Annotated in this window: 226 protein-coding genes, 1 tRNA gene and 1 pseudogene (2 of these 228 only partly in view); 138 read left to right on the top strand and 90 right to left on the bottom strand. The window is 67.3% G+C overall.

The genetic code is table 11. From position 1 onward, the window contains the following. Together G6N57_RS01600 and G6N57_RS01595 are read right to left on the bottom strand one after the other, a co-directional pair. Positions 1-646, bottom strand: the 5' portion of a protein-coding gene (locus G6N57_RS01600; RefSeq protein WP_234815654.1) for an EspA/EspE family type VII secretion system effector. The gene continues 155 nt to the left of window position 1, outside the view; only the first 646 of its 801 coding nucleotides appear in the window; its start codon is at positions 644-646; its stop codon lies off the left edge, out of view. Between the two features lie 146 nt (positions 647-792). After that, positions 793-1,527, bottom strand: a complete 735-nt coding sequence (locus G6N57_RS01595) for a hypothetical protein (RefSeq protein WP_133118315.1) — start codon at positions 1,525-1,527, stop codon at positions 793-795. Positions 1,528-1,573: 46 nt separating this feature from the next. Between G6N57_RS01595 and G6N57_RS01590 the strand changes: the two genes are divergently transcribed. Further along, on the top strand, positions 1,574-2,026 hold the full coding sequence (locus G6N57_RS01590) for an SRPBCC family protein (protein ID WP_077742544.1): 453 nt from the start codon (positions 1,574-1,576) through the stop codon (positions 2,024-2,026). Between the two features lie 429 nt (positions 2,027-2,455). Here the strand turns inward: G6N57_RS01590 and G6N57_RS01585 are convergent, their stop codons facing one another. The 5 genes from G6N57_RS01585 to G6N57_RS01565 are packed head-to-tail and all read right to left on the bottom strand — an operon-like array spanning position 2,456 to position 8,399. Beyond that, complete coding sequence (locus G6N57_RS01585) at positions 2,456-4,669, bottom strand: AAA family ATPase (RefSeq protein ID WP_097925933.1); 2,214 nt, start codon at positions 4,667-4,669, stop codon at positions 2,456-2,458. A 1-nt stretch (position 4,670) separates the two neighbouring features. Then, positions 4,671-5,552, bottom strand: coding sequence for a CDP-diacylglycerol--serine O-phosphatidyltransferase (pssA, locus tag G6N57_RS01580; RefSeq protein ID WP_234815653.1), 882 nt, complete (start codon positions 5,550-5,552; stop codon positions 4,671-4,673). After that, positions 5,549-6,250 (bottom strand): phosphatidylserine decarboxylase, encoded by a 702-nt coding sequence (locus G6N57_RS01575; protein ID WP_097925932.1) that lies wholly within the window; start codon positions 6,248-6,250, stop codon positions 5,549-5,551. The genes pssA and G6N57_RS01575 overlap by 4 nt, the downstream gene beginning before the upstream one ends. Positions 6,251-6,285: 35 nt before the next feature. Further along, the gene (moeA, locus tag G6N57_RS01570; RefSeq protein ID WP_097925955.1) at positions 6,286-7,473 is read right to left on the bottom strand and encodes a molybdopterin molybdotransferase MoeA; all 1,188 of its coding nucleotides are present in this window, start codon (positions 7,471-7,473) and stop codon (positions 6,286-6,288) included. Between the two features lie 2 nt (positions 7,474-7,475). Further along, positions 7,476-8,399: an SDR family NAD(P)-dependent oxidoreductase gene (locus G6N57_RS01565; protein ID WP_077742679.1), complete on the bottom strand. Its 924-nt coding sequence runs from the start codon at positions 8,397-8,399 to the stop codon at positions 7,476-7,478. Positions 8,400-8,462: 63 nt separating this feature from the next. Between G6N57_RS01565 and G6N57_RS01560 the strand changes: the two genes are divergently transcribed. From G6N57_RS01560 to G6N57_RS01545, 4 genes are read left to right on the top strand one after another with little or no spacing between them, the layout of a single operon-like run. Further along, positions 8,463-9,458, top strand: coding sequence for an HAD family hydrolase (locus G6N57_RS01560; RefSeq protein ID WP_077742542.1), 996 nt, complete (start codon positions 8,463-8,465; stop codon positions 9,456-9,458). Beyond that, positions 9,455-9,949 carry a PH domain-containing protein gene (locus tag G6N57_RS01555; RefSeq protein WP_077742541.1) on the top strand — a complete coding sequence of 165 codons (495 nt, stop codon included), beginning with the start codon at positions 9,455-9,457 and terminating at the stop codon, positions 9,947-9,949. The genes G6N57_RS01560 and G6N57_RS01555 overlap by 4 nt, the downstream gene beginning before the upstream one ends. A 44-nt stretch (positions 9,950-9,993) precedes the next feature. Next, positions 9,994-11,424, top strand: coding sequence for a PH domain-containing protein (locus G6N57_RS01550; RefSeq protein WP_097925953.1), 1,431 nt, complete (start codon positions 9,994-9,996; stop codon positions 11,422-11,424). 25 nt (positions 11,425-11,449) lie between these two features. Further along, on the top strand, positions 11,450-12,265 hold the full coding sequence (locus G6N57_RS01545; RefSeq protein WP_077742540.1) for an HAD-IIA family hydrolase: 816 nt from the start codon (positions 11,450-11,452) through the stop codon (positions 12,263-12,265). Between the two features lie 98 nt (positions 12,266-12,363). Here the strand turns inward: G6N57_RS01545 and G6N57_RS01540 are convergent, their stop codons facing one another. The 4 genes from G6N57_RS01540 to G6N57_RS01525 form a co-directional block, all read right to left on the bottom strand. Then, positions 12,364-14,592: a DUF1214 domain-containing protein gene (locus G6N57_RS01540; RefSeq protein ID WP_077742539.1), complete on the bottom strand. Its 2,229-nt coding sequence runs from the start codon at positions 14,590-14,592 to the stop codon at positions 12,364-12,366. Between the two features lie 129 nt (positions 14,593-14,721). Beyond that, positions 14,722-16,428: a DEAD/DEAH box helicase gene (locus G6N57_RS01535; protein WP_077742538.1), complete on the bottom strand. Its 1,707-nt coding sequence runs from the start codon at positions 16,426-16,428 to the stop codon at positions 14,722-14,724. Between the two features lie 84 nt (positions 16,429-16,512). Beyond that, positions 16,513-17,019, bottom strand: a complete 507-nt coding sequence (locus tag G6N57_RS01530) for a cupin domain-containing protein (RefSeq protein ID WP_077742537.1) — start codon at positions 17,017-17,019, stop codon at positions 16,513-16,515. Between the two features lie 103 nt (positions 17,020-17,122). Then, on the bottom strand, positions 17,123-18,040 hold the full coding sequence (locus tag G6N57_RS01525; RefSeq protein WP_077742536.1) for an SDR family NAD(P)-dependent oxidoreductase: 918 nt from the start codon (positions 18,038-18,040) through the stop codon (positions 17,123-17,125). Between the two features lie 115 nt (positions 18,041-18,155). Between G6N57_RS01525 and G6N57_RS01520 the strand changes: the two genes are divergently transcribed. Beyond that, positions 18,156-18,707: a TetR/AcrR family transcriptional regulator gene (locus tag G6N57_RS01520; protein WP_077742535.1), complete on the top strand. Its 552-nt coding sequence runs from the start codon at positions 18,156-18,158 to the stop codon at positions 18,705-18,707. Continuing rightward, on the top strand, positions 18,704-19,513 hold the full coding sequence (locus G6N57_RS01515; RefSeq protein ID WP_077742534.1) for a sulfotransferase family protein: 810 nt from the start codon (positions 18,704-18,706) through the stop codon (positions 19,511-19,513). Before G6N57_RS01520 ends, G6N57_RS01515 begins: the two co-directional genes overlap by 4 nt. A 59-nt stretch (positions 19,514-19,572) precedes the next feature. Here the strand turns inward: G6N57_RS01515 and G6N57_RS32190 are convergent, their stop codons facing one another. Next, positions 19,573-24,933, bottom strand: coding sequence for a beta strand repeat-containing protein (locus tag G6N57_RS32190; RefSeq protein WP_163646578.1), 5,361 nt, complete (start codon positions 24,931-24,933; stop codon positions 19,573-19,575). 570 nt (positions 24,934-25,503) lie between these two features. Here G6N57_RS32190 and G6N57_RS01505 point away from each other — a divergent pair. From G6N57_RS01505 to groL, 3 genes are all read left to right on the top strand, one after another. Further along, positions 25,504-26,340 (top strand): LLM class F420-dependent oxidoreductase, encoded by an 837-nt coding sequence (locus G6N57_RS01505; protein WP_077742531.1) that lies wholly within the window; start codon positions 25,504-25,506, stop codon positions 26,338-26,340. 158 nt (positions 26,341-26,498) lie between these two features. Next, positions 26,499-27,284 (top strand): polysaccharide deacetylase family protein, encoded by a 786-nt coding sequence (locus tag G6N57_RS01500; RefSeq protein ID WP_077742530.1) that lies wholly within the window; start codon positions 26,499-26,501, stop codon positions 27,282-27,284. A gap of 296 nt (positions 27,285-27,580) precedes the next feature. After that, positions 27,581-29,203, top strand: a complete 1,623-nt coding sequence (gene groL, locus G6N57_RS01495) for a chaperonin GroEL (protein ID WP_036442113.1) — start codon at positions 27,581-27,583, stop codon at positions 29,201-29,203. A 133-nt stretch (positions 29,204-29,336) separates the two neighbouring features. On the opposite strand, the gene G6N57_RS01490 is transcribed toward groL, so the two are convergent. Together G6N57_RS01490 and G6N57_RS01485 are read right to left on the bottom strand one after the other, a co-directional pair. Further along, positions 29,337-29,717 carry a hypothetical protein gene (locus tag G6N57_RS01490; protein ID WP_077742529.1) on the bottom strand — a complete coding sequence of 127 codons (381 nt, stop codon included), beginning with the start codon at positions 29,715-29,717 and terminating at the stop codon, positions 29,337-29,339. Positions 29,718-29,760: 43 nt separating this feature from the next. Then, positions 29,761-31,482, bottom strand: coding sequence for an N-acyl-D-amino-acid deacylase family protein (locus tag G6N57_RS01485; protein WP_077742528.1), 1,722 nt, complete (start codon positions 31,480-31,482; stop codon positions 29,761-29,763). Between the two features lie 75 nt (positions 31,483-31,557). On the opposite strand from G6N57_RS01485, the gene G6N57_RS01480 reads away from it, so the two are divergent. After that, positions 31,558-31,950 (top strand): VOC family protein, encoded by a 393-nt coding sequence (locus G6N57_RS01480; protein ID WP_077742527.1) that lies wholly within the window; start codon positions 31,558-31,560, stop codon positions 31,948-31,950. A gap of 3 nt (positions 31,951-31,953) precedes the next feature. On the opposite strand, the gene G6N57_RS01475 is transcribed toward G6N57_RS01480, so the two are convergent. Continuing rightward, on the bottom strand, positions 31,954-32,448 hold the full coding sequence (locus G6N57_RS01475; RefSeq protein ID WP_077742526.1) for a hypothetical protein: 495 nt from the start codon (positions 32,446-32,448) through the stop codon (positions 31,954-31,956). After that, the gene (locus tag G6N57_RS01470; protein ID WP_077742525.1) at positions 32,448-33,950 is read right to left on the bottom strand and encodes a serine/threonine-protein kinase; all 1,503 of its coding nucleotides are present in this window, start codon (positions 33,948-33,950) and stop codon (positions 32,448-32,450) included. The genes G6N57_RS01475 and G6N57_RS01470 overlap by 1 nt, the downstream gene beginning before the upstream one ends. A 54-nt stretch (positions 33,951-34,004) precedes the next feature. Here G6N57_RS01470 and G6N57_RS01465 point away from each other — a divergent pair, with 54 nt between their 5' ends. From G6N57_RS01465 to G6N57_RS01450, 4 genes are all read left to right on the top strand, one after another. Beyond that, positions 34,005-34,523: a mycothiol transferase gene (locus G6N57_RS01465; protein WP_077742678.1), complete on the top strand. Its 519-nt coding sequence runs from the start codon at positions 34,005-34,007 to the stop codon at positions 34,521-34,523. Beyond that, positions 34,520-35,092, top strand: a complete 573-nt coding sequence (locus tag G6N57_RS01460) for a phosphatase PAP2 family protein (protein ID WP_077742524.1) — start codon at positions 34,520-34,522, stop codon at positions 35,090-35,092. The genes G6N57_RS01465 and G6N57_RS01460 overlap by 4 nt, the downstream gene beginning before the upstream one ends. Positions 35,093-35,589: 497 nt before the next feature. Beyond that, the gene (locus tag G6N57_RS01455) at positions 35,590-36,609 is read left to right on the top strand and encodes a hypothetical protein (protein ID WP_133118314.1); all 1,020 of its coding nucleotides are present in this window, start codon (positions 35,590-35,592) and stop codon (positions 36,607-36,609) included. 243 nt (positions 36,610-36,852) lie between these two features. Continuing rightward, positions 36,853-38,382: an aldehyde dehydrogenase family protein gene (locus G6N57_RS01450; protein ID WP_077742521.1), complete on the top strand. Its 1,530-nt coding sequence runs from the start codon at positions 36,853-36,855 to the stop codon at positions 38,380-38,382. Positions 38,383-38,388: 6 nt separating this feature from the next. On the opposite strand, the gene G6N57_RS01445 is transcribed toward G6N57_RS01450, so the two are convergent. After that, positions 38,389-38,970, bottom strand: a complete 582-nt coding sequence (locus G6N57_RS01445; RefSeq protein WP_133118313.1) for a hypothetical protein — start codon at positions 38,968-38,970, stop codon at positions 38,389-38,391. A gap of 185 nt (positions 38,971-39,155) precedes the next feature. On the opposite strand from G6N57_RS01445, the gene ppk2 reads away from it, so the two are divergent. The 6 genes from ppk2 (at position 39,156) to G6N57_RS01415 (ending at position 47,712) form a co-directional block, all read left to right on the top strand. Further along, complete coding sequence (ppk2, locus tag G6N57_RS01440) at positions 39,156-40,013, top strand: polyphosphate kinase 2 (protein WP_077742519.1); 858 nt, start codon at positions 39,156-39,158, stop codon at positions 40,011-40,013. 36 nt (positions 40,014-40,049) lie between these two features. Next, positions 40,050-40,898, top strand: coding sequence for a hypothetical protein (locus G6N57_RS01435; protein WP_077742518.1), 849 nt, complete (start codon positions 40,050-40,052; stop codon positions 40,896-40,898). A gap of 26 nt (positions 40,899-40,924) precedes the next feature. Then, on the top strand, positions 40,925-41,407 hold the full coding sequence (locus G6N57_RS01430; protein WP_077742517.1) for an Lrp/AsnC family transcriptional regulator: 483 nt from the start codon (positions 40,925-40,927) through the stop codon (positions 41,405-41,407). Between the two features lie 164 nt (positions 41,408-41,571). Then, positions 41,572-45,054 carry an indolepyruvate ferredoxin oxidoreductase family protein gene (locus G6N57_RS01425; protein ID WP_097925951.1) on the top strand — a complete coding sequence of 1,161 codons (3,483 nt, stop codon included), beginning with the start codon at positions 41,572-41,574 and terminating at the stop codon, positions 45,052-45,054. Positions 45,055-45,139: 85 nt separating this feature from the next. Continuing rightward, the gene (locus tag G6N57_RS01420; protein ID WP_077742516.1) at positions 45,140-46,210 is read left to right on the top strand and encodes a Glu/Leu/Phe/Val dehydrogenase dimerization domain-containing protein; all 1,071 of its coding nucleotides are present in this window, start codon (positions 45,140-45,142) and stop codon (positions 46,208-46,210) included. Next, the gene (locus tag G6N57_RS01415; RefSeq protein ID WP_077742515.1) at positions 46,210-47,712 is read left to right on the top strand and encodes an amino acid permease; all 1,503 of its coding nucleotides are present in this window, start codon (positions 46,210-46,212) and stop codon (positions 47,710-47,712) included. The genes G6N57_RS01420 and G6N57_RS01415 overlap by 1 nt, the downstream gene beginning before the upstream one ends. 133 nt (positions 47,713-47,845) lie before the next feature. Here the strand turns inward: G6N57_RS01415 and G6N57_RS01410 are convergent, their stop codons facing one another. Next, positions 47,846-49,846: a prolyl oligopeptidase family serine peptidase gene (locus G6N57_RS01410; RefSeq protein ID WP_234815650.1), complete on the bottom strand. Its 2,001-nt coding sequence runs from the start codon at positions 49,844-49,846 to the stop codon at positions 47,846-47,848. 64 nt (positions 49,847-49,910) lie between these two features. On the opposite strand from G6N57_RS01410, the gene G6N57_RS01405 reads away from it, so the two are divergent. From G6N57_RS01405 to G6N57_RS01375, 7 genes are all read left to right on the top strand, one after another. Next, positions 49,911-50,405 carry a DUF779 domain-containing protein gene (locus G6N57_RS01405; RefSeq protein WP_077742514.1) on the top strand — a complete coding sequence of 165 codons (495 nt, stop codon included), beginning with the start codon at positions 49,911-49,913 and terminating at the stop codon, positions 50,403-50,405. Between the two features lie 35 nt (positions 50,406-50,440). Next, positions 50,441-50,719 carry a putative holin gene (locus G6N57_RS01400; RefSeq protein WP_174814444.1) on the top strand — a complete coding sequence of 93 codons (279 nt, stop codon included), beginning with the start codon at positions 50,441-50,443 and terminating at the stop codon, positions 50,717-50,719. Beyond that, positions 50,712-51,221 carry a hypothetical protein gene (locus tag G6N57_RS01395; protein ID WP_234815649.1) on the top strand — a complete coding sequence of 170 codons (510 nt, stop codon included), beginning with the start codon at positions 50,712-50,714 and terminating at the stop codon, positions 51,219-51,221. Before G6N57_RS01400 ends, G6N57_RS01395 begins: the two co-directional genes overlap by 8 nt. Positions 51,222-51,251: 30 nt before the next feature. Next, positions 51,252-52,646 carry a dihydrolipoyl dehydrogenase gene (lpdA, locus tag G6N57_RS01390; protein ID WP_077742513.1) on the top strand — a complete coding sequence of 465 codons (1,395 nt, stop codon included), beginning with the start codon at positions 51,252-51,254 and terminating at the stop codon, positions 52,644-52,646. Continuing rightward, positions 52,643-52,912 (top strand): flagellar basal body-associated FliL family protein, encoded by a 270-nt coding sequence (locus tag G6N57_RS01385; protein WP_077742512.1) that lies wholly within the window; start codon positions 52,643-52,645, stop codon positions 52,910-52,912. Before lpdA ends, G6N57_RS01385 begins: the two co-directional genes overlap by 4 nt. 239 nt (positions 52,913-53,151) lie before the next feature. Next, positions 53,152-53,520 carry an IS200/IS605 family transposase gene (gene tnpA / locus G6N57_RS32270; RefSeq protein WP_077742511.1) on the top strand — a complete coding sequence of 123 codons (369 nt, stop codon included), beginning with the start codon at positions 53,152-53,154 and terminating at the stop codon, positions 53,518-53,520. Then, a complete protein-coding gene (locus G6N57_RS01375) occupies positions 53,520-54,707 on the top strand; it encodes an RNA-guided endonuclease InsQ/TnpB family protein (protein ID WP_174814443.1) in 1,188 nt (395 codons plus the stop codon). Before tnpA ends, G6N57_RS01375 begins: the two co-directional genes overlap by 1 nt. Positions 54,708-54,809: 102 nt before the next feature. Here G6N57_RS01375 and G6N57_RS01370 read toward each other — a convergent pair whose 3' ends face one another. The 4 genes from G6N57_RS01370 to ramB all read right to left on the bottom strand — a co-directional run bounded on the left by G6N57_RS01370 (position 54,810) and on the right by ramB (position 58,387). Continuing rightward, the gene (locus tag G6N57_RS01370) at positions 54,810-55,361 is read right to left on the bottom strand and encodes a carboxymuconolactone decarboxylase family protein (protein WP_065515517.1); all 552 of its coding nucleotides are present in this window, start codon (positions 55,359-55,361) and stop codon (positions 54,810-54,812) included. Between the two features lie 77 nt (positions 55,362-55,438). Beyond that, positions 55,439-56,239, bottom strand: coding sequence for an NAD(P)H-dependent oxidoreductase (locus G6N57_RS01365; protein WP_077742510.1), 801 nt, complete (start codon positions 56,237-56,239; stop codon positions 55,439-55,441). Further along, on the bottom strand, positions 56,236-56,853 hold the full coding sequence (locus G6N57_RS01360; RefSeq protein ID WP_174814442.1) for a TetR/AcrR family transcriptional regulator: 618 nt from the start codon (positions 56,851-56,853) through the stop codon (positions 56,236-56,238). The genes G6N57_RS01365 and G6N57_RS01360 overlap by 4 nt, the downstream gene beginning before the upstream one ends. 118 nt (positions 56,854-56,971) lie before the next feature. After that, the gene (ramB, locus tag G6N57_RS01355) at positions 56,972-58,387 is read right to left on the bottom strand and encodes an acetate metabolism transcriptional regulator RamB (protein ID WP_036442067.1); all 1,416 of its coding nucleotides are present in this window, start codon (positions 58,385-58,387) and stop codon (positions 56,972-56,974) included. A gap of 119 nt (positions 58,388-58,506) precedes the next feature. On the opposite strand from ramB, the gene G6N57_RS01350 reads away from it, so the two are divergent. The 4 genes from G6N57_RS01350 (at position 58,507) to G6N57_RS01335 (ending at position 62,851) form a co-directional block, all read left to right on the top strand. Next, complete coding sequence (locus tag G6N57_RS01350) at positions 58,507-59,328, top strand: acyl-[acyl-carrier-protein] thioesterase (protein WP_077742509.1); 822 nt, start codon at positions 58,507-58,509, stop codon at positions 59,326-59,328. Between the two features lie 263 nt (positions 59,329-59,591). Beyond that, the gene (gene aceA, locus G6N57_RS01345) at positions 59,592-60,878 is read left to right on the top strand and encodes an isocitrate lyase (protein WP_065509288.1); all 1,287 of its coding nucleotides are present in this window, start codon (positions 59,592-59,594) and stop codon (positions 60,876-60,878) included. 84 nt (positions 60,879-60,962) lie between these two features. Beyond that, positions 60,963-61,823 (top strand): 3-hydroxybutyryl-CoA dehydrogenase, encoded by an 861-nt coding sequence (locus G6N57_RS01340; protein WP_077742508.1) that lies wholly within the window; start codon positions 60,963-60,965, stop codon positions 61,821-61,823. 152 nt (positions 61,824-61,975) lie between these two features. Continuing rightward, on the top strand, positions 61,976-62,851 hold the full coding sequence (locus G6N57_RS01335) for a cyclopropane mycolic acid synthase family methyltransferase (RefSeq protein ID WP_077742507.1): 876 nt from the start codon (positions 61,976-61,978) through the stop codon (positions 62,849-62,851). A 49-nt stretch (positions 62,852-62,900) separates the two neighbouring features. Here the strand turns inward: G6N57_RS01335 and G6N57_RS01330 are convergent, their stop codons facing one another. From G6N57_RS01330 to G6N57_RS01320, 3 genes are all read right to left on the bottom strand, one after another. Then, a complete protein-coding gene (locus G6N57_RS01330; protein ID WP_077742506.1) occupies positions 62,901-63,764 on the bottom strand; it encodes an endonuclease domain-containing protein in 864 nt (287 codons plus the stop codon). A 112-nt stretch (positions 63,765-63,876) separates the two neighbouring features. Next, complete coding sequence (locus G6N57_RS01325) at positions 63,877-64,743, bottom strand: polyphosphate kinase 2 family protein (protein ID WP_077742505.1); 867 nt, start codon at positions 64,741-64,743, stop codon at positions 63,877-63,879. A 4-nt stretch (positions 64,744-64,747) separates the two neighbouring features. Continuing rightward, positions 64,748-65,452 (bottom strand): TetR/AcrR family transcriptional regulator, encoded by a 705-nt coding sequence (locus G6N57_RS01320; protein ID WP_077742504.1) that lies wholly within the window; start codon positions 65,450-65,452, stop codon positions 64,748-64,750. A gap of 106 nt (positions 65,453-65,558) precedes the next feature. On the opposite strand from G6N57_RS01320, the gene G6N57_RS01315 reads away from it, so the two are divergent. The 6 genes from G6N57_RS01315 (at position 65,559) to deoC (ending at position 69,527) form a co-directional block, all read left to right on the top strand. Further along, positions 65,559-66,887, top strand: coding sequence for a DUF445 domain-containing protein (locus G6N57_RS01315; protein WP_077742503.1), 1,329 nt, complete (start codon positions 65,559-65,561; stop codon positions 66,885-66,887). Positions 66,888-66,977: 90 nt separating this feature from the next. Further along, positions 66,978-67,373 (top strand): helix-turn-helix domain-containing protein, encoded by a 396-nt coding sequence (locus G6N57_RS01310; RefSeq protein WP_044515636.1) that lies wholly within the window; start codon positions 66,978-66,980, stop codon positions 67,371-67,373. A 62-nt stretch (positions 67,374-67,435) separates the two neighbouring features. Further along, positions 67,436-68,074, top strand: a complete 639-nt coding sequence (locus tag G6N57_RS01305; RefSeq protein ID WP_075921973.1) for a heparin-binding hemagglutinin — start codon at positions 67,436-67,438, stop codon at positions 68,072-68,074. A gap of 73 nt (positions 68,075-68,147) precedes the next feature. Beyond that, positions 68,148-68,432 (top strand): DUF2516 family protein, encoded by a 285-nt coding sequence (locus tag G6N57_RS01300; protein ID WP_036442052.1) that lies wholly within the window; start codon positions 68,148-68,150, stop codon positions 68,430-68,432. Between the two features lie 4 nt (positions 68,433-68,436). Further along, positions 68,437-68,847 (top strand): DUF2599 domain-containing protein, encoded by a 411-nt coding sequence (locus G6N57_RS01295; protein ID WP_077742502.1) that lies wholly within the window; start codon positions 68,437-68,439, stop codon positions 68,845-68,847. Next, complete coding sequence (gene deoC, locus G6N57_RS01290; RefSeq protein WP_077742501.1) at positions 68,847-69,527, top strand: deoxyribose-phosphate aldolase; 681 nt, start codon at positions 68,847-68,849, stop codon at positions 69,525-69,527. Before G6N57_RS01295 ends, deoC begins: the two co-directional genes overlap by 1 nt. Before the next feature lie 17 nt (positions 69,528-69,544). Here deoC and G6N57_RS01285 read toward each other — a convergent pair whose 3' ends face one another. From G6N57_RS01285 to G6N57_RS01265, 5 genes are read right to left on the bottom strand one after another with little or no spacing between them, the layout of a single operon-like run. Further along, on the bottom strand, positions 69,545-70,441 hold the full coding sequence (locus tag G6N57_RS01285) for an LmeA family phospholipid-binding protein (RefSeq protein ID WP_077742500.1): 897 nt from the start codon (positions 70,439-70,441) through the stop codon (positions 69,545-69,547). After that, positions 70,438-71,253, bottom strand: a complete 816-nt coding sequence (locus tag G6N57_RS01280) for a carbon-nitrogen hydrolase family protein (protein WP_077742499.1) — start codon at positions 71,251-71,253, stop codon at positions 70,438-70,440. The genes G6N57_RS01285 and G6N57_RS01280 overlap by 4 nt, the downstream gene beginning before the upstream one ends. 51 nt (positions 71,254-71,304) lie before the next feature. Next, positions 71,305-72,114 (bottom strand): class I SAM-dependent methyltransferase, encoded by an 810-nt coding sequence (locus G6N57_RS01275; RefSeq protein ID WP_077742498.1) that lies wholly within the window; start codon positions 72,112-72,114, stop codon positions 71,305-71,307. Next, entirely contained in the window at positions 72,089-72,601 is a 513-nt protein-coding gene (locus tag G6N57_RS01270; protein ID WP_174814441.1) for a DUF2505 domain-containing protein, read from the bottom strand. The genes G6N57_RS01275 and G6N57_RS01270 overlap by 26 nt, the downstream gene beginning before the upstream one ends. Before the next feature lie 23 nt (positions 72,602-72,624). Next, on the bottom strand, positions 72,625-73,131 hold the full coding sequence (locus G6N57_RS01265) for a DUF2505 domain-containing protein (protein WP_077742497.1): 507 nt from the start codon (positions 73,129-73,131) through the stop codon (positions 72,625-72,627). Between the two features lie 26 nt (positions 73,132-73,157). Between G6N57_RS01265 and G6N57_RS01260 the strand changes: the two genes are divergently transcribed. Both G6N57_RS01260 and G6N57_RS01255 read left to right on the top strand, forming a co-directional pair. Next, positions 73,158-74,261 carry a UDP-N-acetylmuramate dehydrogenase gene (locus G6N57_RS01260; protein WP_077742496.1) on the top strand — a complete coding sequence of 368 codons (1,104 nt, stop codon included), beginning with the start codon at positions 73,158-73,160 and terminating at the stop codon, positions 74,259-74,261. Positions 74,262-74,267: 6 nt separating this feature from the next. Beyond that, positions 74,268-75,596 carry a L,D-transpeptidase gene (locus G6N57_RS01255; protein WP_077742495.1) on the top strand — a complete coding sequence of 443 codons (1,329 nt, stop codon included), beginning with the start codon at positions 74,268-74,270 and terminating at the stop codon, positions 75,594-75,596. 126 nt (positions 75,597-75,722) lie between these two features. Here the strand turns inward: G6N57_RS01255 and G6N57_RS01250 are convergent, their stop codons facing one another. Further along, a complete protein-coding gene (locus tag G6N57_RS01250) occupies positions 75,723-76,481 on the bottom strand; it encodes an SDR family oxidoreductase (protein WP_077742494.1) in 759 nt (252 codons plus the stop codon). Positions 76,482-76,671: 190 nt separating this feature from the next. Here G6N57_RS01250 and G6N57_RS01245 point away from each other — a divergent pair, with 190 nt between their 5' ends. The 6 genes from G6N57_RS01245 to regX all read left to right on the top strand — a co-directional run bounded on the left by G6N57_RS01245 (position 76,672) and on the right by regX (position 82,620). Further along, positions 76,672-78,012 carry an ROK family protein gene (locus tag G6N57_RS01245; RefSeq protein WP_077742493.1) on the top strand — a complete coding sequence of 447 codons (1,341 nt, stop codon included), beginning with the start codon at positions 76,672-76,674 and terminating at the stop codon, positions 78,010-78,012. Positions 78,013-78,022: 10 nt separating this feature from the next. After that, complete coding sequence (mshA, locus tag G6N57_RS01240) at positions 78,023-79,327, top strand: D-inositol-3-phosphate glycosyltransferase (RefSeq protein WP_077742492.1); 1,305 nt, start codon at positions 78,023-78,025, stop codon at positions 79,325-79,327. Further along, complete coding sequence (locus tag G6N57_RS01235; protein WP_097925929.1) at positions 79,327-79,827, top strand: type III secretion system chaperone family protein; 501 nt, start codon at positions 79,327-79,329, stop codon at positions 79,825-79,827. The genes mshA and G6N57_RS01235 overlap by 1 nt, the downstream gene beginning before the upstream one ends. Before the next feature lie 23 nt (positions 79,828-79,850). Then, the gene (locus G6N57_RS01230; protein WP_077742490.1) at positions 79,851-80,594 is read left to right on the top strand and encodes a phosphoglyceromutase; all 744 of its coding nucleotides are present in this window, start codon (positions 79,851-79,853) and stop codon (positions 80,592-80,594) included. A gap of 143 nt (positions 80,595-80,737) precedes the next feature. Then, positions 80,738-81,925, top strand: coding sequence for a sensor histidine kinase (locus G6N57_RS01225; RefSeq protein WP_077742489.1), 1,188 nt, complete (start codon positions 80,738-80,740; stop codon positions 81,923-81,925). Between the two features lie 8 nt (positions 81,926-81,933). Next, entirely contained in the window at positions 81,934-82,620 is a 687-nt protein-coding gene (gene regX / locus G6N57_RS01220) for a two-component sensory transduction protein RegX (RefSeq protein ID WP_036442021.1), read from the top strand. 4 nt (positions 82,621-82,624) lie between these two features. Here regX and G6N57_RS01215 read toward each other — a convergent pair whose 3' ends face one another. Then, positions 82,625-83,410: a DUF3109 family protein gene (locus G6N57_RS01215; RefSeq protein ID WP_077742488.1), complete on the bottom strand. Its 786-nt coding sequence runs from the start codon at positions 83,408-83,410 to the stop codon at positions 82,625-82,627. Between the two features lie 149 nt (positions 83,411-83,559). Here G6N57_RS01215 and G6N57_RS01210 point away from each other — a divergent pair, with 149 nt between their 5' ends. The 9 genes from G6N57_RS01210 to G6N57_RS01170 all read left to right on the top strand — a co-directional run bounded on the left by G6N57_RS01210 (position 83,560) and on the right by G6N57_RS01170 (position 91,246). After that, a complete protein-coding gene (locus G6N57_RS01210) occupies positions 83,560-84,531 on the top strand; it encodes a Ppx/GppA family phosphatase (RefSeq protein ID WP_036442017.1) in 972 nt (323 codons plus the stop codon). Positions 84,532-84,561: 30 nt separating this feature from the next. Further along, positions 84,562-85,728: an Rv0497 family membrane protein gene (locus G6N57_RS01205; protein ID WP_077742487.1), complete on the top strand. Its 1,167-nt coding sequence runs from the start codon at positions 84,562-84,564 to the stop codon at positions 85,726-85,728. Positions 85,729-85,750: 22 nt separating this feature from the next. Then, positions 85,751-86,596: a sugar phosphate isomerase/epimerase family protein gene (locus G6N57_RS01200; protein ID WP_077742486.1), complete on the top strand. Its 846-nt coding sequence runs from the start codon at positions 85,751-85,753 to the stop codon at positions 86,594-86,596. A 39-nt stretch (positions 86,597-86,635) separates the two neighbouring features. After that, positions 86,636-87,448 carry a thioesterase family protein gene (locus G6N57_RS01195; protein ID WP_077742485.1) on the top strand — a complete coding sequence of 271 codons (813 nt, stop codon included), beginning with the start codon at positions 86,636-86,638 and terminating at the stop codon, positions 87,446-87,448. Between the two features lie 77 nt (positions 87,449-87,525). Continuing rightward, positions 87,526-88,386: a pyrroline-5-carboxylate reductase gene (gene proC / locus G6N57_RS01190; RefSeq protein ID WP_097925946.1), complete on the top strand. Its 861-nt coding sequence runs from the start codon at positions 87,526-87,528 to the stop codon at positions 88,384-88,386. Between the two features lie 138 nt (positions 88,387-88,524). Beyond that, positions 88,525-88,752 carry a cell division/environmental response transcriptional regulator gene (locus G6N57_RS01185; protein WP_003882954.1) on the top strand — a complete coding sequence of 76 codons (228 nt, stop codon included), beginning with the start codon at positions 88,525-88,527 and terminating at the stop codon, positions 88,750-88,752. Positions 88,753-88,869: 117 nt separating this feature from the next. Next, on the top strand, positions 88,870-88,971 hold the full coding sequence (locus G6N57_RS01180; RefSeq protein WP_003402602.1) for a 30S ribosomal protein bS22: 102 nt from the start codon (positions 88,870-88,872) through the stop codon (positions 88,969-88,971). A 29-nt stretch (positions 88,972-89,000) separates the two neighbouring features. After that, entirely contained in the window at positions 89,001-90,143 is a 1,143-nt protein-coding gene (locus G6N57_RS01175) for an SDR family oxidoreductase (RefSeq protein ID WP_174814440.1), read from the top strand. 35 nt (positions 90,144-90,178) lie between these two features. Continuing rightward, on the top strand, positions 90,179-91,246 hold the full coding sequence (locus G6N57_RS01170; RefSeq protein ID WP_077742483.1) for a lysophospholipid acyltransferase family protein: 1,068 nt from the start codon (positions 90,179-90,181) through the stop codon (positions 91,244-91,246). A 94-nt stretch (positions 91,247-91,340) separates the two neighbouring features. On the opposite strand, the gene G6N57_RS01165 is transcribed toward G6N57_RS01170, so the two are convergent. Together G6N57_RS01165 and G6N57_RS01160 are read right to left on the bottom strand one after the other, a co-directional pair. Beyond that, complete coding sequence (locus G6N57_RS01165; RefSeq protein ID WP_036442005.1) at positions 91,341-91,874, bottom strand: FAS1-like dehydratase domain-containing protein; 534 nt, start codon at positions 91,872-91,874, stop codon at positions 91,341-91,343. Between the two features lie 106 nt (positions 91,875-91,980). Further along, positions 91,981-92,874, bottom strand: a complete 894-nt coding sequence (locus G6N57_RS01160) for an HAD family hydrolase (protein ID WP_097925927.1) — start codon at positions 92,872-92,874, stop codon at positions 91,981-91,983. Between the two features lie 38 nt (positions 92,875-92,912). Between G6N57_RS01160 and G6N57_RS01155 the strand changes: the two genes are divergently transcribed. The 10 genes from G6N57_RS01155 to G6N57_RS01110 all read left to right on the top strand — a co-directional run bounded on the left by G6N57_RS01155 (position 92,913) and on the right by G6N57_RS01110 (position 100,647). Continuing rightward, a complete protein-coding gene (locus tag G6N57_RS01155) occupies positions 92,913-93,209 on the top strand; it encodes a glutaredoxin family protein (protein ID WP_097925926.1) in 297 nt (98 codons plus the stop codon). 52 nt (positions 93,210-93,261) lie between these two features. Further along, positions 93,262-94,620 (top strand): glutamyl-tRNA reductase, encoded by a 1,359-nt coding sequence (locus tag G6N57_RS01150; protein ID WP_097925925.1) that lies wholly within the window; start codon positions 93,262-93,264, stop codon positions 94,618-94,620. A 3-nt stretch (positions 94,621-94,623) separates the two neighbouring features. Then, positions 94,624-95,580, top strand: a complete 957-nt coding sequence (hemC, locus tag G6N57_RS01145; protein ID WP_077742482.1) for a hydroxymethylbilane synthase — start codon at positions 94,624-94,626, stop codon at positions 95,578-95,580. Beyond that, complete coding sequence (locus G6N57_RS01140) at positions 95,577-97,268, top strand: bifunctional uroporphyrinogen-III C-methyltransferase/uroporphyrinogen-III synthase (protein WP_097925924.1); 1,692 nt, start codon at positions 95,577-95,579, stop codon at positions 97,266-97,268. The genes hemC and G6N57_RS01140 overlap by 4 nt, the downstream gene beginning before the upstream one ends. A 96-nt stretch (positions 97,269-97,364) precedes the next feature. Continuing rightward, the gene (gene hemB, locus G6N57_RS01135) at positions 97,365-98,345 is read left to right on the top strand and encodes a porphobilinogen synthase (protein WP_077742481.1); all 981 of its coding nucleotides are present in this window, start codon (positions 97,365-97,367) and stop codon (positions 98,343-98,345) included. Continuing rightward, entirely contained in the window at positions 98,342-98,776 is a 435-nt protein-coding gene (locus G6N57_RS01130) for a hypothetical protein (RefSeq protein WP_077742480.1), read from the top strand. Before hemB ends, G6N57_RS01130 begins: the two co-directional genes overlap by 4 nt. Positions 98,777-98,795: 19 nt before the next feature. Further along, entirely contained in the window at positions 98,796-99,179 is a 384-nt protein-coding gene (locus G6N57_RS01125; RefSeq protein ID WP_077742479.1) for a hypothetical protein, read from the top strand. Beyond that, positions 99,169-99,654 carry a transport-regulating membrane protein Mce1N gene (locus tag G6N57_RS01120; RefSeq protein WP_077742478.1) on the top strand — a complete coding sequence of 162 codons (486 nt, stop codon included), beginning with the start codon at positions 99,169-99,171 and terminating at the stop codon, positions 99,652-99,654. Before G6N57_RS01125 ends, G6N57_RS01120 begins: the two co-directional genes overlap by 11 nt. Then, entirely contained in the window at positions 99,651-99,878 is a 228-nt protein-coding gene (locus G6N57_RS01115; RefSeq protein WP_077742477.1) for a hypothetical protein, read from the top strand. The genes G6N57_RS01120 and G6N57_RS01115 overlap by 4 nt, the downstream gene beginning before the upstream one ends. Before the next feature lie 4 nt (positions 99,879-99,882). Then, positions 99,883-100,647 carry an APH(3'') family aminoglycoside O-phosphotransferase gene (locus G6N57_RS01110; protein WP_077742476.1) on the top strand — a complete coding sequence of 255 codons (765 nt, stop codon included), beginning with the start codon at positions 99,883-99,885 and terminating at the stop codon, positions 100,645-100,647. 16 nt (positions 100,648-100,663) lie between these two features. Here G6N57_RS01110 and G6N57_RS01105 read toward each other — a convergent pair whose 3' ends face one another. Further along, positions 100,664-101,512, bottom strand: a complete 849-nt coding sequence (locus G6N57_RS01105; protein WP_077742475.1) for an alpha/beta hydrolase — start codon at positions 101,510-101,512, stop codon at positions 100,664-100,666. A 134-nt stretch (positions 101,513-101,646) separates the two neighbouring features. Between G6N57_RS01105 and G6N57_RS01100 the strand changes: the two genes are divergently transcribed. From G6N57_RS01100 to G6N57_RS01085, 4 genes are all read left to right on the top strand, one after another. Beyond that, positions 101,647-102,501 carry an oxygenase MpaB family protein gene (locus G6N57_RS01100; protein WP_077742474.1) on the top strand — a complete coding sequence of 285 codons (855 nt, stop codon included), beginning with the start codon at positions 101,647-101,649 and terminating at the stop codon, positions 102,499-102,501. After that, positions 102,488-103,096: a TetR/AcrR family transcriptional regulator gene (locus G6N57_RS01095; RefSeq protein WP_077742473.1), complete on the top strand. Its 609-nt coding sequence runs from the start codon at positions 102,488-102,490 to the stop codon at positions 103,094-103,096. Before G6N57_RS01100 ends, G6N57_RS01095 begins: the two co-directional genes overlap by 14 nt. Before the next feature lie 62 nt (positions 103,097-103,158). Continuing rightward, positions 103,159-103,353 (top strand): hypothetical protein, encoded by a 195-nt coding sequence (locus G6N57_RS01090; protein ID WP_077742472.1) that lies wholly within the window; start codon positions 103,159-103,161, stop codon positions 103,351-103,353. A 93-nt stretch (positions 103,354-103,446) separates the two neighbouring features. Beyond that, entirely contained in the window at positions 103,447-103,890 is a 444-nt protein-coding gene (locus G6N57_RS01085; RefSeq protein ID WP_174814540.1) for a pyridoxamine 5'-phosphate oxidase family protein, read from the top strand. A gap of 197 nt (positions 103,891-104,087) precedes the next feature. Here G6N57_RS01085 and G6N57_RS32185 read toward each other — a convergent pair whose 3' ends face one another. The 4 genes from G6N57_RS32185 to G6N57_RS01070 form a co-directional block, all read right to left on the bottom strand. Further along, on the bottom strand, positions 104,088-104,222 hold the full coding sequence (locus G6N57_RS32185) for a hypothetical protein (RefSeq protein WP_097925923.1): 135 nt from the start codon (positions 104,220-104,222) through the stop codon (positions 104,088-104,090). Positions 104,223-104,326: 104 nt separating this feature from the next. Beyond that, entirely contained in the window at positions 104,327-105,097 is a 771-nt protein-coding gene (gene mddA / locus G6N57_RS01080) for a methanethiol S-methyltransferase (RefSeq protein ID WP_077742470.1), read from the bottom strand. A 136-nt stretch (positions 105,098-105,233) separates the two neighbouring features. Further along, positions 105,234-106,199, bottom strand: a complete 966-nt coding sequence (locus tag G6N57_RS01075) for an acyl-ACP desaturase (RefSeq protein WP_055111570.1) — start codon at positions 106,197-106,199, stop codon at positions 105,234-105,236. A 285-nt stretch (positions 106,200-106,484) separates the two neighbouring features. Continuing rightward, entirely contained in the window at positions 106,485-106,766 is a 282-nt protein-coding gene (locus G6N57_RS01070; RefSeq protein WP_077742469.1) for a WhiB family transcriptional regulator, read from the bottom strand. Between the two features lie 239 nt (positions 106,767-107,005). On the opposite strand from G6N57_RS01070, the gene G6N57_RS01065 reads away from it, so the two are divergent. After that, positions 107,006-107,149, top strand: coding sequence for a hypothetical protein (locus G6N57_RS01065; protein ID WP_162564000.1), 144 nt, complete (start codon positions 107,006-107,008; stop codon positions 107,147-107,149). Here the strand turns inward: G6N57_RS01065 and G6N57_RS01060 are convergent. Beyond that, on the bottom strand, positions 107,136-107,516 hold the full coding sequence (locus G6N57_RS01060; RefSeq protein WP_077742468.1) for a nitroreductase family deazaflavin-dependent oxidoreductase: 381 nt from the start codon (positions 107,514-107,516) through the stop codon (positions 107,136-107,138). The two genes, G6N57_RS01065 and G6N57_RS01060, sit on opposite strands and share 14 nt — an antisense overlap. Positions 107,517-107,538: 22 nt before the next feature. Here G6N57_RS01060 and G6N57_RS01055 point away from each other — a divergent pair, with 22 nt between their 5' ends. The 8 genes from G6N57_RS01055 (at position 107,539) to G6N57_RS01020 (ending at position 115,367) form a co-directional block, all read left to right on the top strand. Next, positions 107,539-107,925, top strand: coding sequence for a nitroreductase/quinone reductase family protein (locus G6N57_RS01055; RefSeq protein ID WP_077742467.1), 387 nt, complete (start codon positions 107,539-107,541; stop codon positions 107,923-107,925). A gap of 57 nt (positions 107,926-107,982) precedes the next feature. Further along, the gene (gene hemL, locus G6N57_RS01050; protein ID WP_077742669.1) at positions 107,983-109,293 is read left to right on the top strand and encodes a glutamate-1-semialdehyde 2,1-aminomutase; all 1,311 of its coding nucleotides are present in this window, start codon (positions 107,983-107,985) and stop codon (positions 109,291-109,293) included. Positions 109,294-109,316: 23 nt separating this feature from the next. Continuing rightward, positions 109,317-109,904 carry a histidine phosphatase family protein gene (locus G6N57_RS01045; protein ID WP_077742670.1) on the top strand — a complete coding sequence of 196 codons (588 nt, stop codon included), beginning with the start codon at positions 109,317-109,319 and terminating at the stop codon, positions 109,902-109,904. After that, positions 109,905-110,510, top strand: coding sequence for a TlpA disulfide reductase family protein (locus G6N57_RS01040; RefSeq protein ID WP_077742466.1), 606 nt, complete (start codon positions 109,905-109,907; stop codon positions 110,508-110,510). Continuing rightward, positions 110,507-111,286, top strand: a complete 780-nt coding sequence (locus G6N57_RS01035) for a cytochrome c biogenesis CcdA family protein (RefSeq protein ID WP_075921927.1) — start codon at positions 110,507-110,509, stop codon at positions 111,284-111,286. The genes G6N57_RS01040 and G6N57_RS01035 overlap by 4 nt, the downstream gene beginning before the upstream one ends. Then, the gene (resB, locus tag G6N57_RS01030; protein ID WP_077742465.1) at positions 111,286-112,926 is read left to right on the top strand and encodes a cytochrome c biogenesis protein ResB; all 1,641 of its coding nucleotides are present in this window, start codon (positions 111,286-111,288) and stop codon (positions 112,924-112,926) included. Before G6N57_RS01035 ends, resB begins: the two co-directional genes overlap by 1 nt. Next, positions 112,923-113,891, top strand: coding sequence for a c-type cytochrome biogenesis protein CcsB (gene ccsB / locus G6N57_RS01025; protein ID WP_077742464.1), 969 nt, complete (start codon positions 112,923-112,925; stop codon positions 113,889-113,891). Before resB ends, ccsB begins: the two co-directional genes overlap by 4 nt. Before the next feature lie 261 nt (positions 113,892-114,152). Next, a complete protein-coding gene (locus tag G6N57_RS01020) occupies positions 114,153-115,367 on the top strand; it encodes a MinD/ParA family ATP-binding protein (protein ID WP_174814539.1) in 1,215 nt (404 codons plus the stop codon). A 6-nt stretch (positions 115,368-115,373) separates the two neighbouring features. On the opposite strand, the gene G6N57_RS31610 is transcribed toward G6N57_RS01020, so the two are convergent. Then, positions 115,374-115,535: a hypothetical protein gene (locus tag G6N57_RS31610; protein WP_097925922.1), complete on the bottom strand. Its 162-nt coding sequence runs from the start codon at positions 115,533-115,535 to the stop codon at positions 115,374-115,376. A 75-nt stretch (positions 115,536-115,610) separates the two neighbouring features. On the opposite strand from G6N57_RS31610, the gene G6N57_RS01015 reads away from it, so the two are divergent. Further along, entirely contained in the window at positions 115,611-115,892 is a 282-nt protein-coding gene (locus G6N57_RS01015; protein ID WP_077742463.1) for a DUF4229 domain-containing protein, read from the top strand. Between the two features lie 49 nt (positions 115,893-115,941). Here G6N57_RS01015 and G6N57_RS01010 read toward each other — a convergent pair whose 3' ends face one another. Then, complete coding sequence (locus G6N57_RS01010) at positions 115,942-117,291, bottom strand: MFS transporter (protein WP_097925943.1); 1,350 nt, start codon at positions 117,289-117,291, stop codon at positions 115,942-115,944. A gap of 130 nt (positions 117,292-117,421) precedes the next feature. Here G6N57_RS01010 and G6N57_RS01005 point away from each other — a divergent pair, with 130 nt between their 5' ends. Together G6N57_RS01005 and G6N57_RS01000 are read left to right on the top strand one after the other, a co-directional pair. Beyond that, on the top strand, positions 117,422-117,658 hold the full coding sequence (locus G6N57_RS01005) for a helix-turn-helix domain-containing protein (RefSeq protein WP_097925942.1): 237 nt from the start codon (positions 117,422-117,424) through the stop codon (positions 117,656-117,658). 1 nt (position 117,659) lies between these two features. Continuing rightward, positions 117,660-118,226 (top strand): Clp protease N-terminal domain-containing protein, encoded by a 567-nt coding sequence (locus G6N57_RS01000; protein ID WP_097925921.1) that lies wholly within the window; start codon positions 117,660-117,662, stop codon positions 118,224-118,226. A 103-nt stretch (positions 118,227-118,329) separates the two neighbouring features. Here the strand turns inward: G6N57_RS01000 and G6N57_RS00995 are convergent, their stop codons facing one another. Continuing rightward, positions 118,330-119,199, bottom strand: coding sequence for a 1,4-dihydroxy-2-naphthoate polyprenyltransferase (locus tag G6N57_RS00995; protein ID WP_097925941.1), 870 nt, complete (start codon positions 119,197-119,199; stop codon positions 118,330-118,332). Positions 119,200-119,258: 59 nt separating this feature from the next. Between G6N57_RS00995 and G6N57_RS00990 the strand changes: the two genes are divergently transcribed. The 3 genes from G6N57_RS00990 to G6N57_RS00980 are packed head-to-tail and all read left to right on the top strand — an operon-like array spanning position 119,259 to position 121,522. Then, positions 119,259-119,552, top strand: a complete 294-nt coding sequence (locus G6N57_RS00990) for a hypothetical protein (RefSeq protein ID WP_077742462.1) — start codon at positions 119,259-119,261, stop codon at positions 119,550-119,552. A 6-nt stretch (positions 119,553-119,558) separates the two neighbouring features. Next, positions 119,559-120,335, top strand: a complete 777-nt coding sequence (locus G6N57_RS00985; protein WP_077742461.1) for an S-methyl-5'-thioadenosine phosphorylase — start codon at positions 119,559-119,561, stop codon at positions 120,333-120,335. 59 nt (positions 120,336-120,394) lie between these two features. Then, positions 120,395-121,522: an NAD(P)H-dependent flavin oxidoreductase gene (locus tag G6N57_RS00980; protein ID WP_077742460.1), complete on the top strand. Its 1,128-nt coding sequence runs from the start codon at positions 120,395-120,397 to the stop codon at positions 121,520-121,522. 103 nt (positions 121,523-121,625) lie between these two features. Here the strand turns inward: G6N57_RS00980 and G6N57_RS00975 are convergent, their stop codons facing one another. From G6N57_RS00975 to G6N57_RS00960, 4 genes are read right to left on the bottom strand one after another with little or no spacing between them, the layout of a single operon-like run. Continuing rightward, positions 121,626-122,075 (bottom strand): DUF5078 domain-containing protein, encoded by a 450-nt coding sequence (locus G6N57_RS00975; protein WP_097925920.1) that lies wholly within the window; start codon positions 122,073-122,075, stop codon positions 121,626-121,628. Between the two features lie 16 nt (positions 122,076-122,091). Beyond that, positions 122,092-122,421, bottom strand: coding sequence for a DUF732 domain-containing protein (locus G6N57_RS00970; RefSeq protein WP_077742458.1), 330 nt, complete (start codon positions 122,419-122,421; stop codon positions 122,092-122,094). Beyond that, positions 122,421-125,324: an MMPL/RND family transporter gene (locus tag G6N57_RS00965; RefSeq protein WP_077742457.1), complete on the bottom strand. Its 2,904-nt coding sequence runs from the start codon at positions 125,322-125,324 to the stop codon at positions 122,421-122,423. The genes G6N57_RS00970 and G6N57_RS00965 overlap by 1 nt, the downstream gene beginning before the upstream one ends. Continuing rightward, complete coding sequence (locus G6N57_RS00960) at positions 125,321-125,746, bottom strand: MmpS family transport accessory protein (RefSeq protein WP_036441900.1); 426 nt, start codon at positions 125,744-125,746, stop codon at positions 125,321-125,323. The genes G6N57_RS00965 and G6N57_RS00960 overlap by 4 nt, the downstream gene beginning before the upstream one ends. Before the next feature lie 191 nt (positions 125,747-125,937). Here G6N57_RS00960 and G6N57_RS00955 point away from each other — a divergent pair, with 191 nt between their 5' ends. Continuing rightward, positions 125,938-126,600, top strand: a complete 663-nt coding sequence (locus G6N57_RS00955) for a TetR/AcrR family transcriptional regulator (RefSeq protein WP_077742456.1) — start codon at positions 125,938-125,940, stop codon at positions 126,598-126,600. 40 nt (positions 126,601-126,640) lie between these two features. Continuing rightward, positions 126,641-127,501, top strand: coding sequence for a GNAT family N-acetyltransferase (locus tag G6N57_RS00950; protein WP_077742455.1), 861 nt, complete (start codon positions 126,641-126,643; stop codon positions 127,499-127,501). Here G6N57_RS00950 and G6N57_RS00945 read toward each other — a convergent pair. The 3 genes from G6N57_RS00945 to G6N57_RS00935 form a co-directional block, all read right to left on the bottom strand. Continuing rightward, positions 127,495-128,109 (bottom strand): pyridoxamine 5'-phosphate oxidase family protein, encoded by a 615-nt coding sequence (locus G6N57_RS00945; RefSeq protein ID WP_077742454.1) that lies wholly within the window; start codon positions 128,107-128,109, stop codon positions 127,495-127,497. The genes G6N57_RS00950 and G6N57_RS00945 overlap by 7 nt on opposite strands. A 56-nt stretch (positions 128,110-128,165) precedes the next feature. Beyond that, the gene (gene menE, locus G6N57_RS00940; RefSeq protein ID WP_407666004.1) at positions 128,166-129,236 is read right to left on the bottom strand and encodes an o-succinylbenzoate--CoA ligase; all 1,071 of its coding nucleotides are present in this window, start codon (positions 129,234-129,236) and stop codon (positions 128,166-128,168) included. Between the two features lie 65 nt (positions 129,237-129,301). Then, entirely contained in the window at positions 129,302-129,664 is a 363-nt protein-coding gene (locus G6N57_RS00935; protein ID WP_077742453.1) for a DUF3349 domain-containing protein, read from the bottom strand. Positions 129,665-129,929: 265 nt separating this feature from the next. Between G6N57_RS00935 and G6N57_RS00930 the strand changes: the two genes are divergently transcribed. The 3 genes from G6N57_RS00930 to G6N57_RS00920 are packed head-to-tail and all read left to right on the top strand — an operon-like array spanning position 129,930 to position 131,844. Beyond that, positions 129,930-131,204, top strand: coding sequence for an inorganic phosphate transporter (locus G6N57_RS00930; protein ID WP_077742452.1), 1,275 nt, complete (start codon positions 129,930-129,932; stop codon positions 131,202-131,204). A 36-nt stretch (positions 131,205-131,240) separates the two neighbouring features. Beyond that, positions 131,241-131,525 (top strand): hypothetical protein, encoded by a 285-nt coding sequence (locus tag G6N57_RS00925; RefSeq protein ID WP_077742451.1) that lies wholly within the window; start codon positions 131,241-131,243, stop codon positions 131,523-131,525. Between the two features lie 10 nt (positions 131,526-131,535). Continuing rightward, complete coding sequence (locus G6N57_RS00920; RefSeq protein ID WP_075922598.1) at positions 131,536-131,844, top strand: DUF3349 domain-containing protein; 309 nt, start codon at positions 131,536-131,538, stop codon at positions 131,842-131,844. A 71-nt stretch (positions 131,845-131,915) separates the two neighbouring features. Here G6N57_RS00920 and G6N57_RS00915 read toward each other — a convergent pair whose 3' ends face one another. Further along, complete coding sequence (locus tag G6N57_RS00915) at positions 131,916-132,296, bottom strand: VOC family protein (protein WP_077742450.1); 381 nt, start codon at positions 132,294-132,296, stop codon at positions 131,916-131,918. A gap of 48 nt (positions 132,297-132,344) precedes the next feature. After that, complete coding sequence (locus G6N57_RS00910; RefSeq protein ID WP_077742449.1) at positions 132,345-133,721, bottom strand: PucR family transcriptional regulator ligand-binding domain-containing protein; 1,377 nt, start codon at positions 133,719-133,721, stop codon at positions 132,345-132,347. Between the two features lie 165 nt (positions 133,722-133,886). Here G6N57_RS00910 and G6N57_RS00905 point away from each other — a divergent pair, with 165 nt between their 5' ends. The 5 genes from G6N57_RS00905 to G6N57_RS00885 are packed head-to-tail and all read left to right on the top strand — an operon-like array spanning position 133,887 to position 138,661. Next, positions 133,887-135,383 (top strand): APC family permease, encoded by a 1,497-nt coding sequence (locus G6N57_RS00905; protein WP_077742448.1) that lies wholly within the window; start codon positions 133,887-133,889, stop codon positions 135,381-135,383. Beyond that, entirely contained in the window at positions 135,376-136,074 is a 699-nt protein-coding gene (locus tag G6N57_RS00900) for an SDR family NAD(P)-dependent oxidoreductase (protein ID WP_097925919.1), read from the top strand. Before G6N57_RS00905 ends, G6N57_RS00900 begins: the two co-directional genes overlap by 8 nt. Continuing rightward, on the top strand, positions 136,071-136,832 hold the full coding sequence (locus tag G6N57_RS00895; protein ID WP_077742446.1) for an SDR family NAD(P)-dependent oxidoreductase: 762 nt from the start codon (positions 136,071-136,073) through the stop codon (positions 136,830-136,832). Before G6N57_RS00900 ends, G6N57_RS00895 begins: the two co-directional genes overlap by 4 nt. Before the next feature lie 4 nt (positions 136,833-136,836). After that, positions 136,837-137,826 carry an agmatinase gene (speB, locus tag G6N57_RS00890; protein ID WP_077742666.1) on the top strand — a complete coding sequence of 330 codons (990 nt, stop codon included), beginning with the start codon at positions 136,837-136,839 and terminating at the stop codon, positions 137,824-137,826. Beyond that, positions 137,819-138,661 carry a polysaccharide deacetylase family protein gene (locus G6N57_RS00885; protein ID WP_077742445.1) on the top strand — a complete coding sequence of 281 codons (843 nt, stop codon included), beginning with the start codon at positions 137,819-137,821 and terminating at the stop codon, positions 138,659-138,661. Before speB ends, G6N57_RS00885 begins: the two co-directional genes overlap by 8 nt. Here the strand turns inward: G6N57_RS00885 and G6N57_RS00880 are convergent, their stop codons facing one another. Beyond that, complete coding sequence (locus G6N57_RS00880; protein ID WP_077742444.1) at positions 138,662-139,531, bottom strand: SDR family oxidoreductase; 870 nt, start codon at positions 139,529-139,531, stop codon at positions 138,662-138,664. Positions 139,532-139,596: 65 nt separating this feature from the next. Here G6N57_RS00880 and G6N57_RS00875 point away from each other — a divergent pair, with 65 nt between their 5' ends. Further along, the gene (locus G6N57_RS00875; RefSeq protein ID WP_077742443.1) at positions 139,597-140,091 is read left to right on the top strand and encodes a pyridoxamine 5'-phosphate oxidase family protein; all 495 of its coding nucleotides are present in this window, start codon (positions 139,597-139,599) and stop codon (positions 140,089-140,091) included. Positions 140,092-140,148: 57 nt separating this feature from the next. On the opposite strand, the gene G6N57_RS00870 is transcribed toward G6N57_RS00875, so the two are convergent. Continuing rightward, positions 140,149-141,066: a 1,4-dihydroxy-2-naphthoyl-CoA synthase gene (locus tag G6N57_RS00870; RefSeq protein ID WP_077742442.1), complete on the bottom strand. Its 918-nt coding sequence runs from the start codon at positions 141,064-141,066 to the stop codon at positions 140,149-140,151. Positions 141,067-141,176: 110 nt separating this feature from the next. Between G6N57_RS00870 and G6N57_RS00865 the strand changes: the two genes are divergently transcribed. Further along, complete coding sequence (locus G6N57_RS00865; protein WP_077742441.1) at positions 141,177-141,455, top strand: hypothetical protein; 279 nt, start codon at positions 141,177-141,179, stop codon at positions 141,453-141,455. Positions 141,456-141,461: 6 nt separating this feature from the next. On the opposite strand, the gene G6N57_RS00860 is transcribed toward G6N57_RS00865, so the two are convergent. The 5 genes from G6N57_RS00860 to G6N57_RS00840 form a co-directional block, all read right to left on the bottom strand. Then, the gene (locus G6N57_RS00860; protein ID WP_077742440.1) at positions 141,462-141,911 is read right to left on the bottom strand and encodes a nitroreductase family deazaflavin-dependent oxidoreductase; all 450 of its coding nucleotides are present in this window, start codon (positions 141,909-141,911) and stop codon (positions 141,462-141,464) included. Positions 141,912-141,920: 9 nt separating this feature from the next. Next, positions 141,921-142,610 carry an HAD family hydrolase gene (locus G6N57_RS00855; protein ID WP_097925918.1) on the bottom strand — a complete coding sequence of 230 codons (690 nt, stop codon included), beginning with the start codon at positions 142,608-142,610 and terminating at the stop codon, positions 141,921-141,923. 22 nt (positions 142,611-142,632) lie between these two features. Further along, positions 142,633-143,904: an RNA polymerase sigma factor gene (locus tag G6N57_RS00850; protein ID WP_077742438.1), complete on the bottom strand. Its 1,272-nt coding sequence runs from the start codon at positions 143,902-143,904 to the stop codon at positions 142,633-142,635. Positions 143,905-143,950: 46 nt separating this feature from the next. Continuing rightward, positions 143,951-145,561 (bottom strand): fatty-acid--CoA ligase FadD8, encoded by a 1,611-nt coding sequence (fadD8, locus tag G6N57_RS00845; protein WP_077742437.1) that lies wholly within the window; start codon positions 145,559-145,561, stop codon positions 143,951-143,953. A gap of 219 nt (positions 145,562-145,780) precedes the next feature. Then, entirely contained in the window at positions 145,781-146,239 is a 459-nt protein-coding gene (locus G6N57_RS00840) for a YciI family protein (protein WP_077742436.1), read from the bottom strand. A gap of 259 nt (positions 146,240-146,498) precedes the next feature. Between G6N57_RS00840 and G6N57_RS00835 the strand changes: the two genes are divergently transcribed. The 9 genes from G6N57_RS00835 to G6N57_RS00795 all read left to right on the top strand — a co-directional run bounded on the left by G6N57_RS00835 (position 146,499) and on the right by G6N57_RS00795 (position 156,789). Next, the gene (locus G6N57_RS00835) at positions 146,499-148,118 is read left to right on the top strand and encodes an amidohydrolase (protein WP_077742435.1); all 1,620 of its coding nucleotides are present in this window, start codon (positions 146,499-146,501) and stop codon (positions 148,116-148,118) included. A 29-nt stretch (positions 148,119-148,147) separates the two neighbouring features. After that, positions 148,148-149,713 (top strand): long-chain-fatty-acid--CoA ligase, encoded by a 1,566-nt coding sequence (locus G6N57_RS00830; protein WP_077742434.1) that lies wholly within the window; start codon positions 148,148-148,150, stop codon positions 149,711-149,713. 84 nt (positions 149,714-149,797) lie between these two features. Beyond that, the gene (locus G6N57_RS00825; RefSeq protein WP_077742665.1) at positions 149,798-150,760 is read left to right on the top strand and encodes an esterase family protein; all 963 of its coding nucleotides are present in this window, start codon (positions 149,798-149,800) and stop codon (positions 150,758-150,760) included. A gap of 85 nt (positions 150,761-150,845) precedes the next feature. Next, a complete protein-coding gene (locus tag G6N57_RS00820; protein ID WP_234815658.1) occupies positions 150,846-151,778 on the top strand; it encodes an o-succinylbenzoate synthase in 933 nt (310 codons plus the stop codon). A gap of 232 nt (positions 151,779-152,010) precedes the next feature. Continuing rightward, positions 152,011-153,006 carry a GlxA family transcriptional regulator gene (locus G6N57_RS00815; protein WP_174814438.1) on the top strand — a complete coding sequence of 332 codons (996 nt, stop codon included), beginning with the start codon at positions 152,011-152,013 and terminating at the stop codon, positions 153,004-153,006. A gap of 11 nt (positions 153,007-153,017) precedes the next feature. Beyond that, a complete protein-coding gene (locus tag G6N57_RS00810) occupies positions 153,018-153,761 on the top strand; it encodes a DJ-1/PfpI family protein (RefSeq protein ID WP_097925917.1) in 744 nt (247 codons plus the stop codon). Between the two features lie 55 nt (positions 153,762-153,816). Continuing rightward, positions 153,817-154,617, top strand: coding sequence for an alpha/beta fold hydrolase (locus tag G6N57_RS00805; protein WP_077742431.1), 801 nt, complete (start codon positions 153,817-153,819; stop codon positions 154,615-154,617). Positions 154,618-154,633: 16 nt separating this feature from the next. Next, a complete protein-coding gene (gene menD, locus G6N57_RS00800) occupies positions 154,634-156,271 on the top strand; it encodes a 2-succinyl-5-enolpyruvyl-6-hydroxy-3-cyclohexene-1-carboxylic-acid synthase (protein WP_077742663.1) in 1,638 nt (545 codons plus the stop codon). Continuing rightward, positions 156,268-156,789, top strand: a complete 522-nt coding sequence (locus G6N57_RS00795) for a DUF3592 domain-containing protein (protein WP_077742430.1) — start codon at positions 156,268-156,270, stop codon at positions 156,787-156,789. Before menD ends, G6N57_RS00795 begins: the two co-directional genes overlap by 4 nt. Here the strand turns inward: G6N57_RS00795 and G6N57_RS00790 are convergent. Continuing rightward, positions 156,773-157,465, bottom strand: a complete 693-nt coding sequence (locus G6N57_RS00790; RefSeq protein ID WP_234815648.1) for a DsbA family protein — start codon at positions 157,463-157,465, stop codon at positions 156,773-156,775. The two genes, G6N57_RS00795 and G6N57_RS00790, sit on opposite strands and share 17 nt — an antisense overlap. A gap of 89 nt (positions 157,466-157,554) precedes the next feature. On the opposite strand from G6N57_RS00790, the gene G6N57_RS00785 reads away from it, so the two are divergent. Continuing rightward, on the top strand, positions 157,555-158,682 hold the full coding sequence (locus G6N57_RS00785; protein ID WP_077742428.1) for a glycosyltransferase family 4 protein: 1,128 nt from the start codon (positions 157,555-157,557) through the stop codon (positions 158,680-158,682). 23 nt (positions 158,683-158,705) lie between these two features. On the opposite strand, the gene G6N57_RS00780 is transcribed toward G6N57_RS00785, so the two are convergent. From G6N57_RS00780 to G6N57_RS00770, 3 genes are read right to left on the bottom strand one after another with little or no spacing between them, the layout of a single operon-like run. Further along, positions 158,706-159,542 carry an alpha/beta fold hydrolase gene (locus G6N57_RS00780; RefSeq protein ID WP_077742427.1) on the bottom strand — a complete coding sequence of 279 codons (837 nt, stop codon included), beginning with the start codon at positions 159,540-159,542 and terminating at the stop codon, positions 158,706-158,708. 47 nt (positions 159,543-159,589) lie between these two features. Next, positions 159,590-161,545: an aconitate hydratase gene (locus tag G6N57_RS00775; protein WP_077742426.1), complete on the bottom strand. Its 1,956-nt coding sequence runs from the start codon at positions 161,543-161,545 to the stop codon at positions 159,590-159,592. A gap of 40 nt (positions 161,546-161,585) precedes the next feature. Then, positions 161,586-162,410 (bottom strand): SDR family oxidoreductase, encoded by an 825-nt coding sequence (locus tag G6N57_RS00770; RefSeq protein ID WP_077742662.1) that lies wholly within the window; start codon positions 162,408-162,410, stop codon positions 161,586-161,588. Positions 162,411-162,492: 82 nt separating this feature from the next. On the opposite strand from G6N57_RS00770, the gene G6N57_RS00765 reads away from it, so the two are divergent. Next, positions 162,493-163,188: a demethylmenaquinone methyltransferase gene (locus G6N57_RS00765; protein ID WP_077742425.1), complete on the top strand. Its 696-nt coding sequence runs from the start codon at positions 162,493-162,495 to the stop codon at positions 163,186-163,188. A 193-nt stretch (positions 163,189-163,381) separates the two neighbouring features. Next, complete coding sequence (locus tag G6N57_RS00760; RefSeq protein ID WP_065509551.1) at positions 163,382-163,891, top strand: hypothetical protein; 510 nt, start codon at positions 163,382-163,384, stop codon at positions 163,889-163,891. 5 nt (positions 163,892-163,896) lie between these two features. On the opposite strand, the gene G6N57_RS00755 is transcribed toward G6N57_RS00760, so the two are convergent. The 11 genes from G6N57_RS00755 to G6N57_RS00705 all read right to left on the bottom strand — a co-directional run bounded on the left by G6N57_RS00755 (position 163,897) and on the right by G6N57_RS00705 (position 174,759). Next, positions 163,897-164,586 carry a sensor domain-containing protein gene (locus G6N57_RS00755; protein WP_133118312.1) on the bottom strand — a complete coding sequence of 230 codons (690 nt, stop codon included), beginning with the start codon at positions 164,584-164,586 and terminating at the stop codon, positions 163,897-163,899. 63 nt (positions 164,587-164,649) lie between these two features. Next, entirely contained in the window at positions 164,650-165,555 is a 906-nt protein-coding gene (locus G6N57_RS00750) for an oxygenase MpaB family protein (protein WP_077742423.1), read from the bottom strand. 27 nt (positions 165,556-165,582) lie between these two features. After that, a complete protein-coding gene (locus G6N57_RS00745; RefSeq protein WP_097925915.1) occupies positions 165,583-166,182 on the bottom strand; it encodes an Rv1363c family protein in 600 nt (199 codons plus the stop codon). Continuing rightward, the gene (locus tag G6N57_RS00740) at positions 166,179-167,402 is read right to left on the bottom strand and encodes an MlaD family protein (RefSeq protein WP_077742422.1); all 1,224 of its coding nucleotides are present in this window, start codon (positions 167,400-167,402) and stop codon (positions 166,179-166,181) included. The genes G6N57_RS00745 and G6N57_RS00740 overlap by 4 nt, the downstream gene beginning before the upstream one ends. Continuing rightward, entirely contained in the window at positions 167,399-168,469 is a 1,071-nt protein-coding gene (locus G6N57_RS32180) for an MlaD family protein (RefSeq protein WP_077742421.1), read from the bottom strand. Before G6N57_RS32180 ends, G6N57_RS00740 begins: the two co-directional genes overlap by 4 nt. A gap of 6 nt (positions 168,470-168,475) precedes the next feature. Beyond that, entirely contained in the window at positions 168,476-169,579 is a 1,104-nt protein-coding gene (locus tag G6N57_RS00730; protein WP_077742420.1) for an MCE family protein, read from the bottom strand. Then, the gene (locus G6N57_RS00725; protein WP_077742419.1) at positions 169,576-170,631 is read right to left on the bottom strand and encodes an MCE family protein; all 1,056 of its coding nucleotides are present in this window, start codon (positions 170,629-170,631) and stop codon (positions 169,576-169,578) included. The genes G6N57_RS00730 and G6N57_RS00725 overlap by 4 nt, the downstream gene beginning before the upstream one ends. Beyond that, positions 170,632-171,684, bottom strand: coding sequence for an MCE family protein (locus G6N57_RS00720; RefSeq protein ID WP_077742418.1), 1,053 nt, complete (start codon positions 171,682-171,684; stop codon positions 170,632-170,634). Beyond that, a complete protein-coding gene (locus G6N57_RS00715) occupies positions 171,681-173,096 on the bottom strand; it encodes an MCE family protein (protein ID WP_163646574.1) in 1,416 nt (471 codons plus the stop codon). The genes G6N57_RS00720 and G6N57_RS00715 overlap by 4 nt, the downstream gene beginning before the upstream one ends. After that, positions 173,093-173,923, bottom strand: a complete 831-nt coding sequence (locus tag G6N57_RS00710; RefSeq protein ID WP_077742660.1) for an MlaE family ABC transporter permease — start codon at positions 173,921-173,923, stop codon at positions 173,093-173,095. The genes G6N57_RS00715 and G6N57_RS00710 overlap by 4 nt, the downstream gene beginning before the upstream one ends. A 23-nt stretch (positions 173,924-173,946) precedes the next feature. Next, the gene (locus G6N57_RS00705) at positions 173,947-174,759 is read right to left on the bottom strand and encodes an MlaE family ABC transporter permease (protein ID WP_077742416.1); all 813 of its coding nucleotides are present in this window, start codon (positions 174,757-174,759) and stop codon (positions 173,947-173,949) included. A gap of 313 nt (positions 174,760-175,072) precedes the next feature. Here G6N57_RS00705 and G6N57_RS00700 point away from each other — a divergent pair, with 313 nt between their 5' ends. The 3 genes from G6N57_RS00700 to ppnP all read left to right on the top strand — a co-directional run bounded on the left by G6N57_RS00700 (position 175,073) and on the right by ppnP (position 178,185). After that, on the top strand, positions 175,073-176,857 hold the full coding sequence (locus G6N57_RS00700; RefSeq protein ID WP_077742415.1) for a hydroxysqualene dehydroxylase: 1,785 nt from the start codon (positions 175,073-175,075) through the stop codon (positions 176,855-176,857). A gap of 43 nt (positions 176,858-176,900) precedes the next feature. Continuing rightward, on the top strand, positions 176,901-177,842 hold the full coding sequence (locus G6N57_RS00695) for a CobW family GTP-binding protein (RefSeq protein ID WP_077742414.1): 942 nt from the start codon (positions 176,901-176,903) through the stop codon (positions 177,840-177,842). Positions 177,843-177,903: 61 nt separating this feature from the next. After that, positions 177,904-178,185 carry a pyrimidine/purine nucleoside phosphorylase gene (gene ppnP, locus G6N57_RS00690; protein WP_077742413.1) on the top strand — a complete coding sequence of 94 codons (282 nt, stop codon included), beginning with the start codon at positions 177,904-177,906 and terminating at the stop codon, positions 178,183-178,185. Positions 178,186-178,187: 2 nt separating this feature from the next. Here ppnP and G6N57_RS00685 read toward each other — a convergent pair whose 3' ends face one another. Further along, the gene (locus G6N57_RS00685; protein WP_097925911.1) at positions 178,188-178,514 is read right to left on the bottom strand and encodes a hypothetical protein; all 327 of its coding nucleotides are present in this window, start codon (positions 178,512-178,514) and stop codon (positions 178,188-178,190) included. Positions 178,515-178,694: 180 nt separating this feature from the next. Between G6N57_RS00685 and G6N57_RS00680 the strand changes: the two genes are divergently transcribed. Further along, complete coding sequence (locus tag G6N57_RS00680) at positions 178,695-179,186, top strand: TspO/MBR family protein (protein ID WP_077742412.1); 492 nt, start codon at positions 178,695-178,697, stop codon at positions 179,184-179,186. On the opposite strand, the gene menJ is transcribed toward G6N57_RS00680, so the two are convergent. Then, entirely contained in the window at positions 179,179-180,399 is a 1,221-nt protein-coding gene (gene menJ, locus G6N57_RS00675) for a menaquinone reductase MenJ (protein WP_077742411.1), read from the bottom strand. The genes G6N57_RS00680 and menJ overlap by 8 nt on opposite strands. A 21-nt stretch (positions 180,400-180,420) precedes the next feature. Between menJ and grcC1 the strand changes: the two genes are divergently transcribed. Further along, on the top strand, positions 180,421-181,428 hold the full coding sequence (grcC1, locus tag G6N57_RS00670; RefSeq protein WP_165777762.1) for a nonaprenyl/(2E,6E)-farnesyl/geranylgeranyl diphosphat synthase: 1,008 nt from the start codon (positions 180,421-180,423) through the stop codon (positions 181,426-181,428). 74 nt (positions 181,429-181,502) lie between these two features. Beyond that, on the top strand, positions 181,503-182,378 hold the full coding sequence (gene htpX, locus G6N57_RS00665; protein ID WP_036441782.1) for a zinc metalloprotease HtpX: 876 nt from the start codon (positions 181,503-181,505) through the stop codon (positions 182,376-182,378). A 278-nt stretch (positions 182,379-182,656) separates the two neighbouring features. Here the strand turns inward: htpX and G6N57_RS00660 are convergent, their stop codons facing one another. Then, positions 182,657-184,822 carry a SulP family inorganic anion transporter gene (locus G6N57_RS00660; RefSeq protein WP_077742409.1) on the bottom strand — a complete coding sequence of 722 codons (2,166 nt, stop codon included), beginning with the start codon at positions 184,820-184,822 and terminating at the stop codon, positions 182,657-182,659. 478 nt (positions 184,823-185,300) lie between these two features. Between G6N57_RS00660 and G6N57_RS00655 the strand changes: the two genes are divergently transcribed. The 4 genes from G6N57_RS00655 to G6N57_RS00640 all read left to right on the top strand — a co-directional run bounded on the left by G6N57_RS00655 (position 185,301) and on the right by G6N57_RS00640 (position 188,606). Next, the gene (locus tag G6N57_RS00655; protein ID WP_003883610.1) at positions 185,301-186,074 is read left to right on the top strand and encodes a response regulator transcription factor; all 774 of its coding nucleotides are present in this window, start codon (positions 185,301-185,303) and stop codon (positions 186,072-186,074) included. Between the two features lie 7 nt (positions 186,075-186,081). Continuing rightward, on the top strand, positions 186,082-187,602 hold the full coding sequence (locus G6N57_RS00650) for a sensor histidine kinase (RefSeq protein ID WP_077742408.1): 1,521 nt from the start codon (positions 186,082-186,084) through the stop codon (positions 187,600-187,602). A 119-nt stretch (positions 187,603-187,721) separates the two neighbouring features. Then, the gene (locus G6N57_RS00645; RefSeq protein ID WP_077742407.1) at positions 187,722-188,039 is read left to right on the top strand and encodes a hypothetical protein; all 318 of its coding nucleotides are present in this window, start codon (positions 187,722-187,724) and stop codon (positions 188,037-188,039) included. A gap of 51 nt (positions 188,040-188,090) precedes the next feature. Continuing rightward, positions 188,091-188,606: a hypothetical protein gene (locus G6N57_RS00640; RefSeq protein WP_075922643.1), complete on the top strand. Its 516-nt coding sequence runs from the start codon at positions 188,091-188,093 to the stop codon at positions 188,604-188,606. Positions 188,607-188,608: 2 nt separating this feature from the next. Here G6N57_RS00640 and G6N57_RS00635 read toward each other — a convergent pair whose 3' ends face one another. Beyond that, positions 188,609-190,048 carry an APC family permease gene (locus tag G6N57_RS00635; RefSeq protein WP_077742406.1) on the bottom strand — a complete coding sequence of 480 codons (1,440 nt, stop codon included), beginning with the start codon at positions 190,046-190,048 and terminating at the stop codon, positions 188,609-188,611. Between the two features lie 44 nt (positions 190,049-190,092). Further along, complete coding sequence (locus G6N57_RS00630; RefSeq protein ID WP_234815647.1) at positions 190,093-191,253, bottom strand: zinc-binding dehydrogenase; 1,161 nt, start codon at positions 191,251-191,253, stop codon at positions 190,093-190,095. Between the two features lie 116 nt (positions 191,254-191,369). Between G6N57_RS00630 and G6N57_RS00625 the strand changes: the two genes are divergently transcribed. After that, on the top strand, positions 191,370-191,975 hold the full coding sequence (locus G6N57_RS00625; RefSeq protein ID WP_234815646.1) for a helix-turn-helix domain-containing protein: 606 nt from the start codon (positions 191,370-191,372) through the stop codon (positions 191,973-191,975). A gap of 11 nt (positions 191,976-191,986) precedes the next feature. Here the strand turns inward: G6N57_RS00625 and G6N57_RS00620 are convergent, their stop codons facing one another. Further along, the gene (locus G6N57_RS00620; protein ID WP_075922644.1) at positions 191,987-193,012 is read right to left on the bottom strand and encodes an NAD(P)H-dependent glycerol-3-phosphate dehydrogenase; all 1,026 of its coding nucleotides are present in this window, start codon (positions 193,010-193,012) and stop codon (positions 191,987-191,989) included. 54 nt (positions 193,013-193,066) lie between these two features. Next, positions 193,067-194,287 (bottom strand): MFS transporter, encoded by a 1,221-nt coding sequence (locus G6N57_RS00615; RefSeq protein WP_077742405.1) that lies wholly within the window; start codon positions 194,285-194,287, stop codon positions 193,067-193,069. 101 nt (positions 194,288-194,388) lie between these two features. Between G6N57_RS00615 and G6N57_RS00610 the strand changes: the two genes are divergently transcribed. From G6N57_RS00610 to G6N57_RS00540, 15 genes and pseudogenes are all read left to right on the top strand, one after another. Beyond that, the gene (locus G6N57_RS00610) at positions 194,389-194,718 is read left to right on the top strand and encodes an ArsR/SmtB family transcription factor (protein WP_077742404.1); all 330 of its coding nucleotides are present in this window, start codon (positions 194,389-194,391) and stop codon (positions 194,716-194,718) included. Positions 194,719-195,247: 529 nt separating this feature from the next. Next, on the top strand, positions 195,248-196,117 hold the full coding sequence (locus tag G6N57_RS00605) for an MlaE family ABC transporter permease (RefSeq protein WP_077742403.1): 870 nt from the start codon (positions 195,248-195,250) through the stop codon (positions 196,115-196,117). 1 nt (position 196,118) lies between these two features. Next, complete coding sequence (locus G6N57_RS00600; RefSeq protein WP_077742402.1) at positions 196,119-196,976, top strand: ABC transporter permease; 858 nt, start codon at positions 196,119-196,121, stop codon at positions 196,974-196,976. Continuing rightward, positions 196,977-198,487 (top strand): annotated as a pseudogene (locus G6N57_RS00595) (MlaD family protein). After that, positions 198,484-199,539: an MlaD family protein gene (locus G6N57_RS00590; RefSeq protein ID WP_065461743.1), complete on the top strand. Its 1,056-nt coding sequence runs from the start codon at positions 198,484-198,486 to the stop codon at positions 199,537-199,539. The pseudogene G6N57_RS00595 and the gene G6N57_RS00590 overlap by 4 nt, the downstream one beginning before the upstream one ends. Continuing rightward, a complete protein-coding gene (locus tag G6N57_RS00585; protein WP_077742401.1) occupies positions 199,532-200,605 on the top strand; it encodes an MlaD family protein in 1,074 nt (357 codons plus the stop codon). The genes G6N57_RS00590 and G6N57_RS00585 overlap by 8 nt, the downstream gene beginning before the upstream one ends. Further along, a complete protein-coding gene (locus G6N57_RS00580) occupies positions 200,602-201,720 on the top strand; it encodes an MCE family protein (protein WP_065461741.1) in 1,119 nt (372 codons plus the stop codon). The genes G6N57_RS00585 and G6N57_RS00580 overlap by 4 nt, the downstream gene beginning before the upstream one ends. After that, on the top strand, positions 201,717-202,985 hold the full coding sequence (locus G6N57_RS00575) for an MCE family protein (RefSeq protein ID WP_077742400.1): 1,269 nt from the start codon (positions 201,717-201,719) through the stop codon (positions 202,983-202,985). Before G6N57_RS00580 ends, G6N57_RS00575 begins: the two co-directional genes overlap by 4 nt. Further along, the gene (locus tag G6N57_RS00570) at positions 202,982-204,232 is read left to right on the top strand and encodes an MlaD family protein (RefSeq protein ID WP_077742399.1); all 1,251 of its coding nucleotides are present in this window, start codon (positions 202,982-202,984) and stop codon (positions 204,230-204,232) included. Before G6N57_RS00575 ends, G6N57_RS00570 begins: the two co-directional genes overlap by 4 nt. A gap of 23 nt (positions 204,233-204,255) precedes the next feature. Continuing rightward, positions 204,256-204,966, top strand: coding sequence for an Rv1363c family protein (locus G6N57_RS00565; protein WP_077742398.1), 711 nt, complete (start codon positions 204,256-204,258; stop codon positions 204,964-204,966). 11 nt (positions 204,967-204,977) lie between these two features. Further along, a complete protein-coding gene (locus tag G6N57_RS00560; protein ID WP_077742397.1) occupies positions 204,978-205,784 on the top strand; it encodes a DUF3298 domain-containing protein in 807 nt (268 codons plus the stop codon). Between the two features lie 139 nt (positions 205,785-205,923). Next, positions 205,924-206,955, top strand: a complete 1,032-nt coding sequence (locus G6N57_RS00555; protein ID WP_234815657.1) for an ABC transporter substrate-binding protein — start codon at positions 205,924-205,926, stop codon at positions 206,953-206,955. Further along, the gene (locus tag G6N57_RS00550; protein WP_077742395.1) at positions 206,952-207,770 is read left to right on the top strand and encodes an ABC transporter ATP-binding protein; all 819 of its coding nucleotides are present in this window, start codon (positions 206,952-206,954) and stop codon (positions 207,768-207,770) included. The genes G6N57_RS00555 and G6N57_RS00550 overlap by 4 nt, the downstream gene beginning before the upstream one ends. After that, positions 207,763-208,623, top strand: coding sequence for an ABC transporter permease (locus G6N57_RS00545; protein WP_077742394.1), 861 nt, complete (start codon positions 207,763-207,765; stop codon positions 208,621-208,623). Before G6N57_RS00550 ends, G6N57_RS00545 begins: the two co-directional genes overlap by 8 nt. A 45-nt stretch (positions 208,624-208,668) precedes the next feature. Further along, the gene (locus G6N57_RS00540; protein WP_077742393.1) at positions 208,669-209,973 is read left to right on the top strand and encodes an LLM class flavin-dependent oxidoreductase; all 1,305 of its coding nucleotides are present in this window, start codon (positions 208,669-208,671) and stop codon (positions 209,971-209,973) included. Positions 209,974-210,058: 85 nt separating this feature from the next. Here the strand turns inward: G6N57_RS00540 and G6N57_RS00535 are convergent, their stop codons facing one another. Further along, on the bottom strand, positions 210,059-210,550 hold the full coding sequence (locus G6N57_RS00535) for a YajQ family cyclic di-GMP-binding protein (protein WP_077742392.1): 492 nt from the start codon (positions 210,548-210,550) through the stop codon (positions 210,059-210,061). A 201-nt stretch (positions 210,551-210,751) separates the two neighbouring features. Here G6N57_RS00535 and G6N57_RS00530 point away from each other — a divergent pair. Next, positions 210,752-210,834, top strand: a tRNA-Tyr gene (locus G6N57_RS00530). Positions 210,835-210,900: 66 nt separating this feature from the next. Here G6N57_RS00530 and G6N57_RS00525 read toward each other — a convergent pair. Next, positions 210,901-211,077: a hypothetical protein gene (locus G6N57_RS00525; RefSeq protein ID WP_162563998.1), complete on the bottom strand. Its 177-nt coding sequence runs from the start codon at positions 211,075-211,077 to the stop codon at positions 210,901-210,903. Positions 211,078-211,407: 330 nt separating this feature from the next. On the opposite strand from G6N57_RS00525, the gene G6N57_RS00520 reads away from it, so the two are divergent. After that, on the top strand, positions 211,408-212,616 hold the full coding sequence (locus G6N57_RS00520) for an RtcB family protein (protein ID WP_077742390.1): 1,209 nt from the start codon (positions 211,408-211,410) through the stop codon (positions 212,614-212,616). A 15-nt stretch (positions 212,617-212,631) separates the two neighbouring features. Here G6N57_RS00520 and G6N57_RS00515 read toward each other — a convergent pair whose 3' ends face one another. Both G6N57_RS00515 and G6N57_RS00510 read right to left on the bottom strand, forming a co-directional pair. Continuing rightward, positions 212,632-212,856: a hypothetical protein gene (locus tag G6N57_RS00515; protein WP_077742389.1), complete on the bottom strand. Its 225-nt coding sequence runs from the start codon at positions 212,854-212,856 to the stop codon at positions 212,632-212,634. Between the two features lie 24 nt (positions 212,857-212,880). Beyond that, a complete protein-coding gene (locus G6N57_RS00510) occupies positions 212,881-214,749 on the bottom strand; it encodes a DUF7159 family protein (RefSeq protein ID WP_163646572.1) in 1,869 nt (622 codons plus the stop codon). A gap of 183 nt (positions 214,750-214,932) precedes the next feature. On the opposite strand from G6N57_RS00510, the gene G6N57_RS00505 reads away from it, so the two are divergent. Next, positions 214,933-216,591, top strand: a complete 1,659-nt coding sequence (locus tag G6N57_RS00505) for a DUF7937 domain-containing protein (RefSeq protein WP_077742387.1) — start codon at positions 214,933-214,935, stop codon at positions 216,589-216,591. On the opposite strand, the gene G6N57_RS00500 is transcribed toward G6N57_RS00505, so the two are convergent. From G6N57_RS00500 to G6N57_RS00490, 3 genes are all read right to left on the bottom strand, one after another. Further along, entirely contained in the window at positions 216,588-218,351 is a 1,764-nt protein-coding gene (locus G6N57_RS00500; protein WP_234815645.1) for a PE-PPE domain-containing protein, read from the bottom strand. The genes G6N57_RS00505 and G6N57_RS00500 overlap by 4 nt on opposite strands. Before the next feature lie 119 nt (positions 218,352-218,470). Beyond that, positions 218,471-219,142, bottom strand: a complete 672-nt coding sequence (locus G6N57_RS00495; RefSeq protein WP_077742386.1) for a TetR/AcrR family transcriptional regulator — start codon at positions 219,140-219,142, stop codon at positions 218,471-218,473. 45 nt (positions 219,143-219,187) lie between these two features. After that, a complete protein-coding gene (locus tag G6N57_RS00490) occupies positions 219,188-220,672 on the bottom strand; it encodes a PE-PPE domain-containing protein (protein WP_077742385.1) in 1,485 nt (494 codons plus the stop codon). 486 nt (positions 220,673-221,158) lie between these two features. Between G6N57_RS00490 and G6N57_RS00485 the strand changes: the two genes are divergently transcribed. After that, entirely contained in the window at positions 221,159-222,034 is an 876-nt protein-coding gene (locus G6N57_RS00485; protein ID WP_097925909.1) for a cutinase family protein, read from the top strand. A gap of 15 nt (positions 222,035-222,049) precedes the next feature. Here G6N57_RS00485 and G6N57_RS00480 read toward each other — a convergent pair whose 3' ends face one another. Together G6N57_RS00480 and G6N57_RS00475 are read right to left on the bottom strand one after the other, a co-directional pair. After that, complete coding sequence (locus G6N57_RS00480) at positions 222,050-222,334, bottom strand: hypothetical protein (protein WP_077742383.1); 285 nt, start codon at positions 222,332-222,334, stop codon at positions 222,050-222,052. A gap of 14 nt (positions 222,335-222,348) precedes the next feature. Continuing rightward, positions 222,349-222,795 carry the end of an inorganic phosphate transporter gene (locus G6N57_RS00475; RefSeq protein WP_077742382.1) on the bottom strand. It continues 693 nt past the right edge of the window, so only the last 447 of its 1,140 coding nucleotides appear in the window; the start codon falls outside the window, past its right edge; it ends in the stop codon at positions 222,349-222,351.

Here is a 222,795-nt window from a genome sequence, read left to right as displayed (position 1 = left end):
CGGCGATCTCGATCATGGTTGAGATCACCTGTCCGCCATACGGTATGAGCTTGGCGGCCAGGGCGGGCGCGATAGCGGCGCTCAGTATCGTCTGACGCTTTGACACGAATTCGCGCGTGTTGTCGACTTGGTTGGCTTCTTCAGCCAGCACCTTTTGGACCGCCATGTCCTTGGCGTACATGTCGGCTGTGCGCGCCTGTTGTTCTTTGTTGCGGTTGCCGTAGGCGTTGGATGCGTCCCCTGTCCAATCGTCAGGGGACGCAGATTGCAGCAGTGAAGCGTTCGCCGCCATAAATTGGTCTGCGCCTCTGGCGAACCTTTCTCCGTCCTCGGGCCGACCAAATCCCAACAGGTTACTTTCCATGGTCAGGGCTACAAGGCCAGCATTTATTATGGGAGTCCCAGCCCCCTTGGCGAAGCTCTTGAGGCTCTCGGCTGAGGCTCTCTCGGCGGCGGTGGTAGCTGACCTAGCCGCTGACCTGGCCATCGCACCGACGCCGTCAGTGGCAACCAGCTGCCCCATCGACAAGAGGTCAGTGCCGATTCCGGCCATGGCCCACGGGATGCTTGATTTCGCGCCATTTGCATGGTCGACAATGCCGTAACCGTAATTACCTTGCAGGTAATAGAAACTTCCAACACCCATGCAAAGATCCGTTCGGTAGACAGGCGGCCTGTGCTTTCGATCAGGGCTGTGCGAACAGCTCGCTCGGAACGAGCCTAACACCGACCCGAGGCGGGTCTACGCACCAAAACTGTCCGCAGCAGGGTGGGCGAATCAGGATCTGCACGTCAGAGTTCGGGCCGGTTCGTCTGGGGGATCGGGAGATGCTGTAAGGCTCGGCCATCGGTCAATTCATCCCGCTGCTCGGGATGTTGCCAATAGAAGCGGACCATCTCAATTAGGGCCGTTCCTTTTGGCGTATATGTCCCGGGTGCTTCCATCAGCAGATTCTTTCCATTTTTCAGGGTGACGACCATTGGATTCCAAAAACGTTCTTCGTTCGGCAATTTGTCAGCGATGCTTTTGACGTCTTCCCATTTTGCCGACTTCGGCGCAATGAATCCCGCAAATTCAATACCGTCAGGGCCGAGAAACAGATAACTCAGACCGCCCTGTGTTGAATCTTTGAGCCATAGCCATGCCATGGGTACTGCCGCGGCTCCGAAGGCGATAGGAAAAACATGCCGGACATCGCCGAGCGGAAGATAGAGGACGCCGATGACCCACGCGGCAAACATGAGCCCCATGGACAGCGTTCCGGTGACAAGCAACCTGTGCATGTTCTTCGTGATACGGACATCGGGGCGGATGACCGTTCCTGCGCCGTCGAATGATGTCTGGACGGAAACGTCTTTCGACGCGCGCAACACGGAGATCAGATAGAAGCATGTCAGCGACAGTCCGAGGGCGACGATGACGGTGATGAGGGAGAACTGGATAGCTGCGAACCCCGCCCATATCCAACAGACGGCGGCAAGCATTGCCAAAAGGCCGATTCCGAATCTCCTGGTGAAGGTCTCCATCTCGCCCCTCGTCTGCACCCGTTGATGTGTGGGTATGGTCTGGCGTATGGATGATAAGGCCGGAGCACCAAGGGTTGTCGCAGCCAGTCGGGAGATCGCCGCACCGGCAGAGGTCATCTTCGAGATGATCGCGGATCCATCCCAACAGCCCCGCTGGGACGGCAACGAGAATCTGGCCGAAGCGCCGACCGGTCAGCGGGTTCGTGCGGTCGGAGACGTGTTCGTCATGACGATCAGCCAGGGCGGCGATCGAGAGAACCACGTCGTGGAGTTCGAGGAGGCCCGGCGGATCGCGTGGCGGCCGTCGGAGGTCGGGAAGGAACCGCCCGGTCACCTCTGGCGCTGGGAGCTGGAACCGTTGGGCGACAACCGAACCCTGGTCACCCACACCTACGACTGGTCGCAGCTCACGGATGAGAAGCGTCTCGTGCGCGCCCGTGCGACCACCGCGGACAAGCTGCAGGGATCGCTTGATCGGTTGGCCGCGATCGCCGAGTAGCTGACCGTCACACCCGTCTCAACAGTCACGGCGCAGCGAGTGGGCGTCGGTGTGCCCGCCTTTCAGCGACAATCGAGCGACTATCGCCCCATGTACCCCCGGTGCACCTTCCGTCACGACGTGACTTTCACTGGCGTCACGTAGATGCCAATTCGCCTCGTCTGCAACCGATTTCGGCTTGCCCACCTATCAGCGACAGAGTCGCTCGGAGTCGGGCATTGGACTGGTGGGACTGTCGAGGTTCCAGTTGTCCCAGGGGTGGATGAGGAAGCGCGAATTGGGGTCCGTGGTGCGGAAGCGATTCAGGAGGCGATTGTCGCTCGATTGTCGCGGATAGGCGGGCACATCGAGTGGTGGCTCGACGCCGTGACGCCTGGGGTTCGCGTGACTCGCGAGGGCGTGCCGAGGCGGTACACCAGCCCGCGAACCTCAGCGCCCGGCTGCGAACTCCCGCAACGATTCCACCTGCGCCGCATCCAAGGACGGCCGCACGGTTTCGCGCGCTTTGGTGACGTCGGCGGCGGTGACATCGGCGGCATCGATCGACCGGCGCATCGCCGTCAGCGCCGCCTCCCGCAGTAGCGCCACACAGTCCGCCGCACTGTAGCCGTCCAACTCGGTAGCCAGGGCGTCGAGGTCGACGTCGGAAGCCAACGGAATGGATTTACCTGCGGTACGCAAGATTTCGCGTCGCGCATCGGCATCGGGCGGCTCGACGAACACCAGCTTCTCCAACCGGCCCGGCCGGAGCAGCGCGGGGTCGATGAGGTCGGGACGGTTGGTCGCGCCCAGCACGACGACGTCGTTCATCGGTTCGATGCCGTCGAGTTCGGTCAGCAGGGACGCCACCACGCGATCGGTCACCCCGGAGTCGAAACTCTGCCCGCGGCGCGGCGCCAGCGCGTCGATCTCGTCGAGGAACACCAGCGACGGGGCCGAGTCACGCGCCCGGGCGAACAGCTCGCGCACGGCTTTCTCGGAGGAGCCGACCCACTTGTCCATCAGCTCAGCGCCTTTGACGGCATGCACGGAGAGCCGTCCCGAACTGGCCAGGGCCCGCACCAGGAAGGTCTTCCCGCACCCGGGTGGGCCGTACAGCAATACGCCACGCGGCGGCTGCACGCCGAGCCGCTGGAACGTATCGGGGTGCTGCAACGGCCACAGCACCGCTTCGGTGAGGGCCTGTTTGGTCTCGACCATGTCGCCGACGTCGTCGAGCGTCACGGAGCCGACCGACACCTCCTCGGCGGCCGACCTCGACAACGGCCGGATCACGGTCAGCGCCCCGGTCAGATCCTCCTGCCACAACACCGGTTCATTACCGTCGGCACTGGCCCGCGATGCGGCCCGCAGGGCGCCCTCGCGGACCAGGGCGGCCAGGTCGGCCACCACGAAACCTGGTGTGCGGTCTGCGATCTGGCCGAGATCCAGCTCGGCTGCCGGAACGCCGCGCAGCAGCACCTCCAGCAGTGCCTTGCGGGTGGTGGCATCGGGCAGGGTCAGGGCGAGTTCGCGGTCGCACAGATCCGGTGCCCTGAGCCGAGGGTCTACCCCGATGGGTACGGCCGAGGTGGCGACGAACGCGACGCCGCGCGTGGCCACGGCCTCCCGCAGTTCGGCGATGATCAGGGCGGCCACCGGTTCAGGGGTCCGGTCCGCGGCGGTCGCCGGCAACAAGGCGTCGACGTCGGAGATCAGCAGCACCCCGCCGCCGTCGCGGACCGACGCGACCGCGTCCGACACCCGGCTCAACCGATCGTCGGCGGCCAGCGCCCCCACTTCCGGCCCGTCGAGCTCCACCAGCCGCCGCTCGGCGCACACCGTCCGGACCATGGTGGCCTTGCCGACGCCGGCCGGCCCCGTGACCAGGACACCGAGATTCGGTTTGGCGCCAAGGGTTTCGAGGAGCTGAGGCTCGTCGAGGGAGAGCTTGAGCCATTCGGTCAGTTTCCCGGCCTGGGTATGGGAGCCCTTGAGGTCGTCGAAGCTCACCGCCGGCTCGGCCCGTGCGGGGCTGATCGTATGGGCGCCGGTGGAGTCCGACGTGCTCGGCTCGAGCCCGGATCCCCACGACACCACCGAATTGGGTTGAATGCTCACGGGTCCGGCCGGATCGACGCCGGTCACCGTCAGCAGCTCGGAGGTCCAGGTGATGCCCACCGACGACGCCAGCGCCGCGGTGGCGGCCGACGTCGAGGTGCCCGGCCCGAGATCGCGGGGCAGCAGCGACACCGTGTCGCCGACCGTCATGACCTTGCCCAGCAGGGCCTGCCGCAGCGTCGCCGACGAGATCGAGTCGGTCGCCAGCTTGGAACCGGAAACCGTCACCGCCCTGGCGCCGTACACCGTCACCGGCGCCACGATCACCGTGGCGGTTTCCCGCACCCCGGCATTCGACAAGGTGACGTCATCGAGCAGGGCCGTTCCGGTCGGGGTACCGCCGGGCGCGACGCCGACGACGGCGGCGGTGGTCCGAGAACCGGTCAGCGAGACCGCGTCCCATTCGCGGAGTCCCAGGGCAGCGATCGCCTCCGGGTGTAACCGGACCACCCCGCGACGTGAGTCGAGTGCGGAGGTGTTCAGCCGGGCTGTCAGGCGCAGATGCCCGAGCGCATGATCCTCATCAACCTCGAGCTGCGACATGTCAGCGACCCGGCTTCCGCAGCCCCAGACGCGCCATCGACCGCCGGTGCGGCTGTGCCCGGCGAATCGCGCGCCGCGTCGCACGGCGCTGTTGCGGTTTGTCGTCCCATGATTCGGGGTGGCTGGCCACCCACTTCTTGGTGCGCACCGCGAACGGGATGTGAATCACGTAGGCCACGATGATCACCATGATGACGATGTAGCCGTAGAAGACGGACGCTGCCACGCCGATCGCGACCAGCGCCAGCAAGGGCGCCACCATGTTCGGCGGCACCGAGAAGGTGTGGATCTTGCGCATCGGGATGCGGCTGACCACCAGCAGCGAGACGCCGATCATCCAGATCGACACCGCCCATTCGCTGGTCCACCAGCCTTCGCCGAACTGCATCTTGGCTGCCAACAGGCCGATCGCCCCGATGGCGCCCGCCGGGGCGGGCATCCCGACGAAGTACTCCTTCTCGTATGCGGGCTGATCCACGTCGAGCAGCGCGTTGAACCGGGCGAGCCGCAACACGATGCACACCGCGTACAGCAGCACCACGATCCAGCCGATCCGCGAATGCGACAGCAGGGTGCCGTAGACGATGAATGCCGGTGCGACACCGAAGTTCACCGCATCGGCCAGCGAGTCGATCTCCTCGCCCATCTTGGAGGTGGCGTTGAGCATCCGGGCCACCCGGCCGTCGAGCGCATCGAGGATCGCCGCGACCGCGAGAAACGCCATGGACTCGGTGGGCCGGCCGTCGAGCGCCATCTTGACCGACGACAAGCCCAGGCAGATGGCGGCCACCGTCATCGCGCTCGGCAGCATTCGCACGCTGAAGGGTGGCGGCTTCATGCGGCCCTTGATCAACGACGGGGGCCTCATGCGCGGCTTGATCATGGCAACTCCGCCAGGACGGTTTCTCCGGCCAGCGTCCGCTGGCCCCGGGTGACGAGCAGTTTCGAACCAGCGGGCAGATACGTGTCCAGCCGGGAGCCGAACCGGATCAACCCGTAGGTCTCGCCGATGTCGAGCTTGTCGCCGACGTGCGCGTTGCACACGATGCGCCGCGCGATGAGCCCGGCGATCTGGACGGCGATCACCTCGGCGCCCTCGGGGGTGCGGATGACGACGCTGTTGCGCTCGTTGTGCTCGCTCGCCGCTTCGAGCTCGGCCGAGTGGAAGCGTCCGGGACGGTGCTGCACGGCCACCACGTCACCGCCGATCGGCGCCCGCTGCACGTGTGCGTCGAGCACCGACAGGAAGATGCTGATCCGCGGCCGCGGCGTATCGGGCAGACCCAGCTCGGCCGGCGGAACGGCGTCCTCGATCAGGCACACCAGGCCGTCCGCGGGGGCGACCACCACGCCGGGCCGGGTCGGCGCCACCCGGGGCGGGTGGCGGAAGAACGCGGCGTTCGCCCCGGCGGCCAGCAGGCCGGCCCGGCGCAACCAGCGGTGCTTGCGGCCCAGGGCCGCCACGGCGAGGCTGGCGCCGACGAACGGTAGGCCCGCCGAGTGCATCGGCGGAACACTGGACCGCACCAGGGCCACAAGGCGTTCTGGTCCGGACTGCTGGAGGTCGGGGCGTCTGGCCATCGGGAGGATTCTACGTGCGGGTGGCGTCGCGATTGCTAGGTCAGGTCCCAGACCGGGACCGCCGACCCGGCCGGGAGTTCGGTGACGTCCTCGGCGATCTCCAGCAGACAGTTCGCCGAGGCGAGCCAGCGCAGATGATGCGAGGCCGGGGGACCGTAGCTGCTCACCGAATCCTCGGTCAGCACACCCCGCCGGAACTGCCGCTTTCCGCGCGGCGAGGTCAGATCCTCGGTCAGCTGGGCCGTGCGCCGCGGGCGGTCCGGCGCGGCGTGGCCCATTGCGGCACGCAGCGGCGCCCGGACGAACACCTCGAATGAGACCAGGGCGCTGACCGGGTTGCCGGGCAGCGTGACGATCGGGACGCCGTTGACGGTGCCCGCGCCCTGCGGCATGCCGGGCTGCATCGCCACCTTCACGAACTCCACCTGATCCGACAACGAATCCTTGACAACCTCGTACGCGCCCGCGCTGACGCCGCCGGTGGTGATGATCAGATCGGCGTCGCCGGCGTGGGCGGCCAGTGCGCTGCGGAAGGCGTCGACGTCGTCGGCGGACATCGGGGCGATGGTGGCCTCGGCCCCGGCATCGCGGACTGCAGCAGCCAGCATCACCGCATTCGACTCATAGATCTGTCCCGGCTGCAGCTCGGTGCCCGGAGCCACCAACTCGGTGCCGGTGGACATCACCATCACCCGCTGCGGCGGCAGCACGGGCAGGGTGGCCAGTCCCAGCGCCGCGGCCAGGCCGAGGGCGGCCGGGGTGATCACCTGACCGGCGTGCAGCACGGTGGTGCCCGCGGTGACGTCCTCACCGGCCCGGCGCACGTGCTGGCCCGGCCGGGCGGCCGCGCGGATCGTCACCGTGTCCGTCGCGCCGTCGGTGGCCTCGACCGGAACCACCGCGGTGGCACCGGAGGGCAGTGGGGCCCCGGTCATGATGCGGTGCACCGTTCCGGGCTGCAGCGTCAGCGGATCGGTGCGGCCGGCCGGGATGTCCTCGGCGACCGGGAGCCGCGCCGGGGTGTCTTCGGTAGCGGACGCGACGTCTTCGGCGACGACGGCATAGCCATCCATCGCCGAATTGTCGAAGCCGGGCAGCGACAACGGGGCCACCACATCGGCCGCGAGCACCAGCCCGAGGGTGTCGTTCAACGGAAGATCCTGCGGTGCACGGGCTTTGATCAACCCGGCGACCACCTTCTGGTGTTCTTCGACGGTCCGCATCATCACACCGGGAAGCTGACGCCGGTGAGCTCTTCGGACACCGTCCAGAGCCGGCGCTGCAGCTCCTCGTCATGCGACTGCTTGCTGGATTTCACGAGCTTGGGGTAGCCGACCATTTCGCGGAATCCGTCGGGTCCGTAGTACTGGCCGCCGCGCACGTCGGGATCGGTGGCGGCGCGCAGCGTGGCCAGCGCCCCCTTGGCCGGGCTGTTGGTGAACAGGGCGGCGAGCTGGTTGTAGCCGGGCAGACCGGTGCCCGGGATGTGGCGCATGAGTTCGGTGTTCGACAGGCCGGGGTGGGCGGCGACCGCGATCGTCGGCTCGTTCTTGGCGGCCAGCCGGCGCTGCAGCTCATAGGTGAACAACAGATTCGACAACTTGGACTGCCCGTAGGCGGCAACCCGGTTGTAGCTGCGTTCCCACTGCAGATCGTCGAAGTGGATGGCGGCCTGGATCCGGTGCGCGACGCTGGCGACCGCGACCACGCGCGACCCCTCGACTCCGAGCAGGTGATCCAGCAGCAGGCCGGTCAGCGCGAACGCACCCAGATGGTTGGTGCCGAACTGCAGCTCGAAGCCGTCGACGGTGGTCTGCTTGGGCGGATACATCACCCCGGCGTTGTTGATCAGCAGGTCGATCCGCGGATAGGCGGCCTTGAGTTCGTCGGCGCCGGTGCGGACCGAATCCAGCGAACCCACATCCAGCTGCTGCAGCTTGAGGTCGGCCTTGGGTACGGCGGCGGTGATCCGGTCGACGGCGTCACGGCCCTTGTCCAGGTTGCGTACCGCGATGACGACGTGCGCGCCCCTGGCGGCGAGCACACGCGCGGTCTCGTAGCCCAGGCCGGTGTTCGAGCCGGTGACGATCGCGATCCGGCCGGACTGATCGGGGACGTCGGCCTCGGTCCACTTCGAATTGGCGCTCATGCCGTTGAACATACGGAACGCGGGTGCTGGACGGCACCCCGGCGCCATAGCAGTGTGGGGGCCATGCGCAATCTGCTGGCGGTCCTGCTCACCGTATTGCTGTGCATCACCGGTTGTGCGTCGAAGGACGGTGCCGCAGATCCGTTGTCCGCATGGAACGACACGGCGGCGAAGGATTCGATCACCGAGTTCGTCAAGAAGGTCACGACCGCGGACACCCCCGATTTCGTCGCTCCGGAGGACCGCGTCGCGGTATTCGACAACGACGGCACGTTGTGGGCCGAGGCGCCGTTGCCGTTCCAGGCGGCGTTCGTCATCGACGAACTCAAGCGCCGGGCACCGCAGGAGCCGGCGCTGGCCGCCGACCCCATGGTGCAGGCGGCGCTCAAGGGCGATGTCGCGGCTCTGCTCGCGGGCGACCGGCATGAGGGACTGCTGCGCGTCTTGGCGCTCACCCATACCGGGATGACCACCGACGAGTTCAACCAGCGGGTGACCGACTGGATGGCGACCGCGCGGCATCCCCGATTCGACAAGCCCTATGACCAACTGACCTACGAACCGCAGCAACAGCTCCTGAACTATCTGCGGGACAACGGGTTCCGCACCTACATCGTTTCCGGCGGCGGCGCGGATTTCATGCGGGTGTTCTCGCAGCGCGTCTACGGTATCCCGCCCGAGCAGGTGGTCGGCTCCACCGGTACCACCAAATACGAACTGCGCGACGGCAAGCCGGTGCTCGTCAAGACCCTGGACTACGTATTCGTCGACGACAAGGCGGGTAAGCCGTCGGGGATCCACGAATTCATCGGCAGACGCCCGATACTGGCCGTCGGCAACAGCGACGGCGACCAGGCGATGCTGGAGTACACCACGATCGACAACCCGCGGCCCAGCCTCGGCGTGCTGGTCCACCACACCGACGCCGACCGCGAATACGCCTACGACGCCAACCCGCCGTCGTCGGGGAAACTGGTCACCGCGCTGCAGGCGGCCGAGCCGAACGGCTGGACCGTCATCGATATGAAGAACGATTGGAAGTCGGTGTTCTCGCAGTGAAATTGGTCGATCCTGCCCAGCCGCCCAGCCGTAGGGCGCCACTGGTCTGGGCGTTGAGTGCGGCCATCCCGTGGGCGGTACTGGCATTCGCCCAGGTGGTCTGGCTGGCGATCGACTCGCGGATGCCGTGGTTGCACGTGGCGGCCGCGATCGTCACGGTCCTGGGCGCGATGCTGTTCATCGTGGTCGTCCCGATGTGGCGCTACCGCGTGCACCGGTGGGACATCAACGTCGGATCAGGAACCCCGGCGGTGTACACCCGCACCGGCTGGCTGGTGCAGGAGCGCCGCATCGCGCCGATCTCGCGGGTGCAGACCGTGGACACCTACCGGGGCCCGCTGGACCGGCTGTTCGGACTGGCCAATGTGACCGTGACGACGGCGTCCTCGGCCGGGGCCGTGCGCATCGTGGCGCTCGACGACGACGTCGCCGAGCGGGTGGTGGCCCAGCTGACCGACATCGCGGCGATCGGCGAACAGGACGCCACGTGACCACGCCGGCGCTTGAGCCACAGTGGCAGCGGCTGAGCCCGCGGATGCTCCTGGTCCACCCGGTCCACGAAGTCCTGCAACAGATTCCGCTGCTGATCGGCGCGGTGGTGCTGGGCTCGGCAACCGGCAACTCGGGCTGGACGATCGCGGCCATCGGACTGACCATCGCCGTCGGCCTGGCGCGATGGTTCACCACCAGCTACCGCATCGAACCCGACGAGGTGCAACTGCGCACCGGGTTGTTGCAGCGCAAGGTGCTGTCGGTACCGCGCAACCGGATCCGGTCGGTGTCCACCGATGCCCGGCTGCTGCACCGGCTGCTCGGGCTCACCGTCCTGCGGATCAGCACCGGTCAGGAAGCCAAGGGCGACACCGAGTTCGCCCTCGACGCGGTCGAGGCGGAGCAGGTGCCGAGGCTGCGCGCGATCCTGCTGGCCGACGCCGTACCCATCGCCGACGCACCGGCAGGCCGGGAGCTGGCCCGCTGGCAACCGTCCTGGCTGCGTTACAGTCCGCTGAGTTTCACGGGTCTGGCCATGATCGCCGCCGCGGCCGGAGTGATCTACCAAGCCGGAGTGGGTGCGGCACTGCGAGACTCGGAGCTGGCCCAGTCCGGGATCGCGGTGGCCGAGCGTCTGGGCGTGCTGGTCAGTGTGGTGGCCGGGGTGGCGGTGGTGCTGGTGGCCTCGGTGGTGCTCTCGGTGCTGCGGTCCTTGCTGACCTACGGAAATCTGGTGCTGACACGGCGAGAAATTCCCGAAAAAGGCGGAGTTTTACACCTGCAGCACGGGCTGCTCCGGTTGCGCGAGCACACCTACGACATGCGGCGGATGCGCGGGGGCACCCTGCGGGAGCCGCTGCTGGTGCGGGCCTTCGGCGGCGCGCGGCTGGACGCGGTGATGACCGGCGTCGGCGGCGAGGGAGAGGCCTCGCTGCTGCTGCCGCCGTGCCCGGCGCAGACCGCCAGCACCGTGCTGGCCGAGTTGATCGACAATCCGGAGGCCGTGGCTGCCTCGCTGCAGACCCACGGACCGGCGGCGGTGCGCCGGCGCTGGACCCGTGCCGTGACGCTGCCGGTGCTGGCCGGGGTGGTGATTCTGGCCGTCGGGGTGCCGGTATGGGTGTGGGTGCTCTGGGCGCTGTCGCTCGGGTGTGCGTGTCTGCTGGCTGCGGACCGGGCGCGGTCCCTGGGCCATCTGGTGCGCGACGGCTGGCTGGTGGCCCGCACCGGAAGTCTCGAGCGCCGTCGTGATCACCTGGACACCGCCGGAATCATCGGATGGACGGTGCGGCAGACGTACTTTCAACGCCGCGCCGGGGTGGCCACCCTGATCGCCGCGACCGCCGCGGGGGAGAAGCGCTACCAGGTGCTCGACGTGCCGGCCCAACATGCCTGGTCGGTGGCGGTGGCCGCGACGCCGTGGGTGGCCGACAACGTGTGGGCGCCCGGCCGGGCAGGCCCCGAGTTGCGCTGAATTCGCGGGCGTTTACTGTCGCTGCATGGCTATCGGTGGGGTGCTCTTCGACATCGATGGTGTGCTGGTGACCTCCTGGCAGCCCATCGACGGCGCGGCTCGGACGCTGCGGGTTCTGGCCGAGAACGACATCGCCCGGTCCTACCTGACCAACACCACCACCCGCACCCGTGCGCAGATCGCCCACCTGCTGACCGCGGCCGGGATGGACGTCGCCGCCGACGAAGTCATCACCGCGGCGGCGCTGACCGCCGAGTACGTGCGCGACCGCTATCCGGGGGCCCGATGTTTCCTGGTCAACAGCGGGCAGATCGGTGAGGACATGCCCGGCGTCGACGTCGTGTACTCGAGCGACTTCACCGGACCGGCCGCACCCGACACCCCGGACGTGGTGCTGCTCGGCGGGGCGGGTCCGGAGTACAACCACCTCACCCTCAGTTGGGTCTACGACTGGATGGCCCAGGGCGTGCCCGTCGTCGCCATGCACCGCAGCACCTCGTGGACCACGACGGACGGACTGCGGGTCGACACCGGCATGTACCTGATCGGGATGGAGGAGACCTCGGGGCGCAAGGCCATTGCCGTCGGCAAGCCCGCGCCGGAAGGGTTCCTGGCCGCCGCGAACCGCCTCGGTGTCGACCCCGAAGAGATGTACATGATCGGTGACGACCTCAACAACGACGTGCTGGCCGCCCAGGTGGTGGGGATGGCCGGGGTGCTGGTGCGTACCGGGAAGTTCCGCCAGGCCACCTTGGACCGCTGGGCCGCAGACGAATTCGCGATGCAACCCAACCACGTCATCGACTCGGTCGCCGACCTGCCCGAACTGTTGGGGCTGTAGGGGCTGCGCGCCTTGGCGCCTCACGGTTTTCTACACCTTGGTCGTGATTTTCGACGAGCACGACCAAGGTGTAGAAATCGGCGAGCGACGAGCCCCAACTACACGGTGTAGCGACGGTCGTACCCGGCCTGGCGGTCGGCGATCTGCTGTTCGCGGTCGTAGCTCAACTGCTCGCTCGTGGTGTTGGGGTCATCGGCCAGGATGCCCTGGACCTCGGAAACCTTCACCACGCGCGTCGACACTGTCGGCATGTTCTCGGCATCGGGGTCAACACCCTGGAACCGCATCGAGATGGTGCCCTGGTTCAGCCCGCCGGTGGACACCCAATTGGCCACGCCGGGATCGTTTTTCGACACCACGATCGTGTATGTGCCGTCCGCGTTCTTGACGGCCTGGCTGTTGTTGAGGCTGGTCTGCTGATTACGGGTGTCGTTGGTGATTGTCCAGTCGTTGGTCACCGGCACCACGAAGTACTCGGCGTCACCGGGATCGACGGTGATGATCATCGCCTCGTCGTCTTTGAGCTGGAAGTATCCTGCGCTCTGCAGCTGGGTGGACAGGAACTGCGCGTTGTGCTGCGGCTGGGACAACGTGTTGGGCGTGCCGGTGGCGCCGGTGGCCACGGTCATATAGGTGTTCTCGCCGCTGATACCGGTCACCAGCATCAGCAGCGCGGTTTCGGTGGACGACAACAGCAGCGGTGCCTCGTCGAACGCCGGGATGATCGACACCAGGTTCATCAGGGCCGGGTTCTTGACCACGGTCTCGCCGATACCCGGGATGGCGAACCCACCGATCTGACTGAACAAGCTGCTCGGTGGCCCGTCGGTCTTCTCGATGGTCAGCGTCATCGGCGTCTCGGTATTCCAGTCGCCCAACGTGTTTCGGGTGGCCAGGATGGTCGAGTTGGCCGGGGCCTGGATGTAGTTCATGCCCTGCTCGGGGTTGTCCGGCGCTTCGTCGGGGCTGACGACGATGGTGAACGTCCCGTCGTCGCGGACACTGAGTTGCTCACCGTCGAGATTCGCCGCGGTGACACCGTTGATACCCGTCAGCACGCTGAAATTGGTGTTGGCGGACGTGGGATGGGTGCTCGGATCGGCCGGGTCGTAGCCGTCGATCTTGCCCTCGATCCGGTAGGTCGAGGCGCCGTTGATTCCGGTGAACCGGTAGACGGTGTCCGGGTTGTCGTACCAGATCCGGGTGCCGCCGGCCTCCTGCCCGTTCCAGCTGTGCGGCGGGTTGACCTGAAGCAGCAGCTTCGGATCGTTCGAATTCAGCAGCAGGAACTCGGTCGCCGACTGGTTGGCGTACTCGGTCGCCGCCTCGTTGAGCTGTGACAGATTCGTCCAATCGGGGCCGCCGACGGCGGAGAAGTTCTTCAGCGCCTCGGCGTACCAGGCCGCCATCAGAACGACCTTGGCCACCTGAACGATCGGTGTGTTGACGATCTGGCTGACCTGCTCCTCGGCCGCGAGCTGGTCCTCGGTGGCGAGAACGCTGGTTGCCTCCGTCGTTACTTCGGAGGTCACCTGCGACGTCGCTTCCGGTGTGGTGACCCGCCCGATGGGCACGAGCCCCTGCCTGCCATCGCGGCGGGACCAGCCCAGCAATGCCGCCAGACCGAGGTCCTGGATCGGGCTCACCGGCGTTTCCGGGAGGCGCGGCTTGAGCCGCTCCGTCACCGCCGCCACCATCTCGGGGATGGGCTGTGCCGTCGGCGCCTGGACGCGAGGTGTGGAGGGAATCAGTTGATCCACAACATCTTTCACGACGGTCTTGGTGACGACAGTCAGCGTCTCGACGGGTTCGGCCTTGTCGGTCTCGACGGCCGCAGGCCTGGTGTCCAGCGCGGCTTGCCGTTTGCGCGGCGTATCGGTTGTCGTGCCGATGGCCTGCGACACCGCCTGCCGGACGTTGTCGACGGCGTTGTCCACGACCCCGGTGACGGTGGTCGCCGACTTGCTGCCCTTGTCGTCCTTTGACTTTCGGTCGGTCGAAGCGGTCGGCGCTGTCGACGGCGCGGCCGCCCGACGCTCGCCGAGCTTCGAGCTACCGAGGGCGGACTCCACCTTGGCGGCCACCTCACTGACCCGTTTGGCCAGCTTGTCCGGGCCGGAGAGCGACGGCTTGCGCGGGCCTTTCTTCGGGGTGGAGCTATCTGTTTTCGAACTGTTGGTAGTGCCTGACGAGTCCGTGCCACCGGTCTCGGCGGACGCGATCGCGGTGCCGTTGGCAACCGCCACACCGATCCCGAGGGCGACGGCGAGCGCGCCCACCCGCCCGATGAATCGTGCGCCTCCAGCGGTAGCGGACGTCGTCGTCATTTCGCCTCCCCCAACTGTTCTGACTGTCACAGAACGCAATTGGCCGACTGTAACAAGTTCCAGTTCGGTCTCGGGCGAGTTTCGCGGACTCTGAATTTATTCGTGGGCGTGCGGTGCGCTCAGCCTTTGTCAGGCCTTCAGGTCCCGCACGGCCTCGATGCGGGCTTTGAGCTGATCGGTGGTGGCCGCGGCCACCGGTGGCCCGCCACAGATGCGGCGGAGCTCGTTGTGGATCCAGCCGTGCGGCTTACCCGTGCGGTGATGGGCAATGGTCACCAGCGCGTTGAGCTCGCGGCGCAACTCACGGATCTGCCCGTGCGTGGTGCGCGGCGGTGGCGGACCACCCGACACCGCGGCCTCGGCCGTGCGCTTGGTGAGCTGCTCATCCTGCCTGCGGCGCAACAGGTCTCGCATCTGCTCGGCATCGAGCAGGCCGGGGATGCCCAGGTAGTCGGCTTCCTCGTCGCTGCCGGCCGGCGTCGCGGTGCCGAATGACGATCCGTCGAAGATGACCTGGTCCAGCTCGGCGTCGGCGCCGAGGGACTCGAAGCCGTTCTCCAGCTCGCTCTTCTCGTCCTGGCGCTTCTCGGCGGCCTCCAGCGCCTCGTCGTCCAGCCCGTCGGACTCCCGGTGCGGCTTGCCCAGCACGTGGTTGCGCTGGGCTTCCATCTCGCTGGCCAGCAGCAGCAGATTCGGCACCGACGGAAGGAAGATGCTGGCGGTCTCGCCGGGCCGGCGGGACCGCACGAAGCGGCCGATGGCCTGAGCGAAGAACAACGGCGTCGACGCGCTCGTCGCATAGACACCGACCGACAACCGCGGTACATCGACGCCTTCGGACACCATGCGCACCGCGACCAGCCAGCGGCTGGTGCTGGCCGAGTACTGACTGATCCGGTCCGAGGCGGCCGGATCGTCGGAGAGCACCACCGTCGGAGCCTCGCCGGTGATCTTGGTGAGCAGATCGGCATAGGCGCGGGCGGTGGTCTGGTTGGTGGCGATGATCATGCCGCCGGCATCGGGCACGTGTTGGCGCTTCTGCTGCAGCCGCTTGTCGGCTGCCGCGATGACGGCGGGCATCCACTCGCCGGCCGGGTTCAGCGCGGTACGCCAGGCCCGCGCGGTCTGCTCGGCGGTCAGCGGTTCCCCGAGGCGGGCGGCGTGTTCCTCGCCGGCGCTGTCACGCCAGCGGGCCTCACCCGAATAGGCCAGGAACACCACGGGACGCACCACGCCGTCGGCCAGCGCATCGGAATAGCCGTACACGTGGTCGGCCCGGGAGCGCTGGTATCCGCTCTCGTCGGGTTCGTAGTTGACGAACGGGATCGGACTGTCGTCGCTGCGGAACGGGGTGCCGGTGAGAGACAACCGCCGGGTGGCGTCGTCGAAGGCCTCGCGCATCGCGTCACCCCAGCTCTTCGAGTCACCACCGTGGTGGATCTCGTCGAAGATGACCAGGGTCTTGCGATTCTCGGTGCGCACGCGGTGCCGGGTCGGATGGCTGGCCACCTGGGCGTAGGTGACGACGACACCGTGGTACTCGGCGGAGGTCTGCGAGTTGGAGTTGCTGAACTTCGGATCGAGCGCGATGCCGTTACGCGCGGCCGACTGGGCCCACTGGATCTTCAGATGCTCGGTGGGCACCACCACGGTGATCGCGTCGACCGTACGGTCGTTGAGCAGTTCGGCCGCGATCCGCAGCGCAAACGTCGTTTTACCTGCGCCCGGTGTCGCGACCGCAAGATAATCCCGCGGTTTGGCGGTCAAGTACTTCACCAGCGCCTTGCGCTGCCAGCCCCGCAGTGCCTGGGTGCTGGGCGCTGCATCAGCCCGCACCCGAGGACTCCTCTCAGTCGGAAAGCAGTCTAGGCCAGCGGGTTCCGCTGGCGCATCTCTGCAGGAAAGCCCCGGGCGTGTCGCTCAGATGAAGTAGTTGTCGTTCTTGATGAACCACTCGGCCCGTTCCTCGTCGTTGAGGTCGGCCAACTGGGCGAACCCTTCGAAATAGGCCTCTCGTGGCGCGCCGGGAGCAAACAACATCAACAGGGACGTCGGCGCGTCGGCCTCATTGCGGAAACCGTGGATGCCGCCCGGTGGAATGTACAGGAAGTCGCCCTCGGTGCCGTCGCGCCAGTCGTTTCCGTCATAGAGCCGGACGGTGCCGGACAGCACGAAGAACGCCTCCGACATGGCCCGGTGGAAATGTGGGCCGGGCCCGCCGCCCTGCGGGCTGATGTCGACGCGGTACAGGCCGTAGTCGCCGTTGGTCTGTTGTTGGTTGGCCAGGTAGTGGTACTTGACGAGGCCGAACGAGTCGTAGTCCGGTGGCTCGTCGCCGCGCCTGAGCTGGGCGCTGACTTCCGGCTCGTCCTTGGTGTAACGAGCCGGGGGATACGGCGGCACATTCCTGGGATCCCAGAACGACACAAGCGCCAGCCTAGACGCGGCGCGGTTGTTTGCACCGAGATCGACACTAGGGCTGTTCGCGTTGCGGCGAAGCAGCCCTGGTGTCGAAAGCGGCGGCGAGAGTTCAGGCGCGCGAAGACTGCAACACCGGGAAGGTGACGCCCGTCAGTTCCTCGGACACCGCCCACAAGCGACGCTGCAGCTGAAGGTCGTGGGACTGGTCACTCGATGGCACGACCTTCGGGTAGCCGCGGGTGGTGAGGTTCGGCCCGAAGTACTGCCCGCCGAGGGCGCCCGGATCGGTCGCTGCGCGCAGTGTCGGCAGGGCACCGGCCGCGGCGTCCTGGAACAACGGACGCAGAAGTGGGACCGTGCGCTGCAGGACCCCGGGCAGGTGCCGCATCAACTCGGTGTCCGAGCCGCCCGGGTGTGCGGCGAGTGCCGAGGTCTTCTCGCCGGTGAGACGGCGCTGGAGTTCGTAGGTGAAGAGCAGATTGGCCAGCTTGGATTGGCCGTACGCCCCGACGCGGCTGTAGCTGCGCTCCCACTGCAGATCGTCGAAGTGGATCGCGGCGTTGATGCGGTGGCCGATGCTGCTCACGGTCACGACGCGTGAACCCGGCACCGGCAGCAAGCGGTCGAGCAGCAGGCCGGTGAGGGCGAAATGGCCGAGATGGTTGGTTCCGAACTGCAGCTCGAATCCGTCCGCGGTGGTCTCCTTCGGCGGATACATCACGCCGGCGTTGTTGATCAGCAGGTCGATCGTGTCGTGCTTGGTTCTGATCTCGTCGGCGGCTTGGCGCACCGACGCCAGCGAACCGAGATCGAGGCGCTGCAATTCGAGGTCGGCGTCCGGTACCGACCTCGAGATCCACTCGACGGCGGCCTCGCCCTTGTCGAGGTTGCGGACGGCGAGGACGACGTGGGCGCCCTTGGCGGCCAGCGCCTTGGCCGTCTCGAGCCCGAGGCCGGTATTGGCGCCGGTGACGACGGCTGTGCGGCCGGATTGGTCCGGAATGTTGACGGTGGTCCAGTTGGTCATGAGAGACTCCTAGAGAGGCTAAGCGGAGTGAGCGCTCCGGTTGCGTCCGACTATACGGAACGTGCGCCCCGTTTTGTCAATGGTTTCGTCCACGGTGTTGTGAAGTGAGGTCTGAATGCGTGCGGATGCGGCGCGGAACCGTGCCCGGGTGCTGGAGGTCGCGTACGAAACGTTCGCGGCCGACGGACTCTCCGTGCCCATCGACGAGATCGCCCGCCGGGCCGGCGTGGGTGCGGGCACTGTGTACCGGCACTTCCCGACCAAGGAGGCGTTGTTCCAGGCGGTCATCGCCGAGCGAATCCGCGGTGTCGTGGAAGAGGGACGGACCCTGCTTGCCGAGGCCGATCCGGCCGACGCGATGTTCGCGTTCCTGCGGTCGATGGTGTTGCAGTGGGGCGCGGCCGACCGTGGACTGGTCGATGCTCTCGCCGGATCGGGTATCGACGTGAACACGGTGGTACCCGAAGCCGAGGGCGAGTACCTGGCGGTCCTCGGCGACCTGCTGGCCGCCGGGCAGAAGGCGGGGACGGTGCGCGGCGACGTCACGGTCGCGGACGTGAAAGCACTCCTGGTCGGTTGTCAGGCCATGCAGAGTTACAACGACGACGTGGCCGAGCGGGTCACGTCGGTGGTGTTCGACGGGTTGCGGGCGGAAGGGCAACGGTGACGGCGCTTCATTTCATCTCGGGTCTGCCGCGCTCAGGGTCGACGCTGCTGGCGGCGCTGCTGCGACAGAACCCGCGCTTCCAGGCGGGGATGTCGGGTCCGTTGGCCGGCCTGTTCGACGCCCTGCTCGCCCAGATGAGCGCCCGCAACGAATACTCGGTGTTCCTCGACGATGCCAAGCGCGAGCGCATCCTGCGCGGTTTGTTCGACAGCTACTACTCCGACTGCGCCGCCGAGGTGGTCTTCGACACCAACCGGGCCTGGTGCGCGCGGATGCCGGCCATCGCGCAGCTGTTCCCGGACGCCAAAGTCATCGCGTGCGTGCGTGATCTGCCGTGGGTGATCGACAGCATCGAACGGCTGGTGCAGCGCAACGTATTCAGCCCCTCGTCGATCTTCAACTACAGCCCCGGTGGCACCGTCTACACCCGAGCCAATGACGTTGCCGCACAAGACGGTATGGTCGGCGGCCCCTACGACGCCCTCAAACAGGCCTGCTACGGCGCCCAGCGCGACCACCTGCTGGTGGTGCAGTACGAAACCCTGACCGCCGAGCCCGCCAAGGCCATGCACGCCATCTACCAGTTCATCGGCGAGCCGGTCTTCGAGCACGACTTCGGCCATGTCGACTACGACGTGACCGAGTTCGACGAACGAGCCGGGACTCCCGGGCTGCACACCGTGCGCGGTGAGGTGAAGGCCGAGCCGCGCGAGACGGTGCTCCCGCCCGATCTGTTCAATCGCTTTGTCCACGACGCGTTTTGGCGGGACCCCGGCAAGATTCCCGACGGTCTGCGCGTCGTGTAGGCGCCGACGAGCAGAAGCCCCGCACACCAGGCGTGCGGGGCTTCTGCTTGTGACGTGACCTACGGGTTGTTCGCCCCGCTGGTCGTGGTGACCGTCTGATTCGTGACGGGGACTCCCGGATTGGCGGTAGCCGGGACGCCGTTGAACGACCCCGACTGGGTCAGGTTGGTGCCGTTGCCTCCCACGGCTCCGGTCCCGTCACCGCCGTCGCCTGTCGTGACCGTGTTGCCGGTGTAGGTGGCACCGGCGAGGTCGGTGAAGCTGTAGGCGCCGACTTGGAAATAGCCGCCCTTGCCGCCGGTTCCACCGCTGATGCCGTCACCGCCGTTGCCGCTGGTTGCGGTGACACCGGTCGCTACGGCATTGGGCCCGAGCGCGCTGATCGACGAGATGCCGCTGTCCCCACCGCCCGTCCCGCCGTTGCTGCCGCTGCCGCCCTTGCCGCCGGTGATGGTGCCTTCGGCGACGGCATTCTGGCCGGCCGCATTGATGGCCACCCTGCTGCCATTGCCGCCCTTGGAACCCGTTGTGCCAGTGGCAGACCCGCCGTCACCGCCCACCACAGTTCCGTGGGCCAGGGAGTTGTTCCCGGGCGCGATGGTCAGATTTCCGCTGGGCCCGGACACCACGAGGTTGTCTCGGCCGGCACTCATGTAGCCGAAGCCGCCTTCGCCACCCTTGTTGCCTGCCCCGTCGGCATCACCGCCGCGGCCACCGCGGACCTCGCCGTAGACGGTGCCGCCATTGCGGGCCACAAACTCCGTCTGGCCGCCGCCGGCGCCGTTGGTACCACCGGCGCCGCCGGTGCCGCCATTGGTTCCATTGCCGCCGTCGCCGCCCCGGATGGTCGCAGTGTGATCCGCTGTCCCGACATGACCACCGGAGTCGGCGGTGATCTTCACATCGCCGCCCTTGCCGCCCACGCCCCCGCCGGTGTCGCCGAGCCCGGCGTTGCCGCCGGTTGCCGTGGTGTTGGTCACGGTGGTGCCGGTGCCGGCGGCGGTGATCACGACGTTGCCACCGACCGCACTGTCAGATCCGTTGCCGCCCTTTGCGATCGTGTTCGTGACCTGAGCCCCGCCGGTGACCGTCAACGACGCAGTGCCACCACTCTTGCCGCTGCCGGCATCTCCGCCGGTGACGTGGGTGTTGGTGACGGCGCCGGTCGAGCCGCCGGTGACGTCGATACTCGCACCGCCTCCGACGGCTCCGTCGGTGCTCTGGCCCGCGGTTGCCGAGCTGTCGGTGATCGTGCCCAGGCTGGTGTTGAGCGACGCGTTGTTGCCGTTGGCCCCCGTGATGCCGTCACCGCCCGTCGCGGCGCTACCGGTGATGGAGTCGTTGATGCCCCTGGCCGTGATGGTGGCCCCGCCTCCGGTGCCGCCGTTGACACCGTTCTGGCCCGTCCCCCCGTCGCCGCCGGTCGCGGTGCCGTCAGCGGTGCTGTTGGCGCCGCCGGTGCCGGAGCTCTGCCCTGCGCTGATGATGGCCTGACCGCCCGTGCCACCTGTGACGCCGACGCCGTTCCCGCCGTTTCCGGCGGTAGCGGTGCCACTGGCCTTGGACCCGTTGCCCTTGGCCACGATCTGCGCTCGAGCGCCTGCGCCGCCGGTACCAGCCGCGGAACCGTTGCCCCCGGCGCCGCCATACGCGAAACCGCTTGCGGTGGAGGCATTCCCGGTGGTGAGCACCGTGGCGAAACCGCCCGCGCCGCCGTGGCCGCCGGTGGTCGCATCCCCACCTGCACCGCCACGGGCGTAGCCGCTGGCCGTGCTGTTGTCGCCGAGGCCGGCGTAGAGGCCGGTCTGAACCCAGCCGCCGCCGCCATTACCGCCGGTGCTGCCGGCCCCGTCGGCGGATCCGCCGCCACCGCCGATTCCGGTGCCGCTGGCGGTGCTGCCTGTCCGCTGTGCGACGACTCCGCCCTGGGCGCCGGTACCTCCGGTGCCGCCGTTGCTGCCGTTGCCACCCGCGCCGCCGGTTCCCGAACCGCTGGCCGTGCTCCCGGCGGAGGTGGCCGAAACGATGCCCTCACCGCCGGCACCGCCGTGTCCGCCAGTGGTTCCGTTGCCGCCCTTGCCGCCGGTGGCGATCGCGTCCTCGACGCTGCCTCCGTTGCTCGCGATGACGGTGGCCGCACCACCGTTGCCGCCGGTGCCGCCGTTGGCATCACCAAGTCCGGCGTCGCCGCCGATGGCGTCGGCGTCGGTCACGGTGCTGCCCGCACCGTCGGCCGTGATGGTGGCGGCCCCACCGGTAGCGGTATCGCTGTTCTGGCCGCCGGTCGCATGGCTGCCCGAGATGCTGCCGCCGTTGGTCGCCTTCACCGTGGCGTACCCGCCCAGGCCGCCGGAATTGCCGTCGGCTGCGATCGCGCTGCTGTCGGCAATGGTGCCGTTGACCGCTTCGATCGAGCCGATACCGCCCTGGCCGGCGCCAACAGCGTCGCCACCCACGGCGGTGCTGCCACTGATATCGCCGCCGCTGTTGGGATCACCGAAGGTGCCGGCGAACACATACGCCTGCCCGCCCATCGCGCCGCTGCTGCCGTTGGCGGCGTCGCCGCCGTCGCCACCGGTGGCGGTGCTGTCGGTGGCTTTACTGCCGGTGCCGTTGGCGACGATGCGGCCCTGGCCGCCGACGCCGCCGTGCCCACCGCTGGCGGCGTCGCCACCGTCACCGCCGGTGGCGGTGCCGCCGGCCTCGCTGTCTACGCCGAACGCCTGGATGTTGCCGATGGTCCCGTTGCCGCCGACGCTGCCTGCGCCCGTGCCGTCGCCGCCGTCGCCGCTGCGGGCGGTGCCGCCGGCTGTGGCGCCGGCCGCGAATGCACCAACTTGACCGCTGCTGCCGTTGCCGCCGGTACCACCACCCAGGCCGTCGCCGCCGTTGCCGCCGATGCCTGTGCCATCGGCCACCGCGTCGGTGCCGCCGGCGACAACGCTGCCGATACCACCGGCGCCACCCTTGCCGCCGCCGGTGGCGTCGCCGCCGTCGCCGCCGGTCGCGGATCCGGTTGCGGTGCCATCGTTTCCGCCGATGCCGGTCCGGACGAAGCCGGCCTGGATGTTGCCGCTGCCGCCGTTGCCGCCGAGGCTACCGGCGCCGGTCGCGTCGCCGCCGTTGCCGCCGTGGGCAGTGCCTGAAGCCGTGCCCCCGGTACCGCCCTGCAGGCCTGCGCTGATCTCGGAATAACCGCCTGCGCCGCCCTTGCCGCCGTTGGTGCCGTTACCGCCGTCACCGCCTGTGGCGCTTGCGTCGGAAACCTTGCCGCCCAGGGCCGCCCCGAGGCGAGCGTCACCGCCATTGCCGCCGGTGCCCGTACCGATCGAGTCGCCGCCGTTGCCGCCGGTCGCGGTGCCACCGGCGCTGCTGTTGAGACCGTCGGCCTCGATCCAGCCGATGCCACCGGTGCCACCTTCACCTCCGGCGGCGGTCGTCGAACCTGCGCCGCCATGCCCGCCGTCGCCGCCCGTGGCTGTGCCGCTGGCGGTTCCGCCATTGGCGGTGTTCACCACGGCGCCGCCGCCGCCACCGCCGCCACCGCCACCATGCCCGGTGCCGGCGATGGGTGACTCTGCGCCTGCGCCACCGGAGCCGCCAGTCCCTCCGGTGGCGGTGCCGGTGTTGTTGGTATCGGACACGAGCCCGAAGCCGTTTCCACCGTCACCACCGTCACCACCCGCGCCGCCTTGGCCGGTGCTGCCCGCGGTTCCGGTGTTGCCGAGCAGGCCGAAGAGCCCGCCGCCGGCTCCCGCCGCGCCGCCGATGCCACCGGTTCCGCCACCCGTTCCACCGGTGCCGCCGGTCCCGCCGCTCAGGTGGGTGGCGTCGCCGTCGGCGCCTCGGCCGCCTTGCCCGCCGGTGCCTGCGGTGCCGCCCTGGCCGCCATCACCGCCGTTGGCGAAGAAGAGCCCGGTGGCGTCGCCACCCTTGCCGCCCTGGCCGCCGTCACCTCCGCCGACGCCGCCGTCCTCGCCGTTTCCGTAACCGTTGCCGTAGTCGATGTCCCAGTCGCCTTCGCGGCCGTTGGTGCCGGTGACACCTACGCCGCCTTGCCCACCGTCGCCGGCGATACCGAAGAACCAGCCGTTGGCGTCGCCGCCGGCACCACCGGAGCCCGCGGGCTGGCCGTTGGAGGACGCGCCGCCCGCGCCGCCCTTCCCGCCGATGCCCATGAACGATCCGCCCTGGCCACCGTCGCCGCCGTCCAGACCGGCCCAGCCCGCGCCGCCTTCGCCGCCGTCGCCGAACCATCCGGCGTCACCGCCGGCACCCCCGGCCACGCCGTCGGCGACTCCGTCGAAGCCGTCACCGCCGTCACCGATCCACAAGCCGCCGTCGGTGCCGTCGGGGTTTTCCAGGGTGCCGTCGGTGCCGTTGCCGATCAGGTACTGCCCCGAAATCTGGTTGATCACACCGTCGACGGCACCGCCGAGCGGGCTGGTGATCCACAGCTGAGTGCCGTAGTGCACGGGCTGGTAGATCCAGCGATTCACGATCTCGGTCGGGTCAGGGATTCCCGGGCTGAGAGGAGCTGCCGTTTCGGTGGGGGAGAGCAGGGTGTTGCGGTTGGCGGCCGTGTTGTCGGCCACCGGGTACGCGGATTGCCGCCGCGCCCAGGCCATTACGGCCCAGACAGCGGGCATGTCGGCCGGTTCGGTGGGTGCGTTGGGCGCCAGGATGGTGCCGAGCGTGACCGCGGACAGCAGCCCGGTGATCGGGCTGACCGGTGCGGCGGGGGCCGGGGAGGGCACCGGGGCGGCGAACGTCGTCGCGCGCGGTGCGGCATCTCCCGACTGGCCGCCCGGCAGGCCGGTGGTCGGCGCATCATTTGGCTGCGGGTCGCCGGCGGGGTGCGTCAACGCGGACGTCACGCGCTCGGAGAGATCATTCAGGCGGTGGCGTGGGGTCTGGTTCTGTTGCGGCTCGTCCGGGGTGTTGACGGTCGGCGAGTCTGCCTTGTCGGCCGCATCGTTCTTCGGCACCGCCGGCGACTTGTGGCGCCGGACCGGGCTGCGGGTGTCCTTGTCGCCGTTGGCCTTTGCGTTGTCGATGGCGCGCTGGACGCTGTCGCGGGCGAAGTCGTTGAGGTTTTTGGTGGCTTCGGTGGCCCGCTCGCTCAAGCGGTCCTGCACCTGCTTGAGGCTGGGCAGACGTGGCTTGTCGGCCTTGGTCTTGGACCCGGGGGTATCTGTGCTGCCGGGAGTGTTGCCCGCCTCGGAGTTGCCGTCGCTGGACGGGCCCTCGGTGTTGACGAGCCGCACATCGGCGGTCACCGATCTCATGGTCGGCGAGTCGGGTCCCAGCAAGAGCATCACGCCGGCCCCGGCCAACGCGATGCTCGCCAGGCCTGCCGTTGCAATCGGACCCGCAGCGCTTCTTCGGCCACGGCCGCCCGCGATGCTGTGCTTCCCCACGATTACGCCCCTATCTCCGACAGTGAGCGTTGACGCTGCCGTCAATACTTTCGGCAGGCGAGCAGCAACCACTGACGATGTTGCTCCAGTAGTGAGACCCCTCGATCCCGATGGACGATTCCCCCGGTTTCGCGGAGAAATTTACGCACTACCCGTCTGGAATCTCAGCTTTTTCTCAGCCGGTCCGGAGTGGTTGTTGCACACGCAAACAATCAAGCGACAGGTTTGATTGCCGCAAAGCTCTTGCATCGGCGAAATCTGCAGATAGATCAAGATTTCCGGGTTTGCCGGAAATTTGTTGCCAGAGTCAAAATCCCCCGTCGAAGCTAGGTGGCAGGTTGCCGTGATGCGCCTGGACAACCCTCTGACAACAGGAAACGGCGCGAAGCGGGGGAAGCTGGATGAGTCACGCGATGCTGAACGATGCGCCGGAAACGTTCAGTCGCGAGTTGGCCAGATATACCGATGTATACGTCCTGTCTGCGCCCCTCTGATGGTTCAGCGAAGACCGACTCGACTGTCACACGCGTCGCCGGGCCGGCGGCCTGCACCGGGAGTAGCGTCGGTCGAATGAAGTTCGGCATCGCCACCTTCGTCGACGACGACAGCATTGATCCGGTGTCACTCGCTCGTGCGATCGAGGAGCGCGGGTTCGCCTCGCTCATCGTTGCCGAGCACAGTCACATCCCCGTCAGCCGCGAGTCTGCCTATCCCAACGGCGGTGACCTGCCGGCGTGGTACTACAACACGCTCGATCCGTTCGTCACGCTCGCCGCGGCGGCCGCGGTGACCTCCACGATCGACCTCGTCACCGGCGTCGCGCTACTGATCCAACGGGACCCGATCCACACCGCCAAGGAATCCGCCAGCATCGACCTCATCTCCGACGGCCGGTTCGTTCTCGGTGTCGGAGCCGGCTGGAACCTGGAGGAGATGCGCGACCACGGCACCGACCCGAAAACCCGTGGCGCACTACTGGACGAGAGCGTCGAGGCGGTCAAGGCGCTGTGGACCGACGAGCCTGCCGAGTATCACGGCAAGTACGTCAACTTCGACTCCTCCTACTGCCGGCCCAAACCGGTGCGTCAACCGCACCCGCCCATCTACATCGGTGGCAACTCGGACGCCACGGTGAAACGAGTCATTCGCCATGGCGCAGGCTGGATTTCGAACCCACTGCCGAGGGACGTGTTGGCCAAGCGGATCGGACAGATGCACGACGGCGGTGCGACCGACGTGCCGTTGATGATGTTCGGTGCACCCATCAAGGCCGACTATTGGCGCGCCGCAAAGGATCTCGGATTCGGCCAGCTGGGTCTGTTCCTGCCGTCCGTCGGCAAGGATGAGTCGCTACGCCTGCTCGACGAATTCGCCGAGCAGGTGCGCCAGTACCAGTCGGGGAGTTGAGTTCGCTTCTTCGGTGGCCTTTTCTACGTGGGGGTTGCCAGTCTTCGCTGAGGGCAGCCCTGCGGTAGAAACCGGTGGGCGAGGCCATTGAGGTGTCCGCAGCCAACCCACAGCGAATCGACGGCCGGCCGACAAGATCCGGACCTACCGTCCGGTGTGTGATCACCAGGCGGGCATTCCTGGCGGCGACCGCCGTCGGTTCGATCGCCGTCGGCCATGCCTTGCGGGCCGGGTTGCCGGCAGCCCACGCCGATCCGAATGCAATCGACCCGCCGTCGGTCGCGGTGACCGACAAACGGCGCGCGCCCACTCAGTGGGGGATGGCGCTGCCCGGAATCACCACGTCGTTCGCCGCCGCGGGCCGGCAGATCGCCCTCACCTTCGACGCCTGCGATGGCGCCTGTGACGACGCGTTGCTCGACACGCTGCGCCGCAATGGCGTGCCGGCCGTGCTGATGCTCAACTCGAGGTGGGTCGACCGGAATCCGGACCGGGCCCGGCAATTGGCCGCCGATCCGTTGTTCGAGATCGGGAACCACGGCACCCGGCATGTGCCGCTGTCGGTGACGGGACGCTCGGCGTACGGCATCGCGGGGACCCGCTCGGCCGATGAGGTGGTCAGCGAGGTGTGGGGCAACCACCAGCGGCTGACCGCCCTGACCGGGCGGGCTCCGACCTGGTTCCGTCCCGGCACTGCGCATTACGACGACGTGGCCGTCGAGATCGTGCACGAACTCGGTGAGCAACCGCTGGGGTTCACCGTCAATGCGGACAACGGTGCGACGGCGTCCGCGGCGGCCGTGCGGTCCAACGTCATGAGCGCGACCCCGGGCTCGATCGTCATCGCCCACATGAACCACCCGCAATCGGGTACCCATGCCGGCTTCGCCGATGCGATTCCCGCCATGCAGGCCGCGGGCTGGCAGTTCGTACTACCTCGCTGACCAGGCCGCCACCGCTTTCCACCCAGGGGTCGCCCGAGCGCGCCGGGAACGGCGCTGAGGTAGAAATCGGCAACTTTCGCCACCGGCGTAGCGAGGAAGCCCGAGCGGGCACCCAACAACCTTGCACTCGCCATGGTCGAGTGCTAAGAATGCAGTTGGCACTCTCGATCAGTGAGTGCTAGGTCGGGCCGGTGAGGCAGGGGCCGCACCTGCGGGAGCACACCCCAGCCGTCCGTCGCGGGCACTGAACCTGACCACACAACGTGCGATCCCCTATCCGGAGGAATCACTTCGCAATGGCTAAGACAATTGCGTATGACGAAGAGGCCCGTCGCGGCCTCGAGCGGGGCCTGAACAGCCTCGCCGACGCGGTAAAGGTGACGCTGGGCCCCAAGGGTCGCAACGTCGTCCTGGAGAAGAAGTGGGGCGCCCCCACGATCACCAACGATGGTGTGTCCATCGCCAAGGAGATCGAGCTGGAGGACCCGTACGAGAAGATCGGCGCTGAGCTGGTCAAAGAGGTCGCCAAGAAGACCGACGACGTCGCGGGCGACGGCACCACCACCGCCACCGTTCTGGCCCAGGCCCTGGTTCGCGAAGGTCTGCGCAACGTCGCTGCCGGCGCCAACCCGCTCGGCCTGAAGCGCGGCATCGAGAAGGCCGTCGAGAAGGTCACCGAGACCCTCCTGAAGTCCGCCAAGGAGGTGGAGACCAAGGAGCAGATCGCTGCCACCGCCGGTATCTCCGCCGGAGACCAGTCCATCGGCGACCTGATCGCCGAGGCCATGGACAAGGTCGGCAACGAGGGTGTCATCACCGTCGAGGAGAGCAACACCTTCGGCCTCCAGCTGGAGCTCACCGAGGGCATGCGCTTCGACAAGGGCTACATCTCGGGTTACTTCGTGACCGACGCCGAGCGTCAGGAAGCCGTCCTCGAGGATCCCTACATCCTTCTGGTCAGCTCCAAGGTCTCGACCGTCAAGGACCTGCTGCCGCTGCTGGAGAAGGTCATCCAGTCCGGCAAGCCGCTGCTGATCATCGCCGAGGACGTCGAGGGCGAAGCCCTGTCGACCCTGGTGGTCAACAAGATCCGTGGCACCTTCAAGTCTGTGGCCGTCAAGGCTCCGGGCTTCGGTGACCGCCGCAAGGCCATGCTGCAGGACATCGCCATCCTCACCGGTGGCCAGGTCATCAGCGAAGAGGTCGGCCTCTCGCTGGAGACCGCCGATGTCGCGCTGCTGGGCCAGGCCCGCAAGGTCGTCGTCACCAAGGACGAGACCACCGTCATCGAGGGTGCCGGCGATGCCGACGCGATCCAGGGCCGTGTCGCCCAGATCCGCGCCGAGATCGAGAACAGCGACTCCGACTACGACCGCGAGAAGCTGCAGGAGCGCCTGGCCAAGCTGGCCGGCGGTGTTGCGGTGATCAAGGCCGGCGCTGCCACCGAGGTGGAGCTCAAGGAGCGCAAGCACCGCATCGAGGACGCCGTGCGTAACGCCAAGGCTGCCGTCGAAGAGGGCATCGTCGCCGGTGGTGGCGTGGCCCTGCTGCAGTCGGCTCCGTCGCTGGAGGAGCTGTCGCTCACCGGTGATGAGGCCACTGGCGCCAACATCGTGCGCGTCTCGCTGTCGGCCCCGCTGAAGCAGATCGCCTTCAACGGTGGTCTGGAGCCGGGCGTCGTCGCCGAGAAGGTGTCGAACCTGCCCGCGGGTCACGGCCTGAACGCCGCGACCGGTGAGTACGAGGACCTGCTGGCCGCCGGCGTTGCCGACCCGGTCAAGGTCACCCGCTCGGCGCTGCAGAACGCGGCGTCCATCGCGGCGCTGTTCCTCACCACCGAGGCCGTCGTCGCCGACAAGCCGGAGAAGGCGGCCCCCGCGGCCGACCCGACCGGTGGCATGGGCGGCATGGACTTCTAAGTCCTGCTCTCTTTACGGGAAAGCCCCGGCGCGCTTGGCGTGCCGGGGCTTTTCTGTGCCGAGTGGCCAGTTGTCGCACGCGGGCACGCCGTATGCGCGACATAACTGGCCAGTCGATGCGAAGTCTGCGAAGTCAGTTCTCCGACAAGACGATGCAGTCACTGTCGCACTGCCCGGGCGGGCCGGGCTGCGCGGCCTTGCGATGCAGCACCGCGCGGCTGGGCACGATCTGATGCGTCTCGTCCCCGGTGGTGCCTGCTTGGCCGCGGCCGTCGACGATCAGCGAATACCCACCGGGCTGACGCGGCGGACAGACCAGCGTCGCGTGCTCGTGGGAGGCGAGGTTTCTACGGGTGTGCCCGCCGATCGGGCCGACGTGGATGACGCCGTTGACCAGGTGTGGCTCCACCGCGACGGTGTGTGCGTGGTAGTTGTCGTCGACCGTGACGAGGTAGGCGAACGTGTAGTCCGCCAGCTTGTCGGCCAGCTGGTTGAGATCCACTTTCACGCTCATGACGTGAGAATAGTTCTGTTGACGCGCCCTCGTGGCGGTCCTGTCACATGGGTGCAGGTTGTTTGCCGCGGACCAGCCGGCCGGGGCGCGCCTCGGTCGGAACACCGTGCTCGGCGATGACCTCACCGGAGACGACGGTCGCGACGTAACCGTCCGCGGTCTGGTCGAGCCGGCGACCGCCCCCGGGGAGGTCGTAGGCGACGACCGGCCGGTGCAGCCGCAGCGTCGCATGGTCGATGACGTTGAGATCAGCCTTGTAGCCCAATGCAATTCGACCGCGGTCGGCCAGCCCGGCGATGCGAGCGGGAACCGAGGTCAGTTCCCGGACGGCGTCGGCCACGCTGAGCATGCCCGTGCCGCGGTCGCGAACCCAGTGCGTCAGCAGGTAGGTGGGGAAGCTGGCGTCGCAGATCATGCCGTAATGCGCGCCGCCGTCGCCGAGGCCGAGGATGACGTCGTCGCGCCGGATCAACTCCGCGACCGTGTCCAGCGAGTTGTCGCGGAAATTGGCCAGCGTGACCAGCAGCATGGCGTGGCCGTCGTCGTCGAGCAGGCGGTCGTAGGCCTCCTCGAGCGGGTCGACGCCGCGGGCCCGGGCCCGCGCACCGATCGAATTCGACGGGTCGGGCTCGTAGTCAGGCTGCTCGCCCAACGGATACATGTAGTCCCAGGCCTGCACGGCGAACATCAGCGGGTGTCCGTCGCTTGCCGCCGAATCGCTCAGAATCCGTTGGCGGACTTCGGGTTTGCGCATCTCGGCGACCCGCTCGGCGAGCGGCAGGTGGGCGATCTCGCGGTAGCTGGGGTAGAGCACGAACGGGTTGCCGGACAGCTCGAGGCCGAGCACCAATCCGATCGGCCGGGGGAAGATCTGGGCAGAGATACTGCCGCCGTTGTCGTTCGCCTTCTCCACCATCCGTAGCGCGTCCTCGAAGAACGCCGGGCCGGCATTGCCGATCGCCAGGGTGAACGTGACGGGCAAGCCCACGTCGGCGGCGACGTCGAACACCGTCTGCAGTGCCGGTTCGTAGTCGCCGGCGACCAGATCGGGCACGAACTGGATCAGGCCGCCTCCGGCGTCGTCGACACCGCGGGCGATCGCCTCGATCTCGGCATAGCCGGCGTCGTAACTGGGGATCGGTTTGCCGCTCTCGGTCTTGTGGATCGTCAGCCTCGACGAGGCGAATCCCAGCGCGCCGCACTGCACGGCCTCGGCGGCGAGCTTGCGCATCAGCGCCAGATCCTCGGTCGTGGCGGGCTCGCGGTCGACACCGCGCTGGCCCATCACGTACACCCGGAGCGGGGAGTGCGGCAGGAACGCCGCCACGTCGATGTCCAGGTGCCGCGATGACAGGGCGTCGAGGAACTCGGGGAACGTCTCCCACGTCCACGGCAGGCCGTCGACCATCACCACCCCGGGGATGTCCTCAACGCCGGCCATCACATCGACGAGCACGTCGTGGTCGTCGGGGCGGCACGGTGCGAATCCGACGCCGCAGTTGCCCATCACGGCGGTGGTGACCCCGTGTGCCGAGGATGGGTTGAGCCGGTCCGACCAGATCGCCTGACCGTCGTAATGCGTGTGCAGATCGACGAAGCCCGGGGTCACCAGCAGCCCGGTGGCATCGATCTCACGCTCGGCAGTTCCGGCCACAGAACCGATTTCGACGATGACACCGTCGCGCACGGCGACGTCGCCCACGTATGGGGCGCCGCCCAGACCGTCGACGATGGTGCCGCCACGGATGCACAGGTCATAGCTCATCTAACTAACCTACGACGCCGCGGCCGTTCGGGAAACAGGCGGCGACGTGTCGGTGCCTGATGCAAGGATCGACCGGTGATCGATCACTTTGGAATCAACTGCACCGACTGGGCCAAATCGAAGGAGTTCTACGACTCCGTGCTGGGCGTGCTCGGGTACAGCCGGCAAATGGACTACCAGGTTGCGATCGGCTACGGCAGTGAAGGCAAGCCCGACTTCTGGATTGCCGACGCCAGCGCGGGCGATGCCGGCGGCCCCAACCGGGAAATCCATGTGGCATTTCAGGCCGCCGACACCGATGCCGTGCAGGCGTTCTACGACGCCGCGCTGAAGCTGGGAGCCGAGTCGCTGCACGCGCCGCGGCTGTGGCCCGAGTACCACCCGGGTTACTTCGGCGCATTCGTCCGCGATCCCGACGGCAACAATGTCGAGGCGGTGTTCCACGGGGCGGCACCGGCGGCGCAGTAGCCGCTACAGCGGCTCCAATTCCGAGATCAGCCAGTCGCCGTCGACGCGGGTGAGGCTGACCCGGTAGGCCAGCGCATCCTGTGTCGACTGGCCGCCGGCACCCGCGGTCTCGGTTTTCTGGTCGACGAACGCCACCACACTGGCCTCGTCGACCGTCAGCGACTCCACGCCCGTGTTGCGGACGGTGGCGGTCTGGGTGACATTCTCCGGCTTCGTCCGGATGGTCTTCCGGTATTCGTCGACCGCCGAGCCGGTCAGCAGCCCGGTGACCGCGTCGATGTCGGCCCGGCTGGTGGTGGGGGTGTAGCTGAGCACCTTGACCACGTTGGTGGCAACGAACTCGCTGACCTGGTCGCGTGCATGTTCATCGTCGGCGACAGGCGCGGGGGCCGGTTGGCTCTTGACCGCCAGCTGCCAGGAACCAAGGCCGATGGCCGCGACGATGCCGATGATGAGGGCACCGACCAGTAGCGTCCAGCTTCGCGTGCGGGTGGCCATCAGTTCACGAACTCCAGCTTCGAGGCCTTGTAGGCGCCATCGACACGTTCCACGGTGACCCGCACCCGTTGCAGTGAGACCACGCCAACCCGGTTGGTCGTGACGGTGACCTTCGTATCGACGGTGACGAGCACGACCGCCTCATCGGAGAACAACGATTCGACACCGGCCCCGGTGACCGTTCCCTCGGTCTTGACGCCCAATTCCTGGGCCTTGCGTTTGATCTGGGGCGCCTGGTTCTTCAGATCGGCGCGGAACTCGTCGGTGGCGCCGTCCATCATCGCCTCGAGATCGCTGTCAGCGGTGTCGGCGCTGACCGTGACGGTGTGCAGCGCGAAGGTCCGGGCCGCCTCGACGTACGGCTGCCACGACGGCGTGCTGCGCGGCGCCGGGTCGGCGCGGACGAACTGGCTGATCGCGAAGACGATCGCGGCCACCAGCAGTGCCGCCAGCACGCTCGGCACCGCAACCCTTGCCGGGCTGCGTCTCTGGGGACCGCGAGGTTGCGGGATCGGGCTGGGCCCCGACCACGTGGGCGACTGGTGCGGCGCACTGACCACCGGGGGCGCGGGTGCGGTGAAGCTCGGGGCCGCGATGACGCGAGGGGGCTGGTTCGAGACCGGCCGCGGCGGCACCGTGGGAGGCCGCTGCGTGACCGGTGCCGTCGCGCGCGCATCGGCGAGTGCCTTCGCGAAATCGCTGCACCGTGCGTAGCGGCCCTCGCGGTCCTTGGCCATGCCCTTGAGCATCACCTCGTCCAGGTAGGCCAGTTCGGGCCGGACGCTGCGCAGGCTGGGTGGGAGTTCGTTGAGCTGCTTGCTGATGACCACCGCGGGATTGGAATGGTGGAACGGCGAATGCCCGGCCAGGAGCTGAAAAGCGCTGGCCGCCAACGCATACTGGTCGGCCCGTCCGTCCATGGCCTGCCCCAGGAGCTGTTCGGGGGCCGAGTAGGCCATCGAACCCACGGCCATGTTGGTGGCGGTGATCCCACTGATGTCGTCGATTCGGCGGGCAACACCGAAGTCGGCCAACAGAATTCGACGGCGTGCGGCTTCTGGGCTGGTCAGCAGGATGTTGGCGGGCTTGACGTCGCGGTGCAGCAGGTGGCGCTCGTGCGCGTAGTCGAGGGCTTCGGCGATGGCGGCGACGATCTCGACGGCCTCGGGCAGCGGCATGCCCTCGGGGTGTCGCTCACGCACGTATCGAGCGGCATCGGTGCCGTCGACGTAGTCCATCGCGATCCACAGCTGCCCCTCGTACTCGCCGCGATCGTGCAGGCCGACGATATGGGGATGCCAGAGCGAGGAGGCGATGTCGGCCTCGCGGTTGAACCGGTCGCGGTACTGGGCGTCCCCGGTCAGCGTGGCGGGCATGATCTTGAGAGCGTCCTGGCGGGGGAGGCGCGGATGCTGCGCCAGATAGACCTCGCCCATGCCGCCAGAGCCGAGTAGACGCTGAATCGTGTACCCGGCGAACACGTCGCCGGTATTCAACGGCATGCCGTGATCGTAGTCGGGACGGTGCCGGGCCGGTTCGCGAGTAGCGTCGAGGCCATGGCTGACGCTGATTCCGATGCCGTCCGAGAATTGCTGCGCGACGCGTTCACCAGGCTCATCGAGCACGTCGACGACCTCACCGACGGATTGACCGAGGAGGTCTCGAGTTACCGGCCCACCCCGCAGGCCAACAGCATCGCCTGGCTGATCTGGCACAGCGCGCGCTGCCAAGACCTGCAGTTGTGCGACATCGCCGGAACCGAGCAGGTGTGGACCCGCGACGGCTGGAAGGACCGCTTCGGGCTCGACCTGCCCGCCAACGACATCGGGTACGGGCACACCCCCGACGACGTCGCGAAGGTGCACGCCCCGGCGGAGCTGCTCGCGGGCTACTACCTGGCGGTGCACAAGGACACCCTGGCCTACATCGCAGGCGTGACCGCCGAGGAGCTCCGCCGCATCGTCGATACGCGGTGGGATCCACCGGTGACGGCGAGCGCACGGTTGGTCAGCATCGTCGACGATTGCGCTCAGCACCTGGGCCAGGCGGCCTATCTGCGCGGCATCATCCCTTGATCGCCCGCTGGTGGCCGCCGATCGGGCTCGCCGCCATGGTGCTGCTCGGGTGGGCGGTTCACGCCGCTCCGATTCCGATCGACGACTGGTTTCAGGAGCTCGGCAGCGAGATGGGCCCGCGCCGGGACGTCTTCCTCCTGTTCACCAAGCCGCCCCTGGTGGCCGCCGCGTTGCTGATCGGCATCGTCGTGGCCGTGCGGCAGCACCGGAAGCGACTGGCGATCGCCATGGTGGTCAGCCCACTGCTGGCGATCACCATCGTGCGGCTGATCAAGCCCCTGTTCGGCCGGGAGAAAGAGGGGGCGCTGGCCTATCCCAGCGGGCACACCACGTTCCTCGTGACGGTGACGGGGTTGCTGCTGCTGGTGGCGGGCATGCGGCTGTGGGCGCTGGCGGTCGCGGTGTGCGTCGTCCTGCTCGGCATATTCGGCCTGTCGATGACCTTCCATTACTTCACCGACACCGTCGGGGGCATATTGCTGGGCACCTCGGTGGTGGGCATCGCCGCGGTCCTCGCCCCTCAGGGGCAATCCGACCAGGTGGATGACGTCTCATCTGGGCTTCGCTGAGCGATCACACCGGCTTGTCGCCCGTTTCGGGCGACAGCAACCCGTGTCACTCGAATTGCGATCAGTCGGCTGTCTGGAGGTCTGATCTTCGGATCGCAGGTGATCCTAACTATCAAGTATCACTTGATCATTCAGGTCGGCGGGTCGAACCGCATGGTTGCGTGCCGCAAGACTTTTGGAATCTCCGACGCGGTCCAGCAAACGTCAATATTCATGTTCAGCTGGACGGATGGTTACTTTCGCGCCTTTGCGGCAACGGTGCTGGGCGGACGGTTGTTTGCATTCGCAAGGACCCCTCTCGGGCCAGCTGAGAAAAAGCTGAGATCTTGATGAGCGGAGGGTAATTTTCTGCCCGAGCTGAGCGATCTGCCAGCCCAAACAGCCAGTCATTCGAGGGGATCTCTATGAACAGTCGTGTCGCGAGCGGCCTGACCGCATGCGTTGCCGCGGCCACCGCGGGCGTCATCGCCATCACTCCGGCCGTCACGCCGACTCCGATGCGTCTGGTCGACGCGCAGGCCGCGCTGATGGGAGCGACTTACACGCAGCTCCAGAGCATGAACCAGGCCGAGCTTGTGGCCGAGTTCGGGCTGCGAGTCGGGGAACAGTTCGTGCAGGCCCCGCTTCTTCCGCTGGTGCTTGCCGCGCAGGTAGGCGACCCCGACCGGCTGTACATGCAAATCAGGCAGGTCATCGACGCACCGCTGTATGTGTCGGATCCGCTGATCGAGATCGCCCGTGACACCCTGCCGGAGGAGCTCGGCGGCGGCGATGCGGCCAAAGCCTGGCGTGACAACGAGTTCTGGGCCACCACCAACGCCGTGCGGACGCAGGTCGCCGAGGCTCTTGGGGTAGACCCCAAGCAGGATTACAACTACGCCTTCAAGCTCGCCGAGGGATTGCTCGGATCGGCCATAAATGCGGCTGAGTTGCCCGTCCTGTCGACTCTCGGTCTGGTCACGGTCGCGCAGGCGGTGGCGAGCGGCGACAACCTCGCGATCTACAAGGCGGTCAAGGAGTACATCGATGCGCCGATGTGGGCTGCAGACCCGGCGATTGAGGGTATTGCCGACGCTCTGCCGGAGGAGCTCGGTGGCGGCACAAACCACAATCCCAGGACTTCCGCACCTGAAAACGGCAGTGGGCCTGACGGCGCCATCATGCAGTTCCGAAACAAGCAGCTGATCGGTGCGCGGGATCAGGTGCGGCTGGCTGCGGCCCAAGCTCTGGGTGTCCGCGACAAGGTGGACAGCACCGGCAACGTGAAGAACCCTCCCGGCGTGACGGCGCTGTCCGCCACTGATGACGACAACACGGGCTCGAAGGTGAACAACCTCAAGCCTCACGTCACGAGCCTCAACACCGCCCTCGGCGACGCCAAGGACAAGGCCGAGAAGCGTTCGAACAAGGCGAAGGCGAATGTCGACCGGGTGGTGAAGAAGGTCAAGGAAGCGGCCGACAACACGGCCAAGAAGTTCAGCTCCAGGAAGTCGGAGAAGTCGGGCTCGGAGGACTGAGGTGTGGGCAGCGCAGTGGGCGACGGTGGGGGGTCGTCGCCCGCTGCGCAGCTCCTCGAGTCTCGAGCCTGCGCCAGGGCTGTCGAGTCTGTACACAGATCGCGAATTCGGGCGTTCGAGCGCCCTGGGCGCAGACTCGGAACGCTGAGTGCACACTCGGCGAAGTGCGGATCCAGCCCTCGCACTTGACAGGTGTCAACCCCGGTGCGACGTGGGTCACACACGGTGATTAACATAGGCCGCATGACTGCGACGCCAGATGTAGCTCTGACCGGAGAGTTCACGGGTTCCGGCACCATCCACAACCCCGCGACCGGTGCCGTCGCCGGCCAGGTGACCTGGACCGACGCTGCCGACGTGCCGCGCATCGCGGCCGGGCTGCGGGAAGCGCAGAAGGAGTGGGAGGCACGCGGGGCGAAAGGCCGCGCCAAGGTGCTGTCCCGCTATGCGGTGTGGTTGGGAGACCACCGCGACGAGATCGAGAAACTCCTGATCGCCGAGACCGGCAAGTCGGCCATGGATGCCGCGCAAGAGGTCCCGCTGCTGATCATGATCCTGTCGTACTACATCAAGGTGGTCGAGCAGGCGATGGCGCCGGAATCGCGTCCGGCGGCGCTGCCCGTCATGTCCATCAAGAAGGTCGAGGTGCATTACCGGCCACGCCCCGTCGTCGGGATCATCGCGCCGTGGAACTACCCCGTCGCCAACGCGATGATGGACGCCATCGGCGCCCTGGCCGCCGGCTGCGCGGTCCTGCTCAAGCCGTCTGAGCGCACCCCGCTGACCGCCGAGGTGCTGCTGCGCGGCTGGCTGGATTCCGGCGCCCCCGAGGTGTTCGCCTTGGCGCAGGGAGCGCGTGCGGTGTCCGAGGCCGTCATCGACAACTCCGACTACATCCAGTTCACCGGCTCCTGCGCGACCGGCGCCAAGGTGATGGAACGCGCCGCACGCCGCCTGACCCCGGTGAGCCTGGAACTCGGCGGCAAGGACCCGATGATCGTGCTCGAGGACGCCGACGTCGAACTCGCCGCCAATGCCGCAGTCTGGGGCGCGATGTTCAACGCCGGCCAGACCTGCGTGTCCGTCGAGCGGGCGTACGTGCTCGAGCCGGTCTACGACCAGTTCGTCGCCGCCACCGTCAAGGCCGTCGAGAACCTCAAGATGGGGGCAGGGGAGGGCTACCACTTCGGCGCCCAGATCGACGACAGCCAGGTCGCGATCACCGAACGGCACGTCAACGAGGCCGTCGCGGCCGGAGCGAAGGCGCTGACCGGTGGCAAGCGCCCCGAAGGCGGGGGCAGCTTCTTCGAGCCCACCGTGCTCGTCGACGTCGACCACTCGATGGCCTGCATGTCGGAGGAGACCTTCGGGCCGACACTGCCGATCATGAAGGTGTCCTCGGTCGAGGAAGCCGTTCGGCTGGCCAACGACAGCCCCTACGGCCTGAGCGCCTCGGTGTTCTCCAAGGATGTCGAGCGCGCCAAAGCTATTGCACTCCAGCTTGATTGCGGCGCGGTCAACGTCAACGACGTCATCTCCAACCTGATGTGCACCACCGCCCCGATGGGTGGCTGGAAGACCTCGGGCATCGGTGCGCGTTTCGGCGGCATCGACGGGGTGCGCAAGTTCTGCAAGCAGGAGACCGTGGTGGTGCCGCGCACCAGCGTCGGTGCCGGCGGCAGCTACTACAACAACTCGGAGAAGGCCATCGCCAGGATGAACAAGCTGCTGACCAAGCTGGCGCTGGCGCGGCCGCGCCGCAAGGCCAAGTAACCCGGCCTACGGCTGGCAGGTGATCTTCCCCGACGTCTCGAAGATGTCGTCGCTTCCCGTGATCCGCTGTCCGCAGACCACGACCACGGAGCTGGGCACGATCACGGGGAACGTGGCCGCCGGGCCGCTGTAGACAAACGCCTGGGAACCGTCGGGATAGGTGACGATCGGCCGGTTCGAAACCTTGCTGCCGACGGCGAGCACGTTGGTCCACTCACCGTGCACCGTCGCGGTGCCGTTGATGGCGACCACGGTGTTGTCGTGGTCGCCGGTATACGGGTCGATGTAGTCCTTCTGGAACCCTGCCGTGCCGTCGAGGGCGAACACCTTGTTCCCGGTCCGGTTCTGACCGACCGCGGTAGCCGAGGCGGGCCGGAACACGCTGATCGCCAGCGCCCGGTTGTCGTTGGATGCATTGGCCTGCGCGCCGGTGGGCGAGTTGTCGCCGATACCTACCGGGTCGCCGGGGCCGCCGTCGTAGGAGATACCGGGCGCGGCGCCTGCGGTGCCCGCCGCGATCAACCCCGCCGAGCACACTCCCGCGGCGATTGCCGAGCCGACCACGAACCTGCGAACCACGAGCGTCATGAACATGGGGTGCCCTTCTGAGGGATGCCGAGCGCGACTATTGACGTCACCGATGATCGCGCCCCGTACCTCGGGCGGACTGAGTATTGCCCTACTGCAGTTTCGAGTCGTCAACAGCAGCGCCGGCTACCTGACGTTCACCGGACCATCACCGTCTCGACCGCCCGACCCGCTACGGTGCGCCGGTGACTCTCGACATCACCGGCTACGCGGTCCGTGACGACGACGATGACGACCCCGTTCTGCTGCTGGAACCCAGCGGCGAGGTCGTCGACACCTGGCGGGAGAACTACCCGTACGACGACCGCATGTCGCGGCAGGAGTACGAGGAGCAGAAGCGGCTGCTGCAGATCGAGCTGCTGAAGCTGCAGAAGTGGAGCCAGGGCAACGGGCTGCGGCACGTCATCGTGTTCGAGGGGCGTGACGCCGCGGGCAAGGGCGGCACCATCAAGCGGTTCATGGAACACCTGAATCCCCGAGGCGCCCGCGTGGTCGCGCTGGAGAAGCCGACCGAAAAAGAGCGCACCCAGTGGTACTTCCAGCGCTATGTCCAGCATCTGCCTGCCGCCGGTGAGATCGTGCTGTTCGACCGCTCCTGGTACAACCGCGCCGGGGTGGAGCGCGTGATGGGCTACTGCTCGCCCAAACAGCACGCCGAGTTCATCCGCCAGGCCCCGTTGTTCGAGCAGATGCTGGTCAACGACGGCATCAGCCTGACCAAGCTGTGGTTCTCGGTCACGCAATCCGAGCAACGCACCCGATTCACGATCCGCCAGGTCGACCCGGTGCGGCAGTGGAAACTATCCCCCACCGACCTCGCGTCGCTGGACAAATGGGACGACTACACCGCGGCCAAGGAAGACATGTTCGCCTGGACCGACACTGAAATCGCGCCGTGGACCGTGGTCAAGAGCAACGACAAGAAGCGCGCCCGGATCAACGCCATGCGCTACGTGCTCGGTAAGTTCGATTACGACAACAAGGATTTTGAAGTGGTCGGCCACGCCGATCCGCTGATCGTGGGGCGTGCCCTGTCGGACTGAGCAGTCTGGCCGCCGCCCGAGAACTAGGAGGACGGCGTGCGATTCGTCATGACGCTGTTCCTGTGGGTGCTGACGACGGTGCTGCTGGCGGCCGCGGTGCCGTCGGCATGGGTGCAGAAGAATATCGTCGACCAGGAGGGCTACTCGGCTTTCGCCGCCGGGGCGGCCACCGACCCGCAGTTGCAGCAGGCCGTCGCCGGTGAGCTCACCACCCAGGTGCAATCGCTGGCCTCGCAGAACGGGGCAGACGTGGATTCGCGCCGGATCCGCGCGGTGGCGGGCGCCTACACCGCGGGCCCGGATTTTCCCGGCCAGTTCGCGTTGGCCAACGAGGTTGCCCACACCTGGATGTTCACCGACCGGTTGTCCCGGAACGAGGACGGCAGCTGGGTGATCGACGTAGCCCCGATGCTCAGGGATTCCTCGTTCCGCGAAACCCTGTCCGGCTTCGGTGTCGAAGTGCCGCAAACACTTACGGTTCCCATCGCGTCGTCAGCGCCGGACAGCCTGCGGCCCGGGATCTTGCGCCCGCTGGCGGTGTGGGGCCCGTGGGTCAGTGTCGGGGTGACCGTGCTGGCCGGTGTGTTCGCCCTGCTGACCTTGGCCGTCGCCCGTGCTCGCGGTAAAACTCTTGCCGCACTGGGAATTTCGGCCCTACTGGTGGGGGCGGCCGGTTGGGCCGGATTGGAGGTGGGGCGGCGCTACCTCAACGAGGCGCTCAACCACACCAGCGGGGACATCCGGCAGATCGCCGACGCGATGGCCGGCCACGCGATCGACGGCCTGCATCAGTGGCTCAACCTGACGCTGGCCGCCGGCGGCGTTCTGGTGGTCTTCGGCGTCGTGGTGGCGCTGCTCGGCGGGTTGCGCGGCAGATCGGGCTGATTCGTGGGCCGGTGGGACAATGCCCCATGGCCATCAAGCTCGACGCCCTCGACTCCGCGCTGCTGTCCATGCTGGCGTCCGAACCGCGCCTGCCGATCCTTGAGCTGGCGTCACGGCTGAAGGTCGCCCGCAACACCGTGCAGGCGCGGATGAAGCGCCTGGAGGAATCCGGGGTGGTCCGCGGCTATCCGCCGAACATCAACCTGGCCGAGCTCGGGTTCACAGTGCACGCCTTCGTCGGTATCGAGACGGACCAGAACAAGATGGACGCCATCATCGAGGCGTTGCGGGCGTATCCCCACGTGCTCGAGGTGCATGCGACTACCGGGCGAGCGGATCTGCTGGTCCGGATCGCCGCTCAGACCCAGCAGGAACTGCTCGACATCATCCAGCAGGTGCACCGGATCGACGGGGTGAAGCATTCCGAGACGATGCTGGCGATGGCGACGCCGGTCGAATACCGGTCACTGCCGCTCGTGCGGCATCTGACGCAGCATCGAACAAAATGATGCGTAGGTCACAGTGGGCCACGTCACAATTGAGCAATCTGATCAACTTTTCCGCCGACTATTGACGCAGATCACACGCAGGAGCAGATTCCACTGCACCGATTGCTAGATGTTCCTCGCTTTGCAGCTCACGATCTGGGTTGTGGAAGGTGTGGTGGATAGACGTGACCAGCGTTCTGAGCGCTTCCGAACTCGCGGTGGTGGAACCCTCCGCGCCGTACGACCTCGCTGACCGGTATCGCTCCGGCGCCGGCCCGGTGCTCCTCACCGGGGTGCAGGCCATCGCGAGAATGATGGTGGAGCAGCACGTCCGGGACACCCGCGCCGGGCGTCGCGTCGCGACCTTCGTCTCCGGCTATCAGGGCAGCCCGTTGGGCGGCGTGGACAAGATGCTGCTCGACATGCCGGGTGTGCTCAGCGAGCACGACATCGTCTTCACGCCCGGGTTCAACGAGGAACTCGCCGCCACCGCGGTCTGGGGCAGCCAGACCGATCTCCCGGCCGGAAAGCCGACCCACGACGGTGTGGTCGGGGTCTGGTACGGCAAGGGGCCCGGCGTCGACCGGGCCACCGACGCGCTGCGGCACGCCAACATGTACGGCGTCAACCCACGCGGTGGCGTGCTGCTGCTGGTCGGCGACGACCCCGCGTCGAAGTCGTCGACCGTGCCCGCGGTCAGCGAGCGGTCGCTCGCCGCCCTGGGCATCCCGGTGCTGTTCCCGCGCAACGCCGAAGAGATCATCACGATGGGCATGCGGGGGATCGCGCTGTCGCGCGCGTCGGGTTGCGTGGTGGCGATGAAGATCGTGGCCGACGTCGCCGACGGCGCCTGGACGGTCGACGCCGACGTGGCCGACCTCGCGATCGCGGTTCCCGAAATCACCTGGGACGGAAAACCGTTCAGCTACCGTCAACGCCCGATGGCCGCGCCGGCGGACAGCCTGCTCGCCGAAGCCGACCTCTACGGGCCGCGCTGGGAAACCGTGCGCGCCTTCGGTGACGTGAACTCCCTCGACGTTCTCGAGGTGGACCCGGTCCGCGCCAAGGTCGGCATCGCCGCCACCGGCACGACGTTCGACGCAGTGCGTCAGACACTGCTCGACCTCGGCGTCGACGACGCGGCGTTGCACCGGGCCGGAATCCGCCTGCTTCGCATCGGGATGCCCTACCCCGTCGGCCGGCGGTCGGTACTTGAGTTCGCCCGCGGACTCGAGCAGGTGATCGTGGTCGAGGACAAGACCGCGTTCATCGAGACCCAGATCCGCGAGATCCTCTACGGCTCAGCCGATGCCCCGCAGATCGTCGGCAAATATGACGCCGCGGGCGCCCCACTGTTCCCGGTCGGCGGAGAGCTGACTGCCGGCCGATTGCTGGCGCCGCTTCGCCGCGTGTTGCGCGACCGGGTCGAGCTCAAGCGGACGCCACCGCCCGCGCTGTCACTGGAAGTGCTGTCCGCCAAGCGAACCGCCTACTTCTGCAGCGGCTGCCCGCACAACCGCTCCACGGCGATTCCCGACGGCTCGATCGGTGGCGGCGGGATCGGCTGCCACACCCTGGTCACGATGTCCGGCCGCAGTGACAGCGCGGTGGTCGGGCTGACCCAGATGGGCGGCGAGGGCAGCCAGTGGATCGGGCAGGCGCCGTTCACCGATGTCCCGCATCTGTTCCAGAACGTGGGCGACGGAACCTTCTTCCACTCCGGGCAGCTCGCGGTGCAGGCCTGCATCGCGGCGGGGGTGAACATCACCTACAAGCTGCTCTACAACGAAGTCGTCGCGATGACCGGCGCGCAGGACGTCGAGGGCGGGTTGGGTGTCGCGAAGCTCACCCACAAGCTCAGCACCGAAGGCGTCAAGCAGATCATCGTCTGCGCCGACGAACCCAAGCGGCACAACAGGAAAGCCCTCGCGAAAGGCACGCTGCTGTGGCACCGCGACCGGCTCGACGAAGCGCAGAAGCTGCTGCGCGAGATCCCCGGCGTGACCGTGCTCATCTACGACCAGCACTGCGCCGCCGACGCGCGTCGCCAGCGCAAGCGCGGAACCCTGCCCACCCGCAACACCCGCGTCGTCATCAACGAGGCGGTCTGCGAAGGCTGCGGCGACTGCGGCACCAAGTCGAACTGCCTGTCCGTGCAGCCGGTCGACACCGAGTTCGGGCGCAAGACCCGCATCGACCAGACCTCGTGCAACACCGACTACAGCTGCCTGGACGGTGACTGCCCGTCCTTCGCGACGGTCGAACTGACACCGGACACGAAGCGACGCAAGGCCTCCCGACGCCACAGGGCCGTGGAGCCGCCGCGCGTCGCCGATCCGGGCTTTGCCGCGCCCACGGGCACCCAGAACGTCCTGCTGGCCGGCATCGGCGGGACCGGGATCGTGACGGTCAACCAGGTTCTGGCCACCGCCGCGCTGCGCGCGGGGTACGCGGTCGAAAGCCTCGACCAGATCGGGCTGAGCCAGAAGGCCGGGCCAGTGGTGTCGCACCTGCGGTTCTCGACCACCGAACTGGAGCCCTCCAACCGGCTGACGCCCGGCAGCGCCGACTGTGTCATCGCGATCGACCTGCTGACCGCGACCGACACCAAGAACCTGTCCTACGGCAGTCCCGCGCGCACCGTCGCCGTGGCCTCGACGAGCCAGACCCCGACCGGGGACATGGTGTACGACAAGTCCGTTGCCTACCCGGACGCCCAGTCGTTGCTCGATCGGCTCACGGCGACCACCCGGACGCTGACCCACTTCGACGCGCTCGCCGCAGCCCAGGCGTTGTTCGGCAACACCGCCGCGGCCAACTTCCTCGTCGTCGGCGCCGCATTCCAGAACGGCGGGCTGCGCCTGCCCGAGGCCAGCATCGAAGAGGCCATCGGCATCAACGGGGTCGCGGTCGCGGCCAACGTCGCGGCCTTCCGCTGGGGTCGCGTCGCGGTCGCCGATCCGGCCGCCTTCGCCGCGGCGGTGTCGGCGGCAGGCCCGCAGCCCGCGCCGACGGTCGTGGACCGGGAGCTGCTGGCCGGCACCACGTTCGACGGCGAAGTCCGCAGGCTGGTCGAGCTTCGGACCGGTGAGCTGGTCCGCTACCAGAACGCGAAAGTGGCCCGGCGCTATGTGGATACGGTCCATGCGGTGTGGCAGGCGGAGCGTGCGATCACCGAGAACACCGCGTTCAGCGAGGCCGTGGCGCGAGGCCTGCACAAGTTCACCGCCTACAAGGACGAGTACGAAGTCGCGCGGCTGCTGGTCGATCCGGCCTTCCTGGCCGACGTGCAGGCGCAGGTGCCCGGCGGCGAAAAGCTCACCTACCGGCTGCATCCGCCGGTGCTGCGGGCGATGGGCCGCGCGAAGAAGGTCGGGTTCGGCCCGAAATCGCATGCGGCGCTGAAGCTGCTCGCCAAGGGCAAGGTGCTGCGCGGCACCAAGCTCGACCCGTTCGGCTATGCCCACGTCCGAAAGGTGGAGCGGGAACTGCTGGCTCACTACACCGACATGGTGTGCCGGCTGGCGGCCGAACTGAGCGCCGACAACTACGCACACGCGGTCGAGGCAGCCGGACTGCCCGATCTGGTGCGGGGCTACGAGGACGTCAAACTCGGCAACGTCGAGCTGTACCGGGCCCGCCTGCGCGACCTCGGCATCACGGCCTGACCGGCCACCGCTGAGTCTGCTGCCGCCGAACATGCGGCAGCCCAACCCATGCCGCCGAACATGCGGCTATCTGAAAGGAACCGTAGTGACCGCTGTGCACACCGCGTCGGGAGTATTCGGCCGTTCGCAGGAGTTGAGCTCACGAGCCCATGAGCAGGTCGTGTTCTGCGAGGACGCCAAGTCCGGCCTGAAGGCGATCATCGCCATCCACTCGACCGCACTGGGCCCGGCCCTCGGTGGCACCCGGATGTACCCGTACGCCGACGAATTCGAGGCGCTCGAAGACGTGCTCCGGCTGTCCTGGGGCATGTCGTACAAGGCCGCGGCGGCGGGAGTGAACCTCGGCGGCGGCAAGGCCGTGATCATCGGTGACCCCGCGACCGACAAGAGCGAGGCGTTGTTCGCCGCTTACGCGCGGTTCGTCAACGGCCTCGGCGGCCGGTATTTCACCGCGGGCGACGTCGGCACCAACACCGACGACCTGGACGTCATCGGCAAGTACACCCCGCACGTGACCGGCCGCAGCGTGGCCGCGGGCGGCTCCGGCGACAGCGCGCGGCTGACCGCGCTCGGTGTGTTCAACGCCATGCGTGCGGGTGCCGAATCCGTCTGGGGAACAGCATCGTTGGCAGGCCGGACGGTCGGCGTCGAGGGCGTCGGCAAGGTCGGCCGCGAACTGATCGCCATGCTGCTCGCCGACGGCGCCGAGGTGTGCGCGACCGATGTGAACGACGCGGCGCTGCAACGCCTTTCGATCGACCACCCGTCGGTGCGGCTGTTGAGTTCGGTCGCCACCGCCCCGGTCGATGTCTACGCCCCGTGCGCCCTCGGCGCGACCCTGACCCCGGCCAGCGCCGAAGCCATCGAGGCCAAGCTGATCTGCGGGGCGGCCAACAACCAGCTCGCGACCCCCGATGTGGAGCTGACGCTCGGCCGGCGCGGGATCACCTGGGTGCCCGACTTCGTGGCCAACGCCGGTGGCCTCATCCAGGTCGGTGGCGAACTGCAGGGTGCGGACCGGGCGGCCGTCGAGGCCGACGTGACCCGCATCTTCGACCGGTGCCGCGAGATCATCGCCGCGGCCCGCGATGCGGGCATCGGCACCGGCGCGGCGGCGAACCTGTTCGCCGAGCGGCGACTCGACGGGGCCATCTGATGTCGGCCGGCGGCGGGATGTTCCGCACCAAATCGGTCGAGCAGTCGATCCGGGACACCGACGAGCCGGACTCGAAGCTGCGCAGGGACCTGACGGCACGGGATCTCACCGTGTTCGGTGTCGCGGTCGTCATCGGCGCCGGCATCTTCACCCTGACCGCGCGGACCGCGGGCACCATGGCGGGGCCATCGGTGTCGCTGGCCTTCGTCATCGCGGCGATCGCGTGCGGGCTGACCGCGCTCTGCTACGCCGAGTTCGCCTCCACCGTCCCCGTCGCGGGCAGCGCCTACACGTTCGCGTACGCCACCTTCGGTGAGGCGATCGCCTGGATCATCGGCTGGGACCTGATCCTCGAGTTCGCGCTCGCGGTTTCCGTTGTCGCCAAAGGCTGGTCGCAATACCTGGGCGAAGTGCTCGGTGGACTGACGCCGGTCGTGCACCTCGGGTCGGTCACGTTCGACTGGGGTGCGGTGGCGATCATCGCGATCGTCGGGTTCCTGCTCGCGACCGGAACCAAGCTGTCGTCGCGGGTATCCGCCGTCGCGGTGGCGATCAAGCTCGGGGTGATCCTGCTGATCCTGATCGTCGGGGCCACCTACTTCAAGGCGTCCAACCTGACACCGTTCATCCCCCCGTCGGAGCCATCGGCAAAGGCCGACGGCGTACACCAGTCGATGCTCGCCTGGCTCACCGGATCCGGTGGCACGAGCTTCGGGTGGCTCGGCCTGCTGTCGGCGGCCAGCATCGCGTTCTTCGCGTTCGTCGGCTTCGACGTGGTGGCCACCGCCGCCGAAGAGACCCGCAACCCGCAGCGCGACGTTCCGCGCGGCATCTTCGCGTCGCTGGCCATCGTCACCGTGTGCTACGTGGCGGTCTCGATCGTGCTCACCGGCATGGTGCACTACACCCAGCTGCAGGGCGAAAATGTCACCCTGGCAACGGCGTTCGCTCTACACGGCGCCACCTGGGTGAAGAACATCATCGCCATCGGGGCGCTGGCCGGCCTGTCCACCGTGGTGATGGTGATGTTCCTCGGCCAGACCCGCGTGCTGTTCGCGATGGCCCGCGACGGCCTGATTCCCCGCGGCCTCGCGCACACCGGGAAGCGGGGCACACCCGTGCGGCTCACGGTCGTCGTCGGCGCGGTCTGCGCGGGACTCGCGGCGTTCGTCGACTTCGGCACGCTCGCCGGGATGGTCAACATCGGCACCCTGGTGGCGTTCGTGCTGGTGGCGGTCGGGGTCCCGATCCTGCGCCGGACCCGGCCCGACCTGAAGCGCGGTTTCCGCGTCCCGTTCGTCCCGCTGATCCCGATCCTGGCCGCGGGCTCCTGCCTGTGGCTGATGCTCAACCTCGAAGTCGAGACCTGGCTGCGCTTTGTGATCTGGATGGGGATCGGTGCGGTCGTGTACCTCGCCTATGGACGGTCGCATTCGTTGCTCGCGCGAGGGAGGCAACCGGTGCGCGAGGACATCGAAGAGCCGGTCGAGGTGGCGGTCTGACGGCTCAATTCCGGACGCGTTCCCACGGGCGCGGTTAGGCCCTGCGTCGTTTTCTACATCCGGGCGGTTCTGACAGCCGATCAACAGCCCTGAGGTGGAAAGCGACGGCCGACACCGAGCCCGCGCCGCGTCGCTAGGCCCGGTCCCCGAGCGTCTGCCAGAGGAACTCGTAGGTCAGCGCCGCCTTGAACGCCGCCTGCTTGTTGTCGGCCGCCCCGCCGTGGCCACCTTCGATGTTCTCGTAGTACAGCACCCGGTGCCCGGCCGCCTCCAGGGCCGCCGTCATCTTCCTGGCGTGTCCGGGATGCACCCGGTCATCGCGCGTCGAGGTGGTGATCAGGATCGGCGGGTACTTCGCCGTCGCCGAAATATTCTGGTACGGCGAATATTTCGACATGAACTCCCAGTCGGCCGGGTCGTCGGGGTTGCCGTACTCGGCCACCCACGACGCGCCCGCCAGCAGCAGGTGGAACCGCTTCATGTCCAGCAGCGGCACGCTGCACACCAGCGCGCCGAACAGCTCCGGATAGTGGGTCAGCATCACCCCCATCAGCAGCCCGCCGTTGCTCCCGCCGGACGCGCCGAGCTGCTCGACGGTGGTGATGCCGCGGCGCACCAGATCGGCGGCGACCGCGGCGAAATCCTCGTAGACCAGATGGCGGTTCTCCCGCATGGCCTGCTTGTGCCAGCCCGGGCCGTACTCGCCGCCGCCGCGGATGTTGGCCTGCACGTACGTCCCGCCGCGGGACAACCAGGCGCGCCCGGCGCCGCCGATATAGCCGGGGGTCAACGAATTCTGGAATCCGCCATAGCCGTAGAGGTGCGTGGGGCTCGGCTCGTCACGGCGCCCGACCACGAAATACGGGACCTTGGTGCCGTCCTTGGACGTGGCGAAGAACTGCTCGACGCGGATGCCGTCGGCGTCGTAGAACGCGGGTGCCGACTTCACCTCGACCAGCGGGCCCCCGGCGGTGCCGTACAGCAGACGGGACGGGGTGGTGAATCCGCTTGAGTTGTAGAAGACCTCGTCACCTTCGTGATCGATGTCGACCACGATGGTGTCCGTCGCAGGCGGAATGTCCGGTGCGTCCCGGTGCTCCCACGTCCCCGGAGTGACGATCTCGACGTGGCTGGCGACATCGCGCAACGTGATCAGGACCAGCTTGTCTCTGGTCCACTGCACACTCGACAGGCTGCTGTGCTCGTCGGGCTCGTAGATCATCGCGAGATCGGCTGTGCCGGAGAGAAAATCGTCGAACTTGGTGCCCAGCAGTGCCCCGGCCGGGTAGGTGACGTCACCCACCTGCCAATCGGAACGCAATGAGATCAGCAGCCACTCGCGGTGCAGCGACAACGACGAGTCGGTCGGGACCTTGAGTTCGATCAGCTCGCCGTCGCGCAGCTCGTACCGGATGCGGTGGTAGAAGTCGGTGTAGCGGCCCAACCGGGTGTGCTCGAAGCCCGGGGTCCGGTCGATCGAGGCGATCACACGGACGTCCGTCGGTTCGGCCTCGTAGACAGTCTCGGCCTCGGCCAGCGGCTGGCCGCGGCGCCAGCGCTTGGCAATCCGCGGATAGCCGGACTCGGTCATCGAACCCGCACCGAAGTCGGTGCACACCAGCAGGGTGTCCTCGTCCTCCCAGGACACCGAGGACTTGGCCTCCGCCAGCTCGAACCCGTCGGGCACGAATTGCCGTGTCCGCATGTCGAACTCGCGCACCACGGTGGCGTCGGCGCCGCCCCGGGACAGGCTGATCATGGCCAGCGTGTGATCGGGCTCGATCACCTCGGGCCCGGACCACACCCAGTTCTCGTCCTCGGAGCGGGCCAGCTCGTCCAGATCCAGGATGACGTCCCAGTCCGGATCGTCGGTGCGGTAGCTGTCCAGCGTGGTGCGCCGCCACAGGCCGCGCGGATTCGCCTCGTCGCGCCAGAAGTTGTACAGATACTCGCCGCGCCGGCCCGGGTACGGGATCCGCGCATCGGTGTCGAGGATCTCCAACACCTCGGATTGCATCGCCTCGAAACGGTCACCGCTCAGCTCGGCGATCGTGGGCTCGTTGTGCGCCCGCACCCACGCCAACGCGTCGTCGCCGGTGATGTCCTCAAGCCACAGGTAAGGGTCCGCTGCCACCCGTCCATTGTGACCGCGCGCGTAATGTGAGCTGGACAACACCGCCGACGGAAGCGAGGACCCGATGGGGCAGGCACCGGCGCGGGCCCTGATCACCGCGGCCGCCGCCGAACTGCTGGCGCGGCTCCAGCAGCGTCACGGGTCGCTGATGTTCCACCAGTCCGGCGGCTGCTGCGACGGGTCGTCGCCGATGTGTTACCCCGACGGGGAGTTCATCGTCGGTGACCGCGACATCCTGCTGGCCATCCTCGACGTCGGGGACGGCGTGCCGGTGTGGATCTCCGGCCCGCAGTTCGAGGCGTGGAAGCACACCCAACTGGTGATCGACGTCGTCCCCGGCCGCGGCGGTGGTTTCAGCCTGGAAGCCCCCGAAGGGATGCGGTTTCTGTCCCGGGGCCGCGCCTTCACCGACTCCGAGAACGAGCAGCTGGCCGATCAACCCCCGGTGACCGGAGCGCAGTACAGCGCAGGCGCCCGACCGGCCGACACCGGCAGCCACATCGTCGACGAAGCAGCCGACGCCTGCCCGATCCCAGGAGGACGCGCCGCGCGGATGTAGCGGGCGCTCACGGGTCGCGGCGTTATCGTCGAAGGGTGATTCCGCTGCCACGGGCGTGGCTGCTGACCAGCGCGATGTTGGTCGGCGTAGCGGTCGGGCTGCTGGCAGGTATCGCCACGACACTGCTGGTCACGGCCACCGTCCGGCCCGATGTGGTGATCGCGCTCGTCCTCGGGGTACCCGGCGTTCTCGGAATCGTGATGGTCCTGATCTCGGGGCGACGGTGGGTCACCACGCTCGGCGCATGTGTCCTGGCCATCGCACCCGGCTGGTTCGGTGCCCTGGCGATCATCCAGGTGGCATCGCATGGCTGAGAACCTCGACACATCCACCGCGGACTTCACCCCGTTGTTCGATACGGGCGAGAACGAGGCCCTCGACGAGGAGCTCTCGGCCGCGGGGTTGTCGGCCGAGGCACCGTCCGCGGAGGACATGACCCCCGACGAGACGGCCTCCGACGATGCCCCCTCGGCGCCGCTGCCCGCCCCGGTCCCGCCCATCGTGGTGGAGGGGTCCTACCTGTCGGTGAAGTGGTGGACGTTCGTCGGCGTGCTGGCCGGTGTGTGGTTCGTCTCCGCCGCGGCAGGGGCAGGCCTGTATTACTACTGGTATCAGGCAGCCGACAAGACGTGGCCGGTGTTCGCCGCGCTCGCCTATGTCGTCGTCACCACGGTCGGGGCCCTGGTGGCGTCGACGGCCCAACGCAAACCCCTGGTATCGGCCCTGGCCATCGCCCTGATGTCGGCGCCGCTGGCCGCGATGGCCGCCGCGGCGGTTTTCTACGGCGCCTACGTGTTCGGCTGGATCGCCCGGTAGGACCATTGCGCCGCCCACTAGGGTGGGGTCGTGACCCACTTTGACGTCGTCGTTCTCGGAGCTGGTCCCGGTGGATACGTCGCGGCCATTCGTGCCGCCCAACTGGGGCTGAACACCGCAATTGTCGAACCCAAATACTGGGGCGGCGTGTGCCTCAATGTCGGGTGTATCCCGTCCAAGGCGCTTCTGCGCAACGCGGAACTCGCGCACATCTTCAACAAGGAAGCCAAGACCTTCGGCATCAGCGGTGAGGCCACCTTCGATTACGGTGCCGCCTTCGACCGCAGCCGCAAGGTCGCCGACGGCCGCGTCGCCGGCGTGCACTTCCTGATGAAGAAGAACAAGATCACCGAGGTTCACGGCTACGGCACCTTCACCGGTCCCAAGTCGATGTCGGTGAAGCTGAACGAGGGTGGCACCGAAGAGCTCACCTTCGACAACGCGATCATCGCCACCGGGTCGTCGACGCGCCTGGTGCCGGGCACCGCGCTGTCCGACAACGTGGTCACCTACGAAACCCAGATCCTCTCGCGCGACCTGCCCGGCTCGATCATCATCGCCGGCGCAGGCGCGATCGGCATGGAGTTCGCCTACGTGCTGAAGAACTACGGCGTCGACGTCACCATCGTCGAGTTCCTCCCGCGCGCGCTGCCCAACGAGGACGCCGAGGTCTCCAAGGAGATCGAGAAGCAGTACAAGAAGCTGGGCGTCAAGATCCTCACCGGCACCAAGGTCGAGGCGATTGCCGATGATGGCTCGACGGTGAAGGTGACCGTGAGCAAGGACGGCAACACCGAGGAACTCAAGGCCGACAAGGTGCTGCAGGCCATCGGCTTCGCGCCCAACATCGAGGGCTACGGCCTCGAAGCCGCGGGCGTGGCGCTCACCGACCGCGGCGCCATCGCCATCGACGAGTACATGCGCACCAATGTGCCGGGCATCTACGCCATCGGCGACGTCACCAGCAAGCTGCAGCTCGCCCACGTCGCAGAGGCCCAGGCCGTCGTGGCCGCTGAAACCATCGGCGGCGCAGAGACTCTCGCACTCGGCGACTACCGCATGATGCCGCGCGCCACGTTCTGCCAGCCTCAGGTGGCCAGCTTCGGGCTCACCGAGGAGCAGGCCAAGGCCGAGGGGTACGACGTGGTCGTCGCCAAGTTCCCGTTCACCGCCAACGGCAAGGCCCACGGCCTGGCCGACCCGACCGGTTTCGTGAAGCTGATCGCCGACAAGAAACACCTCGAACTGATCGGCGGGCACCTGATCGGCCCGGACGTGTCCGAGCTGCTTCCGGAGCTCACCCTGGCCCAGAAGTGGGACCTGACCGCCAACGAGTTGGCCCGTAACGTGCACACCCACCCGACCCTGTCAGAGGCGCTGCAGGAGTGCTTCCACGGTCTGGCCGGCCACATGATCAACTTTTGAGAAACGAAATCATCGCCGGCATCGGCGGATTGGTGCTCGGCCACATCCTGTGGCTGGCCGCCATCACGTTGGCCACCGAGGGCTCCCGGGTGAACATCTGGGTGCTCTTGGTCGCCGCGCTGTCGTTGATCGGTGGCGCTGCGGGCGGCTACTTCGGCTGGCGTAAGTACCAGCAGAAATCCCACACCTGGGCGGCGTTCCTGTGGACGCTGCCGGTGTCGCCGGTGCTGTTCTCGCTCGTGTTGCTCGGGGTCACCTACCTCTAGTTTGTGTGATCGCACAACGACGGAGTCCGGGTTTCGAGCGATTCTGCGCTTCTCGACGGGAACACCCTGGACGAATGTCGATGAGGACAGATCGGGCCGCGGCCCGTCCGCATCGGCAGCACAGGGAACCCCATTAGTGCGTCCCGAGGGGACCGGCGGCTTTAGCCGTCGAGGGAATCGGGCCTGGTGAACAGCGTGTGGTCGCGAGTTTGTCGGTGTCGTCTCGTAACTTGTGCTGCATGTCGGAGCGCCGGTTTCGTCGCACTCGGGGTGGGGTGTGCTCGCTCGGGCTGCACCCGGTGTGGTGCCCGAAGTATCGGTGCCGGATTCTGGGCGGTCGTGTAGCGGCGCGGTGTGGCGAGCTGCTGGAGCAGGTTGCTGGCGAGCACGGCTGGGAGTTCGTGACCGAAGAGGTTTTGCCCGATCACGTTCACCTGTTTGTGCGGATCGGGCTAACTGATACCCGGGCACAGGCGGTGCGGGCGTTCAATGGCTGTACCACACGGGTTCTGCGTGCGGAGTTCCGATATCTGCGGCGGTTGGCGAAGGTGTTGAGGTCGCCGTTGCATTGCGGGTACATCGGGCATCAGTGGGATGCGGTGGCGTGATGCGCCGCTCGTATGTGTTTCGGCTGCGCCCCACCGCCCGCCAGCATGTCTCGCTGGGGCGGTGCTTGGATGCGCACCGCGAGCTCTATAACGCGGCATTGCAGGAACGGCGGGATGCTTGGTCACACAACCAGACTCGCATTTACTACGGGGATCAGTCGGCGCAGCTGACTGAGATCCGGGCCGCACGTGCGGATCACGCGGTGTGGTCGTTTTCCAGCCAACAGGCCACCCTGCGGCGACTCAACAAGGCCTTCGACGGATTCTTCCGCCGCGTGAAAACAGCCAAACCTGGTGTCAAGTCGGGGTATCCGCGGTTCAAGGGCAAGACCCGGTTCGACAGCGTGGGGTGGCCCAAAGACGGTGACGGTGCCCGGTGGCTGCCCGAGTCCAAGCGGGTGTATCTGCAAGGCATCGGGCAGGTCAAAGTAGAACTGCACCGCCCGGTAGCCGGACGAGTGAAGACGATCCAGGTCAAGCGGCAGGGGCGGCGCTGGATACTGGTTCTGTCGTGTGACGACGTGGCCGACAATCCCTTGCCGGCCACTGGCCGGCAGGCCGGGATCGACGTCGGGATCGCCAGCTTCGCCATCACCAGCGACGGTGAGCACATTGACAATCCGCGCTGGGGCCGGGCCGCCGCCGACGAACTCGCCGCCGCGCAGCAGCGTTTGCAGCGCGCCAAGCGCGGTTCGAAGAACCGTCAAAGGCGGCGCCAGACTGTGGCGGCTCGGCATCGCAAGGTTGCCAACCAGCGCAAGGACTTCCACCACAAACAGGCACGTGCTCTCGTCGAGTCTTACGACGTGTTGGTGGTGGAGGATCTGAAGATCGTCAACATGGTGCGGCGGGCCAAGCCTGTGCCCGACCCGGATAACCCAGGGCAGTTCCACAAGAACGGTACCCGGGCGAAGTCCGGTTTGAACAGGAGTATCAGCGACGCGAGCTGGGGTGGTTTCGTCTCAAAACTGCGCGCCAAAGCGGAAGAGGCTGGGCGTGAATGGATTGAGGTCGACCCCCGGCACACCTCCGACGGCTGCGAGAAATGTGGGTATGCAGCCCGGGAGAACCGCGTCACCCAAGCAGAATTCGTCTGCCAGCGATGCTCGCATCGCGCTCAAGCAGATGAACACGCTGCACGTAACATCTTGCGGGCCGGACTGGCCCTTCACGCCAACGCGGCATGAGAAGAAGCTGGCGGCTTCCAGCCGTCAGAGAAGTCACGGCATCTAGCAGTGGACTGACGCCGGGACCAGCAAGGAGCGGGACACGGTACGTTCGACCTGACGTCAGTCCGGGAAGTCCAGCGGGATCCGCAGCGTGGTCATCGTCGCGGCCAGGCCATCGTATTGGCTTGCCAGCATGCAGAATTCGATGAGCTGCTGCTTGGTGAAGATCACCGAGAGCGCGGCCCAGGTCTCGGGTGAGATCGACCGGGTGACGACGAATTCGTCGGTCGCGGTGATCAGCACCCGCTGCCGGTCGGTCAGCCCCTCGGCGTCGGGACCCTCGAAGATGCGGGCCTGGGTCTCGGCGTCGACACCGCGGCTGCGGGCCAGCCGGCGGTGCTGCTGCAGCTCGTATTCGCAATCACGCAGGTGGCCCACCCGCAGGATGACGAGCTCCGCGTCCTGACGCGGCAGCTTGCCCAGGGGGCCGAGCAGCAGACCGGAATACGGCAGCCACGCCAGGAACAGCAGCTTGTGCTGGCCCAGCACGTTCATCAAGGTGAAGCGCGGCGCGCGGATGGCGCGGGCGCCCAGCTTGGCGATGGCCCAGTTGACCGGGCCCAGCTCACGGAATCCGCCCGGCGCGATGCGGGCCGGCTCGAGTGCACTCACCCAGCCGAGTCTGGCACAGGTGTCGGCGCTCAGAAGGCCCAGCCGCCGGTTGGCGCCCGAGTCCAAGCCGATGGGGGTTATCCATGGTCGGCCAGGTGGATGCCCAGGTCGGTGCGGCCCGGGAGAAGGTCCCCACGCAGCGCGCGGGTCTCCTGGTAGTCGCCGTCGCGCAAGCGCCGGAACCGGCGGACCGGCTCGGTATCGATGGTCCGCAGTCGGTCCTGCAGGCGCTGAGCTTCGAGGTCGACGGCGGCCGGATCCAAGCCGTCGGCGTCGTAGACCACGTGCAGGTCCAGTGTCTCGATTCCGACGTACCAGAGAGTGCCGTGGATCAGCGGGAACAGGAGTGACTCGAGGTCACCGCTGATGCCGCGCGGGCCGATCGAGCGCGCATCCTCTCCCGCGGTCACCACGATCAGGGCTCTGCGCCCGATCAGGCCGCCGTCGCCGTAGCGCCGGGGCACCCCGAGTTCGGGATCGAGATCGCCGTAGGCGAACCCGTTTGTCAGGACCCGGTCGAACCAGCCTTTCAAGATTGCCGGCGGCCCGTACCACCACAGTGGGAACTGAACGATCAGCAGCTCCGCTGCGGCGAGCTTGGCCTGTTCCTCGCGGACGTCGGCAGGCAGCTGGCCCCTGGAGTACGCCTCGCCTGCCAGCTCGACGATGTTTCCCGGCTTGTCGGTGGGCTCTCCGAGGTCGCGGTTACTGAGCACCGGGTCGAACTCTTGGGCGTGCAGGTCGGAGGTCATCACCTCGTACCGCGCGGACAGTGCTTCGGTTCCTGACCGGAAAAGATGCTCGTTGAGTGAGCCGCGGCGGGGGTGCGCGTAGAGCCACAGGGCGGTGCCAGGCTTCGGGGGATGGGTGATCGTCATGAAGTCACCTGCTTGTCGTCGTGTTGGTCGTCGGTAGCGATGGCCGCGATGACCCGGGCCAGGGTGTTGCGTGCAGTGGCGGGGCTGATCCTGTCGGCGAGCGCGTCTCGGGCCAGGGCGTCGCCGGCCCCGATGACTGCGGACAGGCCTGTTGCGTCTATCCGGCCGGGGAACGGTGCCAGCGCCTCGCGGCACGTGGCGAGATAGGTGTCCTCGGCCTCCTGACGCAACCGGCTCAGGGTCGGTGAGCCCGCGAGTGCGGCGACCACGTCGGCCAGTTCCCGCCCCTGTGCGAGACAGCAGTCGATGTATGCGTCAGCGATGACGCGCGCCACGGCTCGCGCCTCTTGCCCGGCGCCGGCAAGCGCGGCGTCGAGCATCTCGCGCTGGCGTTCCTCGAACTCGCGATAGAGCTCGGTGAGGACCCCCGCCTTGTCGCCGAAGTGGTCGTAGACCACGGGCTTGGTCACCCCGGCCCGCTCGGCGAGCCGTCCGAGCGTGAACTCTTCCGTCCCTGCCTCCCGGATCAACTCCCGTGCCACGTCGAGGAGTTGGGTGTGACGGTCCTGCTTCGACAGGCGTCGTTTCGGGGCTGGGTCGGGTGGGTCGCTCATTTGGACTCCTCGTCAGATACCTACCAACAGTAACCTACTAGTAGTAGGTTCGTCCTGTGGTAACCGGAGGATCTCGGCATCCATTCCCGAACCGGGAATCACGGATTTCGCTGTGCTGTCAGGGCTCCCGCACCAGATACGGCGACACCGTCGAGCGGTGCTCGTTGAGGTCGAGGGCCTTGCCGAGCGCCGGGAACGCACGCTGCGGGCAGTTGTCGCGTTCGCACACCCGGCAACCCGACCCGATGGGGGTGGCCACCTCGCCGGAGAGGTCAAGCCCCTCGGAGTACACCAGCCGATGTGCGTGGCGCAGTTCGCATCCCAGCCCGATGGCGAAGGTCTTGCCGGGCTGCCCGTAGCGCGACGCCCGGCGCTCCACCGTGCGGGCCACCCACATGTAGTTGCGGCCGTCGGGCATCTGGGCGATCTGCACGCCGATCTTGCCCGGATTGCTGAAGGTCTCGTAGACGTTCCACAACGGACAGGTGCCGCCCGACGACGAGAAATGAAAGCCGGTGGCGGACTGGCGTTTCGACATGTTGCCGGCCCGATCGACCCGGACGAACGAGAACGGCACACCGCGCATCGACGGGCGCTGCAAGGTGGACAGCCGGTGCGCGATGGTCTCGTAGCTCACCGAGTAGAACGCCGACAGCCGCTCCACGTCGTAGCGGAAGTTCTCGGTGACGTCGTGGAACTGGCGGTAGGGGAGCACGGTGGCCGCGGCGAAGTAGTTGGCCAACCCCAGCCGGGCCAGGGTGCGGGATTCGTCGCTGGTGAACATGCCCTCGTCGACCATCTTGTCGATGAGGTCGCCGAATTCCAGGAAGGCGAGCTCGGCGGCCATCTTGAACACCTGCTGGCCTCGGGAGAGGTGATTGCCCATCTCCAGGGTCTTGGTCGCCGGGTCGTAGCGGTGCAGCACGGTGTCGCCCAGATCGATGCGCCGCACGATCCGGACCCCGTGCTCGGCCGTCAGCCGGTTGGCCAGCTCGCCGGCCAGGTCACCGCGGTGCATCCGGATCTTGGCGGTCAGATCCTCGGCGGCGGTGTCGAGTTCGTGCAGATAGTTCTGCCGTTGGTAGAAGTAGTCGCGCACTTCCTCGTGGGGCATGGTGATCGAACCGCTGCCGCTGCCGTCGGAGTACCGGTCCTCGGTGGCCGCCGCCAGCTGGGTGGTGGTGAGCCGGTACCGGCGGTGCAGGTTGACCATCGCCCGGGCGAAGCTCGGATAGGCCGCGACCATGTCGGCGACCTCGGCGGCGTCCATGTCGGCCCCGAGGTCGCGGTCCATCGCCACCTCGCGCATCTCGGCGACCAGCCGGGTGTCGTCGTGGGAGGCGAAGAACGTCGCGTCCACCCCGAACACCTCGGTGATGCGCAGCAGCACCGCCACAGTCAGCGGGCGCACGTCGTGCTCGATCTGGTTGAGGTAACTGGGGGAGATCTCCAGCATCTGCGCCAGCGCCGCCTGGCTCAGACCACGCTCGCTCCGGAGTTGTCGCACTCGCGATCCGACGAACGTTTTTGCCACGTCAAATAGCCTAACAAGGCTGTGAAGACGGTCTTTGCATTCTTGGCAGTTCAGTCCCTACTGGCAGGATCGGGCTGCCTGGCATGATCGGCTCAGGCGACAGCGACTGGAGATGAATCATGACGGGAACCGCGCAGAATTCGACCACCGGACTGAACAAGGTGTTGATGCCGGTGCCTGATCCGCATCCCGATGTCTTCGACCGGGAATGGCCGCTGCGGGTGGGCGACATCGACCGGGTGGGCCGGCTGCGCTTCGACGCCGCCGCCCGCCACATCCAGGACATCGGCTCCGATCACCTCCGCGAACTCGGCTTCGAGGAGACCCATCCGTTGTGGATCGTGCGGCGCACGATGATCGATCTGATCAGGCCGATCGAGTTCCAGGACATGCTGCGGATGCGCCGGTGGTGTTCGGGAACGTCGAACCGGTGGTGCGAGATGCGGGTGCGCATCGACGGCCGCAAGGGCGGCCTGATGGAGTCCGAGGCGTTCTGGATCAACATCAACCGCGAGACGCAGGGGCCGGCCCGGATCTCCGACGACTTCCTGTCCGGCCTGCGCCGCACCACCGACGAGGCCCGGCTGCGCTGGAAGTCCTACCTCAAGGCAGGCAGCCGTGACGACGCCGCCGAGATCCGCGAGTACCCGGTGCGGGTGTCCGACATCGACCTGTTCGACCACATGAACAACTCGGTCTACTGGACGGTGATCGAGGATTACCTGTACTCGCATCCCGAGCTGCTGGAGAAGCCGCTGCGGGTGACCATCGAGCACGACGCCGCGGTGGCGCTCGGCGAGAAGCTCGAGATCCTGTCGCATGTTCACCCGGCCGGATCGACCGACAAATTCGGCGAAGAGCTCTCCGACCGCACTGTTAGAACGCTCACATATGCCGTCGGCGACGAGACAAAAGCGATCGCTTCACTGTTCTCGCTCTGACCCCTCCCGGTTTAACAGTACGAGCGTACTGACCTGCACCTTTGGGCTACTCATGAGTAGCTTCTGAACCGGTACAGCCATCATATTTCTTCGCAAGCTTTGCAAGTTAACTAAGCGGTTTGGCGAAACTTGGCAACTGAAACGGGTGGACCTGCGGATATGGGTTGTGCCATCTTCGGATTAGCACACCAGTGAAGCTGCTGCGGCGTTAGCAAGTAACGAGGCTCGGCGCAGCGGTCTAAACAACCCGAAGGAGCAGTCCTATGTCGACCGTGGGCACCCCCAAGTCACCGGAGCAGATCCAGCACGACTGGGATCACAACCCCCGCTGGAAGGGCATCACCCGTACCTACACTCCGGCCGACGTGGTTGCCCTGCAGGGCTCCGTCGTCGAGGAGAACACCCTCGCCCGCCGCGGCGCCGAGGTGCTGTGGGAGCAGCTCCACGACATGGACTTCGTCAACGCGCTGGGCGCGCTGACCGGTAACCAGGCCGTGCAGCAGGTCCGCGCCGGCCTGAAGGCCATCTACCTGTCCGGCTGGCAGGTCGCCGGTGACGCCAACCTGTCCGGCCACACCTACCCCGACCAGAGCCTCTACCCGGCCAACTCGGTGCCGCAGGTCGTCCGCCGCATCAACAACGCGCTGCTGCGCGCCGACCAGATCGCCAAGGTCGAGGGCGACACCTCGGTCGAGAACTGGCTCGCCCCGATCGTCGCCGACGGTGAGGCCGGCTTCGGTGGTGCGCTCAACGTCTACGAGCTCCAGAAGGCCATGATCGCCGCCGGTGTCGCCGGTTCGCACTGGGAAGACCAGCTCGCCTCGGAGAAGAAGTGCGGCCACCTCGGTGGCAAGGTGCTGATCCCGACCCAGCAGCACATCCGCACCCTGACCTCGGCCCGTCTGGCTGCCGACGTCGCCGACGTGCCGACCCTGGTCATCGCCCGCACCGATGCCGAGGCCGCCACCCTGATCACCTCCGATGTCGACGAGCGTGACCGCCCGTTCATCACCGGTGAGCGCACCAACGAAGGCTTCTACCGGGTGCAGAACGGCCTGGAGCCCTGCATCGCCCGCGCCAAGGCCTACGCGCCCTACGCCGACCTGATCTGGATGGAGACCGGCACCCCGGACCTCGAGCTGGCCAAGAAGTTCGCCGAGGGCGTCAAGGCCGAGTTCCCGGACCAGATGCTGTCCTACAACTGCTCGCCGTCCTTCAACTGGAAGCAGCACCTGGACGACGACACCATCGCCAAGTTCCAGCGCGAGCTGGGCGCGATGGGCTTCAAGTTCCAGTTCATCACGCTGGCCGGCTTCCACGCCCTCAACTACTCGATGTTCGACCTGGCCCACGGCTACGCCCGCGAGCAGATGAAGGCCTACGTCGAGCTGCAGGAGCGCGAGTTCGCCGCCGAGGAGCGCGGTTACACCGCCACCAAGCACCAGCGCGAGGTCGGCGCCGGCTACTTCGACCGGATCGCCACCACGGTTGACCCGAACAGCTCGACCACCGCGCTGGCCGGTTCCACCGAAGAGGGACAGTTCCACTAAATCCCGTGGCTTGACAGCAGCAGGCCCCGCTCAGAATTCTTGGGCGGGGCCTGTCGCATGTCCGCGTATTGAGAAAGTGAAGTCGTGAGCAATCAAATTGAACGTGTAGGTGTGATCGGTGCCGGGCAGATGGGTGGCGGGATCGCCGAGGTGTCCGCGCGCGCGGGCGTGGACGTGCTGGTGTTCGACACCGCCGACGCCTTCGTGACCGCCGGACGCAACCGGATCACCAAATCGTTGGAGCGCGGAGTCAGCGCGGGCAAGATCACCGAGGGGGAGAAGGACGCCGCGCTGGGCAAGCTGAAGTTCACCACGACGCTCGACGACCTCGCCGATCGGCAGCTGGTCATCGAGGCCGTGATCGAGGACGAGGCCGTCAAGACCAAGATCTTCGCCGATCTGGATCGCATCGTCACCGACCCCGATGCGGTGCTGGCGTCGAACACCTCCAGCATCCCGATCATGAAACTCGCAGCAGCTACCCAGAATCCTGCCAGGGTTCTCGGTCTGCACTTCTTCAACCCGGTTCCGGTGTTGCCGCTGGTCGAATTGATCACCGCGCTGACCACCGACGAGGCCGCCGCCGCGCGCGTCGAGGAATTCGCCAGCACGGTTCTCGGAAAACAGGTTGTCCGTTGTTCTGACCGGTCCGGTTTCGTGGTCAACGCGTTGCTGGTCCCCTACCTCCTTGCGGCGGTCCGAATGGTCGAAGGTGGCTTTGCCACAATTGACGATGTCGACAAGGCGGTAGTGGCCGGTTTGTCCCACCCGATGGGGCCGCTGCGGTTGTCGGACCTGGTCGGCCTCGACACCTTGAAGCTCATCGCCGACAAGATGTTTGACGAGTTCAAGGAGCCTTTGTACGCCGCACCGCCGCTGCTTTTGCGCATGGTGGAGGCGGGGCAGCTCGGCAAAAAATCGGGTCAGGGCTTCTACAAGTACTGAATCGACCCGCGCTGGCACTATGGCCGAGGCTTAGCTAGTCTACCCACAGTAGGGCCTGCTGGCTCGCTCTATAGAGTCTGCGTGAATAATCACGCGTCGGCCCAACCCCGTCGGTCGTCAGCAGCAGAAAACGCAAAGAGGTAATTTTTCGCATGTCTAATGTCGAGTCCGATCTTGCTCCGTACTACGAGGAGTCGCAGTCGATCTACGACATCTCGAATGAGTTCTACGCACTCTTCCTCGGGCCGACCATGGGTTACACCTGCGGTTACTACGAGCGCGAGGACATGAACCTCGAGGAGTCGCAGAACGCCAAGTTCGACCTGGCGCTGGGCAAGCTGGACCTCAAGCCGGGTATGACGCTGCTCGACATCGGCTGCGGGTGGGGCGGCTGCCTGGAACGCGCGCTGATCAACCACGACGTGAACGTCATCGGTATCACGTTGAGCAAGGAGCAGTCCGACTACGCGCGTAAGCGGCTGGCCAAGATCGACACCAACCGCAACGTCGAGATCCGGCTGCAGGGTTGGGAAGAGTTCAACGAGCCCGTCGACCGCATCGTCTCGATCGGTGCGTTCGAGGCGTTCAAGCAGGAGCGCTACCCGATCTTCTTCGAGCGGGCCTACAGCATCCTGCCGGACAACGGCGGCCGGATGCTGCTGCACACGATCCTGGCGCACACCCAGCAGTTCTTCCGTGAGAACAACATCAAGCTGACGATCAGCGACCTGAAGTTCATGAAGTTCATCGGTGAGGAGATCTTCCCCGGTGGGCAGCTTCCGGCGGTCGAGGACATCGAGAAGCTGGCTGCCGATTCAGGCTTCGACCTGCAGCGCACTCACCTGCTGCGGCCGCACTACGCGCGCACGCTGGACATGTGGGCCGCCAACCTGGAGGCCAAGAAGGACGAGGCCATCGCCCTTCAGGGCCAGGAGGTCTACGACCGGTTCATGAAGTACCTGACCGGTTGCGCCGACTTCTTCCGTCGCGGCATCACCAACATCGGCCAGTTCACGCTGGTCAAATAGGCTCTGTCGCCGAGACGACGGTTTCTGGCGCGATATGGTCGATTTCGCGTCAGAAACCGTAGTCTCGGCGTTTTTGTTCTAGCGCGCTCCTGACACGAGCCAAGATCTCAGGCTGCTTGTACCGCAGCTGACGGGCACTGACCCGCACGATCGTCCACCCTCTGGACGCCAGGAATTCCAGCCTGACAATGTCGTTCTCGTGGTCCTCCGGAGTCGACCAGTGCTGGTCGCCGTCATACTCGACACCGACCATCCATTCCGGCCATCCCATGTCGATCCGCCGCTGTACCCGTCCCCACTCGTCGGCCACCGGGATCTGGGTGACCGGCCGGGGGAGTCCGCCACGGACGAGCAGCAGTCGCAGTCGCGTCTCTTGCGGGGATTCGGCTCCTGCGTCGGCAAGCTCGAGTGCCCTGCGTAGTCGACGGATGCCGCGGGCGCCCGGATAACGGTCGGTGAGGCCGGCCACCCGTTCCACGCTTACATGCGTGACGTTGAGTAGCGCATCGATCCGGATGATCGCGGTGTCGAGCCGTTGGCGTCGCCCGATGTCGTAACAGGTGCGGGTGACGCTTGTGCAGGTCATGCCGCCCACGACGGCGAGTTCGTCATCGGCGATCGCGCCGGTGTGGATCAGGATCCCGGGCGGGGCCGGGTGGCGGATCCGGGCCAGCTCGGCCGGCGCGTCATCAGGCAGCCACTTGCTGCCCAGCACTGCCGCCGCCGAGTACCCGGACAATGTGGCGGAGCGTCGGGACCAGAGCCAGGCGGCGCGGGCTCGGGTACGCGCGTCGAGGGTGAAATCCCTTGGTATGTAGATATTTTGATGGAGCTTGCGATATCGCGTCCGCAGAGCATGGCGAGTGATGGTGCCGGCGCCCAGTGCTTCGGTCGCCACGACGATATCTCCCACACCGATATTCGACGCGGCGGCCCGACATCTGGTTCCCCCCAGCGCCCAGACGACGGTTTATGGCGTGAAATCGCGCGAATCGCGCCATAAACCGTCGTCTCGGCGGGAATGGCTAGGCGTCGGCCAACCGCTTCTTCTCGGCCTCGACGTCGAAGTCCGGTGGCGGCCAGGCCATGTTGAGGCCTTTGAGCGCCTCGATGAGTAGCTCGGTGATGGCCAGCCGGCTGTACCACTTCTTGTCGCTGGGCACGATGTGCCAGGGCGCGTAGTCGGTCGACGTCTTCTCCAGCATGGCCTGGTAGGCCTCCTGGTACTTGGGCCACAGCAGCCGCTCGTCGATGTCGGCCGGGTTGTACTTCCAGTACTTGTCGGGCCGCTCCAGCCGTTCGGCCAGACGCGCCTTCTGCTCGGCGAGCGAGACGAACATGGCCACCTTCACCAGGGTGGTGCCTGCGTCGACCAATTCGCGTTCGAAGGCGTTGATCTCGTCGTAGCGGGCGCCCCAGACGTCCGGCGGCACCAGGTTGTGCACGCGGACGATCAGCACGTCCTCGTAGTGCGAGCGGTCGAACACCCCGATGTGCCCGGCAGGCGGCAGCGCGTTGCGGATCCGCCACAGGTAGTGGTGGGCGCGCTCCTCCTCGGTCGGCTTGCCGAAGCTGGTGTACCGGATGCCTTGCGGATTCGCTGCTCCCACAACATGTTTGACGATTCCGCCCTTGCCCGCGGTGTCCATGCCCTGCAGGATCAGCAGCACCGAACGGTTGTCGTCACCACTCTTGCTGCGGGCGTAGAGCATTTCCTGCAGCGACGCGAGCCGCAGATTCCGTTCGGTCTGCAGGGTCGGTGCGTCGCTCTTGTTGCCGCGGAATCCCGGCGTGCCGTTGGTGTCGATTCGCGCGACCTCGTCGCCCGGGCGGAAGGCCAGCTGGTCGTGTGGTTCGTGGGTCCACAGGGCAGGCAGATCTCTGTCGCTCACCCGCTCAGTCAAGCAGCTGCGGAGGCAAAACCGGTGACGGGTGCGGCAGTGAGTTGAACTTTTCCAGCGAGCCGCCGACCTCCACGATGCCGCACAGCGCGTTCCACGACAGCATGGTCAGGTAGTCGATCAGCTCGTCGGCGGTCATCCGGGGGTTCGACATCCACGAGTGGGTGGCCAGCTGGACGCCGCCGACGGTGTGAAACGCCCAGGCTTCCGCGCCCCGGGTGTCCATGCCGACAGCGGCCATCCGGCGGCGCAGCATGACGGCGAGCATGCGGGCGATGATCTGTTCGGAATCGGCCACGGCTTTGCTCTTGCTGGCCGAGTTGTTCGCCATCACGAAGGGATAGATCTCGGGCTCGGCCGCAACGGTTTCCACGTACACCTTGATGATCTCCCGGGTCAGTGCGAACCCGTCGAGGTTGGAGGACAAGGCGGCGGCCATGTTCGGGATCAGGGTGGTCTGGGCGAACCGCATCATCACCGCGGTGGTGAGGTCGTTCTTGTCGACGAAGTAGCGGTACAGCACGGTCTTCGACACGCCGATCTCGGCGGCGATCTCGTCCATGCTGACGTTGCTGCCCTGGCGTCGAATCGCTTCCAGGGTGCCGTCGACCAGCTCATTGCGTCGCTCCACCTTGTGCTGGTGCCAGCGCCGCTTGCGTCCATCGGTCTTCACCGTCACCGGCGGAGTCTGCTGTGCCACAGTCGCAGTAGTCCCATTCCCTAGTTCCACTTGATACTACGGCGAATCTGCGGATACCGGTCCGTGGGTCAGACCGTCAGTCGCTGCGATAGCGCAAGATGGAAAGGTGGCACATCGATCCGACGAAGGAGTCCGCGCGCTGGCGGGTCCGCGGCCAAGTTTTGCCGAGACACTGGCCGGGGCGGACAGCGCCGCGGATGCCGAACGCCTCCGGGGTTTGCGGAGGATGAAGCTGGTGGCGCTGAGCTTCCTGGTCGGCGCCACGGTGATCTTCCTGTTCTGTACCTGGGCACAGTCGTGGGGTGCCGCCGGCTGGGTCGGGTATGTGCGGGCCGCGGCCGAGGCAGGCATGGTCGGCGCGCTGGCCGACTGGTTTGCCGTCACCGCGCTGTTCAAGCATCCGCTCGGGCTGCCCATCCCGCACACGGCCATCATCAAGCGCAAGAAGGACCAGTTGGGGGAGGGCCTGGGCACGTTCGTCCGGGAGAACTTCATGTCCCCCGAGGTGATCGCGACCAAGCTGCAGGACGCCCAGGTGGCCGGCCGGTTCGGGAAATGGCTGTGCGACCGTTCGCACGCCGAGCGGGTGGCCGCGGAGGCGTCGACCGTGCTCCGGGTCGGGGTGGAGATGCTGCGCGACGAGGACGTTCAGCACGTGCTGGACCGGATGATCGTCAAGCGCATCGCCGAACCCAAGTGGGGGCCGCCCATCGGCCGGGTGCTGTCCACCCTGCTGCAGGAGGGGCGTCAGGAAGCCTTGATCCAGCTGCTGTGCGACCGGGCGTTCCAGTGGTCGCTGAACTCCGGTGAGGTGATCGAGCGCGTCATCGAGCGGGATTCGCCGACCTGGTCGCCCCGCTGGGTGGACCACCTGGTCGGGGACCGAATCCACCGGGAGTTGATGGATTTCACGGACAAGGTGCGCCGTAACCCCGACCATGAGCTGCGGCGCTCGGCCACCCGGTTCCTGTTCGAGTTCGCCGACGACCTGCAACACGACGAGGCGACGATTCAGCGTGCCGAGAACGTCAAAGACCAGATCATGGGTCGCGACGAGGTGGCGCGCGCGGCGGAGACGGCGTGGGCGGCCGCCAAGCGGATCATCCTGGAGTCGGTGGACGATCCGTCCTCGGCGCTGCGGACCCGGATCGCCGACTCGGTGATGCGGATCGGTGAGTCGTTGCGCGACGACGCCGAGCTACGCGACAAGGTGGACAGCTGGATCATCCGGGGCGCAAAACACCTGGTCGCGGAGTATGGGACCGAGATCACAGCGATCATCACCGAGACCATCGAACGCTGGGATGCGGACGAGGCGAGCCGCCGGATCGAGCTCCATGTGGGTCGTGACCTGCAGTTCATCCGGATCAACGGCACCGTGGTGGGTTCGTTGGCGGGCCTGATCATCTATTCGATAGCCCAACTACTCTTCTGACCTGCGCTAACTAGTGCTTGCAAAAGTTAGCACCCCGTCGTAGCGTGATTTTTGTCGTTAACGGATACACGGCCTACGAGGGGGAAGGACATGGCGCAAGACGAAAATCTCGCGGCGGTCGTCTCCAACGCTGCGCAGGACATCGGAAGCTTCATCCGGGCCCAGCGTGAGGCGGCGCAGGTATCGGTACGGCAGTTGGCCGAGAAGGCCGGCGTCAGCAATCCCTACTTGAGCCAGATCGAACGGGGATTGCGGAAACCCTCCGCCGACGTGCTCAACCAGATCGCGAAGGCACTGCGGGTGTCCGCGGAAGTCCTCTATGTGCGCGCCGGGATCCTCGAACCCAGCGAGCCCAGCGAGGTCCGCGACGCCATCGTCAACGACGTGGGGATCACCGAGCGGCAGAAGCAGGTGCTGCTCGACATCTACACATCGTTTCGGCAGCAGAACGAAGCCGAAGCAGGTGAGGAGCCGACAACTGATTGACACCTCACCAGCTACCCGATAACCACTCGCACGAAAAGCCCATCTGAGAGAAAGGAACTCGCATGACCGAGAAGACTCAGCCCACCATCGAAGACCTCAAGGCCCCGCTGCTGGCCGCCGTCGGCGCTGCCGACCTGGCCCTGGCCACGGTCAACGAGATCGTCGCCAGCCTGCGTGAGCGTGCCGAGGGCGCGCGCACCGATGCCGAGGCCCGCGTCGAAGAAGGCCGCGCCCGCCTGACCAAGCTGCAGGAAGACCTGCCTGCCCAGTTCGACGAGCTGCGCGACAAGTTCACCTCCGAGGAGCTGCGCAAGGCCGCCGAGGGCTACGCCGATCAGGCCACCGCGACCTACAACAAGCTGGTCGAGCGCGGCGAGGCCGCGCTGGAGCGCCTGCGCAACCAGCCGGCCATCGAGGAAGCCGCCAGCCGGGTCGAGGGCTACACCGACCAGGTCACCGAGCTGACCCAGGACGCGCTGGGCACCGTCGCCTCGCAGACCCGCGCGGTCGGCGAGCGCGCCGCCAAGCTGGTCGGCGTCGAGCTGCCGAAGAAGGCCGAGAAGGCTGCCGAGCCGGCCGCCGCCGCTCCCGCCAAGAAGGCCCCGGCCAAGAAGGCCGCGCCCGCGCCTGCCGCCAAGAAGGCTGCTCCGGCCGCCAAGAAGACCACGGCCGCCCCGGCCAAGAAGGTCACCCAGAAGTAATTCCGGTGTGGACCGGCGGGGCCCTGAGCCCCGTCGGTCGACGCTGACGATGACGCCCGCATAGGCTGGTGAGGTGCAACTTGCCAACCTTGCGGGCGTCATTATTTCGGTACTCGGTTACCTGGTCGTTCTCGTTGGCGTCTACGCCTTCGTGCATGCGGCCCTGCAGCGTCCGGACGCCTATACGGCCACCGGCAAGCTCACCAAGCCGGTCTGGCTGGCCATCCTCGGTGTGAGCGCGGTGCTGACGCTGCTGGTGGGTGGCGTGTTCATCCCCGTCATCGCGGCCTGCGCCGCAGGCGTCTACCTCGTCGATGTGCGCCCCAAACTGCTGGAAATCCAGGGAAAGTCGCACTGACCCGATGCGTTCACCACTGGCCGCGTTCGGTGCGGCCTGCCTGGCGCTGGGCGCGGCACTGACGTTCGCCGCCACCTCGGCCGCCGACGACCACGTCTACGTCGACCACGTCGAATGGGCCAAATGGGGCGACCTGTCGAGCCTGCGGGTGTATCCCACCGACACGGCCCGCGCCCTCACCCGGCAGCCCGGCAGCACGGTCCAGGCCGATCAGGCCTGGGCCGAGGTTCTTGCCCTGTCCCCGGATGCCGACCTGCCCGGGATGCGTGAGCAGTTCCTGTGCCACTGGACGTTCGCCGAACTCGCCGAGCCCGGCAAGACCAGCTGGAATCTGGAGCCGTGGCGCCCGGAGGTCACGCCCGAGGTGATGCTGGCCAGCGGCTGCAATCCCGGCGGCAGCGAGGAACCGTTCTGATGGGCAGCTACACCCGTGCCCAGGTGGCAGCCCTGGTCGATCACACCCTGCTCAAGCCCGAGGCCACCGCGGCCAACATCGAGAAACTGGTCGCCGAGGCCGTCGACCTCGGGGTGTTCTCGGTGTGCGTGTCGCCGTCGCTGGTGTCGACCGCGGCCGGGGTCGCCCCGTCGAGCCTTGCGGTTGCCGCGGTGTCGGGCTTCCCGTCGGGCAAGCACCTGGCCGAGATCAAGGCCCGTGAGTCGCAGCTGGCGGTGGCCGCAGGCGCCGCCGAGATCGACATGGTGATCGACATCGGGCTCGCCCTGAGCGGCGATCTGGACGCGACGGCGGCCGAGGTGGCCGCGGTCCGCGCCGCGATCCCCGGCGCCGCCCTCAAGGTCATCGTCGAGTCCGCGGCGCTGCTGGAATTCGCGGGCGAGGCGTTACTGCAGGACGTGTGCCGCGCCGCCGTCGGCGCCGGGGCCGACTTCGTCAAGACCTCCACCGGGTTTCACCCCAGCGGCGGCGCTTCCGTCCGCGCCGTCGAACTGATGGCGCAGGCCGCCGGTGATGGTGTCGGGGTCAAGGCCAGCGGCGGTATCCGTACCGCCGAGGCGGCCACGGCCATGCTCGACGCCGGGGCTACCCGGCTCGGCCTTTCGGGCACCCGGGCGGTGCTCGACGGCTTCACCGCCTGAAAGGCGGCGGGAAGGACTCAGAGCTTGGCGAAGCAGGGGTCCTCTTGAGCCTTGGGCATCGTGGCGTTCTGGGTGGAGAACTTCGCCACCACACCGCTGTCGGTGACCTGCACGCTGTCGGCGTGGATGCCCATCGGGTAATTCTCGGTGAGCTGGGCGGTGAATTTGTCCAGGATCGGCTGCAGGGTCTCCCGCGGCCAGGACAGGCCGATCGCACTTAGATCGACGATCTGCATCGAGATGCCCTTGTTGACCACCGTCGGCTTGGCGGTGATGGTGCCGAGCAGGCCCTTCAGTTCGATCGTCCCGTTGGACGGATTGGTCTTCACATCGGAGATGGCCGAGCCGATGAACGGCAGCTGCACCATGTCGGCCACGGTCTGACGGATGCCGTCGGTGCTCCACGAGATGTCGGCGACCAGCGAGCCCACGGTGCCGCTCGCGTCGGCGGTTTCCTTGATCCGGACATCTTCGATGCCCAGCTTCACCTTCATGCCCTTGGCATCGCGGATCTGGTTACCGGCGGTCTCGATGTTGATGTTGGTGTAGTGCCCGCTCACGTGCTGCATCAGGAACGGCGGCAGCGGGTCGAACGACGCCTTGGCGCCGTCCTGCACGATGCATTCCACGATCGAGGCGACGATCTTGTCGGCACGGCTGCGCGCGTACAGCTCGCCGCCGAGGACGCCGGCGGCGACCAGGGCGACCACGATGACGACGACCAGCACCACCGACAGCGGGTCCGAGAACAGCTTCTTGACCTTCGCCAGGGCCGAGGTGTCCTGCGGCTGCGGCGTGGGCTGTTCGACCTGACCAGGCTGAACCGGCTGATCGGGCGCCGGAGGCTGCGGAGGCAGCTCCTGCGTAGGCGACGGCGGGGACTGGTCGGTTGGGCGAGCCCAGGGATCGGTCACCCCAGCGATTGTGCCTTACCCAACTGAGCGAACTGTGAGCGGTTCTGCAGCACCGCGATGGTGTCCCGGACCTGGTTGGCGGCATCGAGGTCGACGTCGAAGACCAGCAACTGCTCCTCGGTGCCGGCCGAAGCGAGAACCTCGCCGGTGGGGGAGGCCACCAGGCTGCCGCCGACGCCCGTGGGCCCGACCTTGGCGATCTCGTCGCCCGGGTAGGCCTGGTCCACCGCGGCGATGAAGCCGGTGGTGTCCAGCGCGCGGGCGCGGGCCAGCAGGGTCCACTGCTCGAGCTTGCCTGGCCCCGAACCCCATGAGGCGTGCACGGTGATCAGCTGGGCGCCGCGACGGGCCAGCTCCACGTACAGCTCGGGGAACCGGATGTCGTAGCAGGTGGTCAGGCCGACGGTGACATCGTCGACAGCGATCGTCGCAGGCTCGAAACCCGGTGCCACAGTGCGTGATTCGGTGAATCCGAAGGCGTCGTACAGGTGGATCTTGTGGTAGTGCGCGTCGACGCCGGGGCCCGTCGCGATCAGGGTGTTGGTGACCCGCCCGTCCTCGGCGGGGACGAACATCCCGGCCACCACCACGACCCCGGCGCGTGCGGCGATCTCCCGCACCGCCGTCGCCCATGGCCCGTCCAGGCCCTCGGCGACCGGGGCCAGCGGAACGCCGAACCGGCACATCGTGGCCTCGGGGAACAACACCAACCGGGCGCCGTCATCGGCGGCGCGCCGGGTGAACTCATCGACCAGTCGCAGGTTCGACGAGGGGTCCGTGCCGGTGGCGATCTGCGCCAGGGCAATTCGCATGCGGTTCAGCTTAGTGGCGCCACAGGGCTGTATGCGTGGCTCGCCACCGGCCTAAGTTGTGGCTGGCGCCACGGTCGCCCACGGCACCGTCAGCACGCCGTCCCGTAGCCGGCGGCGCGGTGCGGCGACCGGAAAACCCTCGGCGCGCAGCAGTTCCACCATGGCCCGCCAGCGCACCCGCGGCCCGAACACGCCGTGCCCGGCCGCACTGGCCCAGGCCCGGTCGGCGGCGTCCAGCAGCGTGTGGATGGGCTGACCCTCGACGTTGTGATGGATCAGCACCTTCGGCAGCCGCTCGGCCAGATCCGAGGGACGCTCGATGCTGAACGGGTCGCAGGCCAGCGTCAGGCTGACCGGCCCGGCCTCGTCCAGCAGCACCCAGCAGCACCGGCGGCCCAGCTCGTCGCAGGTTCCGTCGACGATCAGCCCACCGGGTGCGAGCCGGCGCGCCATCGTGGCCCAGGCGTCCGGCACGGCCTCGACCGGGTACTGCCGCAGCACGTTGAACGCGCGCACCAGCACGGGGCGCAGCCCGGCCAACTCGAACCCGCCGAGCTCGAACCGCACGTCGGTGGCACCCGCCACCGCCCGCGCGGTGGCCACCCGCTCTGGATGGATCTCCAGACCCACAACGCGGACATCGGTCCGCACCGCCTGCAGCCGGGCCGCCAATTCCAGGGTGGTGACGGGGAGCGCCCCGTACCCGAGGTCGACCACCAGCGGGTCGGCCGCGGCCCGCAGCACGCTGCGCACGCGCGGTGAGTGCACCAGCCAGCGATCACTGCGGCGTAGCCGGTTGTACCCGGTGGTGCCCCGGGTGACCGCGCCGACGGGTCTAGACGTGCTCGGCGATCCAGTCAGCGGTGAACGCCTCCTCGACGGTGAAAACGTCGTTGACGGTGTGCAGGACCATGTCTTCGAGCTTGCCTCCGATCAGGGGCATCGAGACCTTGCACGTGCTGTCGACCAGCAACCGGCTACCCGTGGGCACGCCGCTGAGCTCATAGCGGCCGTCGAGCCGGCCCGGGACGTGGGCAACCGACGCCGCGTAGTGGCCGCTCGCGCCGTGTCCCTCGAACGGGCCGAAACACTGCCTGCGGGTGATGGCCATGTCGAGCGGGATGACCGGCCGCAGGATCGCGGGCAGCTCCGCGCGCGGCAGCACCTGCCGGAACTCGACCTCGATCCCGTGCGCGTCCGACCTGAACTCGGTGATGTCGGACTTCCCTGGCGTGAGGTCGTCGTAACGGTCCATGAGGGCCTGCCAGTACTCGTCGCTCGCGTACACGGCGTAGACCGCCTCGGCGGGGGCGTCGAAGGCCAGCGTGTACTCCAGGCGCCTGCTCACGGATAACGACGGTACCGGTGCCCTCAGGCGTGATCGGCGATCCACACCGAGGTGAAGCGCTGCTCGGCTTTGAGTAGATCGACCAGCTGTGCGCCGATGAAACTCTCGATCTTGCCGCCGACCAGCGGCACCCGCACCTCGACCGTGATGTGCACCGACAAACGGGACCCGGCATCGGTGCCGGTGAGTGTCGCGGACCCGGAGAGCGACACCGGTGCCCCGGAGATCGAGCCATGAACCGTGCCGTGAGCGGAGCCATCCCGGATGGGCTGCCAGTGCTCCTCACGCCGGATTCTCAGATCGCCGCGGTGAAACTGCGACACCAGCCCGGGCAGGCGGTCGGCGCGCAGGATCTGCGTGGTGACCGCCTCGATGCCGCCGTCAACGGCCACGTTCAGCGCATCCAGCGTGGTTTCGTCGGCCCCTGAATCGGCGAGCCGGGCCCGCCAATACCGTTCGTCGGCGAATGCGCGATGGACCTGTTCGACGCTGCCTCCGTACTCGCTGGCCATGTCGAATGATCGCGGCATAGCTGGTCAGGCTACCGTTACGGCCCGTGGTCAGTTCGTATGTTGCCGGTGTCGCAGTTGCCGAGGCGGTTGCGCTGGCCCCGCTGACCACCCTGCGGGTCGGGCCGGTGGCACCGCGGGTGCTCACCTGCACCAGCACCGATCAGCTCATCGACGTGCTGCGCGCCCTGAGCGCAGGAGACGAGCCGTTACTCGTCCTGGCCGGCGGGTCGAACGTGGTGCTCGCCGACGATCTGGCCGACACGATGCCCGACCTCACCGTGGTGCGCGTGGCCAACACCGCCATCACGGTCGACGGCAGCCTGCTGCGGGCCGAGGCCGGCGCGGTGTTCGACGACGTCGTCGTCACCGCACTGGAGCACGGGCTCGGCGGGCTCGAATGCCTGTCCGGGATCCCCGGATCGGCCGGAGCCACCCCGGTGCAGAACGTCGGTGCGTACGGGGCCGAGGTCGCCGACACCATCAGCCGGGTGCGCCTGCTCGACCGCCGCACCGATGAAGTCCGTTGGGCCGCACCGGAAGAACTCAAGTTCGGGTACCGCACCAGCATCCTCAAACATTCCGACGCCGTGATCGTGCTTGAGGTCGAGTTCGCCCTCGACGACACGGGTCGCAGCGCACCGTTGCGCTACCGCGAGCTGGCCAACGCGCTCGGCGTCGAACCGGGGGAGCGCGCCGACCCGCAGCGGGTTCGCCAGACCGTGCTGCAGTTGCGCGCGGGCAAAGGCATGGTGCTCGACGAGCATGACCACGACACCTGGAGTGTCGGATCGTTCTTCACCAACCCGGTGGTGTCGCAGGCCGAGTTCGAGCGCGTGCAGGCCACCTTCCTGGCCGCCGCGGGTTCTGCGGAGTCCGGACCGGTGCCGCACTACCCCGCACCCGACGGGGTCAAGCTGGCCGCAGGCTGGCTCGTCGAGCACGCCGGATTCTCCAAGGGCTATCCGGGTGACGGCGCTCCCGCGCGGCTTTCCACCAAGCATGCGCTGGCGTTGACCAATCGTGGCGAGGCGAACAGTGCCGACGTGATTGCCCTGGCCAGAGCGGTGCAAGCGGGCGTCCGGGACCGCTTCGGCATCACTTTGCACCCTGAGCCGATTCTGATTGGGTGCGATCTATCAGTACCCTAGATCCACGTGAGCCCTGCCGGTGATATAGAGGCCGATGCGCCGTTGTTCAATCGGCGGCGTGCCCTGACGGTGTTGACCGTCGGAATGGGAGCCGGACTGCTGGCTGCCTGCTCGGGAGAATCACCCATCTCCGCGCCCCAGGCGGACGAGCCGGCGGCGCCCACGGTGACCTACGAGCCTGCCGCCGACTCCGAGGATGTGCTGCCCACCGCGCCCGTCGGCGTGAAGGTCGAGAACGGCTCGTTCCAGCGCGTCAGCCTGACCAACGCCAACGGCAAGGTGGTCGCGGGCAAATTCAACAGCGACCGCACCGCGTTCACTGTCACCGAACCCCTCGGCTACGAATCCACGTACACCTGGGCCGGTTCGGTGGTGGGCCAGGACGGCAAGGCCCAACCCGTGCAGGGCAAGTTCACCACCGTCACCCCGCAGAAACAGGTCAACGGCCAGTTCCAGCTCGCCGACGGCCAGGTCGTCGGCGTCGCCGCGCCGATCATCCTGCAGTTCGACGCCGCGATCGACGACAAGTACCGCGCGGCCATCGAAAAGGCCCTCCAGGTCACCACCACGCCGCCGGTCGAGGGCAGCTGGGCCTGGCTGCCCGACGAGGCCGGGGGCTCCCGCGTGCACTACCGCACCCGCGAGTACTACCCGGCCGGAACCAAGGTCAGCGTCAAGGCTCCGCTGTACGGCGTCAGCTTCGGCGAAGGCGCCTACGGTGCGGCCGACTCCACGCTCGACATCGAGATCGGGCGGCGCCAGGTGGTCAAGGCCGAGGCATCCAGCCACCGCATCCAGGTGCTCGACGGGGCCGGCGCGGTGATCATGGACTTCCCCTGCAGCTACGGCGAGGGCGACCTGGACCGCAACGTCACCCGCAGCGGCATCCACGTGGTCACCGAGAAGTACGAGGACTTCTGGATGACCAACCCTGCCGCCGGCTACTCCAACGTGCACGAGCGGTTCGCGGTGCGGATCTCCAACAACGGCGAGTTCATCCACTGCAACCCGAACAGCATCAACTCGCAGGGCAATACGAACGTCACCAACGGCTGCATCAACCTCAACCTGGAGAACTCGCAGCAGTACTTCAACAGCGCGATGTACGGCGACCCCGTCGAGGTCACCGGGACCCGGATCGACCTGTCCTATGCCGACGGTGACATCTGGGACTGGGCGGTGGACTGGAGCGAGTGGAAGTCCATGTCGGCGCTGTCCTCGCAGGATTCGCCGTCGAATCTGCCCGCCAGCGCTCCGGCGACGCCGACCGACGCACCCACGTTGTCGGGCACGCCCACGACCACCACTCCGCCGAAGCCCGCGCCGGGCGGCTGATCGTTCCGCAGGCGCTCCTTCCGGCCGTCGGTCGCCGTTTTCGACACAGGGGTCGTGACAATTGAAGGAGTGCGGCCGTGACGTCGAAATCGGCGAGGCGCGGATGAGGGGGATGCCTTCGGCGCATCACGCCTGACGGTTGAAGCGCGACCCGGCGGCCCCGCTGACCTGATCACGCGGCCTGATCACGATCAGGTCGAGGTCGACGTGGGACGGGCGTGACGCGACGAAACCGATCACCTCGGCGATGTCCTCGGCCACCAGCGGGGTGACCCCCTGGTAGACCTTCTCGGCTCGCTCCTCGTCTCCGTCGAAGCGGTTCAGCGAGAAGTCGGTCTGCACCATTCCGGGCGCAACCTCGGTGAGCCGCACCGGTTTTCCGAGCAATTCGCTGCGCAGGGTGCGGTGCAGGACGCCCTGGGCGTGCTTGGCCGAGGTGTAGCCCGCCCCGTTGTCATAGATCTCGACGGCGGCGATCGAGGTGACCGTGATGATCAGCCCGTCGCCGGAGTCGATGAGCTTGGGCAGCAGCGCCCGGGTGACCCGCAGGGTGCCCAGCACGTTGGACTCCCACATCCAGCGCCAGTGGTCGATGTCGGCCTCGGCCACCGGCTCCAGCCCCCTGGCCCCGCCGGCGTTGTTCACCAGCACGTCCACCCGGTCCAACTGGGCCGCCAAGGCGTCGACGGCGGCCTGGTCAGTGACGTCCGCCACAATCGCGGTGCCGTCGATCTCCTCGGCCAGGGCCTGGATCAGGTCCGCCCGGCGGGCCACGCAGACCACGTGAAAGCCCAGGGCGGCAAGGGATTTGGCGGTTGCGGCACCGATTCCGGCGCTGGCGCCGGTAACCACTGCCACCCTCTTGTCTGACTGAGATGTCGTCACCTGACCAACATTAGATGGCGTGCTAAGTTCTTTCTGTGTCCGGAAACCTCCAGTCCCGCTTCGCGCGGCGTGCGTGTTGTTGTTGCGCACCCCGCCGCGCCTGACTGAACCCGGACACCGTTCGTTCGTCCTGCTGAGTCGCCAGGTGTGGTCTCTCCCCACCAGCCGACAACCAGTAAGGACAATTCACGTGACCACCGCTATTGCCGCTCCCCGCCGGACTTCCTCCCGCGCCGCTTCCGTGTCCTCCGCAGGTGCTTCCGCGCGGCCGTCCCGGACGCTGGCCGCCGCCTCGCGTTATCCGCAGTCGCGGCTGCTGCACATCGTCGCCCCGTCGCTGAAGGTGCCCGACGCGGCCGCGGCGTCGGTGTTCAGCGCGGTCCGCACCCGCGGCCCCATCGCCCGCGACGCCATCGCACAGCTCACCCAGCTCAGCATCGCCACCGTCAACCGTCAGGTCACCGCGCTGCTCGACGCCGGAATCCTGCGTGAGCGTGCCGATCTCGCGGTTTCCGGGGCCATCGGTCGGCCCCGTGTGCCCGTCGAGGTCAACCACGAGCCCTACCTCACGCTCGGCGTCCACATCGGCGCGCGTACCACCAGCATCGTGGCCACCGACCTGCTCGGCCGCACCCTGGACGTGGTCGAGACGCCGACCCCGTCGGGACCCCAGTCCGCCGCGCTGGCCACGCTGGCCTCCAGTGCCCGTCGCTACCTGAGCCGCTGGCACCGCCGTCGCCCGCTGTGGGTCGGTATCGCCGCCGGTGGAGTCGTCGACAGCGCCACCGGATACCTCGACCACCCCCGGCTCGGCTGGGCCGACGCCCCCGTGGGGCCGGTGCTCGCCGAAGCCCTCGGGTTGCCGGTGTCGGTGGCCTCCCACGTCGACGCGATGGCCGGTGCCGAACTGCTGCTGGGCGGACGGCGTTCCTCGCCCGAGGCCGTCGGCGCCCCGGCCCGCACCAGCCTCTACGTGTACGCCCGTGAGACCGTCGGGTACGCGCTGTCCATCGACGGCCGCGTGCACTCCCCGGCCAGCGGTCCCGGAACCATCGCCGGTCTGCCTGCGCAGTCCGAATTGCTGGGTGGCTCAGGGCAATTGGAATCCACCGTGAGTGACGAGGCGGTGCTCAACGCCGCCCGCAAACTGCGGATCATCCCGGCCGAGGGCCCGTCCTCGACGCTGGCGACGGTGCTGCGCGCGGCCCGGCAGGGCAACGACAAGGCGGTCGAGCTGCTGGCGGACCGGGCCCGTGTGCTCGGCGAGGCCGTCGCGCTGCTGCGTGATCTGCTCAACCCCGATGACCTGGTGCTCGGCGGTCAGGCCTTCACCGAATACCCCGAGGGTATGCCGGTCGTGGAGGACGCGGTCGCGCGTCGTTCGGTCCTGGGGCCTCGCGATATCCGGCTGACGGCGTTCGGTAACCGGGTCCAGGAGGCCAGCGCCGGCATCGTTTCGCTGGGCGGCCTGTACGCCGATCCGATCGGTGCCATGCGGCGCGCTCAAACCCGCCGATCCGCAGCGGTGTAGACATGTCTGTGTGCGTCTAGCCACGGACCTCGAGATTCCGCGCCGCGTTGCGGTGTTATCCGTACATACTTCGCCGCTGGCGCAACCGGGTACCGGTGACGCCGGCGGGATGAACGTGTACGTGCTGCAGACCGCATTGCAGCTGGCCAAACGCGGTGTCGAGGTGGAGGTTTTCACCAGGGCCACCTCGTCGTCGGATGCCCCGGTGGTGCCGGTGGCGCCGGGTGTGCTGGTGCGCAACGTGGTGGCCGGGCCGTTCGAGGGCCTGGACAAATACGATCTCCCCACCCAGCTGTGCGCGTTCACCGCGGGGGTGCTGCGCGCCGAGGCGACCCACGAGCCCGGCTATTACGACGTCGTGCACTCGCACTACTGGCTGTCGGGTCAGGTCGGCTGGCTGGCCCGGGACCGCTGGGCGGTGCCGCTGGTGCACACCGCGCACACCCTGGCCGCGGTGAAGAACGCCGCCCTGGCTGCCGGTGACTCACCTGAGCCGCCATTGCGTGCGGTGGGGGAGCAGCAGGTGGTCGACGAGGCCGACCGGCTCATCGTCAACACCGAACATGAAGCCCAACAACTGGTTTCACTGCATCACGCCGATCCGGGCCGGATCGATGTGGTGCATCCTGGCGTCGATCTGGACGCCTTCACGCCCGGGGATCGCGACGCGGCGCGGGCGGTGCTCGGGATCGCGCCCCGCGAACAGGTGGTCGCGTTCGTGGGCCGGATCCAGCCGCTCAAGGCGCCCGACGTGCTGTTGCGCGCCGCCGCCAAACTGCCCGGGGTCCGGGTGCTGATCGCCGGCGGGCCGTCCGGGAGCGGCCTGGCCGAACCGGACACCCTGATTCGACTGGCCGACGAACTGGGTATCACCGACCGGGTGACATTCCTGCCGCCGCAATCTCGCGAACAGCTGGTCAACGTGTACCGCGCGGCCGATCTGGTCGCCGTGCCCAGTTACTCCGAATCCTTCGGCCTGGTCGCCATCGAAGCCCAGGCCTGCGGGACGCCCGTGGTCGCGGCCGCCGTCGGCGGCCTGCCGGTCGCGGTGGCCGACGGGGTCAGCGGGGCCCTGGTCGAAGGCCACGACGTGGACGATTGGGCCGCCGCGATCGACGACGTGCTGCAGCGCGATCCCGGTCCGCTGAGCGTTGCCGCCGCCGCGCACGCCGCACAGTTCTCGTGGGGGCACACCGTCGATGCCCTGCTGAACAGCTACGCCCACGCGATGAGCGACTATCGCTCGCGACACCGCAGGGCGTCGGGCCGCCGTCCCGGGCGGCGGTTCGCGCTGCGTCGGGGGGTGCGGGCGTAATGGCGGCCGACGTCGCACAGACCATCACCGACACCCTCGACGAGCACGAGCTGGTCTACCACCGGCACGAGGGCGCCCACGGCGGGTTGCCCGGCATCGTCGTCGAGCTGCCCGGGGAACGGAAGCTCAAGACCAACACCATCCTGAGCATCGGCGAACACTCGGTGCGGGTCGAGGCGTTCGTGTGCCGCAAGCCCGACGAGAACTTCGAAGGCGTCTACCGGTTCCTGCTCAAGCGCAACCGCAGGCTCTACGGCGTCGCCTACACCCTCGACAACGTCGGCGACATCTATCTCGTCGGCCGGATGGCCCTGCACTCGGTCACCGCCGATGAGATCGACCGGGTGCTCGGCCAGGTGCTCGAAGCCGTCGACTCCGACTTCAACACCTTGCTGGAGCTGGGGTTCCGCTCATCGATCCAGAAAGAGTGGGAGTGGCGGGTTTCCCGCGGTGAGTCGCTGAAGAACCTCGAAGCGTTCGAGCACCTCATCGACGACTGAGCGGTCGTGAGAAGATCCTTTTCATGCCGACGCTGATCCTGCTCCGCCACGGTGAGAGCGACTGGAACCAGAAGAACCTGTTCACCGGATGGGTCGACGTCGACCTCACCGAGAAGGGCCGTACCGAGGCCGTGCGCGGCGGCAAGCTGCTGGTGGAGAACGACGTGCTGCCCGACGTGGTCTACACGTCGCTGCTGCGCCGCGCGATCACCACCGCGAACCTCGCGCTGGACGCCGCCGACCGGCACTGGATCCCCGTGCACCGCGACTGGCGGCTCAACGAACGGCACTACGGCGCCCTGCAGGGCCTCGACAAGGCCGCCACCAAGGAGAAGTACGGCGACGAGCAGTTCATGGCGTGGCGGCGCAGCTACGACACCCCGCCGCCGCCCATCGAGAAGGGCAGCGAGTTCAGCCAGGACGCCGACCCGCGCTACGCCGACATCGGCGGCGGGCCGCTGACCGAATGCCTCAAGGACGTGGTGACGCGGTTCGTGCCGTACTACGAGGCCACGATCGTGCCCGACCTCAAGGCAGGCAAGACCGTGCTGATCGCCGCCCACGGCAACTCGCTGCGTGCGCTGGTCAAATACCTCGACGGAATGTCCGACGAGGAGGTGGTCGGCCTGAACATCCCGACCGGCATCCCGCTGCGCTACGAACTCGACGAGAACCTCAAGCCGCTGGTCGCCGGGGGTGAATACCTCGATCCCGAGGCCGCTGCCGCCGGGGCCGCCGCAGTCGCCGCGCAGGGCGCCAAGAAATAGTTCGCTGAGCACTCGGGCTTGCGGGCAAACAGCAGGTTACCGAGGGTTAACGAGAGCCGAACTCCTGTATTTGACGGTGTGACATGTCCCGTTTTGGCCGCACGCTGCTGGGATGACGTTCACCGGGTGCGTACGATTTTCGCGTGAGCTTGGTGTCGGCGTTACTGCTGACGGTGGTCGTGTCGTTGCTCGCGCTGATCGTCGGTGCGGGTGTGGCCGCCGCAGTCGCCCCCCGCCTCGTGGCCAAGCGGCGACGTCTCGAGGCTGAGCAGGCCGGTCTGACGGTGTCGCAGATGCTGCAGCACATCGTCTCCGCGTCGCCCAACGGCATCGTCGTCGTCGACACCTTCAACGACGTGGTCTACGCCAACGACCGGGCCTCGGAACTGGGCGTCGTGCGCGACCGGCTTCTCGACGACCGGGCCTGGCGGGCAGCCGAGCAGGTATTCGCCACCGGCCAGCCCATCGACGTCGACCTCTCGCCGCGCAAGCTGCCGCATCCCGGACGCTCGGGTATCTCGGTGCGCGGTTGGGTGCGGCTGCTGTCCGAGGAGGACCGCCGCTTCGCCGTCGTCTACGCCGACGACCAGTCCGAGCACGCCAGGATGGAAGCGACCCGGCGGGATTTCGTCGCCAACGTCAGCCACGAGCTCAAGACCCCGGTGGGTGCCATGCGCGTGCTGGCCGAAGCGCTGCAGGCCTCCGCCGACGACCCGGACATGGTGCGCCGCTTCTCCGACAAGATGGTCGCCGAATCGCTCCGGCTGGCCGACATGGTCGGCGAGCTGATCGAACTGTCCCGGCTGCAGGGTGCCGAGCGGCTGCCCGATCTGGGCGCCGTCGACGTGGACACCGTGGTGTCCGAAGCGCTGTCGCGACACAAGGTGGCCGCCGACAAGGCCGACATCTCCATCACCACCGATGCGCCGACCGGTTTCCGGGTGCTGGGTGACCAGACCCTGCTCGTGACCGCCGTCGCCAATCTGGTGTCCAACGCAATCGCTTACTCGCCCAATGGTTCCGGCGTATCCGTGAGCCGACGCCGGCGCGGCGGAAGTGTCGAGATCGCGGTCACCGACCGCGGTATCGGAATCGCCAAGGCCGATCAGGAACGGGTCTTCGAGCGGTTCTTCCGGGTCGACAAGGCCCGGTCGCGCGCCACCGGCGGCACCGGGCTGGGCCTGGCGATCGTCAAACACGTGGCCGCGAACCACAACGGAACCATCCGGCTGTGGAGTCAGCCGGGCACCGGGTCGACGTTCACGTTGTCGATTCCGGCCTATCCCGAAACCGATGAGTCGACTAGTGACTCAGACGACCGAGAGGATTAGCGAGACCGATGACCAGCGTGTTGATCGTTGAGGACGAGGAGTCGCTGGCCGATCCCCTGGCATTCCTGCTCCGCAAGGAAGGCTTCGAGGCCACCGTGGTGGCCGATGGTCCCTCCGCACTGGCCGAGTTCGAGCGCTCCGGCGCCGACATCGTCCTGCTGGACCTGATGCTGCCGGGGATGAGCGGTACCGACGTCTGTAAGCAACTGCGTGCCCGTTCCAGCGTGCCGGTGATCATGGTCACCGCCCGCGACAGTGAGATCGACAAGGTCGTCGGCCTCGAACTGGGCGCCGATGACTATGTCACCAAGCCGTATTCGGCCCGCGAGCTGATCGCGCGGATCCGGGCGGTGCTGCGCCGCGGTGCCGACACCGACGACGGCGCGGTCGGCGACGGCGTGCTCGAGGCCGGCCCGGTACGGATGGACGTCGAACGGCACGTCGTCAGCGTCAACGGGGAGCAGATCACGTTGCCGCTCAAGGAGTTCGACCTCCTGGAGTACCTGATGCGCAACAGTGGCCGAGTGTTGACCCGTGGCCAGCTCATCGACCGCGTGTGGGGCGCCGACTACGTGGGCGACACCAAAACCCTTGACGTGCATGTCAAACGGCTGCGCTCCAAGATCGAGGCCGACCCGGCCAACCCCGTGCACCTCGTCACGGTGCGAGGCCTCGGTTACAAGCTGGAGGGCTGAGTTCTCACTCGGTGTGCTCGGCGGCACGGGTCGCCGGGTGAACTGCGACGAGCCCGAGGGCGCTGCGGCGCCGGCACATCGCGGCCAACTCGGCGTAGGCCTTCTCGCCGAGCACCGCGGTGAGCTCGGGTGCGTACGACTCGAACACCGGGCGGGCGCCGACATGGGCGGCGGGATCACCGGTGCAGTACCAGTGCAGGTCGGCACCGCCCTCGCCCCAGCCGCGCCGGTCGTACTCGGTGATGACGGTCCGCAGGATCTGGGTGTCGTCGGGCCGGGTGATCCACTCCTGGCTGCGCCGGATCGGCAGCTGCCAGCAGACGTCGGGCTTCATGGTCAACGGCTCGACACCCAACTTGAGGGCCTTGCTGTGCAGCGCACATCCGATGCCGCCGGGAAAATCCGGCCGGTTCAGGAAGATGCACGCTCCCTTGTACTTACGGGTGCGCAGGTTGGGCTTGCCGTCGTACTCGTCGTCTTCCAGATAGCCCTTGCGGCCCAGGCCCTTCTCGCGGAACTGCCAGTCCTCGTCGGTCAGTTGTTTGACCGCGTCGTCCAGCCGGGCCCGATCGTCGTCGTCAGAAAGGAACGCTCCATGGGAGCAGCAGCCGTCGTCGGGGCGCCCCTCGACGGTGCCCTTGCAGGCGGGTGTGCCGAACACACACGTCCAGCGGGACAGCAACCACGTCATATCGGCCGCGATCAGATGTGTCGCGTCCTCCGGGTCATAGAACTCCACCCATTCGCGGGCAAAGTCGAGCTCGACTTCGCCGGGATGCACCTCTGTCACGGCGCAAACGGTACTCGCATATGGCGGAACGCATTTCCCAACCGCGGTACGACGCGCGGTGGCCCCCGCCACAACCCCGGGCCGCCCATCTCGAAGGTTGCGGGAGGTCCGGCCACGAAGTGCTGGTCGGCTGCGGTTAGGTTGGTGCAGTGCGGTTAGGCGTGCTCGATGTCGGTAGTAACACGGTTCATCTCCTCGTGGTGGATGCGCGCCGTGGCGGGCACCCGACCCCGATGAGCTCAACGAAGGCGGCCCTGCGGCTGGCCGAGGCGATCGACAACTCGGGCAAGCTGACCCGTAAGGGTGCCGACAGCCTGGTGGCCACCGTTGACGAGTTCGCCAAAATCGCCACCAGCTCGGGATGCGCCGAATTGATGGCGTTTGCCACCTCGGCGGTGCGCGACGCCACGAACTCTGAGGAAGTGCTGGCAAGGGTGCGGGCCGAGACCGGGGTGTCCCTCGGCGTGCTCAGCGGCGTCGACGAGTCCCGGCTGACGTTCCTCGCGGTGCGCCGCTGGTACGGCTGGAGCGCTGGTCGGATCATCAACATCGACATCGGCGGCGGCTCGCTCGAGTTGTCGAGCGGGGTCGATGAAGAGCCCGAGGTGGCGATGTCGCTTCCGCTGGGCGCAGGCCGCCTGACCAGGGAGTGGTTGGCCGAAGACCCACCTGGGCGGCGCCGCGTCGCGATGCTGCGGGACTGGCTGGCCACCGAGCTCGCGGATGCCGGTGCGACCATGCGCCGCTCCGGAAACCCGGACCTGGCGGTCGCGACGTCGAAGACGTTCCGGTCGCTGGCCCGACTCACCGGGGCGGCCCCCTCGGGTGCAGGCCCGCGGGTGAAGCGGACGCTCACCGCGGCTGGATTAAGACAGCTCATAGCTTTCATCTCTAGGATGACAGCGGCTGACCGTGCCGAACTGGAAGGGGTGAGTGCCGAGCGGGCACCACAGATCGTGGCCGGTGCATTGGTAGCTGAGGCTAGTATGCGAGCACTGGAGATCGATTCCGTCGACATTTGCCCCTGGGCGTTGCGGGAGGGGTTGATTCTGCGGAAACTCGACAGCGAGGCCGACGGCACAGCCTTGGTAGAGACGTCGGCGCGGGATGCCGGACGTTAAGGAAAAGCTAGCCCCAAAGGCAACATAGGTATGACAGGACCAGAGAACAACCCATCCGGCACCCGACCGATCTCGGTAGCGGAGTTGCTGGCGAAGAACGGGACGATCGGTGCGCCGCCGGTCGGCGGACGCCGTCGGCGCCGTCGCGGCAACAGCGACGCGGTGACCGTCGCCGAACTCACCGGCGAAATCCCGATCATCACCGACGACATCGAGTTCGAACCGAGCGATGCGTCGGTGCCCGCCCCTGATCCACTGGTCGACACCGCCGTCGTGGCACCGATCCTGGATGAGCCCCGTGCGGATGAGCCCCGTGCGCCGCGTGAGCAACCACAGGCCCGCGAACCTCGTGAACGCGAACCCCGTGATGAGCCGAGGGGCCGCAGCGGGAGCCGCAACGGCGGCGCCCGGCCGCCCCGGGTCAAGCCGCCGGTCCGGCCGGCCGAACCCGATGAGGTGCGCACCGCGGCCGAGGACGACTACGACGCGCACCTGGCCGCGCGCGACGCCGATCCGGAACCCGTCGAGTTTCGGCCGCGGCCGCGCCGCGCGCCGTACAAGGCCCCGGCGCGTGACTACCGGCCGTCGGGCACCGGCGCGGAGCGCATGAGCCCTGATCCGCTCTACGACCTCGACGAGGACGCCGCGGCCGAGCCTGCCGACGAACTGGTCGAGGCCGACGCTCACGACGTCCGCGACGTGGATGCCGACGGCGCCGCGTTCGACGAGTACGACGAGGAGTTCGGCGACACCTCCTACGCGTCGCTGTTCGGCGGCGAGTCCGATGTCGACGACCGGCCCCGCCGTTCGCGCGGCCGCGGCGGGGTCGACGACCTCGACCTCGACCTCGAGCACGACGACGACCTGGCCGAGGGCACCCGCGAAGCCGACGCCTTCGACGAGCACGACGAATTCGACGACGAAGCCGAGCCCAGCTCCCCGCTGGTGCGCGCGCTGTGGATCGTCGGTCAGTGCGTGGTCGCGGTGGCCTTCGGCGCCGGTCTGTTCATCGCCTTCGATCAGCTGTGGAAGTGGAACACCATCGTCGCGCTCGTGCTGGGCGTGCTGGTGATCCTCGGCCTCGCCGGTGGTGTGCGGGTGGTTCGCAAGACCGAGGACATCGGCAGCACGCTCACGGCGGTGGCGGTGGGAGCGCTGGTCACCTTCGGACCGTTGGCGCTGCTGCAGGCGAGTTAGTACTCCAGTAGACAATTGGGTTGTGCGCCCAGCCATCAAGATCGGCCTGTCCACCGCTTCGGTCTATCCGCTGAGGACTGAGGCCGCGTTCGAGCACGCCGCCCGCCTCGGCTACGACGGCGTCGAGCTGATGGTGTGGGCCGAGTCGGTCAGCCAGTCCGTGGAAGCCGTAGCCGCGTTGTCCGCTCGCTACGGGGTGCCGGTGCTGTCGGTGCATGCCCCCTGTCTGCTGATCTCGCAGCGGGTGTGGGGCGCCAACCCGATCCCGAAGTTGGAACGCAGCGTGCGCGCCGCCGAACAGCTGGGTGCGCAGACCGTCGTCGTGCATCCGCCGTTTCGCTGGCAGCGCCGCTACGCCGAGGGATTCACCGAGCAGGTGGCCCAGCTGGAGGCCGACAGCGAGGTCATGGTGGCGGTGGAGAACATGTTCCCGTTCCGGGCTGATCGGTTCTTCGGCGCGGGCGGCACGTCCATCGAGCGGATGCGCAAGCGCGGCGGTGGGCCCGGACCCGGGATTTCCGCGTTCGCCCCGTCCTACGACCCGCTGGACGGCAACCATGCGCATTACACGCTCGATCTGAGCCACACCGCGACCGCGGGCACCGACGCCTTGGACATGGCCCGGCGCATGGGCGACGGTCTGGTGCACCTGCACCTGTGCGACGGCAAGGGCGCGTCCACCGACGAGCATCTGGTGCCGGGCCGCGGCACCCAGCCCACCGCCGAGGTGTGCCAGATGCTCGCGGCGAGCGATTTCTCCGGCCACGTGGTCCTGGAGGTCACCACCTCGGCGGCCAAGTCCGCCGCCGAGCGCGAGGCGCTGCTCACCGAGTCGCTGCAATTCGCCCGCAAGCACCTGTTGCGCTGACCCGCGCGACCCGACCCACCCCTCTGCAAAGGACCACACATGACTGGCTCGACCCTGTTCACCGATGCCATGGCGCTGACGCCGGCCGGCGACGGCGTCTATCACGGTGAGCTCAACGAGCACTGGACGATCGGGCCCAAGGTGCACGGCGGCGCGATGCTCGCGCTGTGTGCCAATGCCGCGCGCACCGAGCTGGGCACGTCGGCGCAACCGCTCGCGGTGTCCGGGAACTTCCTGTGGGCACCGGATCCCGGTCCGATGCAGGTGGTCACCACGGTGCGCAAGCGGGGCCGCCGGATCGGCCTGGTGGATGTGGAGCTGCGGCAGGGAGACCGGACCGCGGTGACGGTGTCGGTGACCCTCGGTGAACCCGAGCATCACGTGCCGCCGCTGTTGTCGTTCAACCCGGTGGTGCCGTTGATGACGCCGGAACCGCCGCCGGGGCTGGAGCCGATCGGGCCCGGGCATCCCATGGAGCACGTCGTGCACCTGGCGCACGGCTGCGACATCCGGCCGGCGTTGCACACGATGGGCCCGCGTACGGATGGCGGTCCACCGGTGTTCGAGTACTGGGTGCGTCCGAAGGAGGTCGCTCCCGACGTGCTGTTCGCGCTCCTGTGCGGCGATGTGTCGGCTCCGGTCACCTTTGCCGTGGAACGCACCGGTTGGGCGCCCACGGTCCAGCTGACGGCCTATCTGCGGGCCCTGCCGGCCGACGGGTGGCTGCGGGTGATGTGCACGTCGGTTCAGATCGGCCAGGACTGGTTCGACGAGGACCATATCGTGGTCGACTGCGAGGGCCGGATCATCGTGCAGACGCGCCAGTTGGCGATGGTGCCCGCGAAGGCCTGAGCCGGAGGCGAATCGTGCGGCCCTGAGCCGGAGGCGTGAATGCCGCCCCCACGGGCGGACATGGAATGCTGTCGCGCATGTCGAGAATCGCGATAATCGGCGGCGGAAGCATGGGCGAGGCGCTGCTGTCGGGGCTGTTACGGGCTGGCAGGCAAGTCAAGGACATGGTGGTCGCGGAGAAGTTCGGTGACCGGGCCAAGTTCCTTTCGGAGAAGTACTCGGTGCAGGTGACCTCGGTCGCGGCTGCCGCCGAAAGCGCCACCTACGTGGTCATCGCGGTGAAACCGGCCGACGTCGAGAAGGTGATCGACGAGATCGCCGATGCGGCGGTACGGGCCGACAGCGACACTGCCGAGCAGGTGTTCGTCTCCATCGCGGCGGGTGTGGCCACGTCGTACTACGAGAACAAGCTTCCGGCGGGATCGCCGGTGATCAGGGTGATGCCCAACTCACCGATCGTGGTCGGCGGCGGGGTCAGTGCCTTGGCCCCGGGCCGGTTCGCCACCGCGGACCAGCTCAAGGAGGTCTCGTCGATCTTCGACGCGGTCGGCGGTGTGATCACCGTGGCCGAGTCGCAGCTGGACGCGGTGACCGCGGTTTCCGGCTCAGGCCCGGCGTATTTCTTCCTGATGGTCGAGGCGCTGGTCGATGCGGCCGTGGAATCGGGCCTGTCGCGTGCGGTGGCGACCGATCTGGCGGTGCAGACGATGGCCGGCTCGGCGGCGATGCTGCTGGAACGCCTCGACGAGGTGAACGCGGCCGGAGGCGCCGCGCTGGACACCACGCCGGCCCAATTGCGGGCGATGGTGACCTCGCCGGCCGGGACCACCGCCGCTGGGCTGCGGGAACTTGAGCGTGGGGGACTGCGGGCCGCGGTCTCCAACGCCGTTCAGGCCGCAAAAACGCGCTCTGAGCAGCTCGGAATTACATCTGAGTAATTAGATTAATTCCAACTGATTAGCCCACACCCGTCGCAGTAACCCCACCCGCCACGCTATTCTCCCTTTGTATGCGCGGGTCGGTGCCAGCGGTGGGGAAGCCGCTGGAACTGCCTGTGCCTGATTGATTGGGTTGCGATGACGTCTATGAACGGGCCATCGGCGCGGGATGCTGGCGACGGTCAGCCTCGAGCTCAATTTCTGACGGTCGCCGAAGTGGCGAGCCTGATGAGGGTCTCGAAGATGACGGTGTACCGATTGGTGCACAACGGTGAACTGCCTGCGGTACGAGTGGGCCGATCGTTCCGGGTCCACGCCAAGGCAGTCCACGATCTGTTGGAGTCTTCGTACTTCGACGCCGGCTAGCCACACGCCGCGGTGAGCCGAGCAGCCGGAGCAGGCTGCCGTTTTCCGTTTCGGTGGTCGGCCCGGGTAAAGTAACCGGGTCAACCATCAGCGTAAGTAGCGGAGACACCAGGGTTTATGGGCTCAGTCATCAAGAAGCGGCGTAAGCGTATGTCGAAGAAGAAGCACCGCAAGCTGCTTCGCCGTACCCGGGTGCAGCGCAGAAAACTTGGCAAGTAGCCAACAGCTGCAGCCGCTAGGCTGAGCCGATGGATTCTGATGGTCGTTCGGGGGGACGCCCGACGGGAGTCCCCGGGTCTGGCGCGGATTCTTCAGCGGGATCGCAGACAGGACTGTCGGGAGATGCGGCGCCCGCTCCGAAAGTGGTTCTGGTCACGGGTGCGTGCCGGTTCCTCGGTGGTTATCTGACCGCCAGGCTGGCGCAGAACCCGTCGATCGAGCATGTCATCGCCGTGGATGCGGTGGTGCCGAGCAAGGACCTCATGCGTCGGATGGGGCGGGCGGAGTTCGTCCGCGCCGACATCCGCAACCCGTTTATCGCCAAGGTGATCCGAAACGGGAACGTGGACACCGTCGTGCATGCCGCGGCGGCGTCCTACGCACCGCGGTCCGGGGGCCGGGCCACGTTGAAGGAACTCAACGTGATGGGCGCGATCCAACTGTTCGCCGCCTGCCAGAAGGCGCCGTCGGTCCGTCGGGTGGTGCTCAAGTCGACCTCAGAGGTGTACGGCTCGAGCTCCCGTGATCCGGTGATGTTCAGCGAGGAGAGCAGCGCCAGGCGTCCACCGGGCGACGGGTTCGCCCGCGACAGCATCGACATCGAGGGCTACGCGCGTGGCCTGGCCCGGCGGCGTCCGGACATCGACCTGACCATCCTCCGGCTGGCCAACATGATCGGGCCTGCGATGGATACCGCCCTGTCGCGGTATCTGGCCGGGCCGGTGGTTCCGTCGGTGGTCGGGCACGACGCCCGGCTGCAGTTGTTGCACGAACAGGACGCCCTCGGCGTCCTCGAGCGCGCGACCATGGCAGGCAAGGCGGGCACTTTCAACGTCGGCGCCGCGGGCATCATCATGATGAGTCAAGCAATTCGGCGGTCCGGACGTGTCCGGCTTCCGGTCCCGCGCGGGGCGCTGTCGGCGATCAATTCCCTCAGTCGCGCAACGAGTTACACCGAACTCGACCGGGACCAGATGAACTACCTGAGCTACGGCAGGGTCATGGACACTACGCGAATGCACAGGGATCTGGGCTACAGTCCCAAGTGGACGACCGCCGAAGCATTCGACGATTACGTCCGCGGTCGTGGATTGACTCCGATACTCGATCCACGATGGGTACGCTCAATGGAGAGTCGCGCCATGGGGGTGGCGCAGCGTTTGGGATATTAGGGCTGGCTCTATCCGGGGTGGGAGAAGGTATCGACGTGGCGGCTGAATCCAAGGCGAAAGTTATTCCGCTACATGGGAACTCGAGCCGTTCCTCTGCTGCGCGCCGGGCTGCGGCCCGGTCGGACAGCGCCCGCAGGCATCCGTCTGTTCTGGCCGACCCGGGAAGCCGGGCTTCTGCCGAGCAGATCGCCGCGGTGGTCCGGGAGATCGATCAGCGGCGTAGCGGTGCCTCGGGTCAGTCGGCGGCCGACACGGGCCCCAGCGAACTCGTCAAAGGCATTGCGGCGGTCTCGGAATTCATCCGCACCCGCATGACCGGTGCGTACCAGGTGGACGAGTTCGGGTTCGACCCGCACATCACCAACGCAATCTTCTTGCCTTTGCTGCGAACATTTTTCCGGTCCTGGTTCCGGGTCGAGGTGTCCGGCATCGAGAACCTGCCCGCCGACGGCGCGGCGCTCGTGGTGGCCAACCACGCCGGGGTGCTGCCCTTCGACGGGCTGATGACTCAGGTGGCCGTGCACGATCACCACCCCGGGAACCGGGACCTGCGTCTGCTGGCCGCGGATCTGGTGTTCGATCTGCCGATGGTCGGGCAGGCCGCGCGCAAGGCCGGGCACACCATGGCCTGCACCACCGACGCGCACCGGCTGCTCGCCAACGGTGAGCTCACGGCTGTGTTCCCCGAGGGGTTCAAGGGGCTGGGCAAGAACTTCAAAGACCGCTACAAGCTGCAGCGGTTCGGCCGTGGCGGTTTCGTTTCCGCAGCTCTGCGCGCACAGGCGCCCATCGTGCCGTGCTCGATCGTCGGGTCGGAGGAGATCTACCCGATGATGGCCGACGTCAAGCTGCTGGCCCGGTTGCTCGGGCTGCCGTACTTCCCGGTGACCCCGCTGTTCCCGTTGGCCGGCCCGCTCGGGCTGGTGCCGCTGCCGTCCAAGTGGCACATCCAGTTCGGCGAGCCGATCGAGACGGCCGATTACGACGAGAGCGCCGCCGACGATCCGATGGTCACGTTCGAGCTCACCGACCAGGTCCGCGAGACCATCCAGCACACGCTCTATCAGCTGCTGGCGGGCCGCCGAAACATGTTCTTCGGCTGAGCCTTTCGCGTCACGTCGGCAGCGCGACCAGACACAAAACTGCCCACTTCCACGCGGAAGTGGGCAGTTTCATGTCTGCTCGCGCAAAGTAAAATCAGGCGCCGGACTTTTGCCCAGCAACCATCTTGGCGATCGCGGCGTCGCGCGCGGCGGCGATCTGTGAACTGATCTCGTCGGCCTCGTCGATGGCGGCCTCACCCAGCATGGTGACGATGCTCGTGGCAACCGGGTTGCCGTCGTCATCGGTGACCTCGGCGCGGACCTCGGCGATCACGGTGCCGTGGGACTCGATGACCGAGTCCAGGTACGAGTCGAACCACAGCTTGTCGCCGACCAGGATCGGGCGGTGGAAGATCAGCTTCTGGTCGCGGTGCAGCACGCGCTCCAGGTTGATCGGAATGTCGAACTTGTCGAACAGCTCCAGCTGGACCCGTCGGCCGGCCACGGCCAGGAAGGTCACCGGCGCCACCACCGCGTCGTGGCCGTACTCCTTGGCGGCCTCGGCGTCATAGAGCGCCGGGTGCTCGTCCTTGACCGCGCGGGCGAACTCGCGGACCTTCTCCCGACCGACCTCGAAGTAGTCGGGGTACCGGTAGTGGGTTCCGATGATGTTTGCGGCGATGCTCATATTCCCTGCGCTGTTCGGTGTGCGTGCGTCGTGCGCACAAGCGTGCATGGCTGCGGTGCCCGTTGGCGCGGCCCGCCGCGGCAGCTTATCAGCGCACCTGGCCCGTTCAGCGAATGTCGTGGCGACGGGAGGCGGCCGCGGCCAGTGCGCCGCCCAGCGCGCCGAGCGCCAGGGCCGACGGAACACCGATGCGGGCGGCCTTGCGGGCGGTGCGGAAATCGCGGATCTCCCAGCCCCGCTCCCTGGCCACGTCGCGCAGCGCGGCGTCGGGGTTGATCGCCACCGCGGTCCCGACCAGCGACAGCATCGGCACGTCGTTGAAGCTGTCCGAGTAGGCGGTGCACCGACGCAGGTTGAGGCCTTCCCGGATGGCCAGCGACCGCACCGCGTGGGCTTTCCCGGTGCCGTGCAGGATGTCGCCGACCAGGCGGCCGGTGAACACCCCGTCGACGGACTCGGCGACGGTGCCCAGCGCGCCCGTCAGGCCCAGGCGCCGGGCGATCGTGGCGGCCAGCTCGTAGGGGGTCGCTGTGACCAGCCACACCTGCTGACCGGCGTCCAGGTGCATCTGGGCCAGCGCCCGGGTACCCGGCCAGATCTTGTCGGCGATGATCTCGTCGTAGATCTCCTCGCCCAGTTCGACCAGCTCGGCGGTGGAGCGGCCCTCGATGAAGGACAGGGCCTTCTGCTTGCCCTCGGCGACGTCGTCGCTGTTCTCCTTGCCGGTGAACTGGAACTTGGCCTGGGCGTAGACGATGCCAAGGATGTCGCGGTAGGTGAAGTACTTGCGCGCGGCCAGACCGCGGGCGAAGTGCACCAGCGAGGATCCGTGGACCAGGGTGTTGTCGACGTCGAAGAACGCCGCGGCGGTCAGATCCGGCGGCGGCGCCGGCGTCCCGACAGGGTCGGTGTCGGACTCGAGCTCGGTGACAGCGAGTTCGGCGCTGGCCTCGGCGGCAAGCTCCTGTTCGAGCGCATCGGCACTACCGGATTCGGGCACGTTTTCACCCTAAGTCACGCCGCCGGGATACTGGCGGTGTGGAGCGCGAGCAGGCAGGTGGCGGCAGCCGGGCCGGCGGGGGGAACACTGTGACGTTGCTGACCAGGGCGGGGTGCAGCATGTGCGAGCGGGCGGCCCGGCAGTTGGCCGTGTTGCGCGAGGAGCTGGACTTCGAGCTGGTGACGACGGACGTGGATGAGGCTGTCGCGGCCGGTGACGCCTCCCTGCGGGCCCGGTACGGCGACCTGTTGCCGATGATTTTGCTGAACGGGGTCGAACACAGCTACTGGGACGTCGACGAGCAGCAGCTTCGGGCGGACCTCACCGCCAGGTGAAATTTGGTGGGCGGGCGGGAAACGATTACCTTGGTGACGTGGTGATGAAGCCGTGAGTGTGCTGCTATTCGGGGTTTCGCACCGCAGCGCGCCGGTGTCTGTTCTCGAGCAGTTGAGCACTGACGAGTCCGATCAGGCCAAGATCATCGACGAGGTGCTCAGGTCCTCGTTGGTCACCGAGGCCATGGTCCTGTCGACCTGCAACCGGGTCGAGATATACGCCGTGGTGGAGGCCTTCCACGGCGGCCTGTCGATCATCGGGCAGGTGCTCTCCGAGCATTCCGGCATGTCGCTCAACGACCTCACCAAATACGCCTACGTCCGTTACGCAGAGGCCGCCGTCGAGCACCTGTTCGCGGTGACCAGCGGTCTGGATTCGGCCGTCATCGGCGAAGCCCAGGTGCTGGGGCAGGTGCGTCGCGCCTACGCGTCGGCCGAGGAACACCAGACCGTCGGGCGCACCCTGCACGAGCTGGCCCAGCGGGCCCTCAACGTCGGCAAGCGGGTGCATTCCGAGACGGGGATCGACGCCGCGGGCGCATCCGTCGTCTCGGTCGCCCTCGGCATGGCCGAGACCAAGCTCAACGGCGGGATCGCCGGGCGCACCGCGGCGGTGATCGGCGCGGGCTCCATGGGCGCGCTGGCCGGCGCGCATCTGGTGCGGGCCGGAATCGAGCGGGTCCACGTGGTGAACCGCTCCCTGCCGCGGGCCGAGCGCCTCGCCGAGAACCTCACCGAGCAGGGCGTTCAAGCGCAGGCCTTCTCCCTGGATCATCTGGAAGAGGCTCTGGTCGACGCCGACGTCGTGGTCAGCAGCACGGGCGCGGTGCGCCCGGTGGTGTCCCTGGCCGACGTGCACCATGCCCTGGCGCAGCGCAACGCGGCCGCCGGTGGCGATCGGCAGCTGGTGATCTGCGACCTCGGTATGCCGCGCGACGTGGATCCGGCGGTGGCGGGGCTGCCCGGGGTCTGGGTCGTCGACATGGATCGCATCCAGCGCGAGCCGTCGGCGCGGGCCGCGGCCACCGACGCCGATGCGGCCCGCACGATCGTCGCCACCGAGGTTGCCAACTACCTGGCCGGCCAGCGGATGGCCGAGGTCACCCCGACCGTCACCGCGTTGCGGCAGCGCGCCGCCGACGTGGTCGAGGCCGAGCTGTTGCGTCTGGACAACCGGCTGCCCGGGCTGGACGCGACGCACCGCGACGAGGTGGCCAAAACGGTCCGCCGCGTCGTCGACAAGCTTTTGCACGCACCCACGGTGCGGGTGAAACAACTCGCCAGCGCGCCTGGCGGGGACAGCTACGCAGAGGCCCTGCGTGAGCTGTTCGAACTCGATCCGCAAGCCGTCGAAGCTGTGGCGGCCAGCGAATTGCCCTTCATGACAACAGATCTCGATAAGTCTGAGTAGAGCTTGGTAGAAACGCGCGATACGGTAATCCGGATCGGCACCCGGGGTAGCCTGCTGGCGACCACGCAGGCCGGCACCATCAGGGACGCTTTGTTGGCCGCGGGCCACGCCTGCGAGTTGGTGATCATCTCGACCGAAGGTGACCGCAACCAGGGCCCCATCGCCGAGATCGGCGTCGGGGTCTTCACCGCGGCGCTGCGGGAGGCGATCCACGACGGCCGCGTGGACATGGCCGTGCACTCGTACAAAGATTTGCCCACCGCGCGCGACGACCGGTTCGTGATCGCCGCCGTCCCGCCCCGTGAGGACCCTCGTGACGCGCTGGTGGCGCGTGACGGGCTGGTGCTCGGTGAGTTGCCGGCGGGGTCCGTTATCGGCACGTCGAGTGCGCGACGGGCCGCGCAGCTTAGAGCACTGGGTCTCGGTTTGGAAATCCGCCCCCTACGAGGCAACCTAGATACCAGGTTGAACAGGGTTACGAGCGGTGATCTCGACGCCATCGTGGTCGCCCGCGCGGGTCTCGCCCGTATCGGACGGCTCGATCGGGTCACCGAGTCGCTCGAGCCGGTGCAGATGTTGCCAGCTCCGGCTCAGGGTGCGCTCGCGGTGGAATGCCGCTCCGGCGACACCGAGCTGATTTCGGTGCTGTCGGAGTTGGATGACGCCGATACGCGCGCCGCGGTCACCGCCGAACGGATCCTGCTCGCCGAACTGGAGGCGGGCTGTTCCGCACCGGTAGGCGCGATCGCAGAAGTGGTCGAGTCGATCGATGAGGACGGCAATGTCTTCGAGGAGCTGTCGTTGCGCGGCTGCGTAGCGACGCTGGACGGATCCGACGTGATCCGTGCGTCCGGCATCGGAACTCCCGATCGGGCCGCCGACTTGGGTGTCTCGGTGGCCGCGGAGCTTTTCGAGCTGGGTGCACGCGAGCTGTTGGTAGAGCGCGGGAGTGAAGAATGACCATGCGAGGTCGCAAGGCGAAGCCCGGCCGCATCACATTTGTGGGCTCAGGCCCGGGAGATCCGGGGCTGCTGACGGCACGGGCGCAATCCGTGCTGGCGCACGCCGAGTTGGTGTTCACCGATCCCGACGTCCCAGCAGCCGTGTTGGCCCTGATCGGCACCGACCTGCCGCCGGCCTCCGGCCCGGCCCCGGCCGCCCCGGCCAAGGCCGACGCTGCTGCCGGTGCCGCATCCGACGGCGACGCCGCCGCCAACTCTGACGCGGCTCAGGCCGCCGTCATCGCCGGCGGGCCTGAAGTGCGCCCCGCTCTCGGCGACCCCGCCGAGGTGGCCAAGACGCTGGTCGCCGAGGCCCGCCACGGCTATGACGTGGTCCGCCTGGTTGCCGGTGACCCGCTGTCGGTCGACGCTGTCATCACCGAGATCGGCGCGCTGGCCAAGTCCCACGTGAACTTCGAGATCGTTCCCGGCCTGCCCGCCACCAGCGCGGTGCCCACCTACGCGGGCCTGCCGCTGGGTTCGTCGCACACGGTGGCCGACGTCCGCGGTGACGTGGACTGGGCGGCGCTGGCCGCCGCGCCCGGGCCGCTGATCCTGCACGCGACCGCGTCGCACCTGCCGGACGCCGCACGCACCCTGATCGAGCAGGGGCTGGTCGACAGCACCCCGGCCGTGGTCACCGCGAGCGGCACCACCTGCCAGCAGCGCTCGGTGGAGACCACCCTCGGTGGCCTGATCGACAAGGCCACGCTGGAGAAGCCGGCCGGCAGTGAGCTGGCCGGGCCGTTGACCGGGCCGCTGGTCGTCACCATCGGCAAGACGGTGGCCAACCGGGCCAAGCTGAACTGGTGGGAGAGCCGCGCCCTGTACGGCTGGACCGTGCTGGTGCCGCGTACCAAGGATCAGGCCGGCGAGATGAGCGAGAAGCTCGTGGGCCACGGCGCGCTGCCGATCGAGGTGCCGACCATCGCCGTCGAGCCGCCGCGCAGCCCCGCGCAGATGGAGCGCGCGGTCAAGGGTCTGGTCGACGGCCGGTTCCAGTGGGTGGTGTTCACCTCGACCAACGCCGTGCGTGCGGTGTGGGAGAAGTTCAACGAGTTCGGCCTGGATGCTCGGGCGTTCTCGGGCGTGAAGATCGCGTGCGTCGGACAGGCCACCGCCGACAAGGTGCGGGCGTTCGGCATCAACCCCGAGCTGGTGCCGTCCGGGGAGCAGTCCTCGCTCGGCCTGCTCGACGAGTTCCCGCCGTTCGACGAGGTTTTCGATCCGGTGAACCGCGTGCTGCTGCCGCGTGCCGACATCGCCACCGAGACGCTGGCCGAGGGCCTGCGCGAACGCGGCTGGGAGATCGAGGATGTCACCGCCTATCGCACCGTGCGTGCGGCTCCGCCGCCGGCGCAGACCCGCGAGATGATCAAGACCGGCGGGTTCGACGCGGTCTGCTTCACCTCGAGCTCGACCGTGCGCAACCTGGTCGGTATCGCGGGCAAGCCGCACGCCCGGACCATCGTGGCCTGCATCGGGCCCAAGACCGCTGAAACCGCAGCGGAATTCGGCCTGCGGGTGGACGTGCAGCCCGAGTCGGCCGCGGTCGGTCCGCTGGTCGATGCGCTGGCCGAACACGCTGCCCGGCTCCGTGCCGAGGGGGCGCTGCCCCCGCCGCGCAAGAAGAGCCGCCGCAGGTAAGCGAAAGTTTCGCCGAAACAGCATTCCGGCAGGGCCTTACTCGAACTTTTCCTGCTGGAATGCCGTTTCGAGGAACAGAGCGGAGGAGGGATAGCTGTGGCGTTTCCAAGACACCGGCCTCGTCGCCTGCGATCCACGCCGGCGATGCGTCGCCTGGTGGCCCAAACCTCTTTGGAGCCACGCCATCTGGTGTTGCCGATGTTCGTGGCCGACGGTATCGACGAACCGCGACCGATCTCCTCGATGCCCGGCGTGGTCCAACACACCAGGGATTCGTTGCGCCAGGCGGCCGCCGACGCGGTGGCCGCGGGTGTGGGCGGACTGATGCTGTTCGGGGTACCCCGCGACGAGGACAAGGATCCGACCGGGTCGGTCGGTGTCGATCCGGACGGCATCCTCAACGTCGCGTTGCGCGATCTGGCCAAGGACCTCGGTGATGCCACGGTGTTGATGGCCGACACCTGCCTCGACGAGTTCACCGATCATGGGCACTGCGGCGTATTGGATGGCGCGGGACGCGTCGACAATGACGCGACCAACCTGCGTTACGTGGAACTCGCTGTGGCACAAGCTGAATCGGGCGCGCACGTGGTCGGTCCCAGCGGCATGATGGACGGCCAGGTGGCCGCCATCCGGGACGGGCTGGACGCGGCCGGGCACACCGACGTGGCCATCCTGGCCTATGCGGCCAAGTTCGCCTCGGCGTTCTACGGCCCGTTCCGCGAGGCGGTGTCGTCCAGCCTGGTCGGGGATCGCCGTACCTACCAACAGGATCCGGGCAACATCCGCGAAGCCGTGCACGAGGTCGAACTCGACATCGACGAGGGCGCCGACATGGTGATGGTCAAGCCCGCGATGAGCTACCTGGACGTGGTGCGCGCCGCCGCCGATATCTCGCCGGTACCCGTTGCGGCCTACCAGATCTCGGGCGAGTACTCGATGATCTGTGCGGCCGCGGCCAACGGCTGGATCGACCTGCAGGCGGCGGCCCTGGAGTCGCTGACCGGCATCCGGCGGGCGGGCGCCGACATCGTGCTGACGTATTGGGCGGCCGATGTGGCCGGTTGGCTCGCGTGACCGAGCAGGTGACCGAACCCCAGCAGACCCCGAACGGCCGGCCCGAGGATGTCGACACCGGCTTCTGGTTGTGGACGGCCGCGCTGGTGCTGATGGCGGTGGGATACCTGATCGACGCGCTCACCGGATCCGGCACGGGCGTGCAGCGGTCGATGACCGTCGTCTTCTCGATCATGTTCCTGGTCGTGCTGTCCTCGATCGTTGGCGCGTTCCTGTGGTTGATGCGTGAGGGGTATCGCTGGGCCCGCACCCTGCTGACCAGCGGTGGGATCGTCACGGTGCTGCACGCGATCAGTAGCCTGCTGACCGGCGAACGCCAGGATGCGGCCGCGGTGGGTTACGCCGTCACCGCGATCGTCGGATCGGTGCTGATCGCCGGCGGGCTGTACCTGCTGCACCGCAAGGACGCCGACGGTTTCTTCCTCCGCTGATTCGCTACGCTTCCGGACAATGCCTGCATCATCAGCGTCGCGGCGCGCGACCATCTCGTTCGGTTTCTGGCTGGCCGGCGCCGTGTTGTTGATCGTCGGCGGCATGATCGCCGCCTCGGCGTCCTGGCCCAGCGCCCAGAGCACGCTGTTCCGCTGTGTCGGTGTGCTCACCGCGCTCGCCGGGGTGGGGCTGGCGTACCTGGCGGGCCGCAGCCGTTCGGGTGACGCGCGGTATCTGCGGGCCGCGATTGCGCTGTCCATGGCGATAGTGGTGGTGGTCGCGTTGATCGCGGCGTTCAGTCTGGCTCCGGTGCACATCCTGACGTTGCTCGCGCTGCTCCTGGTGATCGTGGGCAGCGGCGTGAGCACGGTGTCGCTGCGAAGGGGTGACGATGGTGAGTGAGCCGGTGAACGAGGTTGCCTCCGAGGTGCTGTTCTACGAGCAGGGGGCGAGCTGGGCCTGGCTGTTGTTGGGCCCGTTCGCGGGGGTCGGTATGGCGGTGCTGCAGATGACCGGCGGATACGGTCGTGACCTGTGGATCCCGGTCGTGTTCCTGCTGCTGGTGTCGGTATTCGTGGCCATCCAGATCAAGGCCGCCCGGATTCACACCTCGGTCGAGCTGACTGCCGAGACCCTGCGGCAGGGGGCCGAGACGCTGCGGGTCGAGGAGATCGTGCTGATCTACCCCGAGGCGTCGGGTTCGGAGTCGCCCAAATGGCAATCCGCCCGTGCGCTGGGTGAGCTGTCGGGGGTGCCGAAGGGCCGCACCGGCATTGGGCTGAAACTGGCAGGCGGCCGTACCGCCCAGGCCTGGGCGCGCAAGCATCGGAAGCTGCGGGAAGCGCTCACGCCGCTGGTCGAGGAGCGCACCCCGTGAAACGCCGGGCCGTGCTGGAGTTCGTGGTGGCCGTCCTTGCGGCGGTGGGTTGTGTGCTGAGCTGGATCGCTGCGTCGACGACGATCGAGGTGGCGCCCGTGCTCGACGGCGAGCCACCGACTACCGCGATCAGTTATTCGGCGCCGCTGCTGGTGTTGGCATTGGTGCTGGCCGGTCTGGCCGGGGTGTTGACCGTGCTCGGCCTCGCCCGGTTGCGCCGCTGACGCCGTGACCGATTGGCATCCTGTTTCGCACGGTGAATCCGGGGCCGGGGTGTTCCGCAGTGCCGATGGTGCCCGTTACGCCAAGGTGGTCGGTCCGGCGGCGGTCGCGGATCTGGCAGCGGAGCGCGACCGGGTGGCCTGGGTGCACGGCCGCGGTCTTCCGGTTCCCTCGCTGATCGACTGGGACCTCACCGAGGACGGGGGAGCGGTCCTGATCACCAGCGCCGTCGGCGGCGTCGGGGCTGATCGGCTCAGCGAGACGACGCTGCGGTCGGTCTGGCCCGCGGTGGTCGAGTCGGTCCGCGCCCTGCACGGCATCGCGGTCGACGACTGTCCGTTTCGGCGCGACCTCGACGAGATGCTGTCGTGGGCCAGATCCGTCGTCGCCGTGGGTGCGGTCAACCCCGAGTTTCTGCGCGCCGAAGACCGGGACGTCTCGCCGGCCGAGCTGCTGATGCGGGTCGAACGCGAGGCGGACCTACGTCGCCGCCAGGAGGTGGCCGATCAGGTGGTATGCCACGGTGACCTGTGCCTGCCCAACATCCTCATCGACCCCGATCGGCTCACGGTCGAGGGCTTCGTCGACCTGGGCCGGCTCGGCGTCGCGGACCGGCACGCCGATCTGGCGTTGCTGCTGGCCAATACCGCCGACAGCGTTCCGGGATTCGCCGAGGATGCCGCGGCGGGCCTGGCGGCGGGTTATCCGGCGGAAGTGGACCCGGAGCGTCTGCGCTTCTATCTCGCGCTCGATCCGCTCACCTGGGGGTGACAGCCCAGGGCGCGGTTCAGGAATCGAGCCAGGCCAGCTCATCGGACAAGTGCGCGCGCCAGAAGTCCTGATCGTGTCCGCCGGGGTAGAAGCCGACGGCCGGGGTCCTGGGCAGTTGGTTGACGAACATTCGGGTCGCCGCGTAAAACCCGTCGCCGGTGCCGCAGTCGATGCGGAGCGGGATCGACCCCAGCGCCGGTGGCAATCTCAGCGCTGAGTTCTGCTGCCAGTCTTCGAGGCTGTCGAAGGCGTCGGCCGGCGCGCCCCAGTACGTCAGGTACAGCGCCGGGCTGATCGCACAGACCGCCGCGGTGCGCGCGGCGCCCAGTCTGGCACCCAACAGCATGGCGCCGTAGCCGCCCATCGACCAGCCCATGAAGGCCACTCGCGAGGTGTCGATGCCCTTGGTGGCCAGCATCGGGATCAGTTCGTTGAGCACCATCGCGCCGGAGTCCCCGCCAGAGGCTCGACGGCGCCAGAACGAGTTGCCGCCGTCGACACTGACCACTGCGAACGGCGGACGGCCTGCCGCGGTCAGCCGGGCCAGCGCCTCCGGAATGCCCAGGTCCATCACGCCTGCGGCATCGTTGTCCATGCCGTGCAGGGCGATCACCGGACGCAATCGGCCGTGCTGGCCCGGCGGGCGGGCGATGATCCAGTTGGTTTCGACTCCGCCGCGGGCTGCGGAGGTGAACGACCCCGATTCGCGGGTCGGTAACGGGCTGCCCGCTGGGGCCGTCTGGTTGGGGCTCGGAGAAGCGCGGGGCGTAGCCGGACCGAGCAGGCTGCCCAAGGTCAGCAATCCTGCGGCGCCCGCACCGGTGACGCCTAGACGCAGCGCGTCGCGGCGGGTCAGCGAGGTCACCTGCGCATCATTCCAACGGTGGGTCTCAGCCCGGGACACGGTGCGGCAACAGCGCGATAACGCCGCCCGGTCCTGGCCGTGAGCGCCGTCACAGACCACTTGGTACAAAGTGCGAAATCTGTAACACTGTGTACATGACCGAACTGGCCGAGCAGCCGCAGCAGACCGATGCCCTGCTACTGGGCCCGCAATCGCTGGTCTGGAAGTACTTCGGCGACAACCGGATGTACCTGATCGGGCCACGGCCCGCGGTGCTCCAGAACATGCTGGCCGAGCTCGGCCAGGGCGTGCTGGACCATTCGACGTTCTTCTCCGACACCGCCGAGCGGCTCAAGCGGACCATCCCGCCGATCTACCGGACCGTGTACGGCACCGAGGATGAGAACGCCGGCACCCAGGTGCGCGACTTCCACCACCACGTCAAGGGCGATATGCCGGACGGTTCCCGCTACCACGCACTGGATCCCGACACGTACTTCTGGGCGCATGCGACGTTCGTCGAGCAGGTCCTCTACTTCGCCGACACCTTCGTGAAGCGGCTCAGCGACGCGGAGAAGGAGCAGATCTACCTGGAGTCCAAGACCTGGTACCGGCGCTACGGGGTCAGTGACCGGCCGATGCCGGCGACCTACGCCGAGTTCGAGCAGTATTGGGACCGGATGATGAACGAGGTGGCGGTCCCGCACAAGTCCGCTCGCTACGGCGTCGGCTACGTCACCAAGGGCTTTCCCTGCCCCAAGGCGGTGCACCCGGCGGTATGGCGTGTGGTCGCCACAGTGTTCAACCCTGCCGCGGCCTTCCTGACGGCAGGCGGCCTGCCGCCCCGCGCCCGCGACCTGCTCGACCTGCCGTGGAGCGAGCGGCAGGAACGCAACTACCAGCGGTTCGCGGCGTTCTGGCGGTCCCGTCCGGTGAACTGGGTGTGGGATCATCTACCGATGAGCGTGCGCTACAACAAATTTGCGCAAAAGGGCTATGCCCGCACCTGATTCGGTGACGGCAATCCTGGACGCGGCGCTCGTCGAATTCGAGCGGCACGGCCTGCGCCGCGTCGCGCTCGACGACGTCGCGCGCCGGGCCGGCGTCAGCCGCACCACGATCTATCGCCGGTTCGCCAACCGTGACGAGCTGGTCGCGGCGGTGATCGAGCGGGAGAACGTCGCGTTGTTCGCCGACATCGCCGAGGAACTGAAAAATGATGGGCCGCAATCAAATTGCCGTGTCGGATCAAACTACTATGTCGAAGCGTTCACGCTGTCGATTCTGCGGTTCCGCCGTCACCACGTGCTCAACCAGCTGATCGCCGATGAACCGGCACTCGTGATGGAGATGCTGCACACCCACTACGGCGCCGCGATCGAGCGCATGGCCGCGGCGCTCAAGGTGATCTTCCCGGCCGGATTCGCCGAGCGGATCGGCGAGCAGGCCGTCAACGACCTGGCCGACACCATCCTGCGTTATGCCGGAATGGTGCTGCTGCTGCCCAGCGTCGAACCCCTCGACACCCCCGAGGATCTCCGGGCGTTCGCGACCCGCCATTTCCTGCCCAGCCTGCCGGCCTCGCTTCGCACGGTCTCGGCCTGATCGGCTGGCCTATCGGCGGCGTCGAAGTGTTTGGCGACAGGCACTTTCGGGCAGTCGACAGTATGACTACCGACAAACCGCCACCTGTCAGCGAAGAGAACCGCAAGGAAGCCGAGCGCGTCATGAGGTCCTATGACGACTCCCGGCCCACCGTCACCCTGCCGGGTAGCCACGGCACGGTATCCGGCACCGCTGTCAACGACTGGGTCGATGACCACGGCAACCCCATCTACGGCCGCGCCGATCAGGAGCGGTAACCGCGAACCTGCGCCGCCGCGGGTCGCACCATGCCTACTGTGGCTGATGTGACTGCTACCCCGCTGGAACGGATTGCCCCTGCCTTCGTGACGATGGCCCACGAGATCGTGTGGGCCTCGGTCGCCACCGTCGACGCCGACGGTCAACCTCGCAGCCGCATCCTGCACCCGATCTGGGAGTGGGACGGAACTGATCTGTTCGGTTGGGTCGCAACGGTGCCCAGCCCGGTCAAGCGGGCACATCTGGCGGTGCATCCGCACGTCTCGGTCAGTTACTGGACCACCAACCACGACACCTGCGCCGCTGACTGCCTGGTGGAGTGGTACACCGACGACGAGACCTGCACTCAGGTCTGGGACCGGTTCGCCAATGGCCCGGCGCCGGTGGGGTATGACCCGTACATCATCCCGCAATGGAGCGACGGACCGACCTCGGACCAGTTCGCGGCCCTTCGGTTGACCCCGTACCGGCTACGGGTGATGCCGGGCACCGTGATGACGGCGGGCTCCGGTGAAGTATTGAACTGGCGGGCGTGAATCCCGCCAGTTCGACATTATTGCGGACAATTTTTCTCACCGCGTAATGCGCAATTATTTCGACTGAATGGCGAAATAGAATGCACCATTTTCGGTGTTTGTGTAGTGCAGAATAATGGCGCGCATTCACCCCGAATCAAGTGCGGGCGGGTGGGGTGTGATCAAACGGGTGGGCGGTAAATCGGCAGCCCAGACTGCTAGGCGCGGTCCGGCCGCTTCCGCCTGGGGATGGTCTCGCCGGCCTCGGCGGCCTTCGTGCGTTTTGCCGCCCGCCGCTCCTTGATGGTCATCGCCGGTTTTTTGGGAGAACGCCCCTGGGATTTATCAGCCATCGTTGCTCCTTTTCTCGCAAACAATCACTGAGCCCGACCATACATCAGAAAAAAATAAAAGCCAGCCGGCCGTTTTCCGACGGCCGACTGGCTCTTTTCGACTGCTACGCGGGCCGGTGCCGGACCTTGGGGGTGGCGCTGTCGTGCCCGAGATGCAGCCCCGGCGCCAGCATCCCGACGCGGTGCCGGTAGTCGCGGTATTGATCACCCAGGGCGTCCACCAGGTCGCGTTCTTCGAGCTGGATCGCCACCAGGATGTAGGCGGTGCTGACGCCCGCGAACAGCAGATGCCCGGCCGTCATCGTCGGGGTGGCCCAGAATGCCACGATGAACCCGGCCATGATCGGGTGCCGGATCACCCGGTAGAACATCACCGTCTGGAAGCGCAGTTCCTCATAGGGCCGGCCGCGCCAGTTCAGCCATACCTGTCGCAGACCGAACAGGTCGAAGTGGTTGATCATGAACGTCGAGGCGAACACAGTGGCCCAGCCCGCCCAGAACAAAGCCCACAGAATCACCCGTCCCGCAGTGGATTCCACGTTCCACACGATCGCGGGCATGGTGCGCCACTGCCAGTACAGGAGCAACAGCGCGAGGCTGGACAGCAATACGTACGTGCTGCGTTCAATGGCGTGCGGGATGATCCGCGTCCACCGGTCCTTGAACCAGGTCCTGGCCATCACGCTGTGCTGGACGGCGAAGACCGACAGCAGCAGCAGGTTGACGAGCACCGCCTCGGCGATGGGTGCGGCGATGCCGGAATCGACCGTGCGCGGCACCACGAAATTGCCGACGAATCCGATCGCATAGAGGAACGCCACCACGAACAGGAGATAGCTCGCGATGCCGTAGCCGATGATGAGTAGGCGCTTCATGGTGACCTCCTGCCACCGATGGGACAGATGCCGCGCCCTGCTGCCGACCGCAGTAGTGGCTTATCTACGGTAGACCTTGTATCCCCAGGTGAACAGGGGTTTACCGGCGGCGTCCGCGCCTTCGGGATTGGTCGTCCTACGCGGAACGCTCCGCCTTGGCGGCCTCACGGGCGAGCATGCGGTCGCGTTGCTCCTCGAACCTGAGCACCTGCTTCTGCAGATCCTCCAGATAGGTGGCGAGTTGCTCGCGGCGCTTCTCGCCGACCGCACTCACGTCGTTGCGCTCGAAGATCCGCCATTTCTTGACGTTGGGCATCACGACCTCTTCGAGGTGCTGGCGCAGGTCATAGATGCCGTGCTTGGCCATGATCACGCTGTTGCGGCGCCAGTTGGGCATTCCCCGGCCGGGCATCCGGAAACCTTCGATGATGGCGCAAACCGCCTCCATCGCCTGGTCTGGTGCGAGGTCGAAACCGGCGGAGAACACGTTGCGGTAGAACACCATGTGCAGGTTCTCGTCGGTCGCGACGCGCTGCAGCATCGACTCGGCGAGGGGGTCGTCGCAGATCTTGCCGGTGTTGCGGTGGCTGACGCGGGTGGCGAGTTCCTGCAGGGTGGCGTACGCCGCGATCATCAGCGGGCCCGGCTCGTGGATCTCGCGCTCTTCCTCGTCGGGGTCGTAGCCGTTGCGCATGTGCTCCATGCGCATGCGCTCCAACGCGACGGGGTCCACTCCGCGGGTGACGACGAGGTAGTCGCGGATGACGATGCCGTGGCGGTTTTCCTCGGCGGTCCACTGGTTGACCCAGTGCCCCCATGCCCGGTCGAGAGAGAAGTGATTGGCGGCCCCGCGGTGGTAGGACGGCAGGTTGTCCTCGGTGAGCAGATTGGTGATCATCGCGACCTTGGCGACTTCGGACAGACCCGACTGCTCCGGTGCCCAGTCTTCGCCGCCCAGAGCCGCAAAGTTACGGCCGAGGTCCCACGGAACGTAGTCGTGCGGATGCCACTCCTTGGCGACCTTCAAATGATGATTGAGGCCTTCTTCGGCTACCGGCTCAAGTTCCTTGAGGATCTCGTCGTCGGTTAGATGTCTCTGCACAGGTCCCCTCCGGTGTGGCCTGACCTTCGCGGCGGGTACGAACTTGGCGGCGCAATCGGCCAGGCGGTGTTGCCGAGCGTCGAACTCGGTCGATCCCAGCGACGCTTGAAATGCGCCCACATCGGGTGTGGCCTCGACATCGACGCGCTGTCTCACCCGTGCAGAACTGGCTCCCCCAGTTGGCGGCGGGACTCCGAACACCTTAGCTGTCGAAGTTGTTATCGCAACCGGCCAGCTCGCCGGACATGGCGATCGCCGTCGGCCTTCGGGCGCGAGTCGGCTGGATCAACCGGTTCGGGACCGTTTCTGGTTCAACAGGTCATGTCGGTCCGCCTCGGACAGGCCACCCCACACTCCGAACGGTTCGGCGATCCCGAGGGCATGTGTCCGGCATTGCGTGAGGACCGGACATTCCCGGCACAGCGCTTTGGCCCGGTGTTCGCGATTCAATCGAGCGCGACCGCGTTCTCCCTCGGGGGAGAAGAACACCGAGGCATCCATCCCTCGGCATCTCGCGTGCAGTTGCCAATGCCGTTGGTCCGCGTCGCCATGTGCCACGAATTCCATCCCAGCGGCTCAGGTGGCCGCAGGCCGGGTCGTTCACGACTTCTATACGGGTGCAACGAGATTCTGCACGGTCTCTTGACGTGCGCGTTCAGGGGTCCTGTAAGGATTCGAGCGTTCGTCGTCAAGAAACCGTTGAGATCGGCGCCGAGTGCCCGTTGCCCCGGTAGACCGGCAGATATGCGAGACGAAACACCGATGGCCGCACTGATTCCGCCCGGGCGCTCACGGCGGAAACCGCGATGAGCGAGATGTTCCAGATCATCGCGCTGATGTCGGTGCCCGTCGCGATATTGCTCGGTCTGCGCCGCGTGGTGATCTGTCAGAACCGTCGGCTCGATGCGCAGGCCTGCGCGGTCCCGCTGGTGACAACTAGACCTTCTTGAGCAGCACGGCCTGTTCGAAGGGCAGCCGCGCGAAGACCTTTTGCACCCGGCCCTTGACGTGCTCGGCGGCCTCGGCCTTGGACACCACCCGAGGGTCACGGACCTCGATGGTCTTGCCGTGGCGGCGGATCCGGGCGTGACCCGCCGAGGTGATGTTCTTCAGCCAGTCCCGGTCGGGGCCGTAGGTCAGCATGATGGCAACGCCGTCGTCGGTGCTGAACACGCTCAACGGAGTCCGGTAGGTCTTCCCGGATTTCCGGCCGACGTGCTCCAAGATGCCGAACGTCGGCGCCCAGCCAGCCCACAGGCGCTGGATGGGGTTGGTCACATGACGGTTGAACCGGGCCAGCGATTGCGGTAGCTGCATATCCCCATCAAACTCGTGGGTTATGGCCTACCTCAAGCCCCCGTGGTTTGTTCGCGCAGTGTTCAACAAGATCGCGATGGCCACCGGCATCGGCCACAGCGAGACCCTCACCGTGACCACCCGGGTCAGCAAACAGCCGCAGCAGATCCCGGTTGTGGTTCCCGTGGTTGACGGCGTCAAGTACCTGGTCTCCACGCGTGGCGAATCGGAATGGGTGCGCAACATCCGGGCCAACCCGACGGTGACGCTCGGCAAGGCCAGTTACCTCGCGGCCGAGGTCCCGGTGGAGCAGCGGGCACCGATCATCGCCGCTTACCGTCCGCTGGCAGGCAAGGTGGTCGAGGGTTACTTTCGCGACCTGCCCGACGACGCCGACCACCCGGTGTTCGCGCTGACGCCGGCTGGGTGACCCCGCCCACTACACCCTGTAGTTGACGCATTTGCACCTGCTGGGACACTGGTGGCCATGCGTGTTGACGAACCGCACACTCAGCGATCGGCCCAGCTGTTCGCCGACGCCTGCGCAGTTATCCCCGGTGGAGTGAACTCGCCGGTGCGTGCCTTCAACTCCGTCGGCGGCACCCCCAGGTTCATCACCTCGGCCAACGGCTACTGGCTGACCGATGCCGACGGGAACCGCTACGTCGACCTGGTCTGCTCGTGGGGGCCGATGCTGCTGGGTCACGCGCACCCGGCGGTGGTGGAGGCCGTGCAGAAGGTGGCGGCGGACGGCCTGAGCTTCGGCGCCCCGACTCCTTCGGAGACCGAGCTGGCTGCCGAGATCATCGACCGGGTCGCTCCGGTCGAGCGGCTGCGCCTGGTGAACTCGGGTACCGAGGCCACCATGAGCGCCATCCGGCTGGCCCGTGGCTACACCGGGCGCGCCAAGATCATCAAGTTCTCGGGCTGCTACCACGGCCACAGCGACGCGCTGTTGGCCGATGCCGGCTCGGGTGTGGCCACGTTGGGCCTGCCGTCCTCGCCCGGTGTCACCGGGGCGGCGGCAGCCGACACCATCGTGCTGCCGTACAACAACGTCGAGGCCCTGGAAGAGATCTTCGGCCGGTTCGGCGACGAGATCGCTTGTGTCATCACCGAAGCCAGCCCCGGCAACATGGGCACGGTGCCGCCGCTGCCCGGTTTCAACGCGGAGCTGCGCCGGATCACCGCGGCCCACGGTGCGCTGCTGATCCTCGACGAGGTGATGACGGGCTTCCGGGTGAGCCGGGCCGGCTGGTACGGGCTCGATCCCGTCGACGCCGACCTGTTCACCTTCGGGAAGGTGATGAGCGGCGGATTGCCTGCCGCGGCGTTCGGCGGCAGTGCCGAGGTGATGGGGCGACTGGCCCCGCTGGGCCCGGTCTACCAGGCCGGAACCTTGTCCGGTAACCCGGTGGCGATGGCGGCCGGGCTGGCCACGCTGCGCAATGCGGACGACGCGGCATACGCCCGGGTCGACGCCAACGCCGATCGGCTGGCCGGCCTGCTCACCGGTGCCCTGACCGATGCCGGGGTGGCCCACCGGGTGCAGCGTGCGGGCAGCATGCTCAGCGTGTTCTTCACCGACGAGCAGGTCGACGACTTCGCCGCGGCCAAGGCCACCGAAACCTGGCGCTTCCCACCGTTCTTCCATGCGCTGCTGGAGGCTGGGGTCTACCCGCCGTGCAGCGCCTTCGAAACCTGGTTCGTCTCAGCGGCTTTGGATGACGACGCGTTCTCCCGCATCGCCGATGCGCTGCCCGGTGCGGCCCGTGCCGCCGCGGAGGCCAAGCAGTGACGACCAGAACGACCGTGCATGTGATGCGGCACGGCGAGGTGTTCAACCCGGAGAAGGTGCTCTACGGCCGGCTGCCCGGCTACCACCTGTCCGAGCGCGGCCAGGCCCAGGCGCGGGCCGCCGCGGACTGGCTGGCCGGCCGCGACATCGTCTACGTGGTGGCCTCTCCGTTGGAGCGGGCGCAGGAAACGGCCACGCCGATCGCCGAAAGCCATGGGCTGCCGATCCTCACCGACGAAGGGCTCATCGAGTCGTGGAACATGTTCGAGGGAGAGCGGGTGGCGCCGGGCGACGGTGCCCTGCGCGATCCGCGGAACTGGCCACGGCTGCGAAATCCGATGAAGCCGTCCTGGGGTGAGCCCTACGACGAGATCGCGCCCAGGATGATGGCGGCGATGCACCGGGCCCGGGAGAAGGCGGCCGGGCACGAGGCGGTCTGCGTCAGCCACCAGCTCCCGGTCGAGACGCTGCGCCGCGCGATGACGGGACGCAAGCTCGCTCACCTGCCGTTGCCGCACAGCCGGTTGTGCAATCTGTCCTCGATCACGTCGTTCACCTTCGACGACGACAAACTGATCCGATGGGGCTACACGGAGCCCTGGGGAATCTGAATGAGGTCGTCTCTCGCCCGGGTGAGTGCGGCGGTGCTGGCAGGGCTGGTGCTGCTCACCGCATGCTCGACGGGTGACGACGCGGTCGCCCAGGGCGGCACATTCGAGTTCGTCGCCCCCGGCGGCAAGACCGACATCTTCTACGACCCGCCCGAAAAGCGCAGCACGCCAGGCAAACTGAGCGGTCCTGAGCTCACCGACCCGAACAAGACGATCTCGCTGGACGATTTCGCCGGCAAGGTCGTGGTGATCAACGTGTGGGGCCAGTGGTGTGGGCCGTGCCGCGCCGAGATCGGTCAGCTCCAAAAGGTCTATGACGCCACCCGCGACAAGGGCGTGGCATTTCTCGGTATCGACGTGCGGGACAACAACCGTGATGCCGCAGTCGATTTCGTCACCGACCGCAAGGTCACCTTCCCGTCCATCTACGACCCGCCGATGCGCACCATGATCGCGTTCGGCGGCAAGTACCCGACCACGGTGATCCCGTCGACCGTGGTGCTGGACCGTCAGCACCGGGTGGCCGCGGTGTTCCTGCGTGAACTGCTGGCCGAGGATCTGCAACCGGTGGTCGAGCGGTTGGCGGCCGAAGGGCAGCAGCCATGACCGGATTCGCCGAGATCGCCGCGGCCGGGCCGGTGCTGCTGGCACTGGGCATCAGCGTGCTGGCCGGGCTGGTGTCGTTCGCTTCGCCGTGCGTGGTGCCGCTGGTGCCCGGCTATCTGTCCTATCTGGCCGCGGTGGTCGGGGTCGACGAGTCCGACGCCGCGTCAGGTGCGGTCGGCGTCAAGACCGCACGCCTGCGGGTGGCCGGCGCGGCCGCATTGTTCGTCGCGGGATTCACCGTGGTGTTCCTGCTCGGCGCGGTGGCGGTGCTGGGCATGACCACCACGCTGATCGCCAATCAGGTTCTGCTGCAACGCATCGGTGGCGTCGTCACGATCGTGATGGGTCTGGTCTTCGTCGGTTTCATCCCGGCGCTGCAGCGGCAGGCGCGGTTCGCGCCGCGGCAGTGGTCCACGATGGCCGGCGCCCCGCTGCTGGGTGCGGTGTTCGCGCTGGGGTGGACGCCGTGCCTGGGCCCGACGTTGACCGGCGTGATCGCGGTGGCCTCGGCCACCGACGGCGCGAGCGTGGCGCGCGGCGTGGTGCTGGTGCTGGCGTACTGCCTCGGGTTGGGCATCCCGTTCGTGCTGCTGGCCCTCGGGTCGGCGCGGGCGGTGCAGGGTCTGGGCTGGTTGCGCCGGCACACCCGGACCATCCAGATCTTCGGCGGGGTGCTGCTGATCCTGGTGGGGACCGCGCTCGTGACGGGGTTGTGGAATGAGTTCGTGTCGTGGGTGCGTGACGCCTTCGTCAGTGACGTGAGGCTGCCGATCTGATGGTTACTTCTGACTCGCGAGCAGACACAAAACTGCCCAAAAATCCGCGTTTTGGGGCAGTTTCACGTCTGCTCGCGCTGGTTCGGAACACCTGGCGCACCCTGACCTCGATGGGCACCGCGCTGGTGCTGCTGTTCCTGCTGGCGCTCGGCGCGATCCCGGGTGCGTTGTTGCCGCAACGCAGCCTCAACGAGTCCAAGGTCGACGAATACCTGGCCGCCCATCCCACGCTGGGGCCGTGGCTGGACCGGGTGCAGGCGTTCGACGTGTTCTCCAGCTTCTGGTTCACCGCGATCTACGTGTTGCTGTTCATCTCTCTGGTGGGCTGCCTGACCCCCCGGATGATCGAGCATTTCCGCAGCCTGCGGGCAGTACCCGTGCCGGCGCCGCGCAATCTGGGCCGGCTGCCCAAGCACCATGCCGAGCAGGTGAGCGCCGACGCCGACGAGGTCGCCGAGACCGTGACGCGGCGGTTGAAGGGCTGGCGCAAGGTCACCCGCAAGCAAGAGGACGGGATCACCGAGATCTCGGCCGAGAAGGGCTATCTGCGCGAGTTCGGCAACATCGTCTTCCACTTCTCGCTGCTGGGCCTGCTGGCCGCGGTGGCCGCGGGCAAGCTGTTCGGCTACGAGGGCAACGTCATCGTCATCGCAGACGGCGGCCCCGGGTTCTGCACCGCCTCACCGGCGGCGTTCGACTCCTTCCGGGCCGGCAACACCGTCGACGGCACCTCGCTGAGCCCGATCTGCCTGCGGGTCAATGACTTCGACGCGCACTATCTGCCCACCGGGCAGGCATTGTCGTTCGCTGCCAACATCGACTACCAGTCCGGTGCGGATCTGTCCGCCGACACCTGGCGTTCCTACCGCCTCGAGGTCAACCACCCGCTGCGCATCGGTGGCGATCGCGTCTACCTGCAGGGTCACGGTTACGCGCCGACGTTCACGGTGACGTTCCCCGACGGCCAGCAGCGCACCCAGACCATCCAGTGGCGCCCCGAGGAACAGATGACGCTGCTGTCCTCCGGGGTCGTGCGCATCGACCCGCCGGCCGGCACGTATCCCGACGCCGACGAGCGGCGCAAGCACCAGGTCGCGATCCAGGGTCTGTTCGCGCCGACGAAGCAACTTGAGGGCACACTGCTGTCGTCGAGTTTCCCGGCGCTCAACGACCCGGCCGTCGCCATCGACATCTACCGCGGTGACACCGGCCTGGACACCGGCAGGCCGCAGTCGCTGTTCTCGCTCGATCCCCGGTTGATCGAACGCAAGCAGCTGACCAAGGCCGCCCGCGTCAACCTGGTCGCGGGCCAGGACACCCGGCTCGACGACGGCACCAAGGTCCGGTTCGACGGCGCCGTGCCGTTCGTGAACCTGCAGGTGTCGCACGACCCGGCGCAGGTCTGGGTGCTGGTGTTCGCGATGTCGATGATGGGCGGGTTGCTGGTGTCGTTGGTGGTGCGCCGGCGCCGCGTCTGGGTTCGGATCCAACCCGCGAATGCAGGTACGGTGAACGTCGAGCTGGGCGGGCTGGCCCGTACCGACAACTCCGGTTGGGGCGATGAGTTCGAGAAGCTGACCGCGCGGCTGTTGGAGGGCTACCACGACGCGCCGGCGGTAGAAGAGAAGGCGGAGCAGTGAATACCGAGCACATCGACATCGGGCTGGCCAGGTACTCCGACTGGGCGTTCACGTCGTCGGTGGTGGTCCTGGTCGGGGCACTGATCCTGCTCGCCGTCGAACTTGCCTACAGCCGCGGTCGTCGCGTCGAGACCCGGGAGCTCGTGGGCGCAACCGTAGGCGCGGACAGCGCCACCCCCGGGGTCGTCGCCGAGGTGCCCCGGCGCCCGTTCGACGAGCGGGTCGGCAAGACCGGTCTGGCGCTCACCTACGTCGGCATCGGCATGCTGTTCATCTGCATCGTGTTGCGCGGCCTGGCCACCTCGCGGGTGCCGTGGGGCAACATGTACGAGTTCATCAACCTGACCAGCTTCTGCGGGCTGATCGCGGCCGCGGTCGTGCTGCGCAAGCCGCAGTACCGCGCGCTGTGGGTGTTCGTGCTGGTTCCGGTGCTGATCTTGTTGACGGTGTCCGGGCGCTGGCTGTACTCCAACGCCGCCCCCGTGATGCCGGCCCTGCAGTCCTACTGGCTGCCCATCCACGTGTCGGTGGTCAGTCTCGGTTCCGGGGTGTTCCTGGTGGCCGGGGTGGCCAGCATCCTGTTCCTGCTGAAGATGTCGCCGCTGGCCGACCGCGAGAACGCGTTCGGACGGATCCTCCAGCGGCTGCCCGATGCGCAGACCCTCGACCGCATCGCCTACCGCACCACGATCTTCGCGTTCCCGATCTTCGGCTTCGGCGTGATCTTCGGCGCCATCTGGGCCGAGGAGGCCTGGGGCCGCTACTGGGGCTGGGATCCCAAGGAGACGGTGTCGTTCATCGCGTGGGTGGTGTACGCGGCGTATCTGCACGCCCGCTCGACCGCAGGCTGGCGGGACCGCAAGGCGGCCTGGATCAACGTCGTTGGCTTCGTCGCGATGGTGTTCAACCTGTTCTTCATCAACCTGGTGACCGTCGGCCTGCATTCGTACGCGGGGGTTGGCTAGACACCGCCAGATTGGTGAACGTCCGGTCGGATTGTGTGGAGAAGAGGGGATTTCGTGTCCGAGCCAGTGTCAGAACCGGTGCAGGAGTCTGAGTCTGAGCCAGTGGCTGCGCCGTCCGAAACGCCGGAGCCTGCCGCACAGGACAACAGCGAATCGGCGCCGGAAGCCTCGGCCGGCGAATCGACCGTGATCCATCAGGCGGCCCCGCCCGCTGCCGACGCACCGCCCGCACCGCCCGCGGCGGCTCCGCCCGTCGTCGATCTGCCGCCCGTGCCGTCGGTGTTCGCCCCGGTGCCCGGGTTCCGCAGTCAGCAGCGGTTCAGCAATCCCGCCGAGCCGGGGGTCTCCACTCCGCTGCCCGCGGAGTGGACCGCCCCGACGCCGCCGCACGGCGTCCCGGTGATCACCGCACCGCCCGTGCCCGCAAGCTTTCCCGGCCCCCTCGCCGCGAACTTTCCCCAACCGGCTCCGGGGCCCTTCGCGCCGCCCGCGGCTGGAGGTGCGGAGCGGCCGGGCGCCGGAGTCCACGCCGCCGCCTACCGGGACCTGTCCACTGCCGCGCTGCTGGGCCAACGCAAGAACCCGCCGACCTCGGGCTGGCGCAAGGCGCTGTACGTCGCGTCGTTCAAGCAGGTCAACGTCGGCGAGAGCCCCAAGACCACGCACCGCAACAACCTGGTCTCCGAGGTCAGCCAGCCCCTGCAGGGCTGTTACCGGATCGCGGTGATGTCTCTGAAGGGCGGCGTGGGCAAGACCACGATCACAGCGACGTTGGGTGCCACGTTCGCGTCGATTCGCGGCGACCGGGTGGTCGCGGTGGATGCCAACCCGGACCGGGGCACGCTGAGCCAGAAGGTGCCGCTGGAGACGGCGGCGACGGTCCGTCACCTGCTGCGCGACGCCGAAGGTATCGAGCGCTACAGCGATGTCCGGGCCTACACCTCACAGGGGCCGAGCCGGCTGGAGGTGCTGGCGTCCGAGAGCGATCCGGCGGTGTCGGAGGCGTTCAGCTCGGACGATTACCTGCGCGCCCTGGAGGTGCTGGAGCGGTTCTACAGCCTGGTGCTTACCGACTGCGGCACGGGGTTGATGCATTCGGCGATGTCGGCGGTGCTGTCGAAGGCCGACGTGCTGGTCGTGATCAGCTCGGGTTCGGTGGACGGGGCGCGGAGTGCGTCGGCGACGCTGGACTGGCTCGACGCGCACGGCCATCAGGACCTGGTGCGCAATTCCATCGCGGTGATCAACGCGGTGCGGCCCCGGTCGGGCAAGGTCGATCTGTCGAAGGTGGTGGACCACTTCTCGCGGCGCTGCCGCGCGGTGCGGCTGGTGCCGTTCGATCCGCATCTGGAGGAGGGCGCGGAGATCAGCCTGGACCGGCTCAAGCCCGGCACCCGCGAGGCGCTGATCGAGCTGGCCGCCGTGGTGGCATCCGACTTCGCTGGGGCACGCCGGTCGACGGACGCGCGCGCCTGACCCTGGCTAGTTGCGGGGGTTGTCGCCGTGCCCGAGCCGACGCAGGAATTCCGGATCGTCGTCGGGACCGATCACCCGGGTCTTGGGTCGACTGCCAGAAACCCGCGCCAGCCGCCAGCCGATGTAGACCAAGCTTGCCGCGACAATGAGCAGGAGTAGATACGCCACTCGAAACCTCCTTGATCCGAATATACGCGTCGTCGGTAGGCTCGGAGTGTGTCAGGAAGTGGTTCGACCTCCCGCATGGTCACCGATGTCGCGGTTTACCTCATCGCCCGGCTGGTGCTGGTTGCTGTGCTGACCGCGGCGATCTATGGCGTGGGGAGTTTGGTCGTGGCAGATTTCCCGGTCGTGGTGGCGCTGTTGTTCGCCATCGTGATCGCACTGCCGTTGGGGATCTGGCTGTTCCGGCCGCTGCGTGAGCGGGCGACGGCTTCCATCGCCGTGGTCGACGAGCGGCGCCGCAAGGACCGCGAGCAACTGCAGGCCCGGTTGCGCGGCGACGAGCCTCCTACGGCGAACTGAGGTCCGGCGCCCGGTTCGATATGGGCTCCGGCGCAGCGGCTTTCACGCGCTAGCGGATGAAGGCCGCACCCTTCTCGCGGTCCAGGTAGGTCTCGGCCTTGTTCTTGAGGAAGGCCAGGTATACCCACAGCGACAGGGCGATGCACACCGTGACGTAGGCGATGAACCACGGCACGAGGTCGCGGTCCTTGAGCGCCTGGTAGATCACCGGCGCGGTCCCGCCGAACATCGAATTCGCCAGGGCGTAGCCAATTCCCACGCCGAGGGCGCGGATGTGCGACGGGAACAGCTCGGATTTCACCAGGGCATTGATCGAGGTGTAACCGGTCAGGATCACGTAGGCGACGGCCACCAGCAGGAACGACACGATCGGTGAATGTGTCTGGGGCAGATAGGTGAACAGGACGTAGGTGTAGAGCACCCCGCCGATACCGAAGAAGACCAATAGCGGTTTGCGGCCCACCTTGTCACTGATCATCCCGCCGATGGGTTGGATCGCCATCAGGAAGATCAGCCCGATCAGGTTGATCCAGGTGGCCGTCATGGCCTGGTCCTTGTAGGTGGTCTTGACGATGGCCGGGGCGTTGACGCTGTAGGCGTAGAACGCCAGGGTGCCGCCCATGGTGATCAGGAAGCACAGCAGCAGCGGTTTCCAGTAGCGGGTGAGCAGTTCGCTCAACGAGCCTGAGCTCTTGTCCTTGCCTTCGCGGATCGCTTCGAGTTGTTCGGCGGACAGCGATTCGTCCATCGTCCGGCGCAGCCAGAACACCACGATGGCGGCCACGCCGCCGATGGCAAAGCCGATGCGCCAACCGAATTCGTGGACCTGGTCGGTGCTGAACGCGGTGAGGATGATCAGCAGGGTGAACTGGGCCAGCACGTGGCCGCCGACCAGTGTCACGTACTGGAACGACGAGAAGAAGCCCCGTCGTTCCCGGGTGGCGGCCTCGGACATGTAGGTCGCCGAGGTGCCGTACTCGCCGCCGGTCGCGAAGCCCTGCACCAGCCGGCACAGGATGAGGATGATCGGCGCTGCGACACCGATGGTTTCGCGTGACGGTACGAGCGCGATCACCAGTGAGCACAGCGCCATCAGCGAGACGCTGAAGGTCAGCGCGGCACGGCGGCCGCGCCGGTCGGCGAATCGGCCGAAGAACCACGAGCCGATCGGGCGGGTGAGGAATGTGACCGCGAAGATCGCGTACACGTAGACGGTCGCGTTCTTGTCGGCCTTGTCGAAGAACTGGGCTTCGAAGTACGTGGCGAACACCGTGTAGACGTAGACGTCGTACCACTCGACGAGGTTGCCCGACGAGCCCCGGATGGTGTTCCAGATGGCGCGGCGGGTTTCGGCGCGGCCCGACGGTGCGGGCTGATGCGCCTCGGTCGATGTGGTCATCCGCATTCCCCCAGCTGGTCGGCGTTGCAGGCCGACGGTCACGTTAGTGCAATACCGCTGGTGCTGTGGGCGGATGGCGGTGCGCCCGGGTCGGGCCGGGGCCGTGTCAACTTTTCTTGACGACTCTGAGATGTCAAGTTACCTTGACAGGGTGAGTGATGTAGACGAGCTGATCACCGATGGCGTCAGCAGTTCCGACCCCGCCGTCGGGCTACGGGCGGTGCGCGCGCTGCAGCGGTTGCAGGAGCGGCTGGAGGCCCTCCAGGTGGCGAATGCTCGCGAGCAGGGCTGGAGCTGGCAGGCGATCGCCGATGCCCTTGAGGTCAGCCGTCAGGCCGTGCACCAGAAGCACAATCGGAAGGGATGACATGTTCGAGCGGTTCAGTCGTCACGCGCGCATTGCCGTGGTTCTGGCCCAGGAAGAGGCCCGCGAACTGGAAGCCAACGACATCCGGCCGGAACACCTCCTGGTCGGCGTGCTGCAGAGCTCCGGCCGTGAATTATCGGCTCTGCTGGCCGGATTCGGCCTGACTTCCGATGCGGTCCGGGCCGAGTTGGTGTCTGCCGACGCGCCGGCCGACGAAGCCTTCGACGACGATGCCGAGGCGCTGCAGTCGATCGGAATCGATCTGCGGGCGGTGCGGGCCAACGTCGACCGGACCTTCGGCGACGGCGCCTTCGACAACGCGCTGCGCAGCACAGGCCGGCGGCGCAGGCGCCGTGGGCACCTGCCGTTCACCAAAGCCGCCAAGAAGGTGCTGGAGTTGGCGCTGCGGGAATCGTTGGCGCACAAGGACGGCTACATCGGGTCCGAGCACATCCTGCTCGGCATCCTTCGCGGCGGCGACGACCGGGCCGTCGGCCTGATCACCGAGCATGTCGGCGCCGACGAACTGCGCAACGGCATCGTGAGACTCTTGGACGCCGCGGCGTAGGCGGGACTCGCCGGTTTCTGCACCTGGGTCGTGGACCCCTTGAACTCAAGCGAGGAACCGCGGCCCGCAGGTAGAAATCGGCGAGACGGCGAGCGGGCGAAAGCTAGGCCAGGAACAACGCCAGCGACACCGTGATCGCCCACACCAGCATGGTCAGCCCGGTATCGCGCAGCACGGGGATCAGCTGGGCGCCGGTGCTGCCGTTGCGCACCGGCCGCAGTCCCCGCATCGCCGGCACCGCGGCGAGCAGGCCCACCGCACACCACGGGGTGGCGAGCATCAGCGCCACGGGCAGCACCAGGGCCACGCCGACCAGCAGTTGGTACAGCAGCCGGGTGCGCGCATCGCCGAGACGCACGGCCAGCGTGATCTTGCCCGACTGGCTGTCGGTGGGGATGTCGCGCAGGTTGTTGGCCACCAGCACGGCCGACGACAGCGAACCCATCGCCACGGCCGCCACCAGCCCGACCCAGTCGATGCGCAGGGCCTGGGTGTACTGCGTGCCCAGCACGGCGACCAGGCCGAAGAAGATGAACACCGCCACCTCGCCCAGCCCCAGGTAGCCGTACGGCTTCTTGCCGCCGGTGTACAGCCAGGCCCCGGCGATACACACGGCACCGACCGCGATCAGCCACGGCGCGCTGACCGCCGCTAGCGCCAGCCCGGCCACCGCGCCGACCGCCAGGCTCACCACCGCCGCGGTCAGCACGGCCCGCGGCGAGGCCAGCTTGGAACCCACCAGGCGCAGCGGGCCGGACCGTACGTCGTCGGTGCCGCGGATGCCGTCGGAGTAGTCGTTGGCGTAGTTCACCCCGGTGATCAACGCGAGCGATACGGCGAGCGCCAGCAACGCTTTCCACCACACCGCCGATCCCACCCAGGCGGCGGCGCCGGTACCGGCGAGCACCGGGGCAACGGCGTTGGGCAGGGTGCGGGGGCGGGCGCCTTCGATCCATTGCGCGAAACTGGCCACGACGGTCATCGTATGAGCTGACCCGGTGCCATCCCGCGCGGACTCTTACACTGAGCCTCATGAAGGAGCAGCTCAGCAAGACCGAGATCGGCAAGGACGTGCTGCAGGAATCCGTCGAGGCTGTCGCCTCCACGGTCGGGCAGGTCACCTCGATCATCACCACGGCCGTCAAGGACGTCGCGACGGCCATCGGTGGCCTGGCCACCGATGTCTTCGAGATCGCCGACGGCGCTCGCAAGGCCAACGAGGATTACGACGACTTCGACGACGACCTCGATGACCTCGACGCGGACGTCGCCGACGTCGCCGAGGCCCCGGCGGATCCCGTCAAGCCCCACGACGAGGCCGAATAGCACTGCATGCTCGGCGTCATCGGCGGTAGTGGCTTCTATTCGTTCTTCGGGCCCGAGGCCCGCACCGTCACCGTGGACACCCCTTACGGTGCGCCGAGCGCACCGATCACGGTGGGCGCCGTGGGCGGGCACGAGGTGGCCTTTCTGCCCCGGCACGGGGTCGCCCACGAGTTCTCGCCCCACACGGTCCCGTACCGGGCCAACATGTGGGCGCTGCGCACCTTGGGGGTACGACGGATCTTCGGTCCCTGTGCGGTGGGCAGTCTGACCGCGCAGTTGGGCCCGGGTTCGATCGTGGTGCCGGATCAGTTGGTGGACCGCACCCGCGCCCGCGCCGACACGTACTTCGATTCCGGTGGCATACATGTCGGTTTCGCCGATCCGTACTGCCCGGCGTTGCGGTCCGCCGCGGTCGGGCTGCCCGGGGTGGTCGACGGCGGCACCATGGTGGTGATCCAGGGGCCGCGGTTTTCCACCCGGGCCGAGAGCCGGTGGTTCGCCGATCAGGGCTTCACTCTGGTCAACATGACCGGATACCCCGAGGCGGTGTTGGCGCGTGAGCTTGAGATGTGTTATGCGGCAATCGCTTTGGTCACCGATCTGGATGCCGGAATCGAGGCCGGGGCCGGGGTGACCACGGTCGACGTCTTCGCCGAGTTCGAGCGCAACCTGGTGCCGTTCAAGAAGCTCGTGCACGAGGCGCTGGAGGCTGTGGAGAGTGAGCGGGCCTGCACGCACTGCCTGGCCCACGACGGCGTGAAGTTGCCGTTCGAGCTGCCCTGACGGGCCACGATCGGGCCCCCTCTTGACACCCGTCAAGTCGGGGTGCCAATACTGACGGGGTGAAACCCGCGATCTGTGAGCAGTTCGGCATCGACTTTCCGCTCTTCGCCTTCAGCCACTGCCGTGACGTGGTGGCCGCGGTGACCAACGCCGGCGGCTTCGGCGTGCTGGGGGCCACGGCCTACACGCCCGAGCAGCTGGACCAGGAGCTGTCCTGGATCGACGAGCAGGTCGGCGGCAAGCCCTATGGCGCCGACATCATCGTGCCGGCGAAGTTCGAGGGCAAGGGCGAGAACCTGTCGCGGGGGCAGCTCTCCGATCGCATCCCCGCCGAGTACCGCGAGTTCGTCGCACGACTGCTGGCCGATCACGGCATCGAGCCCGAGGCCAAGCAGCGGCTGGGCGGGTCCTCGTTGTCCGGTGACACCGGCCGTGAATTGCTGGATGTGGCGATGAGCCATCCGATCAAGCTGATCGCCAATGCGCTCGGGGTGCCGCCCGACTACATGATCGACGCCGGCCGGGAACGCGGCGTGCCGGTCGCTGCCCTGGTGGGTGCCCGCGAGCACGCGCTCAAGCAGGTGCAGGCCGGGGTGGACTTGATCGTCGCGCAGGGCACCGAGGCCGGCGGGCACTGCGGCGAGGTCAGCACACTGGTTCTCGTGCCGGAAGTGCTGGAGACGCTGGAGCAGGCGGGCAGTGACATTCCGGTGCTGGCCGCCGGCGGCATCGTCACCGGACGGCAGATGGCCGCGGCCGTGGCGATGGGCGCCGCCGGCGCGTGGACCGGGTCGGTGTGGCTGACCACCGAGGAGGCCGAGACCGCGCCGCACACGGTGCAGAAGATGCTCGCGGCGACCTCGCGAGACACCGTGCGCTCGACCGGGCGGACGGGTAAGCCTGCCCGCCAGCTCAAGTCGGAGTGGACCGACGCCTGGCAGCCGAATCCCGCAGGGCACCAAACCCTTCCGCTACCGCTGCAGAACATGCTGGCCGAACCCGTCATCAGGCGTATCGATGTGCTTGCCGCCCAGGGGCATCCGGGTGCGCAGGCGCTGGCCACCTACTTCGTCGGGCAGGGGGTGGGTTTGATGAACAAGGTCAAGCCGGCCCGCGAGGTGGTCCGCGAGTTCATCGAGGACTACCTCGCGGCCACCGAGCGGTTGAGCAACTCGCTGCCGGACTAGGGACCGTTGGTGACCTCGCCAACCCTTACGTTGACTTCGAGCTGGCGCTGCATTTTGGCGAGTAGCGGTGTGCGTGGTTTCAAACTCAACGGCCCGGCCGGCGTCAGTGCCAGTCCCAGACGGACATGTCGTTGGGCGGGTAGTTCTGGCAGACGTCGGTGGTGTTGGCCGCGACGCCCTTGTTGTTGAAGAACAGCTTGGCCCAGTTCGGCCAGCGCCAGGACATGTTCTCGAAGAACGCGTTGGTGGCGGTGTTTTCGGAGTACTGGCGGCGGCCGGCGTAGTCCATCGAGAAGAACCAGTGGATCCGGTCCTGGGCGCCCTGCTGGTCGGCGACGGGCTTGTTGTTGTAGTCGATCATGTAGCGCTCGTAGTACACGGGCTCGACGTCGCGGGCGGCCGCCATGATCTGCTCGGCCGTGCAGGGGGTCTTGAGGATCCGGTTCGGGATCGGGTAGTCGTCGGTGGCATCGGCCGAGGCGATGCCGGCGCCGGCCAGGCTGCCGGCCACAGCACACGCGGCCAGGCCGGTGCGGATCAGGTTTTTCAGCATGTCACTCCAAAGTCGTTCAGTGCGCGGCCTGTTCGTAGACGAACCGCTGATCGGGGCAGTAGTAGTTGATGGCGGTACCCAGGAACTGCCACGACTGAGCGTCGGTGCTGTCCTTGGCCAGTTGCTTCTTGACGAAACCGACCGAGTCCTTGGCATTGTGGTCGACGCCGTTGTGCAACCGCTTGCACATGATCTTGCCGATCCAGGCGTTGTAGTCCTTCTGCCCGTAGATCCCGAAGGTGTGCAACTCGTTGGCGAAGTCGGTGTCCGGGTCGGCATGAGCCGGCACCGCGACGGCCAGACCTGTTGCTGCGCCGAACATCAGGGCGATGAGTGCGCGCTTCATCAGACCAGGGCCTCCTCGGGGTCGCGTTGGATCGGTTTCGGCCAGGGCTGGGGCAGCGGACGCTGCCGGACCCGTTGCGGCCACCAGAACCAGCGGCCGAGCAGTGTGGCGATCGACGGTGTCATCAGGGACCTGACGACGAGGGTGTCGAACAGCAGGCCCAGGCCGATGGTCGTGCCGACCTGACCGATCACGATCAGGCTGCTGACCGCCATCGATGCCATGGTGAAGGCGAAGACCAAACCTGCGGAGGTCACCACGGCACCGGTGCCGACCATGGCCCGGATGATGCCAGTCTTCAGACCGGCGTGGATCTCTTCCTTTATTCGTGAGACGAGTAGCAGGTTGTAGTCCGCGCCCACGGCGAGCAGGACGATGACCGACATCGGCATCACCATCCAGTGCAGCGGGATTCCCACGATGTGCTGCCAGAGCAGGACCGAAAGTCCGAACGCCGAGGCAAGACTCAGCACCACCGTGCCGACGATCACCGCGGAGGCCACCACCGCGCGGGTGAGCACCAACATGATGATGAAGATCAGGATCAGTGCCGCCGCGGCGACGATGATCAGGTCGTAGTCGGCGCCTTGCTGCATGTCCGCGAACGTCGCCGAGCTGCCGCCGAGGTAGATCTTCGATCCCTCCAGCGGTGTCCCCTTGATGGCGTCGGTTGCGGCGACCTTGAGCGGTGCGATGCGAGAAGTGCCTTCCGGGGTCAGCGGATCACCCTGGTGAATGATGGTGAACCGCACCGCATGTCCGTCAGGTGACATGAACAGCTTGAGGCCCCGCTGGAAGTCGTCGGTCCCGAAGGCCTCCGGTGGCAGGTAGAACGAATCGTCGTTCTTGGCGGTATCGAACGCTTCGCTCATGGCGGTGGCGGTGTTCTGCATCGCCATCGTCTGGTCCTGCTGGGCCTTCTGCACCTGGTACTGGTTCAGCAGGATCTGCTTCTGGTTCTTCATGGTCTGGATCTGCGCAGGTAACACGGCGACCATTCGCGGCATCAGGTCCGCCATGCGCTGCATTTCCGGGACCAGATCCTGGAAGTCGTCGGACATCGTGTTGATGCCGTCGAGCGCGTCGAAGATCGACCGGATGGACCAGCACATCGGAATGTCGAAGCAGTGCGGTTCCCAGTAGAGGTAGTTGCGCAGCGGCCGGAACTGGTCGTCGAAGTCCGCCAGGTGATCCCGGACGTCGTTCATGTCGCCGGACGTGGTCTTCATCTTGTCGGCCATCCGCTGCGACACCGCGGCCAGATCCGTTTGGATGCTCATCATCTCGGTCATCGAGTCGATGCTGTTCTGCAGATCGTTGGCCTGTTTGAGGATGTTGTCCAGGTTGCTCTGCAGGTAGTCGTTGTTCATCAACTGGGTCGTGCCGCTCTGGCCCAGCGTGTACGGGATCGTCGAGTGCTTGATCGGATCGCCGTCGGGACGGGTGATGGTCTGCACCTGGGCGATACCGTGCACGTTCTTGAGGGCCTTGGCGATCTTGTCGATCACCAGGAAGTCGGCCGGGTTCCGCAGATCCCGGTCGGACTCGATCATCATCAGATCTGGGTTCATCTTGGCCTGCGAGAAGTGCCGGAATGCGGCGTCATAGCCGATGTTCGTCCCGACGTCCTTGGGCAGGAAGATGCGGTCGTTGTAGGTGGTGTGATAGCCGGGCAGGGCGAGCAGGCCGACCAACGCAGCCACGATGGCGCACACCAGGATTGCGCCCGGCCAGCGGACCGTGGCGGTGCCGACCCGGTGCCATCCACGGGACTTGGAATGCCGCTTGGGCTCGAGGATCTTGCCGAACCGGCTGAACACCGAGATGACGGCCGGCCCGAGGGTCAGTGCCATGGCGACCACGACCGTCATGCCGATCGCCAGTGGGATGCCCATGGTCTGGAAGTACGGCAGGCGGGTGAAGTGCAGGCAGAACGTCGCGCCGGCGATGGTCAGACCCGACGCGAGCACGACGTGAGCCGTGCCGTGGAACATGTCGTAGTAGGCGGCTTCCCGATCGTGGCCGGAGCGTCTGGCTTCCTGATATCGACCTATCAGGAAGATCGCGTAGTCGGTGGCCGCGGCGATGGCCAAGGTCACCAGCATGTTGGTGGCGAACGTCGTGAGCCCGAAGAAATTGTGATAGCCCAGTAGCGCGATCATCCCGCGGGCGCCGGACAATTCGAGTACGACCATTGCCAGCACGATCAGCGTGGTGATGATCGACCGGTAGACGCCGAGCAGCATCACCGCGATGACGCCGAAGGTGACGAGCTCGATCATCTGCATGCTCTCGTCACCGACGATGTTCTGGTCGGTGCTGGAAGCCGCGGATCCGGTGACGTAGGCCTTCACGCCGTCGGGCGCGGGGCTTTCGGTGGCGATGCGCCGCACCGCTTCGACGGAATCGTTGGCGAGGGTCTCACCCTGGTCGCCGGCGATGTAGACCTGCACGTAGGCGGCCTTGCCGTCGCGGCTCTGGGCGCCCTTGGCGGTCAGGGTGTCGCCCCAGAAGTCCTGTACGTGCTGCACGTGGGTGGTATCGGCGCGCAGGTCACGAACCATCTGGTCGTAGAACATGTGCGCCTCGAGGCCCAGCGGCTTGTCGCCTTCGAGGACGACCATCACCGAGCTGCTGGTGTCGTACTCCTGGAACTTCTTGCCGACCTCTTTGATGGCGATCATCGAGGGTGCGTCGTTGGGGCTCATCGACACCGCGCGCATCTTTCCGACGACCTCGAGCTGCGGCACGACGGTGTTGAGCAGTGCGACGATCACGATCCAGATCAGGATGATCGGCAGGGCGAACAGCCGGATGAATCGTGGGATGGCGGGCCGCGGAGGTGCCTTGTGACGTCCGGTCGGGATGGCGTCGGTCGGGGTGTCGTCCGTGGGCGCGCTCATGCTGCCTTCACAAAGCAGAAGGTTTGTGCGTTCAATCCAGTAGCCGTTCTCTCTTCTTTGACCTGGTCATCGACGGTGACTCGGCAACTGATGCTGTCCCCGTCGCCTTGGGCCATGATGTTGGGCTGAACCGACGGCAGCGTGGTTTGCAGCGTCAAAGTCCAAGGCAGCGGCACGGTTCCCGTGCGCTGGGGCTTGCCTTCGAGGTCCATGTAGTTGATGACGGCAGTGCCGCCGTTACCGAAGATCTCGTACTTCACAAACTTGGGGTTGAAGTCCTCGGCGTTGTCCGACGTGGTGTCGGTGATGATCACGGGATGCGCGCCGAAGACCTTGCGGACGTTCATCACGATCAGCACTCCGGCCCCCATGGCGATGACGATCAGTACCGGGAGCCAGATTCGGCGGACGGCCTTCAGCATTTCGGTTGCCCCGAGGGGACGCCCGCGGCGGGCATATCGAGGACAGGTGTCACTGTTGGGCCTCCCGACGTTTCGATGCGATCGCGACAACCTTGCTATTAGGCGGCCTACGCACTTCGAGGGGTAAAGTTATCGGAATAAGTGGATAGGATCAATCCACTTATGACGCCGCTCACTTTGGACTGAGAGATATGACCGAGGAGACAAGACCCGCGCTGCGCAAGGACGCAGAGCGCAACCGTCAGCGGGTGCTCGACGCTGCGAGGGAGCTGTTTGCCGAGAAAGGTCTTGAGGCGACGCTCAATGATGTTGCGCGCTATGCCAATGTCGGGGTGGGCACGGTGTACCGCCGCTTCGCCACGAAGGAAGAGCTGATCGCGGCCATCTTCGTGGATGGTATGGAGCAGCTCACCGCGCTGGCTGAAACCGCACTACAGCAAGAAGATTCATGGCAGGGATTCGCGTGGTACGTCGAGAAGATGTGCGAGATCACCGCGACTGACCGTGGATTGCGGGAAATCGCGTTCAGCAAGTCCTACGGGTGCGATCGGGTCAAGGCCTGCCAGGAGAGCCTCGTCCCGGTGTTGACCAAACTGGTCGAGCGGGCCCAGGGCGACGGGTATCTACGTCCGGAGGTGTCGTCGACAGACATGCCGCTCTTCGGGCTTCTGGCCGGCACGGTCAGCGAATTCGCCGGCAACGTCGACTCTGAACTGTGGCGCCGATACGTGGCGATCCTGCTGGAGGGCATGCGGTACCACGCTGATCAGTCCCCGATTCCGGTGAAAGCGCTCGACAGTGAAGCGCTCGACATCGCGATGCAGTCCTGGGAGCCGGCCGGGCCGCCTCGGTGATCTGACGTTTCGGAAAAGCTTGTGTGGGCACAATATCCACGTGGCTATCAAAGGTGACTCAGGCGTGAACTCGGACCAGTTGTTCTGCGGTGTCGATCTGGCGCGGCGGATCGAGAAGGCCGAGGCGGACCTGATCTCGGCGGCGACGCATGCCGCCGGTCACCGTGGTGCTGACGGGCTGGTGCTGCCGGTCGCCGGCGGATACGCCTGTTTCGCCGAGGCCGAGTCGCCGATGAACAAGGTGGTCGGCCTCGGGTTCGACGGGTTGCCCGACGAGGCGGTGCTGGGTGAGATCGAGCGGGCCTTTGCGGCCCGGGGCGGCGCGACGCGGGTGGAACTGTCCAACCTGGCCGATCCCGAGATCACGGCATTGTTGTCCGGACGCGGCTATCGCCTCGTCGAGTTCGAGAACGTGCTCGGCCGGCCGGTGGGCGACGAACGCGCGCCGGTGACGGATGTGCAGGTGCGCCGGGCCGACGATCTCACCGCCTGGGTAAACGTGGTGGTGGAGGGCTTCGCCCATCCCGACGGCGAGGGGCCGGTCAGTCATGAGCAGTTCCCCGCCGACATCATCGAGCGGGCCGAACGGGATATGGAAAAGGCCGGGGCGACAGCCTATGTCGCGTTGTGCGACGGAGTGGTCGCCGGTGGCGGGATGATGCGGCTGGCCGGTGGGATCGCCCAGCTGGCCGGGGCTGCGACGGCGCCGGCCTACCGCCGCCGCGGAGTGCAGGCCGCACTGCTGGCGACGCGGCTGGCCGAGGCCGCCGACGCGGGATGCGAGATCGCCGTGGTGACAACGGCGCCCGGCTCGAAATCGCAGCACAACGTGCAGCGCCGCGGTTTCCAGCTGCTCTACACGCGGGCGATCCTGGTGAAACCGGCCGAGGCGGTTCAGTAGAGGATCTTGCGCAGGTTGTCCTCGCTGTAATACGCGTCGAGTTCTTCTTGGCTCTGATCGGGCTTGAACGCCTTGGCCATCTGGGCCACCGAGGGCACCGCCGTCGGATCCCACGTCTCGGGCTTCCAGGTGTTCGAACGCAGGAAGGCCTTGGGGCAGTGGAAGAACACTTCTTCGATGGCGATCTCGAGCGCCAGGATCGGCCGCTTGCCGTCCACTGCCATGGCATCGAAATAGTCTGCATCCGAGAGGATCCGGCCGGTGCCGTTGATCCGCAGGGTGTCGCCGCGGCCGGGGATGACGAAGACCGTGCCCACATGCGGGCGCTGCAGGACGTTGAGGAACCCGTCGACCCGCCGGTTGCCGGGGCGCTCCGGGATCGCGATCGTGGTGTCGTCGATGATCTGGACGAAACCGGGCGGGTCGCCCTTGGGGGAAACGTCGACGCGGCCCTGCGCGTCGGTGGTCGCCACGAAGCCCAGCGGAGATTGCTTGAGCCAGCCCTGCTGCGCTTCCGAGAGGCGGTCGGTCACCTTCTTGGCGACGGCTGCGGTGGGTTGCCCGACGATGGCGCGCAGCTCATCTGCGGAGGTCACTTCTCGGCGCATGTCTCCATCATGCCGAAGCGGACAAGTGAATTGTCTGGTCGGGGAACGGGCCCAGCTCAGCCCGTGTAGCGGGCGGCCAGCGCGCGCCGGTCGAGCTTGCCGATGCCGCGCCGGGGCAACTCGTCGACGATGTGCACCTCCCGCGGGGCCGCGGTGGCATCGAGGGTCTGCGCCACCTGGGTGCGCAACTCGGCCACATCGGGAGCAGAGGCCCCGGGGGCCAGCACCAGCGCGGCCACCACCCGCTGGCCGAGCCGCTCGTCGGGCACCCCGAACACCGCGCAGTCGGCGATCGCCGGATGGCCGGCCAATGCCGATTCGACCAGTTGCGGCAGCACCGTCAGACCGCCCGTGCTCACCGCGTCGTCGATGCGGCCCAGGACCCGCAGTACGCCGGAATCGTCCACGGTGCCAAGGTCGTCGGTGCGGAACCAGCCCGGATCGGCGAACGGGTCGGGGCTGATCGGGTTGCGATAGCCCTTGGCCACGGTGGCGCCGCCGAGCAGGATTCGTGAGTTGTCTATCCGGACCGAGACGCCGTCCAGCGCCACCCCGTCGTACACGCAGCCGCCCGCGGTCTCGCTCATCCCGTAGGTGCGCACCACATTCACCCCCGCTGCTCGCGCGCGGTCGGCCACCCCGGCCGGCATGGGGCCGCCGCCGATCAGAACGGCGTCGAGGTCGGCCAGTGCATCCGCGGCGGCCGCGTCGCGCAGGCACTTGTCGAGTTGCACCGCCACCAGCGAGGCGTAGCGGCGTCCACCGCCCAAAGCGGCGACCGCGGAAGGCAACTCGGCCGGATCGAACGATGCCGAGACGGTGACGGGCGGGGTGCCCGACAGCGCGCTGCGGACCAGGACCTGAAGGCCGGCGATGTGATAGGCGGGCAGGGCCAGCAACCACCGCCCGGCGCCACCCAATCGGGCGTGGGTGGCGGTCGCGCTGGCCCGCAGCGCGTCAGCGGTCAGCAGTGCGCCCTTGGGCTTGCCGGTGGTGCCCGAGGTCGAGATCACCACGGCGACGTCGTCATCGATGTCCTCGCCGGCGCGCAAAGTGTTTGTCAGCAAAGAACTCTGACGTTCGTCGTCGGCGGGCACGGGCAGGATCGCCGCCCCGCGCCCGGCCAGGACGTCGTCGAGGATTGTCAGCAGTTCGTCCGTCGCGGAGCCGACGGTGATGGCGCGAAGGACGGCTATGCCGGGCCCCCTGGCTCTTTCGGGTCGTCCCCGTTGCGATGGCCGGTGTCGTCGGCGTCGAGGGTGTCCTCGGCGTCGCGCGGATCGTCCAGCGGCCATCCCTTGGCGGCCAGGCGTTCGCGCACCCGCTCGACGTCCTCGGTGCGGGGCAGCTCGTCGGTGATCTGGGTGATCAGCACCCCGATGTCGATGTGATCGAACTCACCGCGGTCGATGAGATCTTGTGCGACGGCTTTGACTTCGTCGTTGGTCAGGCGCCGGGTCAGCAGCGCCAACAGCGGCACCCGGTCTGGCCCTGGCACCCCCTCGGGGTACCCGGCATTGAGCCAGGCCGCGATCTTCGCGAGAAAAGCGTTCACTGTGCCTACTCCTGATGCACCCGAGCGAGGTTCCTCCGGACATACGAGTTTGAGCCGGAAGACCGCATTGATGTTAGTGCTGTCCGCCGACTCTGGCTCGCAGTGAACTTATAGCCCGCTCAGGGATCGGCAAACCGCCCCGGCGAACAATCCGGGGTGGACAGATGAACACTCGGTGAACTCATTCGGAGCGTATTCGAATTCCCAGCTCAGCGAGGTGTTTCCGGCTGGTCAAAATTGCCAGTGGTCCGACAGAATTACCGCCATGAGCGCTGAGCTGATCGTCCTGGTGCTGTTGATAGCAACGGCACTGGCTTTTGACTTCACAAACGGCTTTCACGACACCGGCAACGCCATGGCCACCTCGATCGCCACTCGCGCTCTCAAGCCGAAGACGGCGGTGCTGCTGGCTGGGGTGCTGAACCTGGTCGGCGCGTTCCTGTCGGTGGAGGTCGCCATCACCGTCACGAGCTCGGTGCTGAAGATCCAGGACTCCAAGACCGGATCCCTGATCCCGTCGATCGACGCCTCGACCGGGCTGACGATCATCTTCGCCGGCCTGATCGGCGGCATCCTGTGGAACCTGCTCACCTGGCTGTTCGGCATCCCGTCGAGCTCCTCGCACGCGCTGTTCGGCGGCTTGATCGGCGCCGGCCTGGCCGCGATCGGTCTGGCGGGGGTCAACTGGACCGGCGTCACGCAGAAGGTGCTGATCCCGGCGGTGGCCGCCCCGGTGATCGCCTGCCTGGTGGCAGGTTGCGGCACCTGGCTCGTCTACCGCATCACCCGCAACGTCGCGCAGAAGCGCCGCGAGGCCGGGTTCCGCTGGGGACAGATCGCCACCGCGTCGCTCGTCGCGCTGTCGCACGGCACCAATGACGCCCAGAAGACCATGGGCGTCATCGCGCTCGCGCTCATCACCACCGGCCACCTCAGCGGTGACGTGAAGAACGACGGACTGCCGTTCTGGATCATCGCGTCCTGCGCGTTGGCCATCGGCCTCGGTACCTACATCGGCGGCTGGCGCGTCATCCGCACCTTGGGCAAGGGCCTCGTCGAGATCGAATCCCCGCAGGGCCTGGCCGCCGAGGCGTCATCGGCCGCGATCATCCTGAGCTCCAGTGCGGCCGGTATGGCCCTGTCGACCACCCACGTGGCCACCGGTTCGATCCTGGGCAGCGGCGTCGGCAAGCCCGGTGCCGAGGTGCGCTGGGCGGTCGCCGGGCGCATGGCCGTGGCCTGGCTGGTGACGCTTCCCGCCGCAGGCATCGTCGGCGCGCTGGCTTTCTGGCTGTCCCACGGGGTCGAGTCGCTGACCTCATCGGCGCTCGCCGGTGACGGGCTGATCTTCCTGGTCCTGGTCGCCCTGTCGGGATACATGTGGTGGCGCGCCCAGCAGCAGAAGGTCGACCACAGCAACGTCAATGCCGATTGGGACCACTCCACCAACTCAGTGGTGCCCGCCGACGTCCGTGAAGCCGCCAAGCCCGCCGCAACGACCGCCGAGAAGAAGCCCGGCGCCGACAAAGCCAGCGTCTGATCTCCTGACCACACACAGCGGACACAAGGAATCGCAATGACTTATCTGGAAGCCATTTTCAAGGTGCTCGTGGTCGGGCTGATCCTCGGCGCCGGCCTGCCCGCGGTGTTCGCCGCGGGGCTCGTGGCCTACTCCAACGGTGCCGGCGGTGCGAACGCCGACGGCACCACCCACGCCCCCAACCCCGCACTGAGGTTTCTAGGGCTGACGCTGTTCGCCTTGGTCGGTCTGGTGATCCTGGTTGCCATCGCGTGGATCACGCGGACCACGATCATCCACCACACCGGTGTCGACCTGTTCCCGTTCCTGCCCAAGAAGTGAGCTGAGCATCGTGACGGAGACGACGAGCTTCCTGGACAACGTCCTGAACTGGCTGCGGGCGGGCTACCCCGAGGGGGTGCCCCACACCGACCAGTTCGCCCTGCTGGCCCTGCTGACCCGGTCGCTGTCCGAGGACGAGGTGGTTCAGGCCACCCACGACATCCTGCGGTCCAGCACCGGCGACAGCCCGGTCACCGATGACGAGATCCGGCTGGCGGTGCGCAATGTCATCGACAAGGACCCGAATCCCGAAGAGATCAATCAGGTCGCCGCACGGCTGGCCTCGGTGGGCTGGCCGCTGTCGACACCGGCGCGCTGAGGTCGGAACCCGGCTGTTGACTTTGAATCCACGCACACCGCTACTCGCACGAGTGCAGCGTCAGTTCTGAGTCAACGCGTATCCCGGCGCAGCGGATGGGTGTCGGGCACCTGGACGAAGATCAGGGTGATGCCGTCGGGGTCGGTCACGTGCATCTCGTGCAGGCCCCACGGCTCCTCGGCCGCAGCCCGGGCGATGGCCACGCCGCGGCCTTCCAGTTCCGCCTGGGTCGCGTAGACGTCGCGCACCTGCAGCCACACCGCGCCGGGGAACACCCCGGGTTCGGTCGGACTGTGGTGACCGGCCAGCTCGATGAGTGACTGCCCGGCGTAAAAGACTGTGCCGGCACCGTATTCGCGGGCAATGGCCAGGCCGATCCCGTCGCGGTAGAACTCGACCGACTTCGGGTAGTCGACCGGCCGGATCAGCATCCGGCTGGCCAGGATTTCCATGTCCCTTGTCTACCACCGCCGGATGTCAGGGAGGATCCGCGACACGGGTCACTCCGGCTGGCCGGGCATGCGGCGGACGCGGTCGTTGGCGCGCAATCCGATGGCGAACGCGGCCTGGTCTTCGAAGCTCATCGGGTTGCGGCCCGTGATCGCGTGGATACGGCCCAGCCGGTGACGGACCGTGTTGGTGTGCAGGAACAGTTCGCGCGCGGTGTCGATCAGAGATCCGTTGGTGGCCAGAAAGGTCCGAAGAGTCCGCACGTGCTGGGTACCCCGGTCGTTGTCCAGGCGTTCGAGCGGATCGATGAGTTGGTTCTTGAACGGAGCCAAGCGGCTCAGGGGTAAACCCTCCAGCAGGCTGTCGAAGGTGCTGAGTTGGTCAGGGCCGATGCTGCCGCCGTGTTGCTGGGCCAGGTCGAGCGCGATGCGGGCCTGGGTGATCGCCGCCCCCAGTTCCGCCAACGGCCCGGCAGCGGCGTGCCCCGAAGGCAGCGAGAGCTCAGCGGTGGACTCAGCCCGAACGCCCGCCTCGACCACCAGGCACACTTCGGGCGCATCCCCGACGAGGGCATCGGGAAACGCCATCGACAGCACGGCGCCCGCCCCGGCCGGCCACGCCGAGCAGGTCAGTTCAGGGGAGTTCAGCCCGGTCCAGTCGAGCAGCCGATGGAGCGCGTCGGGCAGCAGCATGCGTCGCTCGATCAGCGACAGCAGCTGCCCGACACGTTCGCGCCTCAGCGCGGATTCGATGTCGATATCGCCTTGGGTGGCCTGGGCGAATCGCGCGGTCAGCTCCAGCACAGCGGTTTCGGGTGGGTCGCCGCTGCCTACCCAGGTCAGGGCGCCCAGCCCGTCGACCACGATGGTGGCACCGGTGTCCGCGGGTGTCCCGTCGGGATCCAGCAGGAGGTAGCCGCCCAGCACCTCACCCGCCCGGTCCAGCAGCTGCCGTACCGACTCGCGCCGTCGCTGCGACGAAAGTAGTTCCGGCATAAGCGAATTAGTGGCCCGAGCGACGGCGATCTCGCCGCCCATCTGGAAGTCGGCGACGTAGCGGCTCACCGAGGAGAACGGCACGTTGGGCGGGGCGACGAGGATCGGCAGGCCGGCTTTGGACGCGGCGGCGATCAGCGTGGTCGGGACGCTGTCGTGCACATCGCCGACGCCGAAGCACAGCCCGGCAGCTCCGGCCCGGGTCAACGAATCCACGAAGGCCTCGCAGTCCTGCTCGGTCTGCAGGCTGATCCCTACGGTGCAGACCAGCTCGCCGCCGTGCAGATACCGCGACGGATCCCGCAACTCGGTGGTGTGCACCCAGCTGATCGGCCGGTCGAGGTCGCCCGGGTCGTCGTCGGGGGTGAGCAGCCCGCGGTGTGACTCGAGCAGGTCGCGCAGGGTCGGTACGACGTCGCTGCGGTCCGACATGGGGTCAGCGTAACGCCGTCGTCACACCCGTGTCGGCGGGCATTGTCGGATCCTCCAATGCGGGCCCGGTGCGACAGTGGGTTTGCAGCGTGTTCGCCGCGATTGCTTGGCGCTTGCACCACGGTGGCGTGATAGTTCCTGCAACCACGTCAGAGGGAGCACACGATGACTGCATCGCCGATCTCGTTGGACGCGCGCGAACCCGACGGGCCCCACGTGCTACGGCGCGAATTCTCGCTGTGGTCGGCGTTTGCCTTCGCTTTCGCGTTCATCTCGCCGATCGTCGCGCTCTACGGCATCTTCGGCCTGGCGCTGTCCGCCGCCGGTCCGAGCTTCTGGTGGGGCTTCGCGCTGGTGTTCGGCGGGCAGTTGTTGGTGGCCCTGGTCTTCGCGATGCTGGTGTCGCGTTGGCCGTTGGAGGGTTCCATATATCAATGGTCGCGGCGGCTGCTCGGCACGTCCTACGGCTGGTTCGCCGGCTGGGTGTACATGTGGACGCTGGTGATCGCCATGGCGACCGTGGCGCTCGGTGCCGCCGGATTCGTGGCGAACATCGCCGGAGTGGAGTCGCCGTCAGGCGGCTTGCGGGCCGTCATCGCGCTGATGATCCTGCTCGGCGGCACGGCGATCAACCTGGTCGGCCGCGGTGCGCTCAAGGTGTTCATGACTGCCAGCATCGTGGCCGAGGTGATCGGTTCGATCGGGCTGGGCACCTGGCTGCTGCTGTTCCACCGCAACAACTCGCTGTCGGTGCTGTTGGAGGGTGGCGGCCCCGGCGTCGACACCTGGAGTTACCTGGGCGGGCCGTTCCTGATCGCGGTGGCGTTCATCGGATTCTCCTTCGTCGGGTTCGAGAGCGCCGGGGCGATCGCCGAGGAAGTGCACGAGCCGAGGCGCGATCTGCCCAAGGCCGTCCTGTTCTCGCTGGGATTCATCGCGTTGGTGGTGGCCTACTCGAGTCTTGCGATCATCCTGGCGATCCCGGATCTGGATGCGGTGGTGGCCGGGTCGGTGGCCGACCCGGTGTATGAAACCCTCACGGCGGCATTGGGACACGGCATCGCCAAGCCGGTGGAGGTGCTGTTCGTAATCGGCTTCCTGGCGAGCTTCTTGGCCTTGCAGACTTCCGCGTCGCGGGTGATCTGGGCGTATGCCCGTGACGGTGCGCTGCCGGCCTCGGCCGTGCTGTCCCGGCTGCGTGGCAAGGCGCGAATCCCGGTGGTGGCGATCCTCGTCACGACGGTGGTCGGTGGGGCGCTGTTCGGACTGTCGATCGTGGCCGGCGACATCTATTCGCTCATGGTCAATTTCACCGCAGGCGGCTTCTACCTGGCCTTCCTGTTCCCGCTGATCGGGTTCGTGGTGGTGCTGGCGCGCCGCGGCTGGACCGACGGCACATTCAGCCTGGGGCGGGCCACGGTTCCCGTCGCCGTGGTGGCCGCGGTGTGGGCGATCCTTCAGACGCTCAATATCGCCTGGCCCAGAACGGTTTTCGAACAGCGCTACCTGGATTGGTCGGTGTGGATCGGCGTTGCTGTGCTCGGTGTGATCGGTGTGGGGATCCTGCTCACCGTGCGGAGGCAGATCGTGAGCGCGGCGCTGATCGACGAGGCCGAGATCTCCGACGAGCAGCCGGATGACAAGGTGGCCATCGATGACTGACGCACCTGTCGCAGTCGTCACCGGCGGCGCCAGCGGAATCGGTGCCGCGGTGGTCACGGCGTTGCGAGAGCGCGGCTACCGCATCGGCACGCTTGACCTGTCGGGTGAAACCCGCGCGGATCATGCTGTGGCAGCGGATGTTTCCGATGGCGCCGCGGTGAGCAGGGCGGTCGCCGAGATCCGTGCCGAGCTGGGACCGATCACCGGGCTGGTGACCTCGGCGGGCCACTACGAGATGGCGCCGATCAGCCAGATCAGCCTCCAGGCCTGGCAGCGCATGTTGCGGGTCCACGTGGGCGGGTTGTTCCACGCCGCTCGGGCCTGTCTGCCGGACATGGTGGAGCGGGGTGCCGGCGCGGTGGTCGCGGTGGCCAGTGAACTGGCCGTCGGTGGCGGCGACGGCGACGCCCACTACGCTGCGGCCAAGGGCGCGATCCTCGGACTGGTGCGCAGCCTGGCTGCCGAAGTGGCCGGGCGGGGGGTGCGGGTGAACGCGGTGGCCCCGGGTCCGACCGACACCCCGCTGCTGGCCGACGATTCTCCGTGGCGCGCAGCCGATTACCTGGACACGCTGCCGTTGCGGCGGCTGGTCACCCCGGCCGAGGTGGCGCGTTGCGTGCAATACCTGATGTGCGACGCCACGTTCAGTACCGGTGACGTCGTCAACGTCAACGCGGGAGCGGTGATATGAGCTCGCTGTCGGGTCGGGTCGCGCTGGTCACCGGCGCGGTGCAGGGGATGGGTGCGGCGCATGCGCGAAGGCTCGCCGGCGCGGGAGCGACGGTGGCGGTCAACGACATTCGCGGGAGCAGTGCTCTGGATGAGCTGGCCACCGAGATCGGCGGTCTGGCCGTTCCCGGCGATGTCAGTGACCCGCGTGCCTGCGCCCGGATTGCCGACAAGGTGGCCGACACGGCGGGCCGGCTCGACGTGTTGGTCGCCAACCACGCCTACATGACCATGGCCCCGCTGCTCGAACATGACGAGGCCGACTGGTGGCGGGTGATCGACACCAACCTGGGCGGCACCTTTCATCTGGTGCAGGCGGTGTTGCCACACATGCGCCGGAACGGCGGGGGCCGGATCGTGGTGATCGCCAGCGAGTGGGGTGTCACCGGCTGGCCCGAGGCGACGGCCTACGCGGCGTCCAAGGCCGGGCTCATCTCGTTGGTCAAGACCCTGGGCCGGGAACTGGCTCCGGAGGGGATCATCGTCAACGCGGTGGCGCCCGGAGTCACCGACACCCCCCAGCTCAAGGTGGACGCCGATGCCGCCGGGATCGCGCTGCCCGACATGCAAGCGCGCTACGCCGAGGCAATCCCGTTGGGCCGCATCGGTTCTGTCGATGAGATCGCCGCTGCGGTGCAGTTCTTGGCCGACTTCGAGATGTCGGCGGTGGTCGGGCAGGTGATCTCCTGCAACGGCGGGGCCACCCGAACGAGAGTGTGAAGTGATGACGAAAGGGAATCAGGTGACAGGCCAGCCGTATGTGCGGTCGGAGACGGGCAACGTCGGTCAGATCGATGCGATGGCGGTACCGCGGTACGCCGGTATCGCCACGTTCGCCCGGCTGCCGCAACGTCACGAGGTCTCCGACTACGACATCGCGGTGGTCGGGGTGCCGTTCGACACCGGCGTGACCTACCGGCCGGGTGCCCGGTTCGGTCCGGCCGCGATCCGGCAGGCCTCACGTCTGCTCAAGCCCTATCACCCGGCGCTGGACGTGAGCCCGTTCGCGCAGGCACAGGTGGTCGACGCCGGCGATATCGCGGCCAATCCGTTCGATATCGAAGCGGCGGTGGACCAGATCCGGGAGGGCATCGCGGAGTTGGTGACCACGCCGCAGCAGCGGGTGGTCCTGCTCGGCGGGGACCACACCGTCGCGTTGCCTGCCCTGCAGGCCATGAGCGCGGTGCACGGTCCGGTGGCGCTGGTGCACTTCGACGCCCACCTGGACACCTGGGACACCTACTTCGGTGCGCCCTGCACGCACGGCACCCCGTTTCGCCGGGCCTCCGAGCAGGGCCTGATCGTCAAGGGCCACTCGGCGCACATCGGGATCCGCGGCTCGCTCTACGACCGTGCCGACCTGCTCGACGACGAGTCGTTGGGCTTCACGGTGGTGCACTGCCGCGACATCGACCGCATCGGTGTCGACGGTGTCATCGAGCGGATCCGGGAGCGGGTGGGGGATCACCCGGTGTACGTCTCGATCGACATCGATGTGCTGGATCCGGCATTCGCACCGGGCACCGGGACACCCGAGATCGGTGGCATGACGAGCCGCGAGTTGGTGGCGGTGTTGCGCGCCATGCGGGGGCTGCCGATCGTGGGCGCCGACGTGGTGGAGGTCGCGCCGGCCTACGACAGCGGTGACGTCACCGCCGTGGCGGCGGCCAACCTGGCCTACGAACTGGTTACGCTGATGGCTGACGATGACTGAATTCCGTTGGCCGGAAGGCAAAACCGCGGCCGCAGCCTTCACCTTCGACGTCGACGCCGAATCGGCGGTGCTGTGGGGCAACGAGGGGGCCGCGGCCCGGATGAGTGTGATGTCCCACCAGGCCTACGGGCCGTTGGTGGGCATTCCCCGGATCCTGGATCTGCTGGAGCGCCACCAGATTCCGTCCACGTTCTTCGTCCCCGGTCATACCGCGCACCGGTACCCCGAGGCGGTGCGGGCGATCGTGGCGGCCGGGCACGAGATCGCCCACCATGGTTACCTGCACGAGCAGCCGACGGCACTGACGCTGCAGGAGGAGGTCGACGCGCTCGACCGCGGACTGGATGCGCTGGCGGAGGTGGCCGGGGTGCGGCCGGTCGGCTATCGCGCGCCGATGTGGGATCTGTCGTGGCACACCCCGTCGTTGCTCGCGGAGCGCGGCTTCCTGTACGACTCCAGCCTGATGGACGCCGACACCCCGTACGAGTTGGCGGTCGGGGACAGCTCGCTGGTGGAGATTCCGATCCAGTGGGCGCTCGACGACTGGGAGCAGTACTGCTACCTGCCCGACATCTCCGGCTCCGGCCTCATCGAGAGCCCGCGCAAGGCCCGGGAGATCTGGCAGCTGGAGTTCGACGCGTTGCGCCGCGCCGGAGCATGCTGGGTGCTGACCAATCACCCGTTCCTGTCCGGGCGGGCTTCGCGGGCGGCCGAACTCGACGACCTGATGCGATATGTGCGCGAGCACACCGACGTGTGGACGACGAACCTCGGCGCCATCGCCGAGCATGTGCGCACACTCGGACTTCAGCCGCGCACCATCACCAAGCCGTGATCAGACCGGCTGGACCCGTTGCCGTTTCATCACGGCGTCGACCAGCCCGGGGGCGACGGTGTTGATCGCCTTGGCCGTCACCGCCATGCGCGGGGCGATCTGCACCGGGCGGGTGCGCGCCGCGGTCAGCATCCAGTCGGCGGCCTCGGAGGCCGTCAGCCCGGGCAGTCCGTCGTAGGCCCGGGTGGGCGCGATCATCGGGGTCTTCACCAACGGGTAGTACAGCGTCGTGGAATGCACACCGACGGCGCCCCATTCGGTCTCGATGACCCGGCTGACCGCTGCCAGGGCGGCTTTCGAGGCGTTGTACACGGCGAACAGCGGCGAGGATTCGTTCATCACGCCCCAGGTGGCGACGTTGATGATGTGCCCGTCGCGGCGGTCGCGCATGCCCGGGGCCAGGCCGCGGATGAGCCGCAGCGGTGAGTAGTAGTTGAGCGTCATGGTGCGCTCGACGTCGTGCCAGCGGTCCAGCGATTCGGCCAGCGGACGCCGGATGGACCGGCCCGCGTTGTTGATCAGGATGTCGACGCCGCCCAAGTCGCGTTCCACGGTGGCGACGAGTTCGTCGATGGCGTCCATGTCGGACAGGTCCACCGCAATGGCACGGGCGTCGCCGCCCTTGGCGGTGATCCGGCCGACCAGGTCGTCGAGGAGCTCTTGACGGCGGGCCACCGCGACGACGGTGGCCCCCTTCGCGGCGAACTTCTCGGCCGCGGCCTCACCGATGCCCGACGAAGCACCGGTCAGCAGGATTCGTTTGCCTGCGACGTCGATGTCGTCGCGGGCCTGCAGCCGTTCGGTCAGCGGCGGACGCATGCTGGTCAGCAGCAGCTGTTCGGACAGCCGGCGCAGCGGGCTCTTGCTCATGCGCTGAGTTTAGGTCGCCTACATTTCCGCGATGATTTGTGGGCCTCTGCCGAGTCGGTACGGGTATGACCATCACGGGCAAGCTTGACCAGCGCTTCAGCGAGGCGACCGAAGCGACGAGCTGGGAGGCCGCGGCAGCCGCGCTCGCCGGCGCCGGGCTGTACTGGCTGACGACCGTGCGCGGTGACGGGCGGCCGCACGTCACCCCGTTGGTCGGGGTGTGGGTCGACGACACGTTCGTGTTCTGCACCGGGGCAGGCGAGCAGAAGGCCCGCAATCTGCGGGCCGGCGCGGCCGTCGCCGTCACCACCGGTACCAACACCTGGAACGCCGGCCTCGACATCGTCGTGGAGGGCACGGCCGCGCGGGTGACCGGACGTGACCGGCTGAGGGCACTGGCTGACGCGTACCGGGCGAAGTACGGCGACGACTGGGATTTCGATTGCGACGGCGAGGTTTTCGACCCGCAGGGTGAGGCCGCGATCGTGTACCGGGTCACCCCGGCCAAGGTGCTGGCGTTCGCGAAGTCGCCGCATGGGCAGACCGGCTTTCGCTTCTAACCCAGTGATTTGTGCACGATTATCGGCGGTCAGCGCGGGTAATCGTGCACAAATCACTCAGAAGTAGCGCGGGAAACCACTCCAGTCCGGGTCGCGCTTCTGCAGGAACGCGTCGCGGCCCTCGACGGCCTCGTCGGTCATGTAGGCCAACCGGGTGGCCTCTCCGGCGAACACCTGCTGGCCCACCAGGCCGTCGTCGATCAGGTTGAACGAGAACTTCAGCATCCGGATCGCCTGGGGCGACTTGCCGTTGATCTCGGCTGCCCACTGCAGGCCGACGGACTCCAGCTCGGCATGGTCGACGACCTCGTTCACCGCGCCCATCTGATACATGGTCTCGGCGTCGTACGCGCGGCCCAGGAAGAAGATCTCGCGGGCGAACTTCTGCCCGGTCTGGCGGGCCAGGTACGCGCTGCCGAATCCGCCGTCGAAGCTGCCCACATCGGCGTCGGTCTGCTTGAACTTGGCGTGCTGACGGCTGGCCAGGGTCAGGTCGCAGGTGACGTGGAGGCTGTGTCCGCCGCCGGCCGCCCAACCGTTGACCAGGCAGATGACCACCTTCGGCATGAAGCGGATGAGCCGCTGCACCTCGAGGATGTGCAGCCGTCCGGCCCGCGCGGGATCGACGGTCTCGGCGGTTTCGCCTGCGGCGTACTGATACCCGGACCGGCCGCGGATGCGTTGGTCTCCACCGGAGCAGAAGGCCCAGCCGCCGTCCTTGGCCGAGGGGCCGTTGCCGGTCAGCAGGACCACGCCGACGTCAGGCGACATCCGGGCGTGGTCGAGGACGCGGTACAGCTCGTCGACGGTGTGCGGCCGGAACGCGTTGCGCACCTCGGGCCGGTCGAACGCGACCCGCACCGTGGGCTGCCGCGCGCCGTCGGCGACGTGGCGGTGGTACGTGATGTCGGTCAGATCGTCGAAGCCGGGCACCGGCTCCCAGGCTGTCGGGTCGAACGGGTTGTCTGCACTCACGTGCTCGACTGTAGAGCGAGGGCGATACGAGGTTTCACAGGTACCGTCGCGGGGTAGTAAATCCGGCGCGATGATGCGTACCGCGCATCACCAGAACAGAGGGGACCGCGATGAAGCGCTCAGTGAGTGTGTTGTTGTCGGGATTGGCGACGGGTCTGGTGCTCGTCGGATGCTCACCGGCGATCACCGGCGGTGACACCAAATGCAAGGACTTCATCGGGCAGGACGAGAAGACGCAGAACGAGGCCGTGGGCAAGATGCTCAAGGACGAAAAGGGCACCGATGCGGCCCAGTTGGAGATCACCGGAACCCGGTTGGCGGTGCAGACCTTCTGCCAGACGGTCGGCAAGCAGGACTCCAAGATCAAGGAGGCCCCGCACCTGAGCTGAGCGCGGCTAGATCGGGTCCAGCCGGAACACCGGGCAGCGTCCGGCGAGGGCCTCGAATTCGTCGGGATTGGGCCCGGTCACCAGTCCGGCGTTGCGCATGAAACCCACACCGGTCGGCACCAGGACCGGGAACTGGCGTAGCAGTGGCCGGGCCTGCTCGACGGGGATCTCCACGACGCGCACTCGCTGGTCCTTGCGGCCCTGGTGCACGGTGGCCTCACCGGCGGCGCGGGCGTTGGCCGCCCAGTCGCCTTTCGGCAGCCCGCCGACGATGTAGCGGTGGCCGTCGACGGTCATCGGGGTGACCGGAGTCGAGCGGGGCTTCCCGGTCTTGCGGCCCGTCACCGTCAGCACCACGGGGCCCTTGTCGCCGCCGACGCCGAGCTTGTTCAGCCCGATCATCACCTTGTTGACGTATTTCAGCCACCACGGTGGCCGGATGCGGTCGTCAGCCATGACTCCACCCTAGGCGCGGATGCCGACGCCCTGCAGGGCCGCGATCAGTCCGTCGGGCCGCTGGGCGGTGGGCAGCGGGTCGACCAGCGCGAACTGGCAGCCCACCGCGCGGGCGCCGCCGTCGGCCTCTTCGCTGTCGCCGACCATCAGCGCGTCCGGCGCGGCGACCCCGAGGCGGTCCAGCGCCGCGGTGAAGATCGCCGGGTCGGGCTTGATGGCACCGACTTCGAAGGACAGCACGAACGCGTCGACGTGCTCGGCGGCGCCGATCGCGGCGAACGCCGGCCGCACGTCGAAGGCGATGTTGGAGACGACCGCCGTCCGGATTCCTTGTGCTTTCAGGTTTTTGAACACGCGGGCGGTATCGGGGTACGCGGTCCAGCTGGCCGGGTCGATCACCCGGTTGTACAGCGATTCCGCGTGGTGGTCGGCCAGCCCGGATTCCCGCAGCACGTGCAGGTAGGCCTCGCGGTGCAGGTGCGGTGCCAGGTCGCGGTTGGCCCAGGCCCGGTACTGCTCGTCGGTCATCGCCACGGAGCGGCCGGTCGGGGCGGTCAGGCGGCGCATCAACTCGGTCTGGACGTGGCCGTCGACTTGCTGTTCGTCGACGGCCATCCCGGCGAACCAGCTGTCCTGTTCCTCGAGGCGGAACAGGGTCCCGGAGTAGTCGAACAATACGGCTGACACCATGTCCGCCATGGTGCCATGAGCCCGGACGGTATCAGCCGCGTTCGCGGATGGCCTTGTCCACCAGCACCTGTCGTTCACGTTCGTTGTCGGCGAGGGCGGCCGCCCTGTCGAACTGCTCGGCCGCGTCGTGGTGCCGGCCCAGCCGGGACAGCAGCTCGCCGCGGACGCTGGGCAGGAGGTAGGAGCCGTCCAGGCCCTCGATGCCGTCGACGAGCGTCAGCGCCTCCTGCGGGCCCGAGCGCATCGCGACGGCCACCGCGCGGTTGAGCTGCACCACGGCCGACGGCGTGATCTGCAGCAAGGCGTCGTAGAGCGCGACGATGCGGGCCCAGTCGGTATCGGCCGCGGTCGGGGCCACCGCGTGGCATTCGGCGAGCGCGGCCTGCAGCGCATACGGGCCCCAACCCCGTTGTTGCCGTGCGGCACTGGAACGCTCCAAGGCGGCGATGCCGCGCTGGATCTGCGCGCGGTCCCAGCGGGCCCGGTTCTGGTCCTCCAGCAGGATGGGCCGGCCCTCGGCGTCGGTGCGGGCCGCGAACCGTGAGGACTGGAACTCCATCAGCGCCAGCAGGCCGTGAACCTCGGGTTCGTCGGGTACCAGTGCGGCCAGCCCACGGCCCAATCGCAGTGCTTCGGTGCACAATTCGTCCCGGATCCAGCGCTGGCCGAACGATGCCGAGTAGCCCTCGTTGTAGATCAGGTAGATGACCGACAGCACCGCCGACAGTCGCTGCGGGTACTCGTCGCGCGACGGTAGCTCGAAGGGTGGGTTGGCTTGGGCCAGAGTCTTTTTGGCTCGGGTGATGCGGGCGGCCGCGGTGGCGGTCGAGATCAGGAACGCGCGGGCGATCTCGTCGGTGCTCAACCCACCGACCATGCGCAGCGTCAGCGCGATCTGGGCCTCGCGGGACAACACCGGGTGGGCGGCGATGAAGATCAGCCGCAGCACATCGTCGTCGATCCGGTCGGGATCCCAGGCTTCCTCGACGTGCTCGGCCAGATCGCGGGCCAGCACCGCGTACTTGGCGTCGAGGTTGTCCGCCCGCCGCCAGTGGTCGATGGCCTTGCGTTTGGCCACCGTGGTCAGCCAGGCACCGGGATTGCGCGGCACGCCGGTCTGCGGCCATTGCGTCAGCGCGTCGAGCAGCGCGTCGGAGGCCAGGTCCTCGGCCAGGGCGACGTCACCGACCGTGCGGGTCAGCGTGGCCAGGATCTTGGCCGCCTCCATCCGCCACACCGCGTCGAGTGTCTTCTGCAGGTCGACCACGTCGTCATTGTGCCGACCAGACGCAAAACTGCCCATTTCCCAAGAGAAAAGGGCAGTTTTGCGTCTGCTCGCACAGGGAAACTCAGCCGATCGCGCGGGCGGCGCCGTCCCAGAACTGGGCCCGGACGGCCTTCTTGTCGGGCTTGCCGAGGGCGGTCACCGGCACGGAGTCGACGACGATCACCTGCTTGGGCGATTGCACCGAGCCCTTGCGGTCCTTGACCGCGGACTGGATCTCGGCGGTCACCTTCGCGATGGCCTCATCGTCGGAGGCGGCGTCGGGCCGCAGCACGATCACCGCGGTGACGGCCTCGCCCCACTTCTCGTCGGGGGTGCCGATCACGCACACCTGGGCCACCGAAGGATGTTCGGCCACAACGTCTTCGACTTCGCGAGGGAACACGTTGAAGCCGCCGGTGACGATCATGTCCTTGACCCGGTCGACGATGAACCAGTAGCCGTCCTCGTCCTCGCGGGCCATGTCGCCGGTGTGCAGCCAGCCGTCCTTGAACGTGTCGGCGGTGGCCTCGGGCAGTTTCCAGTAGCCGCCGGCCAGCAGCGGCCCTGACACGCAGATCTCGCCGACCTCGCCTCGGGGCACCGGGTTGCCCTCGGCGTCCAGCAGTGCGGTGCGCGCGAACAGCGTGGGTCGGCCGCAGGAGGTCAGTCGCTTCTCGTCGTGATCCTTCTTGCCCAGGTACGAGATGACCATCGGGGCTTCGGACTGGCCGTAGTACTGCGCGAAGATCGGCCCGAAGCGCTTGAGCGCCTCGGCGAGCCGCACCGGGTTCATCGCCGAGGCGCCGTAGTACACGGTCTCCAGCGACGACAGGTCCCGGGTGTGCGAGTCGGGGTGGTCCATCAGCGCGTAGATCATCGACGGCACCAGCATGGTCGCGGTGATGCGTTGTTCCTCGATCACCCGCAGCACCTCGGCCGGGTCGAACTTGGTGAGCACCACCAGTTCGCCGCCCTTGACGATGGTGGGCGTGAAGAACGCCGCCCCGGCATGCGACAGCGGCGTGCACATCAGGAAGCGCGGATTCTCGGGCCACTCCCATTCGGCCAGCTGGATGGTCGTCATGGTGGAGATCGAGCGCACCGTGCCCATCACGCCCTTGGGCTTACCGGTGGTGCCGCCGGTGTAGGTCAGCCCGCCGACGTGATCGGGGTCCAGTTCGGCGGCCACGAGTGGGACGGGGGAGTACTTGGCGGCCTCGGCGGTCAGATCGGAGACCGATGCGCTGGAGGCGGCCAGGGCCTCGGGCACCGGGCCGATCGTCAGAACCTGGCGAAGCGACGGCACCTTCTCCAGCAACCCGAGGGCCCGCTCCACGAACGCGGGGGTGGGGTCGATGATCAGCGTCGTCACCTCGGCGTCGGACAACACATAGGCGTGGTCGTCCAGCGAACCGAGAGGGTGTAGTGCGGTGCGACGGTATCCCTGGGTCTGGCCGGCGCCGATGATCATCAGCACCTCGGGGCGGTTCAGCGACAGCAGGCCGACACCTGCCCCGGTGCCGGCGCCGAGCGCCTCGAAGGCCTGAATGTACTGGCTGATGCGTTCCGCGAGCTCTCCACCGGTCAGGGTGGTGTCGCCGAGGAACAGCACGGGTTTGTCTTTGTTGCGCTTGAGCGCACTGACCGTGAGGTGGCCGGAATGGATGGGATGGTGCAGCAGCGCATCACTCATGGAGTCCAGATTAGAACGTGTTCCAGAAATTGTTGAGCCGATCCCCCGATATGGGTATGACACCGGCTGTAACGCGAGGTCGCCGGGGGCCGATATGGAGATCGAAATACAGGTAGCGCACTACTCGTGTCGGCCCGGTTGACGCTGCCTAATGTGACTGATTGTGGGGGTGGGAGCCAGACCCCGGCGGGTTAGGGACCGCCGGGGCCTGTGCCCCGATCAGCGGTTTGCGGCTTCGCGGGCCTGTCGCGCGAGCTTCTCGGCCAGCTCGGCCTTCCACTGGATCTCTTTCTGAACCCACTCGTTGTCCTGCGGGAACTCCTCGGTGTCGTGCACCCGGCGAACCTCGAGCTTCACGCCGCAGCCCAGCGGGCATTTGCGCGCCCACTGCTTGGCCTCCTCCTTGGAGGACACATCGAGGATCCAGAACCCGTTGAACAGTTCCTTGGCCTCGGTGTACGGCCCGTCGGTGACCACCGGGGGATCGGCGTTGAAATCGACGACGAAGCCTTCTTCCGGGCCGGTCAGACCCTCGCCGGCCAGCAGCACTCCGGCCTTGATGAGCTCTTCGTTGTAGCGGCCCATCGACGCGATGATCTCGTCGAAGTCGATGTCCTGGTTCGCCATCTCGGCCTCGGCCTCGGGGGTGGACCGCATGATCAGCATGTAGCGCGACATTGGTGTCTCCTTCTGGTGTCGGGAAGGGGCCCGTTCATTGTGGTTCAAGTGGCCCTCGCTACTACGTCGAACGAGGTCCCATCGAAATCGACATGGCTCGACAAACTTTTTGAAGTTTTTCGAATCCGCAGGTCAGACGGGCCTTGAACACCGCGGATAGCTGGGTGCCGCCGCGACTCGAACGGATCGATCCTGATCGGCGACACGGATTTCTGGGGACGTACCCGGGCCGGCGTCACCACGCCCTAGCATCGCGAGCATGACCAGCCCTGCTGCGCCAGCTGATCTCGTCCTCTACGGAACCGTCCTGACCGTCGACGAGGCGCAGCCGACCGCCGAGGCGGTCGCGGTGTCCGGCGGCCGCATCGTGGCGGTCGGATCCCGGTCCGACGTGGCGGCCTGGGTGGGGCCCGACACCGACGTACGCGAGGTCGACGGCTGCGTCATGCCGGGTTTCGTTGAGGCGCACGGTCATCCGTTGATGGAGGCGGTGGCGTTGTCGGGGCGCATCGTCGACATCCGTCCGGTCACGCTGCCGCAGGCCGAGGATGTGGTCGACGCTATCCGCGCCGAGGTTGCCCGCCGCGGAGCCGACGGGGCCTTTGTGAACGGCTGGGATCCACTGCTTCAGCACGGCTTGCCGGAGCCGACCCTGACCTGGCTGGACAGCATCGCCCCGGATACCCCGCTGGTGATCGTGCACAACTCGGGCCACAAGGCGTTCTTCAACTCAGCGGCAGCGCGCCGCGCCGGGCTGACCAAGGACACGCCGGATCCCAAGGGCGCCAAGTACGGCCGTGATGCCGACGGCAACCTCGACGGGACGGCCGAGGAGACCGGTGCGGTGTTCCCGCTGCTGGGTGACGCCATCTCGGTGAGCGACTATCCGGCGATGCTGGCCGCCGAGTGTGCGCGGCTGAACCGGGCCGGGTTGACCACCTGCTCGGAGATGGCATTCGACCCGATGTTCCGGCCGTTGCTCGCGCAGCTGCACGACCAGCTGACGGTGCGGCTGCGCACCTACGAGATGTCCACTGCGGAACTGCACACCGATGCCAACCCGTCCGAGGGCGACGACATGGTGCGCCAGGTCGGCATCAAGATCTGGGTCGACGGGTCGCCGTGGGTCGGCAACATCGACCTGACGTTCCCGTATCTGGACACCGACGCCACCCGGACCATCGGGGTGGTGCCCGGCTCCTGCGGGCACGCCAACTACACCAAGGAGCAGCTCACCGAGATCGTCGGCACGTTCTTTCCGCAGGGCTGGCAGCTGGCCTGCCATGTGCACGGCGACGCCGGGGTGGACACGATCCTCGATGTCTACGAGGACGTCCTGCGCGCACATCCCCGCGACGATCACCGGCTGCGGCTGGAGCACGTCGGCGCCATCACGCCCGAGCAGTTGCGCCGGGTACACGCGCTCGGTGTCACGTGCAGCCTGTTCGTCGATCATCTGCACTACTGGGGCGACGTGCTCGTCGACGGCCTTTTCGGTCCCGAGCACGGCGGCCGGTGGATGCCCGCGGGGTCGGCGGTCGCGACCGGGATGCGGATCTCGCTGCACAACGATCCACCGGTCACCCCGGAGGAGCCGTTGCGCAACATCAGTGTGGCGGTCACCCGCACCGCGCCGAGCGGTCGCGTGCTGGCGCCCGAAGAGCGGCTCACCGTCGAGCAGGGGATCGTGGCGCAGACCATCGATGCGGCGTGGCAGTTGTTCGCCGACAACGTGATCGGCTCGCTAGAGGTCGGCAAGTACGCCGACCTGGTGATCGTCTCGGCGGACCCGCGCAAAACTGCGCCGGAAGCCATCGCCGCCCTGGAAGTACGGGCCACGTTCCTGGCCGGGCGGCAGGTTTACCCGAAAGCCGGTTGACGGCTCGCGCACCATGGCAGGCTCTGGACATGTCAGATTTGCCGGCACCGCAGTTTCTCGACGAACGCGTCGCTCATTGGGCGGACACCAAGCCTGACGAGGAGGCGGTCACCTATCTGAGCCGTACCTGGACCTGGTCGCAGTGGTACGACCGCATCCAGCGGCTGGCCGGGGCGCTCAGCGCGTGGGGCGTCGGCCGGGGTGATGCCGTCGCGTTCCTGGACAAGAACCACCCGGCCTGCGTCGAGATGACGATCGCCGCCGCGTCGCTGGGGGCGGCCACCGCCATCATCAACTTCCGGCTCGCGGCCGACGAGCTGGATTACGTGATCAACGACTCCGGGGCCAAGGTGCTGGTGGTCGGCGAGGAGCTGCGGGGCGGCATCGACGCGATCGCCGACCGGCTGGCGGCTGTCGAGCACATCGTCACGGTGACGCCGGAGGGCGGTGACGGCGACGAGTACGAGGCGCTGCTGGCGAGCGCGTCGCCGGTGGGCCGGTCGCCGGAAGTGCAGCCCGACGACACAGCCATCGTCATGTACTCCTCGGGCACCACCGGCAGGCCCAAAGGCATTGCGCTGACCCATGCCAACGTCATCGCCCACACCATCAACGCGTTCGAGGGCTGGACGCTCAGCGCGGGGGACAAGAGCCTGGTGGCCATGCCGCTGTTCCATGTCGGCGGGTCGTCGTACATGCAGTGGGGCCTGCATCACGGGGCGCCGACGTACATGACGCGTGACGTCGACGGGATGGCGTTGGCGGGTGGAATTCTGGCCGGGGCGAATCGGACGTTCCTGGTGCCCGCGGTGCTGGCCAAGGTGTTCGACACCGGCGAGGATGCCGTCAAGCTGTTCGGCGCTTTGAAGACGTTCGCCTACGGTGCGTCACCAATGCCGTTGCCGCTGTTGCGTTCTGCGTTGCAGGCTTGGCCGGAAACGGAATTCATCCAGGTCTATGGGCTGACCGAGGTGTCCGGCGCGATCAGTCGATTGGGGCCCGAAGATCACCGAGGCGCGAGTGAAGCGCGGTTGATGAGCGCGGGCACCGTGGTCCCCGGCGCCGAGGTCAAGGTGATCGATCCCGACGCCGGCGCCGAGGTGCCCATCGGCGAGCAGGGTGAATTGTGGTTTCGCTCACCGCAATTGATGAAGGGCTATCTCAACCGGCCAGATGCCACGGCGGAGTCCATCACGCCCGAAGGGTGGTTCCGCACCGGTGACATCGGCCGTGTCGACGACGGCGGATACATCTTCGTCGAGGACCGGCTCAAGGACATGATCATCTCCGGTGGGGAGAACATCTACTCGATCGAGGTCGAGCGGGTGCTGGCCGAGCATCCCGCCGTCACCGAGGTCGCGGTCATCGGCGTGCCCGACGAAAAATGGGGCGAATCGGTGAAAGCCGTTGTGACACTGGACGGAGATGTGTCCGAACGGGATCTGATCGCGTTCGCGCGCGAGCACCTGGCAGCCTACAAATGCCCCAAATCTGTTGACATCGTCGATGAATTGCCCCGCAACCCCACCGGGAAGATCCTCAAGAAGGATCTGCGCAAGCCGTACTGGGAGGGCCGCGACCGCGCGACCGTGTAGGAATTGCCTGCTAGCTCTTCATTTCCCGTTCCGGGCGGAGTAGGTTCGGGCCCATACGTGTGCGCGGAGATGTGGGGTGCGGACATGGCACATGCGCATAGATTGCAGAGAATCTCCCGTGGGTTCGGGATCCTGACGGCCCTGGCCCTGGTGGTAACCGGCGGACTTCTCGGCCCACCGCCGCCAGCAAGTGCCTGGTCAAGAGCCGGTTTGCCGGTCGAGATGCTCTCGGTGCCGTCCGGAGCGATGGGTCGCGACGTCAAGGTGCAGTTCCAAGGGGGCGGGTCTCACGCCGTTTATCTCCTGGACGGCCTGCGGGCCCGTGATGACTTCAACGGGTGGGATATCGAGACCCCGGCGTTCGAGTGGTTCTACCAATCCGGGCTGTCGGTGGTCATGCCGGTGGGCGGCATGTCGAGCTTCTACACCGACTGGTACCAGCCCGCGGCGGGCAACGGCGGGGTGTGGACCTACAAGTGGGAGACGTTCCTGACCAGTGAGTTACCGCAGTGGCTGGCTGCCAACAAGCGGGTGTCCTCGTCGGGCAACGCGGTGGTCGGACTGTCGATGTCGGGCAGTTCGGCGCTCATTCTCGCCGCGTTCTACCCGCAGCAGTTCCGGTATGCGGGTTCGTTGTCGGCGTTCCTGAATCCGTCGGAGGGTCCGTGGCCCGGGCTGATCGGGTTGGCGATGAACGATTCCGGCGGGTTCTCGGCCGCCGCGATGTGGGGTGCGCCCGGTGACCCGGCGTGGGCGCGCAACGATCCGACGCTGCAGGTGGGGCGGTTGGTCGCGAACAACACCCGCATCTGGGTGTACTGCGGGTCGGGCACGCCGGGGGAGCTGGGTGGCGGCGACCTGCCGTCCACCTTCCTGGAGGGCACGGCGTTGCAGAGCAACTTCAACTTCCGGGACCGGTACGTGGCCGCCGGTGGGAACAACGCGGTGTTCAACTTCCCGCCGACTGGCACCCACACCTGGGGCTACTGGGGTGCGCAGCTGAACCAGATGAAGCCCGACATCCAGCGGACGTTGGGCGCGGCCTGATCGTTTGGGCATCATTGACGGCGTGACTGACGCGACGGCGACGCTTGACGACATACTCGCGCGTCTTCACGTCGTGGCCCTGCCGATGCGAGTTCGCTTCCGCGGCATCACCGTTCGTGAAGTGGCCCTGATCGACGGCCCGGCGGGCTGGGGTGAGTTCGGCGCGTTCCTCGAATACGAGGCGCCGGAGGCGTCGGCGTGGCTGGCCTCGGCCGTGGAGGCCGCGTATCGCCCGCCGCCCGCCGTGCGCCGTGACCGGGTGCCGATCAACGCCACGGTTCCCGCGGTGCCGGCCGGCCAGGTGGCCGAGATCCTGGCGCGGTTCCCCGGTGCGCGTACGGCCAAGGTCAAGGTGGCCGAGCCGGGCCAGACCCTGGCCGATGACGTCGCGCGGGTGAACGCGGTGCGCGCGCAGGTTCCGGTGGTGCGGGTGGATGCCAACGGCGGCTGGACGGTGGCGGAGGCCGCGACTGCCGCGGCCGCGCTGACCGCCGACGGGCCCCTGGAGTATCTGGAGCAACCGTGCGCGACGGTCGACGAGCTGGCCGCGCTGCGCCGGCAGGTGGACGTGCCGATCGCCGCGGACGAGTCGATCCGCAAGGCGTCCGATCCGTTGCGGGTGGTGCGGGCCCGCGCCGCTGATGTCGCGGTGCTCAAGGTGGCGCCGCTGGGTGGGGTGGCCCGCATGCTCGACATCGCCGCGCAGATCGACATTCCGATCGTGGTGTCCAGCGCGCTGGACTCCGCCGTGGGTATTGCCCGCGGACTGCTGGCCGCCGCCGCGCTACCCGAATTGCGGCACGCGTGTGGGCTGGGCACGGGCGGATTTTTCGTGGAGGACGTGGCCGAGGTGGCCGCTCCGGTCGACGGGTACCTGCCGGTGGAGGCGGTCGTGCCGGATCCGGCGCGGCTGTCCGCATTGGCGGCGGCGCCGCAGCGCCAGCAATGGTGGATCGATCGGGTGCGGGACTGCTATGCCGTCGGGAATCTCGGCGGCTCTGGGGCGGCATCGGCCTGAACCTCACCTCACGTCACGATTGTCACGCTGGGGCAACTGTCGGCCTCGAACGCCACGCCAGCGTGACAATAGCCAGGTCCGGGCGCAGACCGCGGCGGGCATTGCGACGCTAGAGCAACTGTCGAGGCGGAGCGCCACACTGGCGTGACGCCGTCCGACAAACCCAGCCCATGTCCTGATTTGTGGGGTGCATGGCATAGACGCCATCGCCAAGGTCGCGAACACTGAAGACGTGAGGCGATCGGTGGTGATCCTGGGCTATGCCGGGGTGCAGGCGCTGGACCTGGTGGGGCCCTTCGACGTGTTCGCCACCGCCACGCTGGCCCTGGCGGGTCTGGACAGGGCTGCGGACGGCTATGCCGTCACGTTGACCGCCGTGGACGGTCAGCCCGTCACCACTCTCACCGGCTTGGAGTTCGTCTCCGCGCCGCTGCCCGATCCCCACGATCCGATCGACACGATCGTCATCCCCGGCGGCATCGGTGCCGACACCGCCCGGGCCAACCCGGCAGTCGTCGACTGGATCAGCACCGCCTCGCGCCACGCCCGCCGCGTCGTCAGTGTCTGCACGGGAGCGTTCCTGGCTGCGCAGGCCGGCCTGCTCGATGGCTGCCCGGCCACCACCCACTGGTCCGAGGCTCGCCGGATGGCAGCGGAATTCCCTTCGGTGGCAGTCGATCCGGAGCCGATCTTCGTCAGAAGCTCCGAGCAGGTGTGGACCGCGGCCGGGGTCACCGCGGGCATCGACCTGGCGCTGGCGCTGGTCGAGGACGACTACGGCACCGACGTCGCGCAGACTGTCGCCCGCTACCTCGTGCTCTACCTGCGTCGGCCGGGTGGGCAGACGCAGTTCGCCGCACCGGTGTGGATGCCGCGGGCCAAGCGGGCCCCGATCCGTGCGGTGCAGGAGTCCATCGAGTTCGAACCCGGTGGCACACACAGCATTTCCGAGCTGGCCCGGCGGGCGGCGATGAGCCCGCGGCATTTCACCCGGGTGTTCACCGACGAGGTCGGCGAGGCGCCGGGTGCCTATGTCGAGCGCATCCGCACCGATGCCGCGCGCCGCCAGCTCGAGGAATCCGATGACACCGTCACCGCGATCGCCTTGCGCTGCGGTTTCGGCACCGCGGAGACCATGAGGCGCAATTTCGTTCGGCGCCTGGGCATTTCACCTGACCAGTACCGCAAGATCTCCTCGCATGCGAGGAGCGCAGAGTTTTCCGCGTGAAAGGAACAGATATGCAGATCGCAATCGTGTTGTATCCCAGCTTCACGGCGCTCGACTTCATCGGGCCCTACGAGGTGCTGCGCAACCTGCCTGACACCGAGGTGCGGTTCGTGTGGCATGAGCCGGGTCCCGTCACCGCCGACTCCGGCGTGCTGATGGTGGGGGCCACCCACAGTTTCGACGAAACCCCGTCGCCCGATGTGGTGCTGGTGCCCGGCGGACCGGGCACCACCATGGTGGCCCGGGACGAAAAGGTGCTCGACTGGCTGCGTCAGGTGTATCCGGGAACCACCTGGATGGCGTCGGTGTGCTCGGGTTCGGTGGCCTTGGCCGCGGCGGGCCTGCTCGACGGGAAGCCGGCCACGTCGCACTGGTCGGTGCTGAGCGCGTTGAAGCTGATGGGCGCGAAGCCGGTGGGGGATCAGCGCATCGTGCGCGCCGAAGCCGACGGCAAGGTGATCACGGCGGCGGGCGTCTCGGCCGGGATCGACCTGGCCATGTGGCTGGCCGGTCAGATCGGCGGGGAGGCGAAGGCCAAGGCCATCCAGCTGATGATCGAGTACGACCCCCAGCCGCCGTTCGATTCCGGGCATATGTCGAAGGCGAGTGCGTCCACGAAGGCCGGTGCCACCGCCCTGCTCAGCAAGGACATGATCAAGCCGGAACCGCTCAAGGCGGGGGTGCTGCTGGCGTGGGATCAGGCGATCCGGCGGGTGCGGGGGCGTAACAAGCGCATGAGCGCCAGTTCGACCTGAGCGCGTGATCTGGTGCATTAAGAGGCATCAAGTACCCGGCCCGTAGTCTGGCCGGGTGAATCTGGCTTATGACGACCGAGGCAAGGGCCAGCCGGTGCTGCTCATCGCCGGCCGCGGAGGCGCAGGCCGCACCTGGCATCTGCATCAGGTCCCGGCGTTGCAGCGCGCGGGCTACCGCGTCATCACCTTCGACAACCGCGGGGTCGGCGCGACGGAGAACGCCGCGGGGTTCGGTACCACGCAGATGGTGGCCGACACCGCCGAGCTGATCGAGAAGCTGGGCGCCGCACCCGCGCACGTCGTGGGCGTGTCGATGGGCTCCTACATCGCCCAGGAACTGATGCTGGCCCGCCCTGACCTGGTGCGCTCGGCGGTTCTGATGGCCACCCGCGGCCGGCACGACCGGGCCCGCGAGTTCTTCCGCGACGCCGAGCGGGACTTCGCGACCTCGGGGGTTGCGCTGCCGCCGAAGTTCGACGCGAAGATGCGGATGCTGGAGAGCTTCTCGCCCAAGACCCTGAACGACGACCGCCTGGTGCGCGACTGGGCCGAGATGTTCACCATGTGGCCCACCAAGCAGACCCCGGGTCTGCTCACACAGCTCGATGTCGGGCCTGAGGACAACCGGCTTCCGGCCTATCGGTCCATCACCACCCCGGTACTGGTCATGGGGTTTGCCGACGACGTGGTGTTGCCCGCACATCTGGGTCGTGAGGTGGCCGACGCGATCCCCACCGCGCGGTATCTGGAGATCCCTGACACCGGGCACCTGGGTTTCATCGAGAAGCCCGAGGAAGTCAACGCCGCGCTGCTCGAGTTTCTGGCCGGTCAGACCGCCCAGACCGGTCAGTACTGACGAATAGGGTGGAGTGGTGAACCCCTCGACGGCACAGGCGCGCGTAGTCGTCGACGAACTGATCCGCGGCGGTGTCCGCGATGTCGTGCTGTGCCCGGGCTCGCGTAACGCCCCGCTGGCGTTCGCGCTGTCCGACGCCGACCGGGCCGGCCGCATCCGCCTGCACGTGCGGATCGACGAGCGCACGGCCGGCTACCTGGCCGTCGGGCTCGCGGTGGCCGAGCGGGCGCCGGTCTGTATCGCGATGACCTCGGGCACGGCGGTGGCCAACCTCGGCCCTGCGGTGGTCGAGGCCAACTACGCCCGGGTGCCGCTGATCGTGCTCAGCGCGAACCGGCCCTATGAGATGTTGGGCACCGGCGCCAACCAGACCTTCGAGCAGCTGGGGTATTTCGGCACCCAGGTGCGGGCCAACATCAGCGTGGGGCTCGCACCCGATCTGACCGGCCACCAGCCGGGCGAACTGGACACCCTCAACGCCCAGTGGCGCTCGGCGACCTGCCGGGTGCTGGCGGCGGCCACCGGATCCCGCACGGCCAACGCCGGGCCGGTGCAGTTCGACATTCCGTTGCGCGAACCGCTGGTTCCCGACAGCGCACACGGGGACGCCGGGTTCCCGGCCGGCCGCCCGGACGGCAAACCGTGGACCTACACCCCTCCGGTGAGCTTCGACCAGCCGCTGGAGATCGACCTCACCCCGGACACCGTGGTGATCGCCGGCCACGGTGCCGGCGTGCACCCGAATCTGGCCGGATTGCCGACGGTGGCCGAGCCCACGGCGCCGCGTCCGGAGAACCCGCTGCACCCGCTGGCGCTGCGGCTCGTGCATCCCAAGCAGGTCATCATGCTGGGCCGTCCCACCCTGCATCGGCCGGTTTCGGCATTGCTGGCCGATCCCGCGGTGCCGGTCTACGCCCTGACCACCGGCCCGCGCTGGCCCGACGTCTCGGGCAATTCGATGGCCACCGGCACCCGCGCGGTGACCACCGGCACGCCGGACCCGGCCTGGCTGGACCGCTGCGCCGAGCTCAACAAGCACGCCGTGGCGGCGGTGCGCCAGCAGCTCGCGTCGCATCCGCTGACCACCGGCCTGCACGTGGCCGCGGTCGTGACCGACGCGCTGCGCCAGGGGGACCAGCTGGTGCTCGGGGCGTCCAATCCGGTGCGTGACGCCGCCCTGGTGGGGCTGAGTGCCGAGGGCGTCAAGGTGCGGTCCAACCGCGGTGTGGCCGGTATCGACGGCACGGTGTCGACGGCAATCGGTGCGGCGCTGGCGCACGACGGCCGGACCATCGCGCTGATCGGGGATCTGACCTTCGTGCACGACAGCTCGGGCCTGCTGATCGGGCCGACCGAGCCGACGCCGCGCAATCTGACGATCGTGGTGTCCAACGACAACGGTGGCGGCATCTTCGAGCTGCTCGAGCAGGGCGATCCACGGTTCGCCGACGTCTCGTCGCGGATCTTCGGCACCCCGCACGATGTGGACGTGGCCGCGTTGTGCCGGGCCTATCACGTCGACAGCCGGCAGCTGGAGGTCGGCGATCTCGCCGCCGCGCTGGCCGAACCCTTCGAGGGCATGCGGGTGCTGGAGGTGAAGGCCGACCGGTCGTCGCTGCGTGCCCTGCACGCGTCGATCAAGGCTGCCCTGTGAGGCCCGCGCAGATCGCGGCGCGGCTGCGGGCGCTGGTGCAACCGCTGATTCCGCATCTGTACGGCGAACCGGGCGAGACACGGTCGCAGCGGATCATCCGCCGGGTGCGGATCGGTGTGGTGATCGCCGCATGTCTGGTCACGTTGCAGTCGGTGCTGCTGGTGGTCGGCGCCTGGCGCAACGACCAGCAGATCGAGCGCAACATGGGTGTGGCCGCCGCCGAGGTGCTCAGCGCCGGGCCGCGCCGCTCGACCATCGAGTTCGTGACACCCGACCGCGTGACGTACCGGCCCGAGCTGGGAGTGCTGTATCCGTCCGAACTCGACACCGGGATGCGGATCTACGTCGAGTACGACAAGAACAATCCCGATCTGGTGCGGGTCCGCGACCGCGACGCATCGCTGGCGATCATCCCGGCCGGGTCGATCGCGGTGGTGGGCTGGCTGGTGGCGGCCGCCGCGCTGACGCTGCTGGCGTTCCTGCAGCGACGGTTGAGCCCGGTCAGCTCCTCGGCGTAGCCAGCAGTTTGGCCAGCCAGTCGGGGTCGCTGGTGTCGACCACCTGCTCGCCGACGAGGTCGTAGATCGCCGGGGTGGACACCTCGTACTGGGTTTCGCTGAGCAGTTCGGCGTTGGCGTCGTTGAGCTCGTCGGGATCGATGATCTGCTCACCGGCGGCGATCCGGTCGGTCTGCTCGGAGCCCACCCCGCTCGCCGACGCCATGGCGGCGATGGCGTCGTCGGTGGGGCCGGGTGAGCCCTCGGGTTCCTGGTGGCCCCACAGATCCTGCACGAAGGCCTGGAACGCCGCCCCGGTCGTGTTCGGGCCTGCGGCGAGGAACAGGGCGTTGGCGACGTGGGCCGAATACTCGGTGACCGACCTGTCCAGGAAGGTCAGCGGCCGGTAGGTCACCGCCAGGCGGCCCTGGCCGACGGCGGCGGCGATGGCGGCGCCGGACTCATGCTGCAGGTGCGCGCAGGCCGGGCACTGCGGCTCGGTGAAGAACTCGATCTGGGCGGGCGCATCCGGAAAGCCGATCAGGATGCCCGCGCCGTCCTCGGTGATCTCGGTGCCCGGCTTGTTTCCGTCGGCCTGTGCGCTGCCGTCGACGAGCCGGGTGCAGCCCGCCGTGGCGCCCGCAACGGACAAGGCCAGCACGGCCAGCATTGCTGCAGCAACGCGGGACAATCGCATGTGGCAACCCTAGACCCGCGCATCAGGTTTTAGCGTGTCGTATCCCCGGACGCTACCTCGGGGACAGGTGCTGCTGGGAGCATCCAGGTGTGCGCGTTGCAATCGTTGCAGAGTCCTTCCTCCCGAATGTCAACGGCGTCACCAACTCGGTGCTTCGGGTGATCGAGCATCTCCGCCGCACCGGCCACGAGGTACTCGTCATCGCCCCGGACACCCCGCGGGGTCAGCCGCCGGCCGACCGCGTGCATGACGGGGTGCGGGTGCACCGCGTGCCGTCGCGGATGTTTCCCAAGGTGACTTCGCTGCCGCTGGGTGTGCCGCGGCCCCGGATGGTGAATGTGCTCCGCGGATTCAACCCCGACGTCGTCCACCTCGCGTCACCGGCGCTGCTCGGCTGGGGTGGCGTGCACGCCGCCCGGTACCTGGGCGTGCCCACGGTTGCGGTGTTCCAGACCGATGTCGCGGGCTTCGCCGAGAGCTACGGTGTCGGCATCCTCTCGCGCGCCTCGTGGGCGTGGACGCGGCGCCTGCACAGCAAGGCCGACCGCACCCTGGCTCCGTCCACCTCCGCGATGGAAAACCTTGAAGCCCATCGCATTCCGCGGGTGTTCAAGTGGGGCCGCGGGGTTGACATCACCGGTTTCGCGCCGTCGGCCCGCGATGAGCAGCTGCGTGCCGCGTGGTCGCCCGAGGGCAAGCCGGTCGTCGGGTTCGTCGGCCGGCTGGCCCCGGAGAAGCACGTGGAGCGATTGGCCGCGCTGGCCGGGCGCGACGATCTGCAGCTGGTCGTGGTGGGTGACGGGGTGGACCGGGACAAGCTTCAAACTGTGCTTCCCACAGCCGTTTTCACCGGGGAACTGCACGGTGCGGCCCTGGCTTCGGCGTACGCCAGCATGGACGTGTTCGTCCACCCGGGTGAGCATGAGACGTTCTGCCAGGCCGTGCAGGAGGCGATGGCCTCCGGGCTGCCGGTGATCGCGCCCGACGCCGGCGGGCCCAGGGACCTGGTGGCGCCGTACCGCACCGGGTTGTTGCTTCCGGTCGGTGAATTCGAGTCGGCGCTGCCGGCTTCCGTCGATCACCTGATCGCAGAGCGGCCGCGCTACTCGGTAGCCGCGCGGCGCAGCGTGCTGAGCCGCACCTGGCCGGCCATCTGCGATGAGCTGATCGGGCACTACGAGGCCGTGCAGGGCCTGCGTCAGCTGCGCGCGGCCTGATCCGCCTTCGGGGACAACCTGTTTCAGGAGCGCAGCCACTCGAGTAGATCGGCCATGATGGTCTCGGCCTGGGTGGTCGGCATGCCGTGCGGGAATCCCTCGTAGGTCTTGAGTGTCGAGTTCGGCAGGAGCTCGGCCGACAGCGGCCCGGAGTCCGCGTACGGCACGATCTGGTCGTCGTCGCCGTGCATGACCAGCGACGGCAAGGTGATCTTCTTGAGATCCTCGGTGAAATCGGTCTGGGAGAACGCCACGATGCCGTCGTAATGCGCCTTGGGGTCGCCCATCATGCCCTGGCGCCACCAGTTGGCGATGATCGCCTCGCGGGCAGGCTGCGGGGTCTTCTCCTGTTCCCGGTTGAAGCCGTAGAACGGGCCTGAGGGCAATGCGCGGTAGAACACCGAGCGGTTCGCCGCCAGTTGGGCCTGAAGGTCGTCGAACACCGATTTGGGCAGCCCACCGGGGTTGGCGTCGGTCTTGACCATCAGTGGCGGCACCGAGCTGATCAGGACCGCATGAGCGGCCCGGTCCAGGCCGTGGCGGGCGAGGTAGTGCACCAGCTCACCGCCGCCGGTGGAGTGCCCGACGTGGATGGCGTCGCGCAGGTCCAGGTGTCGGACCACGGCGGCGAGGTCGTCGGCATAGTGGTCCATGTCGTGGCCGTCGGCCACGTGCGAGGAGCGTCCGTGCCCGCGCCGGTCGTGGGCCACGACGCGATAGCCGTGCTGCAGGAAGAACAGCATGAACGTGTCCCAGTCGTCGGCGGACAACGGCCAACCGTGGCTGAAGACTATGGGTTGGCCCGAACCCCAGTCCCGATAGAAGATCTCGACATTGTCCGAAGTCGTGATGGTCGGCATGGGTTCGACGGTACGCCGGTTTAGGTTGCTGGAGGCCGGATCGCGGCCTAGTTCTTCTGTTGCGCGGCCAACCACGGAATCAGGCCGCCGGCGAGCACATGCCGGACCTGTCGCGGCGAAAGGCGATGGCGCACCGCGAATGACGTTCCTTCAGTGGTGTTGGTGACGGTGATGGGATCACCGTCGGTCAATGCCCGGCGCAGGTTGGTCAGGGCGAGTACGTCGCCTTGGGCCACCGAGTCGTAGTCGGCGGGATCGGCGAATTCCACTGCGAGCACACCGAAATTGGCGAGGTTCTGCCAGTGGATGCGTGCGAACGATTTGGCGATCACCACCTGCAGTCCGAGGTAGCGGGGCGCGATCGCGGCGTGTTCGCGGGACGAACCCTGACCGTAATTCTCACCGCCGACGACGATGTGGCCGTTCTCGGCGGACTGGGCCCGTTCCGGATAGGTCTCGTCGATCTGGGTGAAGCTGAACATCGCGAGTTTGGGGATGTTCGACCGGAACGGCAGGGCGCGCGCGCCGGCGGGCGAGATCTCGTCGGTCGAGATGTTGTCGCCGACCTTGAGCAGGACCGGTGCCTCGATCACGTCGGGCAGCGGCGTCAGCTCGGGGAGGCTGGAGATGTTGGGCCCCTTGATGACTTCGACGGTGCGGGCCTGTTCGGGTGCGGCCGGGGCGACCAGCATGGCGGTGTTGACGCTGAAGTGGGTGGGCAGATCGAGCTCCGGGTACTCGATCCCGTTGTCGGCCGCCCATTGTCGCGGATCGGTGATGACGCCCGTGATGGCCGATGCCGCAGCGGTTTCCGGTGAGCACAGCCACACCGAATCCTCCTTGGTGCCGGACCGGCCCGGAAAGTTGCGTGGCATGGTTCGCAGCGAGTTGCGACCGGTGGCCGGCGCCTGACCCATGCCGATGCAGCCCATACAGCCGGCCTGGTGGATGCGCGCGCCGTTGATGACGAGTTCGGTCGTGGCGCCCATCCTGGTCAGGTCGGTGAGGATCTCGCGGGAGGTGGGGTTGACGTCGAAGCTGACGTCGGGCGAGGTCTGACGGCCGTGCACCATGGCCGCTGCGATCGCGAAGTCGCGCAATCCGGGGTTGGCGCTGGAGCCGATGACCACCTGCGACACGGGCTCGCCTGCCACCTCGGACACCGGGACGACGTTGCCGGGTGACGACGGTTTGGCGATCAGCGGTTCGAGTGCCGACAGGTCGATGACCTCGTCGATGTCGTATTGCGCACCGTCGTCGGCGACGAGTTCCACCCAGTCGTCGCCACGGTCCTCGCCGGTGAGGAAGTCGCGTACCGCGTCGTCGCTGGGGAAGACGGTGGTGGTCGCGCCGAGTTCGGCGCCCATGTTGGCGATGACGTGCCGATCCATCGCTGACAGGCCCTCGAGCCCGGGGCCGTGGTACTCGATGATGCGGTTGACGCCGCCCTTGACGTCGTGGCGCCTGAGCATCTCCAGGATGACGTCCTTGGCCGAACACCATTGCGGGAGCGTGCCTTCCAGCCGGATGCCCCACACCTCAGGTGCGCGCAGGTGCAGCGGTTCGCCGGCGATGGCCAGTGCCACCTCGAGCCCGCCGACGCCGATGGCCAGCATCCCCAGCGATCCGGCGGCCGGGGTGTGCGAGTCCGACCCCACCATGGTCTTGCCGGGTATGCCGAAGCGCTGCATGTGGGTGGGGTGCGAGACCCCGTTGCCGGGCTTGGAGAACCAGAGCCCGAAATGTTGCGCGGCGGTCCGCAGGTACTCGTGATCCTCGGCGTTCTTCTCGTCGGTCTGCAGCAGGTTGTGGTCGACATACTGCACGCTGACCTCGGTCCGGGCCCGGTCGAGCCCGAGCGCCTCTAGCTCCTGCATGACCAGTGTTCCGGTGGCGTCCTGCGTCAGCGTCTGGTCGATCCGGATCGCCATCTCATCTCCGGGCGTCATCGACCCGGAGACGAGATGGGACCCGATCAGCTTTTGTGTGACGCTTTCCGGCATACCCACAGGCTTCCCCGGGGATTGCCGGATGAAACCGCGGCTAGCCCTGGGCGAGAACCGACACCGGCTGCCATTGCTCCCAGGTGGCCAGCCGGCTCTCGTAATCGGCCTTGGCCAGCTGTAGCGGCAGCTCACCGAAGAACACCCGCAGCGGCGGGTTCTCGGCGTCGACGATCTTCAGTACCGCCTCGGCCGAGGCCTTGGGGTCACCGGGTTTGGCGCTGCGCTGGGCGCGGGCGCGTTGCGCGGCCGCGCGGGCCTCGTCGTAATCGGCAAGCGGGGCAGCATGTCTGGCCGAGGAGCCGGCCCAGTCGGTGGAGAACCCGCCCGGCTCGATCAGCGTGACGTGCACCCCGAAGGGCGCCACCTCCTGGGCCAGTGACTGGGAGAGGCCTTCCAGCGCCCACTTGGACGCGTGGTACATGCCGACCAACGGGAACGCGGTGATGCCGCCGATCGAGGACACCTGGATGATGTGTCCGCTGCCCTGGGCCCGCAGGTACGGCAGCGCGGCCTGGGTGACCCAGAGGGCGCCGAAGACGTTCGTCTCGATCTGGTCGCGGGCGTCGGCCTCGGACACCTCCTCGATGAAGCCGAACTGGCCGTAGCCCGCGTTGTTGACGACGACGTCCAGCCGGCCGAAGCGGTCGTGGGCGGTTTTGACCGCGGCGAAGTCGGCCTGACGGTCGGTGACGTCGAGTTTGATCGGCAGCAGCGCGTCGCCGTACTTGTCGGCCAGGTCGGCCAGCGCCGCGGTGTCCCGCGCCGTGGCGGCCACCTTGTCGCCCCGCTCCAGGGCCGCGATCGCCCACTCCCGGCCGAAGCCTCGCGATGCACCGGTGATGAACCACACTTTTTCGCTCATGATCAGCTTCAAGTCGCCCCGGCGGGCGCCAATTCCCGGTCGCAGGAAGTTCACAGGGATGGCTACGGGTAGCGTCGGCGGCGTGAGTCGAGCGAGCCTGGAGAAGAACCCCCACGAAGTGGCATCGATGTTCGATGCCGTGGCGCGGCGCTACGACCTGACCAACACCGTGCTGTCGCTCGGGCAGGACCGGTTCTGGCGTCGCCAGACCCGTGCGGCGCTGGGTATCGGCCCGGGGGACAAGGTGCTGGATCTGGCGGCGGGCACCGCGGTGTCGACGGTCGAGCTGGCGAGCTCGGGCGCGTGGTGTGTGGCTGCGGACTTCTCGGTGGGCATGCTCGCCGCCGGGGCGTCCCGTCCGGTGCCCAAGGTGGGCGCCGACGCCACCCGGCTGCCGTTCGCCGACGGGGTCTTCGACGCCGTCACGATCAGCTTCGGGCTGCGCAACGTCGTCGATCATGTGGCGGGCCTGCGCGAGATGGCCCGGGTGACCCGGCCCGGCGGCCGGCTGGTGGTGTGTGAGTTCTCCACGCCGACCAACCGGGCGTTCGCCACGCTGTACAAGGAGTACCTGATGCAGGCGCTGCCGCGGATGGCCACCGCGGTGTCGAGCAACCCGGACGCCTATGTGTATCTGGCCGAGTCGATCCGGGCCTGGCCGGACCAGGCCGAGCTGGCCCGGCGCATCGCGGACGCGGGCTGGTCACAGGTCAAGTGGCGCAACCTGACCGGTGGGATCGTGGCCCTGCACGCGGCGACCAAGCCCGGCGCCGCCTGACAATCCGTCCCCCTCAGCACCGCGAGCGTGCGTGTCTGCTGCCCGCCACGCCGCGAATCGTCGGCAGTTTGCGCACGCTCGTGCCGCGCGAGGTAATCCACTGGGCGGAAAATGAGGTAGCGGACTACCCCAGCGTTCCCGCGTGCGGCCGCCCTACCCTTCGGTGTCACGTCCGCGAAGGGGGAGGAACACCATGGCTGGAATCATCACGCCGGAATCGCTTGAGTCAGAAGAGCTCTTGAACATTCCGGTGGCGGGTGCCGGAACGCTGTGCCGGGTCGTCTCCGGTTATGCGAACTTCATGGACAAGAACATCACCAATGCCTTCGGCGCGCCGATCGGGCTCGAGCCGCTGCCCGGTGAGGACATCTTGCAGCCGCTGCCGCTCAGCGGCGACTTCGAGCCGAACGACGACGACAAGACGTGGCGGGCGTTCGAGGTGCACATGGAGGTCGGCCCGAACTGGCGCAGCGTGCGGGATGTTTCGCCGATCGTCACCGTGGCGGGATTCACGTTCAGGGACAACGACGCGGCCAATGCGTCGGGAACCGAAATCCGCAGCTGCACTTGGGACACGGTCGGGCTGACCGGTGACCAGAGCGAGTTCGAACGCATCCGCCTCAAGGTCGACGTCCGGATGTGCGGTGGCCAGCAATATTCGATCATCAAACTTGCGTATCACCTGGTGGCCGTGGGGCGATAGGCCGTTCAACCGCGTGCGTTGGCGGCCAGCTTCTTGACGATGGTGGCTGCCTGGTCGTGGATCTGGTAGCCGCAGACCTTGGCATCGACGGCTATCCGGGTCACCACCGACTGAGCCCGTTGGCATGCCCATCCGTCGGTGCCCGCTCGGGTGGTCGTCTGGGTGATCAGGTCGCCGTCGACGACGAGATCGCCGATGTGCCAGGTGCGGTCGCTGGTCTCGTCACCCCGCTTCTCCCGAAGCGAGATCTCGGATCCTGCGCATTTTCCCCACCACTCCTTGGAGCTTTCGAGCGTGGATCGCGCTTCGTCCTCCGACATGAGGAGCACGGCGGCCTGTTGCACCCAGTGGCGATGGTCGGAATCAGGGTCCTGGGCGACCTGGGTGCGTACCGAATCCCAGTAGCTGAACAGGTAGACGAGGTACTCGGCGGGAAAGAGTGCGCCCAGGCATTTTTCGTCGCGAATCCGCCAGAAGTTGCTGTTCAGATCCGCGGACTTGCTGGTGAACGCCAAGTTGCCGGCCCCGACGATCGCCTTGAGTTCCTCGATCGGCAACATGATCTGCTCGAGCTTGTTCTCCTCGGGCGACGGAGTCTTCTTCAGGGCGGTGCCGGCCACGGTGCTCGTGCACCCGGTCACTCCCACCAGCATCGCCGCCATGGCAATCACACACCACACCCGAGTTCTGCGCACCCGCTCATTCTGGCGGAAGGTCAGCACCGGACCCGTCTGATCGCCGTGAACCGCCGCGAGCCGTCAGATCAGCGACTTCTTGCGCCGGATCCGGCGGCGCAGATCCTTCCTCAGCACCGCATAGTTGCCGGTGCGCAGGGATTTCGGCAGGAAGCGGTTGACCAACGCCACGAACAGGAAGAGATGTTCGAAGCGCCGTCGATCGGTCTCGGTCCACTCCAGTTCCATCGCATCGCGGAACACCGGCGCCAGGAAGCCGATGGTCAAGAACCGCAACAGCGGTGCCAGCATCTTCCGCATGGGCCAGTTGATCATCCGCAGCTCCACCAGAACCATGAGGTAGTCCCGCACGAACGGCGTCATCTCGACGCGTTCGCACGCGGTGTTCCAGTACGCGTCGAAGTCCGCCCTGGTGGCCGGCCACATCTCCTCGAGCACCTGCAGCGTGGTGCCGATCGTCATGGCGCTCTGGTAGAAGCCTTCGGCCTGCTCCTCGGTCATCGTGCCGTAGAGCAGTTGATGGGTGTCCTCGTAGAAGATGAAAAGGCAGGCCGCCACCCACAACTGCAGTTCGCGGTTGAACGCGTTGTATTTGACCGGGCTGTCCTCGGTGGACCGGACCTGCCGGTGCGCGACGTTGACCGCCTCCCGGTAGGCGTTCTTCTCCTCATCGGTGCCGAGGATCGCGACGGTGAGGTATTGCGCGGTGGTACGTAGCCGCTTCCACGGGTGGTGCACCAAACTGCCTGACTCCACCCGGCTTTCGGCCACCCCGTAGCCGACCTCGGGCCAGCTCATCTGCATGATGACGTTCGCCGCCGCTCCGGCCGCGGACCAGAAGTCCAGCGCGTCGGAGAGGTCGACGTTCTTCTTCCTGATCCACCGCGGCACCCGCTGGGTGACGGTGATGCGGGTCTCGGCGGTGGTAAGGCGCGGCTCGGCGGCCAGATCCACGTATGTCGCGGGCATGGGACTCCTCTCGGGTGGAACGGTCGGTTATACGGTCTGGACGTCGTCGACGATCCAGCGGTCGCCGCTGCGCGCCAGCTTGACCACCATCCGGTACTTCTGGTTACTACCTTGTGGCGCAGTCACATTGGTGACGTGCTGGTCGACGAATGCGATGACGGTCGCGCTGTCTCCGTCGAGCGCGTCGACCACGACGTGATCGGCCGTGGCGGTGGCGACGCCCTTGCTGGTCACCACGATGTCGCGGAGCGCCTTGACCATCTCGTCGTACTTGGCCGCGAACCCGGGGGTGGAGTTGGCGACGATGTGCTCGCGGTTGGCGTCCATCTTCTGGTAGTCGAACGCGGCCATCGACACCAGATAGTCGCGCGACATCTCGACGGCCTGGGTGCGCAGGGCGTCGTCTCGACGGTGCTGGTACTCGCCGATCGACAACGTCACCAGCGCGGCGGTGGCAGCGACGGCCACCAGGGCGAGCAGGGCCGCCAGGATCCGGCGCTTGAGGTGCCGGGGTGAGGATTCGGGCTCTGGTTCGTCGGCTGTGTCCGTGGTGTCATCTGAGGGATCCTCCAACGTCAGCACCGATTCACCACGGTCGTCGGCTGATTCATCGTCGGAATTGCTCACTGCGGGCCACCTTTCAGGATGCTGCGCCACTTGTAGGCCAGCTGGGCCAGGGTCGGTATCTTGACCGGGTCGGTGACCACCTCGGGTCCGATCGGATACCCAGGGGTCTGTGAGTTCTGCAGGCCGAGATCGTTGGGGCGGGGTGCGTTGACCGCGCCCCGCATCAGCATGTCGGGTGCCGGCGGGCAGTACATCACCAGATTCGGTTCTTTGGCGCTGACGTCGCCGATGGCTCGCCGGTCGACGTCGTAATTGCACACCGGCCCCTGGGTCGCGATGAGCGAGAAGTCGGCTCGGGTCTGACCGGTGGCGTCGACCTTGACGATGGAGGTGAGATCCTGCAGACCCTTGGGGATCGTCGACAGCCCCGTCTGCAGCGAGTCGGTGCGGTCCCCGATGATCGGGGTGACGGTGGCCAGGTTGGCCAGGGTGGCGCCGAAGGTGCCCTGGTACGTATCGAGCACCCGCTGCAGGGAACTCAGCGCGGCCGGCGAGTGGTCGGTCAGGTACAGGAACGCCGGTCCGCTGCCGTCGAGCTGATTGGCCAGCCGTGCACTGGCGCCCATGCCGCGCACGAAGGAGTCGCCCTGGCCGGCCATGGTGGTGACGAGCTCCGCGGTCCCGTCGATCAGGGGCTGCAGCTGTCCGGTCTGGTTGCGGATGCGGGTGGACATGTCCGACGCGTTGTCGATCAGCATCGCCAGGTCGGGGCCGAGCCCCTCGAACGCGTTCGACAGTTCGGTGCCGACCGACTGGACCGCCTGGGTGTCAATGCCTTTCACCAGCTGTGCGGTGTCACCCATGATCCGGTCCATCTGGATCGGCTGGCGGTCGGCCGGTGCGGCGATGGTGTCCCCGGAGGCCAGGTACGGCCCCGAGTCGGACTGCGGCATGATGTCGACGCTCTGGATGCCGGCGGCCGTGCCCATTCCGACGGTCAGGATCGCATCGCGCGGGATACGGGTGTCCGGGTCGATCGCCAGCCGCACCATCGCGGTGCCGTCGGGGGCCAGCCACACGTCGTCGACCGTGCCGACCTGCACTCCTCGCACGGTGACGCTGGTTCCGGCGGTCAGGCCGAACGCGTCGGTCATCGTCGCGGTCAGGGTCATCGCGGTCCGGAAGCCTTGTGGCCCGGCCACATAGCGGATTCCGAACGGGATGACGATCGCGGCGATCACCGCGAAGATCGCCAGCTGAACCACGACCAGGCGTCTCAATTCAGGCCTCCCGACAAGAACCCCTCAAGGGCCACATCCCCGGTGATCGGTGTGCCGTTCACGATCAGCCCTCCGGTGAGGAGCTTGTCGATGGTGCCCGGAATATCAAGGGCTCCATCGAACATCAGGTAATCGCCGTGGACCGAGTTGCCGAACTTCTCCAGGAAGGTGTTCATCGCGGTGAGCATTCCGCCGAGCCGATCGTTGAACGTGCCCATCATTCCGACGACGGTGCCTGCGTCGGTCACCATGTTGTCGAGGTCGGTCGAGGACAGCACGCTGTTGGCGGTCGCGGCCAGTGCGGTGGTCGAGGAGAACAGGGTCTGCAGCTTGGCGCGCTGCACATCGAGCATCGCCACCACCTTGGGGACGGCGTCGAGGTATGCCGCCACCGTCTTGTGTTCGTGGCCGAACTGTCCGGTGATGTTGGCGGCCAGGCTCATTGCCTGGTCGAACTCGCCCTGGTGTTCGGAGGCCTTGGCCGCCAGCAGCGACATCGAGTCGATCAGTCCGCGCACCTTGTCGGCCCGGCCGCCGAACGCCTTGTCCAACTCGGTGACGATGGTGGCCAGCTGGTCGACACCGCTGCGGGACAGCAGCGCGCCGAAGGTGGCCAGCGCGCTTTCGATCTGAGGCCCCAGCTCGGTGTGGCTGGGCGGGATCACGTCGCCGTTGCGCAGGGCGCGCTGGGGCGCCGGCTCTGCGCTGCTGAGCCTGACGAACGGATTACCGAGCGCCGAGGGCAGTTCCACGCTGGCCACGGTCCCGGAGCCCAGGCCGTCGGCGTCGGCCAGACTGAGCTGGACCGAGGCACCCGAGGCGGCCAGGCTCATCCCGCTGACGCGGCCCACCACCTTCTGCCCGTTACGGACGTCGGCGCCGATGGTGATGCCGTCGGCGGTGGGCAGCACCACCGTGACGGCCATGGTGTCGGTGGGGGAGGTGCGGCCGAGGGGTAGGTCCTGAATTCCGATATCGCTCAACGCCCAAACGGCGGCGGCAGCCACCACGACGGCGCAGCCGGTGGCGGCGCCGGCCGGGGTCGGGCGGGGCAGGGATCTACGCATGACCGTTCACCTCGGGTACTTCGGGTTCGGCGCCGGGGTGTTGCCGGTGACGGCGGTGACGATGCCCAGCGGGTCCGAGCGGCTGATCGGATACGAGATCGGGTTGGTGATCCCGGCGCCGACGCACATCGGCAACATGTTCCGGTCGCAGAAGTTCTGGGCCGCGGCGAACTGGGTCAGCACCGTGGACACGTTCAGCCGGATCCGGCCGCGCCGGTCCTGGCCGACGGTGTTGGACAGGTTCTGCATCATCAGCGGTACCAGGTCCATGAATTCGGCCAGCTGCGGTTGCTTGGCGGTCAGCACGTCGCCGACGGCGTTGAGATTGGCCGCGATGGTGCCAAGGTCGTCGCCGTGCTGGGCGACGAAGCTGTCGACCTGGTCGAGCACGACCTTGAGATCGGCCATGGGCTGGGCGATGTCGACGTTGGCGTCCGCCCAGCCGCCGCCGACCTGGCCGAGTTCGGTCACCATCTGGTTCAGCGATATCTGGCGTTGGTTGAACGCGGCCATCAGGGTGCCGAGGTTGTCCACCACCGCACCGATGTCCTCGGCCCGGGCGCCCAGCACGCCGCTGGCGGCGCTGAGGTTGCGCATCGCGGAGTTGAACAGCTTGCCCTGGTCGTGCCACTGCTCGGCGCCCCGGGTCAGCACGGCGCCGATGTCGCCCTGCTGGGGGCCGATCGCCGAGGTGAGCGTGCTCAGGCTGCCCAGCATGCTGTCGAAGGTGATCGGGGAGTGGCTGTGGTCGGCGGGAATGATGTGCCCGTCGGTGAGGGTGGGGCCCGATCCGCTGTAGGCCGGACCGAGTTCGACACTGCGGTCACTGATCAGCGCCGGGCTCACCACGTAGGCGTCCGGATCGGCGGGCAACGCGACGTCGTCGGGCAGGGTCATGGTGACTCGCACGGTGGTGCCCTGTGGCGTCACCGCAGTGACCCGCCCCACCGGCACCCCGAGCACGGTGACCTTGCTGCCGGGGTAGATGCCGTTGATGTAACTGAAGTCGGCGTGCACGGTCCGGGCCCGGTCGGTGCGGCCGAATACGTACCAGCCGCCGGCAGCGAGACACAGAACCACGATGAGTGCCAGGGAAATCTGCCGCTTCATCGGCACTCCCGCTGAACGTTGAGGAAGCACAACAGGTTGTCGGGCATCACCACGGACGGCGAGTTGACGTCGGCCCAGTTGCCGTTGCCGGTGGCGTTGGTGACCGCGCGGATCGCCGGGGGCATCTTCTGCAGAGTCTGGTCGATCTTGTCCACGTTGGCTTTCAAGGCTCCGGTGACTGCGGTGAGGCCGGTGATCAAACTGCTGAAATCGCCCTGCTTCTCGGTGTACATCGCGGCCAGGTGCCGCATGATCGCGGTCAGGTTGGTGACGATGTCGGTCAGTGCCTGACGCCGCGCGGCCAGCGAGGACACGATGTACTGCGCGTTGGCCGCCGTGTCGGCCAGGGAATCTGTCTGATGCGAAAGCATTTCGGCCATCGACCGGCTGATCCGCAGGATCTCGTCGACCTTGTCGCCGTTTTCGGCGAAGGCCGAGCTGGCGGCACTGATCCCCGCCAGCGCCTGGCCGAGCTCGGTGCTGTTGCCCGGCATCGTCTCGGCCAGGGTGTTCATCATCGCCGTCAGCGGCTGCTGGTCGACGTGCTCGGCGGTGTCGGCAGCCTTACGCCCCACCTCGTCGAGGCTGTACGGAACCGTGGTGCGCGACAACGGGATCACGTTGGAGTCCAATCCGTTGACGGTTCCGCCCGGCATCACGTCGAGAAACCGCTTACCCAACACGGTCCGCAGCCGCACCGTGACCGTGGTGCGGTTGCCGAGGACCTGAGCCTTGTCCAGCCGGAAGCTCACGCGCACCCGGTCGCCGGCCAGGGCCACGTCCTCCACCCGTCCGGCCGGCACCCCGGCGACGTAGACCGGGTCGCTGCCGGACAGTCCGCCGGCATTGGCCATCTCGGCGACGTACGCGTTGGTCCGGACGTGGTAGACCGCGCGCGGAATCCCGATCGAGACAACCATGATGGCGACGAGGGTGATGGTGCCGATCATGCCCAGCGCCAAGGGGATTGATGGGTTGTGCTTGCGCTGATCCTTGACGAAGAGGAAGATCACCGCGCCGACGAAGAGGTCGATCAGTTTGACGAGAAACATCTACAAACACACCTCGGAATGCCTGCTGCCGAAGATGTTGGCTTCGTGGCTGCGAATCTTGAGGGTGAAGTTGCACAGGTACAGGCTGACGAACCCGCCGTAGCTGGAGGTCCGGTTGATCGCGTCGCCGAACTCCGGCAGCCGCCCCAGCAGCGTGGTGAACTGCTCGGTGTTGGGCTGCCAGGTCTGCAGCATGGCGTTGAGGTTGGTGATGGTGTCTCCGTAGGCGGCGCTGGAGTGGTCGACCGTGTTGGCCAGGGTGGCCAGCACGGCATTGCCTTGATCGATGAGCGTCTCGAACTGCCGGTCACCCGACGTCACCGCGGCGCTGAGCCGGTTGAGCCCGGTGAGCATCTGCTCCAGTTGCGGCTGGCGGGTGTTCATGGTGCGCATCAACGTCGACATGTTGTCGATCAGCTGGGTGAATATCCCCGCGTTGTTGCTCAAACTCGAAGTCATCGCGGCGATCTGGGTGAGCAGCGTCGTCAGGGTCTGCGCCTGGCCGCTGAAGGTCTCGACGAATCCCCGGGTGAGGGTGTTGACCTGCTCGGGGGCCAGTGCGTCGAACAGTGGTTTGAATCCGTTGAGCAGCGCGGTCAGATCCACCGCGGGCGAGGTCTGGGCCAGGGGGATGACGCCGCCGGATGCCAGCCGTGCCGGTGGTTCGTCGGTGGAGACGTCCATGATGGCGCCGCCCGGATCGGACAGTGCCACGTAGCGGGCGCCGAGCATGTCGCCGTAGCGCACGGCGGCGGTGACGTTGCTCGTCAGGGTGAAATCGGAGTTGACCTCGATGTCGACGTCGGCCCGGCTGGTGCCGTCGGCATTGGGGGCGAACCGGATCGAATCGACCCGGCCGATCCGAATCCCGTTCATGGTCACGGGGTTTCCGACATTGAGGCCTTCGACGCTGGTGAACTGTGCCTGGTAGGTGACTGTGCTGCCGCGCACCGGTACCGACAGGGTGTTCATCACCAACACCGCGCTGAGCATCCCGGCGGTGCCGAAGGCGCCCAGCTTGGCCCAGGACTGCCAGCGACCGTTGCGGTTCATGAGACCTGCACCTCCGTGCCGCGCACCAGCGGGCCGAGCATGAGCACCGTGGCGATGTTCGGTTGGGTCGATGGGGCTCCGGCAGGCGGCACCAGAGCGTCCTGCAGCACCGCCAGGGCATGGGCCTGACCGTCGGCGTCGACGACGGCTGAGGCGGGTGCGGCCCCCGGAACCGCCTCGGCGGGAAGCGGTTCGGTGGGCAGCGGTGCGGACTGCGGCAGCCCGGGGCCCGGGGGCAGGGATGAGTTCGTCGGTAGGTGCGGCGCCGGCGCCGGGAACGGTGTGACGGGCAGGTCGGCCGCCGGGCGGGCCAGCACGTCTGCCGGCTGATCCGGGACCGTGCCCGACGGCGCGGATTCGGCGCAGCGTGCACCCGGGGTGTTCCCATAGACCGGACAGTCCTGCAGCGAGTACGGCATCGGGCCTGCGAAGGTCGCGACGGCGGTGATGTTGAACTTGCCCGTCGCGAACACCTTGGCGCCGGCCTCGCCGAACGACTGCGCGCCGGCCAGGGTGTCGACCAGTCCGAGAGGCTGGGCGGCGGTGGTCGCCATGATCTTTCCGGCCGCGTCGACCACGGTGATCAGCTGTGCGCGGTGGTCGGACAGGAACGAGGTGAGCACCGAGGAGAACCGGGCGAACCCGTCCAGCGCCGAGGCGAACTTCTTCTGGTCGTCGACCATTCGGTTGGACACCGATGTCGCCGCCGACAGCGTGGAGATGATGTCGGGGGTGGCGGTGTTCAGCGAGGCCATCACATCCCGGAATTGCGGTGTGGTGTCGAGGAATCGCACGAGCGACGGGGTCAGCACCTGTGCGCTGGCGCTCAGGTTGTCGATCGTGGTGCCCAGCTCGGTGCCGCGGTTGCGCAGCGATTGGCTGATCGCGGTGAGCGCGGTCTGCATGCGCTCGGGTTTGATCTGGGAGAACAGTTCGACGATCTTGGTGAACACGTCGTAGAGCGCCATCGCATCGGGGCTGTCGTCGATCGCCACGGTGTCACCGGGCTTCAACCCCGATGGCGACCGGTCGCCTTTCGGGTCGACGAGCTGCAGATAGATGTCGCCGAAGAACGTGCGGGGCACGATTCGTGCGACGGCCGAGGACGGGATGATGCCGAGGCTGTCGGGTTCGATCGCCAGCCGGACCCGGGACGTGCGGGTGCCTGACTCGATGTCGGCGATGCGCCCGACGTTGACGCCGTGGTAGCGGACCGGGGACCCGCCGGTGATCAGCCCGGCCGACACCGGAACTCCCACGAACACGTCGGCACTGCGTTCCAGATGTCCCGAGGCCCGGGCCACCAGCGCGGATGCCACGGCGACCGCCACGGTGGCCGCGGCCAGGCCGCGGAGCGCCAGTTTCGCCCGGCTGGGTTCGGCACGCCGGTGAGACCGCTTGAGTCGCTTCACATTCCCATCCCGGGGATCTCGGGCACCAGACCCCACAGGGCGAAGGTGAGCAGCACGTCCAGGATGCCGACCGCGAGGATCGCGGTGCGCAGCGCCCGCCCCGCGGCCTGCCCCACCCCGGCCGGCCCGCCCGAGGCGAAGTAGCCGTAGGTGCAATGCACCAGCGCCACCACGATCGCGAAGACGATGGCCTTGATCCCGGAGTAGAGCAGGTCTCTGGGGCCCAGCGCCAGATGGAAGAAGTAGTCGTAGGTGCCCGGGGAGGCACCGTTGAAGATCACCACCACGGTGCGGGTGGACAGGTAGCTGGCCAGCAGCCCGATCATGTAGATCGGGATGACGCAGACCACCGAGGCCAGCACGCGGGTGCCGACGAGGTAGGGGACCGACCTCAGGGCCATGGCGTCGATCGCGTCGATCTCGTCGGAGATCCGCATCGCCCCGATCTGGGCGGTGAAGCCGGTTCCGACCTTGGCGGCCAACGCGATTGCCACCACCACGGGCGCCAGTTCGCGGGTGTTGGCGATCGCGGCGAGCATGCCCGAGAGGGTGTTCATCCCGACCAGGTCGAGGCCGCGCTGGGTTTCGACGCCCAGCATCATGGCCGCGGCCAGCGACATGGCGAACACGATGCCGATGGTGCCGCCGCCGGACAGCAGCGAGCTGGTGCCGAAGGTGACCTCGCCGATCTGGCCCAGGGTGTGCTTGCGGTAGCGGACCAGGGCGTACGGCAGTGACCCGAGCACCTTGGCGTAGAACGTGACGTGCTGGCCGGCGACCGCGAGCGCGTCGAACCCGGCGCCCGCGGGTCTCGAAATCCGGTGCAGGGCAGCGCTGCTGGTGATCGCCGTCACCGGTAGCTGCCCACGGCCGGAACCACCACGGTGTACAGCGCCGACATGGTGGTGTTGAGGATGAAGACCAGCGCGAAGGCCAGCACCACGGCCTCGTTCACAGCGTTGGCCACCCCGCCGGCGCCACCCTTGGCGTGCAGGCCCTTGAAGGTGGCGACCAGCGTGGCGGTCAGCCCGAAGACCGCCGACTTGATCAGTGCCATCACGAAATCCGACACCTGGCCGTACTGGCTGAAGGTGGCCAGGAATGTTCCGGCGGGCAGGTGCTGCACGCTGATGTGGTACAGGTAGCAGGCCATGACGCCGCCGAAGGTGACGATCGAGCACAGCGCCAGCGCCACGATGACGGCGGCGACCAGACGCGGCGCGACGAGGCGCTCGATCACGTCGAGGCCCATCACCTCCATGGCGTCGATCTCCTCGCGGATGGTGCGTGACCCCAGATCGGTGCAGATCGCCGAACCGGCCACCCCGGCCATCATCAGGGCGCAGACCAGGGCCGCGGCCTGGCCGACGATGATGAACGCCACCACCGCGCCCGAGTAACCCCCGGCCCCGATGCGCCCGGCCAACTCGCCGACCGACACCGCGATGAACACACCGATGGGCATCATCAGCAGCAGGGCCGGCCCGGTGCAGACCCGCCCGATGAACAGGGTCTGGGTGACGACCTCGTCGAGCACCAGGCGTCGGCGGATCACCGCGGTGACGACGCTGACGAGCGCCTGCACCGAGAAGCCGAGCACGTAGCCGCCCTGGACCAGGACATCCCGAACGGGGCCCCTGGACGCTGGTAGCTCGTAGGTCATCGAGTTCCTTCCGCGCGTGTTGTGGCATGCGCGGGGCCGGCCGGTGGCACCGGCTGTGCAGAGCACCGTTTCGACCCCCCGGTCACCTGTGGAGCATGTCACATTTGATGACGCCGCCGCAACAATTAAGTGAATGGTCATTCTCGAGCATGGGCCGCGCTGTTGTGCGGTTTGTAGTGGTTCGATACGACTTGATGTGATCAGCGGATCGAGACGATGTGGACTGGTTCGAATCGGCGTGTCGACGCCGTGCGGTCGAGAATCGCCGTTAACTTATCGCCCACAGGGGTTGCCGAGCTGAGGTGGTATCGGTATGTCGGGTGGGGTTGGGGAACGTCACATTTCACGGCGGTCGTTTCTGGCAGGCACGGCCACGGCGGGAGTGGCCGCGGCGGCGCTGAGCAGGCCGGCAACCGCGCGGTCGGCTCCAGGGTCCACCGTGGCGATATTCGGTGCCGGGGTGGCCGGACTGACCGCCGCGCACGAACTGGCCGAGCGCGGTTTCCGTGTCACGGTGTTCGAACGAAAAGCGTTGGGCGGCAAGGCGCGCTCGATACCAGCGCCGAGCCCGACGGGCAGTCCGCTGCCGGCTGAGCACGGCTTCCGGTTCTTTCCGGGGTTCTATCGCAACGTCACCGACACCATGCGGCGTATCCCGTTCGCCGGCAACACATTCGGGGTCTGGCAGAACCTGACCCGGGCCACGTCGTACCTGCACTCCGGACTGGGGCGGGCGGATCTGACCATCCCACTGCCGTTTCCGATCCCGACGCTGCCCAACCCGATCACCCCGAAAGCATTCATCGAGTCGGTGGCCGCGGTGTTCCAGACGCTGTTCCGGTTGCCGCCGCTGGAGGCGGTGTACGCCGCGCAGAAGCTCGCGGTGTACGTCACCAGCTGCGACGAACGCAAGCTCGGCCAGTGGGACAACATGACTTGGGAGCGCTACATCGGGGCCGACAAGAAGTCGGCCGAGTACAACCGGTATCTGGCCGACGGCATCATCCGCAACCTGGCCGCCTCGAAGTCCAAAGACGCCAGCGCTCATTCGATCGGGCTGGTCGGTGAGGCCTCGGTGTGGTCGATCCTGCTGCTGGGCAACGACATCGACAACAAGGGATTCGACCGGGTGCTCAACGGGCCCACCAGCCTGCAGTGGATCGACCCTTGGGTGGCGCACCTCCAGTCGCTGGGGGTGACGTTCCGGGTCGGGCAGGCGCTGGCCAGGCTGACCCCCAACGGGGGCCACATCGCCTCGGCGACCGTGGTCGACGGCAACGGGGTGGCCCAGCCGGTGGTGGCCGACTGGTACATCTCGGCGGTGCCGTGCGAGAAGCTCGCCGCGGTGCTCACTCCGGACGTCATCGCCGCCGATCCCAAGCTGGCGTCGGTGGCCGCGCTGCGCACCGAGTGGATGAACGGCCTGATGTTCTTCCTGCGCGAGCGCGTCGACGTCACCAAGGGGCACGTCAACTACGTCGACTCCGGCTGGGGCATCACGTCGATCAGCGAGGCGCAGTTCTGGAAGCGGCCGCTGACGTCCTACGGCGACGGAACCGTGAAGGACTGTCTGTCGGCGATTCTCTCGGACTGGAGCACGCCGGGGAACTTCAACGGACTCAGTGCCCGACAGTGCACGCCACCGCAGATCGCGGCCGAGGCCTGGGCGCAGATCAAGGCGCACCTCAACGACACCGGCACCGTGCTCACCGACGCGATGCTGCACTCGTGGTTTCTCGATCCGTCGATCATCGACTCGGGCACGCCCAACGTGCGCAATGACGAACCGCTGTTCATCCAGGACCCGGGGTCGTGGGCTCGTCGGCCGGAAGCCACGACCGGGATCGACAATCTGTTCCTGGCCGGCGAGTGGATCAAGACCGACCAGAACGTCACGACGATGGAGGGTGCCAACGAGGGCGGGCGCTACGCCGCCAACGGGGTGCTGCTGGCGGCGGGTTACCAGGGGCCGAAGGTCAAGATCGTCGAGTTGTTCCAGGCGCCGTGGTGGGCCCCGTTCAAGGCCGCCGACAAGGCGCGGTACCGGGCCAAGCTGCCCAATGCGCTGGACATCGTCGACGCTCGCTGGCCGACCTGACCCGCTTACTGAAAACAGTTCCCAATAACTCTACGATGGCCCGGTGACGTCAACCGGATCAGTACCCGTGCTGGCGGTCGCCGGGCACCTGGGTGCCGGCAAGACCACGCTGCTCAACCATCTCCTGCGCAACGGCCGCGGGGTCCGCATCGGGGCGCTGGTCAACGACTTCGGCGCGGTGAACATCGACGCCATGCTGGTGGCCGGCCAGGTCGATGCGATGGCGTCGCTGTCCAACGGGTGCATCTGCTGTGCGGTCGATGACGACGAGGTCAGCGAGATGCTCGGCAAGCTCGCTGCCGTCAAACCCCGGCTGGATCTGATCGTGGTGGAGGCCAGCGGCGTGGCCGAACCAGCCGCGGTGGCCCGCACCATCATCACCGCCGACGATTCCCGCTTCCACTACGCCGGCCTGGTCCTGGTGCTCGACGGGCTGCAACCCGACCTCAGTCACGGGATGCCGGTCGCCGATCTGGTGGTGCTCAACAAGGCGTCCTCGTGCCCCGATGTCGACGCGCTGACCGCGCGGATCCGTGAACTCAATCCCCGGGTTCCGGTGCTGCCCACTGACTTTGCCGGCATCGACCCTGAGCTGCTGATCGACCCGCCGCAGCGGGCGCCGCAGGCCCAGCTGTCCTTCGACGAGCTGCTGCACGACGAGCACGATCACGACCATCCGGAGTACCAGAGCGTCGAATTCCGCACCGATGCCGCGGTGAACCCACGCTTGTTCATGGAGTTTCTGCGGGACCGCCCCGTTGGGCTCTACCGCGCCAAGGGCTTCGTCGACTTCGGCGCGCAGCGCTTCCTGCTGCAACTCGTCGGCAGTTCCCTGCGCTTCGAGAAGCGTCGCTCGGGCGGTACCGAGTTGGTGCTGATCGGCACCGGGATGGACACGTCGGCGGTGCTGGACGGGCTGCACCGGTGCGCCGGTGAGCCGGCCGACGAGAACGCGATGCTCGGGGTGCTCAAGTACGTGGTGTAGCCGAATAGGGCGCGGATTCGCCCCGGTATCCTGACCGCTCACCCGACTTCAAGGAGCCGCATTGTTCAAGGTCAACGAGTACTTCGGTGGCGACGTCGCCTCGATCGGCTTCACGACGCCGGACGGGAATGCGACCGTGGGCGTCATGGCCGTCGGCGAGTACGAGTTCGGCACCTCCCAGCTCGAGATCATGCAGGTGGTCTCCGGTGCGCTCACGGTCAAGCTGCCCGGCCGCGACGAGTGGGAAACCTTCGCGGCCGGAACACAATTCACCGTGCCCGCCGACAGCAAGTTCCAGGTGCGCGTCGAGACCGAGACCGCCTATCTGTGCGAGTACCGCTGAGGCTAGGCCGAATAGCCGCGGAACCGGCTGTGCAGCCGCTGCTTTGACACCCCGAGGACTCTGCCGATCTGTGCCCATGACAAACCGGCTTGACGACCGGCGAGGATCGCCTGTTCATAGCGGGCCTGGGCCCGGGCGAGATCGTCCCGTGCGAGCCCCAGCGCGTGAACCCGTGTCCCGATCGAGAGGTCCCACAGGGGCTCCGGTGGGTCATCGGACGCAATGGGTTCGTGCGCGGCGATCTCCCGCTCCAGTTGCTCTTGCGAGCGTCGGAAGAACTCCTTCAGCTCAGGGTCGTTCGCCCACCACGGCTCGCTCTTGGCTCCCATGTCCGGAGTATGCCGACCGGTGGGGACATCTTCGCCTGGGCGATCGTCAAAATATTTGACGATCCTGGCGGACACCATGACCCGAGAGAGCGGCCGGCCCCTGGCGTCTCTCTGGGTGACATGTCCTGTGGAACTTCGTCAAACTTTTTGACGCAGGACCATTCGGGTATTTAGTGGCCCATGCGACCGATCACCCTGGCCAAGACGGCCACTGCGGCATTGACCACCGCGCTCGTCGGCGGGCTGGCCAGCCGGCCCGCGCAGTCCAACTGGTACGAGTCCTTGCGCAAGCCGTCGTTTCAGCCTCCGCGACAAGCTTTTCCGGTTGTCTGGCCGATCCTGTACGCCGGCATCGCGGTGGTCTCGGCCCGCACCATCGACCGGCTGCGCACCGACGGCTGCCAGGACGAGGCCCGTGCCTATACGGCGGCGCTGAGCGTCAACCTGGCCGTCAACGCCGCGTGGTCGTGGGTGTTCTTCTCCCGCCGCCAACTCGGTGCCGCGGCCGTCACCGCCGCGGCGCTGACCGCGAGCAGCGCCGACCTGACCCGTCGCGCGGTAGCGGCCCAGGGCGCGGCAGGGGCGGTGCTGGCGCCCTATCCGCTGTGGTGTGGCTTCGCCACGGCGCTGTCCACCCGGATCTGGATGCTCAACCGCCCGCCGATCAACTGAACGGCTTGCGCTGATCCAGTCGGCGCGAAGCCAGGCCCGCACCCCGCCATACTCGGGCGACCCAGTCGTCGTCCTCTTCGGTGACCAGGTTGCCCATCACCCGCACGGCGATGTGCATCAGGAACGACGAGCGGACCGCGACGGGGCCGGTGGCAGGCAGGAAGCGCGGCAGGGTGAGCAGTATCGCCAGCCGCCGGGCAATGGAGAAGCCCTGGGCGTAATGGTCGCGCAGCAGCGCGGGCCAGGCGTGCGAATAGTCGCCGGACCCCACCATCTCGGCAGCCAACCGGCCGGTTTCCAGCCCGTAGTCGATGCCCTCGCCGTTGAGCGGGTTGATGCAGGCCGCCGCGTCGCCGACCAGCATCCAGTTGGGCCCGGCCACGCCGGACACCGCGCCGCCCATCGGCAACAGCGCCGACAGAGCAGCCCGCGGCTCCCCGGAGAATCCCCACTCCTCGCGACGCAGCTGGGTGTAGTACGACAGCAGCGGCCGCAGAGCGGCGTGGGCGGGACGTTTGGCCGTCGCCAGGGCGCCCACCCCGATGTTCACCTCACCGTTGCCCAACGGGAAGATCCAGCCGTAGCCGGGCAGCACCTGACCTTCGGGGGAGCGCAGCTCCAGATGCGAGGTGATCCACGGCTCGTTGGCGCGCGGCGTGGCGATATAGCCGCGGATGGCGGTGCCGTAGACGGTTTCCTTGTGCCACGTGCGGCCCAGCACGCGGCCCAGGGTGGAGCGGGCCCCGTCCGCCACGATCAGGTGGTTACAGCCGATCGTGGCGCCGTCGTCGAGCTGGACGGATTCGACCCGTCCACGTGAGTCATGGTTTACCCCAACCACTTTGGTGCCCAAGCGCATCTTGGCACCGTCGTCGGCGGCGACCGAGCGGATCCGGTCGTCGAGTTCGGTGCGCGGGACCGCACTTCCGGTGGACGGGAAAGACGGCCCGGGCCACGGCACCTCGACGTCGGCGCCGAACCCCGACATCCTCAGGCCGTGGTGCCGGATCCGGGTGTCGAGCCATGCGCCCATGCCGAGCCGTTCGAGTTCGGCAACGGCGCGCGGCGTCAGTCCGTCGCCGCAGGACTTGTCCCGGGGGAACTGCGCCGCGTCGACCACGAGCACGTCACGACCGGCTCGAGCTGCCCATGCGGCGGCCGCCGACCCGGCCGGTCCGGCGCCGACGACGACCACGTCTGACTTGATATCCATTGCTCCCAGTATGTTGGACGAATGAGGACACCAGCGACTGTGGTGGCAGGCGTTGATTTCGGGGACGCGGCGTTCGCCGCCGACGTCCGGGACAGCGTCGCCAGGATCGAACAACTGATGTCTGACGAGCTGGGCAAAGCCGACGAGCTCATGGCCGAGGCCGTCCAGCATCTGTTCCAGGCCGGCGGGAAACGGTTCCGCCCGCTGTTCACCGTGCTCTCGGCGTCGCTGGGCCCCCGGCCCGACGATCCTGAGGTCGCCATCGCCGGTGCGGTCATCGAGCTGGTGCACCTGGCCACGCTGTATCACGACGACGTGATGGACGAAGCCCAGATGCGGCGCGGGGCACCCAGTGCCAACGCCCGGTGGGGCAACAACATCGCGATCCTGGCCGGCGACTACCTTTTCGCCACGGCATCACGGCTGGTTTCACTGCTCGGCCCCGACGCGGTGCGTGTGATTGCTGACACATTCGCGCAACTGGTGACCGGCCAGATGCGCGAGACTCGCGGTGCGGCCGAGCATGTCGACTCCGTCGATCACTACCTCAAGGTCGTCTACGAGAAGACCGCGTGCCTGATCGCCGCCTCCGGACGGTTCGGCGCGACGTTCTCGGGTGCCGACGCCGATCAGATCGACCGGCTGCACCGGCTGGGCGGCATTGTGGGCACCGCGTTCCAGATCTCCGACGACATCATCGACATCGACAGCGATCCCGATGAATCGGGCAAGGTCCCGGGCACTGACCTGCGCGAGGGTGTGCACACCCTGCCGGTGCTGTACGCCCTGCGCGAGTCGGGTCCCGATTCCGACCGGCTGCGCGAATTGCTGGCCGGCCCGGTCGAGCGGGACGAGGACGTCGCCGAGGCGCTGACCCTGCTGCGGCGATCGAGCGGGATGGCGCGCGCCAAGGAGACGGTGGCCGAGTACGCGGCTCAGGCCCGCACCGAACTGGCAGGCCTTCCGGCCGGGCCCGGGCGCGACGCGCTGGCCACACTCGTGGACTACACGGTGAACCGTCACGGCTGAATCCGGAACCACGAGCGGTAACTGAGCGTTTAATCAGCGATGGTTGCCGAGTAGTTGCCTAGGAGGAAACTGCGATGACGTGGAACCCGCACGCGAACCGGATCAAGACATTCCTGTTGTTGGTCGGTTTTTCGGCGCTGATCGTGTTCGTCGGTTCGTTGTTCGGCCGCAACGTGATGTACCTGGCGGTGTTGTTCGCCGTCGGCATGAACGTCTACGTGTACTTCAACAGCGACAAGATGGCGCTGCGCGCGATGCACGCCCAGCCGATCACCGAGGTGCAGGCGCCCGAGATCTACCGGATCGTGCGGGAGTTGGCCACCACGGCGCATCAGCCGATGCCGCGCCTGTACATCTCCGACACCGCCAACCCGAACGCGTTCGCCACCGGTCGCAACCCGCGCAACGCCGCGGTGTGCTGTACCACCGGCATCCTGCAGATCCTCAACGAGCGTGAACTGCGAGCGGTTCTCGGCCATGAGCTGTCCCACGTCTACAACCGCGACATCCTGATCTCGTGTGTGGCAGGCGCGATGGCGTCGGTGATCACGGCCCTGGCCAACATGGCCATGTTCGCGGGGATGTTCGGCGGCAACCGTGAGGGTACGAACCCGATTGCCATGCTGCTCGTTTCGCTGCTCGGCCCGATCGCGGCCACCGTGGTGCGGATGGCGGTGTCTCGCCAGCGTGAGTACCAGGCCGACCAGTCCGGTGCCGAATTGACCGGTGACCCACTGGCATTGGCCTCGGCGCTGCGCAAGATCTCCGGCGGTGTCGAGGCGGCACCGCTGCCCCCGCAGCCCCAGTTGGCCGATCAAGCGCACCTGATGATCGCCAGCCCGTTCCGGGCCGGCGAGCGCATCGGCAAGCTCTTCTCGACCCACCCGCCGATCGACGACCGCATCCGCCGCCTGGAGGATATGGCCGGCCGCGGCCCCGGTCACTACTGACCTTCCTCGCTTCGCCCGGCCGCGGGGGCGCCGAGATCGGTTCGGGATGCTCTGCCGGGTCAAGGTGCCCGCCAGGATCGTCAAAAACTTTGACGAAGTTGCCGACGACACGTCACCCAGAGAGACGCCCGAATCCGGAACCCGGTCGGGCGCGTGATCAACAAGGGCATGACAAAACACCGCGAGCGTGCGTGAACTGCTGCCCAAACACGGTGTGTCGGGCAGCAGACACGCACGCTCGCGGTGCTGCTGGGGTACCTCGCAGTCGGGCGGAACCCTTACGCGGCGTCGGCGAGGGTTTCGACGTGCGTGGGCGTCACCCGCAGCACGCCGGCGCTGGCGATGTCGTAGAACAGGCCGATCACGTTGACCCGCCGCGCCACCGGGTGTGACTGCAGGGTCTGCACCTGTACGGCGATGTTGACCATCGACAGCTGATCGACCTTGCCGAAGCCCGCCTCGGCGGCTGAGAGCGCCACCGGGTGGTTACCGTCATCGAAGGCCGCGATGGACGGATTGCCGTGCGCCAGCCAGGATTCCAGGTGCTTGTCGCCCGCGTCGGTCTTGCCCAGCATCGCGGTCATCGCGCCGCAGCTGGAGTGTCCGCACACCACGATCGAGGAGACGTTGAGCTTGTCGACGGCGAACGCGATGGCCGCTTCGATCGAGGCGTCGGCCTGGCCCGCGGGCACCATGTTGCCGACGTTGCGCACCGTGAACAGGTCGCCCGGACCGCTGCTGGTGATGACGTTGGGCACCACCCGCGAATCGGCGCACGTCAGGAACAGCGTCTCGGGCCGCTGGGCATGCACCAGGTCCTGCATGTGCGGGCGCAGCACCGGGGCGGTGCGGCGGTGGTAGGCGGCCAGGCCGTGCAACACCGAAGCCGACTCCTCGCCCTGCCAGGAACTCCACGGCACCACGCCGGAGCGCTTGTCGAACGGTGTGAAGCCACGCATCGGCGGACCGGTGACGGCGCTGCCCATCTCGACCGCGCCGACGTCGTGGATTTCGACCGTCCCACCGGTGGCCACGTGCTGGCGCTGCCACTCTTCGATGGTCTCGTGGGCGGCATGATCGATGAAGTCGACCGACAGCTCGACGGTCACGGCCGTGCCGGACGGCACGCGTGCCAGCGCACTGGTCAGGGTCGGCAGGGACAGGAACGTGCAGGAGCCCTCGATGGCGACGCGCCAGGTGTCCTCGCCGGTGGGCTCGGCGTCGATGTTGGTCCGCACCACCCGCCAGACGGTCAGGGCGACCGCCAGGGCCAGGCCGATCAGCACGCCTTCGAGCAGGTTGAGGAACACCACGCCGACGACGGTCACCGCGTACACCGCGAGATCACCTGTCCGCCGGGCGGTTTCGATGTGTGCACGCTTGACCAGCTGGCAACCGATGACGATCAGCAGGCCGGCCAGGGCGGCGGTCGGGATCATCTGAGCCAGGCCGGCGAACGGCACAGCGAAGACCAGGATCCACACACCGTGCATGATCGCGGCCGCCCGGGTGCGGGCGCCGGCGGCCACGTTGGTAGAGCTGCGCACGATGACGCCGGTGACGGGCAGACCGCCGATGGCGCCCGAAACCATGTTGGCCGTGCCCTGGCCGATCATCTCGCGGTCGAAGTTGGTGCGCGGGCCGGTGTGCATCCGGTCCACCGACACCGCCGACAGCAGGCTCTCGACGCTGGCGATCAGTGCCACGGTCAGCACGCCGGTGGCGAACGCACCCCAGTTGCCCTCGGGCAGGCTGGGTAGCGCCAGCGCGTCCAGCAGCGAGCCGTTGATCTGGATGCGGGTGACGTCGCCGAACGGTGCAAGCAGCGAGAGTGCGGTGACGCCGACGATGGCCACCAGGGGCCCGGGCACCTTCTTCAGGGCTGCAGGCGCCCAGCGCCATCCCACCAGGATGGCGATCACCAGCGCGCCAAGGATGACGCCGTGGCCGTGGGCGTTGATCAGCTGACCCGGTAGTTCGGCGACGTTGGCCCAGGCCGAGCTGTTGGAGCTACCGCCGAGCAGCACGTGGATCTGCTGCAGCGCGATCGTGATGCCGATACCGGCCAGCATCGCGTGCACGACGACGGGGGAGATGGCCAGCGCGGCACGGGCCACCCGGCTCAGCCCGAACAGCACCTGCAGCACGCCCGCGCAGACCGTGATGGCGCAGGTGACGGCCCAGCCGAACTCCGATATCAGGCCGGCGACGATCACGGTCAGCCCGGCCGCGGGCCCGCTGACCTGAAGCGGCGATCCGCCCAGGGCGCCCGCGACGATGCCGCCGACGATGGCGGCGATGATGCCGGCAAGCACCGGGGCGCCCGACGCCACGGCGATACCCAGCGACAACGGCAGGGCGACCAGGAACACCACCAGTGAGGCGGGCAGGTCGTATCTCAGGACCGATCTGGCCCGTTCCGCTAGTTGGGTGGTTTGCTGCATGGCTCGCCTCCGTTTGGAATCGGTGATGCGCGGACCCGCCTCGTTGCGAGTCCGCCCAAAGTTATTGACGCCGTTGTCGGTAAACAACTTCGAAAGGTGTTGGAGCACAGTGCGACACAAGTCGACTTATGGCTCAGTTGTGGCTCGGCAACACCCAATTGCTGTGGGCGAGCGTATTTATCGCTGTGAGCCGGTGCAAGGAAGTTTGGGCCATGCATAGAGAACCCAAATGTTTCGGTGGAGTATCGCGGCCAGCGAATATGCCTGGTGCGCAGGCTAAATCATTCAACAATTGGCTTTGGGCGGCACCAATTGTTCACCTAATGGTTTGAAACAGTATGTATCGCAACAGGTTTGAGATAGATCACCAATGGTCACGAACGTGACACAAGTCATAGGGGACTCATAGAAATAGCATTCCCTTAGAACTCCATATGAACTCCGTGACAACACTCTGTGCGCTCCGCACAATGGAAACATGACGACGATGTCCGTTTCCCCCCGTGCCCAGCAACCCCGCCAGGCCATCCTCGGACAGTTGCCGAAGATCCACCGCGCCGACGGATCAGCTATCCGGGTGTTGCTGGTCGATGATGAGCCGGCACTGACCAACCTGGTCAAGATGGCCCTGCACTATGAGGGCTGGGAAGTCGATGTGGCGCACAACGGCCACGACGCGGTAGCAAAGTTCGACGAGATCGAGCCGGATGTGGTGGTCTTGGACATCATGTTGCCCGATATCGACGGCCTGCAGATTCTGCAGCGCGTCCGGGAGGCCGACGGCTACACGCCCACGCTGTTCCTGACCGCGAGGGACTCGGTACTGGACCGGGTGTCCGGGCTGACCGCGGGCGCCGACGACTACATGACCAAACCGTTCAGCCTCGAGGAGCTGGTGGCCCGGCTGCGCGGGCTGCTGCGCAGGTCGAGCCACACCACCCCGCCGGCCGACGAAACCCTCAAGGTCGGCGACATGGTGCTCGACGGGGCCAGCCGCGAGGTCACCCGGGGCGGCGAGCCGATCAACCTCACCGTCACCGAGTTCGAGTTGTTGCGCTACCTGATGCGCAATCCGCGCCGGGCGCTGAGCCGGGCCGAGATCCTCGACCGGGTGTGGAACTACGGCTTCGGCGGCAAGTCCAGCATCGTCGATCTGTACATCTCCTACCTGCGCAAGAAGGTCGACACGGACCGCGAGCCGATGATCCACACGGTGCGCGGCGTGGGGTACATGCTGCGGCCCGCGTCGTGACCAGCTGATGCCGCCGAGACCCAAGTGGTGGTGGCCCCGGTCGTTGCGCCGGCAGTTGGTGCTGGGCGTCAGTGCCATCGTCACGGTGGCGCTGGCCGCGGTCGGGGCGTTGTCGGTGTACAGCCTGCACACCTACGTGTCGACGATGAGCGATGCCGAGGTGTCGCGGTCGTTGGCCGCCTTCAGCCACTCGTTCGAGAAATGGCGTGAAGCCCAGGACGGCCACGAGCTCACCGCCGACGCCGAGGCGCTCACGGCATTCGTCGGGCAGGCGCCCGGCAATCTGATCGCCGTCTTGCACGACGGCGAGGTGATCCAGTCCGCGGTGTTCTCCGACGGTGAGCCGCGTACGGCGCCGGTCGCGGTGACGCGTGCACTCGACCAGTACCGGTGGACCGACGACCATCCGCACACGGTGAAGCTTCCGGTGCTCGGCGCGTACCGGCTGGCCAGTCAGCCCGCGGGCAACGGTGACGTGCTGGTCTCCGGGGTGTCGCTGGAGAGCGCGAACCGGGTGATCGCCCGCAAGACGGTGACCGTCGCGGTGATGATCGTCATCGCGCTGATCGCCACCGCCTTGAGCACCGTCGCCGTGGTGCGGATCGCACTGCGGCCGTTGCGCCGGGTGGCGGCCACCGCGGCCAAGGTGGCCACGCTGCGGTTGGACGGTGACGATCACCGCATCACCGCCAGGGTGCGCGAGAAGGACACCGACCCGGACAACGAGGTCGGCATCGTCGGGGAGACGCTCAACCAGCTGTTGGCCAACGTCGACAGTGCGCTGGCCGAGCTGGCCGCTTCCGATCGACGCACCCGGCAGTTCCTCACCGATGCCAGCCATGAGCTGCGTACTCCGCTGGCCGCGATCCAGGGGTATGCCGAACTCACCCGGCAGGACAGTGCGAACCTGCCGCCGACCACCGAGTACGCGCTGGCCCGTATCGAGGCCGAGGCGCGCCGGATGACGGGGCTGGTCAGTGACCTGCTGCTGTTGTCGCGGTTGAGTGAGGGCCAGGACCTGGAAACCGACGACATCGACCTGAGCGATCTGGTGGTCGACGCGGTCAACGACGTGGCGGTGGGCGCGCCCGAGCATCACTGGGTGGCCGAGCTGCCCGATGATCCGCTGTGGGTGCGGGGCGATTTGGCCCGGCTACATCAAGTGGTCAGCAATTTGTTGACGAATGCGCGCATTCACACGCCGCCCGGTGTGACGGTCACCATTGCGCTTACCGAGGGTGATGAATTCGCGGAATTGACGGTTACCGATGACGGGCCGGGAATAGATGCGGAATTGTTGCCGAATCTATTCGGAAGATTTGTCAGGGCCGATAAATCGCGGTCGCGGGAATTGGGCAGTACCGGGTTGGGTCTGGCCATCGTGGCGTCGATCGTCGAGGCGCACCAGGGGACTGTGGCGGTCGCCTCAAAGCCTGGTGAAACGGTGTTCACCGTGCGTATACCGCTGGCCGGCCAGGCTGCTCCCGACGCCGCCGGCGGACATGCCAAAAATATGAGTTCGGCCTGAATTTCCAATGCGCGGCCATTCATATGCGCTCATTCGTATGCGTTCAATATGAGTTGATGGACGCCGCCGAATTACCTGCATAGGCTGAAATTAATTCAGCAAGGAAGGCAGGTAGTTCAATGAGGAACACCGTCAGAAACACCGTTGTCGCCACCGCCGCCGCAGGCCTGGCCGTTGGCGCGCTGGCGCTGGCCGGCCCGGCTGCTGCGGCACCGAGCGGAACGGGGTCAGCCCAGCAGACCATCAAGCAGCTGGAGGACGAGGGCTACCGCGTCATCTTGTCCCGCGTCGGCAGCGGCTCGATCAGCGACTGCAACGTCAAGGCGGTCCGTCCGGGCCGTGACATCACCGAACTCAAGGCGGCGCCTCGGGGCAACACCGAGGAGCGGGTCCGCTACACCACGGTCTACGTCGACCTCGCCTGCGGCGGCAAGTAGCCGAATCCCGGTGCGGTGGACCGCACTATCGCCCCGGGTTAGGGTGACGGCGTGCTGAGCAGAGTGATGATTGGCCTGGTGAGCGCCGCGGGGGCGGCAGTGATGAGTGTGCCGCCTGCCGCGGTTGCGGAGCCGGAGCCGGCGCCCGCGTTGCCCAACGTGAACGCGTATCCGCCGGTCAAGACCTCTGAGTACGCGGTGATGGACAACAACTGGTACGCGTTCAGCATCCCGGAGGGCATCACCTGCGTGCTGCAGCGCAGCGGTAGCTACGGCTGCAGCGGACCGATCCCGGCGGCTCCCAACGGGGCCAATCTGGTCAGTGGCGGGCCCGGGGTGCCCGGGTTCGCCAGCTCACCGGCTCCGGTGTTCGGCGTCGTCGAGAATCCCAAGCCGTTGCCGCCGAATTCGCGGATCAGCTATCAGACCATCAGCTGCGGCACCGACGGGGTGTCGACGTCGTGCATCGACGGACGCAATCAGTCCGGTTTCGTGATCAGCCCGGCGGGCAGCTTCGTCATCGGTGAGCAGGAGTCGGACTTCAAGCCGACGTTCCAGATCGGCTGACCTCAGCCGATCCCTTCGAGGGTCTCGACCTCGCTGGTCCCGATGCCGGCGATCACCCCTGGTGCCCGGCGGCTCAGGATCCAGTACCAGACGAGTGCGGCGGCAACGGTCAGCAAGAACAGCCACGGGATCACGTTGAGCGGGTAGGCGGGGACCGGATAGACGTTGGCGTAGAACACATACGCCATGGAGGCGACGGCGACGATTGCCGCCGGCCAGACCAGCGGAACCCGGGCCTTGATGCCGCGCAGGAACACCACGGAGGCGATCGCGGCCGCCGCGTAGGCGACCATGTATCCGTACGTGCCGTAGGTGTCCACCCACGTCACGACGTCCATCGCGTCCACGCCGAGCAGGTACAGGACGACGGGCACCGCGATCACCAGGGGGCTGACCGAGATCAGCGCCCGGTGCGGGGTCAGGTGCGTCGGGTGGGTGCGGCCGATCGCGGCCGGAACCACGCCCTCCTTGCCCATCACGTAGAGGATGCGCCCGATGACGTTCATCGGGGCGACGACGACGGCGAAGAACGAGGCCGCGATCCCGAAATTCAGGATGGGGTTGAACCACGTGGGCATGCCGACCATGGTGGCGATGTCGTCGAGTGGCTGCGCGGATTCGCCGAGTTGCGGTCCGAGAGCGGCTACTTGGGTGTAGGCGGCGAAGATGTAGAGCACGCCGACGCCTGCAGCGCTCCACATGATCGCGCGCGGCACCGCCCGGTAGGGATCCTTCGCCTCGCGGGCCAGCGCGTCGGCACTGGAGAAGCCGACGAATCCCAGGATTGCCAGCACCATGCCGACCACGATTCCCGACGGCGTTGCCGCGCTGAGCTCGAACTGATCGGCGTCGAAGGCGTCGGACCCGAGATGTACGAGCGTGACGACCAGCAGCAGGATGATGATCGACACCGAGATCAGTTCCAGCACAAGAGAAACCCGTGCGGACAGGCGGATCCCGCGAATGGTGAACAGGGTTGCCAGGCTGCCGAGGATGACGGCCAGCACGATCTGGGCGACGACGCCGTGCACCGGGATGCCGAGTTGGTTGAGCAGGGTGGCCGAGTAGGCCACTGACCCGCTCAACGATCCGGCGGCGATGCCGAAGCAGCCGATCAGCAGGCTGATACCGGTCAGGTAGGCACCGAACGGGCCGAGCGCGGTGGCGGCATAGCTGTACAGCGAGCCGGCCGACGAGCGCCGTTTCGCGAACTGCGAGATGCAGTACCCCACTGACAGGATCACGACCGTGGCCAGTGCGAACGACACCCAGGTGCCGTTGGACGCCGTGGTGTAGATCGCCGCCGCGGTGAATGCGATGACCGCACTCGGCGCGATGTTGGCGATCGCCTGGGCGGCGAGTTCGCCACCGCCCATCGCGCCCCGCCGCAGCCCGGCGTCACCGGTCGCGAGGTCTGGACCCGTCTGAATGTCTTCGGACACTGGGGTTCTCGTTTCTTGTCAGGCTGTCGAGTCGGGCTGTTGAGTCAGGCGGAGGGGATGAGCAGTTGCCGCAAGGCGTGTCCCGCGGCGAGATCGTCGAGCGCGGCCGCGGCCTCGGCCAGTGGCCTGCGGCCGGAGATCATCGAGGCCAGATCGAGGTTGCCGGCCATGACCTCGTCCACGAGGGCGGGGATGTCGCGCTCGGGCACGGCGGATCCGTAGTTGGATCCGAGGATTCGCTGATCCGCCTCGGCGAGGGCCAGCGGTTCGAAAGTTGCGCGCTCGCCCTGCGGGGGCAGGCCGACGATCACCGCGGCGCCGCCGAGTCCGAGTGCTGCGACGGCCTGTTCGGTGGTGGCGATCTTGCCGATGGCGTCGAACACGTAGTCGTACCCGGCGTCGTCGTCGCCGTCGGCGACGAGTTCCCGCAACGCCGCGACCACGTCGTCGGTCTTCGACGCGTCGACCACGTCGGTGGCACCGAGTTGCCGGGCGAGGTCGAGCTTTTCGGCGACCACGTCCACCGCCACGATGCGCGACGCACCGGCCAGTCGGGCGCCTTGCACGCAGGCCAGGCCCACCCCGCCGCAGCCGATCACCGCGACGGTCGAATCGGGTTGCACGCCTGCGGTATTGCGCACCGCGCCCACCCCGGTGGCGATCGCGCAGCCCACGATCGCGATGTCTTCCAGCGGGGCGTCCTTGCGGACCTTGATGGCGCCGCTGCGCGGTACCACGACCTCTTCGGCATAGGACGAGACGCCGAGATAGTGGTGAATGGTTCCGCGCTCGTTGGACAGCCGGGTGGTCCCGTCGTACAGCGTCCCGCCCGGTGCGACGACCGAGGCGACCAGCGAGCACTGCGCCGGACGGCCCGCCCGGCACGCGCGGCACTCACCGCAGCCCGGTACCCAGCTCAGCACGACGTGATCGCCGGGTTCGAGGTCGTCGACGCCCGGGCCGACGGCGCTGACCACTCCCGAGCCCTCGTGGCCGAGCACGACCGGGGCGGGCACATCCCACGCTCCGGTGGTGACGTGCAGATCCGAGTGGCACACGCCGGCAGCCGCGATCTTCACCCGGACCTCACCCGGGCCGGGGGCGGCGAGGTCGACCTGCTCGATGCTGATGGCGCCGGTGCTGTCATAGACGGCGGCCTGGATCCGCGTCGGCTTGTTGATGGGCTCGGTTGCAGATGCGGACACCGCGTGCCTTTCTGTCTTCGGGAGCATCGCCACCTGTAGTGTTCAATGCCATAAAACGATGAACGTGTTTTACACCACTAAACGAGGGGGCGTCAACAGATGGGGGAGGGACTCCGGTGACCGATGGCCGGCAGGCCGGTACGGAAACCGGCATGGTGCGAGCCGGGGCGCGGCTGCGAGAGTTCCGCGGTCAGCGCGGATTGAGCCTGACGGAAGTGGCTGCCAGGGCCGAGGTGACCAAGGGGTTCCTGAGCCTGGCGGAGCGGGGGATGACCAATGTCTCCGTCCCGGTGCTGATCCGGATCTGCGACGCGCTCGGGATCGGCGTCGGCGACCTGTTCGAATACCCGTCGGCGCCGGTGGTCCGTAGCGGGGCCGGGGCGCCGCTGGAGATGGGCGGACACGGGGTCCGGGAAGAACTGCTGACCCCGAAGTCCGAACACCAGGTCCAGGTGATGCACACCGTCATGCGGCCCGGTGGCGGCTCCGGCGGGGCCTACCGGCTAGAGGCCACAACGATATTCGTCTATGTGCTCAAGGGTGAGCTCAGCATCACCGTCGACGGTCAGACCACGCTGCTCAACACCGGCGACAGCATGACCTTCGGTGCGAGGCAGCTACACGACTGGCACAACCCGACCGACGGTGAGGCCGAGGTGCTCTGGACAATCGCCCCGCCGGTCGGAGCTGAGGACTTCCGCGCCGCAGTGCGCGGCGCCTGAAGATTGCGCGCTCAGAATCCCGAGCCGTGCACCTCGTGGCCGGGCTTTTCGATCATCAACCCGTAGTAGGCGTCCTCGACTTTCGCGCCATGGTTGATCACGCGGTCGACCTCGCGGGCGATGGGCATGTTCAGCCCGTACTTGTCGGCGAACTCCATGATCACGCTGGCGGCCTTGACACCCTCGGCGACCTGATTCATCGACGCGATGATCTCGTCGATCTTCTTGCCCGCGCCCAGTTGCTCGCCGACGTGGCGGTTGCGGCTGCGCTGGCTGGTGCAGGTGACGATGAGGTCGCCCATGCCGGCCAAACCGGCGAAGGTGTCGCGGTGTCCGCCCATCGCCTCGCCGAGTTTGGACATCTCCCGGACCGCGCGGGCCATCACCATGGCGCGGGTGTTCTCGCCGATGCCCAGTGAGTAGCCCATGCCGACGGAGATGGCGTAGACGTTCTTGAGCGCCCCGGCCATCTCCACGCCGATCACGTCGTCGGTGGTGTACGTGCGGAATCGCTTGGTGCGGAACAGCTGTGCCAGGTTTGCGGCCAGGTGCTGGTCGGGCATGGCCAGCACGGCGGCGGCGGCATACCCTTCGGCGACCTCGCGGGCGATGTTGGGTCCGGCCAGGATCCCGGCCGGATGCCCTGGCAGCACCTCGTCGACGATCTCGCTCATGCGCCGGTTGGTGCCCTGCTCGAGGCCCTTGACCAGGGAGACCACCGGGACCCACGGCCTCAGCTCACGGGCCAGCTCGGTGAGCACCCCGCGGAAGCCGTGCGACGGCACGCCCATCACGATCACGTCGGCGCAGTTGGCAGCCTCGCTGAAATCGTTTGTGGCCTTGAGGCTTTCGGGGAGGACGACTTCGTTCCCGAGGTAGCGCGAGTTGCGGTGGTTGTCATTGATGTCCTTGGCGGTCTCTTCCGAGCGCACCCACTGCAGCGTAGGCCCGCGCCGAGCGCAGATGGAGGCGACGGTGGTGCCCCAGGATCCTCCGCCGAGGACGACGACGTTGGGTTCGCGTTGCGCTGGTGCCATGGCGATCAGAGTATTGCCGCGACGCCGTTGCTGAGTCCAAGTTGTCGAACTGGGTCAGTCGGCGATGGTTCCCCGCCGGCTCAGCGCGCCGATGCCCGCGGCGACCAGGCAGGCTGCCGACACCGCGGCGGCGAACCACGGGAAGACCGTGGCCAGGTCCCAGCGGGTGGCGGCCCAGCCGGCCAGCAGGGTCGGGACTGCCATCGCGGTGTAGGCGAGCAGGTAGAACGCGGACATGGTCTCGCCGCGCTGATCGGCCGGGACGACGTGCGACAGGTGCCGCAATGAGCCGCCGAACCCGAGCCCGAACGTCGCGCCGAGGATTGCCGCCGCCACGAACACCAGCGGCCACGACTGGGTGAGGAGCACCGGAACGGTCAACCCCAGGGCGATGGCCATGCCCACGTCTCCGGCGATCGCGGCGCGGTGCGCCGGGATGCGGGTGGCCGCCAGCTGGGCCATCGCCGCGGAGAACGCGGTGATCGCCACGACGCCGCCGCCGAACACCAGGTTCTCGATATGGGTCTGGTGCGCGGCCAGTGACGGATACAGCGACAGCAGTACGCCGAGCACCGACCAGGATGCCATCGCGCCGAGCGCGGCGAACCAGAAGTCTGACCGGATTTCCTTGGCCACAGCGGGTTTCGAGATCCGGATGGGCCCGGGGGAGCGGGTGGTATGGGTTTCTCGGAGCGCGAGGACGCCGACGCCGACCAGGACGCAGATCACCGCCACCACGGCGTAGGGGGTGCGTAGCGGATGCGGCGCGTACTGCGCCAGCACGGCGGAGCCGATGATCGCCACGGTCATGCCGATGTTGAACGCGACGCCGCTGAGTTGGCCCGACCGCACGCCGCGGTGCGGACGCAGGTCCAGCAGCGCGGCAGCGGACACCACCACGATCGAGCCGACGGCCGCGCCGTGGATGGTGCGGGCCAGCAGGAGCAGGGCCATGGTGTCGGCCACCAGAAAGACGGCGAGTCCGATGATCATCGTGATGAGCGCGCCCACCAGCACGGGCTTGCGGCCGATCACGTCGGAGACGCGGCCGGAGACGAGCACGGCGGCCAGCGCGGCCAATGCGTAGACCGCGAAAACGATCGTGGTGGCCAGAGGGGTGAGGTGCCAGGCGGTTTCGTAGATCCCGTACAGCGGCGCGGGCACCCCCGAGACCCCGAGGGCGACGCCGCTGAGGACGAGGAGTAGCGGATAGGCCCAGCGCTGCCCGTGCTCGGGTGCCAGGCTCAACGCACCGTCCGCCGAAATCCGCGCCATCCTCACGCTCCGTCCGGTAGGTTTGATATTCATCGAACCCGACCGAGCCTACGCTCGGTTTGACGTTCATCAAACTTATTTCCCGGTGGCGGAGGACGCGGATGGCAGATGCTCCGGTGGTCGAGGCGCGGTCCCCGGTCGGAACCTTGCCCCAGCTGCTGGCTGCCCTGCAGGACCCGGTCCGGTTGGAGATGGTGCGCCGTCTGCACGAGGCCGGTGAGGCGGTGAAGTGTGCGGCGCTCTACGACGGCATCAACAAGTCGACGGCCACTCACCACTTCAACATCCTTCGCGACGCCGGATTGACCGAGCGGGTGGTCCGCGAGGGTCACATCCATCAGCGGCTGCGTGCCCACGACGTGGATGCTGCGATGCCGGGTCTGCTGGATGCGATCCTGGAGCAGGCGAACCGGGAATCCGGCCGTCGCTGAAGGGGGCGGATGTTGCCGAAACACTACTGACATCGCTTGTAGTCAGTAGACTTCGGCGCAGCGGTGCGCCGGGTACCGGAAATCACCCCGTCGGCAAGATCTGGCAACCTTTCCCGCGGTTTCGGCGCGATCGGCAAAGTTAACGCACGTGCCGGGCACTGATTCCGTGGCGGGTTCATCCATGGAGTGCGAATCCCGGCCGGATCCGACGAGGGCTCTTACGTCGGCGTCAAACGCGGAAGGTCTTCACCGCGGCGTGAATACACCGCATTTACAGGTGAAACAGGAAATGACACGGCATGGCCCCGCGCGTTCGGGTGGGGCTGATGGTGCAGCGGCCGGCGGCTACGGATTTGCCGGAAATTGATGAGACAAGCTCGCTAAGTGAATGATAATTCGGCAAAAGATTGACGGGGGATGAGCGCCGACGCTACGGTGCCAACCACTGCGAGTTATCCGGCCGGCGGTGGCCATATCTCGGCCTGGGGAGGGATTGGACTGTGTTCGTTCTGCTGCTTAATGAGAGAGGATGACGGCGCCGCCCGAGAGTGTGGCTGATGGGGTCGAGTCGGAACGGGGCATCGACGCCATCGAGAACTGGGCCACCGGTTATGCCAAGCGTCATCCGCTGGCTTCGCTCACCACGGTCGGGGACCAGTTCGTGCTCGGAGTCCGGACCATCCAGATTCTTTTCCTCGACCTTGTCACGGGCCGCTTCCAATGGCAGGAGTTCGTCCGCCAGGGCGCTTTCATGGCGGGTACGGCTGTGCTCCCCACGGTGTTGGTGGCCCTGCCGATCGGCGTGACCCTCTCGATTCAGTTCGCCCTGCTGGCCGGACAGGTCGGTGCGACGTCGCTGGCCGGCGCGGCCAGCGGACTGGCCGTGATTCGGCAGGCCGCGTCGTTGGTCGCGGCCGTTCTGATGGCCGCCGCGGTCGGGTCGGCCATCACCGCCGACCTGGGGTCGCGGACCATGCGTGAGGAAACCGATGCCATGGAGGTCATGGGTGTCTCGGTGATCCAGCGGCTGGTGGTGCCGCGCTTCGTCGCCGCGATCATGATCGGCGTCGCGCTGACCGGGGTGGTGTGCTTCGTCGGCTTCCTCGCCAGCTTCCTGTTCAACGTCTACTTCCAGAACGGCGCCCCCGGTAGCTTCGTGGCAACCTTCGCCTCCTTCGCCACGACCGGGGACATGATCGTGGCTCTGGTGAAAGCGGTGATCTTCGGCGCCATCGTGGCGGTGGTGTCGTGCCAGAAGGGGTTGTCGACCAAGGGCGGCCCGACCGGCGTCGCGAACTCCGTGAACGCGGCGGTGGTGGAATCGATTCTGTTGCTGATGGTGGTCAATGTGGCGATCAGCCAGCTCTACATCATGTTGTTCCCCCGAGTAGGGCTGTGACATGACGGCCTCGACATTCGTCCCACCGCTGCTCGGACCCTGGGTCCGGCTCTACCGGCGGGCCTCCAAGCCCGTGATGCGGCTCGGCCACATGATGGTGTTCTTCGTCCGGGCGCTGACCGCGGTGCCCGTCGTGCTGCGGCACTACCGCGGAGAATTCGTCCGGCTGCTCTCCGACATCGCGTGGGGCAACGGCTCACTCGTGGTCGGTGGCGGCACCATCGGCGTCGCGGTGGTACTGGGCATCACCATGGGAGCTCTCGTCGGCATCGAGGGCTACAACTTTCTCGATCTGCTGGGGCTCGGCCCGGCAACCGGAATCATCTCGTCGTTGGTGAACACCCGCGAGCTGGCGCCGATCGCCGCTTCGCTCGCCTTCGCGACGCAGGCCGGCTGCCGGTTCACCGCGCAGCTGGGCTCGATGCGCATCGCCGAGGAGATCGACGCGCTCGATTCCATTGCCATTCGCCCGATCCCGTACCTGGTCACCACCCGGCTGATGGCCGCGGTGATCGCGGTGATCCCGCTCTACGCCCTGTGCCTGGCGGTGAGCTATCTGACCACCCAGGTGGTGGTCTTCCTGATCAGCGGCGGCTCGAGCGGCTCCTACCTGCACTACTTCACCCTCATGTTGTCCGGGCAGGACATCCTCTACTCGGTGCTCAAGGCGGTCATCTTCGTGTGGATCGCCTCCACGGTGCAGTGCTACTACGGGTTCTACGCCTCGGGTGGCCCGGTGGGCGTGGGTGTGGCCGCCGGCCATGCCATGCGCGCCAGCATCACCGTGGTGGTCATCGTGAACATGTTGCTGACGATGGCGCTGTGGACGGTCGATTCAGGAGCGAGGTTCGGCGGCTAGATGGGCAACTCGCTGGAAATGGACGGCCGCGGCCCGAGCGACCGTCAGCTGCTCGGCTGTGGTGCCGCGGTACTTGTTGTCGCAGTGCTGGTTTCGACGTTCCTTCTGGTGAAGGCGACGGGGCGGCTCGATGCCCGGGTGCCGGTGGTGGCCGCACTGGTCAACGTCGGTGACGGGCTGCCGCAGCGGTCCGACGTGAAGTACCACGGTGTGCTCGTCGGGATGGTCGACGATGTGGTCCCGGCTGCCAACGGCGACCCGAACTTCGTCCACATCGATCTCAAACCCGAATATGCGTCCTCCATCCCGAACACGGTGACCGCACGTGTGGTGCCGAGCAACGTGTTCGCGGTGTCGTCGGTGCAGCTGGTCGATAGGGGCGCAGGGGCGCCGATCGCCGCGGGTGCCCAGATCCCGGAGGACACCGAACTGCCGACGGTGTTGTTCCAGACCACGATCAGCAAGCTGCGCGACGTGCTGGCCGCGACCGGGCGTGGTCGTGAGGACAAGACGGTGGGCATCCTGGCCGCGGTGAACGCCGCGACCGAGAACCGTCGCAACGAATTGCTCACCAGCGGAGCGCAATTGAACCGGCTGATCGATCAGCTCGACGCGGTGGTGGCCACCGAACCCGACTCGACGACGGTCTCCGCCCTGGTCGATGCGACCCGCGGGCTGCAGCAGACCGCGCCGGACCTGCTCGATGCCCTGCACAAGGCGGTGCAGCCGATGCGGACCCTGGTCGAACAGCGAGACCAGCTGAACACGATGATCAACGGCGGGATCAACACCGTGGGTACGACACACACCGCGCTCGACAACCACACCGATCAGCTGGTCAAGACCACCTCGAACCTGACCCCGGTCCTGGGCGTGCTGGCCGATACGTCCAACAACTGGGTGCCGGCCTTCGTCAAGTTGAATCAGCTGTCGGGCAAGTTCTTCGAGCACGTCTGGATGCCCGACCACGACTTCGGCAACATGCGGGTGAACCTGTCGCTGACACCGAGCTACGCCTACACCCGGGCCGACTGCCCCCAGTACGCCGGCCTCAAGGGACCCAGCTGCTTCACCGCCCCGCTGGTGCCCACCCGGCCCTCGCTGCCGGATGTGCTGCTGCCGGAGAACTATCAGCCGCCTGCCGACCTCGCGCCACCTCCAGGCACGGCGCTGGGCGCCAACGGGAACCTGGTCGCGGTCGGTCCGCCACTGGTGAACCCGAACCCGAACCTGGCCGACCCGAATCCGCCGCTGCCACCGTGGATGCCGCCGTCCGGCCCGGTCCCGGGGACCGCGAATCCCGCGCTGGCCCCGACGCCCCCGCCGCCGGTGCCGCTGTCGCCGGTCGCCCCGGTGGCACCCCGGCCCGAGGCGCGCCTCCGGCGGCATCGATCCCGGGGTCGGCACCGCCTCCGGGAGGTGCACCCGCTCCGGCGCCTGCGGGTCCGCTGCTGCCCGCAGAGGCCGCGCCCGCTGCCGCACAGTCCGTTTCGGGAGAGGGAGGCCGATGAAATACCGCGGTGCGGCGATAGGCCTGTCCCTGTTCATGGTGGTCGCGCTGGTGCTGACCTGGCTCGTCTATGTCACGTTGCGCCGAGACGTGGCGGGCAAGACAGTGCCGTATGCGGCGCTGTTCTCCGACGTGTTCGGCCTGCGTGAGGGTGACGACGTCCGGATGGCCGGGGTCCGGGTCGGCCGGGTCGAGAAGATCGAACTGCAGGGCGCCCTGGCCAAGGTGTCGTTCGTGGTGCAGGACAACCAGCCCATGTACGGGCGCACGGTCGCCTCGGTCACCTACCAGAACATCGTCGGCCAGCGCTATCTGGGGCTGTCGCTGGGGAACCTCGGCGACCCGGGCCCGCTCAAGGCCGGCAGTGTCATCCCGGTCGAACAGACCGATCCGTCGTTCGACGTCGGGACGTTGCTCAACGGCTATGAGCCGCTGTTCAGCGTGCTCAACCCGCGTGATGCCGACAACCTCACCAAAGGGGTGATCGCCTCGCTGCAGGGCGACGACGCATCCATCGTCGCGCTGGTCGACCAGACCGCGCAGTTGACCGATTCCTTCGCCGGCCGGGATCAGGAACTCGGCGAGGTGATCAACAACCTGAACGCGGTGGCCAAGAATCTGGCCCAGCACAATGACAGCCTCGACGAGGTGATCACCCAAACCCGGGGCATGGTCTCCACATTCGACGCCCGCAGGCCCGAGATGGTGAACTCGCTGGGTTCGATCTCCAAGGTGGTGCAGCAGCTGTCGACCATCAGCGATCAGGTGTACCCGTCGCTGAACGAGCTCGTGACCCGCCAACCCGGCTTCGTCTCGCACATGGTGGGTATCGAACCGCAGCTCGCGTTCGCCGGTGCGAATCTGCCGTTGCTGCTCAAGGGATTCGCCCGGATGACCAACGAGGGCGCGTACGCCACCACCTACGCGTGTGACCTGAATGCGACGGGATTCTTCCCCGGCCTCAACGACGTCACCCCGATCATCGTCGACGCCGCCACCCCGGGGAACAAGGCGCAGTACACCCCCAAGTGCAGGAACATGGCCAATGGTTGACCAACTCACGAAGGTCGAGACACCGACCGTCCCGAAGCCGCGGAAGAAACCCCGCCGTCCGCTGGAGAGCTACAACCGGACCTGGCTCGGGATCATCGCGGTCACCGTGGTGACCGTGCTGATCGGGGCGATGCTGATCGTCAAGGTCGCCGATGTCGGCTACCGGCAGTACACCGCGCGGTTTCAGCAGGCCGCCGCGCTCAAGGCGGGTAACCCGATCACCGTTGCCGGCATGCCGGTGGGCGAGGTCAAGAGCATGAAGCTGGCCGGCGACCACGTCGAGGCCAAACTCAAGGTGCGCGACGACGTTCCGCTCGGCAAGGACTCCCGGGCCGTCATCAAGATCACCACCATCCTGGGCTCACGGTATCTGGCACTGCAGCCCGCTGGCTCAGACTCTCTGCCGGACAACACCTTTGATCTCAGCCACACCGAGGTGCCGTATGACCTGCAGGAGGCGCTGGGGGATGTCACGACCACCTTCGAACAGGTCGACTCCGACAAGTTCGCCCAGACGCTGAGCATCCTCGGCAAGCAGATGGAAGGTCTGCCTGCGGTGGTGCCGCGGGCGCTGCAGAACACCCACACGCTGGCGACCATCATCGCCGACCGGCGCGACCAACTCGGATCTCTGCTGGAGACCACCGATATCGTGGGCAACACTCTGCGTCGTCAGCAGTCCACCATCGGCAACCTGGTGACCCAGGGCAATGACCTGGTCGGCGAATTCGTCCAGCGCCGCGCCTCATTCCAGGCCATGCTGGCGGCCCTGACCAACCTGGTCCAGACCCTCACCGGCATCGTGGTCGACGACCGGCCACAGCTCGAGCAGTTGCTCACCAATCTCAAAGACCTGTCGAACATGCTGGGCCAGCACGACGATCTGCTGCGCAGCGTGCTGCAGTCCGGCCCGGTGGCCCTGCGCGGACTCGCCAACGCCACCGGTAACGGCAACGCAGGGGAGATGCACGTCGGCAACGGGTTGCTGATCGACTCCTGGATGTGTGCGATCAGCGGCCGCGCCAAGCAGTTCAACATGATCCAGTACTACAAGGACTGCAAATGAGCCTGATCCGTAGCAAGCTACTGGCGGTGTGCGTGGCCGGTGCGGTGCTGGTCGCCGCGGTGGCCGGCGCCGGCTGGTGGTTCCTCAAGGACCGCACCAACACCATCACGGTGACCGCCCAGTTCGACAGCGCGGCAGGTCTTTACGAGGGCAACACGGTGGCCGTGCTCGGCATGCAGGTCGGCCGGGTCACCAAGATCACCCCCAAGGGCAACTATGTCGAGGTCGAGTTCACCGTCGACAAGGACGTCTCGGTGCCGGCCGACGCGCAAGCGGTCACCATCTCCAATTCGATCCTCACCGACCGCCAGATCGAACTGACCCCGGCCTACCACGGCGGGCCGACCCTGCAGAACCACGACACGATCGGCCTGAACCGGACCAAGACCCCGGTCGAGTTCGCCCGGGTGCTCGACGTGCTGGACAAGTTGTCGTCCTCGCTGAAGGGCGACGGAAAGGGCAACGGACCTCTGGCCGACGTGGTCAACGCCAGCGCCGCGATCGCCGACGGAAACGGTCAGCAGATGAAGGACGCCCTCGGTGAACTGTCAGACGCGTTGCGGCTCAGTTCCGATCGGGGAGCGGTGACCCGCGATCAGCTCACCACGATCGTGCGCAACCTGAGCTCGCTGTTCGACGCGGCCTCCCGCAACGACGCCACCCTGCGCGAGTTCGGGTCGACCGTGCGCCAGCTCAGCCAGATCCTGGCCGACGAGAACTTCGGCAGCGGCACCACCGGCAACAAGATCAATCAGGTGATCACGCAGGTGGGTGAGGTGCTGCAGGCCCACCGCGACGAGGTGAAACAGATTGTCCTCAACGGCAACACCGCACTGACCACTTCGGTGGACCAGCGCCGGGACCTCGCGGAGTTTCTCGATCTCGCTCCGATGACGCTGGACAACATCTACAACATCGTCGATCAGAAGAACGGTTCGGCGCGGGCACACGTCCTGGTGGACAAGGTGCTGTTCGATTCGCAGACCGTCAAGGAGGTCTGCAACATGATGGGGCTGCGGCAGCTGGGATGCAGCACCGGAACGGTGCAGGACTTCGGTCCCGACTTCGGGCTGTCCTACATGCTCGACGGCATGGCGGCGATGGGACAGCGATGATCAAACCGGTGCGCAAATACGTTCTGCCCGTGGTGATGGTGGCTTGCCTGACCCTCTCGGGATGTGCCTCCGAAGGCCTGGCCAGCCTGCCGTTGCCGGCTCCCGGCGTCGGCTCGGGCGGCTACAAGCTGACCGCGATCTTCTCCAATGCCCTGAACCTGCCTGCCAATGCCAAGGTGAAGCTGGCCGGTGCCGACGTGGGCGAGCTGGAGTCGATGGTGGCCAGCAACTACACCGCCGTGACCACGCTGCGCATCATGGACGGTGTCCGGCTGCCCCGTGGCACCACCGCCGAATTGCGTTCGGCCACACCGCTGGGTGACGTGTTCGTCTCGGTCAGGCCGCCCACTCCGGTCGACCCGAACGCGCCCCTGCTCAAGGACGGCGACACCATCGGCCTGGATGACACCCGGGCCGCCGCGACCGTGGAATCCCTGCTGGGGTCGGCGGCGATCCTGGTCAACGGCGGCGCGGTCCGCAACTTCACCAACATCATCAACGGCCTCGGTAAGGCCACCGGTGACCAGGGCCAGGCGTTCGGCACTCTGATCTCGAAGACCAACCACACGCTGGGCACCCTGAACGCGCGGTCCGATCAACTGTCGGATGCCATGACCGAGACGTCGCGGTTGTTGCAGCAGATCGAGGCCAAGAACCAGACGGTCAGTGAGCTGATGGACGCCGCGGGCCCGGCGACCGACACGCTGGCCGAGCACACCACCCAGATCGCGGATCTGATCACCCAGATCGGTGACACCTCGGCACAGTTGCGCAAGTTCCCGTCGATCGCGGGCACCGACGCCAGCGGCCGTAGCGTGATCGCCGATGCGGACAAGGTCGCGGGCGCGTGGAACGATGTGGCGCTGGCTCCGGATGCCTCGCTGTATGCGCTCAACCGGCTGATGCCGCCGCTGGTGAAAGCGACGTCCGGCAGCGGTCTTTCGGTGCGCGCCAGCATCGACCGGCTGATTCTCGGCTCAATTCCCGATATCGGGTTCGCCGGTGACTCGGGATTGCACGGCCCCAAGCGGTACAACTGGCATCAGCTCGTGGGCTCGCTGCAGTACACGCTGCTGCGGCTGCAGGAGCGTGTCGTCGGCCGCGGCCCGTCGGTGCCGCAGATGCCGGTGATCCCCAGCCCCACCGAACCGGGCGAGATCATTCCGGCTCCCGTGGCACCTCCGGAGGCGCCGGGTGCGGTACCGCCCCCCGAGGCTCCGCCCGCTCCCGCTCCCGCTCCTGCATCGGCGGAGGCGCCGCGATGATCAACGCACTCGCGGATTTCGTGGTCGGCGTGGTGCGGGCCGGGTACCGGCGTCGCTCCTGGCTTTCGGCCGGAGCGCTGGTGATGACATTGGTCGTGGCCGGCGCGTACCTGATGATCGGCGCGCTGCGGGTCAAACCCTTCGACTCCAGCTACCGCATCACCATCGAATTGCCGGAATCGGCAGGCCTGCTGCCCAATCAGGACGTCACGTTGCGGGGCGTGCGGGTCGGGAAGGTGGAACGGCTCAACATCACGCCCACCGGTGTCCAGGCGGTGGTGAACGTGAATTCGGCAGTGCCCATCCCGAAGTCCAGCGACGTGCGGGTGTCCGGGCTGTCCCCGGCCGGTGAGCAGTACATCGACTTCGCGGCCAACTCGGCAGACGGCCCGTTCCTGACCGACGGCAGCGTGATCGGCCTGGGCAAGGCCACCGTGCCGGTCAGCCTGGCCCAGCTGCTCGCCGACGCCGACGGCGCGCTGGCGCAGGTGGATACCAGCAAGCTCGAAGTGATCCGCAAGGAACTGAGCATGTCGCAGGCCGGTCCGGGCAAGCTTCGCGATGTCATCGACGGCGGCACATTCCTTCTCTCGACCCTCGATTCGGTGTTGCCCGAGACGGTGAGCGTGCTGCGCAACAGCCGGGTGGTGTTCAACCTGATGTCGGAGAAGAACGCAGGCGTCGCCGTGGCGTCGGACAATCTCGACTCGACTTTCGACGGCATCAACAAGATGCGGGAAGGCTTCCGTCGCCTCACGAATCAGACGCCGGGAGCGCTGAACTCAGTCGACAACCTGTTCGCCGACAACTCCGACACCATGGTGCAGCTGCTCGGAAGCCTCGCCAGCACTTCGCAATTGCTGTATCTGCGGGTGCCTGCGCTCAATGCGCTCTTCCCGAACTACCGCACGTCGGTGCTCGACGCGCTGGGCAGTGTCATGCATGACAACGGATTGTGGGCCACCGCCGACATCTACCCGCGTTACACGTGTGACTACGGGACACCGCGCCGGCCACCGGCGTCGGCCGACTACCCGGAGCCCTACATGTACACCTATTGTCGGGACGATCATCCGGGCGTCCTGGTCCGCGGTGCCAAGAACGCACCGCGGCCGGCAGATGACGACACGGCCGGCCCGCCGCCCGGGGCTGATCTCGGCCGCACCACCGACCCGACACCGCGGGGGCGTTACACCATTCCGACTCCCTACGGCGGTCCGACCCTGCCGATCGAACCGCCCCGCTGACCACCCAACCTCACCCAAAGGAGATGACGGTGACCGTGACTGCTGACAAGCGCGCAGACGACGAGAAGGCCGAAACCGTCGACGACGCAATCGGTATCGAAGAGACGGCCGAAGAGGTCGTCGAGCCCGAAGACGAGACCGAAGCCGAGTCGGAGACCGAGGAAAAGTCCGAATCCGAGGCCGACGAGACCGAGGGCAAAGACGAGGCCGAAGACGACGCCGAAGAAGAGACGGAAGCCGAGGCCGACAGACCGAGCTGGCGCCGCCGGGTGCTCGTGGGTGCGCTGGCCGCGGTGTTCATTGCCGCACTGGCACTTTCGGGCTTCCTCGGATGGAACGCATGGCAGGGCCGCCAGGTGGCGCAGGCCGGAAAGCAGGCGCAGGACGCCGCGGTGAGCTACGCCCAGATCTTGACCAGCATCGATTCCAACAAGGTCGACGAGAACTTCAACCAGGTGCTCGCCGGCGCGACCGGCGAGTTCAAGGACATGTACTCGCAGTCGAGCATGCAGCTGCGGCAGCTGCTCATCGACAACAAGGCGTCCGCGCATGGCGTGGTGGTGGAGTCGGCCGTGCAGTCGGCGAGCAAGGACAAGGTCGTGGTGCTGTTGTTCGTCGACCAGTCGGTGTCCAACACCACCGTTCCCGACCCGCGGATCGACCGCAGCCGCATCAAGATGACGATGGAGAAGGTCGACGGGCAATGGCGCGCAAGCAAAGTGGAACTCGCCTGAGCGGGCCCGTGATGCGTATCGGCAAGCTGATCGGCGCGGCGGCCCTGGTCGCGGGCTCGTTGGTGGTCACGACAGCCCCGACCGCTTCGGCCTCGGCGGCATCGTTCTGTGACGAGCTGGCCGGACAGTGGGACGGGCAGTCCTGCCACGCGTCGGTGACCTCGGACCGGAACGCGGTTCGTGACATCAAGATGGCGCTGCCGGGCGATCTGGTGGACAACCCGGTCATCCGGCAGTACCTGACCAACCTGATGAACAACTGGCGCACTGCCGCGCAGAAGATGGCTCACGACAGCTTCGGCGAAGAGCAATTCGAGATCTTCCAGCACGGCGACGCGACGACGGCCGTGTTCCACGAGATGTACTCCGGGACGGTCGGCACCGACGCGCTGTCCCACCCGAACGCGCCGATCGTCAGCGACGCCTACCGCACCTTCACGTTCGCGGGTGGGCGCCAGGTCCAACTGGCCGACCTGTTCAAACCGGGTGTCGATCACCGGGCCGAGATCCCGCGCCTGGGTGAGCCGTTCATCGTGGCCGCGCTTGATGCCGCCCCGCCGCCACACCAGCCCGGCACCTATCCATTCACGCCGGACCGCTGGACGCCGGACAAGGTGTACTCGGGCGGCTACAAGGCCTGGGCGCTGACACCCGACGAGTTGATCCTCTACATGCCGGACTACCCGGTTGGTCGCGATTCCCCGGTCGATTTCACGCCGGGCCGGATGCAGTGGTCGATGGACGGCGGGACCGTGCAGGCGCACATTCCGCTCTCTGCGCTGGCCCCGGTGCTGCAGCCACAGTTCGGCGGCGCCTGATCGCGGGCACTGAGTCTTTCGATTCTTCGCGAGGCTAAAGGGTTACCCAGCCCGCGTTTGTTGCCACCATGAGCCGCACCAATCAGTGCGACTCCATGGGGGAACGACGGCCATGCGCCTTTTCAGCTCGGTACCGGCGATGCTCAGCGCACTTGTGTTGGTACTGACCGCGTGTGGCTCGTCCGGCGAATCGGCGCGCACCGAAGACGGCAAGACCGTGGTGCGGTATCAGGGCTGGGCCGGTGAGGTGGAGTTCCAGGAACTGGCCGAGGAACTCGGCTACTACCAGAAGATCAAGCTCGATTGGGTGGGCAACACCACCAGCGGGCCGCAGGACATCCAGTCCGTGGCCACCGGCGATATCGACGTGGGTTCTGCGTTCAACGGTGCGGTGGTCAAACTCAACGCCGCCGGCGCACCGATCACCTCGGTGCTCAGTTCGTACGGCGCCGATGACGGTGAATACACCGGCTATTTCGTGCTGCAGGACAGCCCGATCCACTCGGCGCGGGACCTGATCGGCAAGAAGGTCGGGATGAACACGCTGGGCGCCCATCACGAATTCCTCACCCGGGAGTGGTTGGCGCAGCAGGGATTGACCAATGACGAGATCAAGACCGTCACCCTCACCGTGGTGCCCCCGGTGAACACCGAGCAGGCGCTGCGTGAGAAGCAGATCGACGTCGCTGCCCTCAACACCATCTGGCGGGAGACAGCGACCGAACGCGGCGGGATCCGGCCATTGTTCACCGACAAGTCGCTGTTCGGGGCGTTCAGCTACGGCACCTACGTGGTCCGTGACGACTTCGTGGCCAAGAATCGGGACGCGGTGGCCGATTTCGTGCAAGGCACGGCGCGGGCCATCCGCTGGGCCCAGGTGACCCCACGAGCCGAAGTGGTGGCCAAGTTCGAGGAGATCATCAACAAACGCAAACGCAACGAGGACACCAAGACCATCCAGTACTGGCGCAGCTCGGGGGTTCCGGTGCCCGGTGCGGTGATCGCCGAGCGCGAACTGCAGACCTGGATCGATTGGCTGGTCCGCAACGGTGAGCTCAAGGAAGGCCAGCTCAAGGCCAAGGACCTCTACACCAACGAGTTCAACCCCTACTCCAACGGCACCTATCCCGACGGCGCCGGCCCCGACGGGAAAGTGTTGGCGCACAAGTGAGTACACAGGCCCAGAGCGCGCAGCCCAAGCTGCGGCTGCGCAATGTCACCAAGCGGTTCCCGATCCGCGGTGAGAAGACCGGTTTCACCGCAATTCAGGACATCAGCATCGATGTCACGGCCGGCGAGTTCCTGGTGCTGGTCGGGCCCAGCGGTTGCGGCAAGTCGACCCTGCTGGACCTGCTCGGCGGGCTGACCGAGCCGACGTCGGGGGAGATCCTGCTCGACGGCAAGCCGGTCACCGGACCCGGCCTGGATCGGGGCATCGTCTTCCAGCAGTACGCGCTGCTGCCGTGGCGTACCGCCCGCAGAAACATCGAATTCGGGCTGGAAGCAAAGGGTTTACCCGCAGCGGAGCGACGGCGGTGGGCCGAGGAGTATCTCGAGCTGGTCGGGCTGCAGGGCTTCGCCGACCGCTATCCGCACGAACTGTCCGGTGGAATGAAACAGCGCGTCGCGATCGCCCGCAGCCTGGCGTTCGACCCCGAGGTGCTGCTGATGGATGAGCCGTTCGCCGCGCTGGATGCCCAAACCCGCGAATCCCTGCAGGACGAGCTGCTGAGAATCTGGCAGGCCACCGGCAAGACCATCCTGTTCATCACCCACGGCATCGACGAGGCGCTGTACCTGGGCCAGCGGGTCGCCGTGCTGACGTCGCGGCCGGGCCGGATCAAGAAGATCGTCGAGGTCGACATCGACCGCAACACCGACGACATCCGCTCCAGCGAGGGATTCCGGGCGCAACGCCACCACATCTGGTCGCTTCTGCACGACGAGGTGGAACGCGCCCGGTCCGAGGAGGTCCAACATGTCTAGCGCCATCGCCGTGGCACCCGCCGAGTCGCCCGTCGAAGCACCGGTCGAGGCGCCCCCGACGTCGCCGGAGCCTGAGCACGGCAGCCGCCGCCTGCAGGCCCTGGCGTGGCGGGTGTTGCGCGCGACGGTCGTCGTCGCCGGGTTCCTGGCGCTGTGGGAGGTGGCGCCGCGGATCGGGCTGGTGGACAAGGTCTTTCTGCCGCCGTTCTCCGAGGTGGTCAGTGCCTGGTTCACGTTGTTGAACAACGGCCAGCTGTGGGAGCACGTTTCAGCCAGCCTGTCGCGGGCCCTGGCCGGCCTGGCCATCGCGATCGCGGTCAGCATCCCGCTGGGCGTGGCGATCGCCTGGTACCGACCGGTCGCCGAGTTCCTCAACCCGATCCTGGAGCTGTTCCGCAACACCGCCGCACTCGCACTGCTGCCGGTGTTCATCCTGATCCTGGGGATCGGCGAGACGTCCAAGGTCGCGCTGGTGATCTACGCGGCGTCGTTCCCGATCCTGCTCAACACCATCTCCGGGGTCCGAACGGTGGACCCGCTGCTGATCAAATCGGCACGCTCCCTGGGGCTTTCCCCGATCCGGCTGTTCCAGAAGGTGATCCTGCCCGCAGCGGTGCCGACCATCTTCACCGGTTTACGTATGGCGGCGGCATCGTCGATCCTGGTGCTGATCGCGGCCGAGATGGTCGGCGCCAAAGCCGGATTGGGCTATCTGATCACCGCGTCGCAGCTCAACTTCCAGATCCCCAACATGTACGCCGGCATCGTCACGATCGCTCTGGTGGGCGTCATCTTCAACGGCATCGTGGTGGCCATCGAAAAGCGCTTGTCGGGCTGGCGCGCCACCACCTAGGAAAGGGAACCATTGCCACGCCAACTGCATCTCAACGCATTCCTGATGGGTGTCGGCCACCACGAAGCAGCGTGGCGCCACGAGCGCACCGACGTACGAAACCTCACCGACGTCAAGCACTTCCAGCGGCTGGCCCAGCTGGCCGAACGCGGCAAACTGGACTCGGTGTTCTTCGCCGACGGGCTGGCGGTGGGTCCGCGGGTGAAGCACAACACCCAGGCGATCTTCGAACCGATCACGCTGCTGACCGCCATGGCGACGGTCACCGAGCGCGTCGGCCTCATCGCGACCGCGACCACCGGCTACATCGAGCCGTACACCCTGGCCCGCAGCTTCGCCTCCCTCGATCACATCAGCGGAGGCCGGGCCGGATGGAACATCGTCACCTCGGCGGGTGAGGACGAGGCCGCCAACTTCGGTGTCGAGGGCATCCCCGACCACGCCGGGCGCTATCGGAGGGCCACCGAATTCGTCGACGTGGCAACGGCCTTGTGGGACAGCTGGGAAGACGACGCCCTGGTCCTCGACGAGGCCAGCGGGATCTTCGCCGATCCGGACCGGGTCCACCGCATCGACCACGACGGCGAGCACTTCACGGTCCGTGGCCCGCTGAACACCCCGCGCTCGGCGCAGGGCCGGCCGCTGCTGGTGCAGGCCGGGTCCTCGGAGTCGGGGAAGGACTTCGCCGCGCGGTACGCCGAGGCGATCTTCACCGCGCAGCGCTCGGTGGCCGACGGCAAAGCCTTCTACCGCGACGTGAAGGCCCGCGCGGTGAAGTTCGGCCGCAGCGCCGACGAGGTGAAGATCCTGCCCGGCATCGTGCCGTTCATCGGTCCCACCGAGCAGGCCGCGGTAGAGCTGGAACAGCAGTTCACCGATCTGATCTCGCCCGAGTACTCGTTGCGTCAGCTGTCGCAGATGCTGGGTGTGGACCTGACCGCGCACGCGCTCGACGCCCCGTTGCCCGCGTTGCCGCCCATCGAGCAGATCCAGGGCAACAAGAGCCGCTATCAACTGGTGAAGGACCTCGCCAGCAGCGAGTCGCTGACGGTGCGGCAGCTGATCGCCAAACTCGGTGGCGGTCGCGGACACCGGACCTTCGCCGGGACCGCCGAGCAGGTGGCCGACAACTTGGAGCTGTGGTTCGCCGAGGGCGCCGCCGACGGCTTCAACATCATGCCGCCGTATCTGCCCGGCGGTCTGGAGGATTTCGTCGAGCAGGTGGTGCCCATCCTGCAGCGGCGCGGACTGTTTCGCACCGACTACACCGCGACGACCCTGCGCGGGCACTACGGGCTGACGCACCGGCCCAGCCGTTACACGGTGACGGCGGCCGAAACCAGCGCGTGAGCGCCCACCCCCTGCACCGCGAGCGTGCGCGTCTGTTGCCCGGCGCGCCGCTCGCGGCCGGCATTTCGTGCACGCTCGGCACGGCTCAGCGGTAGTTGACGAACTGCAGCGCCACGTCCAGGTCGGAACCCTTGAGCAGCGAGATGACGGCCTGCAGGTCGTCGCGCTTCTTCGAGCTGACCCGGATCTCGTCGCCCTGGATCTGCGCCTTCACGCCCTTGGGGCCCTCGTCGCGGATGATCTTGGTGATCTTCTTGGCCTGCTCGCTGGTGATGCCCTGCTTGATGTCGCCGGTCACCCGGTAGGTCTTGCCGCTGGCCTGCGGTTCGCCGGCGTCGAAGGCCTTCATCGAGATGTCGCGGCGGACCAGTTTTTCCTTGAACACGTCGACCGCGGCCTTGACGCGCTCCTCGGTGGAGCTGACCAGCTCGATCGACTCCTCGCCCTTCCAGGCGATGGTGGTGTCGGTGCCGCGGAAGTCGAAGCGGGTGGACAGTTCCTTGGCCGCCTGGTTGAGCGCGTTGTCGACCTCCTGACGGTCGACCTTGCTGACGACGTCGAAGCTGGAATCCGCCATTGGACGCCCCTCCTCATTCCCTCGGTGAATAGTGCCTGCTTGTAGCTTAGGTACATCCATTTGCGGCGGTCGAAGGCCCACACCGGCGGCGCCGCGGGGATGTGGCCCTCGTCGCACATGAACTGCCGGTTTGTAACTTGGGTAGGTCCTCGTTGTACCCTGCTATTCGCACCAAACCGGAAACGGGGCGGGGCGAAACCAGGCAGATTGCCCGAGCGGCCAATGGGAGCGGACTGTAAATCCGTCGGCTTACGCCTACGCAGGTTCGAATCCTGCATCTGCCACCCAAGTCAGGCCCCCTTTCGAGGGGGCCTGTTTGGTTTCTGAGGGTGCAATGCCCAGGTTGGCGCCTACCGGCGGTCGTCGGACCTCGGACATCCGCTCGCCGGGTCCGATGCCTTCCGCTGACCGGCAGCGTCGGCTGACCACCAGTTGAACCGATGGATCTCCAGCTGCTGGTCCGGTTCGGCATTCTCTTCGACCCACCGCAGCGCGGTGCGTTTGCGCCAGAACCCAGCGATCGGCATCACGCCACCGTCTGGGCGGTGCATGAACACATACCATCCAAGTTTCATCGGACCCCCGGTGCCGACGATTCCTAAGCAATTCGAACTATATTTTGGCGCGCCGGTACCGCTTCTCGTCAAATCGTGGCGCAAGTAATGCGCCACGCAACACTGTCGAGAACGGGTCGATCGGTCTGTACGCAGGGAAAATCCGGAAACCCGCCGGTCAGTGATTCCCGCAGGACCGCCGGGGTAAACCAGGTCGGCAACCCGAGCGAACGTTGTCTACCCACCGAGTGCGGTGTAGTGAGGACGGAGAAACAACTCGACAGCGTCGGGAGAATCGACGTCATGACCGCGCACCAGGTCGCCGACCACAAGCTGGTGAACTTCGCCAGCCACATCGACGACAACACCATCGAGCAGGCGAAGCAGACCGCCTCGATGCCGTTCGTGCATCCCCATGTTGCGCTGATGCCAGATGCCCACAGCGGCAAGGGTTCCGCCGTCGGCACGGTGATCCCGACGATCGACGCGGTGATCCCGGCGGCGGTCGGCGTCGACATCGGCTGCGGGATGATCGCTGCCCGCACGGAATTCACCGCCACCGACCTTCAGGGCCGGGACCTGGCGGCGCTGCGGACGGCGATCGAGGCGACGATTCCGCTGTCGCCGGGCAACTACAACGACTCGCTCGCTCGGTTCCCGTTCACGCAGGGCCGCATCGCCGATCTCGAGCATCTGGCCAGGGATGGCGGGATCGACCTTGCGCACTCGCCCAAGTGGCGCGAGCAACTCGGCTCCCTCGGTGGCGGCAACCACTTCATCGAGCTCTGCCTGGACCAGGCGGATCGGGTGTGGCTGTTCCTGCATTCGGGCTCCCGTGGGGTGGGAAACAAGATCGCCCAGAAGCACATCAAGATCGCGCAGAAGCTCATGAAGCGGTGGTGGATCGACCTGCCCAACCCGGACCTGGCCTACCTGCCCCAGGGCACCCAGGAATTCACCGAGTATCTGCGGGACCTCAACTGGGCACAGCGATTCGCGTTCGAGAACCGCGCCGAGATGATGGACCGCTACATGTCGGTCTTCGCCGATTGGATGGGCTATGCCGAGATGAGCCGGCTGCACACCGCAGGCGATTTCGAGGTCGAGCGCATCAACACGCACCACAACTACACCCGCAAGGAACACCACGGCGGCCGGGATGTGTGGTTGACGCGTAAGGGTGCGATCGACGCGCACACCGGCGTCATGGGGCTGATCCCGGGCAGCATGGGAACTCGGTCATATGTGGTGCGCGGCAAGGGCGACCCTGCCGGGTTGTGCTCAGCGCCGCACGGCGCCGGCCGCCGCTTCTCCCGCAACGAGGCGCGTCGTCGGTTCACCGCCGATGACCTCGCGCAACGGATGCGGGGTATCGAGTATCGGCACGGCGCGGAATGGATCGATGAGATTCCCGACGCGTACAAGGACATCGACGTGGTGATGGCGGACGCCGCGAGTCTCATCGAGATCGAGCATGAGCTGCGTCAGGTCATGAACGTGAAGGGCACGTAGGTCCTGGCCGCCTGGTCAGGACCTACGCCCGACCACCAGATAGGCCACGGGCAGCACACCTGAGGTGGTCAGCAGCCCGAGTGCGCTGCCCCACAACCACTTCGGTCCGTTGATCCGGCTCGGCTCGCGCCCGGCGAGGTCGCGCAGCGCCCAGGCGCGCAGCCCGGCATCGGCCGCAGCCACGACGATGACGGCCGTCTTGGCGGTGGGGGACAGGTCGTTCCAACGCTTCTTGGGCACTGCGGCGTTCCTTTCGGGTGGGAGCTACGGGCTGACGGGCATCGTCGTCACCGGCGAGCCACCGGAGCCGCTACCGCCGCCGAACAGTCCGCCGCTGCCTCCGCTGCTCGAGCCGCTTCCGCCACCGAACAATCCGCCGCCGGAGGATCCCCCTTCACTCGACGAGGACCCTCCGCCCGACGGATACTGCGGCATCGTCGTGACCGGGGCCTGCGTCGCGGGAGCCTCGATGGTCGGTTGTTCGACCGGGGGTGTGTACGTCGGCACGGTGTGGGTCGGCACCTCGATGGGAGGTTCCGAGGTCTTGGTCGGCGGGGCGACAGTCGTGGTGGGCGGCGCCGTCGTGGTCGGAGGAGCTGTCGTTGTGGTCGGCGGTGCGGTGGTCGTGGTCGGAGGCGCCGTCGTGGTTGTGGGCGGAGTCGTCGTGGTCGTCGGCGGTTTCGTCGTAGTGGTGGTGGGCGGGACCGTCGTCGTGGTCGGCGGGGTCGTCGGCACCCACGTCGGAACCGTCGGCCACACCACCGGCGGCAGCGGGACCGGAACGGGCAACGGAATCGGGACGGGCACCGGAACGGGCCCCGGCGAGACCTCGACCGGCGGAGGAGCAGGCACGGCGGGAGGTGCGGCCGGCGGGGCCACCACAGGCGGCTGGTTGCCGGTGTCGGTGCGCACCCTGGGCGCGGCCGGAGCGGCGGGTGGCGGGGTGAGAACGGACACGGGCAGTGCCACCGGATCCGGCTCGTGCGGCACCGGCGGAAGGTAGTTGCCGGGTACGGTCGCGGCCTGCTCGGTGGGTGCAGGCTGGGCGCGCACGTCGGCCGCCGGCCGGACATTGATGGCGACCGCGGTGGCCAGCGTGGCGAAGCTCACCACGACGAAGGCCATGGCGCTGCCCATCAACAGCATCCGAGGCGGCGGCGGTGCGATGACGGTCGTGTAGTCCGCGTCGTCGTCCTGCTCGGGGACGAACTCGTTGACCGCGTCCATAGGCATCTCGTCGGCCCAGGGTTCGTCCTCGGGTTCCTGCGAGTACGCCAGATCCGGGCCGACGGCCGCGGAGTCAGCGCGGGCGGGTGCCATCTGGGTGGCGTCGGCGGCCGGGGCCATCTGCGTGGCATCGCCGGCGGCCGGGGCCATCTGCGTCGCGTCCGCGGCGGCAGGCGCCATCTGAGTGGCCTCCGACACGGGCGCCATCTGGGTCGGATCCTGTGGCACACCGACGATGGGTGCCATCTGCGTGGAGGCACTTGCCGGGGCGACATCGCCGACCAGTTGTGCGGCGCCGCGGGCGATCGCGAAGCCCGCGTCGGGCGCGACTTCGACCGGTGCGGTCGAACGAAGCTCTGCCGCAACGGAATCAAGATCGAGGCGCTGCCCGACCAACAGCACGCGGGTCGGTGCTTCGTCGGCGGGTACCCGCTGCAGCACCGCGGCGCACGCGGCCGCGGGCCCGGCGGTGCCGATCGGCATGGTGGCCAACGTGGAAGTTGGTGCCTCACTGCTCTCGCCGACCACGGTGAGTGACACGGTGTCGTCATCGGCGAGCAGCAACGCGGCGTCGGCACCCACGCTGCGGGCCAGGGCCGCGGCGGCCTCGGCCTCGGTCACCAGCTCGACGTTCGGCACGCCCGCGTCGAGCACTGTCTGACGCAACGTGTCGGCGGCTGAATCGTCGGGAACGCACAATCGGGTCGCGGCGACCTGGTTACCCGATTCGGTCACCGCCCGGAAGGTGCCGATGATGGTCTCGGCCAACTCCGACATCTCGGCCACGAGGTCGTCGGGCAGGTCGAGCGCGTATTGGTCCAGAACCTGGCCGCCACTCGCGGGGGATCCGACCATGGCCAAGCGCGCCACACGCCCGGTGACCGCCACCCCGAGGACTACGTCCACGGTTCCACTCCTTGCTTCTTGCACGTTGTACGAGCCCCGACGGACAAATCCAAGCTACCGCACAGCTGCGACGGACCTTGGTGGTCAAACGATGCGGCTGCCAGCGCTGCTTGTGCGTCGGAGCAAAAGTGAGCACGCTGGTTGAGTCCCGCTGCGTTGTCACTCATAGAGAGGAATCGGTACGTGAGCGACGAGCGTTACGACGCGTCCGCCACCGTCGAGGTGGCGACCATGGCCGCGCGGGCCGCGGAGCGTCCCCAGCGGGTCGGCTACGTGCCCACCCGTACCAACCGGGTGCGCGACGGTCTGGCCGTGGTGCTGCTCGTCGTCGCGATGCTGCTCCCGTGGAACCTGGAATTCGGCCTCGGTGTCCCCGGCAGTGCGGGGTCGACGTTCGTCCTGCTGGCCGTCGTGACGCTGCTGGCCATCGGTGCCGCGGTGGCGCCGCACGCGGGGCCGTTCCGCCTGGCCGCTCCCACCTCGGACGTCCGCCGCACCAGCCGCATCCGGCTTGTGCTCAGCGCCGCCTACCTCGTCGTGGTCGTCTGTTTCGTCGGCTACCACCTGGCGCAGACGGTGAGCAGTGGCGGGACGGGCGCCGTGCCGCCGGGGGTGGGGCCGGGCATGTTGCTGGGCGTCGCGGGCGCACTGCTGGCCGGGCAGCCGCCCATCACGTCGATCACGGTCGAGGACAACAAGTTTCGCCGCTGGTATGCCGTAGCCCGGGTGATCGGTTTCCTCTCGATCGCGCTGGCGACGCTGTCGGTCGCATTCAACCTGTACTGGCGGCTGCGGTACCTGTTCGTCACCCAGGTCGAGTTCGGCGGCCACGACATCGCCGTCATCGTCACCACCCTGCTCTACGGGGCGGAGGCGATGATCGCCCTGGTCATCGCCTCGCGCTGGCTGACCGAGCGGACCGGCGCGGCGCGGCTGGCCACCACGGCCATCGGCGTCTCGGGCGCGATCGCCGCCACCCTGGTGTGGCTTGCCGGTATCGGCCGCGACATCGACGCCTTCCATGGCATCGCCCAGAACACCTCGACGGCGGCCGTGGGTTACGAGGGCTACCTCGCCTGGGCGGCCGCCGCCGCGATCGTGGCGCCGACGACGCTGTACGCCGTCTTCCTGATCAAGCCGCCCACCATCGGTGCCTACCGTGGTGCCGCGCAGAAGTGCCTGACGCTGATCGCCTTCTGGGCGTTCGCGGCGGCGGCGCTGCGGGTCGTCGATTTCCTGATCGCCCTGTCGCTCGATCTTCCACGGGCGCTGTACGACACCGTCGCGATGACGGTGTTCAACCTGGTCACCGCACTGGTGGCACGGTGGCTGCACCGTCAGCTCGATCGGGGGGTGACGTCGACGACGGTCGCCGCCGCCTTCAGCGCGGTGTTGTTCGTCTTCACGGTGGCGAACGTGGCCATCGGGGTGGCCCTGGCACCGCGCTACGCCGGGCCCGCGCCTGCGGCGATCTACGGCAACAACCTGGCCCAGCAGATCACCAGCACGTTCGATGTCACCGTGGCCGTGCTGAGCCTGCTCGTGCTGGCGGTGATGGTGTTCACCGGGCCGTTCGCCGGGTATCTGGTGCGACGCGAAACCCGTTCGGCCAAACCGGCGCCCGAACCACCGACGGAGGTCGTGCCCGCGAAGCCTGCGGTCGAAGAGTCCGCTCCGCCGACCATCGCGCGGCAACCCCGGGCGGCGTCGGTGCCGAGAATCGTGCGCCTGAAGGAGGATTCGACGACGGTGCTGGCCGCCCCGCCGACCACCGATCTTCAGGTGCCGACGCAGGCGCTGCGGATTCAGCGTCGTCCGCAGCGCCCGCCGTCGGAGAACTAACCAGCCTGCTTGCTGTCGTGCTTCGCGGGCCGGTCGTGCTGATCGTTCGCTGACTTCGCGGCCGGCTTTTCCGCCTGCTTGGCGGCCCGCTTCGTGGCGCGGGCGGGCTTCTCGTCGGATTTGTCCCCGTCCCGGACCACCTTCAGTCGCGGCGCCGAATCGGTGCTCACGGAGTCCGCGCGGGTCCGGGGATGACGGCCCAACGGTGTGGACTTCGGCTCGTCGCCGGCCTTCGCGTCGGTCTTGGCATTGGCATTGGCATTGGCATTGGCATTGGCATTGGCATCGGCGGCAACCTTGCTGCCGACTTCGGTGTCAACCTTGTCGGCCGTGATGCCCTTGTCTGCCTTGGTGTCCAACGGAGCCGGGCTGTCGGCCGGGTCGACGGTCTTGTGCGGCGCGGTGGCATCGCCGATGGCCTGAAGCACCTTGGCCAGCGGCCGGGTGGCGTTCGACAACGCTGCCGCCACATCCTCCACCGAGTGCCGCACCCCCTGCTCGAAGGGCGAGGTGCCCACCGGGTCTATCGGGTGTTCGGTCACCGGCGTCTCGGGTTCGGTGCCCGAGACGACAGGCTGCGGCAGCGTGGGGGTGTACTTCTCGCCGCCGAGGATCGCCAAGGATTGCTCGAACGCCGCCGGTAGCTCGTCGAGCGCTTCCTGAAATTTCTCCGGCGGTGTGACCCAGCCGAATTCCTTGACCTGGCTGGGGTCTGCGGTGCGGTCGTATCCCATCTCGACGAAGACCCGCAGCACCGGGTCGAGGGCGTCGACGAATCGTTCCGCGCCGATCACCGACGCGGGGATGCGCAGCGGCGCCAGCAGCGGTAGGTACTGGGGCAGCATCACGTATGTGGTGTTGCCGACCTGAGTGGTGACGGCGTTGGGGGCGTCGGGATGCTCCAATACATAGCCGGGGAAGACATGCTGGAACAAGATCCCGGCGACGGCGTTCGCGATGGACAGGACGTTGAAATAGGCTGGGAAATCAGCGAAGCCGTCGTACTGGTTCTGGTAATAGGTCGTCTTGAAGGGGCTGTCGGACGGTCCGGGCCGGCCGAGCGGGAAGAGGTCGCCGAGCACGGGGACATCGCTCCATGAGGTGAAGCGGGTCAGGATGCCGCCGTTGGGCTGATAGGGATCGCCGATGAAGACGAACTCGTAATTGTCCGCGTTGGCAACGTAATTCGGGTCTTTGGACATCGCGGCGCGCACGATCTCAGCCACCTCGGTGCCTTGGGACATGCCGATGATCGTGACCTTTTCGTCGGCCGGTGTGTTGGCGATGTCCTGCTGGAGGTAGCCCGCCCCGATCTGCTCGGACCGTTTCAGCGAGTGAGGCCAGTACGGAATGTCGGACAGGCCGGGCAGGTCGGAGATGATCGGGATGTCGACGTTGATCTGCGCCGGGTAGGGGACGGTGTGGAACGAGTCGCCTTCGGGCACCGTGCTCCCGTAGAAGAACATCGGGACGCTCAAACCGAATCCGTCGAACGAGGGCCCGACGCCGATCGTCGTGCCGATCAGCCGGACCGCGGCGCTGTAGGTGGCCGCCGGCGTGCTGACCGTGACTCCCGCCGACACCGCGACGACGACGCCGCCGGCCATCAGCATCGATCCCCAGCGCCGCGTGCCGCGCTCCCGTCGCGCCCGGCGCGACGATTCCCCCCGAACCCTCATGGCTGTTCCCGCTTCCTCATCGTGGTGAGCGGCCGCCCGGATGGCGCGGCCGAACATCTGGGCCCGCCACCTGCGCGTCAACCGGGAAATGTGACGGACGCCACGTCGCGTGCTGCCGGAAAGTTACCAGTGGGTAGCGATGTATGACAAGCGTCACTTTTGGAAACAAGAGCTCTTGTTGCAAACCATTGTTTGCAGAATCAGCGCACCGACGCCGCGATTCCGGCGCGAACCACCCCGACGAAGCTCGCCAGATTGCCGATCAACGTGTCGATGGTCGGCGGGGTATCGCTGTCGGTCTCGCGCTCGTGCAGCCAGTCGGCCACGCTCTCGAAGAGCCCGCCCACGGTGGACACCGCCAACGCGTGATAGTCGACCGCGCCGGTGTCCGGTAGGCAGGGGAACTCGCGTTGCCGCCAGAGATTCTCGAGAAAGGCCGCTGTCCAGCGGCGGTTCTCACGGCGCAGCCGCTCGACCCGCGGCGAGATGCCCGCGCATTCCCCGAATGCCACCACCGCGACCCGGGGATCGTCGACGAGAGCATGGGCGAACGCCGACAGCAGCCGATGGACCGTTTCGTCGGGGTCGTCCGGCGCATCGGCCAGGGCCTGGACCGCCCGCTCCTCGATCCGTCCGGCTATCTGGGACAGCAGGGCCAGGTAGCAGTCTTCTTTGCTGTCGAACACCTCGTAGAAGGCCTTGTTGCCGACGTATGCCGTCTGGCAGATCTGCTCGATCGAGGTGTTGGCGTAGCCGTCGCGCGCGATCAGCTCGAACGCCGCCGCCAGCAACTGCTCACGACGATGGGCGCGACGCTGTTCGGCGTCGAGCCCGCGGATCGTGCGGCCGGGAGCCGACGGCGGTCTGGCCATGGCCGGGAGTGTAATCCGGCCCGTGCCCTGCCCGCCGTCGGACGGTCAGCTCGCCCGCTTGCTCTTGCGCTTCGGCGGATCGTGGCGTTGATCGTGTCCGGTTTTCGCGGCTTGCTTGGCGGCTTGCTTGGTCGCCTGCTTGGCCGCACGCTTGGTGGCGCGAGCGGGCTTCTCGCCGGACTTGTGCGCGTCCCGGACCATCTTCAACCGCTGCGCCGGAGCGGAACGCGGCTGATCCAATTGCATTCTGGCCGAACGGTTCAGGCGATGGACCGGGGCGGTGGGCTTGTCCGTGGTGTCGGTCACCTCGGCCGTTGGCGTACGACCGCCGAAGGACTGGAACACCTTGGCCAGTGGCCGGGTGGCGTTGGACAACGCTGCCGCGATGTCGTCCATCGCCTTGCGCAGCCTCTGCTCTGCCGGTGAGGTGCCCACTGGATCGGCCGGATGCTCGGGCAGCGGGGTGTCCGGTTCGGCGTCGGAGACGACGGGCTGCGGCAGCGTGGGGACGTACTTCTCGCCGCCGAGGATCGCCAAGGACTGCTCGAACGCGCCGGGCAGTGCGTCGAGCGCTTCGGTCACCTTCTCCTCGGGCATCGTCCAGCTGAATTCCTTGACCCGGCTGGGGTCCGCGGTGCGGTCGTAGCCCATCTCGACCAAAACCCGCAGCACCGGATCGATGGCGTCGACGAAGCGTTCTGCCCCGATCAGGGATGCGGGGATGCGCAGCGGCGCCAGCAGCGGAAGATACTGGGGCAGCGTGACATAGGTGGTGTTGCCGACCTGGGTGGTGACGGCGTTGGGGGCGTCGGGGTACTCCATCACGTAGCCCGGGAACGCATGCCCGAATGCCATTCCGGCGATGGCGTTCGCGATGGACAGCACGTTGAAATACGCCGGGAAGTCGGCGACGCCGTCGTACTGGTTTTGATAGAAGGTGGTCTTGAACGGGCTGTCGGATGGTCCCGGCCGGCCGAGCGGGAAAATGTCGCCCAATACCGGCAGGTCACGCCAGGCCGACAGGCGGGCCAGGATGCCGCCGTTGGGCTGATACGGATCCCCGAGCAGGAGGAACTCGTAATTCTGGGCATTGGCAACATAATCCGGAATCTTGGACATCTCGTTGCGCGCGATCTCGGCGACCTGCGTGCCCTGCGATACGCCGATGATCCGCACTTTTTCACCGGCGGCCACCGCGGCGATGTCCTTCAGCAGATACCCGGCGCCGATCGCCTCGGATCGTTTCAGGGACTGCGTCCAGTACGGAAGGTCGGACAGCCCCGGCAGATCCGAGATGATCGGGATGCTCACGCTGATCTGAGCCGGATAGGGAACGGTGTGATACGAGTCGCCCTCGGGAATGACACTCCCGTAGAAGAACACCGGGATGCTCAACCCGAACGCGTCGTAAGACGCCCCGACGCCGATCGTCGTGCCGACCAGGCGAACGGCGGCGGTGTAGGAAGGCGCTGGGGTATTGACCGTAACCCCCGCCGATACCGCGACGACGACGCCGCCAGCCAACAACATTGGCCCCCAACGAGATGAACCGCATTGCCCCCGACCCTTCATTTTTCATGCCTTCTTTCTCCACCGTGGTGGTTCGGTGATCGTGGTGATTCGGCGCAGCCGCAACGTCTGTGGCCCGCGGCTGCCGCGAACAAGAAAATGTGACGCGTGTCACGTGTGGGTCACAGGGCTCGAAAGTTACCAGTGAGACGTGTCGTTCGAGGTGGGTTTGCCGGACATTGCGCCAGCGGCGGCGCCCTCCTGCTTGGCGTGCGGCCGGGAGCTGCGCGGAACGGGACCGAGAATGGTTGGGGAAAACGATGATTCGGGGATTGCCAGAGCGCCGGCAGGGTGGTGCGCGTGCCATGGCAACGCGCCTGCTTCCTGAGAATTCTCTCTGGTTCTTGAGGGAACTCTATGCCTCCGCTTGCTCGGAGCGCGCTCAATGCTGTGCTGTGCCACAGTGAATTAGTGGGGAAACTCGGAAGTGCCGGTTTGGTTGCCGTCATGGCGGGGGCGGCTTCCGTGATGGGCAATGTGACGATGCCGTCCGCCGATGCGGCACCGTGTCCGGATGCCGAGGTGATATTCGCCCGCGGCACGATGGAAGCGCCTGGCGTAGGCGATACCGGCGAAGCGTTCGTTAACTCGTTGCGCGCCAACGTCGCGCCGAAGGCGGTGGAGGTCTACCCCGTCGATTACCCGGCGACCACCGACTTCCCAACTGCCGTCCAGGGCATCGCCGATGCGCGGGCGCGCATCATGACCATGGCTGCCAATTGCCCCGATACCAAGATGGTGCTCGGCGGATTCTCTCAAGGTGCGGCAGTCATCGGCTTCGTAACTGCGAGCGTTGTGCCGGACGGGATTTCACCGGACAGTGTGCCTGCGCCGATGCCGCCCGACGTTGCTGACCATGTCGCCGCGGTCGCGTTGTTCGGCAAGCCGTCGCCGCGATTCATGAAGGTGCTCAACAATCCTTCGGTCGTCGTCGGGCCGAGTTACACGGCCAAAGCCATCGATCTCTGTGTGGACAACGATCTGGTGTGCGACCCGCAGGGCAGAAGCTTCGGTATTCACACGCAGTACGCGGAAGCCGGCCTGGTGAATCAGGGCGCCGCGTTCGCGGCGAGCAAGCTCCAGGACGCTTGGGCGCAACAGGCGCCCCAGCCCGGTCCGCCGGCATTGCTGGCGGGCGCGGGCCCGTCGCAGCCCTCGCGGGTCCAGCCTGCCCAGCCGGCGGCGCAGACCGCCCAGCCCGCCCAGCACATGGGCCCGGCCCCGCAGAACCTTCCCGGTCCGGCCCCGGCGCAGAGCCCTCCGGCGCCGACGCCGGCATCGCCGACTCCGTCCTCACCGGCGCCTGTCGCGCCACTGGCCTGAGCGGACGATCAGGGCTCAGTGCGCGTTACTGTTGAACAGGTACACGCCGGTGTGATGGCCGATGAAGTTGTTGGCGATGAACAGCACGCCCGTGACCACCACGATCAGCACCAACGCGAACATCAGCCGGCTCAGGCCGGTCAGCAGACGCCGGCGGCCGCCGTCTGACGGGCCATCGGCGACACCGGCGGCGATGTGCAGGCGCACGCCGATCGCGAACAGGGTCGGCACGGATGCGCCCACCGCCAGGCCGAACAGCAGGATCTTGCCGACGGCTGCGAGATTGATCCACTCGTTCATGTGGGGCCCCGTCCCTACTTGCTCTCGACCGCGGTGAGGCTGCCCTGCCACGCGTCGTTGACGTTCTTGTGGTCGATCGGCGGCTTACGCGACTTGAGCCAGATGGGCACCGTGGAGGCGATCAGCGCGACGAAACCGATCAGCGGTCCGGCGAAGCCGCCGATTCCGTGCACGAGGACGTAGGTGAGTGCGCCGACCAGGCCCGCGGCCGGCAGCGTGATCAGCCAGGCGGTGGCCATGTTGCGGGCGACGCCCCAGCGCACCTCGGTGCGCCGGCCGAGGCCGCTGCCGAGGATGGACCCGGTCGCGACGTGTGTCGTGGACAGCGAGTAGCCGAAGTGGCTGGAGAGCAGGATGGTTGCCGCCGAGGAGACTTCGGCGGCCATGCCCTGCGGCGCCTCGGTGTCGACCAGTCCCTTGCCCAGGGTGCGGATGACCCGCCAGCCACCCGAGAGGGTGCC

This window comes from Mycolicibacterium boenickei, from assembly GCF_010731295.1.
GTDB lineage: Bacteria > Actinomycetota > Actinomycetes > Mycobacteriales > Mycobacteriaceae > Mycobacterium > Mycobacterium boenickei.
Note: the sequence above shows the minus strand (reverse complement) of the source record. Positions and strands in the feature narration are given on the sequence as shown.

What these genes read in the sequence shown, in the direction of transcription:
- G6N57_RS01595 (WP_133118315.1), bottom strand. Translation starts at nt 1,527, where the DNA reads ATGGAGACCTTCACCAGGAGATTCGGAATCGGCCTTTTGGCAATGCTT.
- G6N57_RS01590 (WP_077742544.1), top strand. Translation starts at nt 1,574, where the DNA reads ATGGATGATAAGGCCGGAGCACCAAGGGTTGTCGCAGCCAGTCGGGAG.
- G6N57_RS01585 (WP_097925933.1), bottom strand. Translation starts at nt 4,669, where the DNA reads ATGTCGCAGCTCGAGGTTGATGAGGATCATGCGCTCGGGCATCTGCGC.
- pssA (WP_234815653.1), bottom strand. Translation starts at nt 5,552, where the DNA reads ATGATCAAGCCGCGCATGAGGCCCCCGTCGTTGATCAAGGGCCGCATG.
- G6N57_RS01575 (WP_097925932.1), bottom strand. Translation starts at nt 6,250, where the DNA reads ATGGCCAGACGCCCCGACCTCCAGCAGTCCGGACCAGAACGCCTTGTG.
- moeA (WP_097925955.1), bottom strand. Translation starts at nt 7,473, where the DNA reads ATGCGGACCGTCGAAGAACACCAGAAGGTGGTCGCCGGGTTGATCAAA.
- G6N57_RS01565 (WP_077742679.1), bottom strand. Translation starts at nt 8,399, where the DNA reads ATGAGCGCCAATTCGAAGTGGACCGAGGCCGACGTCCCCGATCAGTCC.
- G6N57_RS01560 (WP_077742542.1), top strand. Translation starts at nt 8,463, where the DNA reads ATGCGCAATCTGCTGGCGGTCCTGCTCACCGTATTGCTGTGCATCACC.
- G6N57_RS01550 (WP_097925953.1), top strand. Translation starts at nt 9,994, where the DNA reads ATGCTCCTGGTCCACCCGGTCCACGAAGTCCTGCAACAGATTCCGCTG.
- G6N57_RS01545 (WP_077742540.1), top strand. Translation starts at nt 11,450, where the DNA reads ATGGCTATCGGTGGGGTGCTCTTCGACATCGATGGTGTGCTGGTGACC.
- G6N57_RS01540 (WP_077742539.1), bottom strand. Translation starts at nt 14,592, where the DNA reads ATGACGACGACGTCCGCTACCGCTGGAGGCGCACGATTCATCGGGCGG.
- G6N57_RS01525 (WP_077742536.1), bottom strand. Translation starts at nt 18,040, where the DNA reads ATGACCAACTGGACCACCGTCAACATTCCGGACCAATCCGGCCGCACA.
- G6N57_RS01520 (WP_077742535.1), top strand. Translation starts at nt 18,156, where the DNA reads ATGCGTGCGGATGCGGCGCGGAACCGTGCCCGGGTGCTGGAGGTCGCG.
- G6N57_RS01505 (WP_077742531.1), top strand. Translation starts at nt 25,504, where the DNA reads ATGAAGTTCGGCATCGCCACCTTCGTCGACGACGACAGCATTGATCCG.
- groL (WP_036442113.1), top strand. Translation starts at nt 27,581, where the DNA reads ATGGCTAAGACAATTGCGTATGACGAAGAGGCCCGTCGCGGCCTCGAG.
- G6N57_RS01490 (WP_077742529.1), bottom strand. Translation starts at nt 29,717, where the DNA reads ATGAGCGTGAAAGTGGATCTCAACCAGCTGGCCGACAAGCTGGCGGAC.
- G6N57_RS01485 (WP_077742528.1), bottom strand. Translation starts at nt 31,482, where the DNA reads ATGAGCTATGACCTGTGCATCCGTGGCGGCACCATCGTCGACGGTCTG.
- G6N57_RS01475 (WP_077742526.1), bottom strand. Translation starts at nt 32,448, where the DNA reads ATGGCCACCCGCACGCGAAGCTGGACGCTACTGGTCGGTGCCCTCATC.
- G6N57_RS01470 (WP_077742525.1), bottom strand. Translation starts at nt 33,950, where the DNA reads ATGCCGTTGAATACCGGCGACGTGTTCGCCGGGTACACGATTCAGCGT.
- G6N57_RS01465 (WP_077742678.1), top strand. Translation starts at nt 34,005, where the DNA reads ATGGCTGACGCTGATTCCGATGCCGTCCGAGAATTGCTGCGCGACGCG.
- G6N57_RS01455 (WP_133118314.1), top strand. Translation starts at nt 35,590, where the DNA reads ATGCGTCTGGTCGACGCGCAGGCCGCGCTGATGGGAGCGACTTACACG.
- G6N57_RS01450 (WP_077742521.1), top strand. Translation starts at nt 36,853, where the DNA reads ATGACTGCGACGCCAGATGTAGCTCTGACCGGAGAGTTCACGGGTTCC.
- G6N57_RS01445 (WP_133118313.1), bottom strand. Translation starts at nt 38,970, where the DNA reads ATGACGCTCGTGGTTCGCAGGTTCGTGGTCGGCTCGGCAATCGCCGCG.
- G6N57_RS01430 (WP_077742517.1), top strand. Translation starts at nt 40,925, where the DNA reads ATGGCCATCAAGCTCGACGCCCTCGACTCCGCGCTGCTGTCCATGCTG.
- G6N57_RS01415 (WP_077742515.1), top strand. Translation starts at nt 46,210, where the DNA reads ATGTCGGCCGGCGGCGGGATGTTCCGCACCAAATCGGTCGAGCAGTCG.
- G6N57_RS01405 (WP_077742514.1), top strand. Translation starts at nt 49,911, where the DNA reads ATGGGGCAGGCACCGGCGCGGGCCCTGATCACCGCGGCCGCCGCCGAA.
- G6N57_RS01395 (WP_234815649.1), top strand. Translation starts at nt 50,712, where the DNA reads ATGGCTGAGAACCTCGACACATCCACCGCGGACTTCACCCCGTTGTTC.
- tnpA (WP_077742511.1), top strand. Translation starts at nt 53,152, where the DNA reads ATGTCGGAGCGCCGGTTTCGTCGCACTCGGGGTGGGGTGTGCTCGCTC.
- G6N57_RS01375 (WP_174814443.1), top strand. Translation starts at nt 53,520, where the DNA reads ATGCGCCGCTCGTATGTGTTTCGGCTGCGCCCCACCGCCCGCCAGCAT.
- G6N57_RS01365 (WP_077742510.1), bottom strand. Translation starts at nt 56,239, where the DNA reads ATGACGATCACCCATCCCCCGAAGCCTGGCACCGCCCTGTGGCTCTAC.
- G6N57_RS01360 (WP_174814442.1), bottom strand. Translation starts at nt 56,853, where the DNA reads ATGAGCGACCCACCCGACCCAGCCCCGAAACGACGCCTGTCGAAGCAG.
- G6N57_RS01350 (WP_077742509.1), top strand. Translation starts at nt 58,507, where the DNA reads ATGACGGGAACCGCGCAGAATTCGACCACCGGACTGAACAAGGTGTTG.
- aceA (WP_065509288.1), top strand. Translation starts at nt 59,592, where the DNA reads ATGTCGACCGTGGGCACCCCCAAGTCACCGGAGCAGATCCAGCACGAC.
- G6N57_RS01335 (WP_077742507.1), top strand. Translation starts at nt 61,976, where the DNA reads ATGTCTAATGTCGAGTCCGATCTTGCTCCGTACTACGAGGAGTCGCAG.
- G6N57_RS01310 (WP_044515636.1), top strand. Translation starts at nt 66,978, where the DNA reads ATGGCGCAAGACGAAAATCTCGCGGCGGTCGTCTCCAACGCTGCGCAG.
- G6N57_RS01305 (WP_075921973.1), top strand. Translation starts at nt 67,436, where the DNA reads ATGACCGAGAAGACTCAGCCCACCATCGAAGACCTCAAGGCCCCGCTG.
- G6N57_RS01295 (WP_077742502.1), top strand. Translation starts at nt 68,437, where the DNA reads ATGCGTTCACCACTGGCCGCGTTCGGTGCGGCCTGCCTGGCGCTGGGC.
- deoC (WP_077742501.1), top strand. Translation starts at nt 68,847, where the DNA reads ATGGGCAGCTACACCCGTGCCCAGGTGGCAGCCCTGGTCGATCACACC.
- G6N57_RS01280 (WP_077742499.1), bottom strand. Translation starts at nt 71,253, where the DNA reads ATGCGAATTGCCCTGGCGCAGATCGCCACCGGCACGGACCCCTCGTCG.
- G6N57_RS01265 (WP_077742497.1), bottom strand. Translation starts at nt 73,131, where the DNA reads ATGCCGCGATCATTCGACATGGCCAGCGAGTACGGAGGCAGCGTCGAA.
- G6N57_RS01235 (WP_097925929.1), top strand. Translation starts at nt 79,327, where the DNA reads ATGGCGGCCGACGTCGCACAGACCATCACCGACACCCTCGACGAGCAC.
- G6N57_RS01230 (WP_077742490.1), top strand. Translation starts at nt 79,851, where the DNA reads ATGCCGACGCTGATCCTGCTCCGCCACGGTGAGAGCGACTGGAACCAG.
- regX (WP_036442021.1), top strand. Translation starts at nt 81,934, where the DNA reads ATGACCAGCGTGTTGATCGTTGAGGACGAGGAGTCGCTGGCCGATCCC.
- G6N57_RS01205 (WP_077742487.1), top strand. Translation starts at nt 84,562, where the DNA reads ATGACAGGACCAGAGAACAACCCATCCGGCACCCGACCGATCTCGGTA.
- G6N57_RS01195 (WP_077742485.1), top strand. Translation starts at nt 86,636, where the DNA reads ATGACTGGCTCGACCCTGTTCACCGATGCCATGGCGCTGACGCCGGCC.
- proC (WP_097925946.1), top strand. Translation starts at nt 87,526, where the DNA reads ATGTCGAGAATCGCGATAATCGGCGGCGGAAGCATGGGCGAGGCGCTG.
- G6N57_RS01185 (WP_003882954.1), top strand. Translation starts at nt 88,525, where the DNA reads ATGACGTCTATGAACGGGCCATCGGCGCGGGATGCTGGCGACGGTCAG.
- G6N57_RS01180 (WP_003402602.1), top strand. Translation starts at nt 88,870, where the DNA reads ATGGGCTCAGTCATCAAGAAGCGGCGTAAGCGTATGTCGAAGAAGAAG.
- G6N57_RS01175 (WP_174814440.1), top strand. Translation starts at nt 89,001, where the DNA reads ATGGATTCTGATGGTCGTTCGGGGGGACGCCCGACGGGAGTCCCCGGG.
- G6N57_RS01165 (WP_036442005.1), bottom strand. Translation starts at nt 91,874, where the DNA reads ATGAGCATCGCCGCAAACATCATCGGAACCCACTACCGGTACCCCGAC.
- G6N57_RS01140 (WP_097925924.1), top strand. Translation starts at nt 95,577, where the DNA reads ATGACCATGCGAGGTCGCAAGGCGAAGCCCGGCCGCATCACATTTGTG.
- G6N57_RS01125 (WP_077742479.1), top strand. Translation starts at nt 98,796, where the DNA reads ATGCCTGCATCATCAGCGTCGCGGCGCGCGACCATCTCGTTCGGTTTC.
- G6N57_RS01120 (WP_077742478.1), top strand. Translation starts at nt 99,169, where the DNA reads ATGGTGAGTGAGCCGGTGAACGAGGTTGCCTCCGAGGTGCTGTTCTAC.
- G6N57_RS01100 (WP_077742474.1), top strand. Translation starts at nt 101,647, where the DNA reads ATGACCGAACTGGCCGAGCAGCCGCAGCAGACCGATGCCCTGCTACTG.
- G6N57_RS01095 (WP_077742473.1), top strand. Translation starts at nt 102,488, where the DNA reads ATGCCCGCACCTGATTCGGTGACGGCAATCCTGGACGCGGCGCTCGTC.
- G6N57_RS01090 (WP_077742472.1), top strand. Translation starts at nt 103,159, where the DNA reads ATGACTACCGACAAACCGCCACCTGTCAGCGAAGAGAACCGCAAGGAA.
- G6N57_RS01085 (WP_174814540.1), top strand. Translation starts at nt 103,447, where the DNA reads ATGGCCCACGAGATCGTGTGGGCCTCGGTCGCCACCGTCGACGCCGAC.
- G6N57_RS32185 (WP_097925923.1), bottom strand. Translation starts at nt 104,222, where the DNA reads ATGGCTGATAAATCCCAGGGGCGTTCTCCCAAAAAACCGGCGATGACC.
- mddA (WP_077742470.1), bottom strand. Translation starts at nt 105,097, where the DNA reads ATGAAGCGCCTACTCATCATCGGCTACGGCATCGCGAGCTATCTCCTG.
- G6N57_RS01070 (WP_077742469.1), bottom strand. Translation starts at nt 106,766, where the DNA reads ATGGAATTCGTGGCACATGGCGACGCGGACCAACGGCATTGGCAACTG.
- G6N57_RS01065 (WP_162564000.1), top strand. Translation starts at nt 107,006, where the DNA reads ATGAGCGAGATGTTCCAGATCATCGCGCTGATGTCGGTGCCCGTCGCG.
- G6N57_RS01060 (WP_077742468.1), bottom strand. Translation starts at nt 107,516, where the DNA reads ATGCAGCTACCGCAATCGCTGGCCCGGTTCAACCGTCATGTGACCAAC.
- G6N57_RS01055 (WP_077742467.1), top strand. Translation starts at nt 107,539, where the DNA reads ATGGCCTACCTCAAGCCCCCGTGGTTTGTTCGCGCAGTGTTCAACAAG.
- hemL (WP_077742669.1), top strand. Translation starts at nt 107,983, where the DNA reads ATGCGTGTTGACGAACCGCACACTCAGCGATCGGCCCAGCTGTTCGCC.
- G6N57_RS01045 (WP_077742670.1), top strand. Translation starts at nt 109,317, where the DNA reads ATGCGGCACGGCGAGGTGTTCAACCCGGAGAAGGTGCTCTACGGCCGG.
- G6N57_RS01040 (WP_077742466.1), top strand. Translation starts at nt 109,905, where the DNA reads ATGAGGTCGTCTCTCGCCCGGGTGAGTGCGGCGGTGCTGGCAGGGCTG.
- G6N57_RS01035 (WP_075921927.1), top strand. Translation starts at nt 110,507, where the DNA reads ATGACCGGATTCGCCGAGATCGCCGCGGCCGGGCCGGTGCTGCTGGCA.
- resB (WP_077742465.1), top strand. Translation starts at nt 111,286, where the DNA reads ATGGTTACTTCTGACTCGCGAGCAGACACAAAACTGCCCAAAAATCCG.
- G6N57_RS01015 (WP_077742463.1), top strand. Translation starts at nt 115,611, where the DNA reads ATGGTCACCGATGTCGCGGTTTACCTCATCGCCCGGCTGGTGCTGGTT.
- G6N57_RS01010 (WP_097925943.1), bottom strand. Translation starts at nt 117,291, where the DNA reads ATGACCACATCGACCGAGGCGCATCAGCCCGCACCGTCGGGCCGCGCC.
- G6N57_RS01005 (WP_097925942.1), top strand. Translation starts at nt 117,422, where the DNA reads ATGTCAAGTTACCTTGACAGGGTGAGTGATGTAGACGAGCTGATCACC.
- G6N57_RS01000 (WP_097925921.1), top strand. Translation starts at nt 117,660, where the DNA reads ATGTTCGAGCGGTTCAGTCGTCACGCGCGCATTGCCGTGGTTCTGGCC.
- G6N57_RS00990 (WP_077742462.1), top strand. Translation starts at nt 119,259, where the DNA reads ATGAAGGAGCAGCTCAGCAAGACCGAGATCGGCAAGGACGTGCTGCAG.
- G6N57_RS00985 (WP_077742461.1), top strand. Translation starts at nt 119,559, where the DNA reads ATGCTCGGCGTCATCGGCGGTAGTGGCTTCTATTCGTTCTTCGGGCCC.
- G6N57_RS00975 (WP_097925920.1), bottom strand. Translation starts at nt 122,075, where the DNA reads ATGCTGAAAAACCTGATCCGCACCGGCCTGGCCGCGTGTGCTGTGGCC.
- G6N57_RS00970 (WP_077742458.1), bottom strand. Translation starts at nt 122,421, where the DNA reads ATGAAGCGCGCACTCATCGCCCTGATGTTCGGCGCAGCAACAGGTCTG.
- G6N57_RS00965 (WP_077742457.1), bottom strand. Translation starts at nt 125,324, where the DNA reads ATGAGCGCGCCCACGGACGACACCCCGACCGACGCCATCCCGACCGGA.
- G6N57_RS00960 (WP_036441900.1), bottom strand. Translation starts at nt 125,746, where the DNA reads ATGCTGAAGGCCGTCCGCCGAATCTGGCTCCCGGTACTGATCGTCATC.
- G6N57_RS00955 (WP_077742456.1), top strand. Translation starts at nt 125,938, where the DNA reads ATGACCGAGGAGACAAGACCCGCGCTGCGCAAGGACGCAGAGCGCAAC.
- G6N57_RS00945 (WP_077742454.1), bottom strand. Translation starts at nt 128,109, where the DNA reads ATGCGCCGAGAAGTGACCTCCGCAGATGAGCTGCGCGCCATCGTCGGG.
- G6N57_RS00930 (WP_077742452.1), top strand. Translation starts at nt 129,930, where the DNA reads ATGAGCGCTGAGCTGATCGTCCTGGTGCTGTTGATAGCAACGGCACTG.
- G6N57_RS00925 (WP_077742451.1), top strand. Translation starts at nt 131,241, where the DNA reads ATGACTTATCTGGAAGCCATTTTCAAGGTGCTCGTGGTCGGGCTGATC.
- G6N57_RS00915 (WP_077742450.1), bottom strand. Translation starts at nt 132,296, where the DNA reads ATGGAAATCCTGGCCAGCCGGATGCTGATCCGGCCGGTCGACTACCCG.
- G6N57_RS00910 (WP_077742449.1), bottom strand. Translation starts at nt 133,721, where the DNA reads ATGTCGGACCGCAGCGACGTCGTACCGACCCTGCGCGACCTGCTCGAG.
- G6N57_RS00905 (WP_077742448.1), top strand. Translation starts at nt 133,887, where the DNA reads ATGACTGCATCGCCGATCTCGTTGGACGCGCGCGAACCCGACGGGCCC.
- G6N57_RS00900 (WP_097925919.1), top strand. Translation starts at nt 135,376, where the DNA reads ATGACTGACGCACCTGTCGCAGTCGTCACCGGCGGCGCCAGCGGAATC.
- G6N57_RS00895 (WP_077742446.1), top strand. Translation starts at nt 136,071, where the DNA reads ATGAGCTCGCTGTCGGGTCGGGTCGCGCTGGTCACCGGCGCGGTGCAG.
- speB (WP_077742666.1), top strand. Translation starts at nt 136,837, where the DNA reads ATGACGAAAGGGAATCAGGTGACAGGCCAGCCGTATGTGCGGTCGGAG.
- G6N57_RS00885 (WP_077742445.1), top strand. Translation starts at nt 137,819, where the DNA reads ATGACTGAATTCCGTTGGCCGGAAGGCAAAACCGCGGCCGCAGCCTTC.
- G6N57_RS00880 (WP_077742444.1), bottom strand. Translation starts at nt 139,531, where the DNA reads ATGAGCAAGAGCCCGCTGCGCCGGCTGTCCGAACAGCTGCTGCTGACC.
- G6N57_RS00875 (WP_077742443.1), top strand. Translation starts at nt 139,597, where the DNA reads ATGACCATCACGGGCAAGCTTGACCAGCGCTTCAGCGAGGCGACCGAA.
- G6N57_RS00865 (WP_077742441.1), top strand. Translation starts at nt 141,177, where the DNA reads ATGAAGCGCTCAGTGAGTGTGTTGTTGTCGGGATTGGCGACGGGTCTG.
- G6N57_RS00860 (WP_077742440.1), bottom strand. Translation starts at nt 141,911, where the DNA reads ATGGCTGACGACCGCATCCGGCCACCGTGGTGGCTGAAATACGTCAAC.
- G6N57_RS00855 (WP_097925918.1), bottom strand. Translation starts at nt 142,610, where the DNA reads ATGGCGGACATGGTGTCAGCCGTATTGTTCGACTACTCCGGGACCCTG.
- G6N57_RS00850 (WP_077742438.1), bottom strand. Translation starts at nt 143,904, where the DNA reads ATGGGCAGTTTTGCGTCTGGTCGGCACAATGACGACGTGGTCGACCTG.
- fadD8 (WP_077742437.1), bottom strand. Translation starts at nt 145,561, where the DNA reads ATGAGTGATGCGCTGCTGCACCATCCCATCCATTCCGGCCACCTCACG.
- G6N57_RS00840 (WP_077742436.1), bottom strand. Translation starts at nt 146,239, where the DNA reads ATGTCGCGCTACATGCTGATCATGCGGTCCACCCCCGAGGCCGAGGCC.
- G6N57_RS00835 (WP_077742435.1), top strand. Translation starts at nt 146,499, where the DNA reads ATGACCAGCCCTGCTGCGCCAGCTGATCTCGTCCTCTACGGAACCGTC.
- G6N57_RS00830 (WP_077742434.1), top strand. Translation starts at nt 148,148, where the DNA reads ATGTCAGATTTGCCGGCACCGCAGTTTCTCGACGAACGCGTCGCTCAT.
- G6N57_RS00825 (WP_077742665.1), top strand. Translation starts at nt 149,798, where the DNA reads ATGGCACATGCGCATAGATTGCAGAGAATCTCCCGTGGGTTCGGGATC.
- G6N57_RS00820 (WP_234815658.1), top strand. Translation starts at nt 150,846, where the DNA reads ATGCGAGTTCGCTTCCGCGGCATCACCGTTCGTGAAGTGGCCCTGATC.
- G6N57_RS00810 (WP_097925917.1), top strand. Translation starts at nt 153,018, where the DNA reads ATGCAGATCGCAATCGTGTTGTATCCCAGCTTCACGGCGCTCGACTTC.
- G6N57_RS00790 (WP_234815648.1), bottom strand. Translation starts at nt 157,465, where the DNA reads ATGCGATTGTCCCGCGTTGCTGCAGCAATGCTGGCCGTGCTGGCCTTG.
- G6N57_RS00780 (WP_077742427.1), bottom strand. Translation starts at nt 159,542, where the DNA reads ATGCCGACCATCACGACTTCGGACAATGTCGAGATCTTCTATCGGGAC.
- G6N57_RS00775 (WP_077742426.1), bottom strand. Translation starts at nt 161,545, where the DNA reads ATGCCGGAAAGCGTCACACAAAAGCTGATCGGGTCCCATCTCGTCTCC.
- G6N57_RS00770 (WP_077742662.1), bottom strand. Translation starts at nt 162,410, where the DNA reads ATGAGCGAAAAAGTGTGGTTCATCACCGGTGCATCGCGAGGCTTCGGC.
- G6N57_RS00760 (WP_065509551.1), top strand. Translation starts at nt 163,382, where the DNA reads ATGGCTGGAATCATCACGCCGGAATCGCTTGAGTCAGAAGAGCTCTTG.
- G6N57_RS00750 (WP_077742423.1), bottom strand. Translation starts at nt 165,555, where the DNA reads ATGCCCGCGACATACGTGGATCTGGCCGCCGAGCCGCGCCTTACCACC.
- G6N57_RS32180 (WP_077742421.1), bottom strand. Translation starts at nt 168,469, where the DNA reads ATGCGTAGATCCCTGCCCCGCCCGACCCCGGCCGGCGCCGCCACCGGC.
- G6N57_RS00730 (WP_077742420.1), bottom strand. Translation starts at nt 169,579, where the DNA reads ATGAAGCGGCAGATTTCCCTGGCACTCATCGTGGTTCTGTGTCTCGCT.
- G6N57_RS00725 (WP_077742419.1), bottom strand. Translation starts at nt 170,631, where the DNA reads ATGTTTCTCGTCAAACTGATCGACCTCTTCGTCGGCGCGGTGATCTTC.
- G6N57_RS00720 (WP_077742418.1), bottom strand. Translation starts at nt 171,684, where the DNA reads ATGAACCGCAACGGTCGCTGGCAGTCCTGGGCCAAGCTGGGCGCCTTC.
- G6N57_RS00705 (WP_077742416.1), bottom strand. Translation starts at nt 174,759, where the DNA reads ATGACCTACGAGCTACCAGCGTCCAGGGGCCCCGTTCGGGATGTCCTG.
- G6N57_RS00700 (WP_077742415.1), top strand. Translation starts at nt 175,073, where the DNA reads ATGTCGGGTGGGGTTGGGGAACGTCACATTTCACGGCGGTCGTTTCTG.
- G6N57_RS00685 (WP_097925911.1), bottom strand. Translation starts at nt 178,514, where the DNA reads ATGGGAGCCAAGAGCGAGCCGTGGTGGGCGAACGACCCTGAGCTGAAG.
- G6N57_RS00680 (WP_077742412.1), top strand. Translation starts at nt 178,695, where the DNA reads ATGCGACCGATCACCCTGGCCAAGACGGCCACTGCGGCATTGACCACC.
- menJ (WP_077742411.1), bottom strand. Translation starts at nt 180,399, where the DNA reads ATGGATATCAAGTCAGACGTGGTCGTCGTCGGCGCCGGACCGGCCGGG.
- grcC1 (WP_165777762.1), top strand. Translation starts at nt 180,421, where the DNA reads ATGAGGACACCAGCGACTGTGGTGGCAGGCGTTGATTTCGGGGACGCG.
- htpX (WP_036441782.1), top strand. Translation starts at nt 181,503, where the DNA reads ATGACGTGGAACCCGCACGCGAACCGGATCAAGACATTCCTGTTGTTG.
- G6N57_RS00660 (WP_077742409.1), bottom strand. Translation starts at nt 184,822, where the DNA reads ATGCAGCAAACCACCCAACTAGCGGAACGGGCCAGATCGGTCCTGAGA.
- G6N57_RS00655 (WP_003883610.1), top strand. Translation starts at nt 185,301, where the DNA reads ATGACGACGATGTCCGTTTCCCCCCGTGCCCAGCAACCCCGCCAGGCC.
- G6N57_RS00650 (WP_077742408.1), top strand. Translation starts at nt 186,082, where the DNA reads ATGCCGCCGAGACCCAAGTGGTGGTGGCCCCGGTCGTTGCGCCGGCAG.
- G6N57_RS00645 (WP_077742407.1), top strand. Translation starts at nt 187,722, where the DNA reads ATGAGGAACACCGTCAGAAACACCGTTGTCGCCACCGCCGCCGCAGGC.
- G6N57_RS00620 (WP_075922644.1), bottom strand. Translation starts at nt 193,012, where the DNA reads ATGGCACCAGCGCAACGCGAACCCAACGTCGTCGTCCTCGGCGGAGGA.
- G6N57_RS00615 (WP_077742405.1), bottom strand. Translation starts at nt 194,287, where the DNA reads ATGGCGCGGATTTCGGCGGACGGTGCGTTGAGCCTGGCACCCGAGCAC.
- G6N57_RS00610 (WP_077742404.1), top strand. Translation starts at nt 194,389, where the DNA reads ATGGCAGATGCTCCGGTGGTCGAGGCGCGGTCCCCGGTCGGAACCTTG.
- G6N57_RS00605 (WP_077742403.1), top strand. Translation starts at nt 195,248, where the DNA reads ATGACGGCGCCGCCCGAGAGTGTGGCTGATGGGGTCGAGTCGGAACGG.
- G6N57_RS00600 (WP_077742402.1), top strand. Translation starts at nt 196,119, where the DNA reads ATGACGGCCTCGACATTCGTCCCACCGCTGCTCGGACCCTGGGTCCGG.
- G6N57_RS00590 (WP_065461743.1), top strand. Translation starts at nt 198,484, where the DNA reads ATGAAATACCGCGGTGCGGCGATAGGCCTGTCCCTGTTCATGGTGGTC.
- G6N57_RS00585 (WP_077742401.1), top strand. Translation starts at nt 199,532, where the DNA reads ATGGTTGACCAACTCACGAAGGTCGAGACACCGACCGTCCCGAAGCCG.
- G6N57_RS00580 (WP_065461741.1), top strand. Translation starts at nt 200,602, where the DNA reads ATGAGCCTGATCCGTAGCAAGCTACTGGCGGTGTGCGTGGCCGGTGCG.
- G6N57_RS00575 (WP_077742400.1), top strand. Translation starts at nt 201,717, where the DNA reads ATGATCAAACCGGTGCGCAAATACGTTCTGCCCGTGGTGATGGTGGCT.
- G6N57_RS00570 (WP_077742399.1), top strand. Translation starts at nt 202,982, where the DNA reads ATGATCAACGCACTCGCGGATTTCGTGGTCGGCGTGGTGCGGGCCGGG.
- G6N57_RS00565 (WP_077742398.1), top strand. Translation starts at nt 204,256, where the DNA reads ATGACGGTGACCGTGACTGCTGACAAGCGCGCAGACGACGAGAAGGCC.
- G6N57_RS00560 (WP_077742397.1), top strand. Translation starts at nt 204,978, where the DNA reads ATGCGTATCGGCAAGCTGATCGGCGCGGCGGCCCTGGTCGCGGGCTCG.
- G6N57_RS00555 (WP_234815657.1), top strand. Translation starts at nt 205,924, where the DNA reads ATGCTCAGCGCACTTGTGTTGGTACTGACCGCGTGTGGCTCGTCCGGC.
- G6N57_RS00545 (WP_077742394.1), top strand. Translation starts at nt 207,763, where the DNA reads ATGTCTAGCGCCATCGCCGTGGCACCCGCCGAGTCGCCCGTCGAAGCA.
- G6N57_RS00540 (WP_077742393.1), top strand. Translation starts at nt 208,669, where the DNA reads ATGGGTGTCGGCCACCACGAAGCAGCGTGGCGCCACGAGCGCACCGAC.
- G6N57_RS00535 (WP_077742392.1), bottom strand. Translation starts at nt 210,550, where the DNA reads ATGGCGGATTCCAGCTTCGACGTCGTCAGCAAGGTCGACCGTCAGGAG.
- G6N57_RS00525 (WP_162563998.1), bottom strand. Translation starts at nt 211,077, where the DNA reads ATGCCGATCGCTGGGTTCTGGCGCAAACGCACCGCGCTGCGGTGGGTC.
- G6N57_RS00520 (WP_077742390.1), top strand. Translation starts at nt 211,408, where the DNA reads ATGACCGCGCACCAGGTCGCCGACCACAAGCTGGTGAACTTCGCCAGC.
- G6N57_RS00495 (WP_077742386.1), bottom strand. Translation starts at nt 219,142, where the DNA reads ATGGCCAGACCGCCGTCGGCTCCCGGCCGCACGATCCGCGGGCTCGAC.
- G6N57_RS00490 (WP_077742385.1), bottom strand. Translation starts at nt 220,672, where the DNA reads ATGTTGTTGGCTGGCGGCGTCGTCGTCGCGGTATCGGCGGGGGTTACG.
- G6N57_RS00485 (WP_097925909.1), top strand. Translation starts at nt 221,159, where the DNA reads ATGGCGGGGGCGGCTTCCGTGATGGGCAATGTGACGATGCCGTCCGCC.
- G6N57_RS00480 (WP_077742383.1), bottom strand. Translation starts at nt 222,334, where the DNA reads ATGAACGAGTGGATCAATCTCGCAGCCGTCGGCAAGATCCTGCTGTTC.